We start from the raw sequence: 230,686 nt of genomic DNA, 5'->3' as shown, positions 1-230,686 counted from the left end.
TAACGGCAGCGGTAGTCAGACCACTTACAGACAATTTACCCTTAAATATTACTCCTGCTCCAATAAAACCAATACCGGTAACGATATTGGCTGCGACACGATCTGAACTATCGCCAATAAATAGACAGGATACAATCGTAAACATGGCAGAGCCAAAACAGATCAGCACCACCGTCCGGAATCCAGCTGATTTATTTCTGTATTCACGTTCAAAACCTATTAAACTGCCGCAAAAAATTGAAGTTATGGCATTTAGCAAAGGCTTACTACTCAAAAAATCAATAATGCTTTCCATCTTAAATTCTGTTTAACGATATCGGAGGAACTCCAATTGGAAAAAATGGAGTTCCTTATTCTTGTTATAAATAAGCATAGGTTATTCCGTCTCCACCACGATCTTGATGCTCGTCTTCAAATCGGCTGACATGACTATATTTACGTAAGTAATCACGAATGAATTTCCGTAAAATACCATCTCCCTTACCGTGGATAATTTTTAAGGATGGATAGCCTACCATGACCGCTCTATCCAGTACTTTCTCCAATTCATTCAGTGCATCTTCGGTACGCATTCCTCTGACGTCAATTTCAGGATTAAAATCCGCAACAGTTCCAGCTGACAATGATTTAGATAAACTTTTAGCGGATTTCTTATTTTCCCGTCCTTCGAGCTTAATAACATTTTTTCGCTTCTGAACTGTGCGCAATTCTCCCATTGCAAGAATCAAATTGTTTTTTGCTATTTCAACAACTTGTGCTTCAGCTCCATTGTCAATAATCTGTACCCAGTCACCCACGGTCAGTTCGGAGGATTCCGTTATTTTCTCTTTGATGACTTGTTTAATCACTTGTTCTTTTGGCAAAACGGCTTTCAAAGCTTGATCCAGATTGCTGCGCAGTTCACGGGTTTTCTCTTTATCAGCTTTCGCCGACTTGATCTGTGCAACCGTATTTTCAATTAATTTATTGGAGTTCTTGATGATTTCCTGAGCCTCCTCTTTCGCTTTTTTCAGTATAATCCGTTTATTTTCCTCAAGATAACTTTGTAATTCCAGGTACTCAGATTTAAGTGATTCAAGTTCTTTTTCCCGTTTATTGATGGCAACTTTCGTATCAAACACCTCTTTCTTTTCCCGTTCGAGGTCGATCAACAAGGTATCTACCTTTTTTTGTTGTACACCGATTTTCCCTTTGGCAGCCTCCAGAATATCTTTTCCCAATCCTATTTTCTGTGCAATTTCGAAGGCATAGGAACTACCGGGTTTACCGATTTGGAGAATATACATTGGGCGCATCTCGCGGTTATCGAACAACATAGAAGCGTTCTCCAGACCCGTCGTATTGCTCGCAAACACCTTTAAGTTTGAGTAGTGGGTGGTAACTACACCTCTAATCTGTTTCTTATTCAAGGATTCCAATACGGCTTCGGCGATCGGTCCACCGAATAACGGGTCTGTTCCCGTCCCAAATTCATCAATAAGCACCAGCGTGCGTCCACTGGCAAATTCAGTAAAATACTTCATTTTTGACAAGTGTGCACTGTAAGTACTGAGGTCACTCTCAATAGATTGATCGTCACCGATGTCGGCAAATATCTGCTTGAATACGCCTACTTTCGTCGTTGGCTCAGCTGGGATCAATAAACCCGATTGTACCATGATCTGTAGTAAACCTACCGTCTTCATACAGACTGACTTACCACCGGCATTTGGTCCAGAGACAACAATTACACGTTGTAACTGGTCGATCTGTATATTCAATGGAACGACAGTACCTTTGTGGTGTTCGTTAAGTATGAGTAAAGGGTGGCGCGCATTGATGAGATTGATCTCAGCTTCTTTGGACAGTTCCGGCATCTCGGCCTCAATATCCAAGGCAAACAATGCTTTGGCCCGAACAAAATCGACCTTGGTTAATAAACCATGATAAGACAGCAATAATGGGAGATGCGGGCGTACCTTATTTGTGAGCTCCACAAGGATTCGGATAACCTCTCTCCTGCGCTCAAATTCAAGATCCCTAATTTTATTATTGAGCTGAAATACTTCTTCTGGTTCAATATAAGCTGTTTGTCCTGTTGCCGATTCATCGTGAATCAGTCCCTTGAGCTTTCTTTTATTTTCAGCCAAGATGGGAATACATAGACGTCCATCGCGTACAGTCAAATTGCCATCCGCTGTCCACCCGCTGTCCTGCGCATTTTTGAAGATACTATTTATGCGCTTGAGCGCATCTTGTTCTGCCCGTTGTATTTGTTGAGTGATCTCAAGTAATAGACGAGAAGCATTATTTTTGAGTTTTCCGCGCTCGTCAATGACCATTTCAATATCACGGATAATCCCTTTTTCTATCGGTAAATGCTCAAAAAGCAATTCCAAATTCGGATATAGACCTTCTCTTTCATTAAAATAGCGAATGATGGCATAAACAGTCTTCAAGGACAACAGAACGCGGAAAAACTCTTCTTCAAGCAAAAAGGCACCTTCCACCCTCGCCTTTTCGATAATGGATTTTAAGGGGAAAAAATTCTCGACTGGAAATGCCCCATCGTTGACAAGAAGATCTTTAAATTCGCTCGTCTGCCTTAAAAAGCGATCTATCTGATCAAAGCGAGTTTGTGGCTGAATTTTCTCAACAAGTTCACGACCTGATTCGCTCAGGCATTTTTGTTTTATTTTATCTTTTATCTCGGAAAAGCCGAGTTTATCTATCGCATTTAATGGATATACCATAAAATTATATTCTTTGATGGTTAAAGTTTTGATACTGGCCTCAATGCCTGCGGTGGAGTAAGAATAGGTTTTTCAAGCCTTTGCTCCACTTGTTTTGGCGCCACTGCAGTGTCCTTTACCGCACTACCAGGTGTCGTTGCTGGGGACACAGCGTTGCCCGTTGAAGCAGGTGGCTTTATTCCAGCGGGCGCATTTGTACCAGCAGTAGAAAACTGATTCATCAGGTAGCTGTCCAAATTGATGCCAGTTTTTAGCTGGAAAGTTTTGTTAAACAACGAAGATGCTTCTTTAAAATTGAATTTGTCTTTAGTTGGTTTGTAATGAATCAATGCGTTGATACGTTCTTGAGACTGTTGTTGTTGTCGCATGACACGATTGGTACTATCCTGGATTCGTGCATTGACAATAGAATCTCTTGTACGGATTGAATCCTGTTTTTTTCGTTCGATATCCGTATAGAACTTATTCTCCTTGGTAAGATTATCCTCCACTTTCTTGTAGATAGCCGACATGACCTCCGCATCTTTACCGTAATAGTCCAGGTTCTTTTTAAAAGAAACGGAATCCAGTCCGTATTTATCAAAAGTCACCTGATACAAAGGCAGCATCACTTTGCGTGCACTATCAATAGGCAAAATATTGAGATATGAATCTGTCAATTGGATTTCTGTCAAAGCATTTACAAATTTGCTTTGTGAGATAATATCCTTCTCGTCTGGTCTGACACAGGAACCCAATAAAAAAATCACAGCAAGTAGATTCAGTATTAATCGTAGCATTTCGTAGTTTTGTACAAATTTACAAAAAGCACCGACATTTGGCACTTTTTACATCATCAAACTATATCGGAAATGAGTATTGCGAATAATTTAGAAGCTTTAAGATTGGAAACCGAGGCTAAAGGCGTTCAGCTTGTAGCAGTTTCAAAGACAAAGTCCAATTCAGAAATCATGGAAGCCTATGAGGCTGGCCAACGTATTTTTGGTGAAAATCATGTTCAAGAATTAATTGAGAAAGCCGAGCTTCTACCCAAAGATATTCAGTGGCATATGATCGGACATCTACAGACAAATAAGGTGAAATATATTGCCACATTTGTTAGCCTGATTGCTTCTGTAGATTCCTTAAAGCTGTTAAAGGAAATTAATAAACATGCGTTAAAAGCTAATCGGACCATTGATTGTTTATTGCAAATTTATATCGCTGATGAAGATACCAAATTCGGTTTGGATCATGCGGAATTGATCGAGCTACTCCGGGATGAGGAGTTTCTAGCATTAAAGAATATCCGAATTTGTGGCCTAATGGGAATTGCATCCAATACAGACAATGAAAAGGTGATCAAAGCGGAGTTTTATGAATTAAAGATGTTATTTGATGGTGTTAAAGCTAGCTTCTACCGGAAAGATGATTATTTTAACATACTTTCCATGGGAATGTCATCGGACTATAAATTGGCGATTGAAGAGGGATCAACTATGGTGCGTATCGGAAGTACAATCTTCGGTAAAAGAGTAGTAAAACATTATAAAAACAATGACTAAACCAATTATACGTGCAGCAATTAAGTCCGATTGCCCACAAATGCTTGAGCTAATCAAAGAATTGGCGATCTATGAAAAAGCACCGGACGAAGTAACGGTTTCCCTCGCAGAGTTTGAAGAAGCGGGATTTGGACATAATCCTATTTGGGGTGCATTTGTAGCGGAAGTTGGCGAAGAAATTGTTGGAATTTCATTATATTACGTCAGATACTCCACATGGAAAGGAAGAAGACTTTACCTGGAAGATTTAATCGTTACCGAGAAAATGCGCGGACTGGGAATGGGTAAGCAACTTTTTGACAGGACGCTTGCCTATGGTAAAGAATGTGGTTACCATGGCATGGTATGGCAAGTTTTGGACTGGAACGAATCTGCTATAAAATTCTACGAGCGGTATAAAGCTGATTTTGATTCGGAGTGGATTAATGTGTCAATCACTTATTAAATTAGAGGGGAAACAATCAATTCAATGCGGTTTTATCTTTTTTTAAAAATTTTATCTATAGGCTTTTTTTTGTCCTCGTGTCAAAACAAAAGTGCATCACCTTCCCTAGCTCAGACTAGGGATACACTCTCCTATCACAAAAAAATGGTTGATGAGCATAGTAATTATTTTCTAAAAGGAGAAGATCAATTGGATACTACTTATTTCCGGGCTAGCTATCCGGTGTTCGATGAAGCAAAAATCAATGATCTTGTTTCATCTACTGTTCATCTTGAAGGGGATACCAGCATGGAAGAAGCTGCCAATCGTTTTATCAATGCTTACAATGAATATGTGGATGATAACAATGGTAAATCTACTGCGACCTGGAATCGAGATCTTCAGGTTGATGTAGTTGCAAATACGCCCGTTTATCTGGCGATACGAACAAAACAGGAGGAATATACTGGTGGAGCTCATGGCGACCATGTAACCTTATATTCAAACTTTGATAGGCAGTCTAATAGTCCCATTACAATTGACGATATTATTCTTAAAGAGGATAAAGATAAATTTATCACAATCGCCGAACAGTGTTTTCGTAAGCAAGAGGGACTGCATAAGGATGATTCCTTAAATGGGAAATATTTTTTTGAAGGTGGTAAGTTTTCGCTTGCAGATAATTTTACATTCGAAAAAAACGAACTATTATTTTATTATAACATCTACGAAATTAAATCTTACGCAGAAGGCGGTACAGAGCTGCGTATTCCCTACTCAACTTTTAAAGATCTAATGTCAGAAAAAGGATTACATTATATCAATAGTATCAATTAGCAATCAACTAAACTCAATAAATTAAATGCAGGTTTTTAAATTTGGAGGTGCATCGGTAAAGGATGCAGAAAGTGTCAGAAATTCAGCAAAGATTATTTCGAAATACAAAGGTGAAGCTTTGTTGGTCGTTATCTCTGCCATGGGTAAGACAACAAACCTTCTGGAGAAATTGACCAGAGAATATTATAATAATACGGGCTTACAGTTTCAAACCCTTGAAGAAGCCAAAGCATTTCATTTTCAAATTCTTCAGGACCTATTTCCTGGAGGTGAACATCCTATATTCGATGAAATTGCCAACTGTTTCGTCGAGATCGAATGGATTTTGGAAGAGGATCCACAAGACTCCTACGACTACCTATTTGACCAGATTGTGTCCATGGGCGAATTGATCTCGACGAAAATTGTCGCGGCCTATGTTGCCTTTATTGGGGAGAAAGTAAAGTGGGTAGATGCGCGTGATTATATATTGACCGATAACACCTACCGCGAAGCTGCAGTAGACTGGAGCAAAACAGAAGAGAAAATCCGTGCTGAACTTCCATCCATATTGGACGAGTATATTGTCATCACACAGGGTTTTCTGGGGTCCACATCGGAGAATTTCACAACAACTTTAGGTCGTGAAGGTTCCGATTATTCGGCAGCTATATTTGCGTCATGTTTAAATGCTGAAAATGTAACAATCTGGAAAGACGTTCCAGGGGTTCTCAATGCTGATCCCAAATGGTTTGAAAAAACCGAATTGATTCCCGAACTGTCTTATACGGATGCGATCGAACTTACCTATTATGGTGCGACTGTCATTCATCCGAAGACAATCAAACCGTTGCAGAATAAAAAAATTGCCTTAAATGTGCGTTCTTTTGTTGATCCAACGTCTCCCGGAACGATAATTCGAAGTACAAATCAGACATTACCAGTTCCCTCATTTATATTTAAAGTAAATCAGATTTTTATTTCCATCTCGCCACGCGATTTTTCTTTTATCGTGGAGGATAACCTTAGGGATATCTTTAACCTGTTCCATGAACATCGCATAAAAATCAATATGATGCACAATACGGCGATCAATTTCACCGTCTCAGTGGATGATACTGGAAAGAACCTGGTCGATTTAATTAATGATCTTGAGCAACGATTTAAAGTGACATACGAGTCTGGTCTTGAATTAATAACTATCCGTTATTATAACCAGGAAACGATCGATCGTGTTTTGGTTGATAAGGAGGTGATCAGTGAATTAAAGGATAGATATACTTGCCAGCTTCTCGTTAAGAAAATATAAATGAATAGATTGATTCTTCAAAAGGAGGTGCAGCTGTTTTTGGAAAAACACCTGAATGAGTCTCCAGCTAAAATGGCTTTAAAGAAATCTCCTTTTGAAGGAATATCGTCTTCTGAACTCGCGACACAGCTCGATGGTAAGCAACGTACTCGGATTAAAATCCCCTTGTGGGCAGCGACTCCGGGTGTCTATTTTCCTGCTAAATTAAACCTAGAACAGTGTTCTTCAGAAAAAACGGCATTATTTAAAAGTTCACTTATTCAGGAAGGTACAAATTTAATTGATGCAACCAGTGGTTTTGGTGTTGACAGCTTTTACTTTTCAACGCGGGCAAAGCAAGTGACTTCATGTGAGCTCAATCCTGATCTTGCCCAAATTTCTTCGTATAATGCAAAAATATTGTCCGCAACAAATATCAGTGTTGTTGCGGCGAATGGTGTAGATTACATACTTAACTGTTCGGAGGAGCATTTTGATTATATCTATCTGGATCCTTCGCGCAGGGTTCAAAATAAAAAAGTATTTTTATTGGAAGAATGTGAACCCAATTTGGTTGCACTGCAAAGCGACTTTTTTGAACGATCCGATGTTATTATCAGTAAGCTCGCGCCATTATTGGATATTTCTTCGGCATTGAGTATGCTAGTTCATGTAAAGGATGTATATGTGGTGTCCTTGCAAAATGATTGTAAAGAGCTTATTTTTATTCAAGAGAAAGGCTACGAATGCGAACCAGTCATTCATGCTGTCCGACTGTTCAGAGAGCAACAGCAGGTAGTCTCTTTCACCTATGCAGAAGAACGTGCAGCCCTTGTGGATTATAGTGTCCCCCTATCCTATCTCTACGAACCCGATGTGTCCCTGACCAAAGCTGGAGCGTTTAAAACAATTGCTAGTCGTTTTGGGGTAAAAAAACTACACAAAAGCACCCATTTGTATACCTCCGATCAGAAAATCCCTGATTTTCCTGGGAAAGTATTTATGATTAAGAAGGTGGAATCTTTTACAGAATTTAAGAAAAAGAAAAGTCCGTTGATAGCTGATATTATCGCTAAAAATTTTCCGCTAAAAACAGAAGAGATCAAAAAGAAGTTTAAGATCAAAGATGCGGGTGACACCTTCATCTTCTTCACAACAGTGCTGAATGATCAGCTTATTGTCATACATACGCAGCGAATTCTAGAATAGACAATTTGATTACAATTGTCCTGTTTCTTCTCCGTAATTTTAATGCATGGATAAAATCGTATTATCAGCATTAGATTTAGCTCCTGTCAAAAAGGGAGAAAATGCAGCAAGTGCTATCGCTCGCAGTGTAAAGGTGGCCCAACATATCGAAAAACTAGAGTTTAAAAGAATCTGGGTTGCCGAACACCATAATATGGAATATATTGCCAGTTCGGCAACCTCGCTACTTATACAACATATTGCTTCGAATACTGACTGGATCAGAGTGGGTTCGGGCGGTATCATGTTGCCTAATCACGCTCCCCTAGTGATCGCGGAACAATTTGGTACATTGGAAACGCTATTTCCGGGGCGAATTGATCTTGGTTTAGGTCGGGCACCGGGTACTGATCAATTGACTGCAATGGCCTTGCGAAGAAATAACTTAAATACTGCATTTCAGTTCCCGCAGGAGGTCAAAGATCTTCAACGTTATTTCAGTATCGATAATTATGATGCAAAAGTGCGTGCATTTCCCGGTGAAGGACTGGAAATCCCTCTTTATATTCTGGGATCTAGTACGGATAGCGCTTATTTAGCAGCCAGTTTAGGACTTCCCTACGCCTTTGCGACACACTTTGCTCCGGCTCAATTTGCCTCAGCGAGTATGATCTATCATCAGAATTTTGTACCGTCGGAGGTGTTGGATAGACCTTATTTTATTTCCTGTGTCAATGTTATCGCTGCAGACAGCACCGAAGAAGCCGAATTTTTGTCTACTAGCTTCTATAATTTATTTGCTGGTATTGTAACGAATACAAGGAGACCCTTGTCTCCACCGACTGAGGAAGTAATTTATAAAGGGATTCCAGCCATTGAACAAGCTGTCCAAAGCATGGCCTCCTGTGCTTTTGTGGGGGATAAAAACAAGATCGCCCCAGAAATAGAAAAATTTGTCAAAGATCATAAAGTTGATGAAATTATGGCTACCTCTTATATTTTTGACGACGAAAAATGCCTGCAATCATTTTCCTTGCTTAAGGAAGCACTCGCCTAAGGTGTCTTAGAGACTTATATATTGTGAATTTTTATATATTTAAATAAAAATTCACAATATATGAACTGTTATTCTGCTTTTACCTTATTGGTTGGGCTATTACTCATCCAAGCTTGTCATAGTCCCACGACGAATAAAGAGGATACCCCGATAGATTCAGTTGCCACGAAAGATAGTTCAGCTTTATTGTCAAAAGACAGTACGGACTTATTAATTTCCGCATCAGCCGATAGCTCAAAAGGGCAGATTTTTTTGGTGCGTAGTTATCGCATCTGGGAAAAAGAGGATCCCACTGCTGTATTGAATAAGGATTGGTTTGATCTCTATGAGCGCGAGGGAAAGTACTACCTGGACAAAGTTGAATATGAAATAAAGGATGGGTATGATGAATGTGCTCAGGTCCCTTCAAAAAGTGTCGAGTCCAAAAGAAATTCGCTTTTGTTTCTACATATAAAAGGATTGAAGACAGGACCTGTAGAAAGCATGCGGATAAATCATTCGGAGATATGGCCCAAAGAATCCGTAGAATATAATTTCGGAAAACAGCATATTATCCTGAAAGGATTTGGTGATATTAAATCGACCGAAGTACAGACCGACGAAAAAGGGCATGAAAAAATATTTCACGAAGTATCCAAATATAAGCTTAATGCCACTTTCGGTGGAGCTCATGAAATGACATTATTTCAAAAGGATCAATATGAACATGTGTTTATGTCCACCCAGTTTGTTGGGGATATAGATCGTGATGGGCAATTGGATTTTATCTTTTCCAATCCTGGCAACTATGAGGAAGAAGCGCTGCTTTTGTTTCTTTCTAATGGCGGAAAACCGTTGATTTTCGAGGCGAATGAACAGTTTGATTGTTAATTTGAGATCATGGAAAAAATAAATTTAGTGCTGCATCAAATGAAGTCCATTCATCGGGCTTTGATTGCAATTTGCATTTTTACCCTTGTATATCTCTTCTCTCCGATTAAATCCTTGACATTGTTAAGTTTGCTTTTGTGTTGGTTTGGCTTTTGTATTTCTTATATATTGGTCTCCTGGTATACGTTTTATACCATGCCGGTATTCACAATCGCTAAGAAAGCACAACAGGAAGATGGTAGTCGGCTTTTTGTATCCTTATTTATAATATCAGTTACGATTAGTTGCTTTATTTCGGTATTGATGATCATTATATCAACTAAGGATAAACAGCTTGATAATTTATTTATTATTATTATTTGTATGCTTGCTATGCTGGCTTCATGGTGCTTGGTTCATACTATATATACATTCCATTATGCGCGTTTATATTATGAAAATGATTCTAATGGAAGTGGCATGGAATTTCCTGGCGATGATAAACCGGATTATATGGACTTTGCCTATTTTTCATTTGTCATGGGTTGTACATTTCAGGTATCTGATGTTGGCATCTCATCAAAAAAAATCAGAAGGATTGCGTTGCTCCATGGTCTGCTGTCCTTTGCGTTGAATACATTTGTGGTAGCATTGACTATCAATATCATTTCCGGTCTTATCAATTGAGATTTTAATCTAAAAACCGTATTTTAGTCAAAATTTAATCACATGAAGTTGTTTAAGCCCTTAATAGCGTTTTTTTTATGCCTTATTACAGTTGTATCATGTAAAAAGAATGAAACGACTGATGCTGATGGATCTGCCGGAATTTCTGGAAGTTTTATTGGCAGGGTTCAATTTCAGGACAACTCCTTGTCTGTTGATCGATCCAATAGATTGATCCGCATTCTACCTGACGGAGGTAGCCAATCGTTTAAAATTGAGTTCTTTACCGGAGTGCCAAATATTACAGGGGTTCGTTTCGAAAAGTTCAACGATACAACCTGGATTTCAAACGATACCATAAAACTGAAAGATGTGAAAATTAGGGGTAAGCTTTTGACTATTAATTACCAATTGGACGGCCAAACTTGGCATGTAATTGATGCTATTCGTAAATAATAATCAATCTAAATTGTCATAATAACTTCATTTTTCGTTGTAAAAGTATTTCCTTATCGCTATATTTAGTCAAGTATAAGGAAAAGAGAAATGAAACACATCAAAAAAATTGGAGCAATTGCTTCTGTATTTGCCGTAGTCATCGCCTTGAGTGGATTTAACTTCCAGCAGGAAAAACCTCAGGAAGAACCCAAACCTACAAATTTAAAAGTTTTACCGAAAAATATCTCACATGACGAACTGATCGAGACAATGAAAGAGTTTAATGTCGCGTTGGGTGTAAAGTGTGGATTTTGTCATGCGCCATCAAAAGAGGATCCTAAAAAGTTGGATTTTGCGAGTGATGAAAACAAAAAAAAGGAAATTGGCCGGGCAATGATCAAGATGACACAAAAGATTAATAAAAAATATTTTAATCGTAGTTGGGATAGCTCACCGGCCAAAGCAATTTCCTGTAAAACTTGTCATGGCGGCAAAGAAGAGCCAGAAATGGTAATAGCGAAAAACTAATCAAACTATATATTCATGTAACACCATAAGGTTTCTCTTATGGTGTTTTTTTATTGCCTATTCTTTACTTATTTGCTGTTGCTTCGCTTAGTCCACAGGTTTTGAAACTGATCCCCAAACTTTGGGTAGATCCCATGCTCTTGCCCGGGTACAAACAAAAAAGGCTTTTCAATTTGAAAAGCCTTTTTTGTTTGTACCCGGAGCCGGAGTCGAACCGGCACGGTTTCCCACTGGTGTTTGAGACCAGCGCGTCTACCAATTCCGCCATCCGGGCATATCCGTTTGAGATGATGCAAAAGTAAGGAAAGTTTTTATTTTTCCAAACGATCTTCTGCTTCTTTTCCTAAACTGCCTGAAAATGAATTAGAAATTTTTTATAAAACTATTTGTAATACACCTCTAAAGGCTTAACTGGCATTTTTTTCTTAATTTTAAGCTGGAAATATTAGGCAAATCATGGAAAAGGTAAAGTTAGGAAATAGTGAAATTGAATTTAAACCGATCGTTTTCGGTGGAAATGTATTTGGCTGGACTGTAGATGAGCAACAGTCGTTTGCTCTTTTGGATGCATTTATTGATATGGGCTTTAGTTTTATAGATACATCCAACAATTACTCCCATTGGGTTCCGGGCCACACTGGATCAGAGTCCGAATCCATTATCGGCAAATGGATCAGTAAACGGGATGTGCGGGATAAAATTCAGATTGCGACGAAGGTGGGTGGACGCCATGCTGCTAATGACAAACCTAATTTGAAAAAAGAACATATTATCAAGTCTGTTGACGAATCGCTCATGCGGTTGCAAGTGGACACAATAGATCTTTATCAGTCGCATCACGACGACCTTTCAACGGCTATAGATGAAACGTTGGAGGCTTACCAGCAACTGGTACATGCTGGTAAGGTAAAATGGATTGGAGCGTCTAATTTAAGCCCTGAGCGTCTAAAGGAATCATTGGCTGTCGCGGAGAAGCATGGTCTCCCTGCTTATATTGCCATCCAGCCCGAATATAATTTATACGACCGTTCAAAATATGAGAAAGATTATGAACGACTCGCGGTTGAAAATCACTTGGGTGTAATCACCTACTATTCCCTTGCAAGCGGATTTCTTTCGGGAAAATATAGGTCGATGGAGGATATTAAAGACGTGAAGCGATCGGATGCCTTAAAAGGTCGGTTTGATAACCGTGGACTTCGTATTCTGGATACCTTAGCCCAAGTAGCCCACAATCAACAGGTCGCTATGTCAACAATTGCACTCGCCTGGATTCTTCATCGACCATCAGTCACCGCACCTATTGTCAGTGCTACGTCCCTGCAACAACTTGAGGAACTAACTAAAGCAACCAAAATAAATTTGTCCACTGAAGAAATATCCCTGTTAAATATAGCCAGCGCATGGGAATGAAACTGATGTGTGCTTTGTTTTAATTTGTTGGTATAGAGTCTTTTAAAATAAAATTTGACGCTATTCGGAATATTATTTGGCAAGTTCGGCCGTAAACGGTTCGATATTGGGATTGGTGGTAAATTAATTCTTTACATTTTGAACTATAAGTGTCTGTATTTCAATTTGAAAAATATACTAACAAAATATTATTTTGCTAGGATATTTCTATTTTTTATCGATATAAATAACAATCAGGGGTTTGTCGGTCTCTTCTCGTTCAATAAGTTAAGGACCTCTGTTGGTACCATTGCGCTAACATCCCCCCCGTTAAACCAGACATCCCGTACTATAGTTGACGATATGTACGCCTTCCCGGATCTACTCATCAAAAAATAGCTTTCGACCGCAGGGTTTAGTAACAGGTTGTTTTGAGCAATTGCATTTTCAAACTCGAAATCTCCTGTATTCCGTAAACCGCGTAATATAAATTTCGCACCGACTTTCTGGCAGAAATCTACGGTCAAACCACTATACTTTACCACTTCTATCGCTTGGACGTTCTGAAAAAGATGCTGTATGCAATTGACACGCTCCTCATGGTCTAACATGCCTTTCTTGTTCGCATTATAACCTACAGCAATAATGATTTTATCAAATAGCGGCAGGGCTCTTTCGACCAGATCTTGATGAGCTGAAGTAAAAGGGTCAAATGAGCCAGGGAAAACAGCAATTTTCATACTATGAGGGATTTGTGTAAAATGAAAAAGATGAATAACCGTATTTTCTAGTTTCTATAAAATTCGGATGCTCCTCCATCTGCCTTGAAGATGGATGTTCGACAATAAGAAGCCCATTGTCCGTTAGTAGATTGTTTTCGAAAATCAATTTTGGTAATTGAGGCAGTTTTGGAATATCGTAGGGTGGATCTGCGAAGATTAAATCATAGGTATTTTTACAATTGTTAATAAATTTAAAAACATCTGCTTTCTTTGCTTCGATCTGCTCCAGATTCATTTTTTTTGCGGTTTCGTTAATATACTGTACGCATTTAAAATGTAAATCAATAGAATCAACTTGCTTTACTTCCCGCGAGGCAAGTTCAAAACTAATATTCCCAGTTCCCGCAAAAAGATCAAGGCAATTTAGGTTATCAAATTCCATGCGATTCTGCAAAATATTAAACAATGCTTCCTTAGCAATATCTGTGGTTGGCCTGACTGGTAAGTTGTTTGGTGGATTCAGCCTTAGACCACCGAGTCTACCTCCTATTATTCGCATAATATTGAATCAAATAATACATTGTACGGTGTTAAGTTGTTGTTTGTCATCTGATCCGCCAAGACCACTTTTGTTTTCAATTCCAATACTTCAACGTCGCTTGCATAGGAAGCAATGCGCTTATAATAATCGTTGGGAATTTCGCCGGAAAGGAGAATCTTATCAGTGGAATCACCCAGACTGAACTGTGTTAATATATGCAATACGTAATAGCTAATATCATCTAGGTTGTGAATTTCAAAACTATTATAAAGTTGAAAGACGCCATTGTTAAATAAATAAAAATCAATAATGTTATCAGCAACAAAGTGCAATCCCAACGCACTCCCTCTAATGGATATATGCTCCTGCGCACGATCCAGTACAACGGCAAATTCAGGAAGGATAACAGCATCAGGGAATAGTCTGCGCCAACGATTTAAAAGGAGTTTATCAAACTGATATAAAGCTACTAAGTTGAGATTATCTAAATAATAAATAAATGTATTATCAGCGTCCGGCATATCCAAAAATTGCAGATATTGTGATATATTGTCCTTTTGGAAAACCTCCTTGGGTATAAAGGTAAAACTCTGGTGTGGGATAACAATCCGAACGAATCGGAAAGGTAGACTCATTATTCTTGTTGCATCTAAAATTGGCTCCTCTGATGGATATTCGATCAATATCGGTGCTACTGACTTCTTATCGACTACCGCCAACACATCTTTTTGGAAGCCTGCTTTTACCAAAAGATTATACTCAGGTAGGTAATGAATGTTAAATTGTTTTGAAATATAATTCATTCGCTGAATTGTAAAAATAAAAACTTGTTAAAGCAAAAATAGCTTTTTCTAGAGGATAAGACAAACCTTTTAAATAACTTTGGGTGTGTTCATCAAAAATCTGTTAATACAACAATTTCCATGGCAACCAACCGCACAGCAGTTGGAAGCATTCGAGTTATTGGAAGAGTTTCTATTTGCTTTTGATAGGCAGTCTTGTTTTGTCCTTAAAGGTTATGCTGGTACCGGAAAAACAACATTGATTGCAGCATTGGTCAAAGTATTGCCAGCATTGAAAAAACGCGCTGTACTCTTGGCTCCGACTGGTAGGGCTGCTAAAGTGATGAGTTATTATTCTGGACGAAAAGCGCTAACTATCCACAAAAAAATCTATCGAAAGAAGTCAGCTATTTCTTTTCAATTGGATTTTACGCTTGCCGAAAATTTACATGAAGATACCCTGTTTATTGTTGATGAGGCTTCAATGATCTCCAATGAAGCTGTAAATGTGTTTTCAAAAAGTCTTTTAAATGACCTAATTCGTTATGTGCAATCCGGCAAGAATTGTAGTCTGCTTTTTGTTGGTGATACAGCCCAATTACCGCCTGTTGGTTTATTGGATAGTCCAGCATTGAGCCCCAGCTATCTTGAACGTGAGTTTCACCTGTGTGTCTATCCTTACGAACTGACTACGGTAGTCCGACAGTCTCAAGACTCTGGGATATTGTATAATGCAACTAAAATACGTAATGAGATCATATCAGCTGAAGCTGGACAGATTGATTTTCCATTTCCTAAATTCATAACAAAGGGATTTAAAGATGTTTATCGTATGACGGGTGAACGCTTAATTGAAGGGATAAATTATGCCTATGATAAATATGGCGTAGAGAACACCATGATCATATGCCGTTCAAATCGTTCGACAAATTTATATAATCAGAACATCCGAAACAGAATTCTTTTTAGGGATGAAGAGTTAACAGGTGGAGATTATATTATGGTGGTGAAGAACAATTATTTCTGGCTACAGGAAAACAATATGGGCGATGGCTTTATTGCTAATGGCGATATGGCCAAAGTCAGGAAGGTAAGTAATATTCATGAACAGCACGGTTATAGGTTTGCTGACGTTACACTCGAATTTATGGATATTGACGAGATAGAACCCATTACCTGTCGCGTTATTTTAGATAGCCTCTATACCGAAGGGCCTAACCTTTCGTATGAAAGCCAGAAAAACCTGTACGAAGAGATCGGAATGGACTACGCAGATATTCTGGATAAGAAGGATCGACTGGAAGCGATTAAGAAAGATCCCTATTATAATGCATTACAGATTAAATTTGCTTTTGCAATCACCTGTCACAAAGCTCAAGGGGGGCAATGGCCTATTGTTTTTGTAGATCAGGGATATATCAATGATGAAATGTTGGATCTTGAATTTCTTCGCTGGCTATACACTGGTGTTACCCGAGCCACGCATGAACTATTTTTGGTAAACTTTAGCGAAAACTTCTATCCATCATAGGATTATTACACGAATCATTCGTACGAGTATATAATAATGAATATTTTAGTGGCCAAAACTAAGATTACACAATTATTCTATATTTATTTGATGCATAAGTTCTATTTTATTTTTGCAGCCAGTCTATTGCCCTATTTCGGTTCCGGACAGCAGATTCAAGAACCCCCGATAAAACCGAATTATCGGTTGGCCGCCAAATTTTCCCCAGAGAAATTAAAAAAAATGATTTTCTCCACAACCATCAAACCAAACTGGATCAATTTTTCGGACCGCTTCTGGTATGATTACGCAAGTCCACAGGGAAAAAACTGGTATATAGTCAATCCAGCACTTAAAAAGAAAGAGACCCTTTTTGACAGCGAGAGTGTAGCTGCTCAAATAACCAAGATTGTTAAAAATCCTGTTGACGCGCAGCATCTGGAATTACAGGGTTTGAGATTCACCAAAGATGAAAAAAAGGTTAGATTTCAGATTCAGAGTACAAAAGATACCGTAAAATCCAAAGATGAAATTGAAAAACTAAAAAATAAATCCGATACAACAAAGAAAAAGCTCTTTTATTTGGAATATGATTTTGTTTCAAAAACGGTATCCGAAATCAGTGATTCTACCAAGGTTAAAGCTCCACTAGCTTGGGCAAGTTTTTCTCCCGACACCAATACCGTCTACTTCGCCAAAGACTTTAATCTGTATTGGATGGATAAAGCCAACTATCTCAAAGCGGTCAAGAATGAAAAAGATAGCACGATTGTTGAACACCAGATTACAAAAGATGGTGTACAATACTATGCTTGGGGCGGCGATGAATATAGTACGACAACAGGTGACGAAAAGGATAAAGACAATGAAACGAAACGCAAACGTGTATGGATAAGCTGGTCTCCAGACGGCCGCTATTTTACACTGACAAGAAAAGATAACAGATCGTTGCGACCTTTATGGGTGATCAATAACGTAGGTTCTTCTCGCCCTACCCTGGAGACTTACAAATACCAAATGCCAGGTGAGATTGATTCAACTGAAACTGAATTCTATATCTTTGAAGCTGCAACAAAGGCCCCACGTAGACTAAATATTACGGCTTTTAAAAATCAAACAATCTCCAACTGGACAAAAACTCCAGATAGAAACTCTTACAAGGAGGATTATTTTATTAACTATTGGCTAGGTAATAACGAAGAGTTCTATATCTCACGTTCCAGCCGTGATTTAAAAAAAAAGAATAGACTTGTTAAAGGTGAATGTAAATGGAACGGTCAATCCTATTATTCAGGAACGATCAAACGTATATCTTGATGTCCAAAAACCGCTCTTGACCGAAAATGGAAAGCGATTGGTTCATTGGTCTGAAAGAGATGGATGGGGACATTACTACCACTACGATACCAATGGTAAACTTATTAACCAAATTACTAAAGGAAGTTTCCACTGTGAAGAAATTACTGGGATAGATCCGACAACACAGACTTTGTTTTTTACAGCATCCGGCCGTGAGAAAGATGAAGATCCCTATTACCTTCACCATTATAGTGTGAATCTCAACGGCAATGGAATTAAACTGCTAAATCCGGGAAACTTTGATCATCAGATTGAGATGAGCGAATCCTCCAAATATTTTGTAAACAACTCTTCAAGAGTAAATACAACACCCGAATCTGTATTATTGAATAGCAATGGACAGAAGATCATGACACTTGAAAAGGCAGATCTGTCGCTACTATTTGCTGCAGGTTATAAATTCCCTGAACCGTTTAAAGTAAAGGCTGGTGACGGCACCACAGATCTCTATGGTGTCATGTACAAACCTTTTGATTTTGACAGTACAAGAACCTATCCTATCATAGAATATGTCTATCCAGGTCCACAGACAGAAGCTGTCAATAAATCTTTTGGACGGAGCATGGATCGGATAGATCGACTGGCCCAATTTGGCTTTATCGTTGTCACTGTAGGAAATCGAGGCGGCCATCCATCTCGTTCACAATGGTACCATACCTATGGCTATGGCAATCTGCGTGATTATGGATTGGAGGACAAAAAGGTGACAGCGGAGCAGCTTGCTGACCGTTATAAATTTATTGACGTTAGTCGTGTAGGTATCACAGGACATTCTGGAGGTGGATTTATGTCTACAGCAGCAATGCTTGTTTATCCCGATTTCTTTAAAGTTGCTGTATCGGGAGCTGGGAACCATGAAAATCAAATCTATAACCGCTGGTGGAGCGAACGTCACCATGGTGTAACAGAAAAAGTCTCAGCGAAAGGTGACACGACTTTCTCATATCAGATTACCAAAAATACTGAATTAGCCAAGAACCTTAAAGGCCAGCTATTAATTGCTACTGGGGATATTGACAACAATGTGCACCCAGCAAATTCGATCCGGATGGTTGATGCATTAATCAAAGCAAATAAACGGTTCGACTTCCTGCTTTTGCCAGGACAGCGGCATGGATTCGGGGATATGACAGAGTACTTTTTCTGGAAGATGGGTGATTATTTTAGTCAGTATCTCTTGGGGGATTCCAAAATAAATGAAGTTGATATAACTGAAATGAATCGCGAGAAACCGTTAAAATAACAGGTTTATGACCTATAATGAAAAAATAAAGTTTTTGTCCGTTACCTTAAGATCATTTGAGGTAACGGATTTTTCTTTGGATATACTTGGAGATATTAGCCTTCGGGACCTACTAGACATTTCACTAGAGAAAGATAAAACCATTTCTTTCCGGGCTGCCTGGGTATTTGAAACCATTGTATTAAAGGATACGGCCTTGCTTGATGGATTGCTACCACAATTTTTTGAAAATCTGAAAAAACAAAAAAACTGGAGCTGTCTTAGGAGTTATAGCAAAGTTTTGATGTATTTGACCTCAAAAAAGAATAAACGCTATGATCTTGATGAAAAGACCGAAGAAGAACTTATTGAACAGGCTTTTCAATGGATGATTGAACAGCAATGTCCTGTGGCTGTATTGGTAAACTGTTTAGACATATTAAATAATCTAAGCAAGAAATATACTTGGATAAAAGAAGAGCTTTTTGCTCAGATAGATCATTTTCAGAAAATAAAACCTAGTCCGGCTTTATTGAGCCGAACGAAGCGAATCCTTCGAAACGAGTAAAAAAAGCTCCCTCCTAATCATTAGAGATCAAAACAATGTATTTCCTTTTGAATTATGCGTCCGACCAAGGTGCCTATAGGCAGCTTCAGTGCATTCACGCCCCCTCGAGGTACGCATAATATAACCTTCCTGAATCAAAAAGGGTTCATACACCTCTTCGATTGTCCCCTCGTCTTCCCCTACGGCAGTAGCAACAGTTTTAAGTCCTACTGGCCCACCTTTGAATTTATCTATAATTGTAGTCAAGATTTTATTATCCATCTCGTCCAAGCCATTTTCATCCACGTTCAGCGCTTGCAGCGCATATTTTGCAATTTCTTGATCGATACTTCCATTTCCCTTTATCTGAGCAAAATCCCGCGTACGACGCAATAAAGCATTTGCTATCCGTGGGGTCCCTCTACTCCTACGTGCTATTTCGTAAGCACCCTCATCAGAAATAGGTGTATTCAGGATATGTGCAGAACGGAGTACGATCGTTGTCAATAGTTTTGCATCATAATATTGAAGCCGTGAATTGATCCCAAAACGTGCACGCAGCGGAGCCGTTAACAAACCTGATCGTGTCGTCGCACCAATCAGCGTAAAAGGATTTAATGAGATCTGCACAGAACGGGCGTTAGGGCCTGTTTCCAGCATAATATCGATCTTAAAATCTTCCATGGCCGAATAGAGGTACTCTTCCACCAAAGGGCTTAAACGGTGGATTTCGTCAATAAACAGCACGTCACCCTCCTCCAAGTTTGTTAATAATCCAGCAAGATCCCCTGGTTTGTCCAAGACTGGGCCTGAGGTAATTTTTATACCTACTCCCATTTCGTTGGCAATAATATGCGAAAGTGTCGTTTTACCTAGTCCTGGAGGGCCATGTAATAAGACATGATCCAAAGCTTCTCCTCTCAATCGTGCAGCTTTCACAAAAATATTTAGATTCTCCAATATTTTTGCCTGCCCTGTAAAATCTTCAAATGCTTGAGGTCGCAACGCCCGTTCGATGTCACGATCTGTATTGTTCAAACGTTCCGGGTTTGGATCTAAATTTTCGTTCATTGACCAATATTATTAATTTCTCTTATAGCTTTTTCCGATACTCCCCAGTTTCAACTGGATCACACCAAAAAATGCCTCCTTAAAGATACTCGTACTCATTTTAGATGTGCCTTCGGTTCTATCCGTAAATATGATAGGTACCTCCACAACATTAAAACCATATTGTATGGCCGTAAATTTCATCTCAATTTGGAAAGCATAGCCAACAAATTTAATCTTGTCTAAAGGAATAGTCTTCAACACCTCCCGTGTAAAACAGACAAAACCAGCCGTAGCATCCTGAATTTTAATTCCAGTTATAAAACGGACATATACAGACGCAAAATACGACATCAAGACCCGGCTCATCGGCCAGTTGACAACATTTACGCCTTTAATATACCGAGAACCAATACTCATATCAGCACCATCCACACAGGCTTGTCTCAAACGGACCAAATCCTCCGGATTGTGACTAAAATCAGCATCCATTTCAAAGATATATTGATAATGTTCTCTGGCAAGCCCCCATTTAAACCCATGAATATAAGCGGTCCCCAAGCCCAGCTTCCCTTTCCGTTCTTCTATAAATAAGCGGTCAGCGAACTCATTCAATTGTAAATTTTTTACGATATCTGCTGTGCCATCAGGCGACCCGTCATCCACAATTAGGATATCAAATGCATGTGATAAGGAAAAAACTTTACGAATAATCTTTTCAATATTTTCCTTCTCATTATATGTTGGAATAATTACTAAACTCTCCGCCACTTTTCTTTTATTTAAGACCCGTAAAGGTAATAATTTAAGCCAAATTCTATACTAGGAATTTCGATGAAATCTTGATAAATGGGATATTTTGCATAATAACTAAAAAAGAAAAGCCCGCTACTATGGGAGTAACGAGCTTTCATTAACCAATTATAAACTTAAATTATGAGACTGCAAATATGATGAATATTGCTTACATATGCAAATTTTTATGCGTTTTCATGCAACATTTTCAATACAATATCCCATTTTTTATCAAAACATCTTCACAATGTGCAGAATACTGCAATTTATCGATCTACTTCACCCAAAACAATGTCAATTGACCCAAGTATAGCAATGAGATCGGCAATCAACACCCCTTTTCCCAATTCGGAAATAACAGAAAGGTTATTGAAACTTGGCCCTCTTGATTTTACCCGCAATGGAATATCGGATTTCTCTTTCGTCACAAAATAAAAACCGAGCTCTCCTTTTGGATTTTCCGCACGCACATAGTAATCTTGCGCTTTCAAATTCACTTTTTTGGGCACGAGTGCACGTGGATCAAAATCAGCTGTACGCTTAAAATCTTTCTGCAGCCGCTCAAGGCATTGTTCAACGATACGAACAGATTCATGCACCTCATCTACCCTAACCTTATAGCGATCCCAGCAATCTCCAATGCTCCCCATAGCTCCTTTTCCTACTGGAATCTCAAAATCTATTTCAGGATAGACGGAGTATTCATCAATCCGCCTCAAATCCCATTTAATACCTGATGCGCGCAACATAGGACCCGAAACACCATAATTGATTGCAACATCCGCTGGTAGTATACCTATATTCGCTGTCCTAGATATAAATATCTGATTCTGGGTTAATATCTCATCCAATTCAATCAATTTCGGTTTAAAATAGTTGATGAATTCTGCGCAACGCACTTCAAAACCAACAGGCAAATCATAGAAAAGACCACCGACCCAGATGTAATTATATAACATACGCGAACCGGATGCCCATTCCAACATATTCATAATATGTTCACGATCTCTAAAACACCATAGAAAAGGAGTGGTAGCACCAATATCAATGCCGTAGGTACCAATAGCAATTAGATGTGATGCAATGCGATTGAGTTCGCAGACCAATACCCGAATATATTCTATTCTTTTAGGAATTTTACTATCCAGCCCCAACATACGTTCCACCCCCATCACAAATGCATGGCTATTGTTCATCGATGCCAAGTAATCTAGACGATCGGTAAATGGAATTGTCTTCCCATAGTTTAAAGATTCCGCATGTTTATCAAAACATCGGTGCAGATAACCCAAATGCGGAACGACTTCCTTAACGATTTCCCCATCCGTGATCAACTGCAAACGCAATACACCATGTGTTGAAGGGTGTTGCGGTCCCATATTCAAAACCATCTCTTGCGTGGAAATTTCCGTGAGATGCCTTTCATATCGATCTAACGCTTCTTTATATTTTGGATTCGCCATACAGATCAATTAATGTTAATGCCATGATATTTTTCAGCCTCCTGATAATCCTTTCGTAACGGATAACCCTCCCAATCATCCGGCAGGAGAATTCTTCTTAGATCGGGATGTCCTGAAAAATAAATTCCCATCAGATCAAAAGCTTCCCTTTCATGCCAATCTGCTGTACGCCAAATGGAAGTAACAGACGGGATTTCTGGCAGCTCATCCAATGAGCGATTGCCCTCCAGTTCCACTTTCAATACGACTGTATGTTGATAAGGCAAAGAACTCAGATGATAGACGATCGTAAAGTGATCTTCGTAATCTACAGCAGTTATATTGCTCAAAAAATCAAAATATAGACCCTCGGTATCCCTAAGAAAAGAGCAAACAGGAACTAGATCTTCAACATGGACAAACAAAGCGGCTTGTAAGCCAGTCGCCTCCTCTTTCAGGATTACTGAATCTCCAAATGTGGAAACTAGTTTTAATTTAATTTCTTCAAATGTCATATTATGGAGCTAGACGCGTGATTTTCCAAGAATCCGAAACCTTTTTATAGACGATCCGATCATGAAGACGGCTAGCACGTCCCTGCCAAAATTCAAAATAGATTGGTTTTAGAATATAACCACCCCAATGCGCTGGACGAGGTATAGTCACATCATCCAAATATTGTTTCTGAAGCTCTTCTACTCTACTCTCCAAAAAATTTCGGTTTGGAATCTCACGGCTTTGGGGGGATACCAAGGCACCTATGCGACTACCCTTAGGACGCGATTGAAAATATTCATCCGAATCTGATTCATTAACTAGCTCGATAATACCCTCAATACGGATTTGCCGTTGTAGCTCAGGCCAGAAAAATAAAAGCGCAGCATGCGGATTGTCTTTCATGTCTTCCCCTTTTCGGCTCTCATAATTTGTAAAGAATACCAACCCTCCTTCTGAAATATCTTTTAATAAAACAATCCTTGATGAAGGTAAATGCTGTGACGAGACAGTAGACAACACCATCGCATTGGGCTCAATCACCTCACTATGAGTAGCCTCATCAAACCATTTTTTAAACTGATGGATGGGATCATGATCCACATCCGATTCAGATAGGTTACCCAATACGTAATCTTGTCTGATCGCTGCAATATCTTTATGTTGAATGGACATAGAAACCTATTTTTATATTCCTACAAACTTACTAAAATCATTGCTTTTTCTCTATAAACTTAGTAGAAATTGCCAAAAACGTTTTTTTGGCACAAATCTCGCATGAGTTAAACAAAAAAGGATTAATTTCGACATATACTTAATTTTGCGTCCTATGTTTAATGAATTAGACCCACAAAAAGGAAGCTTGCTGATTTCAGAGCCATTCATGTTAGACCCCCGGTTTTTAAGGTCTGTTATCCTATTATGTGATCATAACCAAGAAGGTAGCTTAGGCTTTGTATTGAATAATAAAACGAATGTCCATATTGGTCAATTATTGGAATCAATAGCGCAATGTCATTTCCCGATCTATATAGGCGGACCTGTGGCACAGGAGAGTCTATTTTTTGTACATAGTCGATTTGATCTTCTACTAAGTGGTGAAGAGGTTGCTCCAAACCTCTATTTTGGTGGTGATGAAGAAAAACTTATTGACGCAATTCAACAGGACCAGATCAAATCTGATGAAATTAAGTTTTTCATCGGCTATTCAGGTTGGTCAAGTGGACAATTGGATAAGGAAATAAACGAAAACAGCTGGGCTGTTCAAAACAAATACCATCATCAGATTATTTTTGAAGGTAATGGTGAGTTGCTCTGGAAGGATGCCATAATTGGGTTAGGTCCAAAATATGCCCATGTCGCCAATTTCCCACAGAGCCCCGAATTAAATTAAGATTATTTGTAGATCTAAATCTTCTACTGGATTATTGATCGCCCGATTCCAACATTCACTTGCCCCCATAGTGGGCCTGTATAGTTTTTTCTGTCTAAGCTACCCTGACATAGGTTCAAATACGATTACTACGTTATATTGAACGCTTATGACAAAATGAATGAATTTCTGCCATCCTGTCCTACAATCGCTATTTGGAACACAGATTGTACATTAATCACCAAAATCATAAAATTAAATAGCAACATACAAATTATGAATCCAGAAAAAGGTAGTATTTCAATCCACACGGAGAACATATTTCCCGTAATCAAAAAATTCTTATACTCAGATAATGAGATTTTCTTGCGCGAACTGGTATCTAATGCAGTTGATGCTTCCCAAAAGATTAAACGTTTGGCATCTTTGGGGCAATACAATGGCGAAACAGGTGAGTTAATCGTAGATGTGAAGTTTGATGAGGCGGCCAAAACCATTACGATTTCAGACAATGGTATTGGTATGACTGCCGAAGAAATCAAAAAATATATTAATCAAATCGCATTTTCGGGAGCAACAGAATTCATGGAGAAATTCAAGGAAGCTAACGATGCAAATGAGATTATTGGTCGCTTTGGATTAGGATTCTATTCTGCATTTATGGTGGCAGACACCGTAGAAATTCAATCGTTATCCTACCAAGATGGAGCCGAACCAGCGCATTGGACATGTGACGGTAGTACTTCTTACGAAATTTCAACAGGCACTAGAAAAACACGTGGTACAGACATCATTTTGCATATCAATGACGAGTCCACAGAGTTTTTGAGTCAAGCTCGTCTGCAGGACATCTTGGACAAATATGCCAAGTTCCTTCCTATCCCAATTCGTTTTGGCACGAAGACAAGCTCTGAGCCAGATGGAGAAGATGAGGAAGGTAAACCAAAATATAAATCTGTAGAAGTTGACAATATCATCAACAATACAAATCCAGCCTGGACAAAGTCCCCTTCAGAGTTAAAAGACGAGGATTATTTAGCTTTCTATCGCGAATTATATCCTTATTCGATGGATGAGCCATTGTTTTGGATCCACCTTAACGTAGATTATCCATTTAACCTGACTGGTATTCTTTACTTCCCTAAAGTGAAAAACGAGCTGGAAATCCAACGCAACAAAATCAAGCTTTACTCTAGACAGGTATTTATTACCGATGAAGTAAAGGATATTGTACCGGAATTCCTGATGTTACTTCATGGGGTAATTGATTCTCCGGATATTCCATTGAATGTCTCACGCTCTTTCTTACAGGCAGATAGCAATGTCAAGAAGATCAACAGCTATATTACCAAAAAAGTTGCGGATAAATTAAATGAAATATTCAAAAATGACCGCAAAGGTTTTGAAGAAAAATGGACAGACATTGGCTTGTTTATCAAATATGGTATGCTAAGCGATGAAAAATTTGCAGAAAAAGCGAGTGATTTCTGCCTAGTAAAAAATACGAGCAACGCAAGTTTTACAATCAAGGAATACTATGAAAAAGTAAAAGATATTCAAGTCGATAAAGATGGTAATATTGTTTACTTATATACACATGATGCTGCTCAGCAAGACGGTTTTATCCAAACAGCGTTAAACAAAGGCTACGATGTTTTGGTACTTGATGGCCCACTTGATACACATTTCACCTCCTATCTGGAACAAAAAGGAGGCGAAAAGGTACAGCTTAAACGTGTAGACGCAGATGTGATCGACAAGCTAATTCAAAAAGATGAGAAGATCGAACTTTCATTATCCGAAGAGGAATCCAAAAAAGCTTTGGAAGTTTTCGAAAAAGCGATTTCGCGTCAGGATATGAAAGTTGAGGTAGATGCCCTTCGTGAGGGCGACTTACCCGTATCCGTTACTATAGATGAGTTTATGCGTCGTATGAAAGATATGGCCAAAACTGGCGGTGGGGGTATGAACTTTTATGGTTCATTACCGGATAATTACAAAGTAACGGTTAACGGCAATCACCCGTTGATCAAAAGAATATTATCTTCTTCTGATGAAGAAAGTGCGAAACTGGCGAAACAAGCTTTTGATTTAGCACTCTTGTCAAGAGGCCTGTTATCTGGTGCAGATCTAACATCTTTTGTAAAAAGAAGTGTTGAGATGATCTAATATCACAGTAACTGTATAAAAAAAGCGATCACCCGACTAGAGTGATCGCTTTTTTTATACTTTTTGATTCAATTACCTAACAAAAATCGACCTGAATTTAAGTGAAAATCTCAAATCACGTCCTACGGGCTATTACAATCGTTTTTTATTAAAATTTAATAAACTAATCTTCACCTAGTTGACTTTAATACCTGTTTTTTTTCATTTAAATATTTGGAGGGAATAGGGTTTAATCGTACTTTTGTATCATCAAAATCACGGTAGGTATAGCTCAGTTGGTTAGAGCACTAGATTGTGGTTCTAGGGGTCGTCGGTTCGAGCCCGATTACTTACCCGAAAAGGGCAAATCAAAACAAATTGGTTTGCCCTTTTTCCATTTTTGTACTTTCTATATCTTTACTCCACAACACGACAATTTACTTCCCTATCCATAACTTGCAACATGAACACTTTTTAGGAGAAATGGGGGCTGTTTAATAGATTTGTGCCAATAGCCACTTTTTATTTGCGAGCCTACGGAGAGATTAAGGACAACTTTAGATTCCCAAGGGCCAGATCTCGTCGATAAAAATATTATCATGAATCTGTCGCGATTAGCACAGGCCCACAGCTTTGAAATCTTTCCTGATCCAACGATAATATCGTCCTCTATGGCCATTCCCGCGCAGTTCGAGCCAACCAAGAGCATGCAGCAATTTAATTGTGGAGTACAAAGTTGCCCAACTGATATGCTGTATTGTTCGTAATTCAACATAGAGGTCGTCAATGTTGTCAATAATAACTTTGCGCCACAAATGCTTGATAATATGTAGGCGTTGAGGTGTTAATTTGTGTCCATTACTTGTTAATGAGCTGATTAAAACTTCCATATCTCTTATACTATAAATAGTAGCGTCCGATGACCTGGTTCTCTCCCATATCTTACCATCCAACTCTATATTATATATTGCATAAGTTGTAAAATACCGAAGGTAAAAAACTATCCCCCAAATGAATAATACACAATAAACTAATAATCAGCTGAATAAAATTCATCAAACTATTGCACATAGCTCATCATTTTTCAAGAATTATTTTGTCTTTGATCATATTAAGTGATACTACATGAAGTGACTCTTAAGAACGAAAACAACTGGATATCTTTACTTGAGTAAGAAGTGTACTTCTTTAGATCTCCTAAATCCGGAGTATTTCGCTGGCCTATTGTGATCACAGATTTGTAATGAACAATGATGGTATTTAGGTATGGATAGGCAAGATCCAGATAAATTGGACAGCAAATGTGATTTTCCCAAAGAAAAATCAATCCAAATATGTAAGGATCGATCTAAAATAAGGCAAGATATACTTATATTTATATCCAGACCCCACTTCGGTCCAACAGTTCGTAGATGTAATTACAAAAAGAATATTCAACAGCAAATAACCTTGCTTCAACAAGATCATATAAAAATGAAAAATACCAAGATCAATACCGGAATTTTAAGCTTTGGTATGTCGGGTCGCGTCTTTCACGCACCTTTCATCCATAGCAATCCACATTTTAACTTAGTCGCCGTTGTCGAACGGTCACAGAAAATAGCGCAAGACCTTTATCCCGAAATCAAAAGCTATGATACCGTAGATCAGTTATTGGCAGACGATACGATAGCACTGGTGATTGTAAACACGCCAAATCATACACACTTTGAGTTCGCGACAGAGGCCCTAAAAGCAGGAAAACATGTCCTGATCGAAAAACCAGCCGTGGAAAATATAACGCAGTTCAATGAACTTTCCGAGGTCAGCAAAAAAAGTGGAAAGCGGATTTTCTTTTATCAAAACAGACGTTATGACAGCCATTTTCTCGATGTAAAGAAAGTTATTGAAAGTGGCAATCTTGGTAAACTGACCGAAGTATCTTTCCGCTTCGACCGCTATAAAATGGAATTAGGTCAAAAATATTTCAAGGAAAACAACCAATATATCTCGAGTGGTCTCACCTATGATCTGGGGCCTCATATTATAGATCAGGCTATTTCGCTTTTCGGAAAACCATTGAAATTTAGCAAAACAACTTCAATTAATCGACCCGACTCCCAAGTAGCAGACTACTTCCATTATCATTTACGCTACCCCAATGAACTGAATGTATTTCTAACGGGGAGCCTTGCTGTGGCCGATCCCTTGCCCGCTTTTGTGGTAAATGGTACCAAAGGAAGCTTCATAAAAACGATGGCTGATGTGCAAGAACAGCAATTGATAGATGGCATGCTTCCCAATAATCCAGCCTACGGTGTCGAACCGAATGGCAGTGAGGGTAAACTGGTGACTATCGACAACACAAATCAAAAGCATATTTCTTATCCGCTTCCACATAGAGGAGATTATAATCTATTATTTAACGACATCTATGAGAATCTTGTTAATGAGGTCGAATATCCAATTACAATGGACCATATTAGATGGCAAATTGAAATGTTATCTGCCGATAACAACTTGTAGCATACAGCATCAATCAGACAAGCCTAAAGACTCAAGCACAAAAGCAGCAGCTTTTAACACAAAAAACCATCCCAATTAAATTGGGATGGTCCTCTCCTGTTTATATTGCCAATATGAATTTTTATGCATTAAAAACTAATAGTTTAGCAAAGTCTTTCACAAATGGATTTTGCACTGAAATCGATTTAAAACAGCTCGAATTTGAGTCCCAGTTGATATTGTTCAATATCCGCAGTCCAATTGTCTATGATATCATTTGTTCTATTAAATTTTCGATACCGAAAATAAACCTTACCCAATTCTGCACCTAAACTGTAACCTGTTCTCGGTTTACTACGAAATGCGTTCTCTCCGTTGTTGAGTTTGTAACGGTCATCATTGAGCAAAAAATTGAAATCCAGTCCCCCCATAATCGCAATTGTACGGGTAAAATTCACCTTTAGATACAACGGTACACTCATATATTTCAATTTTCTGGTTCCGGCTCCTATTCCATATTCACTTTCTGCAGTCCGATCATTATTACGGATCCGCATTAAATTATACACTGGTTCGGCTTGCAACGCTATGTTTTTGTTAAAATGATAACGAAGATCCCCTCCGATCTGAAAACCGATTCTTTTACCAGGACGAAAAGCCGAACCATTTGTACCAGATAGATTCCCGCCGGCCCTAAACCCCATTCCAAATTGCGCTAACGCTTTGTGTGTACACAACATTCCAAAAATTACAGTTACGGCAAATACTATTTTCATTCTTTTGTTGACTAGCATACAATGTTATTTACGATATCAGCTTCTCACAACAATCCATCCAACATAACTGCATGTATATTTTAACAAAGCACCTTCATAGTGAACAGGAGGAGAAAACTTACAGACAATCTATTTCCAGAGAAATAAATTGCTATTTAGAATAAAGCTAAAAGAAAAATAAATACAAATTGGCAAAATTATACGAACATCGTTATTTGATATACGAACAGGCTAATTCTTGCCAAACAGGGCCATTTAGTCTATATATGTACTCGGTTCGATGTGGATCATAACATGACCAAGGTCGGGTATATGTTCGATCAGATAGTCTTTGAGCTCATGAGCCAGTGCATGACCTTCTTTCACCGTGATCTCACTATCCACAATCGCATGTAGGTCGACGTGGTATTTTGTTCCCGACTTTCGAACATAGCATTTCTCCGTCGCTTTTATACCCGCTACCTCCAAAGCATATTTTCTGATTTCCTCGATCACTTCCTCGTAAACATTTTCATCCATGATTTCACCAAGAGCAGGTCTGAAAATATGGTAACAATTATACAAAATAAATCCGGCGGCAAATAACGCAGCATAATCATCCGCATTCTCGTATCCCTTACCTAATACTAAAGCGATAGATATACCTATAAAAGCCGCCACCGAAGTAATCGCATCACTTCGATGATGCCATGCGTCCGCTTTTAGCGAAGAACTATTGGTCTCCCGACTTTTTTTCATCACAATTCTGTAAGAACTTTCTTTCCAGATAATGATTCCTCCGAGAACGAATAATGTCCAGGACTTCGGTAGTTCATGGGGTGTCCCAATATTTTCTATACTTTCATAGGCAATGATCGTAGCTGATACGATGAGAAAGCCGACAACGATAAACGTAATAAGTGGCTCTACCCTTCCATGGCCATAGGGATGATTTTCATCAGCAGGCCGCTGGGCATATTTTAATCCAAGAAGAACTAAAAAGGAAGAAAAAATATCGGCAGTGGATTCAATGGCATCTGCTATAAGTGCGTATGAATTTCCAAAAAAACCCGCCAACCACTTCAGCAAAGCCAACATTGTATTTCCGATAATACTGAAATAGGTAATTTTTATTGCTGTTTGCTCTTTAATTTGGGACATATCATTATTGCTGTGATCTATTACGAAGGTAATATTTTTATAGTCAACTGTAAAGAAAGTATATAATTCAATGTTGTGACATACTACCAAAAGTTTTCAATAATTTTAATACAAAATTATTGTGGCTTAAAATTTTTACAGGCTATGTCTGAGATTGTAAACGAATACACTAAGTTTGGTCCTCTATTCTTGGTCGATGAAGAACACTATCCTGAATTTTGTAGTTATCTCAAATCGGCAACCTATAAAAAGTCCGATTTCTTTTTGAAAGAAGGCGAAAAATGTCAATACGTAGGTTTTTTAAAAACCGGTTTTATGCGAACGTTTTATATCAATGATAACGGAGAAGATGTAACATTCAATTTCCATTTTGACAATTACTTTTTTACGGATTATGAAAGTATTCTTTGTGATACCAAGTCTCGTATGAATATTAAAGCGGTATCCGATACTGAGGTCGCTTCACTAGCAACCCATCCAAACGAAATTACAGCATTGATCAAAGAGGCGGTTGAAGCAGTATCTTAGGTCAAAAATCATAAAAAGAGCTAAATAGGCGTTAAATCTACTTAGCTCTTTTTAGTCCTTGCGACTTTCGTTATCCTCTAGTGCTCTACTGACGTTAATTTGCCTTTGTCAATTCCTCTAAAGCCTTGGCAATCTCAGGAGCTGCATAGTCTCTACTCCCCTCCAAACGTTCTACAATTTGTCCATTTTTGTCCAAAATCACCGTTGTAGGAATGGATCCACCCAAAAATTCTGGTGGGATTTCTCCTGCTGCGGTATATTGTGGTAAATCATATTTGTTCTCCTCCATAAAGGCCGCTGATTGCTCAATATCATTGTCGACATCCACCATTAAGAATGCTATATTTTTGTTGTCTTTGAATCCCTGCCGTAAGGTGTTAATGGACGGCATTTCATGTATACATGGTGGACACCAAGTAGCCCAAAAATTGATAAAGACAACCTTCCCTCTTAAATCACTTAGTTTAACAACATTACCGGCTTTATCTTTGAAGGAAACGTCGGCCACTTTTGGCTCCTCAACTTCTTTAACAGCTTGAGCTTGCTCTTTTTCTGTTTTGGGTTTGTTACCATCTGCCGAGTTCCCACAGGCAGTCAAAACACTTGCTGCAATAATAAAAAGTCCAAAACCTGTTATAATCCTATTAAATTTTATATTCATTATTATATATGTAAATTACTATATTTTAATTTTTTATATACTAATACTAAAATCCGCCAACGGTTTATTTTTTCTTTATCTCAATAGTCCCTCACCGTGTAAAAACAGATGAATATCAAGACTATCTCTTAGCGAAGGCAGTGCTGATTAAAAAAGAATTCTAAATTCGTAATGTTCGATATTGGAGAAAAATAGGTAAAGTATGCGCAATCTTCTGACGCCCGTTTCGACTATGCGACAGTTGCAGGTGCTCCTGTATGCTAAAAGGATAAGATGACCTAAGGATTAGCACATCATCTGGTAAAAGAAGAGCTTCCTGTACAAAGCTTAGTCGGGCATTTCCACTATCTACCGACTCACTACAGCGCTCAAATCTAGTATCAAGGGGTAAGGCCCGATCTGCTATGCGCCCCTGTTCCGTATTGATCGGTAGCCCTGCGAGACTTTTGATCCCATTTTTTATTGGACAGGATGTGAGCAATAATAGAATAAACATTACCAAAATAGTAATGTATCGTCCATAGCTGCTGAGAATATTAGATTTAATGCTGCCCATTAATGGCTAAAATAAGCTTATTTGCGCAAGCACACAAGTAGCTTAGACTATTTTATTTATTTTTCAAGACCATTGCTTATCTTTAATAGATATCTTACATAATGAAAACTCTCCATGGAAAGATTGACTATACCCTTCAAAAAAAGCATCCTTTTATTCTGTCTACTGGCACTGATTGTTCAGGCAAGTTTTAGCCAGAACAAACCAACCATGTTTGATCAAGTTTATGCGCAGATTAAACTCAAAAACTTTTTCCGCGCGCGGGATCTCTTTGATTCATCTAAAAATGATATAGATGCTGAAAAACAAAACATTATCCTGATTTTATTAAACAATGCTTTTAACAAACCTCTCGAATCCAACCAGAAAATCACCACGTTTTTTCGATCCAAATCTGCTCTACCAGATTCCCTAATACTAAAAATATACCGTGTCCAGGAAGACAATTTTGTTAAACTACATGACTATGCACAGGCGAAACGGTTGGTATTGAAAATAATTAATGAATACAAACAACAGCTCTCTATCGATGAAAAGAACGATCTGGAAAATAATCTAAAGATCTGGACAGCCCTTGCTGCTGTAAATCCGCAAAAAACTATTATTAATTCCGATACCCGAATCAAAATAGAAAGAGATAAAGCTGGTCTAAAAAATCTACCTGTACGTACCAATGATACAAGTACAAATTTTATTTTTGATACAGGGGCAAATTTATCCACCGTTTCCCTGTCTACCGCCAAGCGATTAGCTATGCAGATTATTCCTACAAATATAGATGTAGATGCAATCACCGGTATCTCAATCAAAGCAAACCTCGCTGTCTGTAAAAAGCTGAGTTTGGGTAATATCAGTATTGAGAATGCTGTTTTTCTTGTTTTTGCAGATAGCGCTCTTCATTTTCCACAACTCAATTATCAAATTAACGGCATCCTGGGATACCCCGTTATTGAATCGCTCAAAGAGGTACAGCTTACACAGAACGATTATTTTATCGTCCCTAAAGTAGAAACAAAAAACGAGGGCTTATCCAATTTAGCCATAGATGGTCTGTCTCCGCTTATAGATATAGAAGGCCAACATTTTACATTTGATACCGGAGCTGAACAGACAATACTTTATGCCCCCTATTATGAGGAATATAAAGAGAAATTTGACCAGCAATATTCCACTACCAAGATTAGGATGGGTGGTGCGGGAGGAACAACTGAATATGATGGATTTAAAATTGATCCGGTTTTCCGGGTGATGGGAAAATCGATTTCACTGAAAAATGTGAGTTTACTCAAAACGCCAATTAATAAAGAGACAGTTTACGGCAATGTTGGCCAAGATTTAATCCGTCAATTTGGAAAAATGACAATCAATTTTGATCGAATGTATATACGTTTTGATTAAAAACTTTTTCTACCTCATAACAGCATTCCTACAATGTAAAAAGTCGTCCTTTATTCGGGACGACTTTTTTTAGTTCCGCATTCAATTTATGCAGAATGTGACGTTGCAATGAAGCCTTTTCTTTTGATGATTTCTATAACCTCTTCTTCAGAGATACCTTTCGATTTCACCGTTAGAATTTTATCACTATTTGATGTATCGACGCTCCATTCACAGATCCCTGCTGCATTGTCTAAATCGGCACTTACTTTGGATACACAGCCACCACAGTTAAGGTTCGTTTTGAATTGAATATTTTTGCTTTCCATGTTATTTAATTTTAAAGTTATTGTTTACTATTTACTATCTATTTTTTCCATTTTAAACGTAAGCTGTTGCTCACTACACTAACACTGCTCAAGGCCATTGCTGCTCCTGCAAGCATAGGATTCAAAAGAAAGCCATTAATCGGGAAGAGTATACCCGCAGCGACAGGAATACCGATCACATTGTATATAAAAGCCCAAAAAAGGTTTTGCTTGATGGTGGCCACCGTTTGTTTCGACAAGCGGATTGCTTGCGGTATTTTAGTCAAGTCCGAAGAGATGATGGTCATTTTCGCCACATCCATAGCAATATCACTCCCTTTACCCATCGCTATACTGACATCCGCAGTTGCCAAGGCGGTACTGTCGTTAATACCGTCACCGACCATCGCCACTACCTTTCCCCGCTGTTGGAGGTCTCTTACGAAATCAGCTTTATATTGCGGCATCACTTCTGCTTTATAATGCTTAATGCCTGTCTGTTCTGCAATAGCTTTGGCAGTCGATTCATTATCACCTGTAAGCATATAAAGCTCAATACCCATGGCCTGCATCTCTTGAATGGCCAATACCGAGGTCTCCTTAATTTTATCAGCAATAGCAATGACTGCTAGTGCTTGGGTACTGTTGGCAAACCAGATGACAGTTTTCGACTCCTCACTCCATTGTTCTGCCTGATCCTGCAATTGCTCTGCGACGGTGATACCATTTTCAACCAATAGTTTCCTGTTACCAACATAGTAAGTCTCGAGACCATGATTGGCTTTCGCCCCTTTCCCGGTAATACTGTCAAATGCCGATATTGACGTCACTACTACACCTTCAAGATGGTTGACTACAGCTTCCGCAAGCGGATGTTCAGATTGCTTCTCTATACTTAATAATATAGCATTTGTCGTATCATCGTCATTCAACCATTGGACACCTGTTACCTGTGGTCTGCCTTCAGTAATTGTTCCAGTCTTATCTAAGACAATTGCATTGAGACGCTTGGCGAGCTCTAGGCTCTCCGCATCTTTAATCAGGATACCTTGCTCCGCCCCTTTTCCAACCCCCACCATAATCGCTGTAGGTGTTGCTAAGCCAAGCGCACAAGGACAGGCTATAACTAATACTGTTACAGCAGCCAACAGACCTTGTACCACACCATTTTCACCACCCAGAATAAGCCATAATACAAAGGTAGATAGGGCAATACCAATCACCACCGGAACAAATATTCCGGCAATCTTATCGACCATCTTTTGCACTGGAGCCTTGCTACCCTGGGCGTCTTGAACCATTTTTATGATCTGCGCCAACATCGTTTCCTTACCTACTTTGACCGCTTTAAATTGAAAGCTACCTTTCTGGTTAATTGTACCAGCAAACACCTTTTCGTTTTCTTTTTTGAACACCGGAATCGGCTCTCCACTCAACATGCTTTCATCAACATAGGAATCGCCCAAAATAACCATTCCATCCACAGCAATCTTTTCACCGGGTTTTACCAAGATAATATCACCTGCTTTTACGGCTTCTATTGCAACTTGTATTTCAGATCCGTCAGGTTGTATGACCATGACTGTTTTGGGTTGTAGCCCCATTAACTTTTTTATAGCCGAAGAAGTATTGCCTTTTGCTTTCTCTTCCAATAGTTTCCCAAGCAAGATAAAAGCAATAACCACTGCCGCAGCTTCGAAATATACGTGTGCATGCAATCCACGCTGATGCCAGAATTCAACAAATAACATATTGAAAACACTAAATATATAGGCGATCCCAGTGCTTAATGCAACCAGTGTATCCATATTTGCTGAACGATGCTTTGCTTGTTTCCATGCGTTAAGGAAAAAGTCTTTACCAAACCAGAGTACAACAGGTGTTGCAAAGAACCACATGATTGGATTTGCATATGGAGTATCCATAAAAAACATACCGATCACCACCACGGGAAGTGATAGGATAATTGCCCATATTGTTTTGCTTTTGAGTGTTCGGGATTTTTCGGCATGGATAGATTCCAACGTTTCTTGTTGCGTTGATTCGTCTTCCACTAATAGATCGTAACCACCTGCTTGTACAGCTTTTTGAATTTTAGCGGCATCAGTGATATTCGGGAGATATTCAACAGTCAAGTTTCCGGTAGCAAAATTTACAGAAGCATTCACTACACCAGATTCGTATTTTACCATACTTTCTGCACTCGCTGCACAGGAAGCACAAGTCATTCCTAGCACAGGAAATGTTTTGACTACTGTCGACACGCCATAGCCAAGATCCTTAACAGCTTTTACAGCATTGGCTACAACCTCATTATTTTTGACCGTAATAGCCGCCCTACGATTGTTCAGTTCAACTTTGTGGCTCTCTATCCCCTTTACCAAGGCCAACTCTTTTTCAACAATTAATGCGCAATGTTCGCTTTCTACATCCTCCAAAGGAATATAAATTGTTTCGTTATAATTATTTGTAGCCATATCTGTATGTATTAATCTTACATTACAAATTTGGCCACAAACCTGAAGTAAATCATTACAGAATTACGCAATTGATTTGTAATATTATGGCATACTTTCTATCCTAGGATTTCTAAATATGAGATCAAACTTTTAATCTGATCTAAGAGTAGATCCTGTTTATTGTATCCTAAGTCATTTTTAAGTGCTGCCTTAAATATATAGCAGTTAGTGATATCTTATCTTCCAGCAGATTAGCCACTGTTCCTTCAAAGAGCAGCTCACCACCATATTTGCCAGCTCCTGGACCAATATCGATCACCCAGTCCGCCTGAGCAATGATCTCAAGATTATGTTCGATCACAATAACAGTATTCCTATTTTTCACAAGTTCATCTATAAAGTTCAGTAGTTTTTGTGTATCAGATGGATGTAATCCCGTACTTGGTTCATCGAGCACTATTATACCGTTACTTTGGTTGAGTTCCCGTGTAAGCTTCAGGCGCTGTCGTTCACCACCTGAAAAGCTATCCAGTCGCTGTCCTAAGCTAAGATAACCTAGGCCAAGGTTGGATAACATGTTAAAAGTATCATGAAAGGACTCATCGGGAAAGAATAGAGCTGCCTCCGTGACAGTCATATTCATGACATCGACTATATTTTTACTCTTGTAATGATAATCTAGTACCAGTGCTGTGAATCCTGAACCACCACATAGCTCACAAGGTTGTTCAATATCATCCATAAAAGCCAGATCAATTTTCTCAACGCCCAATCCGTTGCAATTTTCACATGCCCCTAAACTATTCCTACTGAATAGTTTATCAGAGACCTTATTTGCTTTTGAAAAAAGCTTCCTGATCATATCTGATAAATTAAGATAAGTGAGCAGATTTGAACGTACACTGGCCGCAAAAAGTGCCTGATCAACTACTTTGATCTCTGGATAAAACATTGGCAATACTTTGTTGATCAGCGTACTCTTACCTGAACCGGCGACACCAGTAACAACAGAAAGCACCTGTTTGGGTATTCTTACATGGATATTTTTCAAATTATGCAAGCTCGCATTCTTTATTTCCAGATAACCTTGGGCCTTTCTTGGAGTCTGATTGAAATCGAAACATTGGCCAAAGTAAGATCCTGTTTTTCCTTTTGAATATTGCAGTCCTTCAAATTTGCCTTCGTAGACAATTTCACCACCAGATTTTCCCGATCCCGGCCCCATATCGACAACCCAATCCGCAATTCTAATTAAATCTGGATCGTGTTCTACAATAATTACAGTATTGCCCTTCTCTTTGATCTGTTGAATAATTGTTCCGATATTTTGCAAATCTTTGGGATGAAGACCAATACTCGGTTCATCAAAAATATAGAGCAAGTCAGTTAAACTATTACCGAGATTACGTACCATCTTAATACGTTGGGATTCTCCGCCAGATAAGGTATCTGTGCGTCTGTCCAAAGTCAGGTATTGAAGGCCAATAGTGGCTAAATCATGTAATTTCTTGCTCAGTTCATTTAACAATACCTGATAGGTTTTGGAATTTATTGCACCTATGAATTCGAGTAGCTCGTCCACGGAGAGTGATGCACAATCCGCGATGCTTTTACCCAATATTTTACACGATAGCACCTTTCTATTTAGCCTTGTGCCATTACATACAGGGCATTTTTTTGTGATTATAATATTTTTGAGAGCCTCTTTACGAGTTATATTCTCCTTCGAATCTTTTTTTAAGAATGCCTTTTCAATACGAGGAATTAAGCCTTCGTATTTCACAGTCTTTCCCCATTGTTTGTCAGGGAATCTGGGTTTATGTTCCGTCGCATTCAAAAGCATCTCCCATTCTGATTTGCTATAATTTTTTAATTTCTTGTCATTGTCAAAATATCCAGATAAAGTATATCGAGTTAGGCGCCATCCTCCGGGCTGAAATGTCGGAAATGCGATTGCACCTTCATTCAAAGATCTTTCCATATTCAAAAGTCGTGTAATGTCAAGGGTCTGCACAAAACCAAGTCCCTCACATTCACGGCACATACCCACTGGGTTGTTAAATGAAAATACATTGGAATATCCCACAAACGGAGCACCCATTCTAGAAAAAAGCAATCGCAATGAACTATAGATATCTGTAGCTGTGCCTACCGTGGAACGGGCGTTCCCACCTAGCCTTTTTTGATTGATAATAATAGGTACATTTAAGTGTTCAATCTTATCTACTTCTGGAACCCCGATGTGCTGCAAACGATTTCTGATAAAACTCGTCTGAGTCTCGTTAAACTGCCGCTGTGCTTCTGCTCCAATCGTTTCGAATACCAGAGACGATTTTCCTGAACCGGATACACCCGTGAAAACAGTGATCTCTCTTTTGGGAATGTTGAGCGAAATATTCTTCAGATTGTTTTGCTTTGCATTTACAATGACGATATAATCCATTTTAATTATCTTTGATATTGATTAACTTAGTTAAACATAATACTTAACAAAGTTAACTAAACTATTGTTTTATGAATAAGAGCGAAACTGATTTTTATCAGGTCTTTACAGACCTACAGTGTTTTATATTAGCCAATATGAACCGAGGAAATATACATGGGGTGACCGCCACACATTACAATATAATGGAATATATTTATAGAGGTCGTCAGGTTACTGGTAAGCAAATCGCTGAAGCCTTTCAAATAAGTCAGGCCGCTATTTCCAAGCAGCTTAAATTTTTAACCGAAAATAGGCTTATCAAGCAACAGCAATCGACAATAGATCGTAGATTTTTTGATCTTACCCTGACTGATCAAGGACGATATATCATTGATAATTCGGAAAACTTTAGGGAAAGTATTGCAAAAAAAGCCTCGCGCTCCTTGACAAAGGATGAATTAAAAACACTTACTTTACTTCTTCATAAGCTTATGCAACAGATAAAGGAGTAATACCATTATTGAAATTTATTGGTGCCATAATGTCTTATTTATACTTCAAATTTTTAGCTATTGACAAACAGTTGTCATTTCTATGATATAGCTTTGTTTTTAACTAAAGGCTTAGTCCAATGAAATTTTAGTCACCTTGTGTCCACATCTTCATTTAATATATATTTGAAGTATCTACAATATTTATGAGTCTTATTAAAGATATTTATTCCCTCGATTTCTATCAACTACTTGCGGATCAGTTTAGTCGCGTAAATCCCGATTTCAATAAAGAGCAATTTATTACAAGAATCTTCAGCGCTGATTTCAACGATATGGAATGGAAGCAAAGGACCAAACATACGACACAAACCTTGCACGAATTTATGCCATCCAATTTTCCCGAAGCAATCACCTTAATCACCCAAGTTGTTGAGAATCTAATTGCGGCAGGATATCGCGGTGGACTTGAATATATTATATTCCCCGACTACATCGAAACTTATGGTATTGATCATTTCGAAACAGCCGTGCGGTCGCTAGAAATAATTACACAATTCATCACTTGTGAATTTGCTGTTCGCCCTTTTATTATCAAATATAGAGAAGAGATGATCAGCGTAATGGAACACTGGGCGCAAAGCCCGAATGCACAAGTTCGCCGTTTGGCAAGCGAAGGTATTCGTCCACGACTACCATGGGCTATGGCCATCCCCTTTCTGAAGAAAGATCCAAGCCCGATTTTGCCGATTTTGGATTTACTAAAAAATGATGTATCAGAAATTGTAAGAAGAAGTGTCGCTAACAATTTAAACGATATCTCTAAAGATAACCCTGATATTTTGCTGACCATTGCGAAAAATTGGAAAGGGATCAGTAAAGATACAGACGGAATCATTAAACACGGCTGCCGCACATTACTTAAACAAGGGCATCCAGAGATTTTACACTATTATGGTTTGGACGGAACAGATTTTGAGGTTTCCGATCTACGCATTGAGACACCGTATGTAAAAATTGGTGAATATGTCTTTTTTTCATTTCAGATCGAAAATACACATGCGCAATCAAAACCACTCCGCTTGGAGTATGGATTATATTATCAAAAATCAAATGGTTTAATGTCCCGTAAAGTCTTTAAGATTAGCGAGAAGATCTATCTATCAGCTGAAAAAAATCGGATTGAACGCAGACAATCATTTAAAGTAATAACCACCAGAAAATTCTATATTGGTAAACATAAGATTTCCATTATTGTCAATGGCAGGGAAACATCGGAAATGGAATTTGACTTGATTTGATAATTCTCAAATAACATTTGCGCTGGTTGATTCGGGCTCCAAGTCTCAAGCTAAAACAAAGTGGGCAGTATGATGTTTTTATCCGTAGGTCTCTATTTGAGATGGTATTGATATAAACGTTCCACCGCAAACAACGCTATTATGAAGAAGCTACTTTTGGTTCTATTGTTATTGCTGGTTGTGATTTTTATTGGTTTAGTGATCAACACATTGCTCTTCCCTTTTACCAAGACAAAAAAATCCGATGCACAAGCATTCCAGCCCATAAGCAATGATAGCATCTTATCCCGATTAGCAGGGGGAATTAAAATACCATCCGTTTCCAATGGTGACCCCAATTTATTTGTATACGCCCCTTTTGATACTTTTAAGCAGTATATCGCAGCAAGTTATCCGCTTATTCACCAACAATTGGAGATCTATACAGTCCATTCCTATGGTTTAGTTTTTAAACTTAAGGGTAGCAATAGCAATTTATTACCACTCCTATTTTTGTCCCATTATGATGTTGTTCCTCCGGGGTCAGCTGAAATTAAAAACAAATCCGAACATGTTTTCCGTCCTTCAGACAAACCACTCCCCCCAGTTTCCACAATAGCAGAAGATTGGGATTATGCCCCTTTTTCTGGTGCAGTAGCAGATGGTCGGATTTATGGGCGCGGAACATTGGATATGAAAGGGATGCTCTTTTCATTACTTGAGGCCATGCAGCAAATATTGCGTGATGAACAAAGGCCTCAACGTGATATCTATCTTGCGTTTGGTTTTGATGAGGAAGTTGAGGGCGAACTTGGGGCAAGCAAAATTGCTGCAGATTTCCAGCGTAAGGGACTACGATTCGAAGCTGTCTACGATGAGGGTGGACTCATTATCGAGAAAGGATCTGTTAAAGGAGTTAATTCAGATGTCGCGCTAATTGGCTGTGCCGAAAAGGGGTTCCTGTCGTTAAAGGTTAAAGTTAAAGGTTTAGGTGGACATTCTTCAATGCCACCGTCTGAAACGGCCGTTGGCAAAGCCGCGGTGATCATGCAACGGCTCGAAGAACAGCCGATGAAACCAATAATCAGTCCACTTATTCAGCATTTTTTCCAACAGGTCGGTGGTTCAATGCCTTTTGTTTCGCGCTTTGCGATAGCAAATAGATGGTTGATGGAACCTATGCTACTTGCCCAGTTAACCAAAAATCATTCGACCAACGCCTTGGTACGCACCACCACAGCGCTGACGATGATGAAAGGCAGCGATGCTCCCAATGTACTGTCACCAGAAGTCGAATTTGTTGTTAATTTTAGGCTATTGCCCGAAAATACAATTCAGGAAGTTCAAGCACACGTTAAGAAAGCGACTGCGGGTTTTGATGTCGAAATAGAACAGGTCGATAATGCCCGAGAGGCCTCCAATGTATCTCCTAGTGATACAAAAGCCTATCAGATGATGGAAGCCTCCATCCGAAAGTTATACCCAGATCTTATTGTTACACCATACCTGACCGTCGGCGGTACAGATGCCGTCAAATACCAAGAGCTCAGCAGGAATATTTACCGATTTATGCCAATCAAAATCAATCATTCCGAACAGCAAAGCATGCACAGTACCAATGAATATATCAGTATCGAAAACTATATGAAAATGATTACATATTTCTATTATATTATGCGAAATTATGACGAGCAAATACCATCATCTAAATAATGGATATCTAGTGTAGCACTATGGTTTTCGGAATTTTATGCAAGTATGTAAGCGATTGCTATTAATTTCCGCTTTTAAAAGTCAAAAAATCACGTATGTTTGTAAGAACCACCGATTAAGCAATTGGAACCAAATTTAAAATCAGTAGTCTGGTTGGTTCTTTTTCGGTTCAGAAGCCTAATGGCATCTATTTCGAATAGCTTAACAACTTAATAGGAATATAACCAATAGATGCCCGATGGCATTCAAAATCTAAAATAATCCAGAATGAAAATTAAAATTTTAGTCTTCTCCATTTTATGTGTCCTCTTACATGGTAAGAGCATGGGCCAACAAAAGAATGCTCCATTGAAAATAGGTTTAATTGCAGACCCGCAATACGCTGATCAGGACACCAAAGGGAGTCGATTTTACCGCAATTCCCTTTCGAAATTAGATTCAGCAACGACAGCAATAAATGCAACTGGTGTGGATTTTACGGTTATGGTAGGAGACTTAGTCGATGTAGGGACAAAAGATTTGACTCCGGCTTTACGGCATCTGGACAAACTCAAGGCACCAGTTTACAATTTACTTGGCAACCATGATTATGTTGATGTGAAAGACGGCGCCACACTCTACAAGGCTTATCGCATGCCAGCCCCCTACTATACCGTAGAAAGAGGGCATTGGTTATTTATTCTCCTCAACACCAATGAACTTAGCGAATACGCAACATCAGCAACGTCAGCGGAGCACTCTGCTTGGCAAGCATTAAATAATCAGCTGAAACTCGAGCAACGACAAAATACACAACCATGGAATGGTGGCATCAGCACACAACAACTTGTATGGATGGAAAAACAGCTAAAAAAAGCAGAAAAAGAAGCTAAGAATGTCATCATCTTTACCCATCATCCCTTATTTCCAGAAAACGGACTTGAAACACTCAACAACAGGGATATACTGGCCGTAATTGAAAAATACCCTCGTGTCAAAGCAGTTATCTCAGGACATCATCATCCCGGTAACTTCGGCAACTATAAAGGGATTCCCATGATTACACTTGAAGGGATGATCGAAACCAGCAATGAAAATGCCTATGGGGTCTTGGAACTATACCTCCACCGAATAGACCTGAAAGGTCAGGGGCGTATGACCTCTAGAAAATTTGATTTTTAATAGCAGAATCACGCCAATATTGGATGACTTGTTACCTAAGCGTTAGCGTACTGTTAAATTAGATTTGATTCAAATTGCAATTAGATACCCGTAAAGAGATTGAAAGCAAAGTTTTAAAATTATCTTTAAAGTGCTAAATATAATGCGCAACGGATATGGAAAAAATAAGAACTTTTCAGCAATATGAGCTAAACAAAATCAGGAAAAATGTCAAAGATAGCGGACTGCAATTCGAAAAGTTTGGGAGATCTTCAAATATAATGGATTATTCCGATAGAGAAATCAACGAGATGATTCTAGGCATCTATAAAGATAGTAAGCATCTATTGGTCGATGGAGATTATTTTATTGATGTCTCAACAGTGCAGAAAGCGACGTGCATTTTAACTGATATATCCTATTCCCGGAGAATAAAGCTGGATAAAAGCTCCCCGATCAAATTGAAAAATATAAGAAATTTTTATATTCAGGATTATTTCCTGGAAACAAGTGAAGAGTTTTCCAATTCCACTAAACACAAAATAACTGGCTACCTAAAAAAAATAGGAGGTATCAGTCTTGGCAAGGGAAGGTATAATCATGCTTACTCTATTCCAAACGATTTCAAAACCTTCTATACAGGCATTCCGATAGACCTTTTTTACCCAATCCAACATTATATCAATGGATTATTTTTTGGAGATGATTACCATGTGTCAAATTTCGAAGTAATCAGTAACTTAACTATTATAGACGAATAGGGCTCTCAATTTCTCATAAAGAGCCTGTCTGTCTCAATCTTCAGTAATGAGTTTATTAGCTCCTATTATTTTCTCTCAAAAGTCAACAGTCCATTACTTTTTCGTAAATTCAATGCATTGAAATATTATGCGCGCTATGAGAAAAGTAATTGCAGCGATTAATATGAGCCTAGACGGCTTTTGTGATCATACTTTAAAGCTTCGAGATGATGATATTCATCAACATTATACAGACTATTACGTGAGTCTGGCACAATATTATATGGTAGAATAACCTACCAGCTCATGGAATATTGGCGGGCCTTCCTGAAACCTCCAGTGGTAATAAATCCTCAGACGAGTGAAATAACTATGTTCGCCAACGAAAAAGCAAGAAAAACATCAAATTTCCGTCAACTATTCCGATGATTAATATCGTGCCGAAAATAAGAAATAACAAAATAAAAAACTACCCCCACCCCGCGTATGACTGATTCCCGAAAATGCGCCTTAGAAGCTTTAGCCTAATCTTTAGAAAACAGAATAAGCTAAAGCATGGCTTATTTTAAATTTATAAGCTAAAACTATTCAAAAAGTTTTCCAATTCTTCTATCGGAACCTGGTTTGCTGAAGCGACAACAGCATAACGATTGCCCTCTAAGTATTGTATACTCGTCAAGCCATCGCTTTCGAACATACTCCAGTCAAATGAGACTAACCATCCCTTATAATTTTTAACTGCTGACTTGTCTTCCGGTGTATAAATTTCTTTCAGTTCTAAATAATTCAATAGATTAGCTTTCACCTGCTCTGATCCGGGTCCCGCACCATCTGTTATCATGAGATAAATATTCCCCCCATCCTTTGCATAGTTGGCCGAGGCAAAGGAGCCAGTTTCCGGGTCTTCAAATGCCTTAACTTCCGTCAGTTTAAATCCATTGATCTCTTTTTTAAACTTTGCTTCAAAATCAGTCGTACGGATAGGTTTAAGTTTCTTTAATTCTTTCACCAGATTCTCCACTTTTGTCGAATCCGAAGTAATCTGCACGTTTTCAAAAGAATGAACAGCTTGTTGATGGCCAGAAACAATATTGTAACGCATCATAAGCGCTAATCCGACACCTAACGTTGCCACCCCTAAATAAAAAGATTTCATATTGATATAAATATTTTAAATGTCAGGCTACACAAAAAACGCACCAATCCCCATCTAGACCAAAATCTTTGGCAATTATTTGATCCGCATTTTACACAATCCAATTATTATAAATAACTTATGAATCTTAAATCTTGTCCGAGAGAATTCTTTTTTTAATTCGGACCATCTTATGCTATCGGATAACTGAAATTTTATGATTATCGTCACGAGCGACTTCGATAACAGCATTTTCCGCAGTGATCCTAGAGTGGATTTTACAATTACATTGATTATTAAGAAATAAAAGGGAGTAAAATGCGTGTTTTTTGAAAGCTCCCGACTACCCTAAATAGAATTTAGATATTTTGCACAATATCAATAAAACCAATCGGTTGTAGATTTCTAACTACAGTTTCAACGACCAGGATTGAGGTTATTATAATGGGCATGACTTTTGCCAAATTAAATTTATAAGTAATAAATAAAAAAATCATGAGAAGAACACCCTATACTACAACTGTCATCGTTTTATTGATACTATGTGTGGTCGTATTGATGACAACTTGCGCTAGAATTGTGTAAATGTTGGTGCAAATTCGGATCAGGCAAACAATTCAATAAAAGACCAGGTGCATCCAGCCCCTAGTCCTTTACTGCTTTATGTCTGAAAATAGCTAACAGCCTATGCTTACTCCATTCGAGATAACCGCATTTTTCTTTACAACAACGATGCCGTCACAGATTGCATGCGTCTGAAAATCCCCATCTTCCAGATGTGGTCCTCCTTTTATTCTGACGTCGTTGCCAATCCTACAGTTTTTATCTAAAATAGCATTTTCGATATAACAACGCTCTCCAACACCAACAGGTGGAGGTTTTTGGGTATTCCCCAATTCGATGACTTCCTCAAGTTGTTCATAATGATCTGAGCCCATCATATAAGTCGATTTAATTACTGTACCCTCACCAATACGGGATCGTATGCCAATCACAGAGCGTTCGAGCTTATCTGCATTGAGGATACAGCCATCAGCAATAACTGTGTTATTAAGTGTTGTTCCCGAAACCTTAGACGGAGGTAACATACGCGCTCGCGTAAATACAATTTCATCAAACAAATTAAAATCAGGAACATCTGCAGTCAATCCAATATTGGCATCGAAAAATGATTTTATCGTTCCAATATCTGTCCAGTAGCCATCGAACTGGTAGCTCAATACTTTGTACTTGTTGATCGCATCCGGTAATATTTCCTTCCCAAAGTCCATACCTGGATTGGCAAGCAGTAAATTGAGCAAAACACCTTTTGAAAAAACATAAATCCCCATCGATGCCAGATAATTCCGGCCGTATTTCGCCATCTCGCTGGAGACTTCTGAAGACCAATTCAACACCTCGTCTTTATTGGGTTTTTCGGTGAAAGCTGTAATTACATTTGCCCCATTCGCTTTGAGAATACCAAACCCTGTAGCATCACTTACGTTGACAGGAATGGTGGCAATTGTGATGTGTCCTCCATTCTGCTCATGAAAGTCGACCAAAGCGGAATAATCCATTTGATAGAGCTGGTCTCCTGACAAGACCAATACGTAATCGTAGTCAACATTTAATAGGTGTTTGTGTGTACGTCTCACGGCATCAGCGGTGCCCTGAAACCACCGATCTCCCTCGTTCGTTTGTTCAGCAGCCAGAATATCAACGAAACCTTTACTGAAAATGCTAAAATTATACGCATTTTTGATGTGTGTATTCAAAGAAGCTGAATTGAACTGTGTTAAAACGAATATCTTATTATATCCAGAATTTAAACAATTCGAAATAGGAATATCGACCAATCGATATTTCCCAGCAATAGGAACAGCTGGCTTAGAACGCTGTTGTGTCAATGGATAAAGTCGAGACCCTCTACCCCCTCCCAAAATAAGGGAAACTACTTTGTGTGCCATACCTCAAATTAAATAATTGGTTTGTAAATCTAATTAAATCGAACGCATCCATCCCTCGATCTATATGACAATCCGCTTGTTCATATTTACCCTTATCGTATGTCAAGTACCGGATATTCTTCTTTTGTTTAATTTGATGCAATTGGTTATTACTAATAGCCCTGCTACCGCCTTTTTTAGGCTAAGCTACGCTACCTAAATATAATAAAATTAATCTTCGAAACAAAAAAACATTACCCAATCTGATCCATTCATATAGTTAAAAATAGATATGCAAAATAAGCCTGACATCCAAACGGTATCATCCTGACACCACCCAAAGACTATGAAATAGATTTTTTTAGCGTGATAACCGTAATCTCTGGCCATACACCTATCCTACCCTTGAGTCCATGATAGCCAAAGCCACGGTTGACATACAAGTATTTGCCTTGTTTTTGATATAACCCAGCCCATTGTTCATAGAAATATTGTATCGGGCTCCATTTAAATCCGAACAACTCTATACCAAATTGCATCCCATGTGTATGCCCGGCCAATGTCAGATGCACATGCTTTTCGTGATCTAAAGTGACATGATCCCAATGAGAAGGATCATGTGACATCAATATGTTAAAAGAGTCCGCAGACAGACCGGATGTTGCTTTACTTAAGTCTCCATATTGATGAAAACCACCCTTTCCCCAGTTTTCAACACCGATCAATGCAATACTTGCATCCTCTTTTCGAATTGCTATAGATTCATTCATCAACAGCTTAAATCCCATCTCTCCATGAATCTCCTTCAGCCTAATAAGATTAGATGCTTTCAATTCAGCACTATCCCATTGTGCATAATCCCCATAATCATGATTCCCAAGCACGGAATATTTACCAAACGGAGCTTTTAGCGAAGTGAAATCTGAAATCCAGGATTCCATTTCAGCGGCTCTATTATTGACGAGGTCCCCTGTAAACAGGAGAAGATCACTATCCTGAGCATTCGCTAGTGCGATGCCTTTTCGGACTCCATTAACATCCGATAAGCTTCCAGAATGAATATCCGAAATCTGTGTGATTTTAAATCCATCAAATGCATCTGGCAGATCCGGAAAACTTAAGACTTCCTCCCTTACCCGATATAAATGTCGCCCTCTTGTGAGGCCAAAAATAATAATTAAAACAAAGAGTGAAGCCAGTACAACCACAAATTCGCTTAGATAAGTACTTCTTGGAGGAAATCCCTGTAATAGTCGTACCAAGTCCTCCGCCAATAGGATTGGAAAGGCTGGCAATTTTGGAATAAATACGATCAAAAAAGAAGTAACCAGATCTCCTGCCAGTCGCTGAATATCTTTGCCCTGTTGCCGAAGAAAAATCAGGGTAAACACCCCTATAAGCAACAATACATCTAGATACCAATAAATTTTGTGTAAAAATGGAGTATGAATAACGGTAGTGAATGCCTGAAAGAAATAAGCATCACCAATTACAAACAGCATTAGTATGAGCAATAACCTCTTTGCCATGTTTCAAATCGTTTAAATCTAAATAGGCGAATGATATGCCAAAAAATGCTGATGACGAATTGAACGATTCTTTAAATAGAATATTGATATCTGCATGACAATGTCTGTCATAATCAGTTGAATTTCTTTGCTATAATTGACAGAGTGGCATAGTGCAATACTGTCCTCTTATCAAGCTTCGGTCGAATTTTTTTCGTTCTCTCCATAAGCCCAAGAGAGAATTGTTTTAACTGCATTGCGAATTCGGTCTAAACCATCAGCGTTAAGCTCAATCTCACAAAAAGTACTTTCTGTATTTATAGAATGTAATACCAGATAATAGATCCCAGCAGTCAGAATACTACTAATAGCCCGCAAATCGACATTTTTACCCTCCATTTCCTTATCGGCAAAGGCGAAAAACAAAGCACTCATCTTTTCCCGTTCTCTTGTAATCTGGGACATAATCTCAGATTTTTCACTGATCTGCCAAAGAACCGCTTTTTGCATTTCGGTATTCTCTAGAAAGCTATCCATTTGGTTTATTAACAATGATTCGAGAAAGCCCTTTGAGCCCTCGGTTGGGGCAGTACCAAAATATTCAACAGCACCCAGCGTAGCAGCCACCCAATAGTCTTTACTTCTGATATATGTTTCAACCAAATTGTCAACGGAGCCAAAGTAAAGTGAAATGAGCTTCCTGTCAACACCCGCAATTTTAGAAATATTAGCAATTGTTAAGCCCGTATACCCCTTATCTCTAAGAACCTGACCAACAGACAAAATAAGTTTGTTCATGGTACGTTCTTTATCATTCTTTTCTCCTTTATAAGTTTTACGCATATGTTATTGATATGGTATTGATCTGAATCCCTAAAATTAAGCATTCCTATCAATATAATAAATAATTAAAGATTATAAGATTAATTTATCTTGATTTTTTTAGGCTTACAACCTTACTGATATCTTCCAGTGTATTTAATACCTTGTCCAAATGTTCCTTTGTATGAGTAGCCATCAGACTTGTGCGGATACGGGCATCTTTCTTTGCCACACCAGGATAGACAATACAATTTGCATAAACACCGTTTTGTAATAACATGCGCGACACCTGAGCTGTTCTAATTGGATCACCGATCTTTATTGGAATAATTGGAGATGCCGACCTACCAATATCTACACCAAGAGACAACAGTCCTTCTTTAAAATAAGCCACATTGTCACTGAGTCTTGTTCGCCAATAAGGCTCTTCGTCAATTAAATCAATGGCTTTCAATAAACCGAAACTTGCGGGGGTCGATGTAGAGGAAAATACCTGCTGCCTGGATTGATAACGAAGGTAATTAATGATTTCTGGCGTTGAAACTATAAAACCCCCTATATGACCAAACGCTTTACTCAAAGTACCAGCAATAATATCTACTTTATCCAAAAGATTATAGGCTTCAATGGTTCCCCTACCTTTATCCCCCATTACACCTATTCCATGCGCATCATCCACCATTAAATAGGCACCATACTTCCTGGTTAATGTATAAATTTCATCCATCGTGGCTAAATCACCATTTTGGGAATATACACCGTCGATGATCACCAACTTAGTTCTGAATTTATTCTCCGCGTCAGCCAACGCACGTTCAAGATGAATCATACTGTTATGAGGAAATCGCTTGACATTTGTATTCAATAAGCCCTCATAAACACTTGCATGTACTTCCATATCAACAATAGCACAGTCCTCCTGTTTCAACAAGCTCAATAAAGTAGAACTATTTGCGGTATATCCAGTTGTAAAAACGATACTCGAACCGTCCGGACGATTGAAAAATTTACAAATCTTCTCTTCCAATGCGACATGGTATTCATGATGACCTCCTATTAACGGCGATGCTCCAGCCCCTGTGCCATATTTTTCTATCCCAGCTATTGCCGCAGCTTTCACTTTCGGATGTTGGGAAAAATTAAGGTAATCGTTTGACACAAGACTTATGCACTCTGTTGGTTTCTCTAAAAACGGTGAACTTACTATAGCGGTCGGCCCGCAGCCTTGTGTTATAAATCTAAAGTTAAGATGTTGATTTTCTTTCATATAATTGATATAGGAATTGAAATACTTTGCAGTATCCATCATATCAAAACCAGCAATATTCTCAAATTCTTTGAAACTTGCTGTTGCAAAATCAATGTGTTCGTTAATTTCCATAGATATTTTTTAGGTATTCATAATAATACCATAAATATAAAGTAAAAAACAGATCACCTATCTGCTCAGAGAGCCATTTGCTGGAAATTTTTGATGATATATTTAGGACATGCCGGAACACGCCGGTCTATGAAAGTCGAATTTTAACACAAACAGCCTAGGGCGGGCTGAAGTTCTCAATAAAGAAATAAAACTTAGATCATAGCATTACTTTAAGAAAAGCTATTTAAACAACAGTGGTAGCCCCTACAGCTACCACTGTTAAATTATACACCTACCTACAGTATACATATCATATTTACATTTTTATATAGAGATACTCCCCTATAAAAGCTTACTCAGATCGCGCATTCAATCTGAATAAGTAGAAAATGTTCTAACGATATACAAATATAGAAAAATAAAATTTCCCTTGTATGTCAAAATTAAAAAAAAATATAAAAATACTTACACAGTCCTTGTGAGACAAGTTTTACATAAAATGAATATACATGTTTGAACTTTGTAACTATAGTTACTATATTTTTTCATTCCTATAAGAAAATAACATAGCCAACCTATATTCGAACAATAAATTTTCTCAAAACAAGGAATATTATATATTATTGTTATAAATTTGAATAGTGAAAAGGGCTAAAATAAACAATTGTTACTTTATGCTATATTTTCATATGAATTAGCAAATGGATTAATCATTAATGTCGTATAGTGTATTGAAAGAAAAACGGCTACTAATCTGTTGATTTGTAGCCATTTATGATAGGTATACTGTAGGGTGCTGCGTAATAATTCTGTAAATCTAAGAAAAATACTGCAAAACATTTCTTTTTCGTAAAAAAAAATGTTTAAAACACAGATGAAATTAGTAATAATACAGATAATAATTTCCTTAAAAACTTTTGACTACTCCATAGGAATACCTATTTTGCTCCCATATTATTTCTTGAATTATTATGACAGTACACCTAAAAAATAACACATGAAATTTCATTCTACCAACTACATAGACACATTTATTGAAGTAGCTGAAGATACACAAGTATCCAAAGGAACAGTCCCTCCTATAAGAAATAGAAAGACAATAGCGGAAATGCAATATGAGCTGATCACACAGTTTCCATATAGATACACTTCCGATGAACTTCTTTTTCAGATTTATGCAGATCGCAATGCACTTAATGAAGCAGACTATCAAGAGGCAAAGAATATATTCTTTTCAAAAGGGCAAGCTTGCCTACGTGCATCTCCACTTACAAAAACCTATGGGTTTGGAATCCATAGTAATCACGAAGGAAAATTAGCAGGCTATGGAATGGAAACTAAAGAGTATCTTATTTTTATAAATGATGCGACCATAAAGAAAGTGAAGGCGATGAAATCAAATAAATAGCGGTTCACCCCTACAAAGTGGACGATCAACTTAATTGTTGTCGCATCATATAGTCTTCCTATTTGGTTTAGGAAGATGTTCAATATCTTATTGGGCAATCTTTGCTTTGTCTTTCGAAGTAAATGCTTTTATAATGACTGGTGCCGTTGCTATCAAAACGATAACGATAATAACAAGCTCCAGATTCTCCTTCACCCATACATTCTCACCTAACAAATAACCAAGGGTAACCAAGCTCCCTGACCAGACAACCGCACCAATCACATTGTACAACACAAATTTTCTGAACTCCATCCCAACAATACCAGCGACAATTGGTGCAAAAGTCCGAACAATAGGAAGAAACCTTGCAAGCACAATAGCACCTCCCCCCCTTTTTTCGTAAAACTCCTGCGCTTTAAAGATATAGCTCTTTTTGAAAAACCAGCTATCCTCCATGCTCATGATTCTTTTCCCAAAGATCTTCCCACACCAATATCCAACAAAGTTACCCAGAATTGCAGCCAACGATACAAGCACGATCCAATATAGTAAGGTAGGCACCTGTTCTGAAGGCGAAATGCTCATATTGGAAACAATCATTCCTGCAATAAAAAGAATAGGATCTCCAGGAAGGAAAAAGCCAATGAGTATACCTGTCTCAGCAAAAATAATAAACAACAGAAGATACAAACCTCCATGGGAAACAATCCAGTCTGGATTTGTGAGGTTATTTAGAAATTCAAAAAAAACATCCATCAAATAAGTCGAATAATATCAAAAACAAAAATAGTCGGCCGCTCTTCCACCGATGACCTGACGCGTTCATTCTATCACTTGTATCAAAATAAGATACAAGTTGAAAAAATAAATTTTTAAAGCATCCAGCAATCAGTTAAACCTGCTTACAGCCCGAATATCTTATAGCCATGTGATCTCTAATTAAAGGCGCAAGATAGAAAATCGCTTGCAATTGTAGGCAATTTTTCATACTTATTTTTGGAACAAAATGTCATGTTTTGTAAAAGCCCAACTCACAGGGATATTTTGGAGAGGAAGATAGCGATCTTAATGAGTCGGTAGGTCTGCGAAGACCCTCTTCAGCATATTTTGTAATTCCTCAGCCCTTAGATTACGGGCGATTATTTTACCATCGGGATCAAACAGAAAACTGGCAGGAATAGCATTAATTCCATAAATTTTTGCTGCGTAACTGTCCCAGCCGCCTAGATCCGAAACCTGAGCCCATAATAGGTTATCTCCTTTTATTGCCTCAATCCAGGCATCTTTCCGTGCCGCATCGTCCAGAGAGATTCCCAGTATCTCAAATCCTTTAACATGATATTTTTGATAAGCTTTTACCAGGTTGGGATTTTCCGCACGACAAGGGCCACACCAGCTCGCCCAAAAATCTATGAGTAAATACTTTCCCGAAAAATCCGAAATTTTGATGGTTTTCCCCGCCGGGTTTTTGAGCGTTAGGTCTGGCGCCTGTTGCCCGACTTTGGTTTTGGACTGGGCTTCCAACTGCAACGGAATTACCTTACCCAACGGACTTTCTTTTAGCCTAATCGCAAGACCATCAAACGCTGACTTGGCCGATGCATAAAATTTCTCCTGCCCTGCAACAAAACTTAAACCAATTACACTGAGGTATGAATCGGGATGGTTCTTAGCAAAATCCAGATAGGCACTGTAGTTTTCATCCATAAGATTCTTTTCCCGTGCGAGAAACTGGGCAAATATGACAGAATCTTTCTGTTGTTCTGGTGGAAGTTTGGCAAATTCTTTATTTAATGCGTCGAATTTATTGTCAATAGTTTTTTTCGTCTCTAGGAGCTCCGCATTTTCCGTATTGAGTTTGGATCCATTCAATACAATATTTTTTAGTGAATCCTTCGCATTCATCTCGATCTGAGCAGCTTCCAAATAAAAGCGGAAGTAATCCAGTTTTTCACCAGGCTGTAGCTTGTTCACGTAGGGATTTTTATGGAGATAAAGCGCAGAATAAATCGGATACGCCAGCTGCCCCCTAAAGCTAAAGTGTCCCCCTTTGGTTTCTGTGGAATCTACAAACGAAACACCATCGCTATTATAAACTAGAAAAAGCTTACTGCCATCTTTCAGCTGATCTACCTTGCCTGTAATGAAGTAATGTGTCTGAGCAAAGGTCAAAATAGGAAATAGCAAAAACATCGATAAACACCGTAAAGAAGTTCTCATAAAGCTTTCCTTTAAATCTATTAATCAAACAATTACTAAAAATAATAAATTTATTTCGATCAAACGAATATTTAAATATTCTGAGATATGCGTGTATTGGAAAATAGCTTTTTCACGACAGCAATCAATTGCTCAACCTGTTTCATATCACCCCCAATTGGAACAGCTATATACGAATCTTTCAAACCATACAATGTCGGATCTTTTATCTTCAAAAACATTTCGCATTTACTCTTTCCAAGGTGGCGTTTAAAATTAATTTCCTGAATATCATTGATAAAGACAAACTGATAATCACTCATGTATATCCCGTTAGGAGCCAACTTAATGGTTGTTTTCTCTGTAAATGGAATCAGTAGAAATTTTCCACCAATAAATAAGACGAAAACACCGAAGATTGATTTCTCGTAAAACATACCAATTCCCGAAAAGCAAATAATTGATCCAAAAATCATCGTCGCTAATATACTTGAACTTACAGTATACGTCTCTTTGTAATTTATTGTGGCTTTACTCAAGGAGCGCTGATGAACAGCTTTGTACTTTTGTACAAACTCCCCTTTTTTGGCATCTTTCTTCCATTCCAGAAAATAATATAAATTGATCAGGGTTAAGCCAATTGCACAAAAGCTTAATCCTGTCGATTTCATATCGAACGGATAATACAACAAAAGATTGGTTACAATATACAACACATTGTAACCAATGACCTTATAAACCTTTTTACTATCCATTCAGTGCCTTTCAATTATCCGCAAAGATAATCATTTCAGCTTATCATTCGTCCCTTAAACAACCCACGGAATTAGCCAATGAAGCACTACCGGACAGCAAAAAAAATAACGCTTCAACCTACCTTTACATACTTAACTTACGTATATTTAATATTACAACTAAGTCATTCGAGATGTCAACTCCACTAGTACAATTATGGTTATATAACGATTGGGCGAATAACTTGCTCATCGACAAAATGAAACTGGAAGCCGAAAAAACGCCTTCCGTGTGTTTACGATTATTCAGTCATATAATGAATGCACAGCTGATATGGTTATATCGACTGAATGGCGAAAAACCTCCCGTAGGTGTTTGGGATGAACATAGTCTATTAACATGTGAACAATACCATCAACTGGCTTCTTCGGGATTTAAGGAAAAGGTCGACGCTGATGCGGCTGAGCTCCCAGCAATCATATCCTATACCAATACGAAGAATGAACAGTTCCAAAATTCATTTGGAGACATCCTCTTACATGTATTTAATCATGGTACTTATCACAGAGCGCAAATAGCCTCAGAAATGAGAAGAAATGGAATTGATCCGATCAACACGGATTATATTTCGTTTGTTCGAATATAATGTTGGTATCATAAGTAGAAATTAATAAAAGCGCTATTTCATAGAATGAGTTTCAAACATTACTTTAAGGCTGGTTTGACATGGTTTTACCAGGAACAGTCTACATCCCTACCAAAGGTATATAACAAGAGCCATCGGATTTCCATCCAGGGAAAGGCAGATTTACAGGTCTCAGCGGCAAAGGCTTTCAAGGGTGACCCAAGATTATATAACCCCGAAGATCTCTTACTGAGTAGCCTTGTTTCCTGCCATATGATGTCTTATCTATATGTATGTTCCAAAAATAACATTGAAGTGATTTCGTACACGGACAATGCGGAGGCGGTATTAGAAACCTGCCCTGATGCAAGTGGCAGATTTGTGCAGGTTGATCTGTTTCCAGAAGTCGTTATTTCAGATCCTGATAAAATAGCATTGGCGACATCACTACATCACGAAGCAAATCAACTTTGCTTTATCGCCAATTCCTGTAACTTCCCCGTACGGCATCATGCTATTTGCCGCACTATTTAAGCGCGGCGAACCGGTGGAAGACAACTTATTTTTCCAGTAGATTTGAACCTTACAACATGCATAATGACATTATCGACCAACTTTCTCAATTAGTCCAATAGTTTACCACAGATTAACCTTTTAAAATTTAGGTGAATTTTTTCAGGAATTTTCTATTTTTAGGCCATGATTGACAACTCCAAGAAAAAGGCCGCCATAGGCTTTATATTTATCACTTTACTTATTGATATCACAGGATGGGGTATTATCATTCCAGTGGTTCCAAAATTGATTGAAGAACTGATCCACAGCGACATCAGCGAAGCTGCAAAGTACGGTGGCTGGCTGGGTTTCGCTTATGCTTTCACACAGTTTATATTCTCACCTGTAGTAGGTAATCTGAGTGACAAATATGGACGAAGACCGATTATTTTGATTTCTTTGTTCGGTTTTGCAGTAGACTACATTTTTCTCGCCCTCGCCCCTTCGATAGGTTGGTTATTCTTGGGACGGGTTATTGCTGGATTGACAGGAGCAAGTTTCACAACCGCCAGTGCTTATATCGCGGATATTTCTACCGATGAGGATAGGGCCAAAAACTTCGGATTAATTGGTGCTGCCTTCGGATTGGGCTTTATTATTGGCCCCGTAATTGGGGGATTGCTTGGACATTATGGTGCACGGGTTCCTTTTTACGCTGCGGCAGGCTTATGTCTATTGAATTTTCTATATGGGTATTTTATTCTGCCCGAAAGCTTGGACAAAGATAAGCGACGGGCTTTCGACTGGAAACGCGCTAACCCCATTGGATCCTTTCGCTTTCTGGGAAAACACCCCGAAATTTCTGGCTTGATCGTAGCATTGATCCTGATCTATATTGCAGGCCATGCCGTACAGAGTAACTGGAATTTCTTTACCATGTACAAATTTGATTGGACCGAAAGAATGGTTGGTATCTCACTTGGGGTCATCGGCCTATTGATTGGCCTTGTACAAGGTGTCTTGATACGTTGGACCACACCAAAACTCGGTGAGCAAAAAAGCATTTATTATGGACTGATTTTTTATGCAATAGGACTATTATTATTTGCATTTGCCAATCAGGGTTGGATGATGTTTGTCTTTCTTATCCCCTATTGCCTGGGTGGAATATGTGGTCCTGCACTGCAATCTGTCATTACCAAAAATGTGCCATCAAATGAACAGGGAGAACTTCAGGGAGCATTGACCAGTTTAATGAGTGCAACATCGATTATAGGTCCTCCAATGATGACAAATCTGTTTTACTTTTTTACACATGATAATGCCCCATTCAAATTCTCTGGAGCGCCCTTTTTTCTCGCGTTTATTCTAATGACTATCAGCGTCATTATTGTATATTCAGCTTTTAAACGAAAGAGTAAAGAACAGCTTGAAAATTAAATTTCGATAGCGATACTATTCAACGAAGGCCAGCCATCTTTTTATGGGCTGGCCTTGCTTTTATCAAATATCAATCTGATACATTGACGAATTAAAACATAGCAGTCTACTTTCTAATTCCAAATCTTTTGTTTTTAAAATCAATAACAATCGTTTTATCCATAAAGAAGACATTGCCGACAATCCCGTCAATATTATCTTGTTTAATGGAGAAGAAATCATCCTCGGTATACCAAAATTCCTTCACACCAAATGTGTTATCTCCGATCTGGACTGCCGTATTTGTCTCAACAGATTTTACAATAAGGGGGTTATTAAAATTTCGAATATTCAGTTCATCTTTAGCTTTTGCATTTGTGATTAAACGATCAAAATTCTGTCTGTAACTTACGATCGGGAATATACTTGAACCACTGTCATATAAAAAGTTATACGTTTTACCATCGATCTTCAAAGGGATTATTGCTTTATTATTGACGATGTTCATTGGTACGAATACCGTCTTCCGTTCAATACCCTTATCCACTTCGTTAACAACAGTAATACTTTGCTTTGGGAAATCAATAATTAGGCATTTCCCCTGAAAGACGTCTGCTCCAACTGTTCCACAGGATTCCCCCTGACCATGATTCAATAGGCCATAGAGCTTATGATTCTTTATCGGATAGTCACCAATATTAAAACTTTGGTCATCAATGGTAAAAATAGTATGCCCTCCCGCATCGGAAGTAGGATCTACCTTTTTCGATTTAATAAATGCGGCCTCGGGGAAGCATTGATCATAAATTAGTGTAGCATTAGCACCCAGGTCAAACTGAAAAGCATAAGTCTTATTTTCTATAGTTACTGGCACACTCATCGCAATTTTGTCGATCAGTCTGTCACCAATAGAATCCTTTTCCCATTTAAAATTGATTTTCTGTGCTTGAGATTGTGCACAATAGGCGATCAATATCGCGGATAGTATTGTTTTAATATTCATACGTTGTTATTCAATGACGCGATAATCGAAATCTTTACCGAACCAGGTTATTATAAAACAAACTCAACTAATCTGCCAATATTATTACCCGCTGAATGACAACAACTTAGAACAATACCTTCTTTTAGATGTCCATTAATGAACGTTTGACTGTACAATAATGAACACATGCCGTATCAAGTAAAGAAAACCTGATAAAAGCATCCAAGAAAATTCCATCCTCTTTGTTAAAAATGGACGCAACACAAAAAAGCGATAGTTTTGATTTTAACCGACTCAATGTCTCCTGCGAAATATTTAAATACATTATGTTGATCCAAAAAGGGAGAAAAGAATAAGTCAGAGCATCACACTGATTATTCTTGCCTTGGTAATACCAGCTTATACTTCGCCTATAATCTGCTACAAGAGAAGAAATACACAAATAAGGTTAAACAATTTGTTCAACAACAATTTAGTGATAAAGGTTACACAGTCGTCTACGAAAAATTGCTCACTAAACCGAAACGGTTAGAATTAGCCTTTTTAGCGAAGAAATTTAGTGATCAAGAAATTGCTGCTTTAAAAAAATCCATGGAATCATTTGGTATTGCGCACACCGATCTAATCATTAGACAGGACAGCCTCGATCTAAAAACAACGATCCTTAGTGAAATCGACAAACGAAGTGCAGCTGTAAATGATAAAGATTTAACCATACGGGCACTCAACAATGAGCTTGCGAAATATCAGGTAGCAAGCCCACAATTAGATAAAGATCTAGCAGTACTTTTTCCAGAACTACAATCCTATAGCATAGGACAACAGCAGTATTACGCAAAAAAAAGGATAGTTGAGCGAATGTCGTTGCCTTTATTTATTCGTCAAAAAATCCTTTGGCTGAAGTACAACAATTAAAATTACGGCTTTGGTTAAAAAACCGTTTTCCAAAAGATAGCCTGGAAGTCATAGGCAGGAAGTTCAAATAGTGTATACACTATTCGATTTCCAAGTATGAACAGTTGATCGAAACAGCACGGGCTACATCTGGAAGGTCGTCTCAGACAATCCGTCGCCAGCTAGATATGACACAGTGCCAATTATTGAGATATAATTGACACTGATGTTTGAATGACATCTGATAACGGAATAAGGTCGCCATTTGTTTCCAGCATGGTCGTGCCCAGATTATTTTCGTCATCAAGCACTGTGGCCAGATAACCAAGATTCAATATAGATACCGCAATTCGAGCGGAAGGCAGAAAATATTTAGAAAACACAACAAATTGATATTTCCAGTGTTCTATGTTTATGGAAAGACACTATAACAAAGGAAACACAATTTCTAGTGGTCATAGTGCCCACAAAGGTAAGACTGCAAGAAAGTATATTGTCAGTGAAATTATCCTCAATGGCGAGCTTGTTGGTGTGGGCATATATTATGATGGAACCGACGAACTTCGGGCCGCCGTTGTGGTAAATGATCAGGGACAGGGCGTCGAAATTCGCAATCTCCATGATGAACACTATCCAGAAGCACAATCAGATGATGACCTCGCGGAGCTCTGGCCGCTCTATGAAAAACTTGTGGCAAAATAAACGTCAGCTCTTTTCAATTCAGCAACCCCTAAAAATAGAAGACCTACCCTTCCAATATCTCAACTTGAAGGGTAAGCACATCATAAATGAAAATTGATTTAGAATTTCATCTTCTGGATCCGGATTGCGTTCAGTATCGCGATAAGAGAAACACCTACATCCGCAAATACCGCTTCCCACATCGTAGCCAATCCTCCGGCGCCAAGGATCAAAACCACCCCTTTGACCACAAATGCCAATCCTATATTTTGGTAAACCACTTTTTTGGTCTGTTTACCAATATTAATTGCTATTGGTATCTTAGATGGTTTGTCGTCTTGTATGACTACATCTGCGGTTTCGATGGTTGCATCACTGCCCAGTCCCCCCATAGCTATACCAACATCACTCAACGCTACTACGGGGGCATCATTGACGCCATCACCAACGAAAGCCACACTTTCACCCATAGCCTTTATTTCCTTGACTTTATTAACCTTATCTTCCGGAAGTAGATCTCCATAGGCTTTATCAATACCCAATTCCTTCGCTACATAAGCGACGACCGTACTCTTATCGCCACTTAGCATAGTCGCTTTCACTCCAAGTTTGTGCAAGAGTTGTATGGTCTGTGCGGAATCTTCTTTGATACTATCTGCAATGGTAATATATCCAACGAAGCGACTATCCAATGCAATGGCTATTGTGGTGTAAACGATCGTATTGGGATCGATGGTATAGCTGATATTAAACTTGCTCAAAAGCTTAAAGTTACCAACCAAAAACACCTTCCCGTCCACACTACCTTTCAGCCCATGCCCCGGTATTTCTTCGACCTCAGTCAAATTTACAGATTCATCGACCTCACCCGCATATTCCCTGATTGCTGTCGCTACCGGATGGCTGCTATGGCTTTCGATTTTATTGACCAATTTGAGAATTGTCGCTTGATCAAAATCTGGTTCTAAACGAACTTCCTGTACTTTGAAAACCCCTTCAGTCATCGTACCGGTTTTATCCATGACAACATTCTGTATCGCTGCCATCGCATCCAGAAAGTTACTTCCCTTGAACAGGATACCGTTTCTACTCGCAGCACCGATGCCACCAAAATAGCCCAATGGAATCGAAATCACCAAGGCGCATGGACAGGAAATCACCAGAAATACAAGCGCTCGATAAAGCCAATCGCTAAATACGTATTGTCCGACAAAAAAGTAAGGCGGCAGACAGATCGCTATCGCCAAAAGCACCACAATCGGCGTATAGATTTTCGCAAATTTCCGGATGAAAAGTTCCGTAGGTGCCTTCTGCGAGGTCGCATTTTGTACGAGCTCAAGGATTTTGCTCAATTTACTATCTTGGTATGCTGTTGTCACCTTTACCAGACTCACGGTATTCATGTTGATCATTCCGGCCAGCACAACTTCACCTTTGGCCTTTGTGTCAGGTTTACTTTCTCCCGTCAACGCCGCCGTATTGAAGGAGGCCGTATCGGAGATAAGTTCCCCATCCAAGCCCAACTTCTCCCCGGGCTTCAGTTGGATCACATCACCTATTGCTGCAGCCTCAGCTTTAATCACCCGGCTACTGTTTGCTTCAACAATGGTCACCTCATCCGGACGCTGATCCAGGAGCGCCTTAATATTGCTCTTGGCACGGCTGACAGCCAATGTCTGAAACACTTCCCCTACTGCATAAAAAAGCATTACAGCAACACCCTCTGGGTATTCTTTGATTGCAAAAGCACCAATGGTGGCGATACTCATCAGTAAGAATTCAGAGAAAATCTCTCCTTTTCCAATACTCTTCAATGCATCTTTAATCACTGGGAATCCAACCGGAATGTAAGCCAGTACATACCAAATGATCCGGATCCAGCCCCTGAACCATCCCTGTGGTACCCAATTGTCCATTGCAATGGCTACAATCAGCAGGACAAATGAAATTATCGCTGGCAGAAAGAGTTTCAATGTGCTGCCTTCCGCCACCGAATGATCATGACCGTCATCATCACTGTGACTATGCGCCTGATCCTGGGCAGGCGCTCCCTGTATTAAACGCTGGGCGCCTGCCTGATTATATATTTTTTCAGTCTGTGTACAACAAAGTTGTTTACCTTGTGCATCATAAATATGTTTGTGTTCCATACCCTATCATGATTACTTCGTGAACAAATGCTACTAATTAATGTTCATGCCCACCTGTATTGCTCATTTTGGCATTGATAAAAAATGCTCCTTTCACAACGATTCTGGTTTGCGCAGGAATTTCCTGTACTGGTGTAATTGCTGTATATCCCAATGCTGAAACACCTTTTTGAATTTCAATTTTCTCAAAATTCACATTCTTACCCTGTTCAGTTGCATGTTTAGCAGCTTCTGATTCATTTTTATGTTCGTGCTTCGCCTCACCCTCATCATGCGCATGTCCATGATCATCGTGTCCTTCTTCATGCTCTTCGGCCTGCTTGCTTGTTTCTACGAAAATGTAGAACTTACCATCCGCTTCCACAATTGCGTCATTCGGAACCGCCGGAGTGGTCACATTATTGATCCCGATCATCCCTGTAATATTCATCCCGTCTATCAGACCAACCTTGCTACCGATCACAGTACTATGAACAGCAATCGTTTTACTGTCATTTTCAAAAGACGATCCTATCGTAAATACTTTGGCCGAGTAAGTTTTATCAGGGTTGTTTGTCAACTGAAAATTAATGATCTGCCCGATTTTGATCATAGGAAGGTCTTTTTCAAAAACCTGAAGATCAAGGTGCAATAGACTATTATCTATAATCTCAATAACCGGCGATGAAACATCCACATAACTACCTATCTTGGCAAAGACATTACTCACAGTACCGTTAATCGGACTTGTCACCACAAGCGAAGCCCGTAAATTTGAAAGGCTCACAGTGTTGGGATTGATGCCCATCAGTTGAATCTGCTGCTGCAGCGATGCCTTTCTGGCGCGAAGGCTATTGAAATCTGCCGTCGCAGACTGCAAATTTTTTCTTGCTCCTGCGTTGCCCTCATTGAGCTCTTGCTGTCTTGCCATCTCCTGTTCTGCAAGCGTAATTTTGCTCGCCAGAGCGACATATTCTTCCTGAATCTGAATAAATTGCGGATTCGTAATGGTTGCTATAACCTGGCCTTTGCGCACGATGTCACCTAGTTGCACATTTAAAGTCTTAATTACACCACCATACAAAGTTGTCGCATTGGCTTTGTTGTTATTGGGAACACTGAGGAGACCATTGGCTTTGATCGTCGCTGTCAGCTCCTTTTCCTCTATAGTTCCAAAAGCAATACCTACAGCCTTTATCTGTTGTTCACTCAATGCTGCTACTGTCACTGGTCCTTCCTCATGGCTTTCTTCGACAGCACCTTTCTCTTCCTCCTTCTTGGCATCGCCAGCACCTTTTGAATCTGATCCGCAGCTATATGAAACTGTTGTAATCGCTAGTGCAAAAAATATTTTTATGATAACTCTCATTGTTGACTTATTTATTATTGAAGTAATTGTATTGGATTGCCGATTGATTATATTGATTGAGCACGTCTAAATAGTTCTGTCTGATACCGATCGCCTGGCTTAAGAACTGGCTCATCTCCGCAAAACTTATTTCACCGGTTCTGTACCCAAGACTTGCGGCTTTGATGATGGCGTCAGCTTGCTTGAGGCCTGCAGATTCATAGAACTGCAATAAAGCAGCATTTTTCTCGATATCAGCCAATGCATTCACCTTATTCGTCTGAAAAACTTGTGTATCATATTCCAGTTGTCTTTGTTGCACCTCCATTTCCGCATTTGCAGCTTTTACCTTGCTTTTATAAGCACCCAGGCCAAATACAGGAAATGATGCCGACACCGAGAAGCCCGTAAAAGGATCTTTTGCCCCCCAAAGGCGCTGCGAAAAGAATCTTCCCGAAAATTCAGGCTTATTTGTATTTTTCTGTACCACAATATTGGAGGATGCAATATTGACATTCTGTTGTTGCAAAGCTAAAACAGGATGCGAGGCATCAACCGACGGATTTTGTACATCCACGTCCATTTTTATCTTTTCCAGCGATTGCTCTACAGGTAATATCCATTCATTGCGGTTGAGAAGCATCATCAATTGCTGCTGCTGAACCAACATATTTTTCTTGTTTTGAACCAATTGAGCCTGTAACTCCCGTAATTTCGCCTCCGCCGCAATTTTATCCAATGCTGCGACATCTCCGGTTTTAAAACGTAATTCAGTCGCCTTAAACATTGCCGAGTAGATACTGTCCAACTCCACATAGAGCTTCTGTCTATCTTGAAGATACCAGAGCTGATAATATGCCGTGCGCACATCTTTCTTGATATTCGCATTGAGTACTTCGGTATTCAGATTGGCGTATTTTAGCTGCTGCTTAAAATATTCCTTACGTGCCGAATAGAGTCCCGGCCACGCGATGCTCTGCGTGATACCGATTTTCATGATCCCTGTCTTATCGCTGGGTCGGTAATCTTCATTCTCCACAAAAACACCCGTCTTGGGGATTTCATTCGCGGTTTTGACATTATAACTTGCTCCGGTTATTTCGGCCTCATTGACCTGAAATTGGCGATTGCTCTTCAATGCCATACCGATTGCGTTGTCAATCCCGATCCGTTCCTGTGAAAATGCCTTAAATCCAGTGGCAGAAAATAGGAAAACCAATATCGTCGTAATGGTCTTACCTGCATTTCCTTTTTTCATATTCAGTTTTGAGTTAAAAATAATATACAGCAAAGGCAGTACAAACAACGTTAAGAACGTTGCTGTCACCAGTCCCCCAATAACAACCGTCGCTAACGGTTTTTGAACTTCCGCTCCAGCACTCGTACTGATGGCCATGGGTAGAAAACCCAGCGACGCGACAGTAGCGGTCATCAATACAGGGCGCAACCTTGTCAATGTTCCCTCCTTCACGCGCTGAAAAATATCATCCATACCTTCCTTCTTCAGTTGGTTGAAAGTCCCGATCAGTACAATACCATTTAGTACAGCAACGCCAAACAAAGCAATAAAACCGATTCCGGCACTGATACTGAAAGGCATACCGCGGAGCATCAGGGCAAAAACACCACCAATTGCACTCATTGGAATGGCCGTAAAGATCAGCGCCGCCTGCTTAATGGAATGGAATGTGAAATACAATAGCATAAAGATTAGCAAGAGGGAAACAGGCACTGCAATCATCAGACGAGCGCTCGCTTTCTGTAAGTTTTCAAACTGCCCCCCATAGGTGAAATAATAACCCGCAGGCAATTTCACTTTGGTCGACAGCTGTTGTTGGATATCTTTGACCACACTCTCCACATCTCTTCCTGATACATTGAAGCCAATGACGATCCGCCGCTTTCCAGCTTCTCTACTGATCTGCGCGGGGCCAAGTTTATAATCAATGGCCGCTACCTGCGACAATGGAATCTGAATACCTGTATCAGTTGGAATCATGAGATTGCGTACATCGTCTATACTATTGCGGTGTGTCGTATCCAAACGAACAACCAAATCAAAACGACGTTCATTTTCATAAATCTGTCCAGTACTGCGACCAGCGAAAGCCGTACTTACCACGTCATTGACATCTTGAATCGTAAGACCGTAATTGGCAATGCGTGTACGGTCATATACGATATTGATCTGCGGCAGCCCCGATACTCGCTCCACCTGCGGGGAAGTAGCACCTTTAACGGACTGAATCTGTGCTGCCACGATATTCGCATAAGATGCCAGAGAATCAATATTCTCACCGAAAATCTTCACGGCAACATCTTGACGGATTCCTGTCATTAACTCATTGAATCGCATCTGTATCGGCTGGTTCTTTTCAAAGAAGACACCGGGGATAACTTCCAGTTTTTCAAGGATCGCTGCTCCGAGTTCATTATAACTTCGGCCGGATTTCCATTCCTTCTGGGGTTTCAGTACCACCATCAAATCGGTCGCTTCCGGTGGCATAGGATCCGTCGGTACTTCCGCCGCTCCGGTTTTGCCAACAACCATTTTTACTTCGTCAAACTCTTTAATGATACGGGAAGCCTGCATCGAAGTTTCTATACTTTGTGAAAGCGAACTCCCTTGTGGCAATATACAGTGAAAGGCATAATCCCCTTCCTGTAACTGCGGGATAAACTCTCCGCCCATATTTTTAAAGAAGAAGACAGATATCGCAAAGAAAGCGATAGTCAAGCTGACAATAATATACTTGAAACGGATAGCTTTCTGCAATAAAGGCGCATAGATGCGCTGAAGTTTTTCGATAAAACGGTCGCTGAACGTTTTCTTGTCATGATGCTTTTTAGGTAAAAACAGGGCACACATCATTGGAATGTATGTCAGCGAGAGAATCAATGCGCCAAAGATCGCAAAACCTACTGTCTGTGCCATCGGGCGGAACATCTTGCCTTCCACCCCGACCAATGTCAGGATTGGAATATAAACAATCAGAATAATGATCTCACCAAATGCTGCACTGGTCCGGATTTTTGAAGCAGATTCGAATACCTCATGATCCATTTCCGATTGTGACAGTTTCTCAGTAGACTTGCGCAGGCCAAGATGGTGGAGTGTAGCTTCCACAATAATTACCGCGCCATCGACAATAAGACCAAAGTCTATCGCACCTAGACTCATTAAATTGGCACTCACACCAAAAACATTCATCAATCCCAAAGCAAAGAGCAGGGATAATGGAATGGCTGAGGCAACGATAAGCCCCGCACGGAGGTTACCCAAAAACAGCACCAATACAAATATAACGATCAGCGCTCCCTCGATTAAGTTCTTCTCAACAGTACCTATTGCACGACCAACAAGATCCGTACGGTCCAGGTAGGGTTCGATCACCACATCATTGGGTAGGGATTTTTGGATCGTAGGGAGCTTCTCTTTTACACGCTTGACCACTTCATTGCTATTCTCACCCTTCAGCATCATCACTACACCACCCACGGCATCCACTTCCCCATTATATGTCAGGGCACCGTACCTGACTGCATGTCCAAAACGTACATCGGCCACATCTTTGACATAAACAGGTACAGCACCGGTTTTTTTAATCGCGATATTCTTCACATCCTCCAGCGACGTAGCCAGTCCAATGCCACGAATGAAGTATGCGTTCGGTTTTTTGTCGATATAAGCACCACCGGTATTCTGATTATTTTTCTCCAATGCAGTAAAAATTTCCGGAATGGTGATATTCATCGCCTTAAGACGATTAGGGTCAACAGCGACCTCATATTGTTTCAATTCACCACCAAAGCTATTGACCTCAGCGATACCGGGTGTACCGTAAAGCTGGCGCGCAACGATCCAGTCTTGCATGGTCCGTAGATCCTTTGCATTATACTTGCTTTCGCTGCCTTTTTTGGGGTGAATGATATATTGATAGACCTCTCCCAAACCCGTACTAACGGGAGCTAGTTCGGGTTTACCGATACCTTGCGGAATTTGGTCTACAGCCTCTTTTAGACGTTCACTGATGAGCTGCCGTGCAAAGTAAATGTCTACATCCTCTTGAAAGACGACAGTAATTACCGAGAGCCCAAAACGGGATATACTTCTGATTTCCTCAATTTTTGGTACCGTAGCGATACTTTGTTCAATTGGGAAAGTAACTAATTGTTCGACTTCCTGCCCTGCCAAGGTTGGACAAGAAGTAAATATTTGAACTTGATTGTTGGTGATGTCAGGAACTGCATCTATCGGTAGTTTTGTTGCGCTCCAGCCGCCCCAGATAATAAGTAATAAAGTCATTAAGACAATAATGATCTTATTCTTGATGCTAAATTTAATTATACTATCTAACACAATATATTTGATTAATGCTTAAATAATAGCTATATAAAATAGCTTATTTCCTTGCAACAATAAATGCCACAGCTAAATATTACCCGCTAACATTCATTGGAGAAGCGGATTTTTCCAATGATTTTAACGTGCAGTTATTAAAAATTGAAATTAAGCATTTACCTTGGGCGGCTGCCAGATAGTTCCGAAGTAGTTAGAAAGAATAGGTGTGTCCAGAACCGGTATACGATTGTTAAAATAAATCGAAATCGGAATACCTGCAATTTTAGGCAATTGGTATTCAAATGCCGTAATGTTTCCGCTACAGCAGTTGCAATAGCAAAAAATTGAACAGGCATCTGTATTCTCATCACTATGATGATGAGGCTCGTTTAATTGTGTTTCCATAGCTATTCCACCGGTGCGAATGTTCGCATCACTGCATGGGAAAAAGGAAAGTCCCAAAATATAGGTGGTCAGTATGATAACAGTTAACCGCATTGTTATACAAATTTAGAAAAATATTTTAAAAATTTATTTTTTGACAATAATTGCACCGTTAAATTGAACGAAAAGCAGAGGATACACTGCCTTCACCTACAATTAAACACCTATTACTCTTATGGCTTAGAATTGGCGCCTGATTACAAAATCACCTTCATGAAATTAAGGACAGTTTTTCATTTTAAAGCTTTGAATTGATATATCAAGATTGTACGCATTATGGTCTGGTACATAACTATAGATGACCTCCGTGCGTTATCCGATTTTTGAAAGTCCTGAATTATTTTTCGACTGTATCCTCATATCCTTTCGACGCGCGCTATCTCCAAATAGTAAATCAGATAATTAATTTATACGAAAGTTATATTCCAATAAAATTTTAAATGAAACAATAAATAATCCTTTATTTGTGCTAAAAACTAATGTTTAAACATTGTTGTTAATCTGTAGAACTTTCTCTACAGTAAAAAATACTTATTGAAAATAATAGTGGTTAAGCTAATTGTTGTGTATATAATTGCAAAAATAAATTTCGGCACTTATTAGCACCGTATGAGATATTTCACTTGTTAATATTAATTATGTTGATAAATTAATAATAATAAAACAACAATTCATTAAAAATCATTAGAAACGAAGTAAAATCAAAATGTCTACTAACATGAAAATGAAACATTACCGCAATCTTAAAAATTTTATAATGCTGGGATGCATTATAATGGTTGCTTCGACTCTTTATTCTTGTAAAAAGAGTGATGAAAACACAATCGCGGCTGAACAAACGATGGTCAAGATCAATCTACAGGGGGTTGCGGCTTATATTGAAGGCGAAGGCAACGCTGTAGGACAAAAGCAAGGTTCCGTTAACGCTTCCGCTGCAAGGGACGCTTCCGAGGTACAGGAAATGACGGTTCCTTTCGGCAATGGCACTTCCATCGATGTTGTACTGACAAACAGCTCGGCTGCAGCAGTTAAAAAGGGATTGGTCGCTTCATCAAGTACCACAGCTACAACACCTCAGGTGACTGAAAAACCTTTGGATGCCGGTGTGAAATACAAAGTTGTTGTTTATGATGAACAAGGCAATTACGTTACTGAGAAAACGTATAGTTATGGCGGAGAAGCAGTTTCCGAAGGTATTGTTCTTGATGCCGGAAAAACGTATACTTTTATTGCCTATTCGACAAATAGCACAAGTACGGTGCCAAGTATCAATAGCCAAGGTACATTAACAACAGCGAGTCTTAACAATATCAGTGGCGATTTGATGTATTTTGCAAGCAAGTTGAAACTAAACAGTGGAGTGAACAACTTAAACGTTGTTTTAAAACACCGCTTCAGTCAAATCACAACAACGTTGACAATGGATGCGAATATGACTGGTGCCATTACCAAAATTGAAAATGCGGTATTTAAACCAAGTCATTTATCTGCTAACCTAAAACTTTCGGATGAAGCGCTTACATACAATGGATTAAATGATGCTGGTGTACTTGCGCAATTTCCTGCTTTGGGGATAGGGTTACGTACGGTAGTCAGCACTCCTTCCCTATTGATCCACCCCGCAACAAATGCAGGAACCTTAAAATTGGGGAGCTTAACCATCGACGGCGAGACCAAGTCAAACGTGACTATCCCAAATGTAAATATCAATCCCGGACAGAAATATGATCTGAAGCTTAATTTCAAAACTTGTACACAAGATGTGACTAGTGATGGATTAAACTGGAGCTATCCCGCAGTAACGGTTGGTGGCAAAACCGGAATCCGGGTTGACGGGGTATTTTATAGAAATGGTACCACAATCTCCAAAAACTTCACTGCCCCTGCTGCAGACTACGGGTTTGTGTTTGATATCACCGAGCTGGACAATGCTTTCAATATGGAAATTAATGGTGTGAAATTGGCGAAGAATGAAATCCAATTTGAAGTTGGGGCATCTTCAGCACAGAATATCCAATTCCTTGACGGAAGTAAATATGCGGGAACAAACGTGCAAACAGGCAAGAGAATTGATCAAGTCTATAATATGCAAGGAACGGCCGCTAATCCATTGATCAAGCTCGTGATCAGCAGAACAGGCAAAGTGACCATGTTTGGCAGCAAGATCAATGGCGGACCGTTATATGAACTTGTATTGGTTAATGGTAATGCCTTCAATACTTTTCCTTGGGGAAGCACACAAAATAATACAGTTAAAGTAACTCAACTTGTAGATGGCCGTACAATTATTAAAGGCATAGGTGCTGGTAAGAAGAAAATACCTTGTAGCTAAACGAAGGAATAGATTTAAAAAACACATATAATTCATTAAATAAAAGACTATGAAAAAGAAAATGGCCTATACCGCCCCTCTGGTTAAGGTACAACTGATCGAACTTGAGCAAGGCATAGCTGCCGGCTCAGCAACTGCAAGACCCGAAGACTCCAATGGTCAAGTCAATGAGCAATGGGGGCTTGGAGACAACGACAATCGTACAATAGATTGGTAAAAAGCGTCATTATCAGCACGCAAAGAGCCGAATTAAACACAGATCATATTGTGTTTAATTCGGCTTTTAATTTATTATTATTGCGTAATGCTACAATACCTTCTGTAATCGTTTTGAAAATTCGTTTATTTTTGAAATGCTAAGCTGTTTCATCACTTGAAACAGGTGAGCTTTGAACATATTGATGGTATGTTCGCCACCAGCATTTCCTAGGGCACCCACGCCATACATAAATGGTCGCCCCATAAAGTTGAATTCAGACCCTACAGCATGTGCACGGGCCAAGTCCACTCCTGATCGTATACCACCGTCCAGCATAATTTTGATTTTGTTTTTATACGCCGGGTTGCTTGTGAGATGAATTAGCGAATTGATCGATGATTCGCTGGCGTCAAGCTGTCTACCACCATGGTTTGAAACGATAACACCGTCTACACCTAGGGCAATAGCAGCCTGCATATCTTCATCAGTTGCAATTCCTTTTAAGACCAGCGGTCCTTTCCATAAGTCCCGAATAGCTTTAATCTTTTCCTTATCAACTTTACCGGTGAAAGTTCTGTTCATAAATTGTCCCAATTGTGCAAGATCCAGCCCCTTTTCCATATAAGGTTTTAAGGTTGCAAAAGATGGAATTCCATGTCGAAGTGTTTCGATGCCCCAAGTCGGGCAAGCAAATGTCTGTAAGATATTCGCGATATTCATTTTTGGGGGCATGGACAAGCCGCTTTTAATCTCTTTATAGCGAAGTCCAAAGGCAGGAACATCGACCAAAACGACAAGTACTGGGCATTCGACCGCCGTCAGTCGTCTTAAAATATCATCACGCAATTTGTTCTCTGTAGGGTGATAAAGTTGAAACCAAGCTTTTCCCCCTGATACTTCGGCAATGCGCTCGATACTGCTAGTCGATACGGTACTCAAAATATAAGGAATATCATTTTCGGCTGCTGCTTTTGCCAAAATTTCTGGCGCATTTGGCCACATCAACCCCTGTAAGCCAATTGGTGAAACGCCAAACGGTGCACTATAGCGGCGACCAAAGAGCTCTACGGACATATCAATTTCCTCACTCACCTGAAGGTATTGCGGCTTTAATAAAATATTGTCAAAATCACTTTCGTTCCGAGCAAGATTGAGCTCTTCGTTGGCACCTCCTATTAAATAGTCGAATGCAAATTTTGGAATTCTTTTCTTTGCTTGTCTTCTTAAATCTTCAACAGCAGGAAATCGCGTATTGTACGTAAACTTTTGGCTCATGATTGATGTATTAAATATTGGCAGTGATTTATCTGCGCGCCAAATATACTATATAATTTGAAAATTGTTAGTTATTTGGCCAATATTCTCACATCGATTTTGTCGTTGGCTGATTCATTCGTGCCAGAGCTAAGAAAGTCTACACCCATAATGCCGGGCCTTTTGCATAGTAAAAAGTTGGACTAAATTTCTTTATCATCGTACTTGCCAGGTGCTCTATATCGCGCTAAGATAGGAAATATAGCATCATTGAAAATATAGATAGCTATTTGAAATCTAACCCCTCCAGTCTTCTTAGGCCAGAAGTTGCTGGACCGTTCAAAACTTTACCTTCAATATCAAAACGGGAACCGTGGCAAGGACAATCCCAAGATTTTTCGGAAGGATTCCAGCTAACTGTACACCCCATGTGGGGGCAGATCGAACTCAAACAATGTATAGCCCCCCCATCATCACAATACACTGCGAATCTTTTACCTTCATAGTTGACAACCTTACCCTCACCGACAGCAATATTTTCCATTGATTTAATTTTTTCCGCCGACAATTTATCCATTATAAAGTGCTTCGAAGCGCTCCATCCTTCAGACAATACACTTTTCGCACTAGCGATCGGTTTTATACGAGAAGGCGATAGCAATTTTGATAAAGGACTCTCCTTTTGCTCTAGTAAATCAGGAATCACCAATGATGCCATTGATCCAAAGGTCATTCCATTTCCGCCATATCCAGTAGCAATGTATACGTTATCTTCATTAGGCATGCGGCCAATATAAGGTAATCCGTCTGCCGAAACATAATATTGAGAAGACCATTGTGCAATAAGTTTATCGTATTCAAAATGCTTGTCGACCAAAGCCTTCAAATCGCTAAAATGTTGCGCTGTATTTTTTTCATCACCCGTTTTATGATCAAACCCACCAGCAATCAGATAGTATTTGTCTTCGCTACGATGGTATCGAAAATAATGGTAAGGGTCATAAAGATCTGCGGTCTGCGCAAGCATTTTTGGGGCTTGGCTAAGTTGCACGGTGAGGGCATAACTGCGATAAGGTGCGACCAACAAACCAAACCTATTCTCCCCCGGAGGCACGTGTGTTGCCCAAATAATATTTTTTGCGGATAGGATATCTGAGTCAGTTGTTTTCAAGGTAACCACACCATCCTTATTCGTATAATCACAAATGGATTGATTTAACAAGGCAGCACCCCCACCTTTACAGAATGCTTCCAATAATCCTTCTATATATTTTAAAGGATGAAATTGCGCCTGTCCCTCAATTCTGATTGCTCTTTCAAAAGGTAAACTAAAAGGAATAGTATTACATTCGGTCGTTTTTATCCCCAATTGTTGGTGAGCAGCGAAAATCTTGTCAAGTTGTTCATTTTGACCTTGTTCGGCACTGAAAAGAAAGAAGTCACATGCGCTGTAGTCACAATTTATTCCATACCTCGAAATATTCGTCTTAATATAGTTTAACGTATCATCTGTGCTTTGGACCAACAACCGAGCAGCGTCCTCGCCAAAGCTATTTATGATCTCATCGTAGGATGCGTCGTAGAAGTTATTAATGTGCGCAGTTGTTCCCCCCGTTGTTCCAAAGCCTTGATTTTCTTTATCTAATAGTAAACATTTTATCCCCCTATTTTGGAGCTCCTTTACTAAGGTTATGCCGGTGATACCTGCACCTACAACAATAGTATCAAATGTCACATCTGTTAAATCAGTCGAAAAATTTTGGCTATCAGTAGTTTGCCAAAAGCTCTTATTATTACCGTCGCGTTTCATATAAGATTGATTTAAAGGCTGGGACGTATAGATACCCAGCCTTTGATGGTATAACTAATTATGATTTCTATTAAGAACCACAGCGCTCAGCAATCGTTTCTGATTTAAATACGTAAAATAAAGAAAAAATACGTCTTCGTATATAGCATCAAACCAAGCGCATATTGGCATTGTTCATTTTCAAAATCAGGATAACTAAATTGAAAATCATGACAAGCAATCTCAATGACTATATTAATTCGATTCTTCCCTTGTGGATAAAGGGCAAGAAAATATTAATTACTGGCGGTACTACAGGCATCGGACGAGCCACTGCGCTGCTATTAGCCGCTATGGGTAACAACGTTTTTATATGTGGGCATCACGAGCAACAGCTCAACGATACACTGCATGATTTTGAAGCATTAAACACGTCAGGGTCTTTGTCAGGTATTGTTGTAGATTTAGCTACTGAGGCGGGGATACTACAACTGTTTGAAGAGTTCGACAATATGTATGAGCATCTGGATATCTTAGTTAATAATGCTGCGATCGCCTTTCAATCCGTTAAACAAGGAACTTATTCTGATCAGGCCTATCTGTTACGAACCAATATCCTTGCTTATCTTTCTTGCGCCCAGGCTGCATTGTCGCGCATGGAGCCCAGGGGTTCAGGACACATTGTAAATGTGGGATCTATGAGTGCCGATATTCGGGAAGCAGAAAGCTCTGTATATGTATGTTCAAAGGGAGGTATCCAAGCCTTCACTGAGTCATTGCGTAAAGAAGTAAATCCTAAGGGCATTCAGGTGTCACTTATTGAACCTGGTTCCGTTGGGACTGATATGCAGCCTTATTCACCACAAGAGCAGCGCAATAAAATCGAATCCATGGAAATGCTTTTTGCTGAAGACATTGCTCGGGCAATTGCCTTCATTGTATCCCAACCCATGCGAACTTCAATTGTGAACATGCAGGTGAAGCCTTTGCTGCAAATCATTTAATATTATCCCGTAAAAAAACAAACAAATCACTCAAGGCAAGCGTCCAAATAAGAAACGGTAAACATGAAAACAAAAAAAAATTTATTTGAACGGTTTTCAAACTGGGCAACACATGCGACTGGAAGTTCCGCGGCATTTATCCTGGCAACATCTACGGTAATTCTGTGGGCAGTGAGTGGCCCAATCTTCGGTTATTCTGAGACGTGGCAGTTGGTGATCAATACAGGAACAACAATTATTACCTTTCTAATGGTGTTTTTGATTCAAAAATCCCAAAATAAAGACTCAAAAGCGATTCATTTAAAATTAAACGAATTAATTGCTTCCCATGAAGGGACGAGCAATCGTATGGTAAATTTGGAAAACCTCAGCGAAGAAGAATTGGATCAACTCGCAAAGTTTTATGCACACATTGCCAAATTGGCACTAAAAGAAGGCGAGCTTACTTGTACACATTCTATTGATGCAGCTGAAGAGAATCATGATTTTAAACGAAAGTTTCGTCGGCAAAGGAAAGATGTTTCAAACTCTGAAAAGGAGGAAAATTGAAAGTAGATTTTTGTCAAGCTGGAGGATAAATAAGCATACTAATCAACAAAAGGATCCCCACAATCGTAGGGGATCCTTTTGTTAGGGCTGGCCACCACCACCAGCAGCGCCGTAAATCTGACCATTTGCATAACTAGCATCGTCCGCAGCTAGTTGAACATAGATCGAAGCAAGTTCTGCTGGCTGCCCTGGTCTACCCATAGGTGTGTCTCCGCCAAAATTGATAAGCTTTTCCGGCATTGCGCCTCCACTTACCTGTAATGCAGTCCAGATCGGACCTGGTGCTACACCATTTACTCGTATTCCTTTAGGTCCTAACTGTTTCGCTAAGGATCGGATATAATTAGTTGTAGCCGCTTTTGTCTGTGCGTAGTCGTAAAGATCTTCCGACGGGTCAGTTGCTTGTACAGAGGTTGTCCCGATGATTACTGCGCCGGGAGTGAGATGCGGCAATGCTGCTTTTATAAGCCAGAATGGAGCATAGATATTCGTTTTCATTGTTGCATCAAATTCTTCTGTGCTAATATCTAATATCGACGATTTTGCCTGTTGTCGTGCTGCATTGTTTACTAAGATATTCAGACCACCCAATTGCCGAACGGCCTCTTCAATTAGACGGGTACAAAACTCCTCATTGCGAAGATCGCCGGGAATGGCAAAAGCCTTGCGTCCTGCTTCCTTAATCAATGCAATTACCTCCTTCGCATCTTCTTCCTCTTCAGGTAGGTAATTGATGGCGACATCAGCTCCTTCTCGAGCATAAGCTATAGCAGCTGCCCTGCCCATTCCAGAGTCGCCACCTGTAATTAAAGCCTTTTTATCTTTAAGCCGATCACTACCTTTGTAACTCTTTTCACCATGGTCTGGTCGCGGCTGCATTTTACTACAAAGGCCCGGCCAAGGTTGTGATTGGTTTATAAAAGGCGGCTTTGGATACTTGTCGTTGGGATTAAGTAGTGAATTTTCTGCGGTATCTAAAGCAGTTGCTGTTCGCCAATCCGCTATGAGTCCAAGTGCTAAAATGCCCGTTCCCATATTGCCTATTGCTGTTCTTCTATTCATTTCCTTAAGTTCTACATGATTATTTACATAAAGAATTGGCCCAACGCCGTTGAGCCATCCTTCCATTTTCCATTAATTTTTTCTGCTAAAAGACGCTAATCATGCCCTTCGGTTTTTACAATTTTATTGTAAATGCCTAATAATAAGAAAGGTGCGGCCCATTGTCCAACAAACAAGGCCGTCTTATCATTAGTCATACATTTAAGCGCTGCAGACACACCCATAGAAAGCAATGCTGCTCCCAAAAAAAGCGTTGACGGTAATTTAGAGGTTTGCTCTTCAATTTTTTTGGTGATTTCACCTTCATTTCCTGTTGTTAATGCCATAATCTTAAAGTTTAATGTTAAAAAAATGTTGTTTATATATCAATTACTTTTACATTTCTTAATTTAAAACAGGACTTAAACTTTTTTGGTTCACATACTATTCAGAAAATTCACGAATCACGCATATATCCTTCAGTTAAAGTAAAAACACTTTTTTGTGGTATAAAACACGAAGTATATTATCAAGTACAAATACTTTGAAGATCAACAAAACAAATATCAGCAGAGTAACCTTTTTTGAAAGCCAAATTGAATCAATTGAGCAGTATTTCTGGAATTAGTTTTCTCGAGCAGTAATTGTCGCTGACCTTCTACAGTTCGCTTGCTAAGAAAAATTTTATCGGCAATTTCAGCATTCGTATACCCCTCTGCTATTAACTCCAGAACTGATAATTCTCGTTCAGAGATTTCATATTGTACCATTATTTCCTTCTTATCGATTTGCGGATCTATATAGTGGGCTAAATAATTTATCAATTCTATTCCCAGTGCTGCGCTGACGTACTGCAGCCCATCCATAACTTGTTTAATGCCAAATAAGATCTCGTCAACATGAGAACTCTTTAACAAATAGCCGTCAGCCCCTGAATTTAAAGCTTCGTGTATCGTCTGGATTTTATCATCCATTGATAATACAACGATTTTAACAATGGGGTATAGGGCTTTTACGTGCCTAATAAATTTGAGTCCATCCATCACATCCATATGAATATCTGTTAAGATGAGATCAGGTTGTACTTGTGCAAGATATTTCAATGCTTTATCTCCGTTTTCAGCTTCAGCAATTACGTTGATATTTTCTTGAGCCTCTAAAATTAATTGAAATCCATATCTTACAAGTTTGTGGTCATCCACCAAAAGCAACCGTGTCATAGCTGTCTGTTTTATTTCAAAACTGGTATGGTAAATTGATTTTCTTGAACAGAAACAGCGACCAATTGGAAATAGTTTTAAGTATTTTCTTTTAACAACCTATAAAATATGTACGTCTTTACCCGCTCATCTGTTAGCTAACTAAGAAAAAGATGATCTAGAAAATCATTTGCTGTTGGAATACAGTGGATTAATACGCTAGCGATACGTATAGATGACATTTTTTGCTTAAAATACCTAAAATATCTGCTCTTCAAACTGTAGATTCCTGAGCTTTGTTCCTAAGTAAAAACAAGCGCTTATGTTTACATCAATAGTTCTCGGTATTGTGTTCATTCTCGTAGCGACTTATATCCTTATCAACTATAGAAGTCGGCGAAATGGCACTCGTAATAATAAGAATCGTTAACAAATTAAATAATAGTATTATGAAAACCATTTTAAGATTTCTTGGCTTATTCATAGCCATTTTGACCTTTAGTACGGTCTTGCACGCACAAGACACGACCAGTACAAACGCTCAACAAGGCGATCTAGATTTTGCGAGCAAGGCGACGGTAGCAAATAATTTTGAACTGCAAGCAGCGAACATTGCATTGGCAAAGTCTCAGAATCAGAGTATTAAGCAATATGCACAAATGATAGTGGACGATCATACCACCGTAGGTAATGAGCTGTCTTCGATGGTAAAAAATAAAAACTGGCAATTAAGTACGCCCGATAACCAAAATTATACTAAGATGATCGATGACCTGAATAATGCCGATCCAGCAAACTTCGATCGTATATATGCAGATATGATGGTGAAGAGCCATCAAGAGGCCATTACCTTATATAAAGATGCCAGCGGTGGTACGGCTACTTCCGATGCAGATCTACGCAAGTTTGCATCCGATAAAGTCAGTTCTTTCGAGAAACATCTTGATCAGATAAAAAACGTGGGGACAACAGACACTACAGTACCCGCTGGCAAATCCAATAGTAAAATCCCTGGACCAAGCAGTCCTGTTAAAGGAAAAACACCCAAACCTACATTAAAATAATACACAAATTACTCCACACTTTCCAAGTTGGAGGGCAAAGTAACATTTACTTTGTCCTCCTTAATTAAATACAAACGCTGTTTATGGAACAACCTTTCGATTATATACACGCACTTTTAAATAGGCAAATGGCCCTACGTGCCAAAATAGAGGGTAGCCCGATTGCCGGAGAAATCGAGTTCTCCTATGGAAACGATTATTACCAAGAAGAAGTACGGAGCATAGGACTTGCAATGATACGTGATGGATTAAATGACCAAGGGGAGCAATTGATACTCGATTTTGTTAAAGAACATTATCCTAAGCATGTCGATGTAGAACTCGAGTGGATTAAAAAAATGATGCGCTATCTTAATGCTATCACTGATACCTTCATAGATAATTTACATGCAGAAGGATACCGGTGGTTGCAAGGAAATGTTGATCTTCCTAATGAACATGCACTCTTCTACCCTATTTTCGAACTCAACTCAGCCAGTTTGCAGTCTTTCGAATTGGGGCTCAATATGGTAGTGGATTTGACCAATCCCAATGAAATTGAAAATCTACGCGGATGGGCGTATTACCGTTAGGGTAATCTAAAGTGGAATTAGGTTCTGCTGAAGTAAACTTTGCATGAATGTTGCGATGATTAGGCTCCTGGCTGTTCAAGACACGTCAAATGCTCAATGCGCTAGATTTGAAGGGATCACTCCCCAGCGACATAAGAGAACAGGTAGGCCCGCTACCTACGCTGTTTAGTTTTTGGAGGTCATCAGATGGTTACAAAAATATATAGGCTCATTTCAGGCCGTCGAGAAGTTTATTTAGCGTCACTGGCTCTGTCAAGATTGTCCAATGGAATTCCTGAATTCTTATTCCCTTTTTCTGTAAGACTATCGTTTAGTCGGCTGCGATGAATATTATCTAGTGGTACACCGCGATTACCTATATCAACACTATCCGTCCTGTTATTCACATCGGCCTCGGCTCTGTTCTTACCGTCTCTACAGGCGAAAAAAATAATACCAACCAAAGTAAGACTGAATATTAAATTAAGCCTAACAATTAAATCTGTTTTTTTTATCATCTTATTTAAATTACGTATATAAATTGGAGCGCTTTGAATATTTAACCTTTACCTGTCTCATTGTTCGGAGCATCAACAGGTTTGGATTCAGGTGATCCTTTCTGCCTGAGGAATATCGTAAAAAAAACTATTGACAAAACGGATAAGAATTCACTTTGCCAGTTTTGAAATGTTTCGAACCAGAATTCAGGCATTACAAAATATGTAGTTGCTTTATCTGTCGGTAAGCCCTTTAGTTGCTGTTCCGTATTATGGTGATGCCAACTCCCATAGAAATGTGTTACCCAACTTAATAAGAATAGCAAAGCAAAGCAAATAAACAAAGAAGAACTATAAAGTTTCAATATCCACCCACCCTTTCGCACAGGATAGGGTGCATTAGGATGCGGTTGAGGCTCGCGATCGACTTCTTCTGGTTCGTCCAGTTTCTTGGATTCTGCAGAACCCAATTGCCGTAAGCTGACAGTTAACATAACATACATCGCCATCTGCAAAAACTCACTTTCAAAGTTTTCGAATGTAGCCGAAATACAATGTCCGGTCCTTAGGTAAGCCAAGAGCTTAATGGCTGGCCGCTGCGCTTCCTGCAATTCCTCATTATAGACTTTCCATCCCGTTAGTAATTGCAGACCAAGAGTACCGGTAAAAAGTCCCAGGAATACCAAACTTAGACCATTACGGTAAAAAAAGGAATATGATGTTTTATTCTTCATAATATATGATTTAAATATAGACTATGTTTTTGTTTTTAAGGTAAAGCTAATACGGCCATTGGGCTCCATCATTGCAATGTCTACTTCATCAAGATGTTTGCTATGAGTCTCCAAACGTAAGCTGGTCAATAAGTCAGTCCTGCTGACACCTAAACGATCCATGTGATGCCATTGTATCTGTCCGTTTTTGTATAGTACAACCGGTTTACCTTTCATCAGATTGCCAAGATAAGGTACTCGTGTCGATATCTGGGCTAAGGCTTTATTGATAACAATCATGACAAAGCCAGCGAATACGGTCGATATAAAAGGTGAAGCACCAACAATTCCTCTTGCTAAGACGGCGCCAAGCATAATAATAATGACAAAATCAACACCCGACTTTCGCCCGAGAATCCGCATTCCCCCAAAACGGACCAAAAGTAGCGCTATAAAGAACATAATTAATGCTCTGATTCCCATTTGTATCATCGACAGGTTTTCACCTGTACCCAATAAGCTTTCCATTATATTCCTTCTCCTTAAGTTAAATTTTGTTTTTTTGAACAGAACCATCCTATTGGCACGGTATATTCTTTTGTTTACAGAACAGTAGGAATGGACAAACAAGTTACTGAGATTTTTAAATCAAGTATTTATACTTATGAGCCGCAGCAAAATACGTAATCCTTAAAGCCTACAAACTTCTGCAATTATTTAACTGTTTTCAGACTAAACATGAAACATGATCCATCTTGATAATCCACCCGAAGAATGTATTACTTTCTTTCGGGACACACTTCGGCTGCTCCAGGAGAGCGAAAGCCAGTTTATGGTGGGAGGCGCATTAGCGATGTTCCATTATACGGGAATTACACGGCCTACAAAGGATATGGATATCTTTTGCAAGAGCAGTGAGTATCCTAAAATTCTTAAATACTTCTCTTCTAACGCGTATCAGACTGAATTAACAGATGTGAGGTGGTTGGCAAAGATTTATAAAGATCCATACTTTATAGATATTATTTTCGACAGTGTTAACCATAATTGCACAGTCGATCAGGATTGGTTTGACCGTGGGGCTGAAAGTGTTCTTTTTGATACCAAGGTGCGTTATATACCAGCCGAGGAGCTTGTATGGTGTAAATTATATGTTCAAAATAGGGAAAGGCATGACAGTGCAGATATCAACCATATTTGGCTCAAGTATGGAAAAAAATTCGATTGGGAGAAATTGCTTTTGCGTATGGACCAGCATTGGCATCTGTTGCTTGCTCAGATAATTATTTTTCAATTTACCTATCCTCATGACTATAGGGAAATTATACCAAAAGATCTCTTTGATGAACTGATCAATCGTGCACGGGAGCAATACGAGCTTCCCCCCTGCCTGGAAAAGGTTTGCTTAGGCCCTTTAATCGATCAAACACAATATCAGATCGATATCAAAGACTGGGGTTATAAATCATATACAATAAAAACTGTTTAAGATGAATAAAAAAACGACTATAGCGGCAATAGGTGATATCCATATGAATGCCAGCCAACACGGCAAATGGAAAAGTATATTTGAAGAGCTTTCACAAAAAGCGAAGGTTCTTTTGCTCTGCGGCGACCTAACTGATACTGGCGACGAAGAGGAAGCCGAATTACTGGTAGCAGAATTGCAGACCGTTAAGATTCCCGTACTTGCTGTCTTGGGAAATCACGATTACGAAAAAGGGCGGCAAAAGCAAATCCGTCAGATTTTGACGGATAATAAGGTCACGGTATTGGATGGCGAGGCTATTGTAGTCGAAAATATCGGCTTTGCAGGTGTGAAGGGTTTTGGAGGCGGATTTGATCGCTATATGCTTTCTATGTTTGGTGAAGATGCTATGAAGAGTTTCGTACAGGAAGCTGTCAACGAATCGCTACTACTCGATCGTGCACTTGCGAGGCTTGAACAAGAATATTCCGATATAAAAAAAGTTGCCCTACTGCATTATGCCCCCATAGCAGAGACCGTTACAGGAGAACCAAAAGAAATTTATCCATTTCTCGGATCTACGCATCTTGTTGAGCCGTTGCAACGGCGAAAAGTTACTGCTGCTTTTCACGGTCACGCTCATGCTGGGAAATTTAAGGCACTATCGCCTGCAGGTATTCCCATCTACAATGTAGCAGTTCCGGTGCTCAAAGCACAACATGGAAATGAAACCAGTTATGCCCTGATCGATATCTGATAGAGGCATTTCTTATTATTTGATCGATTTATCGTCCATTGTTTTACGTTTTAGGATTTGTTTCAGTTGGGAATGTAAGGTAATAATATTGCCTACAAGTAAGCTTTCTTTTAATCCAGCACGGAATCGTTTTTTCATAATACGTTTAACCAATTGATGGCTCACTTCACCATTCTCCTGAACTTTGCCCAACCAACGCAATGAAATAAAAGCTAAGATCGAAGCTATCAGAAATAAGAAGTTCCATTCATGTAAGTAGATTAGTTTTCCCATAGACTGAAGGTCGGGACTCTTCCAGGATATACTGATTTGCAGTTCCCGTGTTGCAAAATAATCCACCAGTAGTCCACCAAGGATAGGCCCTATTGCAGTGAAGAATGATGCAACCATATTTTTGACGGTAATATATACTATTGCATCTGTTTTGGGGGCCAGTTTAAGTCCAATATTGGTCAACGCCAAATTGATGCCACCGGTTGAGATCCCAGTCATAATATGTAAAATAACCAGCAAAATTAGATTAGGCAAAGCACGGGAATAGATCCCCACAAATATCCAGAGCAAAATACAAGAGATATAAATCGGTGCTGTTAGATATATAATGCTCTTATTACTGTATCTGTCGGATAGATTGCCCCATAAGCGTAATCCGGCAACACTAGCTATCTGACTGATTACAGACAAAAGGATAACACTTTTCATGGATAGTCCTAATGTCTTTAACATAAAGACTGTAAAAAAAGGAATAGCAAGGTTGATCGCTAATAGCCATGCAGCATTAAAAGCTAATAAATTTTTAAAATTCTTGTTTTTAAGAGGTTCTAGCAAGAGGAGGCCTAGATTTCCTCCCGACATTTGTTGCTTTGGCTCAGTCGCCTGTATCAAGAAGATAGCCCCTACCGCTCCTATGCTACCTGCGGCAAAAAAGTAAGCTCCATAAAGATTGGTTAGGCCACTTGGGTTATCGTTGGTATAATAATCTACCAAGGATGCTACAACCAAACTGACTGCAATATTCGTGATCTGCATTATACGCGTCCGTTTGGAAAAATAGCTTCCCAATCGCTCCTCGGGCACGAGATCTTTGATCCATGAATTCCAACCTGCTCCTCCTATAGCACTCAAAAAATAATGGATAAACATAAAGCTAAGTAGGATATTGAATGAAAGATTTGCATTACTCCAGATAACTAAGCCAATAAGTAGCAGAGGTATTTTTGCGATAAAGACTGAGAGCACAGTAATTACTTTCCGATTCGGATATCGTTGCATTAATGCAATGGTAAATAGCTGCGCGAGATTACATAAAGTAGGGAATGAAGCCAATAAGCCAATTTGAAAATTGCTGGCCCCAAGCAGTAAAGCTGCTCCGACTAAAATGGCGCCACTGCTAAGACAAACAACCACCTCCGAACACAATCCGTCTATTACAACCATTCGGAGACTTTTGTCTATATCCTTTGGCTCGAGATGATGTTTCGGCTGGATATCCATAGTGTTTTCTGAAGTAACATTTACACAATCGCTTTGGTTGTCCAAAAGTAAATAATGGGTTTTAATACGTTTAGTGAAGTATTTCATTCATATAATTGAGTATTAGTCCATTCAACTATTCTAATTTCTTATTCGTTCATCATGCAAAGGTTTTTGACGACTACTGTAATGGTTGATGAAACAGATCGTCGTTGAAATGATGTTGGATAAAAAAAATAAATATGGCACACAAACCGCGCATTTTAACCTGGCATATCCACGGTTCTTATCTTTATTATTTATCAAAGGGTGACTATATCATTTATGTCCCTTTTAATCCTGAGCGAGGAGCAAGATATGTAGGTAGAGGCAATACTTTCCCATTCGGCGAGAATGTCATTGAAGTTCCGGCAAACGAAGTACGTAATCTCGAATTCGATCTTATTCTTTTTCAATGCGACGAAAATTACCTCGAAGATCAGTACGTTATCCTCTCATCCACACAGCAGCAACTGCCGAAGATATATATTGAGCATGACCCACCTTGGCAGCATCCCTGTGATGAAATACATCCTGTGACTAATCCAACAGTAACGTTGGTACATGTTACTCATTTTAATAGTTTGATGTGGAAAACAACTTTGCCTGATGTACGCATTATACCTCACGGTGTGGATACGCATGGTGTTACGTATAACGGTAAACTCGAAAAAGGTATTGTTGTTATAAACAACCTTCCGTCTCGTGGGCGTATGCTTGGAAGCGATCTGTTTGAACGTGTGCGTGAACAAATTCCTTTAGATTTAATCGGTATGGGGAATGAGCCATGGGGACTTCGTGAAGTTTTACACCCCAGATTGCCTGAATTTATTAAAGATTATCGCTTTTTCTTTAATCCAATCAGGTATACCAGCCTTGGCTTAGCAATCTGTGAAGCTATGATGGTAGGTCTGCCAGTGGTAGGCCTAGCCACGACAGAGCTCTCCACTGTTATTGAAAACGGTAAAACGGGCTACATCGGATTGGATATCGACCAACTCGTTGTGAAAATGAAAATGTTATTGGATAGCCCACAACATGCAGAGCAGTTAAGTATGCAGGCACAGCAAAAAGCGCAGGAGCTTTTTGATATCCAACGATTCGTAAAACAATGGGAATATTTGATAAATGAAAAAATTAACTAACACTACTATATCATGCAAAAGAAAATAGCTTTTATTAGTGATCATGCTTCGCCGCTTGCTACTTTGGGAGGAAAAGACAGCGGAGGACAGAATGTATACGTTGCGGAAGTTGCTGTTCAACTTTCGTTATTAGGTTATCAAGTCGATATTTATACTCGAGCGGAAGATCCTACCCAAGATGAAATAGTTTACTGGAAACCCAATATCAGAGTGATTCATATTGTTGCGGGGCCTATTGCAATATTGCCGAAAGAACAGCTTTACGATTATATGACTGAGTTTAGTTCCAATATGATCAGTTTTATTGAAGACAACCATTTACAGTACCATTTAGTACATGCGCATTTCTGGCTTTCAGGCATGGTTGCGATCGATGTGAAAAAGCAATTGGAAATTCCTTTTGTAGTCACCTTTCACGCTTTGGGGGCCGTACGACGGCTTCATCAAGGCTGCTCAGATAAATTTCCAAAAATTCGCGAAAAAATTGAAAGGGATATTATCTGGCAAGCCGAACGCATTATTGCAGAATGTCCAAACGATCTAAAAGATCTTATACAACATTATCAGGCTCCGCTTGATAAGATAGAGATTATTCCATGTGGATATAATCCCACTGATTTTTACCCAGTAGACCGCAAAGAGGCCAAGAAAAGATTAAATCTCAATCCAGCATTTACCTATATTCTACAACTTGGTCGTATGGTCAAACGCAAGGGAATTGATAATGTTATCGAAGCATTTTCACATGCCCAACATGCAATTCCCGAACTTCGGTTATTGGTTGTTGGGGGGAATTTTCAATCCGAGGATGATCAAATTGAGTTTGATCGGCTCAACCATCTTTGCGAAGAGTTAGACCTTAAAGACAAGGTCATTTTTACTGGGCAAAAGAACCGTGATATGCTCAGATATTATTATGCTGCAAGTGAATTGTTTATTACAACGCCTTGGTACGAACCCTTCGGTATTACGCCGTTGGAATCTATGGCCTGTGGCACACCAGTTATCGGAGCTGACGTGGGCGGTATTTCTTTCACCGTACGTAACGGAGAGACTGGTCTGCTCGTAGCACCACAGCAGCCCCAACAATTGTCATCTGCTATCGTTGACCTCATTAGTGATGATCGTAAGCGACTAAAATTCGCTGTCAATGCACTTCGTCATGTCAAAAGTTTTACTTGGAAAACTGTTAGCGAAAGTATCGCACAATTATATGAGCAATGCATACCGCAGGTTAGAGAAAGAGAAACTATAGCGCACATCAAACAAAACTTTTTAAATTCTTCAAAAGTACTTGAAAAAGCAGCAGATATGCTTGCTTTATGTATAGCAAAGCTTTCTTTCAAAATGGTGGAGGTACTCCAAAATGGCAATAAGATCATGATCTGCGGCAATGGTGGAAGCGCGGCTGAGAGCCAGCATTTTGCCGCTGAGTTGGTAGGGCGTTTTGAGATACCCAACCGGCCTGGTTATCCTGTAATTTCATTGAACACGGACTCATCAGTTATAACAGCCTGGGCAAATGATTTTGGTTATGATACTATATTTTCTAGACAGGTTCAAGCGCTGGGGCAATCCGGAGACATGCTAATATGCTTGAGTACAAGTGGAAAATCCCCCAACATTATCAATGCGCTGAAAGAAGCAAGTAATAAGGATATTATCTGCGCAAATTTATTGGGTAAAGATGGTGGAGAGGCCACCCAGTTCGGTGATCATAACCTTATCGTCCCCTCTGATAACACCGCACGTATTCAAGAGGTGCAGCTTCACGTTATACATCAGCTTTGCGCGCTAGTTGAACAACAGATGAGTACCAAAGCGATCTCTACGGAACATAATATTATACAGAAAAAACTAACAGCATAGATGGAAAAAGCAATATTTTTAGACAAGGATGGGACGCTCATAAAAGATGTGCCCTATAATGTCGATCCGGGGCGCATTGTGTGTTATCCGGATATCTTTGCTTCTTTGCGACTTATGCAAAAAAATGGCTATAAGCTCATTATTATTAGCAACCAGTCCGGTATTGCCAAAAGGTATTTTACAATAAGCGATCTCGATATTGCATTTTCAGAACTTTCTGATCAGCTAAAAGCCGAACACATTATTTTGGATGGGATTTATTATTGTCCGCATGGTGAAGTTACAGATGAGCCAGTATGTACATGTCGCAAGCCCCTGCCTGGTTTGCTTCACAAGGCAGCGAAGGATTTAGATGTCGACCTAAAGAAATCATGGATGATCGGAGATATCTTGAGCGACATTGGAGCAGGGCGTGCCGCTGGCTGCCGGACAATTTTGGTCGACCGTAATAAAAAGGAGCGTAGGAATTTTCGTATTTCAGATCCCAAATTTACACCGGATTACATCGTAGATGATTTCTATGGCCTAAATCAAATTATAACATCAGATACAATAAATTATGAAAGATATAGTGTTAAATAAGTTGGTTGAAAATGGGTTTAACAGTCCCAAAATACTTGTCCTCGGAGACTGTATGTTAGACATTTATTTGGACGGAGCATGCAAACGTCTTGCACCTGATGTTGCTGTACCGGTACTTGATGTCCAATCTGTGCAACAATGTCTTGGGGGGGCTGCAAACGCTATAACCAACCTGAGCAATATGGGTGCTGTAGTATCAATAATCACTATGTTAGGTAATGACTCAAGTGCACAAACTATTGTCCAGCAACTGAAGCAACAGCATGTTGATATAAGTGGTATTATATACAACGACAGCTGTCAGACATTGACCAAAACGCGTTTACTTAGAGAGAGCCAGTGCCTTTTACGGTATGATATCGGCAAAAACTATCAATTTAGTCCGATGCTACTGAAACAGTATCTTGCCAATGTGAAGGCAGTACTACCTACAGTGGATATTATCTTCATCGCTGACTATGATAAAGGAAATATACCTGATGAGTTAATTGAACTATTATACCAAGAACAGCAAAAGGATCCGAAAATTATTGCAGTAGATAGCAAGGATTATTATAAGTATCGTTGTCTCAAGCCCGATCTTATTAAACCAAATTACGAAGAAGCACGCAAAATACTCGGACAAGAAGAGGAAGACGACCGGATTGCTCAGGCCCTACAATGGTCAGAAAGCTTATGTGTCGTATCCAATGCCCGTTGGGTGACACTTACCATGGATAAAGATGGCGTTATACTGTTTAGAAAAGATAGTGAACCAAAATACTATTCTGTTCCAGTGTTAAAGAATGGCAATTTTTCGGGTGCAGGTGACACGTTTCTGACGACACTTTGCTTAGCTTATTTCAATAGACTTGACCATGACATTGCAATATCTTTGAGTATAAGGGCCGCACAGATCGGAATAAAGAAAAGTGGAACAGCATACTGTAGTTGCCAAGAACTAGCGCGGCAGCTCGACAACAATGATAATAAGGTAGTCGTAGACCTGAATGATCTCGAGGTGCTCTGCAATGACGTCCGAAAAGAACAGCGGATTGTGTTTACCAATGGTTGTTTTGATATCTTTCATGCGGGCCATGCACACTATCTTTGTGCAGCTAAATCCCATGGAGACATTCTTATTGTAGGTATTAATACCGATGAAAGTATTACTAGATTGAAGGGATCTTCGCGGCCCGTAAACACATTAGCTGATCGAATACAAGTGCTTCGTGCTTTGGAAGCAGTGGATTATATTGTACCTTTTGGGGATGAATTCTCGGATACGCCAATTTCCGTTCTGGAAAAAGTTAGACCGCACATTTTCGTCAAAGGCGAAGAATACACGAATGAAACGATGGCTGAAGAAAGTCTCTTACACCTATTGGGGACAAAACTTGTATATATCAAGCATATTCATAAACAGTCGACTTCCAAAATTATAAAGCGTGTACAGGAACAGGGTGGACAATTTCTAAAAAAAATTGGTTAGTATGAGCAATTGGAAAGAGTGTAAAAATATATTGGTCATCCGGTTGGATAATATGGGTGATCTGATTATGAACAATGCAGCACTTCAGGAACTAAAGTTTGCTATCCCTGACTGCAAAGTCACTTTGCTTGCCTCTGAGATGGCTATTCCGATAATTCCTTTCTTAGGTACTGTAGACGACTATATGCAATACGAAGCCCCTTGGATGAAGCTGGCCGGCCAAGATTCAGCTGAAGGTACCGAAGTCTTGATTAATGAAATCAGATCGCGGCAATTTGATGGTTGTTTGATCTTTAATGTTTATAGCCAAAATCCAATGGCCGCTATATTGTTGGCATTTTTAGCGGGAATTCCTCGACGAGCTGCTTATATGCGTGAGAATCCGTATTCACTTCTCACGGATTGGATACCTGATAAAGAGCCTTTATTTCAAGTAAAACATCAGATTACACGTGATCTCGACCTTTTGAGACATCTCGGTATCTCGTATGCAAGTAGCCGTTTGCCTTCCTTAAAAAATATACCCCAGATGGTATCGCTCAATCTTCCCACCGCAAAAAGCAAGCGGGTGGTCCTTAACTATGACGTTTCCGAGGAAAAACGACGCATTGCGGTCAAAATTGCACAGGAGCTAACGCAAAAATTAATCGATTTGGACTACCAAGTCGTTTTGATCGGTAAAAATGATTCTGACTATCTTAGAGCTAGTCGACAAAATCTAAGTTCATCAAATTTAATCAACTTGATAGGTATGACGAGCATTGCCGATCTTCTCGCACTCTTACAAAATTCTGATGCAGTAATCACTGTGAACACTGCTGTCGCCCACATTGGCTGTGCATTAGCGAAGCCTACTCTGGTACTCTATGCTCAGACTAATCCTCAGCACATTCCATGGTCACAAGATTCTGATTTTATCTTGTACCCCGTGCGGTCTACTATGCGATCTAAAAATACCATCAATACTTTTGTGGACAAACAGAGTAAACCCTCACAAAATATGGCGTTGCGTACCGATATTATTCTTCAGAAATTTTCCGTGTTGCTTGCAAATGCTGCGCAGCAGCAAGGTCTAGTCCAACAAGCCGATTAATTTCTTTGGTTATATCATCGATTGCAATGGGGTACCTTGCATCGAAGGTGGCGTGCAGTACTTTATCTTGCGGCCCCCAGCGATGCGGTTCGCCGTCCATGCTTAACACAATACTCTTAGTTTGTAGCGCTGCAGCAAGATGCGAGATTCCTGTGCAATTACAGATTAATAAAGATGTCTCCTTCAGAAGACATCCAAGTGTCCCTAGATCTAGCTGACCACAAAAATCGATCGCTTTGTCTTCCAAGCATTCTTGCAATCTGTCTACAAGAGCTTGCTCGGATTTTACCCCTGTCATCACAACCTTATATCCTCGTACAAGCATCTTTTTCGCCAGCAACGCAAAGTTTTCTATCGGCCATTGGCGTTTTATATCCCTGCTACCTACATGCACAATTATAAAGGGTTGAGCGATTACTTGTTTTATTTTATTATAGGCAGTCCAATCTTTTGCGAATAAAGGAAAATACATTTTGGTATTAGGAATTTGAAGCCCTAAATATCTGACTAGCGCCAGGTGTCGATCCACTTCATGTAGCTCATGTGGGTACTTTAGCCAATCTGGATCGTTTACATCTGATGTCGGTTGAAATCCCACCAGGCGCTGTGCATTGAAATTTTGTAAAAAATTATTTACTATAGTTCCCTGACCGTGCATTTGCAGTAGCAGATCAAACTTTTCAGCTTGCATGCGCGATATGAAATGTGCTAATTCGCTTAGATTACAAGGAATTTCAGGAAGGTCAGGATGCCCCGGGAAATCAATGAATTCATCAATACAGTCAAAACGATCAATCAATTCGCGCATATGCGGAAGACCTATAAAATATAGCCGAACTTGAGGATAATTGTATTTTAATGCAGAAATAGCTGGTATCGCGCATAATAAATCACCTAGTTGTAGGGCTCGGAAGACAGCAATTTTAAACATAATAATAGTTTATAAGATAGACAGCGATCAAAGGCAAAGGGTTTTTGTCATTAATTTGATTTTAATATTAATACAAACTTTGAGGCAGGTTTATCCGTTCAATTGGTAAACCAACACTAATATTTCAAGTATATGGAAAAATTAAAAAACAAAAGGATTGCGATCCTGGTCGCTGACGGATTTGAGGAGATTGAATTAAGCAGTCCAAAAGAGGCTTTAGAACTTGCTGGAGCGAAGACTGATGTTATATCGCCCTCAAAAACTAAAGTGAGATCCAAAAATGGTGATGAGTGGTCAAAAGATTATCCTGTTGATATAGATCTGCAAAATGCGGAAGAAAATAAGTATGATGCGCTTTTACTGCCGGGCGGCGTTATTAATCCCGATAAATTACGAACTAATAAGACCGCTACAGCTTTGATCAACGCATTCTGGGAGCGTGGTAAACCGATAGCAGCCATCTGTCACGGCCCGCAACTGTTAATTAATGCTGATCTGGTTCGGGATAAAAAAATGACTTCTGTAGAAGCGATAAAGATAGATTTGATCAATGCTGGCGCTAAATGGGAAGATGCGGAAGTCGTCATTGACGATGGTTTAATTACTAGTCGGACCCCAGAAGACCTTCCTGCTTTTAACAAAGCAATTGTCAGGGCGTTTTCGAAATAGAGATCAAAAACTCAATGATGTTGGGTTTACATGTTGAAACCATAGAAAACGTATAATTACGAAATATTCAGGTACTAAAACTGTCAACTATTAGTGCAATAGATATGTTCAATCAATAAATAGCATATAAATCAAGTATTATGAACACAGCAAAAACTACAAGCCACGCAACTGCTAAAGGGCAGTCCCGTGGGAAAAGTACGGACAGTGAAAAAAGTATGAACAAGAGCAATGGAAAAAATACGTCAGTTTCAAAAAATGGGCAGAATGGTACTTCTGATAAAACAAAGGATGAGCTCTTGCAAATGGCCAAAAAATTAGAAATTACCGGGCGTCATGATATGACAAAAGATGAATTGATCAAAGCGATCGACAAGCACGGGAAAAAATAACCCGCTCTTGAATAATTTTGAAGGAATTTCTGGATTATAAAAAGTGACCCATTAGCTGGGTCACTTTTTTATTGTTTTTTTTCTTTTGGCCTGTCTGTGGGATCGTTAGGCATTTGATTCAGTTGCTCTACCTGGGGATCTACACCCGCCTCAGCATCTCCGCGATCCTTATGATCTACATTTTTCAAGATCTCTCCCTCAGCGCCAAGTTTAACTTTCTTTTTTTTCTCCATTTCCCTTCCGACTAGTCGATTTTCATTTTTCGTTGCCATATTTTTTCAATTTTGTTTATCTACTGAAAAGTCGCTGATAGAACGCAAGCAGACTTTTAAATAGTGTAAATTACACTACTATGCAGTAGGAACAGCGTTCAAGTGTAAAACGTTTTTTCTAAAATTCAGTACCATTATGACATTGAATACTGTTGTAGCGGGATGGTTTATCTAAACTAAAAAACTCCAACCTTTTTTTGTTGCATAGTGTTCTTTACAAAAGCAATAGACTTAAAGCAATTTTGAACTAATATTATAAAAACATGAGTAAGTTAATTAAAGCAATAATCAGTAGTGTTGTGGTACTAACTGTTTTTGGATGTAATGGTACACAATCTAATGATCAAAAATCAAAAGAATTAATGCGGGATTCTGTACCAAATGATACAACAACGATTCAATATCGAGATACAACCTCAAGTGAGTCCCACGGAGAAATCCCACCAACGCCACAGCCTGATACTTCTTCAAAAAAATAAAACCAATTTGATTTAGTTATTGTTCAATCTCCGATAATAGCATAATTATTTGTACTCTTCCGTCGGGAGACGGCCGGAGATTGATTTATTGTAGGAAGCTAGACACGAAAGTGTCTAGCTTTTCATTATTCTGATTATTAGTCAAAGGATAAATTGATCTTCGAAAAACCTAATCCTTGTAATAAAGGTTTGAAAACAATTATTGCATTCGATTTTGTCTGTTGCAGAATATCTGATTTTTTGACATCATCTGCCACAGCTTTTTCAGCGGTTTTATACGCTTCATCTACCAATTCGGCCTCTCTAAGAAATGCCATTTTGGTATCATAAACCTTTGATGCCTCATGGTCGATCTTAATATAACATATTTCTGGCACCGGCAATTTGATGGAAACAGAATCCCCTATCACCTTAATATCCTCAGGTGTCAGTTTAGTCAAGTTCACACAACCTACAGCATCTGCCTTGACAATGAGTAATACGCTTGCTGTAGGCAAAAAAGTATTGATGTTTTTGTGTTCAACAACATCACTGTAACGATATTTAACAAGCTCCAATTTACCCATCGCTTCAATGCGATCGACCAGCAGCTGGTGCTTGCTTTCTACTTTAGGCCCGCTGTTGTATTTTTGATAGACATACCAAGCCCCTACTGCCAAAATGGCCACGATCAATAAAAATTTTAAAAATTTTCCCATAAATATTATAATACAAATAATAGACCAAGCTGCAATTATTGATATTTGGGCCGAAAATGTTGTACGAACACTGACTTATGCTATTTTATAATATCGCTTGGCAAAAATATACCATTTGATAGACAATCGGTTAATCAAAAAGTTTGAAAAACATTTGGAAGATATGGCCTATAGTACTACTTTTGTGACATCAAAATCACGGTAGGTATAGCTCAGTTGGTTAGAGCACTAGATTGTGGTTCTAGGGGTCGTCGGTTCGAGCCCGATTACTTACCCAAAAGGCAGATCAGTAAAATGGTTTGCCTTTTTTGCGTTCCAGCCTATTCGTTGTTTTTATAACCGTTTGTGGTATCCCCTAAATTTTGTCAACCATTCGCTCGATGTCGCTGTTCTTTTTGTGTAGGCTTTATCCAAAAATAACATGAAGAATGCAAAGATATATATAGGGACATCTGGTTGGCATTATAAGCATTGGAAAGACACTTTCTATCCAGCAGAGTTGAAAAACGATAATCAATTGAGGTATTTTTCCGACATTTTTCCGACGGTTGAAATCAATAATTCCTTTTACAGGCTCCCCACTGACGATATGTTTATCAATTGGTATAAACAAGTGCCAGAGGATTTTGTATTTGCTGTAAAAGCCAGCCGTTTCATCACACATGTAAAGAAATTGCATGTTGATCACGATACGATTGATCAATTTATGCTACGGGCAGCCCATTTGAAAGAAAAGCTGGGTCCTATCCTATTTCAGTTGCCGCCAAGGTGGCATGTTAATACCGAAAGGCTTCATGACTTTCTTGTGAAGTTACCTACCGACCATAGATTTGTGTTTGAGTTTCGCGATTCTAGTTGGAACATTCCGGAAATTTATAAGCTACTTGAACATTATAATTGTGCTTATTGCATTTATGATCTCGCTGGGTATCAGAGTCCAGTTATTATCACGGCAGACTTTGTTTACATACGGCTGCATGGTCCAGGAGATAAATATCAAGGCAGCTATACAAAAAATAATCTGATCAGTTGGGCAGAAAAATGTATCGATTGGCAAGATGAAGGAAAGGATATTTATTTCTATTTTGATAATGATCAAAACGGCTATGCACCGCATAACGGGCAGACGTTAATGAAGATATTGAAATAATCGCAAAACTTTTAAAAACATTCAAACCATCCCATTTCCACTGCTGTTCTTCTTATAAAAAAATCAAAATTATGGCAACATCAAAGCAAAACAATCAACAGATGCCAAATGCGCATTTACATGAGTTATTTATAGACGAGTTAAAGGATATGCTCGGGGCAGAAAAACAACTTTTGAAAGGCTTGAAAAAGCTCAGTAAGGCAGCTGAAAGCGAGGAGTTAAAACAAGCATTTGACCAACATTATAGCCAAACTGAAGGTCACATCGAGCGCCTGAAAGGAGTATTTACATCGTTAGAAATGAGCGCACGTGGTAAAAAATGCAAAGCTATGGAAGGTCTTCTTGAAGAAGCTGACGAAATCGTTGAGAGCTTTGAAGGTGATCCAGCGTTGGATGCCGCACTTATTTCGGCCGCTCAAAAGGTAGAGCATTATGAAATTGCCAGTTATGGTTGTTTGGTGACCTATGCAAAACTTATGGAGCATAGTGAGGCCGAGCAATTGCTTCAGCAAACTTTAGACGAGGAAAAACAGACTGATAGTCTTCTGACAGAAATTGCGATGTCAGGTGTAAATGAATCTGCATCTTAGTATCAGAAATGCCCGGATCCTCGGGCATTTCTATTTTTAAATCTCAACCCAACTTCTTTCGGCCCCTCCACGGTGCTTCCCTTGTTTCCGAGCAAATATCCAAGGATTATAGTCACAAACAAGCAGGCCTGAGACAAGAGGTCTATTTCTGAACTGTGTTTGTAAATATTAGACTTCACTACCTAAAGCCGCTGACCTAGGGTAATAGGCCATATTCCGGTGAGCCACGAGTAAGGCTTTGTAAGCTAATTTTTTGTGTTTGAAGTTCAAGTTAGAGCTCAAATAAAATCCTTTTATTTTGGACAAACACTTTGCCGATAGCTTTTGTTATTTAATAGGATACAAAAACGATCCGATTAAAAGCGAATACAGTTGAAGAAAAAAAAATTACTTATGATACAAACGACAGAAGTCATAAATCACGCAGCCCGGTTGGGCAACCTTGATGTGTTACACGAGCTCATCCGACAAAACGCAGATTTGAATTCACGTGACGTGAAGGGATATACACCTTTGATTATTGCCTGTTACAACAATCAGCTTGCAGCAGCAAGGCTTTTGCTCCAAGCTGGCGCTGATGTTAATGCACAGGACAATGGCGGTAATACGGCATTAATGGGTGTCGCCTTCAAAGGATACAAGGATATTGCCGAATTATTAATCCTCCATGGTGCTGACTTGAATCTGCAACATGGAAATGGTGGTACCGCCCTAATGTTTGCAGCGATGTTTGGTAGAAATGACGTTTTAAAACTTTTACTCGAAAGTGGTGCAAATAGAACATTGGTCGATAGTCGTGGACTCTCGGTTGTGGACTTGGCAGCACAACAGGGCAACGAAGCAGCAATATCTCTTCTTCAAAGCGAACAATATATGAACTAAAGGAAAGCCCGGCTATTGCCAGGCTTTCCTTTAATTTTTTGAGATTTCAGTAATTCTACGCAGGCACTTGTCTAGGTTTTTCGCGTTCCCAGAATCTATGCTGTGCAATCGCTTTGATAAATTTGTCTGCTAATTCGGAGGGTTTCTCCGCGATGACAACTCCTTCAGAAAGTACAGTTTCTTCCGAAAACTCTTCGGGTAATTTATCAAAGAAATAGGTGGCTTCCAACACTTGACTCGCCTCTGTATCAGCTCCGATAGCTTTACAGTGTTTAAAAGCCTCATTCAAAAAATGAACAGCATTTGCTTCCGCTTCCAGAGTGGCCACACTATTTTTACCACCTGGTACATATACAGCATCATAAAGTACAGAAGCCCCTGTCAAAAAACTCTCTTCCACAGGAATAGCTGTATTATCCGATGCAATTATTTCACCCAGTTTTGGCGCAATTACATGAACTATGCCGCCAGCAGCCAGTATGGCATCACGGACTACTTGTAGGGAGGCTGCATTCACGCCATCGGCAGCGAGCACAGCTACTTTTCGACTTAAAATACTCTCTTTAGTCGTATTCATCATACTCAGCGCAGCTGATTTTTTTAATTTTCCTTCAACTTGGATGGGTTCATAATCTGAAGGATCACCGTCGGCAGGGATGCTGCGGTTAATCGGCTTTTCGAGCTGTTGTGGTACTTCGAGCCCCAAAGCAAAAGCAACTTCCGCAGCGAGTCCTTTATCCACTAAGGATAAGATACCGACCATCCGTTGTCTTACTGCTACCGCCTTAACCTTACCAAGTTCAAAGCTAAAAGCATCGATAATATGGTTTTTTTCGGGTTCCGACTGGCTGTGAAAAAATAGTCTAGCCTGGCTAAAGTGATCGCGGAAGCTATCACTTCTAGCGCGGACTTTTCGCGCATCAATGCGTTCTTGGTAGCTGGTGAAACCGCCTTCAGCTTCTTTCACCTGTGCTGGGTCATTGTTTCCAAGTGAATTCGGACCGTAGCTCGTTTTACCGCGATCGATTCGTTGTCGCATAAATCCATCACGTTGGTTATTATAGGAAGAATTGATCGGACGATTAATTGGTATCTCATGGAAATTAGGACCACCCAATCGAATCAATTGAGTATCTGTGTAGGAAAACAAACGACCTTGCAATAAGGGGTCATTTGTGAAGTCAATACCAGGAACAACATTCCCAATATGGAAAGCAGCTTGTTCAGTCTCAGCAAAAAAATTATCTGGATTTCGGTTAAGTGTCATTTTGCCGATTCTTTGAACGGGGACTAGTTCCTCTGGAATAATTTTAGTTGAGTCCAATAAATCAAAATCAAACTTAAATTCGTCAGCTTCAGGGATAATCTGCACACCCAATTCATATTCCGGGAACGCGCCACATTCAATGGCATCCCAAAGATCGCGCCGATGAAAATCCGGATCTTTTCCAGAAATGTTTTGCGCTTCATCCCATGCGACGGAATGCACGCCCAATAGTGGTTTCCAATGAAACTTCACAAAATGTGCTTCCCCCTTTTTATTGATAAATCGGAAAGTATGGACTCCAAATCCTTCCATCATACGGTAACTGCGCGGAATAGCGCGGTCACTCATGAGCCACATTATCATGTGGGTAGATTCAGGCATTAGTGAAATAAAGTCCCAAAAAGTGTCGTGTGCTGATGCCGCCTGCGGAATTTCATTATCAGGCTCAGGTTTTACTGCGTGTACCAAATCTGGAAATTTCATTGCATCCTGTATAAAAAAAACGGGCATATTATTGCCGACAAGATCGAAATTACCTTCCTGCGTATAGAACTTTACAGCAAACCCACGTACGTCACGCGCTAGATCCGTAGACCCTCTAGATCCGGCGACAGTTGAGAAGCGCACGAACACCGGCGTTTCTGTTTCTGTGTCATTCAGGAAGGCCGCTTTTGTAAACTCACCTAATGGTTTGTACAATTTAAATACGCCATGTGCGCCAGATCCCCTTGCATGTACTACACGTTCGGGGATACGTTCGTGGTCGAAGTGAGTAATCTTTTCACGAAGAATAAAATCTTCTAATAATGTAGCGCCCCGGTCACCGCCACGTAGTGAGTTCTGATCATCATTGATTTTAACTCCCTGATCTGTTGTCATTAGTTCACCACTAGCATCGGATATATGTTGATTTAATGATTTAATTTTCTCATTTTCTGGCTGTTTAACCTTTTTAACTTGTGTTTCTCTCTTTTTCATCGTAATAAGATTAATATTTATTGTTCTGGAGCAGTGTATTCGATTTGGTTTTCTGCCACCTCATACAGCAATGCATCTGCGGCTTCTTCTTCTCCCAGGGTCTGTTCCAATAGCGAGGCGACTTCTTGCAAACCTAGTGTAAAGGCTAGCTGAAGCAATCCACTATAGCTTGCAATTTCGTAATGCTCTACTTTTTGCGAAGCTAAGATGATGCCCACATCGCGGGCCACAGTGCCGGCCTCTGTACCTGCTATTATCCCCTCTGCTTCTTTGGTCAATCCTTCCATCGCATCGCATTTCTTTGCCAAGGCTTCCTTACCCATTAGCTTGAAGATCTGCTCCAACCGCACAACATGCTGCTCCGTTTCCTTGAGATGATTTTCGATAGCAGTTATCAAAGCTGACGAATTTGCAGCTTTTATCATTTTTGGAAGAGATTTGACCAAATGGTTTTCTGCCCAATACAAGTCCATGATCCCATCCAAAAACAGCTCTTGCAGTGACGATTCTGCATTTAAAGGTGTCTTAGTTTTGAACTTAGGCGTAGTTCCGCTTTCATGTTTCATAATTCAATGTTTAGAAATGTAAATAACTTAAGTTTATTTTATGAACTATTCCACAGTACAAATCGTTTGTTTTTTATATAAATAAGCAGAATATTCGTAAAATAAATTTGTAGGCTAATACACTTAATGTATAAAATAAAAAGCTAGGTTGGAAAGGAACCTAGCTTTTAAAAAACTTTCTTCACGACTGGGACAAGCAGTCTTTGATAATAGTACAATCTATGAAAGGACTTAGTTTGTATAATTTCACTTTTTAACCTTTTTCAGTTTTCATTCATTGAACTACAGGTAATATGGTCATATTGTCGAAAAAACGAGTCCACTCAGGGCGGGTATTGAGCACGTTTTGGTCAACAGACCAGATCCCAGCTCATGCTTATAGTTATTCGCATTTCCCGTGTCCCACACTAACTGCCATTTTTGGTGTTCGTTGATGGAAATATGCTGTATTTCATTCGAGAAATTCATAATTGCCAGGAGCCTGGCCGCACCATTTCCGGCACGTAGGATCAAGGTGTTCTGTGTTGGTAGGCAGTCAACTGTTAAGTCTTCGCGCTGCATATTGCTCCAAACGGGATGGGTTTTACGAAGTGCGATTAAATCCCTGTAGTAAGCCAAATGCTGTTGGTTGGAAACATGATGCTGTTCGCTCCAGTCCAATATTGAACGTTCGAATGTAGCTCGATCCTGTGGATCTGGAAACTGCCCTTCTCCTTGGAAATCAGCAAATTCACGTTTCCTTCCCGCTCTTACCATTTCCACCAATTCAGGCTCACTATGGCTGACGAAATACTGAAAGGGCTTTTTCGTTCCCCATTCCTCTCCCATAAACAACAAGGGAATATACGGCGATAGGAAGACTGCCAAAACCATTAATCTTATTTTTTCATCGCTATAGAGCGCGGCGCTTCGCTCACCTAGCATGCGGTTACCTACCTGATCGTGATTCTGACTAAATACAATAAATTTATTTCCCGAGATGCCTTTGGCATCAGTACCAAAGAACTTTTGACGATGACTAGAGTAGCAACCGTCAAATACGTAAGCCTGCTCGTAGGCTTTGGCAAGATGAGTAATCCCTTCGAATTCTTTATAATAGCCTTTTCTTTCTTCACCTACTGTTACCCGCAAAGCATGATGAAACTCGTCTAGCCATTGTGCATCCATTGCAAATCCATTCTTTTCTAGAGGATCTAGAAATCTACGGTCATTAAGATCGCATTCAACAAATAAATATCTTTGTTTTCTAGTGGTATTGATAATTCCATTCACTTCCTTGCGTATATCTTGAAGAATATGTATAGGACCAAAGTCTCTTATTGCATGTACCGCATCCATGCGTAGGCCATCGATATGAAAATCTTCAAACCACATCCGTACATTTGACATTACAAAATCACGAATCCCATGATTGAATTGATCGTCATAATTAATAGCTTGGCCCCATGGGGTATGATACTTATCTGTCAAATACGGTCCGAAATAAGAGAGATAGTTTCCTTCAGGTCCAAAATGATTATACACAACATCCAAAATGACCGCGATATCTGCGTGGTGACATGCATCCACCAGTCGCTGCAATTCATGGGCACCTCCATAAGAATGCTGCACCGCAAAAGGGAAAACACCATCGTAACCCCAATTTCTTTCACCTGGAAATTGCCCTATAGGCATAATTTCGATCGCATTTACCCCCAGATCTTTTAAATAGGGTATTTTTTCAATTATACCTGCGAAATTGTGATTTGTGCTAAATGTCCCTACGTGTAATTCATAAATGATTAAATCACGTTGCAAGGGCGGCACATATCCTTGATCGGTCCAGGGATAAGCGAGATCAATCATAGCAGATGGCCCATGCACCCCTTCTGGCTGGGATAGCGATGTTGGATCGGGATATGGGATCCCGTCTATGATTATTTTATAGTAATCTCCCCGTTGTGGCATCCGACTTTCGGTATACCAATAACCATATTCTTGTTTTTCGAGCGGCAATGAATGGTACGTTTTGCTTAACTCGCAATTTACGGTCTTTGCGTTTGGCGCCCATACTCGTATATGCGCCAAGTCGCCCTCCCAGCGTACCCCGAGCTGTGTAACTCCAGTGTTCTGCATAATAATAAATTAAATCTGCTGTTTCCTAACTTGACATGAGTACCAAAATTGAACGCGAGGGAACACTAACTCTACTGTTTGCCTCGAAGGTTGCATGATCGGTTATTGTATCCAAGTTTGTATCGATAACTTTAATCCAGCTCGTACCATAGCGTTGATCAGGGAGCTGATATTCGACGTCTTCCCAATAAGCATTGAAAAGCAGATAAAAATGATGGTCTGTTATTTTTGTTCCATCTTGACTTACTGATCTTATCCCTTCGCCGTTTAAAAAAACAGCTAAGGAACGTGCAAAATCATCTTCCCAATGGAAATCATCCATTTCTGTAGCATTAGGAAGAAACCATACGATATCTTCAACACCGGTACCTCTTATGGGTAATCCTTGAAACCATTTCCGGCGGCACAAACTGGGATGCTCTCTTCGAAATGCGATAAGGGTTTTGGTAAAATTCAGCAATGAACTATCCATGTTTTTCCAGTCAAGCCAAGAAATCGAATTATCTTGGCAATAAGCATTATTGTTTCCCTGTTGTGTTCGCCCAAATTCATCGCCTGCAACCAGCATAGGTACACCTTGAGATAAGAATAATGTGGTGAGCAAGTTCCGTTTTTGTTTTGCTCTCAAGTGGCTGATCTCAACGTTGTCGGTCGGACCTTCTGCACCACAGTTCCATGAACGGTTGTGGCTTTCCCCATCGTTGTTATCTTCACCATTAGCTTCGTTATGTTTGTCGTTGTAAGAGACAAGATCCTGAAGGGTAAAACCATCATGGGCCGTGATAAAGTTAACACTAGCCGATGGTCTACGGTTGTCGCCCTGATAAAGATCGGACGATCCGGTGAGGCGGTTGGCAAATTCTCCAATCATACTGTCAGCACCAATCCAGAAATCACGCATACAGTCACGGTATTTTCCGTTCCATTCTGCCCATCCCGGGGGGAATTCCCCCACTTGATAACCTCCTTCGCCAATATCCCAGGGCTCAGCGATCAATTTTACCTGCGAAATTATTGGATCTTGATGAATTACATCAAAAAAGGAACTTAATTTGTCGACATCATGGAGTTCCCGCGCTAACGCCGATGCTAGGTCAAAACGAAATCCATCCACATGCATTTCCTGAATCCAATAACGCAAGCTATCCATGATCATTCGCAATACATTTGGTTGACGTGCATTCAAAGTGTTTCCCGTTCCCGTAAAATCCATATAATAACGTCCGTCCTCTGTCAAGCGATAATAGGATGCGTTATCAATACCTCGAAATGAGAGTGTTGGCCCCATTTCATTTCCTTCGCCAGTATGATTATATACTACATCCAGGATTACTTCGATTCCTGCTGCATGCAGAGATTTGACCATCGTTTTGAATTCGGTCACTTGATCACCCTGAGTCCCACCTGAAGCATAGCGTATATCAGGTGCAAAGAAGCCAATTGAATTATATCCCCAATAATTAGTAAGCCCCTTATCGATGAGGTGGCGATCGCTTAAAAAATGATGAACGGGCAATAATTCAACAGCAGTGACTCCTAATTCTTTGAGGTAAGTAATTGTAACTGGATGACCCATCGCAGCATAAGTTCCTCTGATGTTTTCCGGAATATCGGGATGCAAGGCAGTAAAGCCTTTTATATGGACTTCATAGATAACACTGCGATGCATAGGTATGCGCATCGGTTGGTCTTCTCCCCAATCGAATCGATTATCGACCACAACTGACTTGGGTACATATGCAGCGCTGTTTGCGTCATCAAAACTAAGATCCACTTCTGGCGCTCCAATACGATAGCCGAAGAGCGCGTCATTCCACTGCACTGTACCAGAAATTGCTTTAGCATATGGATCAATCAGTAATTTGTTCGCATTGAACCGATGTCCCTCTTGAGGAAGGTAAGGTCCATGCACACGATAGCCATAACGTTGTCCAGGTTTTATTCCATTTAGATAGATATGCCATACCTGATGCGTTTTTTCTTTTATTTTGATTTTTAGGACTTCAACTTCTTCCTCGGTATCGTCGTATAGACAGAGTTCTACACTTTCAGCATGTTCAGAAAACAAGGCAAAATTAACGCCATGTCCATCAAATGTAGCACCGAGCGGGTAAGGTGTTCCAGTATAAATTTTTGGTTCCATTGTGTATTATCTATTATATAATTGCGTGTATTGCCATAATTGTTTTTGAACGTTTTTTTGAAATGCTTGCTTTTTCATACGCCACAGCCAATTTCCTACAGTACTTGCGGGTTTATTCATCCGGCATGAACCATCTAGTTCCAAAATATCCTGCATCGGAATAATGGCTGTATCGGCGATAGAAGCATACAAGAGTCGGATAAATGACTTATTGATGTTTGAAGCATCAATAGAAGCCCCAACAAACTGATCTATTCTATTTCTTGTAGACTGATCAACATCTTGGTTATACCAGGAGAGCAACGTGTTGTTGTCATGTGTACCTGTATAAGCGACAAAGTTCTGACCGTATTGATGCGGAATATGTGGCGAGCGGGGCATGTCTTCCTCAAAGGCAAATTGTAATACTTTCATCCCTGGCATCCCAAATTGATCCCTCAAAGCACAAACCGCTGAATCCACATCCCCGAGATCTTCAGCGACAAAAGGCATATGTCCTAGTTCGTTCTTTACATGCTCAAAAAAATCTGCTCCAGGTCCAGGTGACCATGCACCACTTTTTGCGCTCTGCTCCTCTGCAGGCACCTGCCAAAAGCTAGAAAAGGCGCGGAAATGATCTAACCGACACTGATCGAATAATTTACAGTTATGTCGCAGACGGGCAACCCACCACCTATAGCCATCCCTTTTGAGTACTTCCCATTGATATATAGGCATACCCCAGAGCTGACCCTGATCATTGAAATAGTCTGGAGGTACGCCGGCGACTTTGGTCATGTTGCCAGCTTGACCAAGCGTGAAAAATTGGGGATTCGCCCACACATCTGCTGAATCATAGTTGACGTAAAAAGGAATATCGCCCAATAGCCTAATCCCGTGATCCCCACAATAATGATGCAACTCTTGCCACTGATGATAGAATACATACTGCCACCATTTTATCATTTGGATATCAGTGTTATGTTCGCTCTTAAACATATTGAGTGCATCTTTATCTCTCAATTTATATTTCTCGGGCCATTTATACCACGGAAGATTATCATATTTTTCCTTCAATAGTGTGAAGCAAGCAAAATTCTCCAACCAGTGGGATTCATCGCTGCAAAACGTTACAAAAGCCGTTTCTTCCTCGACCGATGATCGACTATACGCTATTTTCAACAGTCTATATTTAATCGAGCTTACCTCCTGAAAATTAATCTCGGTTGAATAGGGCCTTTTTATGGCGTGCAATTCCTCTTCTGTTAATAAGTCAATTTTGGCAAGCCCTTCTACGTCAATAAATAGTGGATTGCCAGCCCATGCGCTCAGTGTACTATAGGGAGAGTGACATTGGGCCTCTGCGGTTGGGCCCAGCGGAAGCATTTGCCACCAGGACTGTCCACTTGCCTGCAATTGGCGGACAAAGCGGCGGGCCTCTTTGCCCAGGTCACCGATGCCATATGGAGAGGGCAGTGAACTAATGTGCATTAATATGCCTGCGCTTCTTTTTTTAGGTTCGTTTTTATATTTTATGATTGCCAAGGGCAAATCGCTGAATAACTTGTCAATGCCGATTTCAGTTTCTTCGCCTTCAGCATTGGAAAGTAAATGCTCCCATTTTAAAGGACGGTTGGTCGGCAATAATATACGCGTATCGTCCCATGCAAAGTTGCCCGGGATAAATTGTGGGAATTTTCCGAGTTCGGCAAGGTGCAGCGGAATGACGATCACAAGCCAATCATCCCCACATTTACGCGCAAAAGCCAAGATATTTTTTTTATAAGCACCTTTTACTTTAAGCTTTATATAGCTGCTACTAAACGATAATGCAGGTTGAGTTTTACGCAGCTTTGCTAGTTTGTTGACCAGCCAAAGTTTGATTTTCCCATCGTACCTTTCGCGCCACAATGTTTTAATTAGCACGTCCTCGGGAATTTTTGCTATTTGGGCCAGGAGTTCTTTACAACGTCGATAATCTACTGCGCGGCGGTTATCTGGATCCACAAAGCTATGGTTCCATAGTTCAGTCCCCTGATAGATATCAGGCACTCCAGGACAAGTAAATTTAAGTAACTGCTGAGCTAAAGAGTTGATTATTCCAAAATCCGATATACGCTGCAAAAATTGGTAGAAGCTCGTGAAAAAAGGGCGTTCTTTATTAAGTAGAAAACCTGCAAAATTGCGCACCGCAGATTCATAAGATTCATTCGGTTCTTCCCAACTAGAACGTTCTTTTCCTTCACGGAGATATTTGATCAGGTAATCCAAAAAACGCGTTTCAAATTCACTGTCAGCGGTGTTCTCTTGAGAGCCAAGTGGATAAGATCCTAATAAGGCCTGATAAATAAAATATTCGTCATTGGGATGTGGGAGATCACCTCGATATTCATTCCAGACAATATCCTGCCATATTTGTACCTGCTTAACCCACTTATTGGGCATTGCTGTGAGTACAGCTAAACGACTGCGTGTGTCGTCTCCGCGCTTTGTATCATGTGTCGCCGTCGTATTGAGTGAGAGCGGCCATTGCGTTTGCCTTTTTTGCATCAGCATGTGAAAGTTTTTAATGCTAATACCAAAATTACCCGGGTGATTTCCCACCTCATTATGGCCTATAAAACGGTTGTAGGTATACATCAGCGTGTCCTCTACCCCTTTAGCCATGGCGGGCCCGGCAAATTGCATGCAACGTTTCAATAACTGAATTGTTTCTGGGATTCTAGTTGGATTCCTTCCTTCTTGCGCATCGCTGAAAAGACAGAAGAACTGTTCTATAGCCTTTTTATTTAAACTATGGTCTTTTTTTAATAGTTCAAAGAGATCTTCAATCATTCGATAACTTGCCGCTGATAAAGGGAAGTTATCATCGTAAATTCTGTATACCGGAAAGTTTGCCAAGAACGCTTGTAGCACAGCCCTTAAATGTTGGCGATCCACGCCGATACTATCGTCCAATAATCGAATAAGCAGATTGACGAGGTTATCAACATCACCTTGCATATACTTGGTAAGGATCTGCATTTTTTTATCTAATTGTTGCTTTTTAAGGGGACGCTTGTTTCCTGTTAGCTGATTATAATAAAAATCAAATTGTTTCTTTCCTTTCGCGCAGGTTATTAGATTGTTGCAGGCCGACAGGAATTCGTATCCTGTGGTGCCCTGTATTGGCCATATTTGGGGTAAATTTTCATTCCTTTCCAATATTTTCTCCGCCACGATATAGATATCAGGTCCAACATAGTCACGAAGATCCTTCAAGTACTGATTGGGACTATATAGTCCATCTATATGGTCAATTCGCAATCCATCAATTAGCTTTTCTTCAATGAGTTCTTTGATAAACCGATGTGTCTCCCGGAACACCTCCGGATGTTGGACATTGATACAGATTAGTCCGTTAACTGTAAAAAAACGGCGGTAATTTATACGATGATTAGTAGTCCACCAGGGGCAAAGTTCATAAAACTGTATTTCAATAAGTTCTTTGAGTCTATATTTTGTATTATTTACAGCGTATAAATAATTTTGGAGGTCAATATCAGAAATATCAGCGAGTATTTCATTACGAAGTGTTTGCCACTCTTGTTGATTTCCGTTCGCTTGTGCGGTATTTACTCGGACCAAAAATCCACTAAAATCATTTTTTACTTTCCTCAGATGGTCTTCTAGGACGGTACAATATGTCTCTGGGCTTAATGGATAGCAATTGTCAAAATACTTAAGATATAATCTTTTTTCTACCAATGCTATCGTTATTTCGCCGTCATCGATAGCGTCATGTACTTCCTTTGCCAGTATAGGAACGATTAATTTCCCAGGTTCAAACATGTTTCCGACAAAGCAGGTGTCAAAAAAACTGGCATGTGTCGAGGTGGGACCAAACTCGAGTAGCTCCATTAACCAAGCGTTGTCCGGGTGAAAGGCCATGTGATTAGGCACAATGTCCTGCAACCATTTAATACCGTACAGATTGAGCTGATTTCGAATCCGTCTTAAATCAGCGAGGGTCCCGAGTTCAGGATCAATCTGTTGCAAATCTGTGCCGTCATAACCATGCATACTTCCCGGTGTTGAGCGCAGGATCGGAGACGCATAAATCGTATCCACACCCAATTCATGCAAGTATGGTATGATAGATTCGAAGGCATTAAAATTAAAATCTTTATGAAATTGGATTCTATAGGTTGTATGTGGTAAAGTATGCGTGCATATCGTTCTAAGTCTTTTTGTGTGCATGGTGTTGATTGATTTCGTTAACATCAGAACGCTGCTCGATAAAATTAGTTCTGTCTGTCTTCAAAAAATTTAATACAGAAAATATGAAATCACAATTTGGTAAAAAAATAATTTAAAATTAAAACCATTCCATTTTAAGGGACGTTCTGCTTATAACAATGGAAATTTTAAAAACAGTTTATTCGTAATATGATGAGAAAAATAGGAATTACATTTTCCGCGTTTGACCTTTTACATGCTGGTCACGTCAAAATGTTGGAGGACGCTAAAGAGCAATGTGACTTTTTGATCTGTGGGCTTCAGACAGACCCTACTTTAGACAGGCCAGAGAAAAATAAACCAACGCAGAGTGTTTTCGAACGTTATATGCAATTAAAAGCCTGCAAACATGTAGATATGATCATACCTTATGCCACTGAGCAGGATTTGGAAGATGTGCTTCGGTCTTATAAAATACATGTGCGCATTCTGGGTGATGAATATATTGATAAGGCGTTCACTGGACGTAAATATTGTGAGGAGAAAGGTATCGAGCTCTATTTTAATAGACGCGAAAATAGATTTTCAAGTTCTTCACTGCGCAAGATCATTGCAAAAAAACAGGACAATCCACAAGGTGCCATTGTTAAATTGAATGATGAAACAAATTATAAGTTAAAAAGGATTAATGCTTAAAACAGACAGGCTATGGTTATAGGAATTATATTTGGGATTTTTGATATGTTGCATGTTGGGCATATCGTGGCATTGCAGGAAGCAAAGCAACAATGTGATTATTTAATTGTAGGACTTAAGACGGATTCAAATACCAAATTAGCAGACGAATACGTTGCTGCGCAAACGATGGTAGAGCGATTTATCAAATTGGAAGGGTGTAAATTTGTAGACGAAATTATTCCATATGAGTCTGAAGATGATCTCTCAGATATGTTGCAGTCCTTACCAATCCACAAACTATTCGTTAGCGAGGAATATAAGACCTTGGATTTTGCTGGAAGAGACTTCTGTATCGCTGAAGGTATTGAGATTGTGTACACTAAACGCAAAAATCGCTTTTCGAGCCAGTCATTACGCGAAATGGTAAGTGAAAAAGAACTCCAAAAGAAACAAAACATTTTTGCTGTCGAAAAGATACAATCAAACGCGCAGGCATTACACAAAATTCGTCAATGATCTTATAGTTTCAATCTTGTTGTGGCCTGCTAAGTCAGAAATGAATCAATTGCTTTCCTATGGAAAAGGTTAATATCGCTATAATTTCCAATGTTCGTAAGCTAAGATGTGCATACCGGATACTTTTTGATCAAGATTCTCAAAGCCCTGCTAGGATAGTTCTTGAAGGGCCTTCGATTGAAACCTTCGGGAGCAAAATTGACAGCTTGGGGAAAATCGACTTGCTATTTTTAGATTATCGCCTCGTGCTGAATAATACTGCGCTTTTTTTTTCTCTACTTAACGACTATTTTCCTCGAATACCCATTTTTCTTATACTTGACAAACAACTCAAAGAGGCCCAGCGATGCACAAATTATGTTACAGCTTTTTTATCGACAGATCTTCATCCAGCCGAACTGTTTTCATCGATCAGAGAAACAGCCAAATGCTACAGTTATTTTTAGCTTGTCGAGCCAATCTCAAAAGTCCATTCGCTTTGCTATTTAGCGTGCATGTGCCATCTTCACAGACAAGATGGGCTGGCCCCATTGAATAACGCGCCTTACACCGTGGCTTATGAAGAACTAGACGTATTTGTTGTCCAGCATCATTATTTGGAAGTAGCTAAAGAGATTGCGATTTTGCCTTCCCTAAAAGTTTTGCTACCTGAATCTGAATTTATCAAATATGCAATCTGAAGATTAGCTTTTTACTATCCACCCCTTCTACCTGATGAGATGTTCGCCGATGAAATTAAGTCCGAAATCAAGAAAGTTCTTTTGGTTCCGCTGGAAAAGGTAAGTCCATTGATTCTTACATTGTAAGGGCAACTCCGGAATATTTAAAACACGGTAATATCACTTTGTCGTATCACCAATTCTTTCTGTGCAAACTGGTATTCCAATTTCTGCTTATACTCTCGCCAATAGGACTGGTCAACAACAGGTACCATGACTTCGTAAACAATCATACGATCCTTGACTACTTCGTGCCCCTCATCCGCCCATATTCCTTCGGCGGGAGCTTGTATATAAGCGGTCATCCCACCAAAGTCTTTTATGAGTTGCTTCTTAATATTTTTATACAGATAATTTGGAAAAGGCTTTCCTTTTCTGTCTGTTAACGGTACAAAAATCTCAATCTTTTTGGCAGGTTTCATTTTTTTCTTTGCTATTTCTATTGCGTTAAGGGCATCCTTCGCACTCATTATTCTGAGGGGCCGAAAGAGTTTGTCTTCCTGTTTATTATAGCTGATAAAGAAATTTTGCAACTCTTCCAGCACCGTGTCGGGCAATTGGGCCACTCTATGAATACTTCCGAAGGTCATTGAAGTTTCAGGAACGACCAGAAACCTGTCATTCTCCACCATCTCACCGTTCTCTTGCTGTACGGCTTTTATTGCGCCTATGACTCTACATTTCATCATGCAGCCCGGAAAAGTTCCCTGCTCAGCTATTATAATAACATCCAGCGGATCTCCATCTTCACCTTCCGTTCCTGGAATAAAACCAAAATCGTAGGGAAAAACAAATCCCAAAGGTAGATACTTGGCAAGTACAAATCCTCCACAATTCGGATCGTAATTGTATTTGGCATTTGAACCTTTTGGTGTTTCGGCTGTACAAAAGATATGCTTTATAGTGATCATTGTTTTGTTGTTTTTACTGGTGTCCTGATATTAAACAGGTTCTAACTGTACCTTGAACAACGCTACCGCCATAATAGTTGCCTTCCGAAAGGTGTACGCTGCATTTTGAGTAAAAACCGAAGCCATGGGAAAACGAATACGGCTGGCGATTGTAGAATGTTGAGGTTTATCTTCACGCTACTATACCAATCAGTTGATGTATATCGTCATTTTTTTGAACGATACGCTGTTCTCTACTGTTCAGTTTAAAAACTAATTCATAAAGCAATGAAGAAAACTTTTTACATTCCTTGAACACTGTAAAGTGTAAAGGAAAGATGAAATAGATACAAAAATCACGCTTTAAACCATTAGGCAAATTGTTATAAAGACTTCAGCCGTTATTGTTTCCTGGAGGATGTTGCTATAACATTGGACCACATAAGAGAAATATTTAATGTCACTATAAAATTCATACTATGACACAATTCAAAAATCCACACACAAAATATCCGGTGCCCCCATTTCCAAAGCAGGAACAAGAAGTGCCGGGAGTAGAAGCTGAAATGAAGCCGCAAGCTGACCACGGCGAAGAGAGCTATATTGGCACGGGAAAATTAAAGGATGCTAAAGCCATCATCACTGGGGCTGATTCCGGAATAGGTCGCGCGATAGCGATCGCTTTTGCCCGTGAAGGTGCAGATGTGGTCATTAACTATGGTTATGATATCGAGGATCAGGATGCAGCCGCAACTGCACGTCTTGTTGAAAGCGAAGGTCGTAAGGCCATTATTTCCAAAGGTGATTTACGAGACGAAGCCTATGCTAACGAATTGATTGCTCTCTGTGTCAAGGAACTAGGTGGTGTTGATATTCTTGTCAACAATGCGGCCTATCAAATGGCCCATAAAACCTTGGAGGAACTTACGTCCAAAGAGTGGGATCGTACTTTCGAAACCAATATACGGAGTATGTTCTACTTGTGTAAAGCTGCAGTTCCTTATATGAAACCGGGCAGTTCCATTATTAATACGGCATCCGTAAACTCCTACCATCCCAACGCCGTGCTATTGGATTATGCAGCCACAAAAGGTGCCATTCAAAATTTTACAGCTAATCTGGCGCAGATGCTGCTTGAGCAGGATAAGGGAATTCGCGTCAATGCCGTCGCCCCTGGTCCAGTATGGACGCCTTTAATTCCATCCACAATGCCCGAACCTGAGAACTTTGGTAAGGATAGTCCAATTAAAAGGCCAGCACAGCCAGCGGAAATTGCCCCTGCGTACGTATTTCTGGCATCAGAAGAAAGCAGTTACATTGCTGGAGCCACTATTGCCGTAACAGGCGGTAAAATTGCAATATAAATTGTCAATACTGCAAGAGCTAAAAAAGACATCGCAATAGTCGCTCAATCTCTGGTAAACTGCGAAGGTTTATATAGCGCACAAAGTCTGTGCGCTTATTTATTTAAATTGATTCGGCTAATACTTTTGTCGCTGGTTCGGTCCTGCTTCATGAGCATTTCAACGCGCACTATGCAAGGTAAAAATAAAAGAGCCAAAACGAGATTCCGTTTGGCTCTGAATATAATTATAAAAAATGGTGTACTATCAATTCAATTTATAAGCTTTAAGTTGTTGCTGTAGCTTTTTACGGGCCATATGGATTCTTGTTTTTATTGTCCCTTCAGGCATGTTAAAATAACTTGCAATTTCATGGTATTTGTACCCATCTAAATATAATCGGAAGATCTCATAATTATCCTGCGTCAAACTACACATTGCCTTTTCGATGTCTTCCGCCATAAATTTGCTTACTCCCCTATTATGAACAGTATTATTGGAACTTTCTAGGTCAATATAGGTCTCTTGGATTTCCCCCACACGTTTAGCTTTACGGTATTTATTAATATATGTATGCTTCATAATTACATATAGCCAGCTCATTAATTTGGGGTGATGCACAAATTTATCAATAGATTTTAATGCCCGGATCCATGTTTCTTGGATCAAGTCTTCTTTTTCATCTGGGTCGTTTGTAAATTTAGTAGCAAAATGGTTTAGCAACCCTCTTTTCTCCTTAATTAGTACGTTTAAATTGTAGTTGTTCATAATTTATCCTCTTTGTTGTTTAAAAGTTGATCCTGATAACTTAGAACAAGAAGAATGCTAATTTTAAATGGATAATATCTGGAAAATAATTATACTGCTGGCAGGGGTAGAAATACGTATTCCCGCTGAAAGTGGGTGTATATGTCCAATTACAATCCTTTTTGAGCGAATTATTTCGTTTTGTTCAAAAATTAATTGATTAGGAAAAAAATAGATTAGGTAATAAATCGGAGCGAAATTGTAAGAAGTACGTTTTTAGGGTAAAAAAACAAAAAAATACTGTCCCTATCGTTGTATAAAATTGTAAACGCTTTTAACGTGGTTTTGTGCGCAATCAAATTAGGTCGTTTGACTTATTCGTTACAAAGCTGTATAATTGTACATTCTTTATAACTATTCTAAACTAAGTCAATCGGGTGATCAAGATATTGATAGCATATAGATAAAACTCTACATACGGGCAATCAAGCAGTATAAGATAAATTTAATCCATGGATGGAATACGTAAACGAACTTTCAAAAACCATTGACCAGTATCCCGAATCCATTTTAGTGATGCGTCAACAGATAGAGCAAAAATTGCCGGCCCATCAGCATGCCAAAGGACAGTTGCTGCTGGTATTTGGTGGTATAGCCTATCTTCAAACTTTGGATCGTGATTATTACATTCCCTCGAATCATTATATTTGGATCCCAGGAGATTATGCGCACAACCTGATGTATAATGCACAAGATCTTCATATTATCAATATCTACTTCCCCGCTGCTGATGATGGAGCTTTTTACAAAGAACTTGGCATCTATCCCGTCAGCAGATTATTGTTTGAACTGCTTGCCTTTAGTGAGACCTGGCAGGGCAATTATTTTACTGGCTGCTGGGAGTATGAATTGATGTCTACCATGAAAAAGCTGCTCGCACATGAAAATTTGCAGAAATTTTCTATTCAACTACCTACCACGGACGATAGCCGTATGCGTGCCATCACCGATGATATGCGTCATCGTATCGACGAGCCGTTAAGCTTGGAAGAGTCTGCCCAAAAATTCGGCCTCAGTGTCCGCAGTTTGACTAGACTTTTTCAACAGTGTTTACACCTCTCCTTTGTTCAATATCTCAAAATGCTCCGTGTCATACGTGCGATGGAACTACTCAAAGATACGAGTCTTTCCATAAGTGAGATTGCCTATCAGGTCGGTTATTCTAATATTTCGGCTTTCAGCAATACTTTTTTCCAACTGACAAATATCCGCCCTTCAGATTTTCGTTCTAAGTTACAGTAAGGCCAGGCTATCTTAATTCAATAAGGGATATTATCCTTTCGAAGCTTTAGGACAACATTGCGGATCCTTGGTGCCAATAACAAAGTGATAATGACACAAAGCAGTATAATAAACATTACATCATAATAATCCCGCACCGCTCGTGCAAATAACTGCTGTTTGATTAACTTATTAAAAAGAAAATCTGATGCGTTTTTAGCCACATACATATCGTTCCCGGCATTTATATAAGTATTTTGAATATCCTGCCATACCGAGGGGATAAGCGGGTTTGTTTCGATCAGCGTTTCGCGTAGTTTTTCGCGGATAGCTCCCTTTGTATAGAGTTGTAGCTGGTTATTAAGGGCAATGCTACTGCAGAATCCAACGAATCGGGCGAAGATACCTAATAGGGAGGCATATAGTGCCATCCCTTGTGGCGCTGCCGAAGCTGTAAAAAAAACAATTGGTACAAACAGCGCTCCAGTAGCAAGACCATAAATAAACATGGGTAGGATAAAATCTAAGGTCTCCCCTGCCACTGAGACAAACAGGAGCATATAGCCGTAATACATGGCCATAATCATAAATCCCACAAGCATGAGCTGCATCAGATTCGTCTTACTTAAGACAAAGCGGGCCGTCACAAACATGCTTAGTAAGGTTCCTGCAATCACCGCGAGCCAGAGCGGGATTGTGTGTATGGAATCGGTTGCCAATACATTCTCCACGTAGCTATAGGTCAGTCCTGTACTTCCCTTAAAGAGGTAGAAAATCACCAGTAATAATAGTCCCAATACAAAGTTTTTGGTTCCAAAAATGCGAAGGTCAATTAAAGGTCGTTTCAGTCGCATTTCTCGTAGGACGAATAAAATAAGCACAAGACCTAAAATAAGGCTTAGTACTTTAATGTACGGATTATCCAGCCAGTCCAACTGTTGCCCATATACAAGAATATATCCAAGAGCTAAGGTAATGTAGGTGTAATAGATATAACCGATCCAGTCGACCTGATATAGCGGTAGCTTTTTGTGAAGCCTGGCGTTCGGATGCATGGTAATCAATACGGTTAGCCCAAGTAGTATAAGTAGGATGATAATGCCATAAAATAGCCAATTGAAATCCCTGACATACAGGATAGCACTACAGAATATGGCATATAGTGGTACTGAAATCTGTATACCAGCATATAAAATAGTATAGCCAATTACCTTTGCTCTGGTTGACTCCAGCCGTGGAAAGATTAGGTTAAGTACGATACCTGACAAAAGAGCGCATGTCATCCCCTGTAAAAATTGGCCGATTAGAAAGACTGTCCAATTTCTGCTATAGAAGCAGATCAAGGTACATATCCCATTGATGGCGAGGGCCAGGAGCAAATAGCCTCGGGAAGCAAAGCGTTTTACGATGCGAACATCTAGCGCCAGGAAAGTTACGGTCGAGCCGTAAATAACCACCATTCCGTATTGCATGGCCGTAGCATCGATACCGTAGAATCCCATAATGGTTACAGGACTGCTATATAAGGCAAAACAGCAAAGTGATGTCATTAATATCGCAAAAATGACTGCCCGTGCGAGACCTTCCGAGACCCAGTGTTTAAATAAAGGTATTTTATGTGCTTGCATAGTTATTTTTTTAAAACATAAACATTGGCATTCATTCCAGGCGAGAGTTTAGATAGCATTTCCGAATTACCGGTCAATTTAATTCTGACTGGGATGCGTTGAATGATTTTTACAAAATTACCGGTGGCATTATCCGGTGGCAACAACGAGTAACGTGCTCCTGTCGTTGGCGAAAGCGATTCTATTATTCCAGAGAATACTTCGTCGGGGTAAGCGTCTGTTTCTATAGCAACCCGCTGTCCGATATGAAATGACTTGATCTGTGTTTCTTTGAAATTGGCGACCACCCATTTTTTTTCGGCCTCATTGAGCAAAAAAGCCAATGTTTGCCCCGGTTGCACAAGCTGTCCTTGTTGAATGGTTTTCTTACCAATACGACCATCAAAAGGTGCCGTTATTACGGTGTACCGAAGATCAAGTTCTTGTCGCTCCAATAGCGCCGTTTTGATATTTATTTCAGCGGCAATTGCAGCCCGCTGAGCTTGTATATCCTTGAGCCTTGATTTGGCGGCCTCAAGAGAAGCTATTGTCTGGGCATAGTCAGATTGTTGGCTCAGTAGTGTTGTATTCACGAGGTCAAACTTTTGTTGTGTGGTCGATTCATCTGCCAGCAGGCTTTTATATCGTTCAAACTCTTTGCGTTGTTGCTCTAATTTCGCCTGGACCCCCATTAATTGTGCCCTGATTACAGCAATGTTTTTGGATTGTGTAGCTTCACTTGCCGCCAAGATCGGCAGTTTCGCACGTGAACTTAACAACTCGGCTGCAGCGGCCTTTTGTTTGAGTCGATATTCATCTTTTTCAATCAATACAAGTGTATCGCCTTGATGTACCTGTTGGTTATCGTTGTAATAAATTTTACTGATATATCCACCCACTTTGGCGCTTATGGGCGATAAGTAAGCATCTATTTGTGCATCATTTGTCTGCTCATACTGTGAATTTCGCCATAGGTATAGCACGGCCCAGCCGAGCACGCCCGTAAGCAAGACAATACCAAAGTACTTCGTGGAGATGACCACGACCTTATCTATTTTATTCTTATTCATTATCTGATATCTTTTTAAAGTATCCCTGTTATCGCCAACAATTGGATGTGGCTTAGTTTTAATTCGACCAACGCAGATATGTGGTTAAACTTGGCTTCAAGCAATGCATTTTCTGCTTCTAACAGATCCGTCAACAAGGATTCCTGATTGAGATAACTGTTTTTGATGACCCGGACAGTTTCGGTGTTTTGCGCAATGTTTTTCTCCGCTGTTAGTACCTGTTGTTGAGCCTGTTCGCGCTGCAGGAATGCCTGTCTGATCTTCAGGTTAACTTCTTCCTGTTTGATCTGCATGACTGACTTTTGTTCCTCAATATGTATGTTCGCCTGTGCGATAGCATGTTTACTTTTGAATGCATTGTCGATAGACCATTGCATTTTGAGCCCCGTCTGCCCAAATCCCCATAAATTATTGCTATATGGATAGAATGAGATCTGCGGATAGGTGTAGCTGTAGTTCGAGTATAAGTAGAGCTTTGGCCGTGTGGCAGATTTCACCTGTTTTAGTTTTAATTCATTGGTTTTGATAGTGGATTCAATGATTTTAAATTCCTGAGACTGTAGTTGGGCAATGCCAACATAATCACCGTATGTATGTACATCCTGCAGATCAGGGTTCAAGTCTTCTTGAAGTGCTATTTGGAGTGATTCCATTTCGCCGCGGCCCATGAGAACATTCAGTTTCTGTTTCGTAAGGTCAATTCTTTTGAGTACTTCAGACCTGCGGAGTTCTAAATTGTCCAATTTAACAGCGATTCGCAGCACATCACTCTTTAAGACAATTCCATTCTTGTAGAGATGTTCGATTGTCGATAGCTGGCGTTGTTCAGTGGATATTTCGGCAGAAATAAATTCCTTGAATTTTATGAATTTGTATAGTTCATAATAAGCGACAGCAGTTATATACTTTAGATTGCTGTGCTGCAATTCGTATTCAAATTGCATGGCCAACTTTTCTTCCTTTTTTAGCTGAATATTTCTTTTATCGAGGCCACCATTGTAAAGATTGAGGTTTAGGTTGTAACCCAGCCCATAGCCATAACCGGATACCGGCACATCCTGTGGAGCAGAGAACAGTCCTTCTGGATACAGGAGGAATTTAGTGTTGAGTTTAAAATCCCCGTTGAGAGAAATCGTAGGTAAATACTGATCTTTCGCCTCAATAATGGCAAGAGAAGTAGCTATACCCTTGAGACGCTGTAACTTTAGCTGGTGGTTATGGGAGGCTATCGACTCCCATATTTTTACCAGGTTCACAGGCTGTACCGTATCTCTTACCTGGCCGTTGGCGGACTGTAAAAAGAAAAATATGCCCACACCAATAGAAACAAAAGAAAGATCCCGCCTCATTTCTTTACTCCTTTAAAAACAACATGCTTTTGCTTGGCGCTATGCCGTTTTTCGGCATATTTCTTCCAGGTCCGCCTCAATTCATGGAGAACGACGGAAAGGTCCCCCATCGGAAATAGGGGGAATAGATACATCCCTGCGTAGTTGAAGTATAACCTGTTCAATTGTCTATCGTCATCGGCAATTGGCTCAGCCGATTTCTCATGGACGACTTTCACAATAAATTTTTGTACTTTTTCTTTCATGATAACCTTGTTTAACGCTATTGGACAAAGTTATCGGGAAAGATGCTGGAGGATTTTATATAATTGGCCTAAATTTGGCCGAATCTGGCCAATATATTATTTCAGTTTTTGTTCCACTACCCGTAGACGTTTTCGCCAGGTCATCATCTGAGGGTCGTCATAGATCGGGTCACCAAGATTGTCCAGCAATCCCAATGCTTTGGCTAAATTTTCACTTAGATCGGCAGATTTTCGGTTTGTTTTTTTCCACTCGCGCTGGTTCTCTTTGATCTCATTTTCAAAAGCAAGGAGCGCCTTTTTTATGATCTGATGTTCTTTTTTGTAATCTTTTAGCTTACGAAAAAGGACCATCAATCGATTGTAGGCATCCACATTTAGCTTATCTTTTGTGATAATAGCTCTATAATCTTTTATTGCTTCTTCGGTACTACCTTCTGATTCCAATGATCTCGCCCTCTTCAACTGCGCATTAATTGAGATTCGTGTAGCCGTAGTTTCCACCATTTTTTATTGGGTTGATTCATTGATATAACAAAACAAGGGTATCTATAGTTTATAAATACAAAATTTTTCAGGGAAGTGACGTTTACCGCATCTCGTAAAAGCATTTAATCTATTCAAAGAAAGGCAAATAAATAAAGCACTATAATGTTCTCTTAGTAAAAACCTTATATTTGCCTATTATGTTCTTAATGAGATAAAATAAGTCCTATTAAATAACGTTATTGGGGTAAAGGAATTTATACATGCTATAGCTTGGATTTGTTCATCTACCTCAATAGGCCACATCAGTTTAAAGTATCAATATGAAACATCACTACCTAGTTACACTTGCCATCGGAATATTGGCGATGTCGGGATTAAAAGCACAGGAAAATACCAATTTAATTAAATTAAATATCTTGCCATTGGCGGTTGGCAATGTCGCGTTCGAATATGAAAAGGCGGTTCAACAACGCGTATCACTAAATGCGACATTAAGTCTTCGTCCTAAATCTGGACTCGCCTTCCGCTCGATATGGGAATCTGCTATTGATGATCCAAATGACATTCTGGGTGGAGCGAAATTTGGGGCATTTTCCTTTACACCGGAAATACGCTTTTATCTCGGTAATAATGATGCTTTCAGAGGATTCTACTTTGCTCCGTTCGTAAAATATGCGCGTTATAGCCTTAGCACCATACTGTCGGTTGAAGAGCCAGATTACCAAAAGAAAGTTCCGATTTCGGGTGCCTTGAATGCCTTGACAGCTGGACTAGCTATTGGTAGCCAATGGCGTCTCGGCGAGCATATCTATCTAGATTGGCGAATTATTGGTCCCAACTACGGATTTAATAACGGTACCTTTGAGGGGAAAACCCAATTAAACACCGATGAACAAGAGGAACTGCGTAAACAGTTGGAGGATTTTGACATTGATGTGTTAGACCTCAAAAAAGAAATTGATTCCGAAGGAGTCACGCTCAAGACGAAAGGCCCATTCGCTGGGATTCGTACTGCTTTATCCTTGGGGTATCGATTTTAGTGGCGATCGATTTCGTGCATATGCCTATCCTCCCGATCTTTCTCCGTTATTTTTCAGTCTATTCGCTACATTATAGCGTTACATTTTCTCATTGGCGATGCTCAAGGTAGCAATTAAAGTATTCGGAGCAAAAAAGGTATTTTTATATTATGAACCCCTTTTTTGTTAATTATTGAGGTGGTTTTTTGTTTTTCGAATGAAATTTCACTATTCAGAACAAAAAGATTTCCTTTTCTCTATAAAAACCCTGATAATATTTTATTTTTTTATTTTATATCTTATTCATTTCTGATTTAATGGGTGTATTTTTTGAATATATCTTTTTATTCGTGCTTTCGGTTGTTTAATATCTTTATTTTATTCTATATTTTTTATTATCCACTTATTTTTTCCAATAAAATATATTAATATTTATTTTTTATGGATATAAAATATGATATATATCATATTTTTTGATAAATTTGATTGTAATATTATATTAATAATATGATTTTGATGTAAAATATATTGTATTATCCATTATATTTTATGTTTTTGTCAATTTTATAAATAAAAATATGGTAAACATCAGTGATTAGTTTGTTGTAATTGGTTTTTTAATCCAAAAACAGATTATAAAGCGATGATTTAACATAAAAGTATTAAAAAACAAAATATTGCTATGTAATTACCATTTTCATCAACCATAAACTTACAAAACCATGAACCAACAACTTCAGCCACTTGACAAGCTCCGTGTCTTCTCCTTCCGAGGCATACAGATGCGCACCTTTCACATTACTTGGATTACATTCTTTTTCTGTTTTTTTGGATGGTTTGGCGTTGCGCCACTCATGCCATTGGTCCGCGAACAACTTGGACTGAGTAAAAGCGAAGTCGGTAATATCATTATCGCTTCTGTTTCCGCTACTATTGTTGCACGATTATTTGTTGGAAAAATGTGTGACACTTTGGGGCCAAGGATTTCCTATACCATCCTCTTGGTGGCTGGTTCTATTCCTGTCATGCTTATCGGTCTGAGTAATAGCTACGAATCATTTTTAATGTTTAGATTTTTCATCGGTATTATTGGTGCTTCGTTTGTGATTACTCAATTTCATACGTCAATGATGTTTGCGCCCAATATCATTGGGACAGCAAATGCCGTGACCGGCGGTTGGGGAAATCTTGGTGGGGGCGTTACCAATTTAGTTATGCCGCTTATAGCAGCTACATTTGCTGGAATGGGCTTTGTGAGTCATTCAGATTCCTGGCGAATCGCAATGGTAGTACCTGGAATTATTCTACTTATCATGGCTTGGATTTACTACCGTTATACGACAGATACGCCTAATGGTAACTTTAATAACCTTCCTGCAGACACACGGTCCTATTCTAAAAAAAATGGTTCATTTTTGCTTGCATTAAAAGATTATCGAGTCTGGGTACTCACCCTTGCTTATGCAGCCTGTTTCGGAATAGAAATCACTGTAGACAATGTGGCAGCAACTTTTTTCATTGATCGTTTTGATACGGGCATCATTGTGGCGGGAGCATTGGCTAGCATATTTGGCGGTATGAATCTTTTTGCCCGTGCATTGGGCGGTATGGTAAGTGATAAAGTAGGAAAAACTTATGGGATCAAGGGTAAGGGCGTACTCCTTGGGATATTGTTGCTTTTAGAAGGAATAGGTATCAGCCTTTTTTCCACATCCAACACCTTGGTGCTAGCGATTATTACCATGCTGCTTTTTGCCCTCTTCCTAAAGATGGCAAACGGATGTACTTACGGCATTGTACCTTTTATCAACAAGGATAATATCGGTAGTGTAAGCGGGATTGTCGGAGCTGGCGGCAATATCGGTGCGATGTTGGTTGGCTTTCTTTTCAAATCCGAGACGTTGAGTTATGCTGACGCTTTTCAATACATCGGTATCGGTGTGTTCTTGATCGGATTCACAGTTTTACTTGTCCGTTTCCGCCCGAAAAGCCAAACAGCTATTCAAGCTGTCTCGCTAGAAGTGCAAAACTAGTAGTCGGTATGAACAAAAAATTGAACAACGTTTACAAAAGCACTTGCTGCTACTGCGGAATAGGCTGTGGAGTAGAAATAACCGTAGAAAAAAATCAGCTGATATCTGTTGCTGGTGATACACAACATCCAGTCAACCAGGGAAAGCTATGCAGTAAAGGAATGAATTTGCAGTATACGGTAAACGACCGCTCTGATAGGTTGCTTTATCCGGAAATGCGTTACCATCGCTCTGCTCCCCTACAGCGTGTTTCCTGGGATGACGCGATGGAACGAACAGCGGCAGTATTTCGTGCCCTGATTGCAAAATACGGCCCCGACTCTGTTGCATTCTATGCCTCAGGGCAATGTCTCACCGAGGAATATTATATTCTTAATAAGCTCGTCAAAGGGTTTATCGGCACAAATAATATTGATACAAACTCTCGTCTATGCATGAGCAGCGCAGTTGCAGCGTACAAAAAGACACTGGGCGAAGACAGTGTACCGATCTGCTACGATGATATCGAAATCGCAGACTGCTTTTTGGTCACAGGTGCCAACCCTGCATGGTGTCATCCTATCCTTTGGAGGCGTGTCGAGGCTCATAAAGCAAAGAATCCAGCGACCAAAATTATTGTTATTGATCCCCGGGTTACCGATACTTGCGCTTTGGCAGATCTACATTTGCAGATCAATCCCGGAACAGACATCGTTCTCAACTACGCATTGGGAAGATTGCTCATTGAACAGGGAGATATGGATCTTGATTTTATAGAACATCATACCGAAGGTTACGCGCAATACAAAGAACGGGTCTTTGAGCGCACCTTGTTGGAATCTGCAGCGATTTGCGGTGTTGCAGCTGAAGATATCGAACTTGCGGCCAGTTATATCGGCGAATCCAAAGGCTTTTTGAGCATGTGGACAATGGGGCTCAACCAGAGCGTGGTGGGTGTCAACAAGAACCTAAGTCTGATTGCGCTTAACTTGATCACTGGAAAGATTGGTAAACCTGGGAGTGGCCCATTTTCCCTTACTGGACAGCCCAATGCCATGGGTGGCCGAGAAGTCGGCGGCTTGGCCAATCTTCTGCCGGCCCATCGGGACATGGACAACAAAACGCATCGCGACGAACTGCAGCAATTCTGGTCCGGTACGATCATAAGTGGAAAGCCCGGGCTTACGGCTACAGAGATGTTTGAAGCATTGGCAGATGGGCGCCTCAAAGCTATTTGGATACTTTGTACCAATCCATTGACCAGTATGCCCAACGTACGTTTGGTCGAAAAGGCCTTGCATAAAGCCAAATTTGTCGTTGTGCAAGAGATCTCCAATAAACCTCAGACTTTAGCCTTTGCCGATGTTATTCTTCCCGCTGCTGCATGGGCAGAGAAAGAGGGTACAATGACCAACTCGGAGCGAAGGATCAGTCATCTGCACAAGGCTATAGATCCGCCAGGTGAAGCTCGCCCAGATGCAGAAATCTTTTCCTTATTTGCAGAGAAAATGGGCTTTAAGGGCTTTGCATATCAAACACCCCAGGATATCTATAAGGAACATGTGCAATTGACAGTCGGGACAAGCATCACGGTACAGGGCTTGGATTATACGCTTATTGACAGCCTGAATACCGTACAGTGGCCTTTCAACGTTGATAAGAAAAAGGGAACTGCGCGTTTATTCGCGGACAACAAATTCCATACGGTAAGCGGCCGTGCGCAATTGCACAGCCCGCCAGTCCAGTATCTTAGCGAAATGCCTGACCTGAATTTCCCGTTTATTCTCACCACCGGTCGCATACGTGACCAATGGCATACTATGTCAAAAACTGGCAAGGTCAGTAAACTCAACCAACACATTCAAAATGCATTTTTGGAAATTCATCCAAGCGATGCAGTATCGCTTGATCTCAGGGATGGTCAATTGGCCAATATCTACTCCCTTCGTGGAGAGGTTCGTGTCAGGGCGCGTGTCAGCAACAGCATTAAACCTGGCGTTGTGTTCCTTCCGATGCATTGGGGGAAAATATTGGGATCCGACCTCAATCGGGCCAACAATCTAACAAATGATTTAGTTGATCCCATTTCCAAAGAGCCCGACTTCAAATTCTGTGCGGTGCGTGTTGAAAAACATATTAAGAGAAAAGAGCGTATCGTTATTATTGGCGCAGGCGCAGGTGCGCATGGTTTTGTTCGGTCATTTCGCGAGTTGAACGGAGACGATGAGATCGTTATCTTTAGCAATGAAAATACACCTTTTTACAATCGCGTCATGTTGCCCCATTACATCAGTGGCGAACTCAAGTGGGAACAACTCGTCAAGATGCAAGATGCTGAAGAAGCTGGATTAAAAATACAGCATATTCGTGCTGTACAGGTTACTGCCATCGATCGTGACAATAAGTGTGTCTACGATTCCAGGGGAATAAAAACCAGCTATGATGTACTGATTCTCGCTACCGGCAGTAGGCCTAGCCTGCCCAGGCACGTGCCGCAACTGCCCGGCATTTTTACGATGAGGAGCCGAACGGACGCTGACCGTCTCATTAAATATCTTCCGAAGGAGGCGCATGTTGCTATCGTCGGTGGTGGCTTATTGGGGCTGGAAATGGCAGCCTCACTTCGTGAAAACGGAACAAAGATTACCATTATACAACGGGTTTCGCGTTTTCTAAATAGGCAATTGGATCCATTGGGAAGCCAGCTCCTCCATGAGCAGATGGTAGACCTTGGTTGCGATATATTTTATAACGATGAAGTGCAACTCTACTGCGGGCGCAATAAACTGACCAAAATTGAATTAAAAAGTGGTCGACAGATCAAATGCGATGCCGTCATTTTGGCCATTGGTACTACCCCTAATATCGAATTGGCTAAAGAGGCGAATTTGCTGTGCCAACGCGGCGTAGTTGTCGATCAGCATATGAAAACTAGCGATCCGGCAATTTATGCCGTCGGTGAGATTGCCGAGTTTGAAGGTACACTTTATGGCATCACGGCAGCAGCCGAAGAACAGGCTGTTGCCGTCGCCAATTACCTTCAAGGTGATATCAGTAGCTATTATAAAGGGAGCTTATTTATGAATATTATCAAGATTCAAGGTTTTGACCTATGCAGTATTGGCTTGGCTGAAGCTCCAAATGAGGAGTATGAAGAAATTGTCTTTATCGATAAAGCCAAGAGATATTATAAAAAGTGTATTATCCACAGCGATAGACTTGTCGGTGCCATACTGATTGGTGACAAAAACGAATTTCTGGAATTCAAAAACTTGATCGCAAATAGAATTGAATTGAGCGAAATGCGTTTACAGCTTTTACGCAGCGGGACAGCCAAAGAAGCTGTTTCAGGTAGATTGGTATGTTCCTGTAGCCAAGTTGGTGAAGGTAATCTGATCAGACGAATGAGTGATGGATGTACTGATTTTCAAGAATTATGTACTTCTACAGGAGCCGGTACGGGTTGTGGTTCGTGCCGGCCGGAAGTGAAGAGCATTCTAGAGAACTATATTACCGATAATGAAAAGGAGGCACAACTTTATGCAAAGTAATAGAATTAACACGGAGCAATTTGTTAAAATTAATCTTACGGGTGGTGCAATCTCTACGGGCGAACTCGCCAATCTATTGGAGCCTTTAGCTGAAGCCGGTATAAAGGAAGTTAAGTTTGGCAGCCGGCAGCAGCTTTATTTCCGGGTCAACGATGCTCAGTTTGAAGATCTGGAATATACCCTGCTCAGTTTGGATTTTCATTATGAACTTGGACATGACATTCATCCAAATATTGTTAGCTCCTACGTGGCTGACGGTATTTTCAATCAGAGTGCATGGATACGGGAAGGGGTATATAAAGATATTTTGGACAGTTTTGATTTCAACCCCAGATTAAAGGTAAATATTGTCGACGCCAGCCAGTCACTTGTACCCTATTATACCGGTAATCTCAATTTCATCACCTCTGAGCTTAGCAATTATTGGCACCTACAACTTCGGTTTCCAAAAAGTAGCTTATTTTATACCTGGTCCACCCTGGTGAATACCGACGATATTGCGATGCTAAGCCAATTGTTGGAGCCAATGATGTTCGGGATGTCAGTCAAAAACGCGAACGACGGACAGCAACTCGGGCAAAAATTGGAAGAGTTAGCAGCTGCATCCGGAAAATTTCTGTTTCAACCTGTCGGACAACCCTTTTCGGAACCGGCCTTTAAGCTCCCTTATTATGAAGGTTTCAATGCTTATCAAGATCGATTATGGTTGGGCGTCTACAGGCGCTCCGAAACGTTTTCAATCGCTTTTTTACGTGATATATGCAACCTATGTCTACAACATAGAATCGGCCAATTGTATACCACTCCGTGGAAATCTATTATTATCAAGGATATACAGCCTGCTACCCGTTCATCCTGGGATCTTATATTGGACCAGCACCGGATCAATTTACGCCATGCGCTCAACGAGCTCAATTGGATGACCGATGATTTTGATCCCAGCGCCTTAGCGATCAAGCAGGAACTGGTACATCGGATGAATTGGTTGGATATTCGTACCTACAAACTCAGTTTTGGTATTAAAATGCAGCCCAAAACTGGTATTTGGGGATCTATAATTTTACGTTTCATCAACGCTACTGAGCATAAATCCTGGTTTGAAGTGCAGCACACACGGGACTTTAACCCCAATTCACGGGATTTTCTCACCTACCGAAAACCTGTAGAGCGTGCCCAACTTATCGATGTCATTTTGGACTTATGTGAGGATTTTTATAAATTTCAAAGCAAATTGGCCACACAGCAGTTAAGTGAAATCCCACCAGCTCAGGTTTCTGAAGAACCTGTCAGTTTAATTGCGCTTTATCAATGCCAGGCTTGTCAAACAATTTATGACCCAACATGGGGAGATAGTACACAAGACATCGTTGCTGGTACTTTATTTGACGAGTTACCTGTCACCTACTGCTGCAGCGTTTGTGAGAGTGGTAAGTTAACCTTTAGCAAGGTACTGATAAAATAAGGTGGCTTACAAACATAGTCCTCGGCGTACTTGTTGCCTATATTGCTTTCAAAACGACAAGCGTTAACAAGGATATCGACATACCACAAGTATGGTAAAGCGAGACCTGCTTTTTCTAGCAGTATTCGCTGCCAGGAATTGAATCAGTTGTCGATAAATATGGACTTTAACTGGGATGTTATTCGTGGTGATGACAGCAATTAAAGCCTTATTAAAAAATCTTTGAGTACCTTCAAGAAATCTTCTGGGCATGAAAAGTGTACGTTGTGATCAGCACAATCAAATAGCTGATGTTGTATCAAATCAGGGTGTAGAGATTGTAGTTGCCGATTACCTTCCTGTGCGTCAAAAGAATCATTTTCACCAATGGCATCTATTAGCAATATTGGGACGCGCAATGAACGGTAAGTTGCAATTGGATTTACCCGTACAATAGAAGAAGCATATCGGCTAATTTCCGAAGGCTTATTTAACAGCTGAGCATAATGTGTGCTATCCTGCATATTCATATACGCATTGAGGCCATGGTATAGAAAGCTATTGTTGTCTTTATGTTTTATAGAACCGAAGATTTGCCATTGCTGCGCTGAGCCATCAATCTGATCTATGTTTTTATAGATTTCATACTCTGATCTATAGACATCAAAGAGCAATTTTTGAACTTCTACTGGCGGTTCCAATGACTCAAAGAAGGTCTTTATTTGAGCTGCATCCATTTGTTTAAATAAAGATTTGAAAGGGACCGAACCACCGTCCTCTAGCACCAATGCATCCACCCGATCGGGAAACTTATCATAAAAAGCTGTCGCCAGGTAACCACCCCTTGAGAATCCACCCACTACTGCATTCTTAATTTGCAGTTCATCCATCACGGCTGCGAGATCATCGGCAAAATCCCAGAAATCCAGATCGCGCTCCGGTATCGTTGTTAATCCGTGTCCATAATGATCGACAGACAACACACAGTACCCTGCCTTGACAAGTGATTCTGCAAAGGGATAAAAGTCATAGGCAGACAAGAAACTTCCCGGTAACCAGACAAATACTTTGTCGGTATTGGCGCCCCACCGGAGATAAGAGATTCGGTGGTTGGCCCCCTGGACAGTGCCCCTATGCTCTTTTTCAAATCTATTGAAAGTGTTTTGAGCTGATTTATATTTTTGATAAAGGGCAGTGTCCATCACCTGTGCATGGACTGATGAAATAAACAGTAGGATCCCAACAACGAAATTGCTAATATGGAGCATGCGAAATAAATAAACCGGTTGTAAATACTTGCATAAAGTTAACAATTTTATTACTGTTCATAGAAGACTCACTTGGGTGCTTGGATAAATAATAACGATGATCGTTTAAATCCAACATAAATTGCCTTTCCTAAAAAAAATAAACCCTAAAAGAGGCTAAGCAGCAAGCTAGATTATACCATTTATTCACATCAAGTAGGTAGTCCTTCACTGCGCAATATTTTGGTACCATTAAATCCATGAAAACAGGGATTTTTCCATTTGGCTATTTGTCGTAGTTTTAGGGGTATTGATCTAAATAATAAACTACTTATCTGAGATGGAACATACGATGAAACAATATACCTTCAAATATCAAAACAGCAGCGGACTTCTTTATTTACTGCTCGTTCTCGTTGGAATACCACTGGTCATCATGCTGCTCACTGTATGGCTTATGGATTATGTAGAATGGATTTTTTGGCCTAATATGATAATAATGGTCTGCCTGATGGGGCTAGGAATCTGGCGGTTTGTGAAAAAATCCAGGGCAATAGATACCATCAGTCTGGATGAGGAAGGGTTTACATCCCTTAGTTATGGGCGTATTCTTTACCAAGATATACACAGTATACCACCCTATGGTCCGCTTCAGGCACCCCCACCATCCATGCGGATCAAACTCAATAATGGAAAAAAGCTGGTTTGGCTTTTCAATCCGGACCACCCAAAATCTGCCGCTGAGGCCATTATCTTTACCGCATTCAAGGCCGAACTTTTACATCGCCTGGAGCAGCGGGCATTAGCTCTTCAAGCCGAGCCTCCTGAAGAAAATGCCACCGCCAGCGATGTCATTGTAGATGACAAGCACAACAATACCGCAAAAGCGCTTGTCTCTCAACTTGAAGAATCTAAAAAACGTGATTATAAGTACATCGCTATTCCGATATCAGCCGTATTTGCACTGGTGATGCTTTTTCGAACTTGCGGCGCTGATTTTATTCAGCAACAGCGGGACAGGGAATCGGCAGGTTTTCGAGATGCTATCCTCAGCATGGAAACAACCTATGAAAATAATGTACAAAGAGCCAAAGTTGTTGCTGAAGCATATGCCCTGACATTCGGCCCAGTATTTTTATGGACCAACGATTCTCAGGCTTCAGTAGCTTTTAGTCCCCATATATCGAAGGATCCCTATGGTGCCGAAATCAATGTGATTGGCTTGCGCCATGCAGAAGACAATAAACTATTGGAGGAATATATCCGTCATCCCGATAGCGTGGGTTACGACTTAACGGTGATCAATCCATCTGAAAAATTTCAGGCTGTTATGAGCAAGAGCGTATTTAGCGAGGATGATAGTCTAACCATGCCAATTTACCTTACAGTATATAACCCCAAAGAATCTTTGCCTACGCCATTCCGTCAGCATGCCGTAGATTCGACATTCAGACCCATCCGGTACAGTACATCTATTGCAGTGCCGCGTGCTGGCGACCCGAAAGAAGAGATATTCGATAATATGGACTTTGCTTCAGTCCGTTCTATACTCCAAAAATACAAAGGGACCTACTTCTATATGGCCGCGAAAGAACAAGATGGCTTACCAGCTCAACAATTTGAAAAAATAAAAACGCTAGTTTTACAAGACTTTAAAAAGCACAAAGTCAATACAAATCAATTCATAAGCAAACAATGTAATGTAAGGTAGTGCTTTTATTTTTCTAGACTTGACCATAAAATATATCCGCTGGACACCTTTTCCTGGTTGTCACAATAATTGATGTAAACCCAACGGTCATCGACGATGTTTCCAATATCCACTTGGACCGGAATGTCAAAACAAAGAAAGGCACATTATGGCATGAAACGCATTCATATAATTCGCAAAGATGAAAGATCCATAGCGTCTTAATTATAGTTCAATTTCTAATCGCATTTCCAATAAATTTGGCTTGAAACCAGCTTTGCTATATGCAATTATTGCGCTATCATTTTGGTCATAAACCTGAAGTCTAACTTCGGATATATTTCTGTGCTTTGCCCAATTTATGAGCGCTTCCAGAATTAATTTATTGATACCCTGCCCACGGTAGTCAGGCCGCACATACATAAATCCCAGATGGACATATTGTGCATATTTTTGAAAGGGTTTTGCAGCCATTATTTTCGCATATCCGGACCCTACGATCTGATCGCCGATCGTCGCAACCAAGACTTCCGCGTGGGACGATTTTATTAATTCCAACAAATCATAGTAATGAATCTCGCCTTCTTTTAAAGTGCTATCATACGGTCGTTCTGCTGCTACTATTCCCTGTTCAAATTCTAGTAAAACATTGATTTCATGCTCTTGTGCTTGTCTGATTTTTACTTCCATTCTTGATATTTTTTGATTATTTGTTGATATACGACCATTTTCGAGTCATAAGCAGTTGCTGCAATATACAAAAATCGATGATCCTAAGGCCCCAAAGAAATGTCAATAGTCTGTAAATTGCTGTAACGGTCTATGCCTGTTACAAAAGAAAATTGGACAATCGATTGCATGCAATTTATTTTCGAAATATGTAAATCGTTTGATAAATTGACTGTGAACAATTAAAAATAAATTATGAAAAAAATCAAATTTGTGGCACTCCTCAGTGCTGCACTGGTCTTTTTTGTCTCCTGCGAAAAGACTGTTGAAAAAACGGCGGACGAAGAAACACTATCCCTACGGGCGGCGACACCAGGTCCCAACGGTTATGAGGTTCCACTCGGCGGCAACGCCTTTGTGACATCGGCACCTTCCGGTGCAGTTGAGATTATCAATAGCAATGGTTTAGCGAATTGGACCAATTCGAACAGCATCGTGAGCACCTATGCCAAACTGCCGCAGGCCGGTACATTGACCGTTAAAATTCGAGCCAAAGTATTGCCCAATGGTGATAGCAGTGTGGTTAAGTTGACAATCAATGGTGTTAGTAAGCAAGTAAGCCTGAAGGGTGGTACTACGAAAGACTATACAGTGGGTAGTTATACACTCGATGCCGGCGGTTATGCTAAAATGGATCTCCAGGGTGTTTCCAAAACAGGTGGTTACTTTGCAGACGTGTCACATTTAATTTTGAGTGGAACAGCGACTACGGGAACCGTCATTTATAGTGACAACAACGTCGATAATACCTATTATTGGTCACGTCGCGGTCCTTCTTGTCATCTAAGTTACACCGTACCTACCAACCAGCAGGTTTCCTATTACTATAGTGAAATCAATGTTCCTAGTGGTGAGGACAAAATAGGCTCTTACTTTATGGCTAACGGATTTGGCCAGGGCTATTTTGGTATGCAGGTCAATTCAGCGACCGAGCGCCGTATTTTGTTCTCCGTCTGGAGTCCATACAGTACCGACAATCCGGCAGAAATACCTGTTGAAGACCGGATTACGCTCAACCGCAAAGGTGCCAATACGATTACAGGAGAGTTTGGTGGTGAAGGGTCTGGCGGGCAGAGCTATATGAAGTACAGCTGGACGAGTGGTAAAAGCTATAAATTTTTACTTAAAGGTGAGCCAGACGGAAGTGGTGCAACTGATTTTACCGCCTGGTTTAATGATCCTTCGGTCAACAACTGGGTGTTAATCGCTAGCTGGAAAAGGCCCAAAATAGCGACCTACCTAACCAACTTCCATAGCTTCCTAGAGAATTTTAATGCTGATAATGGCTATTTGGGGCGTTCAGCAGATTATAAGAATCAATGGATTCGGACGGCATCAGGCACCTGGATGCCGGTGGTTCAAGCCAAATTTACTGTGGATGCCACCTACTCCAGCAATCAGCGCATCGATGCCATGGGTGGTACCAACGGTAGTAACTTCTTCCTTAAAAATGGTGGATTTTTCAATACTGTCGTTAATCCTGGTACATTATTTACGGTAAATAATGGAAATACTGCACCAGCGATTGACCTTACCACACTGCCCTAAGTATGGGAAAGCAGGTAAGCTGATAGCCCAAACAACAGACAGGGAGGCATAATTACAGGCCTCCCTGTCTCTGTTATTGGACTCGTAGGCTCCTGTCTTTGCTGTATAGCACAAGGAACCGAGATCATGTTGGATGGATACATGTTTAGTTCAATGGAAAGAAGAACAAAAAGAAATTTTTTAGGGTAAACGATTTATCCAAAAAGTTTGTTCAACTAAAAAAAGAACTATGAATACCAAACTTAAATTAGCTATAGCTGTAATTACCGGAGTGGCATTGATTTTTTTCAAACGCCGTAAAGAAAAAATAAAAAATAGCGAACAGTCAAAAGCTGCTCAAAAAAAATCCAATAACGGGCAATCAAGTAAACCCGTCGGTTATCGGCCATTTAAAGACCTAGCGGAGGAAAATGCGCCTAATATCGTAGCGCTGCAGAATACTGGTCCACAATCTTTTGCTGATGGAAAACACGTACCCACATCAAGTTCTCCCCAGCATATAGCCTATCATCCTAAAGGTAATAGGCATCACTAGGGACCTTTGCAACGGCACAGGGTACTAAAGCACGTTCCTAATCCGATTAATGGCATCCATTTCCAGATCCTTCCACCTCGAAAGAGGCTGTTGTGTCTGCTTGACCAAGGTCGATCGCTTTGATCACAACGAACTATCCTATCGGGAATTGTATCTTTGAAACGGTCAAAACCGGCCGGCAATTTCGTGGAAACAAATGTGCTCCTTATCCGGATAAAATTCGGCCATGATCTTAAACATTTTCTCAAATTTGTGGTTATCTTTAACGAAATCTTTATCGTGCCATATGATAGAAAACGTATTTAGTACAGGTGATATATCGAAAAATGAAATAAAACGGTTAGCGGCATTACGATATTACGAGATTATTGATACACCTCCTGAAGCCTGCTTCGACGGGTTGGTAAAACTTGCTGCCGAAATCTTTAATATGCCAATCGCCGTGCTATCACTTGTCGATGCGGACACCGTATTTTTTAAGGCCAACGTGGGGATAGACATCCCAGCGAGTATCGATCGCAAAGACGGCTTCTTTGATTTGGCAATTTCTGACAAAGATGTTACAGTACTAGAAGACATACAGGAAAATCTGGGTCAAAAAGCAAGCAATCTAATTGAAGACCTGGGAATTCGGTTTTATGCCGCAGCGCCTCTGATTACAGCAGAGGGTTTTTTGATAGGCGCATTGAGTATTATGGATAAGCAGCCCCGCGGACTTATTGCGTCGGAAAGAAGCATCCTCGCCGGATTAGCCCGTACGGCGATGGATCAAATCGAGTTACGAAAAGCATCAATGGCCCAAATTGCCGATGTGGAACAGGTTAATGTTACTTTGGCAAATATGCAACAACGTTTGATCGATCTAAATGGCCAATTGGAGAGTACCAACGCGCAGCTGAGCAAAGCCAATACACAGCTCAACACATCATACCATACTACTGCGTCACTGAACAGGGATCTTAAAAAGAGTGAGCAGCGTCTAAAATCATTTATCAACAAAGCCCCTATCGCTTTTGCCATATTGACCGGCCGTGAAATGACCATCGAAGTCGCCAACGACATGGTTCTTTGGGTATGGCGCAAAACTCCCGCTGTTATCGGGCAGCCTTTAGCGAGGGCCTTGCCCGAGCTCAAAGACCAACCGTATCTTGATCTATTAGACCAAGTTTTTACAACGGGTGTCACCTATGTTGGCGATACAGCTTTAGTGAGCTTAGAGACCAATGGTGTCTTCGGAGATCATTACTTCGATTTTATTTATGAGCCGCTTAAGGGTGAGGATGGGAATACAGAGTCCATCATTGTTATTGCCAATGAGGTTACCGATCGCATCCTTCAGAAAGAAAATCTGCAATCACTCAACCAACAGTTGGAAATAGCGTTGGAGGCCGGTGAGTTAGGTACATACAATTTAGACATCCAAAGCGGTAAAAATCATACATCATCCACATGCAGAGCACATTTCGGCCTTTCTAATAACGAGCTGTTTGAATTTAATGACTTTCTAAACTCAATTGTTCCGGAACATCGGGATATGGTCAATAATAAAGTCCAGGATGCGATCTTCAATAAAGTACCCTATCAGGCCGAATATCTTACGCAATGGCCTGACGGCTCCCGTCACTGGATCAGTTCATCAGGTCTGACACGTTATGATGCAGATGGTAATCCCATCAATTTGATTGGTGTAACTGTGGATGTCACGAAGCGAAAAAATTATGAGGCTCAGAAAGATGATTTCCTTAGTATAGCCAGCCACGAGTTAAAGACGCCTATCACAAGTCTCAAAGGCACGATTCAGATGCTTGAAATGCTCAAAGATAAAGCTGCAGACCAAACCATTTGCAGACTTATAGACATGGCCGCCGTTAGCATTAAAAAGATTACAACACTGGTCGATGACCTTCTTAATATGCACCGAATCAGTGAGGGACAGCTAGCATTAAAGTGGACGAATTTTTCGGTAACGAAAATCATTGATTCCTGTCGTAATGATGCGAGTCTGCTCGGCAAGTATCAGCTCAACGTGAGTGGTGATCTACATGCGACGCTCTATGCGGATGAACAACGTATCGAGCAGGTGCTAACCAATTTTATTAATAATGCAATCAAGTACGCTCCTACTTCATATGATATTGAAATCAAGATTGAGCATCTCCCTGAACATGTAAAAATAAATGTACAGGATTTTGGTGAAGGAATAGCTCCCGCTGTTCAGCAACATATCTTTGGACGTTATTACAGAGCCAATCATGAAGGCAAACAATACTCTGGTCTGGGACTAGGACTCTATATCGCCGCTGATATCATAGGTCGTCATGGTGGACAGATCGGAGTCGACAGCACTTTAGGTGTTGGTAGCAATTTTTGGTTTACGATACCACATCCTTTATAGGGAAAAATACCCGATTTTTTTCGAATTAATACGGTCTTAACAGAAAAGGCATATGGTTTGTTTTTAGTTTTCAAATTAAAAATTAAATTCTGGCCCATTAAGTCGTTGGGTTAACAGTTATGGAAAAAAATACATCTCATATCGATAAATTAAAACAACATATTCATAATAAGAGCAACGATCTTGATCTTTATCTTAAGGCATTAAATTCTGCCTATTCGGGTATAATTATAACCGACAATATGCAACATGACAATCCTATTATATATTGTAATACAGCATTTGAAACAATCAGCGGTTATTCGCACAACGAAATTATAGGACACAATTGTCGTTTCTTACAGGCACAGGACCGTTCACAGCCCGAACGCCAGATTATAAAAGATTCGATTATTCGTGGTGAGGAGTGTAAGGTTGAGATTCGTAATTATCGCAAGGACGGCACACTTTTTTGGAATGAGCTGTTTATCTCACCCGTCAAAAATGACGAAGGGAAAGTGACGCATTTTATTGGTGTACAAAATGATATAACCGCCAGAAAAAAAGCCGAACATGACCTTCGCGAAGAGAAGTCTCATGTCGAACAAAAAATCCAAGAGCGCACCAAGGAACTGCAGGACAAAGAGATTTTTCTTTCCAGTATCATTGAAACAGTTAGGGAAAGCCTGTTGGTACTTGATGCCAATTATGTTGTTTTGAGTGCGAATAAGCATTTCTTAAATTCGTTTAAGGTCTCTTCGGAAGAAACTGTCGGCAAACCACTTTTTGAACTTGGTAAGAAGCAATGGAATATCAATTCACTAAAGGAACTGCTTACACAGATCTTGCCGACCAACAACCCCGTTATCGACTACGAAGTTGACAATCTATTTCCACACATCGGTCGCAAAGTGATGTTGTTAAATGCCTATCGCATTGAATTTGAGGGGCATTACAAAGATCGTATATTGATTGCTATCGAAGATATTACCGAGAAAAAAGAGCAGGATCGGCGGAAAGATGATTTTCTATCAATCGCCAGTCATGAGTTAAAAACGCCACTGACTACGATTAAGGGGTTGGTCCAAATCTTACAACGCATGAGTGGAGATCATCCAAATCCTAAGTTTGTGAACACACTGGACAAGATGTCGTCTTATGTTGATCGTTTAAATCTGTTAATTACCAAGCTCTTGGATACCGCTAAAATACAATCTGGAAATATCGAATTGCATATGGAACCATTTGATATTGATAAAACAATCCGAGATGCAATCGACAATATAAAGCTCGCCGTTCCGGGATATGAAATATGCATATCAGGTACAACCGGTGCTATTGTTGAGGGTGACGAGCTGCAAATAATCCAAGTTGTCAATAACTTGTTATCCAATGCGATCAAATATTCCCCCGATTCTGACAAGGTTGACGTAGGTATTCATAAAGTTGCCAATTTTGTTAAAATATCGGTGCGTGATTACGGTATGGGCATCAACTATCAGGATAGGTTGAAAATTTTCGAACGATTCTATCGGGCCAGCCATATACAGAAAAAATTTCCGGGACTCGGAATCGGGCTCTATGTATCCCATGAGATTATTGCTAATCATAAAGGAACATTATGGGTAGAGAGTGAACCAGGCGAAGGATCCACATTTAATTTTACATTACCAATAATAAACAACGACGATAACGATGGAGCGTAAAACAATAATGATCTGTGACGACGACAAAGGCATACTCGAGATGCTTGAATTATTTTTAGAATTAGAAGGATTTCACGTAATATGCGAGATAAACAGCACCAATTTGATTACGCAGCTCAACACACATAAACCAGATCTGTTGTTGTTGGATCTCTGGATGCCCCTACTTTCGGGAGATCAGGTATTAAAAATCATCCGCGGGACAGCGGAAATCAAACACTTACCTGTCATTGTCCTTTCGGCTAGCGTCGATGGTAATGTCATTGCGAAACAATTGGGAGCGGATGGCTTTATCGCAAAACCTTTTGATCTGGATGACATTACATCTGGAATCACGACTATATTGAGCAATTGAAGTAAACTATTTGAATATCGGGACGAGAAATTTTGTGATGTATGTCACAGCGAATTATAAGATGAAACAAGGAAATTTGTGCTGACAAAAAAATAAAATGATAACGATATGAAAGTAAAACATCTCCTTAAACAAATGGGTATATTTTCCGTCCTATTGATGCTCACAATAACGCAGTCCCGTGCAACAAATACGGGAGCAAATTCCCCATCACAGCCAGAAGTTGCCGCAAAACCAAAAATATTGTTTGTGGTAACTAGCCACGATTCCAAAGGGAATACCGGTGAAAAAACGGGCTACTATCTCGGCGAAGTATCGCATCCCTGGGAGGTATTGACAGAGGCCGGTTATGAGATTGATTTTGTTAGTCCTCAAGGCGGCAATCCGCCTGTGGATGGATTTGACCTGACCGATCCTGTAAATAAAAAATTCTGGGGAGACAAACACTATCAGCATAAAATCAGCCATTCACTCAAGCCATCGCAGGTAAAACCTGAAGAATATAAAGCCATCTTTTATGCTGGTGGGCATGGTGCGATGTGGGATTTTCCTTCAGATTCGCAAATAGCAACTATAGCCGCCAAAATTTACGAAGCGAATGGTGTTGTCGCTGCTGTATGCCATGGTCCGGCCGGTCTGACCAATATCAAGTTGAGCGATGGTGAATATTTGGTAAAAGGCAAAAAAGTAAATGGTTTTACCAATGAAGAGGAACAACTCGTCAAGCTTACCGATGTCGTCCCTTTCTTATTGGAAGATAAGCTAAAGGCCATTGGTGGCCTTTATGAAAAATCCGGACCCTGGCAGCCACATGTCACCGTAGACGGCAGGTTGATCAGCGGCCAAAATCCCCAGTCAGCCAAAGCTGTAGGTGAAGCTATCGTGAAAGCGCTGCAGAACGCAGGTTAATAGCTGAAAATCAATTTTAACTTTGTAACACAAATAGAAGGCCGTAACAGTGTTACGGCCTTCTTTCCATCGCCCCTTTAATTTATCTATTTATTGATAACCTTCGTTTTGCGTAAACTCATCTTTATTTGTAATGGCGTCTAGCTGAGCCTGTGGTATGGGCCGTACCCGGTGATAATCCTGGATATAGGTGGCGATATCCGGGTTGTGCGCTTTGACGCGTTCGACTAATTTTCCGGTACGCTTGAGGTCAAACCAACGGATCTGTTCTCCAGCAAACTCGCGCGCGCGCTCATCAAGGATAAAATCGAGCGTAACTTGACCCGGTGTGACCTTCATCTTTTCCTCCCAACCAGGTTGTGCTGCCCGCGTGCGCACAATGTTTATCCAGTGTGCTGCAGAATCCCGGTTACCCAGGTTTAACTGCGCCTCCGCCGCATTGAGATAAAGTTCTGCAAATCGGATGGCAAAAACATCGCGGGCACTCTGCGCTTCATTGGATGAAGGACGTGTGGGATCTAAAAATTTAGTTAAGGTCGGATAACGTAATTGGTCTTTCACCTTTCCGTCACTGGCATAAATATAATTCCTGTCATAGATTTTATAAGGCTTGCCGGTGTTACTTATCGCTCTGCGTGTAGCAAAGACTGCGGTATCACCCAGTTTGACCGTAGCCGTCGGGTTATTGGAATAAAATACCTCTTTAAAAGATGCTGCGTAGCGGCTATCCCCTTCGGGATACAAGTCCAATAGAAAACGTGTGGGCATATATCTGTTAAATGGCCGGCCGTTAGCGAGGTCGCGCTGCATGCCAGTCTCTGTATCATATTTCATTAAAAACAGCAGATGGCCATTGTTGCTACCCCGGTTGTGTCCCAGCGGATTGAGGATTTTATCACTTATATCGTTCAAGGCCAGATTGGTCGAATAATTGACTGCATACACGACCTCCTTATTTTTTAAGTTGGCCATATTCCACAGGTCAGCATAGTTTTTGAGCAGTTCAAAGCCATAATTTCCCTTAATGACCGACACGGCATATTCATTGGCCTCCTTATATTTCCCATGAGAAAGGTATACGCGGGACAGGAAAGCACGAGCCGCGGGATTGGTCACGCGACCATAGTCAGAGACCGTATTAGGAAGGTCTTTAATTGCTGCCAGTAGATCCGATTCGATCAGTGCGTAAAATTCCGCTGGTGCTGTCTTGTTTGCTGTCGTGATGATGCCGGCAGTTTCTGTCGTGGTTAGATGTACGCCACCCCAGGTCTGCAGGATATGCCAATAGTAAAATGCGCGCAGAAAACGCAGTTCGGCCAGCCTAATCCCTTTAGTACTTTCATTCAGGCCTGCTGCATCGATACGGGCGATACCCGCATTACAGATATTTACGGCCGAATACAATGCCTTCCATTCTGTTGCGAGCGCAGCGTTGTTTCCCTGGAGATTAATATACTTCATTAAGTCTGGAAAGGTATCCCCCGCACCACTCATCCATAGGTCCGTGCCCATCTCCGATATGCTGTACCCTTCCTCCTTACCATACCACCAGCGCTGGTAAGAATAGGCTGCATTCACCAGGGATTCAAAACCTTCGGGTGTCGCGAACACCGTTTCCGAGGTCAGTCCGCTCGGATTATACTCATCCAAAATCTTTGAACAACTCGATGAAGCGAGTACCACCAAAGAGGCTACTACGATATTTTTGATCTTTCTTTTCATTTATTTAGCATTTAAAATCCAACATTCACACCGAATACAAACAATTTTGTCATCGGAAAATTCTCCGATCCACCCCTTTCAGGATCATAGGAGTTCAACAGATCTGATTTTGTCCACGTAAATGGATTTTTGGCCGTACCATATACCCGCAGTTTCTTGACAAAGCCATCTTTTAAAATGGATTGCGGGAAATTGTATCCCAGCGATATATTTCTGATCCGGAGGTATGAGCCATCTACGTAGCCCAATGAGCTGGAGTATAATGTACTTGCCAGCGACAGTCCGGAGTTTGGCCTTGGATTGGCATTGGTCGGATTCTCCGGAGTCCAATAGTCAATTATTGCCGAACTCTGCCCCAAACCCTGCGGGTCATAACGGCGCAAGAAATTCGGTTGTAATGTTTGACCCCATCTCGCAAAAAGCAATACATTCAGGTCAAATCCTTTATAGCTAAACGTATTGTCCCAGGAGCCAAACCATTTTGGTCTAGGCGTTCCGACGATAACACGGTCATTGCTGGCATCAATTTTTCCATCCCCATTGATATCCCGCACATGAATATCACCAGGCTTTTGATTGTACTTAGCAGCTTCCTCCTCCTGGCCGAGTTGCCAGATGCCCAACTTATCATAGTCGTAGAAGACAGTGGTTGGATGTCCGATAAACCAGCCGTTCCCGATGTCATCCGAGCTGGTCACCAATTCAACGATTTCTTCCTTATTTCGGGTGTAGGAAATTGCGGTATTCCAGGTGAAAGGGGCATCTTTTACCACATCAGCGTTCACCGTAAGCTCGATGCCACGGTTACGGGTTTTGCCGATATTCTGAATCACATTGCTTATCCCTGTCGATGGTGGAAGCCCACGTTCAAGTAATAGTTTTGACGTTTTGGAATCGTAATAGTCGATGGTTCCGGAGATACGGCCATTCATGATGCCAAAATCCAGCCCTGCATTTGTCGTGGCAGTGATCTCCCAGCCCAGATTGGGGTTGCCGATCTGTGAAGCAAAAGTATATCCTGTGGCAGAAGCATCGTCATATGCAAAAGCCACCCGGCTCAGGTTGCTCTGTGTTGAATAAGGTGATACCGCATAATTACCCGCTCTACCCCAGCTCAGTCTAGCTTTTAACTCGCTAAATAAAGTCTGATTTTTCATAAAAGATTCATCGACAATGCGCCACCCTGCGGCTACAGATGGAAAGAAAGCCCATTTGCTTCCCTTAGCCAAGATCGAAGATCCGTCTGAGCGTCCAGTTGCTGTTAGCAGGTATTTTCCTTTGTAACTATAGTTGACCCGTCCGGCAAAAGAAAGGAGATTGTTCATACTATAGGCGGTCGTAGTCGCCAGGTTTTTGGAAGCATTGCCGAGCGCATAGAAAAGCTGGCTATCTAGGATCAGCCCCTCACCCGAAGCATCTATACGATCGGACCTGTTCCAGAGAATACTGTTGACGGCTGTAATATTCAAGTTATGGTCGCCAAAAGAGTTTTGGTAAGACAAGACATTTTCCCAGTTCACCAGATGACTATTTTCAGTGCTATAGGTTGCCTTTGATGCCGAGCCATTCCGGTCAATGGTATACATTCCCGCGAAAGACCCCTCCCTATTGTTATTAAGCGTCACGCCTATCGTCGATTTGCCCGAAAACCCTCTCCAGGGCTTCAGTTCGAGATAGCCATTGATGAGGGTACGGGTCACGAGGTTTTGCGCATCATACGCATTCGGTTCGAGATCGACCAGCGGGTTTATAGCCGAGCCATTCAATGGATAGCGTATTAAACTGCCATCTTCGTTGTATATCCGTCCCAGTGGACTAATTTTATTGGCCTGATTTAAAGGGTCGCGTGCCGCCTGGATTTTGTAATGCGTGACCTGCGATTGCATTCCCGCCCGAAAATATGTTCCCAGTTCCTGATCAATATTGAGCCGGCCGCCAAAACGGTTTGATTTATCCTGTTCGAAAATTCCCCTTTCATTCAAAAAATCGCCAGAGAAATAAACCTTCGTTTTTTCAGTACCAGCATTGATGCCGACCTGATAATTTTGCTGAAAACCCTCCTTGACCAAAAGGTCAAAATAATTGGTATACTCATTGTTTTTGATGGCGTCCAGTTCGGCCGTATTGAAGATCGCGGCATCATCAGCTTCACTGTTCCATTTACCCGTGGCACGATACGCTTCGCGCCGCAATTTAACCCATTGGTCCAGATTCATGACCTCCGGGTAGCGCGCTACTTTGGAGATACCGGCATAGGCGTTGAAGGAAATTTGTGCTGCTCCAGTTTTCCCTTTTTTAGTGGTTATGATAATGACACCATTAGCTCCTCTTGAGCCATAGATTGCGGTCGACGAAGCATCTTTCAAAACCTCCATGGATTCTACATCATTCGGATTAATATCCTGAATGTTGCTGTACTGAATCCCATCGACAATATACAAGGGGCCATTTTGGGCGGTTATGGATCGATTACCACGGATCGTAACATTCACGCCCGAGGACGCCGCACCGCTACTCCTGGTCACATCCATTCCTGATACTTTGCCCTGTACCGACTCGAGCATATTTGCTGAAGGAACCTTGGCAATTTCATCGCCTTTGACCGAAACCACAGAACCCGTAAGGTCACGTTTTTTAACCGTACCATAGCCGACCACGACGACCTCATCGAGCTTCGAGTCATTCGATGTCAGCACGATGTTGAGCGGTTTTCCGGCTACGATAGTTACGTTTTGCGAATCGGCACCTAGGTAAGTTACCGACAATTGTTTGACATCTTTAGGCAGTTTGAGTGAAAAGTTTCCGTTAGCATCGGAGGATGTGGATATTGCGCTATTTCCCAGGGCCCGAATTGTTGCTCCGGATAGTGGTTTTCCCTGCGAATCTTTCACTATCCCATTTACACTTTGTTCCTGTCCGCGAACATGAGAAGCAGACAAAACAAGCATTACGCTTAGAGCAGTAGTTTTTAGGATACTACTTTCCCATTCAATCTTTGGTATCATAAGGTATTACAGTTTATAATTTTTTTCCCTTCGCGGTAGTGCAACCGCTTGCAGTAATTGAATTTAAAAATTATAAAATCAATCTGATCAGATTTTTTACGCAATCGTTGCCGTTATAAACTGCCTTCAAACTCGCTCCCCCACCGTGAGGCCACTGCACGGCTGAATCGTTAATTCATATTTTTGTACCGTAACTGCTTCACCGGAACGGTATTCGCTTAATCCCATTTTTATCCCATTTGTGTCTGTGAATGCCCATGGGAATGGCAAAATACCATGTTTAAGCAGTTCAGAATAACAATGAAGTAAAACAAGAAATGGATCTATTTGTTATTACCAAAAATTAACCAATGAATCCACTCGAAAAACGAATCAAAATTTTGCTTCCGGGTTATTTTGCCATGGTAATGGCGACAGGGATCATATCCATTGCTTGTCTTCTCGAGAATTTCACAACACTGGGCAAGGTTCTCTTTTATCTCAATATTCTATTTTTGATAGTGCTATTGGCAGCCTTGATCTACCGCGTGATCCGGTTTTGGCCCGATGTAGTTGCAGATTTCAAAAGTTATCAACGCGGCCCCGGATTTTTTACGCTTGTCGCGGCCTTATGTATCATGGGCAATCAAGTTATTCTCTTCGAAGGTATGTACAAACTTGCTACTGGATTATTGATTGTGGCTACCATCATTTGGGCTTTTATTATCTATGGCTTCTTTTATAACCTAACGGTGACTGACGACAAAAAGCCATTAAAAGAAGGTATCAACGGAACCTGGCTTGTTATTATTGTCTCTACTCAAGCGATATCAGTGTTGATCTCTTTTGTGTCAGATGGATTGGGCCCAGTCGCCGAAATTTACCTCTTTATCGCCGCCTGCCTATTCTTGGTAGGCTGTATTTTTTACCTGTATCTAATGTCATTGATTATTTATAGGATATCTTTCTTTCCATTAAATGCGATGGAATTGGGAGCGCCCTATTGGATCAATATGGGCGCCACGGCGATATCCACGCTTGCGGGATCGATGTTGATCCTTCATGAAAAACAATTCGGCTTTCTTATTGAGATTCGTCCATTTTTGAAAGGATTTGTGCTTTTATTTTGGGCTGCGGGCACCTGGTGGATACCACTGTTGGTGCTTTTGGGAGCCTGGCGTCATATTGTCAAAAAGATCAAGGTGCCTACTGTGGCTGTCGGATATGACCCGACTTATTGGGCCATGGTCTTCCCGCTCGGTATGTATGTAGTCAGTACGTACCGCCTTAGTGAAGCTTTAGATATTGCATTCCTAAAACTTATTCCCAATGGGTTTATCTATATCGCTCTATTTGCCTGGATAGCAGTAATAATTGGGTTTATCAGACAGTTACTCAAAGCGTTTTGGAACGTAAAAATTTAGGATGAGATCCTTGCAAACAATTTACGGACAATGATGTTATAGAAATTATAAACTATACCATTTATATGTCAAAGCTTGTTGACTTAAAAGCGTTTCTGATTGCCAGTACAGCAACATTGCTGACCTTATTGATGATCTTGATTGGGTCGCGTAGGCTCCAGAATTTTGATGCAGCATTGATTGCTTATCTTTTCGGTACCTTATTCGCAGTTTTTGGTATTGTTTATCGTTATACCGTTTGGATTCAGCGTCCCCCTACCCGCGTGTACTTTGTCAGCAGTTTAAAAACACTATTTTCAAAAGACGGACTTAATTTTGTCGGATATACACTGAAAGATTTTCTATTAAATATCATTTTCCAGCGATTTATCATCCGAAGAGGTAAATATCGTGGTTTTGCACATCTTTTCATGGCCATAGGCTGTTTCTTGGCTTTTTGTATTACCATACCGCTTACTTTCGGCTGGATACACTTTACATTAGTCCCTGGTTCGGGAATGGATCCGGCCGCTCCCAAAATTTATACTGCGCATTTCTTCGGTTTCGACGTTATGAACTTTCCGGTAAAGTCTATTATTGGATTTTTGACTTTTGGGGCACTTAACTGGTGTTCAATTTTGGTCATTATCGGCGCTACATATTTTCTTCAAAGACGGCTAAAAGATCCCGGGCTTATTGCCACACAAACTTTCGAAGGAGATATTCTTCCTTTGCTACTGTTGATCTTGGTTTCATTAACCGGTCTGGGCTTGACCCTTGATTACGAATTTATGCATGGAAAAGCGTATGAATTTATGGCGGTAACCCACGCCTTTTTTGTAATCGTATTTTTAGTCTGGATGCCATTCGGAAAATTCTTTCATATTATCCAACGTCCTGCCCAGATTGGTGCACATATTTATAAGGAAGTTGGCCGTAAACAAGGTATGCAGCAGTGCAAGTTTACCCATAAAGAATATACCACAAAGTTACATGTCGCAGATCTAAAGAAAATCACCAAAGAAACAGGTTTCAACCTTGAAAATAAAGACGGCGAATCCATTTTGGATTACAGTCCCGAAGGTAAACGTGATCTCCTTGCCATTGCACATTTTAAGGCACGCAGGCAATCGGGAGATTTTTTCGGATAATATGCAGATCATTTAATATAAAAGACAGCGTTAGCATGGCAAAACTACCCCTTCCAGCAGAACAGATTATCGATGAGTTTGGTCCACATCTTCATTTTCCGGACCCAGAGGGAACCCCTGGCCGGGATGAACCCGATAAAATCGTGGAGACGCACTGTTGCTTTTGCGGTATGCAATGTGGGATAAAATTATTGGCCAAGAATAATAAAGTCGTCGGTTTTGAGCCCTGGATGGAATTCCCCTTCAATGAAGGCCGGCTCTGTCCCAAAGGAGTACAGCGCTATCTACAGGATAATCATCCCGATCGGTTAACGAGCCCATTGATCAATACACCGGGAAAGGGTTATGTACCCACTTCTTGGGATGCTGCCATGGAAAAGACGGTAGCTGAAATTCGCCGTATCCAGGAAACGTATGGTCACGATGCTTTTGCTGTGCTTTCGGGTGTATCCCTCAGCAATGAAAAATCCTATATGATGGGCAAATTTGCAAGGGTAGCTTTAAAAACAAAGAATCTCGATTACAATGGCCGTTTATGCATGGTGTCTGCGGGTGCGGGCAACAAAAAAGCCTTCGGTCTTGACCGTACTTCCAATAACTATAGCGACCTGGCATATGCTGAGGTCATTATTGTCACAGGAGCAAATGTCTCAGAGACCTTCCCCACGCTGACCTATTGGCTCTGGCAGGCACGTGACAATGGAGCCAAAATTATTGTGGTTGATCCACGGGAAATTCCCCTGGCAAGGACAGCAGATATTCACCTTGATATTAGGCCAGGTACCGATTCAGCGCTTTTTGGCGCCATACTTAATTATATGGTGCAGCACGATCTGCTGGACCATGAATTTATCGACAATTATACTTCTGGCTTCGACGAAACCATAGCCGCGGTCAAAGACTATACTTTAGCTTGGGCTGAGGAGGTCACCGGCGCAAAGAAAGAGAAGATCGAGGCAGCAGCCAAACTCTGGGGCAAAGCCTCAACCTCCTTCCTGTTACATGCTCGCGGTATCGAGCATCATACCAAAGGTGTAGAAAACGTATTGAGTTGTATCAATATTGTCCTCGCATCGGGCAGAATTGGGCGACCCTATTGTGGTTATGGCACCATCACCGGACAAGGTAATGGACAGGGAGGCCGAGAACATGGTCATAAATGTGACCAGTTGCCTGGTAATCGCGACATAGAAAATCCGGTGCACCGCAAGTATATCTCTGATGTATGGGGCATAGACGAAAAAGATCTGCCCGGAAAAGGACTTACGGCTTATGAAATCATTGATGCTATTCATCGGGATGAAATTAAGGGGTTGATATCCATTTGTTTCAATCCACTTGTGTCTCTCCCAAATAATAATTATGTCAGAGCCGCACTTGAAAAGTTAGAATTCTATGTGGGCATTGATTTCTTTATGAGTGAGACAATGCGCCACTGTGATGTTATTTTACCAGGCTCTCTGCACGAAGAAGAGGAAGGTACGGTCACCACTGCCGAGGGAAGAGTTGTCCGGATCCGTAAGGTCGTAGATCCACCTGCCGGGGCACGCGCCGACTCCGAAATTATTATGGAGATCGCCCGGCGTCTCGGTGTCGGCGATAAATTTTCCTACCCTGATAGTGAGGCGATATTCAATGAATTGCGCATTGCTTCCAAAGGCGGTACTGCAGATTACTATGGGATCACTTACGAAAAAATTGAAAAGAATATGGGCATATTCTGGCCTTGCCCCGAACTTGATCATCCTGGCACGCCCCGACTTTGGGAAGACCGTAAATTTAAGACTGCGGATGGCAAAGCACATTTCAATCCCGTTAAATATCATCCCAGCATGGACCCTACCGACGCTGAATATCCCGTGATACTAACAACTGGACGGGTTGTTTCACAATACCTTAGTGGTACACAGACCCGTCGTATCGGAAAGCTGGTCAAGCAATTTGCACAGCCCTTTTTAGAGATCCACCCTGTATTGGCCAAGACACTTGGAATAAGCCAATACGAAGATGTTCGGGTCGTTACCAAACGGGGTGATGCCGTTTTTCCGGCCAATATTGTAGAAACAATTCGCGAAGATACCGTGTTTTTACCCTATCACTGGCCTGGAAAAAAATCCGCCAATCAATTGACGAGCGCATTTCTAGACCCTATTTCAAAAATCCCGGAATTTAAGGTAAGTGCCTGTAAGCTTATTCCAACGGGTAACCACTCCTATATTGGCAATGATGCCTTGGATTATCAAAGTATATAACAGCATAAAAAGGAAAGATTATGGCAGAGTATTATAAATTGCAAGAAGAATTTTTTGTTGACATGCAGCGTTGCATCGGATGCAAAGCTTGCGAAGCGGCCTGTGCCGAATGCGAGACCAATGGACAGGAATCCATGATCCATGTAAACTATGTGGATCGAAGTACCACTATTCAGACAACCGTACAGGTCTGTATGCACTGTGAAGATCCCGTTTGTGCCAACGTATGTCCGGCAGACGCCATCACCAAGGATGAATTTGGGGTAGTCCATACCGCCAACACCTCGCGATGCATAGGCTGCTCCAATTGTGTCATGGCTTGCCCATTTGGCGTCCCTAAGAAAATGGAGGAATATGACCTCATGATGAAATGCAATATGTGTTACGACCGTACTAGTGTAGGCAAAAAACCGATGTGTGCTACGGTGTGTCCCAGCGGCGCTTTATTTTACGGAACCCGGGAGGAGATACAGGCTAAGCGCCCAAATTCCACGCCGATCAACACATTCCTTTTTGGTGAGGAAACCGTCAAAACAAAGGTCAACCTAATGATGCCAAAGGGCAGCACTGAATTGCGCGTCTTATAGCGTGAAAGATATATGCTATTTAAAACAGTATTTCTATGAGCAATGATAAAAAACACTGGAAAGAAGATTTCCCGATCAACCGGCCAGAGTCCAATGAAGTGAGCCGGAGAGATTTTGCGCGGATATTGACCTTCGTGTCCGGGGGAATGGTATTTGGCAATGCTGCGATCGCTGCAAAAGCATACTTTTCAAAAAAAGAGGCTGATTCTAAAAAGCAAAAAATCTGTACGACAAGTGATATACCCGTTGGTGGTACAAAGTCCTTTGTACTGGAGAATAGTTCCATTCCCTATATACTGGTTCGTACCGAAGAAGATGAGTATTATTCGTATGAACAAAAATGCACCCATCTTTCCTGCGCCGTCTATTATCGTCCCGGAACCATGAAGATCGAATGCCCTTGCCACAATGGCTGGTTTGACGTAAAAACCGGCGAAGTGCTTCAGGGGCCGCCACCCCGACCTTTGAACAAATTAGCAGTCACCATCGAAGGAAAAGATATCTTCGTTCAAAAAATTAGCCACAAATCGGTATGAGCAATTTTAGAAGAGGACAAGAGCAGTCCCACCCCCAGAAAAAAAATATGATCCTGTCAACGCTGATCGCAGTATTGTTGATCAACTTGTTGATACAGATCTGGTTATTATATACGGCACTTAACAATGCCCTCGAAGGTCACCCCGAAGTGGCCTATAGTACCTTTGTTGCTTCATTTGTGCTCTTTATTGCCTGTGTCATTTGGCTCTATTTCCTTCCCAGAAAATAATATAGGGCAGAACTGTCTGAAAACTCAGATAGGTTTTTATTTATTTAAGGTATAATTGCCTTTCATACGTTATTGGAAATGATAAAGGAAAATAACATCACCTATATAAGCAGGCTTGTCTTGTCCTTTAATGGCCAGTTTTGCCTGGATAACAGCCTTCACTGTTCCGTAATTCCAATCTCGCTGGTGCATATTCTATCAGGTTTCTTCTTTATGAAGCTCGTAACAGTCCTCCAGATGCAGTTTGATGGCTTCCTGCGCTTCCTTTCTGCTGTCAATGCTGATATCATATGGTCCAAACTGTTTTCAAAAATAACCTCATTATAGGTTCTATTGCCTATTGATTTACAATTTGCTGCATTACTTTACAATCCGTCCGATTTTTCTTGATCAAACCATTCCCCTGTTGCAACTGTTCTCCACAAAAAGGAGGAAATATGCCCTGGTATAACGGAAATTACCCCGCATCTTATAAAAATCAACCAATTAAAATTCGCGATAAAGCGACTGAAATAGCAAATGCTATGCTCGAAGAAGGTATTGAGGAGGGTGTCGCGATTGCTACCGGGCTCAAAAAAGCACGGGAATATTTTGATGAAACCGAAGGAGGCGATGACACCGAAAAGCCAGGATAGAAACCGTATTGAACACGATCAAAGATAGCAGCCCATCGGGTCGGAAAGCGATGTAAAACGGCCGGATTTATAGGAGCAGTCAGTGCTAACCAAAGCAACGTGCTCGAATGTGTCATAATCCGCAATAAGCAGAAGATTAAAACCGATCTGGACAGCATTCGAACATTTCATTGCCTAATTCGCTGCAATTTGAATTTTGTCAGCCATAAGTCCTTGACTTTTTGCTGTTATGACTAATTTACCTTTATTTTTACTTGCGACAATTGCCAGTGCTTTGCCATGAAAAGCTTTCCTTGAGCTGGACTGAAAACGCTGCAGGTCAGTTGTGTTTCCATTGTCCGTGGCAACTATTGCAGCCCCTTCTCCTTCAACGGTAAACTCGATTTCATGGGCGGCATCTGGAACGAGCGTATCCGAATCATCTACGATATAAGCATGTACAAAAGCCAGCTCCTTGTTTGCCGTATTTATGGTAGGATTTTCAGTGACAAGTTTCACGCGATAAGGTTTTGCTGCCGTGCGGATCATTTTGCTCAGCACCTTCTCTCCACCCCGATACGAGATCACCTCAAGCGTCCCTGGTTCAAAATCAACAGCTTTAAAAACGAGGTCATAGCGCTGTGGATCCTTGGTTTGTTCGCCGATCTTTCTTCCATTGCAGTATAGTTCTACACGGTCAGCCTGACTAAAATAGACCACCACGTTGACCTTATCACCTTGCTTCCAGTTCCAGTGCGGTAGCAGATGCAAGACCGGTTTTTCGGTCCAGACGCTCTGATACAGATAGTATACGTCCTTCGGGAATCCAGCTAAATCCACAATGCCAAAATACGAGCTTCGTGCCGGCCAGGTATAAGGCGTGGGTTCGCCCAAGTAATCAAAGCCAGTCCATACATACATACCTGCGATATGGTCATATTGCTCCATGAGCCACAAACTGGTGTGATGGTCCGAACCCCACGGGGTGTATACATTATCGTAAGCCGAAATGCCCTTATCGCTATTGCCACCGTTGAATGGGATATCCCATCTTTCGGGCCACATGCGGACCGAATCGTAAGGAACTAAATCATATTGTCCGCGGCTTTCCAGTGCCGAGGTACTTTCGGTCACGATAAATTTCTTTCCCGGATGATCCTGTGGAAAACTTGCCCATTTCTTATGGTTGTAATTGTAGCCGACCAAATCCACCGCTGTACTCATGAGTACGGGGTTGTTTTTGGATAGCTCATTATTGGCAATAGTGGTCGGCCGTGTACCATCCAAACTATCCACGATAGCAGCCAATGCCAGCGGGATTGCTGTTCCATCCGATTTTGAATGCCATTGCTCCTGCGCTTCATTGCCCAGACACCAAATAAACAATGCTGGATGATTCCGGTCCCGTTTGACATGATCGGCAAAATCCCTCTTATACCATTGATCCCAATATAAGTGATAATCAAAAGGATTCTTCTGTCCTTTCCAGACGTCAAAGGTTTCACTCATTACAATAAAACCCAGGCTGTCACAGAGGTCCAAGAATGCAGGAGCTGCCGGATTATGGGAAGTGCGTATTCCATTGACACCCATGGCTTTCATTGTGCGCAGTTGCCGTAACGCTGCAGATCGGTTAAAGGCCATACCTAAAGCGCCAAGATCACTATGAAGGCATACGCCGCGGATTTTGAGCCGTTTACCATTCAGTATAAATCCCTGTTGTTGATCGAAGCTAAAATTGCGCAGACCAAATTTGGTTTCCAATTCGTCCACTATCCGGCCTTCTGCTACGATTTGCACCTTTGCCTTATATTGAGCCGGATTGTCAATATCCCATAAAACTGGATTGTCAATCGTGATTTGTTGGTTGATCGGATGAATCCCCTTTTTAAGCGCTGTCAAAACGGTCTGTTGACTTGCGACAACTTGGCCTTTGGGCGATAATAATTGCGTTCGCACGCTTATTGTTTTGCTCTCTTTCCGTAGATGTTCTATATCCAGGGAAAGATTGACGATCGCATTTTTAGCGTTCAACTGAATCGGTTTTATATACGTACTGTTGGTCGCTATACTGATCGGGTTACGGATCAGCAGTTGTACGTCCCGATATATTCCCGAACCCGAATAGAAACGCGAGTTAGGCTGTTTATTGTTATCGACTTTAACCGAGAGCCTATTTTGCCGTCCATCCCAAAACAGATAGGACGAAAGTTCATATTCAAATCCGATATAACCATTTGGCCTTTTCCCCAGGAAGTGGCCATTGATCCATACTTCGCTATTTTCATAGACCCCTTCAAACGCGATAAATATTCGTTGAGTTCGATCAGTATCAGCGAGCACAAAAGATTTTTCGTACCAGCCGACGCCCCCGTCCAAATAAGCAGCCCCGCTACCGGCGGGGCTATGCTCCTTGAAAGGCATTTCTATGCTCCAGTCATGTGGCAGGTCAAGGAAGCGCCAGCCCTCGCCGTTTCTGCCGTTGGCGTGGTGCTGGCTGCTATCCAATTTAAACCACCATCCAGCATTAAAATTAATCACTTGCCGGGGTTGTCCCACTAAGGGTCCTGTCATTAGGAGTAAAATAGACAGGATGCCCAGTATTTTGTTATAGCATGTCAAATTCATTGGAAGCGCGTTATTTAGCCTTATTGGAATCCAATGCATTTTCCTCCAAGCTCTCCTTGTACGCCTTGCTAATAAAATTAAAGGTCAACATGGCAGCCCCATCATTGGAAAGTACAGGATCCCTTAATACGGCTAACTGCATGGTGTTCTCTGTCAGTGACATAATGCGGACATCGCCCCAGTCTACCACAATACCATCTTGTGGCTTACCGTGTAAGGGTGAGGCACCGGTGAGGCGCATGGTTTTCTTTTCAGTATCTATATTGAAAACACCTTTTTGCGTTTTGCCTAGCATCGCATGGTTGACATTGACGTTCGCGCCACCTTTCAGGTCAAAAGTCATGCTTCCATAATCTCCCGCAGGCATGAGCCAGCTGTTGCCTTTCCAGTCTGGTTCCCAGCTCCAGCTATCGCTGTTTAATGGCTCGCCTGTTTTATTGATGGTGCCCCACCAATCGCCGGTGCCATAAAAATACAAAGGACCTTTAAAATAACGCGATACCCCGTCGGCATCGAGGTCCAGATACCAGGTTTTCTCTTCACCTGCGCCGCCAGTCAGCAATGTCCAGGTCTCGTCGCTGATAAAATCGGCATACATCTGGTCGATTTTAAAGGTCACCGGCTCACCGTAAACAATGCCACCACGGGTTTCGACACCAAATCTCACCGAATATTCGCCAGGAAATGGCATCTTTAAAGTTACCTTTCGATCCTGGCTCCGTCCCTGCGGGTGATCCCACAAAGGCGTATATTTGGGATCCATCAGACTTGTTAAGTAGACAATATTCGGATTATTGGCATCATGCTCGATGGTAAACGATTTTCCTTTCTCCAGTTGTGCCGGGCTGACATCAATCTCCCCCAGCTCATATTTCTCAGGAGAGCAAGCGCCAAATAGTGCCATCAGCGAAAATAGGTAGATGGCATATGTTATGATCTTTTTCATTTGTGTAAATTTATAGTTAACCAACATTGCGTTTTACGACCCTCTTTGTTAATTCCAACCGGCATTTTGTTTCAGGACGCCATTGGACAGGGTGATCTGCTTGTTCGGTATCTGCATAAACCCGCGTGTGGTCATAAATCTATCTTTCGTGATAACGACCTTTTCTGGTACCGAACCACTCAATACATCTTCGGATGTTTCCAATGTTGCTGCAGCATTATTTAAGCCTTGGCGTAGCACATCCCAATAGCGGATACCCTCAAATGCAAATTCAAATTTCCGCTCCTTTAGGATGGCATTTTTTGAAACAGGTACTGTGACAAAATTGGTTTTGTAAGCCCGCTTCCGGACCTCATCAAAGTACTTTTGCGCATTAGGTGATCCTAATTCGGCAGCCATCAACAAAACATCAGCATAGCGAATGACGAAATAGTCCTGATCTTGAGATAGTTGCATGTCTTTGTCGCCACCTGTGTTTGTGGTCCCATCCGGTAATGCCGTTGGCGCATATTTTTTCACGGTATACCCCGTATATTCGCGTTGATCTTTCAGGTCAAAGCCTGTTATCTTTTCACCATCAATATCAATGATCGAAGCAGACTTGCGGGTGTCATTATTCGCAAACTCGTTGAAGAAATTTTTGCTCACTGTACATACCCCCCATCCCTGACCATACGGAGACCAGTTCTTGCCGCGTAGGCCCAAAAATACCACCCAGCGATTCCCATCGACATAGCCACTGTAATTGGATGTATTATTGAATTTCTGCGCAAATACCACTTCCGAATTTCCCTTCCCGGCATATTTGGAGATATCCAATGTATTGTCAGCTGCATTGGGAATATAACTCGCTGCTGGCCATAGATTTTTAAAATCAGCAACCAGTGCAAATTGTCCACTACTAACGATCTCTTCCAATCCAGCTAAGGCTTCAGCTTTGGAGACACCGATATCTTCTGCGCCATAGTAACCCGAATAAAATAAATAGACTCGAGCCAATAAAGCTTTTGCTGCAGAAGGAGTCGCCCGTCCGTCATTAGCCGCTGCATTCGATTTCGGATAAGCATCTGCCGGAATGCTGCCCGCTGCAAATTTGAGATCCGAAACAATCAGCTTATAGATCTCTTTTGGATCCGATTGCGGAATATTCTCGCTTGTAGGGCTGGTCAATAAGGGGATATTTTCAAAAAGGCGTACCAGATCAAAATACATGAGCGCCCGTAGGAATCTCGTTTCACCCTCTATTCGGGCGCGAGCCGCTGTATTGCTAGAAAAATCAGTACCATCTAATTTGCTCAATAGGGTATTACATCTAAAAATACCCGCATAGTAGTCCGACCAGGTTCCATCAAAGATATTATTGTCCGATTGTGACTGAGCAATATCAAAGCGGTCAATTGCTTGGAATCCACGGCCATCTGTGGTACCGCCACCACCAAAACAATTATCTGCGGCAACCTCCGACGTGATATAGAAGGCCTGGTTTCCGTTGGACGTAGTCCGCTGATAACCGTCGTAACAACCGACCAAAGCCATGTCAGCATCAGCCACTGTTTTATAAAAATTGTTTTCCAAGACGCTTGTCATCGGTTCGACATCCAGAAAACTGGACGAACATGATCCCAATACCAAGGATCCAAGGAGCATTGAATGATAGATATAACTCGTTTTTTTCATGATTTCCTGATTTTAGAATTTAACATTTAAACCAAATAACACCGTCCGTGGTCGAGGGTAATAGCCCAGGTCGATGCCCGACACCCAACCATCTGTTCCGTAGCCGATCTCGGGATCCATGCCATCATATTTGGTAAAGGTGAATAGGTTTTGCCCCTGCACGTAAAAACGGATCTGATTCGCGTATTTCCACTTGATCAGCTTAGAAAGGTCATAGCCCAGTGTGACATTGCTAATCCGAAGAAAATCGCCATCCTGAATATATAGATCTGAAAACTGCCAATTGACGTTTGTCTCGGTCACGCGCGGAATTGTATTTGACGTGCCCTCGCCAGTCCATCTATCCAATATGCGTGTTGTATAATTTGCCTGCTTATTGGTATGATTACGATAAGACTGCACAATTTTGTTTCCTAACGATCCATAGGCATTGACCGACAAATCAAATCCTTTATAGTCGAAGCCGATGTTAAATCCATAAGTAAAATCAGGCATGCCCACGCCCAGGTTTGTCTTGTCAGAAGCATTGATGATTCCATCGCCATTTTGGTCCACGTACTTTACATCTCCCGGCTTTACATCCGCTTGCAGCACACCTTTGCCCGCAGTTTTCCATGCATCGATTTCTGCTTGGTTCTGGAATAATCCATCAGTCTTATAGCCCCAGAAATAGCCAATTGGCAATCCATTGGCTGCGCGGTAAAATTCCTCCGAATTATCGTATAACATCGCAGTCTGGCCGTGGATAATACCATCTTCGGTAGGGATCTTACCGACCTTATTTTTGTTGTAAGCCCCATTTACACCCAGGCGGTATTTGAAGTCATTTACCTTATCGGCCCAATTGAATGCTAGCTCTACCCCTGTATTTTTCACATCACCACCATTTATAAACGGAGGCAGCGTTCCGGTGGTTGCCAACACTGGCGCGGTTACTAGCCAGTCCTTTGTCTTTTTGACATAAAAGTCAGCGACAACATCCAGACGGTTGTTTGCAAACTTGGCATCAAATCCAATGTTTGTCTGTTCTGAAGTCTCCCACGTTAAATTTGGATTTGACAGGCGGCTTGGATACGCACCTGCAATATTGTTATTGCTGGTTCCAAATACATAATGTGCACCTGGATTGGATGAGGTGATACCTGTTGAGGTGCTGATCGGTGCAGCATACTGAAAATCGGCGATATCCTGGTTGCCCACCTGGCCCCATGATGCCCGCAATTTAAAGAAATTGATTCCCGCTAAGTTCTCTTTAAAGAATTCTTCTGACGATAATACCCAACCTGCCGAGACCGATGGAAAATATCCCCAGCGATTGTTGCGTGAGAATTTAGAAGATGCATCTGCCCGTAAGGTCGCATTCAGCAGATATTTTTCTTTATAGTTGTAACCCAATCTTCCGAAATAAGAGACCCTCCGTGTGACGTTTTCCGGTCTTCCGGAGACAGTCCGCGTCTCTACCACATTTCCTTTCTCATCCAAGTGCGCCTGCCCCGTGGTATTGTCCAAATAAGCATGTGCAAAATCATTGAATTGAGAAAGCAGGTTCCAGTTAGATCCAGATAGATAAGTGCCTTGATACCGTAATGATTCCATCCCCACCATCGCCGAGAAACGGTGATCTGTATTGAGATCAAAATCATAAGAAGCCGTATTCGTCCAAGTCAGGGTATGGCCTTTACTCATGTTCTGTGAAGTCGTGGTATGGTCCTGATTGTAGGTATAGATCGAGAAACGATACAGCGGTGTAAAACTCCTGTATTCGGATGCATAATAATTGAATCCCAATAGTGACCGTACTTTCAAGCCTTTGATTGGCTCTACCTCTGCGAAGACATCTGCAAGTAACTTTTGGCCATCATTGTTGTTGTTCGAGTTGGTCATCATGACCCCATAAGGATTGCTATCGCCATTGTACCAAGGCGAGTTTGAGGTATCGTTAAACGGGCTACCATATAAGCCATTGTCGGAGTAGACCGGCGATAAGGGCGAAGTAGCAAAAGACCCCCGCAGTGTATTGTTGTATTGATTGCCGACACCGATACCACGGTTTTTAATGTAGTTAAAATTGAGGTGCTGACCGATTTTTACAAAATTGTCGAAGAGCTTATGTTCCGAATTTGTCCGGAAACCATAACGCTGGTAATTGGACACATCTTTGCCACCCACAATCCCTTCCTGACCGATATAATTCATTGACAAGGCATAGGTAGACTTTTCTGATCCGCCGGTCAGTGCAACATTGTAGTTATCCATTTTTGCATTGTCCTTGAGCATATAATCCATCCAATTGGTATTTGCCAGGCCTTCCATCTTATCAAAATCAATCATCGAAGCTCCAGAGTTCAGCGATTGCTCGTTCATGATAGCCTTATATTGGTTGGCATCCAGCAACTTCGCTTTGCGCGATACATTCTGTATACCCGTATATCCATCAAAAGAGAGCACACTTTTGCCCGCAGCCCCCATCTTTGTCGTCACCAGGACAACACCATTAGCGGCTTGAGAGCCATAGATCGCAGCAGAAGCCGCATCCTTTAATACATCTATGGATTGGATATCGGCCGCATTCAAGACCGAAATATCACCACCTGGTACCCCGTCAATGACATAAAGGGGCCCCGAATTGCCTATCGTCCCCAACCCGCGGACAACCACCTTCATGTCCGCCCCCGGCTGGCCCGATGTCGAGGTGATGGATACCCCCGGAGCTTGTCCCTGCAAGGACTGTAAAGGATTCAATTGATTCCGTTTTTGAAGTTCTTCGCCCTCAACCTTCAGGTTTGCACCCGTATTTAACTTTTTCTTTTGTACACCATAACCGATTACCACTACTTCTTCAAGATCCGAAGCACTGGGCTGCAGGCGAATCGTCATGTTGGGACCAGTCACCGTAATTTCCTCCGTTCGATAACCCACATAGGATACCGTCAGTATCGTGCCTTTGGCAGCAGTCAATGAAAACTTCCCCGATTCGTCACTGCTTGTTGCAGTCTGCTGATTCTTTACTTTAATACTCGCCCCCCCGATCGGCAAGCCGGAATCAGCCGAAACAACCGATCCTGTAAAGGACTGTGCCCAGACCAATGAGGTCACGCTGGTCATGACCACGACAGCCACGCCCCTGCTCAACAATTGTTTGCTTATCATATGATTTGATTTAAAAAATTGGTTGTTACTTATTTTAATTTAACTTGTAAGGCTTTTCCACTATAGGAGATCACCGTTGTTTTTTTCTTTTCACTATCTACCCCAACGGTATTTTTGTCATTGACAAAAACGACGTTGAATTTTCTTTGGGACAGCATACCCTCAAACTCACCTTTACGATTGGCCAAAGACAATGTTTTTGTGGTATGGTCATAGTTGAAGTCGATCTGGCTATACTTACCTTTCTCATAATTATAATTGTTACCCTCATCTTCATACAATGAAAACTGACCATCAGCACCATCATAGACATACAGATCCAGCACATCCTGCTTTTTCTCGGTTGTATATTGCATGACAGGGCCGATAGGCAATATTGCTCCAGCTTTGACATATACTGGAATACGTTCATAAGATGTTGAAATAGGCAAGTTCTGCCCGCCCGCCACCTTATGGCCGCTGTATAGATCATACCAGTCTGCTCCCTTCGGAAAGTGGATTTTCCGGGAAGTCGCTCCTTTTTCCGTGACCGGATTTACCAATAAGGAAGGCCCCCAGAGATATTGGTCATTGATGTCAAATCCATCTTTATCCTGTGGAAAATCCATTGCCAGTGCCCGGATCATCGAATAATCTTCAAAAAATGTCTTTGCAGCCAGGCTGTAATTGTAAGCAAGTAATTTATAGCGCAGATTGATTGCGTAAATCATGCTGTTATATGCAGGGTGTCCCGCAGGGGCAATCTGATATGGTTCCCGGTATGGGAATTGCCCATGTGCCCTGAACAAGGGCAAGAATGAACCATATTGGTACCAGCGGCTGTTCATTTCACGCCATTCCTCTAGGTCAGTGGCATTGGGCTTATGGAATCTGTTTTCAACCAGAAAACCACCCGCGTCCATTGTCCAATATGGTGTACCCGACATCGAAAAATTTATACCACCGGCAATCTGGTCTTTCATGTCATGCCACCTGGAGGCGATGTCGCCGCTCCAGGCCGCCGCCGCATACCGCTGTTGTCCCGCAAAAAATGAACGTGTCAGGATAAAAACCCTTTTGTTGGGATCTGTTGCACGCTGCCCTTCATAGATCCCCTTTGCATTTTGCAATGGAAAAGCATTATAATAGCGGACCGAAGAACCGATACTAGGCTGAAAAACAGACTTGCGTTCATCCAGGTCGATGTTCGAATGGATATCCGGTTCGCTTGCATCCATCCACCAGGCATCGATACCTATCTTAAACAGGTTGTTGTCCAATAATTTCCAGAATCCATCCCTTGCCCCTTGATTAAAAGGATCATAGAATGTCGATGTATAGCCCTTCCCGATCCAATCTTTGCGACCATCATAAATATTGCGCGGATAGATCCATTTGTTGGCCTTAAATTCGCTGTATACCGACGATTCTTCGTTGATTTTTGGCCAGGCCGAAATCATGATTTTCAAGTGTTGATCATGTAATTTCTTTACCATGGCTTTGGGATCAGGAAAACGATCCAGGTCAAATTTTTGGCTTCCCCAGTCATTTTCTTTCCAGTAAGACCAGTCTTGAACGATATTGTCAATCGGAATTTTCCGCTTCCGGAATTCGGCGGCGACCTGTTCTATTTCTTCCTGTGTTTTATAACGTTCTCTGCTTTGCCAGAAGCCAAAGCTCCAAATCGGCATGATCGGTGCCTTGCCTGATAAGTGCCGATAGCCAGCGATGACCTCATCCATGGAAGACCCCTTGACAAAGTAATAATCAATTGCATCCCCAGCTTCCGAATTAAATGAAAATAAGTTTTTACGGGCTTCAGGAATTGGACTTTGCCAATTTAACGTAAAATAAGATTCACCCCCATCAGGTATCCATTCCATGCGGATTTTGTGGGGCTGATCTTTTCCCATTTCCTTTTCAATCTCAAAAGTACCTGCATTCCAGGACTGCCGCCAGCGGTCGGCCAGCAGTTCGCCGTCTATCCAGACCTTCATATAACCCGAATATTTAAAGTGCAGCACATGCTTGCCCGCATAAGGAGATGCAATATTTCCCTCGTAGATCACTTTGGTATCTGCCAATTTCACATCCTTTGGAAACTTATGCTGATCCGTCAGGTAGCCATAATCGATAATGGATTCAGGCCGCGATAGATAGACTTCGGCTGGATTGTTACGATTCACATACGAGGCGGTGAGCCAACCTTGCTGACCTTCCTTTGATGAAAGTTTAAACGCATTTAACGGCAATAAGGGACGTACGTCGCCGGCTTGGGTAATGGAGTAGTTGTGCCATAGCAAACCATAATTATTGGTGGAAACCAAAAACGGGATACCGATTTCGGTATTGTATTGCAACAAGGTGACCTGTTTGCCACGGTTATAGTTCATGACCGCATTCTGATGTTGTCCAAGTCCGTAGATTCCTTCTTCAGGATTGACGACAAAGTCCTGGTTGATGCGATAAAATGAATCGCCATTGTAACTATCCGCTGTAAAGGAGCTTGAATTCCGTTTCGCTTCACGGACAATGGGGAGGCCATTTAAATCAAAGAATTCCACTTTACCATTTTTGAGGGAGACGATTGCCTGCACATTGGCCGTTTTTACATTTACCGTCGAGTCGGTGGATCCTACGGTCAATGACTTCACTTGCCGACGCAGCGAATCTACGATTACGAGGCTAGATTGCTTTGGAAAGGCGGCACCTGCAGGAACGGCCGTCACCCGAACGATTTTGTCCGTTACGACGTCCAGATAGACATCCTGATCGATTGAAGTTTCCGAATTTTTGAAGCTGACTTTAATGCCGGTTGATGTTTTTTCATAATGAGCTTTGTTGACTTGCCCGAATCCCTGATGCATCATCGCGACGAGCATCAAACCGCTTAAAGCATACGTTAAGTTGCGCATGTAAATAAGATTTATTGGTTACTGTATTCCCTTGGTTATTCATTGTCCTTTTTTATCAAAAGAACATTTCAAATATAGAATGCAACCGGTTGTCTTATGGTTATGATTTGTTAACATTTAGGGGCTAATTTGTTAACCTGAAAAGTCCTTAAATAAATAAAATAATCCTTATTACACTGTTTTAAAGTTGCTTACGGTAAAAAGAAGGTAAATTGCCAAATGCGGATTTAAAATATTTGCTGAATTGTTTCGGATTTCCGAATCCCACTTCATAAGCGATTTCCGCCATGGATAATTTGGAATTTTGTACCAGGTGCATGGCCCGTTTGAGCCGGATATGCCGGATATATTCCATGGGAGAATACCCTGTGATCGCAAGTACTTTTTTGTAGAGTCCAACCCGTGTGATATTCATTCGTTTTGCAAGCAATTCGACCGATAGCGAGGAGTCGCTTAAGTCCTGTTCAATTTCCTTCACAAGCGTGCGGATAAACTGTTCATCCGCGGATGCTATTTCAGGTTGCGCAAGGTTGACATTAATCTGTTTTTTATAGCGTTTTACCATTTTTTGCTGCTGACTGAGGATCTGTGCCAGCTTAGATCGCAATAAATTGATATTAAAAGGTTTATTGATGTAGTCGGTGGCACCAGCCTGCAGTGCCTCTAATTCAGTTTTCTGATTGACGACTGCAGTCACAATAAGCACCGGGATATGGGCATACTTGACCTGATCCTTTAGATAGCGACAGAGATCCAATCCACTTTCACCAGGTAGGCTCAGATCGGTCAAGACCAGATCAATCTGCTGCCTGGCCAGGAGTGATTTTGCTTCACTGACCGTATGTGCCGCAACAATTGTATAGTCCAGACCTAGTGTCCGTTCCAGATACTGCATGAAATCAGCATCGTCCTCGAGTACTAGAATACATGGCCGGCCCTGATTTGCATTGTCATGTGCCTCGGTAGCTACATTGACGGTCTGTATGGGCAACTGTACAGAAAATGTAGTCCATTGCGGATTACTCGCTAAGGTAATATTCCCGCCTAAAAATTCCACATAGTCTTTGACGATCGAAAGCCCAATACCGGTACCCTGGTTTAGTTTACCATTGGGTACTTCCAGCTGAAAGTAGCGTTCAAATACCCGGGATTGAAGCGGTTCGGGAATGGGCGTACCCGTATTCCTGATTTCAATAGTGAGCAGTTTTGCCGTCACTGTCGCCTCAATTTTAGCTTTAAATGCCACAATCCCGTCCAGTGGGCTGAATTTGATTGCATTTGAGACCAGATTGAAAATAATACTCTCCAGTTTATTCTTATCAAACCAAGCGGTACAGGGATCCGGGGCAATATGCATCTGGAGCAGCACCCGATTACGCTGTGCCAACCCGACAAATGCATCAAGCTGCTCACGGATAAATCCCATCAGATCACCATATTCCTCACTCCGTTCCAGCTCACTTTTTTCCAACTTTCTAAAATCCAGTAACTGATTCACCAATTTCAGTAGGCGATCGGCATTTTTCTTGATGAGGTTGAGATCTGCTTTTTTACCTTCATGCTGTTCCTCCTCGAGTAAGTGCTGTGTGGGGGTCAGGATCAAACTGATCGGTGTCCTAAATTCATGGCTTATATTGGTAAAGAAGCGTGTTTTTAAGGCGTCCAGTTCTTTAGCCTGCAGCGCCTGCTCATTGGCGAGATAGAGTTGGTTGCGTGTCTTTGCGCGCAGTTTTGTCAAATAAGAAAATGCCCATAAAGCAGCCAATGCAAGTCCGGCATAAAAGACGAAAGCCCAGTTTGAACGCCAAAACGGAGGTTGTATATCAATCGTTAGCAGGAGAACACCTTCAGACCAGCTATTCGAGTCGATGGCCCGCCGAATATATAAGTGATAAGTACGCGAGCCTAGATTGGTAAAGTTGGCCCGCATTGTCCCAGGTTCAAAATCAAACCATTCATCACTCAGTCCTGCCAATTGATATTGGTAGAGTCCACTATGTTGTTGCAGATAATCAAAGGTCGACAACTCCAGCGATAAGGCGTTGAGGTTGTGCGGCAGGCTGAGCTCTTTCAGATTATTGAGTGATTGACTGTAGATAACACGCCCCGAGAATTCTTCGCCTACTGCTATTCGCTTGTTGAATAAATAGAGATTGGACAATACGGGTAGAATCAGTTCACCCTCTCCCCTGACTCTTGCCGGGTCGATAAAATTGAATCCCTTGGGACCACCAAAAATAAGTCTGCCATCCCCCATCTTTAAAGCTGCGTTTTCATTAAACACATTACTTTGCAGGCCCAATTCCTGTGTAAAATTGCGGATTATAAACTTGTGAGCCTGTCGAGTGGCGACAATTTCGGACAAGCCCTTTACACTTGAGCCCCAGATATTTCCCTGATTATCGACCAATAAAGCCAGGATAGCATCGTCGCTAAGTCCATCCTTTGTTGTCAGGTATGTTATTTTCCCACCTTCGATGATATGTAGTCCATCTTGCGTAGCTACCCAGATACGACCTTGTTTATCCTCCTTTATGTCATAGATGAGATCATTCCTAAGTTTCCTCGGCGAGCTAGTTGTGCTGATGTAGGTAATCTTGTCGTCTGGTTCCAGTACGGCTAAGCCTGTGGCGGTTCCGATCCACAGCCGCTTTTTAGAATCCTCGAACAAGACCGAGATGTAATTGTGATTTCCCGTAAGCCCCTGCTGGTTATATGCTTTGGAAAAGTGTTCCGTTTCTTTATCGAATAGATACAGACCACTGCTCAGTGTCCCTACCCAAAACCGATGCGAACTATCTTCAAAGATTTCCCATACGCTATCATCGTTCAATTTTCCAGGTCGCGGATCGCGATGAAAAACTTTGAAATTTTTGCCATCGAATCGACACATCCCCCCGCGATAGGTTCCTATCCACAGTATATCATCGGTATCTAGGAATAGTGAAACAATGACGTTGCTGCTCAAGCTATTTGGATTATGCGCATCATGCAGGTACTGTTTGAAAGTCTTTTTCACACTGTCATAATAAAGCAGCCCACCTCCGTTTGTCCCGATCCAAAGGTTACCCTTACGATCTTGGACAAATTTATTGACATCATCAAAAGGAAGTGATTTGGGCAATCCAGGATAATTTTTAATCAATGAAAACAGCAACAGATTGGGATGATAATAGCTGATGCCGCCTTTGTAGGTGCCGGCCCAGATAATACCCGATTTATCCTTGTACAAGGAAGTTATACTATTATACGGAAGGCTTCTTAAGTCATACCGGTCATTGCCGATGATCTCAACAGAATGATTACTCTTATTAAATACGTTTATTCCACCATGATCAGTACCAAGCCAGATAGACCCCTTATCGTCCCGCACGATATTGCCCACAAAAGGGTTTGACAATTCTTTTTGGAGATGATTGACAGACCAGTTATTTGCATTAAGCCAATACACACCAATAGGAATATCTTTTGAGAAGACCCATAGATCACCATCTTTATCCGCAAATAGGTTAAAATTTACCGGTTTATTTGTTGAGGGCAGCCTGGTAGTCCGGATGCTTTGTAATGATTTGGTATCAATAAGGCCGAGCAAGCCATTGTCATAGATCACCCACATGGCTTGTCCCTGACCGGGGATGACATCGGTAACCCTACTGCTGGCGGTCAGTCTGGGAACCGGCCGATAGGTCTTTTTTAGTTTATCATATAGGCCCAACGAGCGATCGCTATACAGTATTGCAAAGGTCCGAGCATCTATCTGTCGAATGGTATATACATCTTTAATGGGCAATTTTAAGTTGGCCAGTATCGAGTCAAGCTGTTGAACGATGGTGCCCGAGCGCTGGTCATATATATTCATCTGATTGGCGGTACGGATCCAGACATTGCCTTCAGGGCCCTCAAAAATAGCAGAAATGACGTTGCTGCTCAGACCTGTACCCTTACTGGCAGAATAACGGAAATTCGTAAATTGTACACCATCAAATCGGCTCAGGCCAGATTCCGTACCAAACCAAAGATAATTATACTTATCCCGGAGTGCACAATTAACGTGATTATGAACCAATCCCTGGTCAGATGTCAAGGTTTTGAATGCATAGGTATTGACTTGTGCAAAAGCAGCAGACTGACCTAATATGAGTAGAAGGAATAAGTAGCGACAGGCGGATAAAAAAAACTTTAGATGCTGCATTGGTTATGATATCCCCAATGATACAAAAATTGATCAAATACAGCAAGTCATAGGAACCTTTTATCAATCGAAATATCAGTTATATGTTTCAACTGTCCATCCTCATCAAAACTGGATTCTGGCCCCCAGTCCGATACGAAAACTTGAAGAATTCACATCATTCAGCTGCGTCGTAAGGCTCGTACCATCGGTTTTAAACAGCTGGTCTGTTCCTGTCCTGGTTGTGAGCCCTGTATAACCCACCTGTAAAAAAGGGTAAATTGCCTTTGCCACCTGACGTTGCAATTGCAGGTATGCTTCCCAGCCCATCCCTTTAGCTTTATGAGTAAAGCTGATCGGATGATTAAATTCCTCCTGCAGATTCCAATTGGCATTGGCCGAATAACGGGGAAAATAGAGGCCACTTATCCCCATCCAAACATGCCATTGATCGACATGATAAGCTGTATTCAATCCCAGAATAATACCATGCCATCTGGGTTTATAAGTACTCTTCAATTCTTTGCCAACGACAAGGGGCTGCTCGCCATCAAGCATATACAAAGTCTGATAACGGCCAAAATATCCCGTATGCGCTGCAAGGCAGAACTTTTCAGTCTTTCGGATGCTGTAATAGATTTCAGCCCGGGCGCTGGTTGCATGACCCCGATCAGCTTTGAAGTCGAAGTCAGCTGTTTTTCCCGTTCTATTGTCGCTTGCATAGTCGGAGTCATTTACGATACCTTGGGTAATGTAAAAATGACTAATTGAAACCATTGCTTCAACCTCTGGAGATAATGTGACGACGGATGATATTCCGAGTTCTGGCCCCCTGAGTTTCCGCCATTTGAGTTCAGAAAGTACATTTGGATTTTTGCCATTTTCGTCGCCTGCAATATTCCAGTCCAATTTTTCCTGGTTCCAGGCTATACTAGGCATTATCGTCAATTTAGTGGTATTTTCCTGCGCAATGGTCACGCCTGAAAGTAAGCCTAAAGACAAAAGGGTAATGTAGTTTTTCATGCCTAATAAATACCATACACCCCGGATACGCTGGGATGTATGGAAGAAGTTAAAATTTAATCGTTAATTTTTGGGATACACCTGCGCGATAAAAGACTTATCAGTTGCAGATAGCACCGTATTGTTTCCAACACTGAAACCATTTGTCGTCAACTGGCTACTGATCGAATAATGCATGATTGAACTACTATCATAACTGCTATATTGCGTCTGAGTCGTTGCATATTTTGCAAATAAATTATTATCGACATCACTTTGTGTCCAATAGTTTGGATAGCCCGCGTAATAGGCATAGACCTTGTCTTTATCCCATGGGATAGCCGCCAGTGGATGTTGGTGTTCATGGATCATTCCCAATGCGTGACCAAATTCATGGATTACTGTTCGGCTAAATTCGGTATCAGGGGTATTATCATCAAACCAGCCAAAATTCATTGTCTCCTGATTGGAAGCAATTCGTAGCGCGTCGGTCCCGATATAAGAGTACGATCCGGCTCCTTCAGTAAAAGTAACTCTTAACTGAGCCTTACCACTGGTCACAAACCGAAAGGTGATATTGGCATATTTGGACCATTCATTGGCATATTGCATTACTTTTTGGCGCACTTTGGTTGATCCACCATACAGGCGCACGGTAATGACGCTTCTATTGGTCCATTTTTTTGCCGTGATGACCGCACCTCTAGGATCAGTACCACCAGGTAAATAGACATCTTTACACACATGCGCATCCTTAAAACCAGCTGGTATATCAGCCGATGCGACTGCTTTTAGTTCAGAAGAATCTTGTGGTGTGGTGATTTCAGTGTTTTTGTTGCAAGCTACCAGGGTAGCCGAAGCGGAAAGGATCAACCCAAATAGGATTTTTTTTCTAAATTCCATACGTTATTATTTTTTAATCTATCATAATTTAAGTCAGCTTACAACGTGGCCACATGAAAAACTAACGAGTGAATAATGTAACACCTCTGTTACATTAAACCAAAGCTAAAAAATATATTTTATTGAAACAATAGTCAAATTAGACAAATTTCAGTTCAGGTTAATTGCTGCATTTTTAAAGAAAATGTATATTCACTTAAACTAAAAATCTGGATGATGTTTTTAAGTTTCTTAAAGAGAGGCTTTAAAGCCTTTTATCGCCATCAGGTGATTTATTTCTTGGACATACCAAGGTTTCTCCATGTTATGCCTAAAACAGAAAACTATACTTCAATACCGATTGGCAGCCGCGCAGCGGAATGAGCTGCCGATTTATTTGCTACCGTATTTCGCATACAACTTTCGGTATTTTGCTTACGTTGCAACAATGATTTGTAGTGAAATTTGTAGCAACAAAAAACGAAAAATATGAGCGTAGAACACATTCAATTAGGAAGTCAAGGACTGGAAATCCCTAAAATAGGTTTGGGATGCATGGGTATGACTGGATTTGAAGATGCCGACATGTATGGAAAGGTCGATCTAAACGAGGCTATCGCGACCATCCATCGATCCTGTGAACTGGGCGGAAATTTTCTCGATACGGCCGATCTATATGGCCCATTTGAAAATGAAAAACTTATTGCAAAGGCTGTTGAAAACAATCGGGCACATTATGTCCTTGCGACAAAATTTGGCTGGGAGATCAATGATAGTAACAGAGTGACTTGGGCTATCAACGGGAAAAAGGAATATGTAAAAAAGGCAGTCGAACGCTCTTTGAAAAATCTGAACACAGATTATATTGACCTTTATTACATGCATCGTCTGGACAAGAATACGCCGATTGAAGAAACCGTTCAAGCGATGGCAGATCTTGTGCAGGAAGGGAAAGTAAAATATATCGGTTTGTCAGAAGTATCATCAGAAACAATACGCAGGGCCCATGCTGTGCATCCCATTACTGCGGTTCAGAGCGAATACTCATTGTTTGAAAGAACGGTGGAAGAAAAGGGTGTCTTGCAGACCCTCGACAATCTGGGTATCGGATTTGTCGCTTATTCCCCACTTGGACGAGGATTTCTATCCGGACAGATCCGTTCGATTGATGATTTGCCAGAAAATGATTTCAGGAGGGCGATTCCCCGTTTTCAGCAGCAGTATTTTCATAAAAATATCGAACTGGTTGAGGCTATAGAAAGCATGGCTGCGATCAAAAATGTTAGCAGCGCACAACTTGCCCTCGCTTGGATCATGCAAAAGGGAATTGTACCGATTCCAGGTACAAAGCGCAGAAAATATGTCGAACAGAATATCGAAGCAACTAAGATCAAGCTGGATCAAGCCGATATGGATAAGCTGGAGGCGATTATTCCGCTGGGAACCGATACCGGTGCCCCTTATGATGAATTCAGTATGGGACTTTTGGATTATTAATACTTAAATTTAGCGTTATGAACAGCATTGCTTCCGTTTCCGATTTTCACCGTTTATTGTCACTGCCTCAGCCAAAGCATCCGATGGTTAGTGTAATCAACCTATCAGAAAGTATCTTTTTAGAAGATGAGATATGGAAAGGCTTTGTGAATAAATTTTACTGCATCGCCTTAAAGCGAGATGCTACAGGGAAAATCAGGTACGGACAGCAATATTATGATTACGATAAAGGGGTTCTCAGCTTTACTGCACCAAATCAGGTGCAGTACCTGGATCTCCAGAATGTCCATTGTGGGGCAGGCTACTTACTGATCTTTCATGAAGATTTTTTGCTCAATCATCCACTGGCAACCCGTATCGGAGAGTTTGGATTTTTTTCGTACGCCGTCAATGAGGCCCTTCATCTCTCTGAGCATGAGGAGGACGATCTGATCGATATCCTCCTTAAGATCGACCGGGAGTGTGCGCATATTGATAGACATACGCAGGAGATTGTATTGGCACAAATAGAGCTGCTGCTCAACTATTCAAAACGATTTTATGAAAGACAATTTATCACGCGCAAGAATAGCAACCATCAGTTGTTGGCAAAATTTGAAGAAGTTTTAAATGATTACTTCGAAAACAATAAATATGCGCAAGACGGTCTGCTTACTGTGCAGTCCGTAGCCAACCTTATGAATCTTTCTCCGCATTACCTAAGCGATATGTTGCGCTTTTTAACCGGACAGAATACCCAACAGCATATCCATGAAAAATTGATCGCAAAAGCAAAGGAAAAGCTTTCGACGACACAGCTATCTGTAAGCCAAATTGCCTATGAGCTCGGTTTTGAGCACCCGCAGTCATTCAGTACACTCTTTAAAAAGAAAACACAAACGACGCCTGTCGAGTTCAGGGAAAAATTCAAATAAAATCAACAGATACTCAGCCTTGGTTACCTCAGGAGCTATAAGCTAAATTCAGAAATCGCTTTTTTATTTCAACGGCCATTTTCTCTCCAAATGGACTACCCAACACAGGCAGTAAAAAGAAATCGAAAACTATTGTGCTTGCTGTATTGTCCTATTGCAAAGCAGAACACAGATATTTGTAAAAATGCACACTTTATTCAAGCAGATCCACTCCTATTCAAGCAGATCCACTCCTATTCAAGCAGATCTTTCGTAACTGTATAATTGATAAATAAAAAACCTGATGAATGTAAAACGTATTTTCGGAACGATCCTGACTATTTTGGGTATCACCGGTCTTGGCTATGTTGCCTATGAAATAATAAATAAGAGTTCAGATTACACGACGTTAATAGTGATCGGCGTGCTCGGTTTGCTTTTCTTTTCTTCGGGAATCAGTCTGGTGAGGAATACCAAGGACGAAGCTTAATCAGGCATCTACCCCGCTCTATTTTTAGACGATCATTTTTGTTAAAATGCATGTGCCAAGCTGATGTTCATGCGGGCACCATTCCCTTTTACATAATTCATGTTATTGGATTGCCATTGTGAGATTACGGTAAAGTAGCCTTTATTGAAAAGGTTTTCCACGCCTAGTCGTAGCACAGTGCTGCGACGGATTTCATAGCTGGATGATAAATTAAAGATGGTAAAAGATTTTACTGGACCGGTGCCATAACTGTAAAGACCATTGACCGGGTCAAAGCGATCGCGGCCGGTGGTATTGACCAGCTGCGTCGTCAATGTACATTTGGCCGTGGGATGAATCGTGGCATAGGCTGTGATTTTTGGAGGGTTGATACGATCCCCACCAAGATATGTCTTTGAGGCATCTGCTAGCTCCCGCTTACCTTCAGTATAAGAATAGCTTGCTCCTAGATCCATAATCGGGTGTATGCGATAATCGGCCGACAGTTCAAACCCATAAATTTTCTCTGGCGAGCGCGCGATCTGCGGATTGCCATCTACAAATACATACGATGCCCCCAATGTCGACGTACTATAATAGGTTGCAGCCTCATACGATAAGCGGCCAACATCCCCCGAAAATCCTACTTCGTAATTATTCGCTTTTACGGCTTTGATGGAAGTATTACTTACGGTATTTTCTTTAGCCGCACGTAAGACTAACCCTAGATCAGCTACACTAAAGCTTTGTGAAAAGCTGATAAACGGCTTGAAAGCCTGTATTTTAGTATAGCGCAATCCGGCATTGAACATCAAGGCTGTAAAATTCAATTGACCGCCATTAACGTTGGTTCCGCCGCCCACATAACTTCCACTGACCGAGTTTAAGATCCCGATGGTGGTATAGTCAGGCACGTCGATATGTACATTTTCCAGGCGGCTGCCCGCTTTGAAAATAAGGTATTGACCAAATGAGGTTTTGACCTGAAAATAAGGTGCCAAATTACGCATGCGCATATCAGGGATTACAGTGCGCCCATCCGTAAGCATGGTATTTGTTTTATCCGACAGCAGGTCCGCTCCATACGTAAGCTGGCTCTCTACCCGATCCGACCATTGATAAGGCGTATTAAAATTCAGGCGCAAGCCCAATTTCTTGCTACGGGTACTTGGCTGGCCATTATTTTCGAAAAAGTTACTGTAATTGATCAGCGTATTATAGTCCTGAAAATAAAGATTCGCCTCCAGATCCGTTTTTCCGATCAATTCCTGTGCGCTATATTTTAAACTCGCGTTATGATTATAAGGCGTTCCTTCATGATCCCCTGGCCTCTTTCCCAGTACCCCAGTCGTTGGCGCATTGGTATCGCCATATTTACCAGCCTTCGCGATATAATCGGTATACTGTGTGCTCTTGTAGTAATTGTACATCATCTCCAAGTGGTTATTGGCATTGATGGTATAACCGATCTTGGCAAATGCATTCCAATTCTTCAGATCGTTCATACCATATTCGGGCGATAACACCGTGCCATCCGCATCTTGGTACAGGCCTGTTTGTTCATAGCGTCCACTGACGACATAATCCCAACGTCCCTGATGTCCACTAAAAAGTTGTCCCAGATAATAGCCGCCCGTTTGTCCGGGTTTGACAAGTGAGAAGTTACTTCCTATTTCCGTGCTTCCACGCAATGCTTTGTCCTGCGTGGCTTTCTTTGTGATGTAATTGATCAAGCCTCCGTCCGCTCCATTGCCATAGATCGCCGTAGCCCCTTTTATGACCTCCACGCGTTCGATCACACTTGGATCCAAGGCACGGATATCGCGGGCGCCATCACGCAGCGGCGTTGATTGCGGGATACCATCTATCATGACCAATACACGCCTTCCGCGCAATGTTTGCCCCAGATTTTGAGTACGATTGGTCGAAAAGCCAAGTCCAGGCACGGTGGACGCCAAGATGTCACTGAGGTTGTTGCTGATACTACGTTGTGCATCCAACTGCTTTTGTGAGAGAATCGTCACGGATGAAGGCACCTCATCCAAGGATTCCACGCGACGAGATGCCGACACCACGACCTCATTGATCCTGTTATTGGATTGCAATGTCAGCAATACGTTGACACTATCTTGAGGTAGTACAGTAATAACGGTGTCTAGCGTCTGGTAGCCTATCGAACTCAATTGAAGACGGCGTTGTCCAGCAGGCAATTCAGCATAAAACTTGCCAGACAAGTTTGTTTGGAGTTGACGCTGTCCATCTATGCGGACAGTAACATGCGCTAATGCATCCCCATTTTCTGTGTGCACAGCACCCAATAGGTGACCTTCCTGAGCATGCGTTAGCGCAGTAGACGATAATAAGATAAACAAGGCCGAGTAAAGCCGTTTCTGAGACATGGTCATTTGGTTAAGTAGATGATTTAAGACTTACAGATCAAACTGTATTCCGAGATTTGCCATTGTACCTGTTCCCTTGATGTAGTAGCGACCCTCATTGGTGGCACCACGTACCTCCGCATGAACGGGGTAATAATCAGCATTGAATAAATTGTTGATGGAGAATAGGAAGGTGAATTTCTGGTACTTATAACGTGTTTGTAAATCCACCAGATTATAACCCGAAATCGGATATTTACCATAATTATACGTTTCGGCAGGAAACACATCCCTTCCACCCAAATGCAGGTACTGCACATACACATTCCATTGCTCCGTTAATTTAAAATCAGCGTTCAAATTAATTTTGAAGGGTGAAATAATGGAATTGTCCAATTTATCCTTGTAAGTACCTTCATTTTTAAGATCCTGGCGTCCATCCATATAGCCAAGCACTGTACCCAGAGACAGCCATTGAAGCGGCTTGACATTCCCGACAAACTCAAGTCCATAAATACGCTGTGGTACCTGGCTCAATTCGTAATTACCAGGCGTAGAAGTCTCGGCAAAGGTCGTTCCTTTTTTAGAGTTGCTATAATAGCCCGTCAGTTGATAGTCCCATATATCCATCTGACCATTTACGCCCAATTCAACATTATTGACCACCACGGGTTTGGGATCAATCTGGCTCAATGGTACACCATTGCGCAGAATGAGGCCGACATCACCAATGGAATAGCCCTGCGAAAAAGAAGCAAAAGGCTGTGCATACCGGTATTTATTAAAACGCGTGGCGATATTAAATACCAAGGCATCCGAATTATTGTTTTCACCCGGAGTCAGTTTGCCATTTTTGGTTAGGTCACCGACCTTAAACCGGATATTTTCATAGCGTAACCCTCCTTTTAGGATCCAGTCGGTACCAAGGTTTAATTTACTCTGCAGGTAAAGAGCCAGGTTGTTCATATTCATATCTGGTGTTACCAGATCATCTTTCATTGTCTTCTGAACCGTGTGATCCTTTAGTAAATCCACACCATAGATGAGAGCCATCTTTGTAGATGCCCCCAATTGAAAGGGCGTATTGAAGTTTAGCCTCGCTCCTTTGTGATCCGAGTAATTTTGATTGTAGGTCTCAAAGACCGTATTCATATCTTCATAGTAGAGGCTCAAATTTGCTGCTGTCTTTCCATATTGGCCGTCATACTTCAGATGCAAGGCTTTATTGTAGGGTGTACCACCATTGATGACCGTATCGGATGGAATACCAATTGCCGGCGATTCGCCAAATTTGCCCGTTGTACCCACATACTTGCTGTCCTGGAGACTACGATAATAGTTGCCCATCAATTCGATGCGATGATCCGGAGCAATCTGATAGCCAATTTTGGCCAGCGCATTATACGATTTTGTCTCGCCCAGTCCATAGAAAGGACTTGCCACTGCTGCATCAGCGCTTCTCACAACGCCTGTACGGCCCATCTTGCCCTGGACAACATAGTCCCATTTGGCTATCTGTCCCGAAAATACCTGTGCAATATTGTAGCCGTAGGTTTCGCTTGGTTTTACCATGCTCAGCGAATTATTGAGGTAAGTGGATGAACTCAGTTTCTTGCCTATTTGAGGCTTTTTGGTAATATAGTTGATCACACCGCCGGCGGCACCATTCCCATACATTGCCGTCGCGCCATTGATCACTTCGATATGATCTATTGCACTGGCGTCTATCGTCCTTAGGTCACGCCCGCCATTACGTAATGGTGTAGACTGTGGGATACCATCGATCAGTACCAGGAAATTACGGCCACGGATCTTGGCGATAAAGTTGTTTTGACTTTCTTCGCTAGGTGAGATACTGGGTACTTTTTGCATCAGGATAGACGGCAGGTTGTCGTTGATCTGGCGCTGCTGATCGAGCGCCTTGCCACCGATATAGGTTACCGATGAAGGTACCTCATCGATATGTTCGGCCAGCCTACTCGCTGTTACCACCACTTCATCCAAATTGTGCTGAGCCACCTGCATCACCAGCGGGGCATCAATCTGATGGCTTTCTTGGTTCAGCGCTATCGATTGAACTGTACGTTCAAATCCCACTGAGCTCAGCGTCAAACTGTAGTTTCCATAAGGGATCCCCTCCAGCTTGAAATAGCCCTCGTGGTCAGATTTCGCCCCCTTCAGTCCATTAAGCTGAACATGCACATTTGCTAAAGGCATACCCTGTGCATTGACAACACGGCCGCTGATAGCGCCCTTCTGTTGCATGGGGAATAAAGAGGTTGGCCAAGGGTTTTCAGGGATAAAGGCCACCTCCGCCGAAACTGTGGAGGATAACGAACAAGAACAACATATTAAGGCGGCTGTGATTTTAGCCATGCTATATGGATTGACTTTCATTGCTTATAAAGGGCTGGTAGATGATTTTTAATACCTGTTTAAAATTTAAAATAATAATAACGGGGCAAAGATATATTATTTTGATTAATTCTAAATAAAATCTGATAATAATCTGGTTTTACCAGAGGAAACATATGGGATAATAAGATTTTTGTCCAGACCTGATCACCAATGAATCCAACTTGATCGTACAAAAAAATAACCCCTAATCTATATTAAGGGTTATTTTGATCATTGAAAAATACACTATGAGCCAAAGCTATGAATCCCATTTCAGGCACCACGGACAAGTTCCGAATACAGCGACCTTAAACATGATTATTTTTTATAAACTTTACTATCCGTTCGCTCGCTGTGTCGCAGAAATCAAGACCCGAATAATCCGGATTCAACCCACCGATAAAAGGCACGGCCATGATAAATAGATTTTCTGTTGCGTTTCCAAAGGAATCGAGTGCCTGAAAATAATCGTTGATACTTAGTCCTTTCACCTGCATATAATAGCCGCCATTACTGTCGGCCCTTACATTTAGATCATTTCCATCCAAATAGCTGAGTCCCTGCGCTTTATTTTTGAAATTTAAGTAAGCCGTACTGATCAGCCCATTATGCTTTAAGCCCTCAAAGGGTAAGTCATTAAATTCGAGAGCCTTTTGTCCGGTGCCATCTACATAGAGTTGATAATGGACGCTTTGCTCATTTCCTTCTGTATCCTTATAGTTGTAAATTGCGCCGCCGTCAGCATGAGGAACGACTTGGCTGTCCTTATCAACTTGAATATGATCTATGACACCCGCTTCATATAAAGCAATAATCTCGCTATAAGATTCCTGCGGCAGGGAGGCAATGATCACGCTGATGAGCGGCATTAAGACTTTGCGCAATCTCAGCATGTCTTCGGCAGAAAAATGTTTGGCCGGATAATTCATGGCGTAGCTAAAAGCAGCCAATAATTCCTTCCATGAGATAGACTGTCGTCTATTAATGGATTTTTCAGCTTCCTGATATTCGGCCTTAAAAAGTGTGAAACTGTCCAGTTCTTTACGTAGCGTCAGCATTTCATCTACAAACTGCTCGATACTGAGGTCTTTGACCTTCTCATAAAAAGCAGGATCCCTTTGCATAAGCGGATTTTTAAAATTTCGTTCGAAAACATAATCCAAGTCCACAAAACCATTATTTTTAGTTTTATAATCATAAATTTCCTGCAATGTCATCGACCAGGTCAACGAATAGGGTTCTTGTTCAGAATGAAATCTCAATGCGGGCAGAAAGCCACTCGTTGAAAATAAATGAATGTTAAAGTTGCTGGAAGCTTCATCCAGCACATAGCTGACTTTGTCTCCCAGGTAAGTATATCGACCATTCCGGCGTGAAAGGGTTTTGATGGCATCTACAGCAGTCAGCGACGCTCCTTTGATCGCGATGGGGTAATCTGTGGCATGGTCAAACTTAGCAGGCGGATAGGGCGAGTCATACCATCCATCGGTTTCTCCCTCAAAAGTTATACCCCAATGATGTCCGGTGCATAATACCACGATTTGGGCTTCATATTCTTCATCCGCAGTGATAATTATCCGATAATTTTCATTTTTATCATCGCGGACAATGTCGTTTACCGAGGTCTCGGTGCTAACGTTAACCTTTATCTTGCTCTTTATAGCAAGTTTGATATATTGGTGAAATTGGTTTTCGAGATAATCCCCCAAAAGCAGGCGCGGTACTACCTGGTATGGATTGAGCTTGCCATTCGCGTAGTAGTCTAGATAATCATCCGTTGGATATTTTGATAGATAAGAAGAGACATCATTAACTAATGCCGGAATTTCATTTGCCGAGACGTTGGCGAGATGTTCAGGGCACGATCCATATTTACCGTAGGGCATTCCGACACCCAGCCGTTCATTTTTTTCAAAGATGTAGATATTTTCAACGGATAGATGCTGGTTGACAATCTGCTTTAACATAAATAATGCAGCAGGCCCCCCTCCGATTAGTGCAATCGATCTTAGTTTTTGATATTGCATAAAAGTTGTTCGATGATGTGTTAGCCTAATTAATGTAAACCATACCTGCCTTAAGATCACTTAGATAAGGCAGGTATGATAAACCTAAAATGTTTTTAGACTATGAAGGCACTTTTCTAGATTTTTCTCTCTCCCAGACGCGGTGCCCTTTCATTACATTGATAAAATCCTGAGTCAGATTATCTTTGCTTTCGAAGATCACCCCCTTATCCTTTTCAATAAACGACCTTGCTGCCAATTGCTCTGCGTCGTTAGCAAAAGCCAAGGCTTTACAGTGACGGTAGCCCTCATTGATAAATTGCAGGTAGTCCGGATTAGTGGCGAGCGTCATTACTGAATCACCGCCTGGGGTATAAAAAGCATCATAGCAGACAGAAGCTTCTGTGAGGTACGAATGCTGGATTTCTTGCTCCGACCCCTCTTTAAAGCGGATCTTGCCCACCTGAGCTGCGATCAATACCGCCTGAGATCCTTCAGATTCAAGAGCAGCCTTCATTTTATCTATTGAGGCTTTACTTGCCCCATTATCGATCAAAAAGGCAACTTTCCGGGTTTTGATGGTACCCTCATCGGCTTTCACCTTCATGCTCAGTGCTGGCGACTGGTCAACTTCCGGTTTTTTGGGTTTGATCGGATACTTAGGGTGGTTTTGACGGGCAAATTTAAGCGTTAAGGGATCGAGCTCCTTTTCGGGCTCCAGACCCAGATTTGCGCCCACTTTCTTCGCAAGATCTTTATCGATCTGATTTAAAATTGCAAGTTGTCTTTTACGTATGTTTACATCATTTACTTTAGAAAGCTCAAAACTCAGGGCATTGACAATATGATCCTGTTCCTCAGGACTCTGTGAGGTGAAAAATAACCTTGCCTGACTAAAGTGATCGGCAAAGGACTCCGATCGGGCCCTTACTTTAGTGCCGTTGAGCGGTTGTTTGTGCGATTCAAATCCAACCTCCCCGTTGAGCATAGCGTGATACGGGCAGCCTTCAGCTTTGCTATTGGGAAAATAACTAACCGCACCTGTGGGTATATCCATTCGCGCAAAACCGTCCTTTTGATTGTTATGTTTTCCGTTTACCGGGCGATTGATGGGCAGCTCATGAAAATTAGGGCCCCCAAGACGGTAATTTTGCGTATCCATATAGGAGAAGATTCTCCCCTGCAGTAGCGGGTCATCCGTAACATCGATGCCCGGTACCAGTCTGCCCGGATCGAAGGCAATCTGTTCGGTTTCGGCAAAGAAATTCTCCGGATTACGGTTTAGCGTCATTGTTCCGACAATCTGTACCGGGATCAATTCCTCCGGAATAATTTTGGTAGCATCAAGGATATCGAAGGAATATTTCAGTTCGTCTTCCTCCGGAATAAGTTGTACACCCAAATCCCATTGTGGGAAATCACCTTTTTCAATGGCCTCCCACAGGTCACGTCTATGAAAATCGGCATCAAATCCAGAGATTTTCTGCGCTTCATTCCAGGCGACCGAATGAACACCCAATCGTGGTTTCCAGTGAAATTTAACGAATGTCCCCTTTCCCTGCGCATTGACAAATTTAAAGGTATGCACACCAAAGCCCTCCATCATCCGCAAACTTCTGGGTATTGCCCGGTCAGACATCGTCCACATGATCATATGAGCCGATTCGGGCATCAGCGAAATAAAATCCCAGAAAGTATCGTGCGCAGATGCCGCCTGTGGCATTTCATTGTTAGGCTCCGGTTTGACGGCATGCACCAGATCGGGAAAATTCATTGCATCCTGAATAAAAAAAACAGGAATATTATTTCCGACAAGATCATAATTTCCCGCTTCGGTGTAGAATTTTACCGAAAAACCTCTTACATCCCTTGCCAGATCGGTAGATCCCTTAAATCCTGCTACCGTCGAAAACCGTGTAAACAACGGTGTCACTGTGCCTTTCTTTAAGAATGCAGCAGTCGTATATTGGGAGAGGTCTGCCGTAGCTTCAAAAATCCCATGCGCACCAGAGCCCCGGGCATGCACCACCCGCTCAGGAATACGCTCACGGTCAAAATGCATCAGCTTGTCAAAATAAATATGATCTTGCTGTAATGATGGTCCTCGCTCTCCCGCTTTCAGGGTATTGTTATTATCATACATGGGCACACCATCATTGGTCGTCATCACTTTTTGGTGATTGTCAACTGATCGCTGATCAATTTCGATCGTTTTTACATTTTTTTCCTTTTTCATATTCAAATATTCTATGTTGTACAATTTCATACATGCTCCTACCGCTTGTTTTATCAAACAAGTATTGATAAATAACCAGTGATAACATCGTAGCACATGCGTATTTCTGAGCATTACATAAGCCCTATATTGACGTTCGATAGCCACCTAACACCGAATAAAATATCTACAAAAAATAAAATGACGACTGGGAATTGTGTTTTTTCGAGACCACCCAAACGATAGTTAGCTAAATCGCAATTCAACATAAATAACAAGTACAGTACTGAAATGTTTTATCTGTACAAAAAAAAATTAATACAGGTTACAGAATATTTCCCTTGACGGTATCAAGGATTTTGTTAGCCTACTTTGTAAAGCTATGTCTGAATCTTCGCTGAATCCAGTGTTGGTGCAGTTTTCCATTGTTGAAGTGGAGCCCGTACCGGGGCGATGGTCGGGACATATGGCGATTGTCATAACAATTGGAAAGATGGTAAATCATACCTTTAACAATCATTTAACATTATTAAGTATAGATAATCAATTATATTTTGTAAATTCACATCAACCAATCACTAGAGGTTGGAAAATAAATACAAGAACTATCTCTTCCGCAAAAATTCACATGTCCCAGTCTATTAAATTCGACAATGTAAATACATTGTTCTCCAAAACATTGAAGCAAAAAATCAATCATTATTTCAATAATTCATCAAAGCAGAAAACCGGCAATCGACGAATTTTTTTGAAAGCTTCCATTCTATTGACCACTTTTATCATTCTATACGTTCTATTGGTATTTGTCCCCATCCATTGGAGTATCGCCATTGTATTGTGCCTTATTTTCGGGGCCAACCTAGCCGCTATCGGCTTCAATATCATGCACGATGCCGGGCACAATTCATTTTCGGGCAATAAACGGCTGAATACCGTTTTGTCCTATTCGCTCAATCTATTGGGCGGTAATATCTATTTTTGGAAACTCAAACATAATATTGCCCATCATACCTACACCAATATTGATGGCGAGGACCACGATATCGAGGTCAAATTTATGCGTATACACCATGATCAAAAATTAAAGAAACACCACCGCTATCAACGCTTTTACTTCCCCTTGTTGTATGGTATCTCCTATCTGGCCTGGATTTTTTATCAGGATTACGAGAAATACTTCCGCGGCCGTATGGGTAATGATACTGATCGTTTTCATTTTCCCCTCAAGGAGCGCGTTATATTTTGGGTGAGCAAGCTGCTGCATTTTACATTATTTGTTGTTGTTCCCATTATATTTGTCGGTTGGTTGCCTACGCTGCTAGGTTTATTAATTGCTGGGGTCGTCTGTGGACTGAGCCTGGCCACGGTATTCCAGCTGGCGCATGTGGTTTCGGGAACAGAGTTCAAGACCATCGAAGCCTCCCGGGTGGAAGAAGAATGGATGATCCATCAGATCCAGTCGACGGCCAATTTCGCCACCAAGAGTAAGGTATTGACCTGGTTGCTTGGCGGGCTTAACTTTCAGGTCGAACATCACCTGTTTCCTAAGATCAGCCATGTCCATTACCCGGCACTTAACCGCATTGTGAAACAGACCTGTGAGGAATATAAATTGCAGTATAATGAATTTAGAACATTCTGGGCTGCTTTTAGGTCCCATATTGGCGTCATTCATTCGATGTCCAAGTAAATGAATTTAGCGGCTGATCGTACGTAGTCAGCCTAAGGAATATAAAGCTCCTTTTTCTGCTGCAATTAATCTGCGCAGAAAAAGGAGCTTTAATGCGATATAGGGGGCGTTTATAAACTTATGTGAAAAATAAAATACAAATTATGCTAAATGTCAATATATTATACCTATACTTGTATTATAATCAGGCTTCGCCTTTGCTTTTCTGAAATCGTCAAGTATTACTTTTCCACTCAGTTTTCGCATTTTCAGTAGCTAATTTTGTTGTCAAAATAATAGGTGAAGTACCTTTTTGAACTTGCATAAACCCAAGCCCATTAAATACCAAACATCATTTCTTGCGAACAAAACGATTGACCAGAGTAAGGATAATAGTATCATTGCAATGGGGTTAAAAATGAATAATTTAATACTAATATATAATACAATGCAAGAAGGAACAGTAAAATTCTTTAACCAGACAAAAGGTTTCGGTTTTATTACACCAGCTGATGGTGGTGAAGACATTTTCGTACACGTTACTGGTCTAATCAATGAAGTACGCGAAAACGATAGCGTAACATTTGATTTGGAGAACGGTAAGAAAGGCATTAATGCCACGAACGTACGTATCGCTTAATTAAGTAGAATAGTCAATCTGGAATTTGCATGGCGCATTTTCTAAGAAAGTGTAACAGAGATCTGTTACACTTTTTTTATTAGAGGCCCTTCACTCCTGGTCAAATTCATAGGCTCATACAAAGGCCTATGCAGCTTTGCCAAAGGAATGCCTAAACGAGTCTATTTATATTTTCTTTCGCATGGCTTTTATGGCCAGCCCGGCTGCCATTCCGCCGATGACATACCAAGCTACCGTCATTATTTTTGTACGTGGCGTCTTTTTTATCGGCTTGGCATCAAGCCCGGCCTGTTCAGGTATTGTCAATGTTGCCAGGCCTACGGCTGTCCCGAGCAGTGCTCCTCTGAGGAGGAGGTGTTTACCACCGCCATAGCCGATCATGGTATATAACATTGCATTTGAAGCCACATCAGCTCCAAATGTAGCTGCAACGAGTGCGTTTCCTTTAAGCGGTTCAAATCCGGCAGCACGTACCGACTTCTGCATCGCCTCCTCACCTACCTGGTCAATTTCTGGAGCTTTTGGATCAAATCTTTTTGCAGCACTGTGGATCACATTGAGCACAACTGCACCGATCAGTCCGCCCAACATATTTTTATTAAATACATTCATTATTTCATGTGTTAAGTTGTCAATCGTTCCTGTAAAGTTTGCAACAGGCTACTTTGAGAACATCCAGCGGTACGAAATAGTTCGATTGAATCCTTCAAAGCTGCCAGTTTACAGCTTCAATTCCAAAGTTCAGGAAGGCAGATATTTTAGTGGTAGCTCATCAGGCAAATAATGCGTTCTAAAGTTTATTATCCTGCTAAACAACACAAGCAAGAGGAAACTACCAGCGAAGAATAGGCCCCACCAATAATAACCCATTTTCCAGACAATTGGCGTCCAGATAACCAATGCCAGCATGAATATCCAAATCAGCACCTTTTTCCATGGGTTGCCATGCGTGAACGCTACAGGAAAACGCGCTTCAAGCTTACTGATACGCTCGTGTAAGGCGACAACAAAATCGCGATAGGCCTACCGATTGGATTTGCGTGTTCAATATCCACTCCATCTGTCTTTGGCCGTCGTAATTTTTGTTGCGCATCGGCTATAAAGAAGGTCAAACTTTTGAGGTGGATATGCTTTTGTCTTTAAAATAGATATCAATGGTATGCCAGCCAGTGTCCGGCAGGCCCAAATGGATTCGGTGAATAGATGTTGCTCTCTCAAGAAGCGGACCTATTTTGTTCGCCATAGCAAATATAATAAAAGACCCCGATTCCGTGTACAACAACGATATAAATCAAGCTTCAAACGATTTGTTAAAAAGTAGCGGTTCGATAACTGATTATTTCCTATTTTTGTATGACTTCCAATAACAATCTAATTTAGTCGGGAACAACTGCTATGCAATTTAACTTTTCATTCGAATCCAGCCCCTTTAAGACGCTTATCGCCTTTCATAAGATTATAAAACCGTTTGAGGAAACGGCTTTATCCGAAGTTGGTTTTCAGGCTAGCTATGCAAAATCTTTGCTGGAAGAATTTAAAAAATACCCGGCGCTTATCGATGGGATCGAAAAGACCGAAGAGCTGAAACAGTACGAGCCTATCATCAAAGTCCTTTTAGCTGATTTATTCCCAAGTTCGCTGACACAAAATGAGATAAAAGCGGTTACAATCCCTTTCCATTCCTATACATTTAATCATACAGCGCGATTAGATCGTATTTTAAGCGATGCTGGGGACCATTATCAGTTTAGCTTGCGGGATATCACTGCTGATTATTTTTATATTCTGAATTGCTGTGTAATTCTGAGCCAATATTATGGATTCAAGGTAGATGCCATGGATGCTCCCCTGTTTTTGGATATCCCCGATAAGAATAACATCACGCATCACTACCGGGTACTGTTCAACGCCGATTTTATGGATGTCATCCCTACAGATCGTGCCATTGCCCTTTCGGCTGAGGACATTACTGAGCTGGTTGATCATTTTTCAGATATCGCGTTGTGGAAGTCCAAATTTCCAGAGCAAAGCTGGATTCTGAAAGGTTTTTCCATTATGACCCTTTTTGACGCGACTATTGAAAATGCAGTTTCAAGCTTTAAGAGCAACTTACTTCGGGAAGACAGCGCTATACAGCTGGCAGAAATTGAAACTATTTTCAGGTCAATCTATAAAATAGACGATTTGCGCATAGGACTTACCTCCTTTGAAAAAGTCAGGGAAGAGTTCAATCTCAGAATCGTCGAAAAACAGCTATACAGCCATCTGTTATACGATTCCACGATTGCAGAGTGTGAAGAGATGCTATGTAATGATACCTTGGAGAGCCTGCTTACCGAAGAAGAGCTACTCGTCGTTCCCGATATCGACAAAATGCCAGTTTCAGATCCAAAGCAAGCGTGTTTTGTAAACAAACTGAAACAGCAAAATGTGAAGAGCTTTATCTTTGCCCCCTTGATACAGGATGACAAAGTGCTGGGGATATTAGAAATGTCCTCGTCCCGGGTACGTGAACTGAATTCTGTCAATGCCAATAAACTCAACTTTATCTTGCCGTTTATAAGAGACAAGGTATTTAAGGCATTTTCTGAAACAGAAAACCAGATTGAAGCCATCATCCAGAAAGAATACACATCCATTCATCCGAGTGTCAAATGGCGTTTTCAGGAAGAGGCCATCCATTACCTCAACGATAAAGCCTTTGGAAAAGATTACACCCTTCAGGAAATCGTTTTTGAAAACGTTTACCCGCTCTACGGTCAGATTGACGTCCAAGGCTCTTCAGAATCCAGAAATCAAGCCATTAAACAAGATTTGGTCAACCAGACCACAGATCTGATCGCGCTTTTCACAGCGATAAACCAAAAACATCGATTGCCCCTATTTGAGCAGAAAGTGTTTGACCTGGAGCGAAACCTGGAGATCCTCGACCATTCCCTGTCCACGGATACAGAACAGGTGATTCTAGATCATTTCAATCTGGATGTGCACCCTATCTTGGATAATTTTCGGAAAAACAATACAAATAGTCCGATCGCCAAGACTATTGACGCCTACTTCGATCGGATAAATCCTGCCATAGGTGGTTTTTACGAGGCTAGGCAAGATTACGACAACTCAATCGATCTGATCAATAAGAAATTAGTGACTATTCTTGACGGAAAACAGGTAGAAGCGCAAGAATACTTCCCGCATTATTACGAGCGTTATAAAACCGATGGTATTGAGCACAATATGTATATCGGAGCTTCCATCGCACCGGACAAGAATTTTGATCTATACTATCTCAAAAATCTACGGCTATGGCAGATGCAGGTCATGTGTGAAATGGAAAATAAGTTTAAAAAGATTCAGCCCAAATTACCTCACCAACTGGACGTCACATCGCTGATCCTCGTTTTTGGAAACCCGATTTCCATCCGTTTTAAAATGGACGAAAAGCAGTTTGATATCGACGGCTCCTACAATGTACGATATGAAATTGTGAAAAAGCGCATCGACAAAGCGAAGATCAAAGGATCGGCCGAGCGTATTACCCAAAAAGGGAAATTAGCCATTGTCTATTCACATTCTCATGAAGAAACAGAATATCTGGGGTATATCAAGCTGCTGCAGTACAAAGGCTTATTAAATGAAGAAATTGAAAAGTTTGAGGTAGAAGATCTGCAGGGGCTAATCGGTCTTAAAGCTCTTCGGGTTGGATTTACGTTTCGGGATCATGGTTAAAAGAAATCATCAGCCCCGTCCACTTGCCGATTTCTAAAACATTGAAGCAGAGCCTCTAATGGCGATGTATGTGACGCTGCCGTAAAAAAATTACGGCAACCTAGATATTATTTGTAATTTTGTTCAAAATCAAAACAGCGATGCTAGCAAAATTTACAGTCTCCAATTTTAAGAGTTTTAATAAAGAAGTTACTTTTGACCTTACAGACACCAACGGCTATACATTTAATAAAGACTCGATTAAACATGGTATTGTTAACAATGCCCTTGTTTATGGGCATAATGGAGTGGGCAAATCTAATTTAGGTCTGGCAATATTTGATGTCATCGGACATCTAACCGATGGGAAAAAACATGACGCAGGATATGAAGTATACCTAAATGCATATAATGTTAAAAAATATGCAGAATTTAGTTATGAATTCTTGATCGATGGTACAATGGTAAACTATACATATCGCAAATTAGATTACAATACCATTTTATCCGAAACTTTCTCAATTGGTGGACAGCTGTTGGCAACAATAGACAGGACAATTAGTAACACAGCGAAATTTCATTTTAAAGGTGCTGAGACGCTTAAATCAGAAATCACAAATACCGAACTTTCAATCATAAAATATGTAAAAAATAACACAGAGCTTGACAAGAACAAAACAAACGACGTATTCAACAAATTTTTTAATTTTATCGAAGGTATGCTATTTTTTAGGTCATTGCCTAAAAATGAATATATGGGTACAACAGCCGTTTCAACTAATGTGGTGGACGATATTATAGAGCGAGGAAATTTAGTTGATTTTGAAAATTTTCTAAATCAAGCTGGTATTGAATGCAAGCTCAAATTGATCGATGAAATAGATCGAAAAACAATAGGTTTTGACTTCGATGGAAAAGAGATACCATTCGTTAAAATTGCTTCGCAAGGTACTCGCTCTCTTATGCTATTTTATTATTGGTTTCAAAGAATAAAAGAGCAAGGCGCTGTTTCTCTTGTATTTATTGATGAGTTTGATGCGTTTTATCATCATGACCTTTCTGAATTAATTGTTCGTGAGTTAAAGAGAAGTGGTGTTCAATTTATTCTGACAACGCATAATACCTCAATTTTAACTAACGACCTATTACGACCTGACTGTTATTTTTTGATTGATAAGCAAAGTATAAGGTCTCTTTCTAAAAGTACTTCAAAAGAATTAAGAGAAGCTCACAACATCGAAAAAATGTATAAAGCAGGCACGTTCAATGGATAATAATATATTGTTTGTTTTCGAGGGAGAAAAAACAGAAAAACTAGTTTCCAAAAGTATTAAGAGAATATATTTTGATGATAGAACTATTATAACCTGTGCATATTGCAACAATCTTTACAATCTACATCGAGAAATCTCTGCAGACGAGGATTTAGATACTTTTTCACTTTTAAAAAGTATGGGAATCAATAGAGATATATTGGCACCTTATGACAGAACTGACTTTGCTGAAATATTTTTATTTTTCGATTATGACGGACATGACACAGTAGCCGATGATGACAAAGTCTTAGCGATGCTCAATTTTTTTAATGAAGAAACCGAGCAAGGTAAACTTTATATCAGCTATCCAATGGTTGAAGCACTAAAGCATTTTACTGGCAATGAGAGTTTTAGAGATCTAAAGGTAAAATGTAAGGAGAATATAAATTATAAAAAGTTAGTTAGCGACGAAGCTCATAAAGAATTTTTGCAACTTAACAATTATGAACGGGAGATTTGGAATACTCTTATAATTTGCCATTTATCAAAAATGAATCATATTGTTGAGGATGTGTACAAATTCCCAATTAGATTGATGTTTCAAGATGAGATCTTTGAACATCAACTAACAAAATATATATCTGTTGACCAAACTACAGCAGTACTTAGCGCTTTCCCTTTATTTCTACATGATTATTTTGGAAATAAATCTCTAATAGAGAAAATTAAAAAGTAATAAAACCGAAACATTTAGCGAGGAAGGTAAATCGACCTTGTTTATACGCTCCGTTAGAGAATAGCACTGCTAAGCCTTAAGGTATCTAAAGGCCGAATACAGGCGAATTTGAAAATTCTCAAATTATAATCAGAAAAAACAGTTATATTTATCTACCTAGTAGTAGATAGATTTATGAATACCAAGGAAAAAATAATCAATACTGCCGCCGAAATGTTGTCTGACAATGGATTTAATGCCTTTAGCTTTCATGACATTTCAAGGGAGATCGGCATCAAAACCTCTTCCATACATTATTACTTTCCGACCAAAAGCGATCTTATCATTGCAGTCATACATTATTCTCAGCACATACAGACTGCTTTATTTGCGTCCATTGCAGACAAGACACCCCCTGAAAAACTAGCTGTGCTGATAGATTTTTACGTGGACTTAGCCCGTAAAGGACAGATGTGCCCTATTGTCTCGATTTCATCCGACATGAAAGACATAGATCCCAATATCAAAGGTGAAGTCAGTAAATTTTACGATTTTCTAGCCGATTGGCTCACTTCCTTGTTAGCAGATGGAATCCATAAAAAGCACTTTGTATGCGCACAGCGTCCAGCAAATAAAGCAATCGAACTATTAAATATCCTGGCGATGCTGCCTATTTTATCCCGGCTTGGCAAAGGCGCCGAAAGCATTGCCGGAATAAAGCAGTCCCTCATTGACAATCTTTTAAATCCAGACGATCCCGGACAGATCCCGGCGTCGCCAGCGGCGGAGATCACACAGAAAAATGAGACTATTGCCCACCTCAATGCTGTTATTGCCACTCAAAAGAAAGTAATCGCCCTCTATGAGGCAAATGATATTTTACAAAAATGGGAAACGCAGCAGTAAACCGTTATTTCACTTTTATCACCACCTTCCCCCTGGCCCTACCGCTCTCCACATATGCGATAGCTTCGTTGGTCTGTTCAAAGGGAAAAACTTTATCGATTATCGGACGTATCTCATTTTGCTCTATTAACGTAGCAATTTGAGCAAGTTGTTCGCCATTGGCTTTCATAAATAGGAATTCATAGTCCACATTCAATTTTTTGGCCTTCGCTCGGATCTTTCTACTTAATAGCTTTGTCGCCAACTTGACATACCAGGGCAGATCAAATTCCTTCGCAAACACCGGTGTTGGTGGCCCGGAAATGGAAATGACTTTTCCTCCCCTTTTCAGTACATTCAATGATTTTTCAAGTGTTTTTTGATCCTGACTATTTAGTACCAGATCATAGTCTTTCAGGACGTTTTCGAAGTCCTGTGTTTTATAATCGATCACCAGGTCGGCACCCAGACTTTTTACCAGATCGGCATTCTTTGCACTGGTCGTAGTAGCCACTGTTGCACCTAAGTGCTTTGCTAACTGGATTGCAATTGTTCCGACACCTCCCGAACCCGCTTGAAAAAAGACTTTTTGACCTTTTTTAAGGTGTGCGCGGGCTACAAATGCCTGGCATGCAGTCAGTGCGACCAATGGAATGGATGCAGCCTCTTCGAAACTGATATTTTTAGGCTTTAATGCCACATCTTTCTCCGCTATTGCGATATACTCGGCAAACGTACCGATATGGAAATCAGCTGTTCTTGAGTAAACTTCATCACCTACTTTGAATTTGGTCACTTTTGAACCAACCCGTGTCACAATTCCCGACAGGTCGTGTCCCAGCACGAGCGGAAGCTTATAGGGTAAAATCAGTTTGAATTCTCCACTTTTCAATTTAGAATCCAGCTGATTGACACTGGAAGCATATATCTGGACCAATATTTCATTGTCTCTCAGATTCGGTTCAGCCATTTCGATAAGCTGGAGCTTATCTTCTTTGCTATACCTGGATATACTGTATGCTTTCATCTTGTATGTCTATTTTGATGTTGATTATTTCGTATGATTATCTCTTATTTATGCTATGCAACTCCCCCTTTTAAGTATTCAGCGTATTTTTTTTGGTTTACCATGCCATATGCCGCTTTGGGTGCCAAACGGTTGATAAGATACAGCGCTTTAGTGTCGCCCACACGAATGGTGAATTCATCTTTTTCCAGACCGCTGATCAGACTCTTTACCAATTGCTCCGGACTGATTTTTTTGTCATCCCGGTCGGCCACCATGTCCGTATCGACCAATGGAGGTAAAAGCTCAAAAACTTTTACCTTGCTGTCTATAATTTCCAGATGTGCACGGAGCATCTTGGTATAAAAAGCCAAAGCTGTTTTGGATGCAGAATACGTCGCTTCCATTATCGAAGGTACAATACTGAGGATGGATGTGGTATGGATGATAGCAGCTTCATTTTTTGCTTTAAGCATATTTAAGAAAAGCTCATTCAATCGGATAACCCCCAAATAATTGACTTCCATTTCATAAATAGCCCCTTCCAGATGCTTTTTATTGGGGATGCCGAGATTTGTTGGCGGTACACCCACACCAGCATTGTGATACAAAATATCAATGCCGCCCAATGTTTCTACCTGTTGGTATAGCGCATTTGCATCGGCCTCACCGGAAGCATCACTTCGCATTGTAATCAAAGCTGGATGCATCTTTTTTGCTGCATCCAGTTTCTGCTGATTTCTTCCGGTAATGATTACCTGAGCGCCGATATTTAGAAACTGCCTTGCAGCTTCCAAGCCGATACCCGAACCTCCGCCGGTGATTAATATTCTTTTTCCTTTTAAATCCACTGTGAATATTTTTAAATGATTGAATTTACGCTTTTCCGCGCACAATATTTGCGAATGCTTCCTGGGTTGCCGCAGCATAGATCTTGGTTTCTCCCACTGGCACTTCAAACTGATTTTTTCCCAAAGCAGCAAACAGCTCATCGGCTACCTCAGATGGCGGAATACCATTGGCGCCCCCTATTTCTGCCGAAAAATCCGTATTGACCAAAGGTGGATATACTTCGTAGACATTCAATTTTTCGTTTTCTGCAAAGGTATCCCTTAGTCCTTCAGTATAACTGTGAAGTGCCGCTTTGCTGGCAGAGTAAGTCGGCAGGTATTTATTTGACCTGAATACAGCGATGGAAGAAATGTTGATAATCGCCGCTTCCTCCTGTTGCAAAAGCAGTGGAGTAAGCAATGAAGTGAAATGGATCACGCTAATATAGTTGGTGTTGATCTCGGTGTACGCTTTTTCGGCAGCGTTATTATTAGGATCACTTAAATCATTCACAAAAGCTGCTCCAGCATTGTTTACGATGATATTCACGTCGGCGTGATTCGTTTTCAGGTCATCCGCAATACGGATCCTGTCAGCTTCTACCGATAGATCACCCTGTATAGCCACTGCGCCGTTTAATTCAGCCAATGCTTCTTGAAGACGCTCTTCGTTGCGGCCGTTGATGATGATTTTATTTCCTGCTGCGCTTAATTTTTTAGCAATAGCCAGACCGATGCCGGCACTACCACCGCTGATAAATACGGTATTTCCTGTTGTTTTCATGTGATATGTTTTTGAGAGGTAATTACTTTAATAATTTATTTATTTCTTATACAAAATCTTTGTGATATTGGTGCAGTTATATCCCTGCAGTTTAGCTGGTTAACGTCGTGTAATCGGTGTAACCCTTTTGGCCCGGGGTATAAAACGTGTTTTGATCAGGTGCATTTAACGGTGCGTCTGTTTTGTAACGCTCGACCAGGTCGGGGTTGGCAATGAACGGAACCCCAAAGGACACCAGGTCAGCATCGCCATCGTTGATTACCTGCGTTGCCTTGTCCTTGTTGAATGCGCGGTTGATGATGATGGTACCCGTATAGATTTTACGGAAATGTTTTGCAACTTCCTGTATCGCATCGCTATTGCCAGTTACATCAGTAAAAGGTTCGATCAAATGCACATAAGCCAAGCCGTAATCGTTCAAGCGGCTTACGATATAATCATAAGTGGCGATGGTTTCATCATCTACTAAAATACCCATAATGCCATTTAAGGAAGGGTTAAGACGGATACCGACACGACTGATATCCACGGCCTGCTTCAAGCCATCCAGTATGTCAAAAAGAATGCGCGCACGGTTTTCGGGGTTTCCACCGTATTCATCGGTTCGAAAATTGCTGTTTTTGCTGAAAAACTGCTGTAAAAGGTAGCCGTTTGCTCCGTGCAGTTCGACCCCGTCAAAGCCCGCTTTAAAAGCGTTGATGGCGCCTTGTATAAAATCGGCAACTGTTTGTCTGATGTCTTCCAAGGTCATCGCCCTCGCTGTTTCACTTTGTTTAAACCCAGTAGCGGTAAAGACCTCTACCTTCGGGTTGTAAGCAGAAGGTGCCAAAGGAGCCTTCCCATTGTGGTGGTCAGGATGTGAATACGCACCCGTGTGCCACAGCTGCGCAAAGATTCGTCCGCCTTTTTCATGAACGGCATCTGTCGATAATTTCCAGCCGGCAAGCTGGTCTTTTGAATAGATACCCGGTACATTGGGTACGCCCACAGCATCCTTGCTGATGAAGGTACCTTCTGTGATGATCAGACCGGCGGTAGCACGTTGTGCATAATATTCCGCTTGCAGTGCAGTAGCGGTATTGCCTTCGTTGACTGCCCGTGACCGCGTCATCGGCGCCATTACGATGCGGTTTTGGAGTTGTAATCCGTTTAGCTCGTACGTTTCAAATAATACTGTGTTGCTCATATTTATTGATCTTAACTTTTATACTTTTTAGTCTATTTTATTTTAATAATATACTTTTTAGTCTATTTTGTTTTAAAAAAAATTATTTGCTGTATTGTTCCAGTTCAGCCTTCAGGTTTTTGATAAGCGATTGCATGGGCTTTACGGTATTCATTGTTCTGCACATGATTATACCACCTTCAACAGCGGCCACCATTTTAAATGCAAAAACAGCCGGATCAAGGTCGTGCGAAAACTCCCCGTTCTCTATTCCTGATTTGAGGATATTTGTAAGGCCTTCCTGACCAGCCCTGAATGTCGCTGCGATCTTTTCCTTGATCACCGGATAGTTGTCATCCGCTTCTACCGCAGTATTAAAGATTGGGCATCCCCCTGAAATATAGGTTTCTATCGGATCTTTGTAAAAATCCATGAATGCGAAAATCTTGGCTTTTGCAGTTTTCCCTTTTGCAACGGTCATATGCATCTTTTCGCTGACTTTTTTCAGCATCTGATCAACGACCTGGACGGAAAGATCGTCCTTGTTTTCAAAATGGCCATAAAGACATCCTTTGGTCAGTTTCGTCGCAGCCAGCACATCATCAATATTGACACCGGCTATCCCCTTTTCATTGTAGAGCGGGGCTGCTGTATCCAGTATAAATTGCTTTGTTCTTTCTGACTTTGTTAGCATTGTATTAAATATTACGCGACAAATATACTAAAAAGTATATTTTGTCCAAGGGTGCTAATTATAATTCATATATTATTGGGTATTCTTTTACGTTACTATGTCATTTCTTTTGAGCCACACAGTGATGGGCTATGGAGCTGTTGGATCTACGCTACCTTTTCCTCTAAAACTTATGATTTAAACCGAATTGTATGAGCTGATTGATCACAGGAAGCAATTCTTTGCCAATATCTGTTAGCGTATATTCAACTTTAGGTGGTATTTCAGCAAAGGACTTTTTATGAACGAATCCCTTATCGCATAGAAACTTCAGCTGGCTGATCAGCATCTTTTCACTGATGCCTACAATGCAGCGTTTAAGTTCACCGTAGCGGATCGTGCGTTCATTGATCTGAAAAATAATTAGCATGGTCCATTTGCCACCGATGATTTCAAGTGTTCTCCGTAGGGGACAGTGTTCGTCGGAAATATTTATATTCATTTTATCTAATTGATAATCAACTATTCTTAAGTATGGGTAAGTACCCTACCTTTTGGTAGGTACTTGTTTTACAGCAAGCTAATTTAGACATTTGTAGCATATTTATTTACTATAAAAATAAAAGAGTATGTCAAAAAATGTAACAATTGTTCAATCTTATTTTGATGCCATCAGCAAAGGAGACTTTGCCACAGTCGGAAACTTGTTTGCCGATGATGTGATATGGCATCAGCCTGGCGATGGTATTCAATCCGGAACTTATAATGGAAAAGAAGCTGTATTTACCCATTTGGGAAATTTTATGAAATGGAGCAATGGTACCTTTGCGATCGATGAGGTTGAGTACCTAAGTAGCAATGGAGATCTTGTTACTGCCGCAATCCACTTTAAAGCAGCTAAAGGAGATCAACAACTTGCCATGAAAGGTGTGGATCTATTGCGGATTGATCAAGGCAAAATCAAAGAAGTATGGCTCTTTTCAGAACAAATAATCGATGAAGACACATTCTGGAACAGCGCTGCAAAGGATTAGGACATTTAATCCATTTTTTCTTGCGCAGTTTGTCCACCAAAAGATATAGATTGTCCAGATCAAAGGGCTTTGCCAAGAATTCATCAGCGCCACAATCTCTGAGCTATGCACCCCTCGCACGATCGTGTCGATTTTTGGAACCACCGCAATGAATCGAGAGAATATGGTCTGGAAGAGTAGAATCTATTGCAGGAATGCAATGGAATGCCCATGCTTAACATGAAAGGAGGCCGAGCATCCAATACCCGACCGTCCAAATCAATCAGCAGAAACGAGACTCTGTCGACAATAGAACAGCCGAAATTTTGAGATCGTTTAAAAATAACTTAAACTAAACTTTCCAACTTTTGTGCAGTGAAAATGAGCGACTAAATCATAGCAACATCGCAGTGCATACCAGTTTTAGGTCTATTATTATTTGTTCAAATAATCCGAATGCTGGTCCTTTGAAACAGCGGCATCATTTTAAAGACAAGGTGCTAACTATAAAATAGTTATATTAGCACATTAAGAACAGATTCGTAGTAAAGCATAGTGAAAATTTATTAGATGAAGAAGAGTAACACAACGGATCCTATCGCCCGACGTAGGCAGCGCATAGCCCGACAAAGGGGCGGCAATGCTGCATTATGGGGTATTTTGGTTGCTCATGCGATGATCTTAGGGGGTGGCATGTTGGTCGTTCGTTCGCTCTTTGGTTTTTTGGAGGGGAATGTGACAAATGCCGGTGAACCACCCTTAGCGATCTTTGGGATGGCTGCCGGGCTGCCATTTATTATTTTTGGTTTCTTTGTACATATTGGGGCTTGCCGTAGATTTACCGGAAAACTACTTTCATCCCCAGGTATTGGCGCGGGGCCCATCCTTTTCCTGGGTTTTGCCCTAGGTGCCTGGTGGGGCGCACTTTCACACCCTGTATTTGGATTATTAGGACTTATACCAACGGTCCTGACCGCTATCGCCGTGTTGTTCCTATCAATTAGTCTGTTCCTAAGAATGCGTCGATCTTCAAAGAATGAGCTACTTAGGCGCATGATAAATGAAGGGAAAATAGCTGCTGCACTTATTACCGATATTCCGGCAATTGATCCCAGTTCTGCGGGACTCATCGGAACAATCACCGTGAGATTCACTGACATGAATGGGGTACATCGCTGGGTACAGAAGATTGGTCAGTGGAAACGTCGAGATCTGCCCCAGATGGGCGGTATAGCGACAGTACTTTATGATCCAAGACAACCCGAGAATGATGCTGGCATCTGGGTGGGGCCGCCAGGATCTACTACAGTAACAGATTTTACATTTTGGCATTCCTAAGATATAAAAATAGTACTCGATAGCCGGCAGCCGTTATTGTTTAGTGAAGGAATTCCACGTTAATTTTGTGATATCAGCAATTATTTTCTCTGTATTTTCTCTTGTTTCTGTGATATCTTTCAGATAGACCGAAATAATTATATGTTTTCCATTGGGAAGTTTTGCAATTCCAACATCATTCATCGCGACACGTAGATTGCTTTCATTTGTATTGGAAATGCCTGTCCGATGTGCTAATTCAGTTCCTTCGGGAAGACCTGCTTTCATCCATGTATGTCCCCTAGAGCACTCAACCATCAGTTGATATAAATACTTCGTTGATTTCTTTTTGAGGATTTGACCTTTATAGAATTTTTCAAGCAATTCCGTTGTTGACAATGGCGTTGAGGTATTGATGTAAAGATTGTTCCAAGTTCGCATTTCTTGTTCATTTACTTTGATGACAAAATCTTCTATTCCTTGTTTATTGATAAATTTTTGAACGGTTTCTGTACCACCAATTAAGTCTAAAAGTATATCGCAGCCATTATTATCACTATGTGAAATAGTATAACGCAGTAATTGGTCTACTGTCAAATACATATTTCCCTTTGGATACTCATCTTTTATCGGACTCCAGGTATTGTGTAAATCCTCCTGTTTCACAAACACTTTCTGCGTCAGGGAAAGTGTCCCATTATCAACCAAGTTTAAAGTCGCCAGGGCAATATGAAACTTAAAAACACTCATTAAGGGAGCGTTTAAATTTCCGTTGATACTTAACGTATCTTTGTCTTCAATATGTTTAATGGATACCCCGATTGTTGCATTTTTGGTTGTGATAATTTGATTGATTTGTTTGCGAAGCACATTCATGTCTTGTGCAAATAACTGAATCGAACAAATTGAAATACAGGTTAGTATTATTATTTTCTTCATATCAAAAATCTATTGTCTTCCCGATTGTGCTTAAATATACATTTTAATCTTTATAGCTAGTGCGCAATTTGACGTGCACCTTATTTTACCGACGGACTATCCTGTACATATTTTGCTTTATGGGATTTTAACTGTTCCAATATAGGCAAGCCTAATTCGAGATGTTGTTTGAGCATTTCAATATGTTTGCATCAAACTCCTCTTGGCCGGGTTGCCCCGTGTCGAATATTCACTTACACCACTGGGCGAGAAATTCGTCGTGGTACTTTGGAAATTGAACGATTGGGGAAAGCTTTTATTAGAGGATTCTGAAAAGGGCGAACTGCTATAGTCCGCCCTTTCTGCTATTTCCACCAATAGTAGTAATTGTGGTTGCCGTCATATTCAAAACCGCAACGCGGATATAGCGTATTGCCTATATCATTTGTTTTTTCGGTTTCAAGCATCAAACCGCAAGCCCCTGTTTCGTCGCACCATTGTTTTGCCTGGTCTATCAATGCTATCGAAAGCCCTTGGCCTCGGTAATCGGGATGAACGAACAAATCGCTCAATAGCCATTGCTTTTGGAGTTTAATGTAATGATAGAGTTTGTACAACTGAACGAAACCCGCTGCCTTGTCATCCACATAGATCATGAAGATGGTCGATTGCTCATTGTCTAACCGCTGGTGTATAAACTTTTTGCATCTTTCGAGGTCATCCTCCTGACGGTAAAAAACGCGGTAACTGTTGAATAATGCTGCTGCTGTGTCTAAGTCTTCCAGACCAGCTTTCTTGATTTTGTACCCCATTGCTTTTAATTGTTTTGATTAATAGCGCAAAAGTATCAGATTACAAGATTAGCTTGGTGGTACAGTTTAAGGATAAGGGGCTAGTCCAAACGATTATAGTAAAGACGGATCGTTATCCTGCTCCACATGCAATTCCTTCAACAAAATATCCCTGATCAGATTTCGCATTCTCCGGTCATCTATAGCAGTATTAACAATCTTGCTGTCGTAATATGGGTCAAGCGCAAATTCGCGGTGGATCTTTTCCGAAGAAGCCTTCGTTTCGCCCTTAAATTCGAGAAATAGGTTAGTTTCCTTTTTAGCTACTTTTTTTATGGTCACCGCCCAGACAGCTTCATAGGCTGTAATGGTAAGAGGTTTTTTTGGAGGTATTACAGATGCCGTTTTATCCTTTGGCTCATACTTGTAAAATTTATAGATGCTGGGTTTGTATGGATCATTCTGAGCATCAGCTTGCAGTTTTAGGTATTCTTTTTCGTTATCAACAAGGAGATTAGGATTTGTGCTTCTTTCGATGATGTGAAATGAACCGCCGCTATCGTTCTGATAGACGGTTGTAAGGTTTTTTAGGTCACCTGTATTCAAACGCGCTGCCAGATCTGGTATTGCTTCCCTTACGCGGTCATAACTCGCCATGAACTTGAGGCTGTAAAATTCAGTGCGATCGCTTTGACCGAAAAGTCTACTTGCAGATACAACAAAAAAAATTATTATAAGAGTATACTTATTCATACCATGATTTCTTTTAAGTCTTAATTGGTCTATACATTAAAGATAAAAATAAAATTGCATTTTATCTAACAATTCATTCCGGCGTTGACATATGGCTTTCTCCTACGAAGAAAACAAATAACTTGGCCGCCACCAATCTATCCTCTCCTCGTGAGCTTGTAAATTTCAAACCAGAGCACAGATACACTTGCCACCGCCAGAGCTATAGCCAATTCGGATCCGCTAAGGGCTGTTACCTCAAAGAAAGCAGCAACTGGCCTACAATACAATATGACAAATAGCAAGATCAGCACAACAAAGGAGATCCCTAACAATAAGAAATTACGATTTTTAAAGCTTTCGATGATGCTATAATAGAAAGAGCGGTTGGCATAGCTCAACAATATATTTGCAAAGATCAAGGTACAGAACACCATTGCTCTTGTTTTTTCTTCGCTCCCGTCATGCTGGACAGTAAACTGGTAGCTAAATAATACCCCAAGCGTGATCACTACCCCTTGGATGATGCTTATGCCCAGTTCACTGATGCTCAAAAAAGTTTTTCCCATCGCCCTTGGTGGTTGATTCATCGTATTTCTTTCGATAGGTTCATTCTCATAAACAATAGAACAGGTAGGCCCCATGACCAGTTCCAGAAAGATCACATGTACAGGGGTAAATATCTGTGGATAGATCCAACCCAAAAACAAGGGTAAGGATACTGTCAGAATAATGGGAATATGAATGGAAATAATATATTGCACAGCCTTTTTGATATTGGTATAAATCCGGCGGCCAGCAGCGATGCCGACAATAAGTTTCTGCAAATCATCGTTGGTAATGACCAATGCTGCCGCTGATTTGGCGATCTCGGTTCCCTTATTTCCCATGGCCACACCAATATGTGCTGCTTTTAATGCTGGGCCGTCATTTACGCCGTCTCCGAGCATAGCCACAACCTCACCACTCTTTTTGAGCGCATTGACAACCGCAAGTTTGGCGTCAGGAAACATCCGGGTAAATAGCGTGGTCCGCTCAGCTAGCTTTATGATATCATCTTCGGTATTCCCAATGATTTCGCTACCGTTTACAGCCGGCGTATCATTGACAATTCCTGCTTGCAATGCAATTGCCTTTGTTGTTTCAGCGTTATCGCCGGTAATCACCTTTACCTTGATTCCGGCAGCATAGATTTGCTGAAAGACCTCCTTTATCCCCTCTTTGGGCGGATCATAGAACACCGTAAGCCCTAAAAACTCAAACGTAAAATCCTGCTGTTTTGCGGGAAAGTCATTTCCTTCAAAATGTGATTTGGCAACAGCCAGAATCCGATATCCTTGCTGAGCAAAAGTTTTAATCACCGCCCTTATCTTATCTCTATCGGCATCGGAGAGCTGTGAAACGCTAAGTATTGCCTCTGGTGCGCCTTTGGCTGCAATGATCCGCTGCTTTTCATTATTTTCAAAAAGGTGTGTCATCATTGGCGGCCTACCTTCCAGTGGATATTCATGAAACAGTTGATAACTCCTTCTTAAATCTTTTTTTTGTGTTTTTTCATATATTTTATGCAACGTAATCTCCATGGGATCAAAAGGGACAGGCTCGCTGCTCCACATTGCATAGTCAATAAGTTCATGAAGTGCTTCATTTTCAAATTCAGCCTCAGCGAAAACCGTGTCGGAACGATAATCATACAGATTTTTTAATTGCATGATGTTGGCTGTGATCGTACCTGTTTTGTCAGTACAGATTACTGTGGTACTTCCCAAGGTCTCTACAATACTGCTCTTTTTTATGATGATGCCCTCGCGCATGAGTTTCCATGCCCCCAGGGCCATAAATGTTGTAAATGCGACCGGAATTTCTTCGGGTAGTACGGACATCGCTAAGGTCAGCCCATTCAGCAAGCTCTCTACGAAATTATGTGTATTCAAATAACTAAACAAGCATACCAGCAGGAAAATAACAATTCCAACGATTGCCATCGCTTTAACAAATTTCTGGATCTGGATCTGCAAGGGCGAGATCTCTTCTTTAATCGTTCGTATGGATTCGCCGATCTTGCCAACACGTGTATCTTTGCCAATCTTTTGTACCTGAAAGACAGCAAGTCCTGACACAGTTATTGTGCCGCTATAAACTGTATTATCGGTTGTCGTACTATCCTTGAACACAGAGAAGCTCTCTCCTGTTAGCGATGATTCATTGACAGAAAAGTCGTTGCTGTGTACGATAACACCATCCGCATTAATCATGCGCCCCTCTTCTGTGATACAAAGATCGCCTACAACAATTTCCCGCGTAGGAATCTTGACCACCTGCGCATCTCGGATGACCACACTCAGGGGCTCATTGAGTTTTTCAAGCTCTTCCAACGCTTTCTTGCTACGGTTGTCCTGATAAAACGAGATCGCAGTGACCGCCACGATCGCCACCAACATAAAAGCTGCTTCAGCATAGTCGCCCACAATCACATAGATCAGTGAAATAACGATCAGCAAGACCAGCATAGGTTCTTTTAAAATACCCAGCAGCAATTCCAGCCAGGTACTTTTATGTGTTGGCGCCAACTGGTTATAGCCGTATTTTTCCCTCGCCTGGTTTACTTCGTCCTGGCTGAGACCTTTAAGATGATTGGGGATATTATATGCCATAACGGACTTGCTTAATATAAAGACGGTTATCTACTGACTATATAAGAAACACTATTCTTCAGAATATGTTCGGTAAAATTTTACTTTTATAAAGTGCGTTTTAGTTTGTCTTAAGTTTATTCTTCATTAGTTATGTAGTTTTCATGATGAACGGTTTAATACGCTAAAGTTCGATTTATAATAATTTTTAGGTCATGATCATCGCTATCCTTTACCATGATACTTATCACTTTGCACTGAGGAGTAACAATTTATGCCCTGATGATTGCCTTACACTATAGTTGTAAGGATTGTCTTTAGCGCAGTCCCGATCTTGATTCGGTCGAGTCGGGAATTTAGGCATCCCCTTTTCGTGGTCCCATTTGGCTGAAAGCGCACGCAATGGCGTGGCTATGCCAGGGACTGGAATTCCATTAATAGACGTAGGCTGTATGAGTATTAAAATGATGTATTCCGATTCTGCTGAGCCCATTTCTTCGGTTTAGATCCAAAATGCCTTTCAAATAATCGTCCAAAATAACTTAAATTGCTAAAACCTAACTGGTAGCCAGTCTCAGAAACCGATAAATATTCGTCCCTTAAAAGTCTTGCAGCCTCTTGCATAAGCATATGCTGGTAATAAGGATACATACCTTTACCAAAGACTTGCGTAAAAAGTTTCCGAAGTTTAATGACATTCATCCCACTTATTTTTACTAATTCTTCCTGATGAAATGGCTTGTCTATCGAAGTCGCAATTTTATCCCGGACGCGATATACCGATTCCAGTTCATATTTTGATACATGCTGATGCGTAACATGCGTTCTTAAGGATAAATTTTTAAACAGATAAAATAGTAGTTCCAGCGATTTTAGCCTATAGTAAGCATCTGATAGCGTATCTGGTAATAGTGCCATTGAAATCTCATTGGTCACTTCGGCGATTTCCGGTGACATGAATTCCTCGATCCAGAGCGTTTTTTCATTATCAAATAGATAGTCGAATGAAGTGTGGTCTTTCCCGATAAAACTTTTTAAATAATCAAGGCTTACGATAATGGTTACCTGCTGGATATTGATATCTTTTGGAAAGCTCACGTCACTTTCTACATGCAATGGTATAATGCGAACGTGTGGTCCTGTCTGTGGTATCGTTTTCTTCGTTGCGCTATTGATTGCTGAAGGCGAATTGATAATATTTTGAAAAGAAATGGATATGCCGTTTTCAATAATTTTTATCGGTTTCCTTCGAAAACAAAACGTTTCCTTCGCCACCACAGAGCGGATCATGACCAGCATTTCGGGTAGCAGATCTATAATTTTAAGCTCATTCAGATCAAGTTTTTCTAATGCGGCGTCAGCTGGTGCAAGCGAAACACCCAAGCGCTCCGCCCAATAGTTCATTTCCTCTTTTCTATGTATTTTACTCATTTTTTCAGACTATTTTTGCTTTTTATCGAACTATTTTAGCATTAAAAGTATAGATAAATTTGCACTATCAATAAAAAAAATAAAAGAAATGAAAAAACATATTTTAATAACTGGCGCAGGAATTGCCGGGTTAACGGCTGCAAATTTTTTAGCAAAACAAGGTCACACCGTTACAGTAATCGATCGGTCGACCTCGTTCGATAAAGCAGGGTTCCTGATTTCCCTAAAAAGCTTCGGTGTGAAAATCATGGAAGAATTGGGATTAACCAAAAACTTACAGGCGGCATCATCACCTTCTGAAACCGTTCATTTTGTAGAAACGAATGAGGACATCATTCGAAGCATTGATTACGATAAAATGAATGAAAACATCGAGCGTTCTGTTCTTATATCGCGGGGCGGTTTACATCAGGTGTTGTACGAGGCCATCAAAAACGAGGTCCATATACTATTTGATACAACGATTTCACAAATCGAAGAACGGGAAGATTATACTCATGTTACGCTTTCACATGGCAGTACGCTAACGGTTGATTTACTCATTGTTTCGGAAGGATTACGATCTACCACACGAGAACGATATTTTAGTAATGCGCAATTGGAAGACTTCAACACCCTTTACGTAGGCGGCAAATTAAAGCAAAGTCATAACAAGCAAGTAGGCGTTTTTAAGGTCTATATCGATGTCAACAAAATGCTTTCTATCTACCCCATCGCACAGGACGAAATAGCAATTCAGTGTTATATACGAAGTTTTGAAGATATTAAAACCTTAAAAAATAATGCGCCTTCAATTCTAAAAAATGCTTTTCGTGATTATAGCGCTGAAATACAAAAGTTACTGCACAGTCTTTTGGATAACGGTCTATTTTTCATTGATAAGATGGGCTTGATAAATGCGCCAAACCTCGTTAATAGCCGCATGGTATTGTTGGGAGATGCCGGATATTGTCCCACTGCCCTATCAGGAATGGGCGCTTCACTGTCTATTTATGGTTCAAAGGCATTGGCACATTTTATTGGAAAATATCCAAACGAGATATTAACCGCCTGCAAAAGTTATAATACCTTGATGCAGCCGATTATCGAAAAATTTCAGACCAATGCAAAGAATAATGCAGCATCCTTCCTGCCCAAAAATGAAGCTGATCTTGAGAAATTTGTTGCAGGCTTCCGGAATGCTAGTGCTAATGATGTTCAAAAAATAATGACAGATCCTATCGTGCTAACAAAGAAGCAGGAAAATTTTTTATAACACTGATATCAGTAGTGGCTCCATCAAAAATCATAAGCTATACGAGAAGGTGTTGTATTTTGATTCAACTTGTCTTGCAGTAATTTGTCGGATTGATAAATATCAGTGTACAAGGTAGGCTTTCCGTTTTTTATAAGACAGGTCAGGTAAGTTATTATAATAGGCAGCGGCTTGCTTAGGACAAAATCCTTCTTTTCGTAAGATTGTATTGCATAGTCCAGCTCCGAAATTCTGTATTCAGAATCATCATATGATAATAGCATAGCCGCGAGGCGATCCGCATTCTCCACACGTATACAGCCATGACTGAGCGCTCTTTTCCCGCGGTTAAAAAATTGTTTCTGAGGTGTATCATGAACATATACCGCATGCGGATTCTGAAATCTAAACACGACAGCACCCAACGCATTGTCCTCCCCCGATGATTGCCTTACACTATACTTAGTAGGGTTGTTCCTGATCTGTCTTCGTGTAGATGCATTCACGATGACTTCATTGCCCGCTCCGTCATAGACAGTGTAATGATGATCAGCCAGATAGCTCATATCTTTCAAAATTTCGGGCAGTATTTCATTTCGGAAAATACTTTGGGGGACCCGCCAGTCTGGTGCTGTTGAAAAATACTCGATCTCACTTTCCAAAATAGGCGTTTCTGTCGTTGGCTTTCCCACCACCACCTTAAAGTCGGTTACCTCATCCCCCTGATGGAATTCCAGCGTATAGGAAGGGATATTTACCATGATATAATTTTCACTTTGCGTGCTGATCCATCTCAGGCGCTCCATATTTATGGTGATCTTATCCATTACAGCTTTAGTAGCCGTAGCCTTATTCTCTGAGCGGTATCTATCCAGGTAGGCCTGTAAGTCACGGTAAGCCTTGATCTTGGGCTGGGCATTGTGTATTTCACCCTGAAAATCTGCCCGTAACCGTGCTGCAGACAGTATCTCATCCGCACAAAAACCATTTGTCCTACTGCTGTCAATGCGAGACGAATTGTATAGCGGATTATATTTGCCAAAGTGAAGGTGATTAATAAAGGTAATCAGGCCATCTGTCAGCAGTATATCAAACACAGCTCTTTCCTTCTGATTCTTTTCGGATGGATAATCCCGCCATTGCTTTAATTTCTTAAATGAGAGGCTTTCTAAATGGTAACCGGACAGTGACAGTCCATAATGGTCAGCCCGTGCCAGCAACGCTAACGCTATTTCCGATTGATCCAGCCCTTGCTGACTATCAGTCCAACTATCCCCTGAATAATTGTCTGTGTAGAATCTAATGACTGATTTTGGGAAATTCAGCTTGGAAAGATAGGTATTGTCCATAAGCGCTGTGGTAATTTCCCTACCTACTTTTACATCCTGAGGGTAGATCACTAAGGGGAGAATAGCAAAAAAAATAACGACGAAATATTGAAACGCTTTCATGATATCAAATTTTTGTTTAAAATTTCAATACCGATTTAATCCTATCGCTGTATTTGTCTTCGGATGGCCAAACCTTCAAATGACAACGTCAACTTATTACAAAGTTCTGAATTATAATGCAATATAAGTTATATAATATTAATTAATTTTTATGTAATTGGTAGAAATCCTACTATGGCGTATTTGCATGTCACACGACGGTGAGAAATCCGACGTAGTTACCACCGAAGGACTGAAACAAAAAAGCATTCCAAAACAATGAGCGTGATATGTTGTTATCATTTTCAAACAGTGAATACACGTAGAAACAGATAATTATGGCAAAAAAACAACAGAACACAAAACAGGAGGTTGCAAACTTCCTAGGGGAAATGATTTCATTTAGAAATGCGTTAAAGTTAACCCATTGGTCTATAACGGGTAAGGGAAGTTATGAGGTGCATATTTCCTTGGATCAGGCTATTGAGTCCCTGATCGACATTACAGATAGATTGGTAGAGACGACCTTTTCTTTAGAAGGTACACTGGATATCATTATTCCTGAAACTTCCAAGCCTAGTAATTATATTAAATATATTGAGGACTTCTATAAAAAAGTGGAAAGCAAACGGGAAGGATTGTTTAAAGAAACTTTTTCCCAATCCATTATCGACGATGCACAAGAAGCAATCCAACAATTATTGTTCCGTTTAAAGCGGTTGGAATAACGGTGTAAATGGCTTTTTGGCCATGATCATGTAGTAATACAATTGGGCAAAGATCTAAAGAAGATTCGCCCAATTGTATTAATAGCTTGACCCTAGATATGAATTATCATAGCCTTTCAATTTAAGCATCTTTCACGCCTAAGTTCATTCAATTCCCCATTAATCATACGCAATTCATTCAAGTCGTTTCATTGATCAGTTTGTCCTCTGGTTAGCGCAATTCATCCGCTGCGTAGGGGGCCATATGCTATTAATAATCATTTTTTTTGAACGATATTGGTTTGACGACTGTTTACCTTGAAATCAAACTCATAAGCATATGAAAAGAATATTTCTGACCCTAGCAATTGCATTTTCGATTGTTGCCGTCCAAAGTTGCGGCGGCGGTGCAAAGAATGACAGTAAGGAAACCGCAGACAGTATCAATGAAGAAAAAGCACCTGAAAATATAGACGATGATCAGGTAGCAGCACCCCCCCTTTCGGTCAGCGAAGAAGATGCTAAATTTGTCACCGAAGCGGCAAATGGCGGTATGGCCGAAGTCGAGCTCGGACAGTTAGCACAGCAAAAAGCACAGCATGCCGATGTCAAAGCCTTCGGAGAAATGATGATCAAAGACCACTCCAAGGCCAATGACGAACTGACTGCACTTGCCCAGGCAAAAAACATTACTGTCCCAGCTACAGTAGGCGCTGAGCAGCAAAAAGTAAAAGATGATCTGGCCAAAAAGACGGGAAGAGAATTTGATAAAGCCTATATCGATGAGATGGTGGAGGATCACGAAAAAGACGTCAAGCTTTTTGAAGACGCCAGTAAAAACCTGAAAGATGCCGAATTAAAGGCCTTTGTCGATAAAACGCTACCGACTTTAAGAACTCATCTCGAGCACAGTAAAGGCGTAAAAGACAAATTGAAATAATATATTTGGTATTATCCATCAAAAGCAAGGGCTTATCATCAGGGAAAGCCCTTGCTTTTGATACCCAAAACGAAAAGCTATGCCCGAATTGCCAGACCTAGCGGTTTTTAGTAAAAACCTGAACAAAATGATTCAAGGAAAAGAGCTGAAAAGTGCCGTTATCCATCAAAAACAAAAGATTAAAGTCAGTGAAAAGGATCTGCGTGCACTGGAAGGGAAAAAGCTGGCCAAGGTTTATCGCGAAGGCAAAAGACTGTTTTTTGACTTTGGTAAAGATGCACTTCTCGCCCTACACTTGATGCTCCATGGCAAACTCGTTTATTCCGACGATCCGAATCCCAAGTACGCTCTGCTCTCGCTGACCTTTCAAGATGGCCAGACACTTTCCCTCACCGACTTTCAGCAGCTAGCGAATATTGAGCTTAACCCAGCAGAGGCGGATGCCATAGATGCCCTTTCTGCCAAGCTAACCCCGCAGTTTTTGAAAGATCTGCTGCAGTCCAGTAGATCCAAGATAAAAACGCTTTTGATGGACCAGAAACATATTGCAGGCATTGGCAATGCCTATGCCGACGAAATCCTGTATGCAGCGAATATATCACCCCCTATCCGTTGCGAATAAGATCCCTGAAAAGGAGATAAAGAAACTAGCAAGGGCTATTGAAGAAGTGCTCGAACAGGCCGAAAAGCACATTTTAAAGACACATCCCGATATCATCAGTGGTGAGGTACGCGATTTTATGAAAGTACATAGCAGCAAAGCCGAAACAGATGCTAACGGGCACAAGATTTTACAGACCAAAATCGGAGGCCGCAGCACCTATTACACCGAGCAACAACAAGTATTTAGTTAATCCCCCTACGCTACACAGTTTTCAACAATCAATCCTAAAGGGATTGTCGGTAATGGCTATTGCCCTATACAAAGCCCATATATGCTCCCGTACTGACAGCGCGTTAATACGTATTGCCCCGTAAAAGTTCCCTATACACAAAAAAAGCAAACCAACATAGCGATGCAGGCCTTCATAAGTAGCGGTATGATAATCTACCGTTCGCATTTATTGGTAATATTAAATTTAAATTATATGCTTGCAATGAATTACCGGGGCCCCTATCGCGTACGAGCGGATAAAAATGCCCCACTTCCTGAAATCCTTCATCCGCAGGATGCCATTGTTCAGGTACTTCGCTCCTGCATCTGCGGTTCGGATCTGCATCTTTATCATGGGCTTGTACCCGACACACGAGTCGGCACCACCTTTGGACACGAGTTTATAGGCAAAGTAGTCGAAGTTGGCTCGGCAATTTCAAACCTGAAGGTTGGTGACCGCGTGATGGTGCCCTTTAACATCGCCTGCGGCAAATGTGCTTTTTGTCGTCAGGAATTGTATGGCAACTGCCATGAATCGAATCCCGAAGCCACTGCCGTCGGCGGTATTTTTGGCTATTCCCATACTGCCGGCGGTTACGCCGGTGGGCAGGCCGAATATGTACGGGTACCTTACGCTGATGTAGGCCCCGTTGTTATCCCCGAATGGATGGATCCAGACGATGCTGTATTGCTGACAGATGTGGTGCCAACAGGCTACCAGGCGGCCGAGATGGCAGGAATTCAGCCCGGAGATACAGTCGTCGTCTTTGGCGCCGGACCGATAGGAATTATGGCAGCCAAGTGCTCCTGGCTATTTGGTGCCGGCCGCGTCATTATTATAGACCAAGTCGACTACCGGCTTGAGTTTGCAGAGCGCTATGCGCAATGTGAAGCGGTGAATTTTCGATCCATTGGCGACCCGGTGGTATTTATTAAAACCATTACTGATTCACTCGGAGCCGACGTCTGTATCGATGCTGTGGGCTGTGAAGCTGCCGGAAATGCAATGAACACGATTTTGGGAAGATATCTGATGCTGCAGGGTGGCTCTACCACGGCACTACACTGGGCCATTAATAGCGTCAAAAAAGGGGGAATCGTCTCCATTGTAGGCGTATATGGACCTATCAATAGTTTGGTACCCATTGGTAATGTTCTGAACAAAGGAATTACGATACGCGCCAATCAAGCTTCAGTCAAAAGGCTTCTGCCCAAGTTGATCGACCATGTTCAGGCTGGCATCATCAATCCGAAGGAGCTTATTACCCATCGCATCCCCTTGGAAGAAGTAGGCGATGCCTATCATCTTTTTTCCTCCAAGCTCGACAACTGTATCAAAACAGTCTTAATTCCACCCGCTGTGTAATATTAAAAATAGATCACTATGAATAAAGATCAAACTACACCCGAAGACTTTATCCACGATAAACTGGGTAATTATAACCATATCAAAGGTTGGGGAATTGATTTCGACAATAAAAATGACCCCACCTATCCGATCAAGAAACGGAATAATGCGGAGCATCAGGGCTATGCCTGGCCACGTCCGCAGCTGCAGCAAGAGACGGTAGAAATACTTAAATCTGTAGAAAGGCCTAATCTGACAGCCGTATATGGGACGACCAATCCGCCCGCAGGTCTGAGCGGAGCCATACGACGCTATGCCTTTAACTACAGTGAATCGAGCTATGGCCGTTGGCTGCCTCTTATGCTTGCCGACCGTATCAATATGGTCGAAGGCATGATTGCTGATATCGCCAAGGGACATATCCCCAATATTGGCAAAGAGCTCGGGCTGCGTGCAGAATGGAAGCACAATAAGCGATCCTTTCTAACAAAATCCATTGTTGCAGGCCTGGCTGTGAGTTTCATCGTCTATCACATATGCTGCAATAAGAAAAATAAATAAAGGCTAACAAGCTTAGCATAAATATAATCCGTTTTTAGCTATTTGTTTTTAGGATTATAAGGGGAAGCACCGCATACGGTGCTTCCCCTCGTATAAAACTCATGCTTTTTTGCACTACACGATGACAATATTCGCCTATGTCGCTTTTAGATCTTGGATTTAACGATTTGACAAGCCCACCCAAACTTTTCGTGATTGATCAGCCGCCCAACAGGGAATTACCACTTAAAAATGATTGAACAAGAATAGTGTCCGTCATTTTGGCTACAACCAAGCTCAATTTGGCAACAACTCCCCTATGCCTTCTTTAGACATTTGTATTATTGGATCAAACAATAACACCATGCAAAAAACAATTTTCATTACAGGAGCTTCTTCCGGGTTGGGAAAAGCAACTGCCAAACTATTTCAACAAGCCGGCTGGAATGTTATCGCAACAATGCGACATCCCGAAAATGAAACCGAGCTTACCGAACTCGAGAATGTTACGCTATTAAAATTAGACGTGACCGATCCCCCTCAAATCAAAGAAACAGTCGAAAAAGCAATCTCTTTGGCTAAAATTGATGTCGTTTTCAATAACGCAGGTTATGGATTAATGGGCGCGTTTGAAACCTTGAGTGACGATAGAATGCTGCGTCAAATCAACACCAATTTGTTGGGTGTATTGCGCGTTACACAAGCATTTATTCCACATTTTAGAGCACAGCAAAGTGGATTATTTATTTCGACCACATCCATTGGTGGATTTATGGGATTTCCGCTGCATTCGATGTATCATGCCACAAAATTCGCTTTGGAAGGCTGGAGCGAAAGTATGTCCTTTGAATTGAAAAAATTTGGAATAGCGATCAAGACAGTTGCCCCGGGAGGAATAGCGACTGATTTTGTAAGTCGTTCATTGGATATGAATCGATCTTCCGACTATGAAGATATCGAAAACAAACTTTTCGAACAAATGGATATAATGATGCAAAGCGCTTCCACGGCAGAGCAAATTGCCCAGGTGGTCTATGAAGCCGCAACGGACAATAAAGACCAGATACGTTATTTGGCAGGCGAAGATGCAAATGCATTATATAAAAGACGTCTGAAAATCGGAAAAGAAGCGTTCAGGCAAGAAATTGCAAAACAATTTGAGGCCTAATTTTTTAAATCAGCAACTGTCTTTGTAGGCAGTTGTTTTTTGTAAATTCGTAAAACAAAAACAGGATGCATAGTATCAATTCCATATCCGAATTTCATAAGCAATTGTCATTGCCGGCCCCATTACATCCCCTCATCAGTGTCATCGATGTAGCTGGAATAAAACCCGATGAAAGTAACATTTGGGAGCAGTTCTGCGTCAATTTCTATAGCATTTCGTTGAAAAAAGATGTAACTGCAAAATTAAAGTACGGCCAACAATATTACGATTTCGACAAAGGAACAATGAATTTTATTGCGCCCAAGCAGATCCAATCGTTAACGATTGCTGAAATCAGAAAGATGAATGTCGAATGTGGAAAAGGTTACATGCTGCTATTTCACCCTGATTTTCTGTATACACACACACTCGCAAGCACAATAAAAAATTATAACTTCTTTTCCTATGCGCTTAACGAAGCATTACATCTCTCTGAACGGGAAGAACAAGACATTGTAGAAATTTTTCTTAAAATCGAAAGAGAATATCAACATATCGACAAACATACCCAAGGTATTATTTTGGCACAGATTGATATGCTCTTGCAATACAGCAACCGCTTCTATGAGCGTCAATTCATCACGCGGAAAGCTGTTAATAATGCGCTGCTAGCACAATTGGAAAAATTGCTGGATGCTTATTTCGACAGCGAAGAAACATTAAACCAAGGCCTACCCACGGTAGAGCATTTGGCAGAAAGTCTCCATGTCTCACCGCGTTATTTAAGCGATTTACTACGCTCAGTTACCGGCAAAAACACACAGCAGCACATCCACGACAAGCTAATTGAAGAAGCCAAGGAAAAACTCACGGCCACAAGTCTTTCAGTAGCGGAAATTGCTTACAAGCTCGGTTTTGAACATCCACAATCATTCAACAAACTTTTTAAGAAAAAAACCAACGTTTCACCTTTAGCGTTCAGACAATCGTTTAATTGACCTCTCCGCAGCGGTTTTTTTGATTTCTGATCTTGGATTGAATGGGAATTTACCATACATAACCCGTCTCAAAATAATCATCTCCACATCCATATTTGTGGAGATGATTAGACAACCTATGCGGTATAAAGACCACCCATTAAAGGATCTGTCTTAGAAATTTTTCCGGTCTCCACATGGCCGGCAAAACGCTCAGACCAAGTCGGAAATCCTTCCGTTTCAAGCTGCAGATCATACCAGCCAAAACTTGATTGCAGATCGATCACAATCGACTTTTCTTCGCTCGGAGCTAAGGTCACTGTCCGTAACTGTTGCCTATACGCCAGGTCTTTGAGCAGTATTTTTTTAGCGGCAGCACTGCCGTTATTCAAATTAACAACTAGATTTCCTGTCAATTGACCCTTATTTTTCGCTTGTTCATATATACACTTGACTGCGACCGCTGGATGCTCGTCACTACCACGAAATTCTCGATAGAACCCGTTGGGAGCATATGCTTTTAAATGATAATGGCCATCTTTAAAAGCGCCTAGATGCCAGTTATCACTTAAGGAGTCTCCGGCAGAGACCGCATATTCCCAAGTGCGTAATATCTCTTGATCATAAGGCGTGGCCGCATAGACCAAAAATGGTGAACCATTGGATTTGGCATTGTGTACCTTATTTCCTGCTGTAAAGGTAAGTTGGTATTCTTTTCGCCTTACATCGTAATGGCCATCCAAATATAATTCATAAGGTATCGGACAAGCGGGTTTTATTCCTTTTTCCTGCTCAGGGAAAAGGGAAAATTGTTGTGGTGCGGTATTCACCTGAAGGATTTCGGGTGCACGGAGCGGACGATAATTTTTAGGGATATCTTTAAATTGGGATTTATGGACATCCACCATAAAGGCATCTTTTTCCAGCGCCTGCACCGTCTCTGTCTGATCCGCCTCAAAAGGCCTAAAGATGGATGTAAGGTCGCCACAGATACTGCGACGCCATTGGGTAATATTTTCTTCGCGAACGCTTTTTCCAAATTTCTTCGCTAGAAAGTTCTCCAAAAAGCGAAGTGATGAGGTGTGGTCAAACAATTCTGAGTTAACAAATCCACCTCTAGTCCACGGCGATGCCACGACCAGTGGGACGCGATAACCCAGTCCAATGGAACTCTCCCGGATACGGTCTTCCATCGCAGATGGGTTGGTCTGTTGATCTTTAGTTACCCATTCCATCTTTCCGTCGATATTGGAAGAGACTTTACCAGACCCTTTTCTATACGGGTTGGGCGTCGCATAGGGCGGTACATGGTCAAAAAATCCATCGTTCTCATCATAGGTAAGAATGAAGATCGTCTTTTTCCATACCTCCGGATTTTTGAGCAAGATCTCCATAACTTCATTGACATACCAAGAGCCAAACCAAGGTCTTCCGGGATGATCCGAAAAATTTGCCGGCGTCATCAACCAGGAGACCGTCGGGAGCTTGTTATTTTCCACATCCTGGCGGAACTGATGGAGCACATCCCCTTTTGGCACTTGCAACTGCCGGTCTATGTCTCCATCCTGATAAGAGAGCGTCGTTAAAGCGTGATAATCTGCATCGTTATGATTAGTCGTAAACGCTCTATCGTTGAGTGCCTTTTCATGATGCGGCAATTTATCATAGTTTTCTTTTGTGTAGATACCGATACTTTCGTCAATCATGCGCATCACCTTTTGTGCTGCCACCAATCTTTGCTTTTCGGATTGACTGGCAGGATCCGGTCCAATACGATCAATCTCCTGCTGTACTGCTTTTTTTCGCTGTTGGAGATTAGCCACATTTCCGGGATGCAACCGCACATTGTATGCTTTGAAGTATTCCATCACGTTGGTACCAAAATTCCCAAGCCAATTGCTTTCCTCGCCACTGATACCCGATCCTATAGTGAGTTCATTTTGGTAAATGCGCCAGCCGATTCCGTGTTCCTCCAATCGTTCCGGGAATGTTTTCCAGTCAAGCGTAGGCTTATTATAATCGCTGATATTCCAGAGATGCGCTTTCGCCGTGGGGTTATTTTGCTCACGCACAGTGCCTGTCATCCAATACCATCTATTGGGATGTGTACCCGTAATACTGGAACAAAAATGCTGATCACAGACCGTAAATGCATCGGCCAAAGAATAGTAAAATGGAAAATCTGAGCGGTCACAATAGCCCAGCGTCAGGGGCACATCGGCATATGCTTTATTGTAGGGCTTTTTGACATTCAGCCAGCGGTCATATTTCCCGCCATTTCGTGCATCAGTCTGATCAGCCCAGCCATGCGGGGTAGACCCCATCCACGGTGCCTTCGAATCCTTTGCATTGAGCCGAAAAGGTATAAAGGTGTTCCCTTGGGCGTTAGACTGAGCCCATACGCTATTTCCGTTGGGCTGTATGATCGTACGGGGATCGTTAAAACCACGTACACCTTTCAGACAACCGTATAGATGATCAAATGAACGATTTTCCTGCATCAGGAAAACGATATGTTCGGCATCATAAAATGTACTGCCCGATTCGGGGTTGATTGCCAATGCTTTTTGGATTGTCGATGGTAGCAAACCTACCAAAGCGGCACCCCCCGAGAGGAGTGCTGACTTTTTGATAAAATCTCTTCTTGAACTATTCATATTCTGGTATTGCTTAAAAACTATATCCTACCCCTCATTGAATTTGATATGGGTTGCCAGAGTAGGCCATATTACTTAAATCAAGGGAATTGTCAGCGACTTACCGTAACCTGTCCGTCTTTCATGTTTGACTGGTTTGTTTGTGATTTCCAATCGTGCACAAGTATAAAACAAGTGTTTAAACGGATTATTAATTTAGAGAAACCATTGCGTTAAAAAAACAAAGTAAAACAAATCAGTGTGTTAAAATTTAACAAGGTTATAAAGTGTTTATTATATAAAAATGCCACGAATAACAATTATTCGTGGCATTTATCATAAACTATGAATGAATAGCATAAAAATCATTAATGCATAATGAACTGAATAGCCAATCCTTAGCGAAGAATAATTCTATTCAATTCCTTTATGTTTTTTTCGTTGCGCACCCACAGGTTTATCATATAAAGCTCATCGATATCACCGATAGATTTCACTGGGGAGACATCAATCTGCATGATATTACTTATATCTACAAATACCTCAGCAGGACTTTGCTGAACTATTTGATCATCTACCATAAGTATGACACGATTAGATTTAACGTTTGTATATTTTTTTTGCAGATCGGATAGCGTAATCAAGACCGGCTTATAGTTCTGATTTAGTTCGATTATAACAAGCTGTTTCCCCTTGTCAACGTCTACGGATTTAACACCTTCGGGCTTCAAAGTCCCCATCAAGTCTCCTTTGTACAGCTTACCCAAAACCTCTACGTTCACTTGGCTTATATCATTGCGCTTTTTATAAACTGTCGAAGGTACTGTATCTGTCATATTATATCGGCTGTGTGGATTCTGGCCGTGTGCTATACTCAAGCCAAACCATGACAAAAGAGCGCACAAAAGTATTTTCTTCATATTTTTAATAGCTGTTAATATTCACCAAGAAACCGTATTTGAAATTTTGTACTTAACCATTAACGAAGACTCGTCTCCGATCATACCTCAAAATATACAAATTATCTTAATTCGAGATATTTTTTTTCAATTTTTATTGAACCAGTCTAAATATTGCTATCTTTGAGTATTGTTTGGGGAAATAAATATATATCAAAACAATAAATTACAGCAACAACATTAGGTAATGAAAAAATAATTTTATGAAAACAACACTTAGGATTGCTTTATTTCTATTTTCTGCCGCCATTTTTATCTATGGATGCAACAAGGATAACAGTATACCAGAGATACCAGAAAAAGTTATAGAAAAGCCCGAAGAGCCAGTCAAAGCCATTAGAGATACCTTTCTGTTTTTACGGAAAGATGTCATCGTTTTTAAAGCATATAGAGGGTCGCTCAAGGGCGGTGTTGATATCTCTGCACAGGAAGGACCGGAAACTTTTTGGAATTCTACCAAGCTGAGCAGTTATCAGTACGATACGCTAACCGTTACCAAAGACAGTACCTTCGAAAGACCCTACAAGTATGAAATCAATGATTTTAGATTTGAGCAACGGAAAGACAGTGTTTTCCGGTGGAACCGCTATGCAAGATTTTGGGAATTTTATGGTATGCGAAAGAAAGATACAGTGGAGCAATATGTGCGTTTTTATAGTTTTCAAAAGTTTACGCCGCCCTATTTTTATGCTGAAAACGGTCACAATTCGGGTGAAATATCGTATACATATTATTTCAATGACAATAAATACCTTTTTAAGAGCCCTGAAGATATGAAAAATGAGAACGATGAAGTCGCTTGGTACGGCATCAAATATATATACGTTAAAAAGAAATAGCCTGTGCTACTGGCTTTGCGACCTGATGGTTATAGGAAAACAAAGGGACCGACGTATGCCAACGCGGTCCCTAAAACAATACAATTATAAACTATTAAAACTATCTCTGCCGTTTGGATTAGTATCCAAAGATTTCGTTTAAGCTAAGCTTACTGATTTTACCAAGCGCTGTGATGTTATCCTGATTCAGGTCCTTCTCCTCTCCTACAATGCAATAGATATACGGCTTACGGCTTATATTATCGCTGTGAAATTGTTTAAGATCACTGTATGTCAAGTGAGGAATCTTTTCAAAGATCATTTTTCTTGAATCTTCTGTCAGTCCACGGCGTTGTGCTGCCATATAGCTTGAGAGGATACCAGTGCCCGTGATACGTTCACTAGCCAGTGATTTTAACAAATTCGTACGCACCGACTCCAAGCCTACAGCTGATTCTGGCAATTCATTCAAAAGCTCATTCATACCGCCTACAGCATCTTTAAACTTATCAGATTGCGTTCCTATATAAGCACCGACTATGCCATGGTTTTCTTTCTTTTGTGGTTGTCCATAGTAGGCATAAGTCGTATAGGCCAATGCTTTGGATTCCCGAAGCGTCTGGAATACAATACTGCCCATACCGCCTCCAAAGTATCCATTGAAAAATGTAACCGTCGGAAGTTGGTTTTTATCAAATAACCCTGAATTTCTGATCCAGAATACTTCAACCTGCTTCATACCATACTGTGCAAAAAAGACTTTGCTCTCATCAGTCGGCTTTTCTACAAATTTTACACCCTTTTCTATTGTTGCATAGGCCGTGTTATTGTTTTTTAGCGGTGTCAGATTTTTCACCAACTCATTTACAGGCTCCGGTCCATAATAGAGAATACGGTGTTTCGCATTCGCTAACTTATGCAATACCGCTACGAGGTCCGAAGCTTTCAATCCATCCAACTCCTGATCCGTATAGGTATAATTAAATGGGTTTTTGGCCCCATAACGTGCATATGCTTTCAGCCCCTCCATGATAGAAGCTTTATTCTCCTTGGCATTGGTCCTGGATTTTTTAACACGGTCAATGAATGCGGTAAATGCCCGCTCATCCGCTACACAGTTATGCATCAGATCTTGCAACAGACCGACCGACTCTTTAAAATTACTTCCCAAACCGGAAATAGAAACACTACTTTCTTCATTTCCAGAAGAAACTGAAAAGTCTGACGCCAGCTTATAGAATGCTTTGCTAAACTCTTCACTGCTCCTATTCTTTGTACCCAAAAATTCCAGGTATCCGACGGCCAAGCCCAGTAACTTATTGTCCCAGCTACCAAAATCATAATGATAAGTCAGGGAGAATAGTTCGTTATCTTTGTTTTGAACAGCTAATACATCCAAATCCTTCAGCTTTGATTTGGAAATCTCCTGATCAAAATCTATCCATTTGGGGTTGATATTCTGCTCCGGCATTGCGTTGATCTGTTTCAAAAATGCAGACTCTACGTTCCGATTGACCGTAATAGGCGTAATGGCTGGCTTGACTACTTTATCTACATTGGCATCCTGACCTTTTTCCTTGAAGACCGTCACATAATTGACGTCAGAAATGTATTTATTTGCAAAGCGAACAATATCTTCTTTTGTAATCTTAGCTAAGCGGTCTGTATAAGCCAACTCTTTTGCCCAATCCAACTCCGCGTTAAAGCCCGACATAAGCTGTTCTGCGGTACTGGAGTAGTTTTCAAAGAGTTTAATCTGTGATTTTCTTTCATTATTGATGATAGATGTCAACAGGTCTGCAGAGAAATCTCCTTTTTTCAATTTCTCCAATTCCGCTAACAACAGTTTTTTGACATCTTCAAGGCTCTGGCCGGTGCCCGGGTTACCCTGAAGAATAAGCATCGAATAATCTTTTAGAATATAAGGAAATGCACCTGCTCCCAATAATTTCTGAGACTTAACAAGGTCTAGATCGATCAGACCAGCAGATCCGTTGGTAAGTACATTAGCCATTAAATTGAGGATCTGCGCATCTGGATGTGCTGCCCCCGGGAAACGAAAACCCATTAATACATATTCAGAAGCAGGGCCTTTGATCGTCTTTGAAATCGGATTTGTGATGGGCTGCTCTTGCTCAAAGGTATATGCTGGCACGGGTTTGGACTTCATGCCTGAAAACGCCTTGTCAATGCGCTTAATCACATCGGTAGGATTAAAATCACCCGACATGATAACGCCCATATTATTCGGAACATAATAGGTGTTGTAATATTCACGGATGGCTTTGAGCGATGGATTTTTAAGGTGCTCCACAGAGCCCAAAACGGTTTGCTTACCGTAGTTATTATTGGGAAACATGGCCGCAAAAATAGCTTCGATCGATTTTCTATTATCGTTATCTAAACTTATATTTTTTTCTTCGTAAACCGATTCAAGCTCTGTGTGGAATAACCGGAGGATGGGATTTCGGAATCGCTCCGCTTGTACGGTCAGATACTTATCGATCACATTGCTGGGGATATCTTCGACGTAGACAGTTTGCTCAAATGAGGTAAATGCATTTGTACCCTTGGAGCCCATGCTGCTCATCAGTTTATCATATTCATTCGGAATAGCATATTTTGATGCCTCCCCTGATACACGGTCGATTTCTTTATAGATAGCAGTACGTTCATTCACGTCGGTACTATGGTTGTATTTTTCATAGAGATTGTCAATCTCGTCCAGCAGCGGTTTTTCCTTGGACCAGTCCAAACTACCAAACTTGTCGGTTCCCTTAAAAAGCATGTGTTCCAGGTAATGTGCGAGCCCAGTATGATCTTTTGGATCTGTTTTGCTACCAGCCTTGGTTGCAATATATGCCTGTATGCGAGGTTGCTTGTTATTTGGGCTTAAAATGACGGTCAATCCATTTTTCAATTTGTAAAACCGCGTTTGAACCGGGTCATTGGTCACGTATTTATAGGTATAGCCCCCCTCTGAGGTCTCTTTCCACTGGTATTTTCCGACCTGAGCCTGAATTCCGGTCGTAATAAACAATAGCGATAGGAAAGCTACTGTTTTCATTTTTCTATTCATAAATAAACAATTTAGAGAACATAATCTTGACAATAGTTGGCAATAATATTTCCAACAATATTAAAGTTTAACCAAACAATTATCAATATAGCAGGTAAAAAACGATAAAATTTATAGAAATATTGATACTAGGCAATACATTATTCAGAAAACGCATCATCATGTTATAGAAAAAAGGATTTTTTTCAGCTTTCTTCTCTCCTGTTTTGACATATACTGCTGTAAGGTTGGATATTGAGGCAACAATGCTTCCCCGTCAATTCCATCGCCCCAGTAAGCGACTTGTTGCGAAGCTTACCCGTGTGCCATAGGCCGCTGTGAGGTACTTATCGATTCCTACCGAAAATATTTGGCCTGATATAGCTCTTCAGCACTTGCCACAACATGAACTTATTCAACACGTTAATTTAAAAACTTAACTAAATACTGTTCCAAAGCCGGACCACGAAGATTTCTGGCGACAATCTTTCCCGTCGGATCAATTAAGAAATTACGCGGGATAGACATAACTTTGTAAAGTCGTGCAGCTTCATTTTTCCAGCCTTTCAGGTCTGCCACCTGGGTCCAAGGCAAACCATCACTATGGATCGCATTTATCCAGGCCTCCCGCTGACTGGCACCATCTAGGGAGACACCCAATACGGTGAAATTTTTATCCTTAAACTTATGATAGGCTTTTACGACCGTAGGATTTTCATTGCGGCAAGGGCCGCACCAAGAAGCCCAAAAATCCAATAGCACATATTGTCCCCGAAAGTCTGCGAGACTAACCAGTTTCCCCAGTGTGTCCGGCTGGCTAAAGTCTGGTGCGAGATTGCCAACAGCTAAGGTGTTCTGCTCCTGAATATAATTAGCCACTTGGGCTGCTGAAGGATAAGCTTTTACTTCGCTACTTAATTTTTTGAAGCTATCCACGTTTTGTGTAGCATCGAAATCTTTTTGCGCTATGCGTTGTAACATTGACCAACTCACATAAGAGGCTGGATTTTCAATAATAAATATCCGTGTCAATGAATCCTGGTAAGCATTCGTTCTATCAAACCAATTCACCAGTTTCTGTTGAAATTCAGTGCTTGAACGCTCCGCATTGTCAGCTTTATTAAACATCTTGTGCATCGGTTCTTGAAACGCTTCTACCCGTTTCGATACCGTTTGATTGTAGTGCTGAAAGTCTTTATTCACCTTTCCACCTTTAATATTGGCTGTTTTCAGGCTATCGGTCCCCAATACAGTTATCGTTCCTTTCTCCAGGAATATTTCCTTTGTATCGGCATTTTTGAAATGAGGAAGCTTGTGCATACCCTGGTGATCCATTACAATCGCTAGGCGTTCTGGCTCATCCCGCACACCGATAAACACGAAATGACCATTAGCGGATATCACACTGTCCACTATTTTGGCATTTGTCCAACCATAATTTTGGACAAGGTATGCCATCGCCTTTGGATTGGCATTTTTTAACCTGATATCAACCTTGAACTTGAACTCCTGCCCGAAGGTGAGAACCGGAAGCAAGAATAATGCGATAATTTTTATAATTTTCATGATGTAAAGATCTTTTTAATGTGTGTTGTATGTTTATATAGATGTTTATTGACCATAGCCGGGATTAGGCGTCAAATTTGGATTTTGAAATAGATCCACATTTGGAATAGGCCATAATGCCATATAAGATTTCCAATTACTTTGCTTCAACGGACTGACATTTTGCATGACCTGATCAATCTGCTTGGTGCGTTTGAGATCAAAAAAGCGGTGTCCACTTTCCGTGAATAATTCGACACGCCGTTCCTGGGCGATTGCAACCATGATATCCCCTGTTTGGATTGCTGCTAGTCCCGCTCGCTTGCGCACTATATTCAGGTCATCCCAAGCGGTATTTTTGTTGCTATGCGCACGCGCTTCAGCTCGGATGAGGTATTGTTCAGCCAAGCGCAAAGGCACAGTCAATTCAGCATCATTCACATTAGAACTGTACTTATTGGGCAGATGGTAAATTGTTTCAGGCCGTGTTGCGGAAGCTTCTGCCTTGACCGTACGTACCCAGCTGTTCAAGCGCTCATCAGCAGGCTCAAAACTAGCATACAATTGGTCTGTTATTACGCCAAAAATATTAAATGTACCTGGCGTCTGGTTACCGGTTAGCACCGCTGGCATGCCATTATTAAAGGCCTTAAAATAGGCATTCGTTTTGGGTTCACCATTTGCCAAAGACCATATCGTCTCTTTGCTTCCCGCCAAAAACACTTTATTTAAGGACTCTAAGGCATAATTGGCATCCTGAATAACTTCCGTTGCTTCGTTTTCAGCCTCCTGCCACTGCCCTGCATAAAGGTATGCCCGGGCCAAAAGCGCTGTCGCAGCCGCCTTATTGGGCCGTACACGCTTGGTACTCGAATTTCCCGAACCATCCCTATACCCATCGCTAAGGAGGTTTTTGGCCAATTTTAGATCCGCTATAATCTGCTTAAAGACCAATTCTTCGGACGAACGCGACAGGCGATTGTTGACCCTGTAGTCACTTGTCACTGCCAGGGGCACTCCTCCATAAAAGTTAACTAAATGATAATATAAGAATGCCCGCATGAAGTAACACTCACCAAGCCATTGTTCCTTAAACTGAAGATTCGCGGACGTCGACTGTATACCTTCCAATGCAGCATTGGCGATGTATATATTTCCGTAGAAATCGTTCCAGAATGGGCTATTTTCAGGCTGAATATTATTTTTATAAAAAACATCAAAATTATTACCGGGGACCAAATTTCGAAGTTCATCAGTAAACATCCCGCTCACCATGACCATATCCGAAAAAGTAGGCCCAGAGAAGGCACCGGCGGTTGTGGTTGAAACAAAGATACCATTGACGACACTAGCGACCAACTTATCTGATTGGTAGAGACTTTCAGAAGGGATCACACTCAGGGGCAATGGGGTATTGTCAAGGTATTTATCACAACTATTCAAAGCAAGCATGAAGGCTAGCATAAGTATATTAAATCGTTTTTTCATAATGATGGACTAAAGGGTTAAATTAATACCTGCTGTAAATATGCGCATGGGCGGAAGTACATTCGCATTCAGATTTTCAGGATCCAATCCGCCAAACTTGGATATCGTCAACAGATTTTGTCCCTGTAAATAAGCCGTAAGTTGTTTCAATCTAAGTTTCTTAAGAAGATCAGCAGGTACGCTATAGCGTAAACTGACATTTTGCAGACGTGCGTAGGTAGCATCTTCATACGCACCACTGCTGTCATTAAACTTCAGTATGGAGAGATAATTCATGATCGTTGTGCTTACCTTTGGCACATTGGTTATATCGCCAGGCTGTTGCCAGCGATCAAGCCAAATCGTAGCGCCATTTGTACCATAATAACCCATCGGTATCCCAGATTGCCCCATAAGGCTCTTGCCTATACGTTTGGTAAAGGTAAAGCTAAAGTCTAGCGTGAAATTTTTGAAGGTGAACGTATTGGTCAGACCACCATAATAGGTAGGATCAAGATCGACAAACTCCGTTTTGTCAGACTGGGATAGGCCTGTTACGAATTCACCTGTTTCACCTTTGGCATTTGTAAACGTATACGTACCCGTTTGCGGATCCACTCCTGCATATTTATAAGTCAAGATACCGTTGACCGATTTACCCAATACATAGTTTGAATAAATACTACTTTGCGTTGGCATCCTAAGTATTTTGCTATCCGGAAGCGATATATTAAAGCGCGTATTCCACTTAAAGTCCTTATGGTCAATATTGACACTGCTCAAGCTGATCTCTACCCCCGTATTACGTAGTAAAGCATCCGAATTGAGCGTATATTTGCTAAATCCGGTCACCATGGAAAGCGGCTGGGAAATCAACTGATTACTTGACCTGTTGTGGTAATAGCTGGCATCCAAAGATATGCGGTTTTTAAAGAAACCCAGCTCAATAGCGGCCTCCGAGTTGAAGTTTTTCTCCCATTCCAAGAGTGGATTAGAGAGCGATGTTGGGTAAAAGCCAATTTCTCCACCATAGGTTTTGCTGAGCACTGAATAGGTACTCAAGTATTGATAATCACCGATCTTGTCCCCACCTACGATTCCACTACTTGCTCTTAACTTACCAAAGCTCAACCAAGGCATCAGCTCTTTGACAGCCCTTTCTTCGGAAAATATCCATCCCAAAGCTGCCGATCCAAAATTACCAAACCTGCGACTTGGCCCGAATTTGATGGAGCCATCGCGGCGACCATTGATGTCAAGCATATATTTTTTGTCCCAGATAAACTTGACAATCCCATACATGCCGATGGATCGGTATTGGTTATCCGAAATAGTATATGTTTTTGAAGCCCCCAGAGCAGGATTACTCAACAGCGCATCCGCAGGAAATCCCGTTCCCGTGATTGCATTAGATCGTCTTGTATTCTGATTGATTTCGCCACCCATTTTGACACTTAGTTCCCCCTTCTTCCAGATCACATTTTTGTATTCGGCGTAAGGACTAATCGTCAGCGATTGCGTATCAAAATTGTTCAAAAGCCCCACGTTCGTATTGTAAATAGATGTTGAGGCGGGATTGAAGGTTGTAGAGGGCACAGTAGACAATTCCCTGCCTTTGAGGCTATTAAAACCAATGATTGTATTTAAGACGATATGCTCGTTAGGACGATAATTTAAGGTCAGATTCGATAATAAATTATTGGTTGTATTCAGATAAGTACGGTAGATGTTTCCGATCCCTTTTTCCCAATCCCCCACTTCGCTCCAGTTGACTTCACCCTTGTCAGTCAGCGGGTAAGGAGCATTTGGCGCAACAGAGCTAGCATAAGAAGAGAAATCGTAGGGTACCATATCATTTTTGGATCCCATATACGATCCACTGAAAGAGAGGTCAAACTTATTGTTGTTGCTCTTGGTATTGAGGTTAAAGCGCACCGAACCGTCCCTATTTGCCCCCCTATGCATCTGGATGTTGCCCGTATTGCGCAAGCTACCATTAATCAAAAAAGAGGTATTATTGCTACCGCCGCTATAGCTCAAGTTGGCATTGCTGGTTACAGCGGCTTTACCCAAGAAAGCTGTTCGCCAATCATGGAAACGATCTTCGGGCCAAGTTCCATTGACATCATAGTCGGCAGCAGTAGGTTCAAGGCCATCGTTTTTAAAGGCCTCGCGACGGAGCATCAAATATTCCGCTGTGTTTAGTATCGGTGCCGTTTGCCCTTTTACAGATACCCCACTATACACATTGGCACTGACCATGCTACTGGTTGTCTTTGCCTTTTTTGTGGTGATCAAGATGACCCCATAGGCCCCGGAGGATCCATAAATTGCGGTGGCATCAATATCCTTGAGCACATCGATGCGTTCGATATCATTGGGATTGATGTAATTCAGTCCACTTCCCCCCTGTAAGAAGTTGCCCGTATCGTATTGTGAGTTGGTATTCATGGGCAGGGTACCACTGGGGTAACGCACCCCATCCACGATGACCAATGGTTCGGCAGACCCTGTATTAAAATTACTGGCACTCCGTAGTCTCATAGAGAATGCACCGCCCGGTTGACCCGTGGCCTGTTGGATAAATAGTCCAGGGACTTTTCCCTGTAAGGCCTCCAGCACATTGTTAACGGGATTTTTCTCAATATCTTTAGCCATTATCGTCGTAATATTACCTGTATTAAAGCGCTTGGTTGTATTACCATAAGCAGTCACCTGGATTTCATCCAGGTCATTCAGTTGCGGCACCAATTTAAGTTCAAAGGGGTACTTAATCGCTGTCGCTTGTACATCGACTGCTTTATACCCCACATAAGAGAAGCGTATTGTCGATTGTTTACTTTTAACCTTCAGTACAAAGGCCCCTTTCAGGTTAGTTGTGGTCGCATTCCCATCGGGGTTTAATTCTTTGACAATGACACCCGCCAAGGTAACGCCATTTTCATCCATTACGGTTCCGCTTACATAAGTTTCCTGATAACTCGCATGGGCCGCAAGCGGGGCGGCATCGGCCCTTTTGCTGACGACGATACTCTTATCCGTGATATTATAACGTAGATTTTCGGCTGAGAGCAGTTCCAATAAAAGCTTCTGTAAACTTTTATTTTTTACTTGGATCGTTTTCCGCTGAATGGAATTTATATGGCTATCGTTGTATACAAAGTCATACCCGGTCTGTTTTCGGATCTCTTTAAAGATCTGCGACAGGGTCGCATCTTTGACGTTGAGTGTGACTTGCTGACTAAAAGACGTCGCGCTGGCGTGTACCATACCAAAGGTGAGCAGCGTAATAATAAGCTTCATAATACATGAAATTTTGAGCAGAATTCGCCTGATCCGCCGTTTTTTATAGGTAGAAAATTTGTACATTTGATTTGAGTTAATAATGGGCATACTTCCTGCCAGTCGTATGCCCTATAAAATACTTAAGCTTTTTAGGGTGGCCACTTTGGCCCCCTTTTTTATTAGGCGTTATTGTTTTTTATACAGGTCCGAATTCTTTCATTATGATAGTGGTAATTTGTTAATTGATTAGGTTTAGTGTTTTTCCCCTGAGCGTAAATTTAAGGGAGTTTGTTTTTTCAAGAAGTTGTAGGATGCTCGATAGGTTCTTTTTTCTAGAGATGATGCCTGTAAAAGTATCTCCTTTATCTGTATAGGCCTCGTAATCGATGTCTATGTTGTACCAGCGTGCGATGTCCGCCATCATTTGTTTGATTGGTACTGCATTGAACACAAAGTCGCCATCCTTCCATCCAGCTTCCGCTTCCGCATCGACTCGCTGAATTTTGCCCCCATCGACAGATACAAGACATTGTTGCCCCGGTTTCAATAGGTATACGCCATGTTTTGAATTGATTTTAACAGCACCTTCGATCAGTGTGGTTTTTGTAGCCCTAGTTTCCGGATAAGCCGTCACATTAAAATGTGTTCCCAATACTTGGATTTCCTGTTGATCCGTCCGCACTTTAAATGGAGTATGATGTTTCATCACCTCAAAATAGACCTCACCAGAGACAGTTACCAGACGTTCATGTGGCGAGAATTTCGCCGGAAACTCAATGGAAGATGCCGCATTAACCCAGGCCTTTGTCCCATCAGGAAGCGTAAGCCTATATTGCCCACCCCGCGGTGTAGTTAGGGTATTCAAAAGGGGTTTTTGGTCAATTTCCGGTTTCGTTTGCCCCGCCGATTCATAGCTGATATTTCCTTCTCCATCTTGGTGAACAGTTACCTGCTCATTGACCTTGATATCCTGTACATTGCCTTCCCCCAGGGTATACACCTGCCCATTGGAAAGCTTCAGTATCGCTTTATCCGTTCCTGGCTCTATTTTGATGGAGGCCGCTTCGGTAGGCACTAAAGCCCTGTTTTGCTGATAAAGATGCCAAGCCACAAAAGATAGGCAAATACAAATTATAGCTGCCGCAACCATGCGGAAAGGATAGTGAATAATTCGCTTCGGAGCGCCCACTTCAGGCTTCAATCTGCCCAATTCCTCATATTGCTGATCGGTCAGCTGCTGTCCGGAGATATTGAGCTGGGCATACCAGGCTTCGAGCAGTCTGGCCTCTTCTTCCGAGCAATCGCCCAGATTATATTTTAACAACAATTCTTTTAGGTCTTCTGCGTTTTTCATGCGCTTTATTTAATGTAAGACCTTTGAGGAAGCGTTAAGGGCTAGTGCGTTTTTATTTTTTTTAAAAAAAACCTACAAAAAGTACCATACCCAGTTTAGTACGCAATGTTTTTAGCGCAGCTTTAATATGGTTTTTGACCGTATTTTCAGAAATTCCGAGGCTTTCGGCTATTTCACTGTGTGATAATCCATGCATCCGGCTCATCAACAGCACATTTTTCATTTTTGGCGGCAATTTTTCAATTTCACCATCTATTAGCTGTTGCATTTCCCTTTCCCGGATTTGATACTCTGTGTAATGGCTTACATTATCTGTAAATTGGCGAAAAGATTCGGCGTATCGGTCCAACACATTTTGATGTGCAATATATTTTAACACTTTATTACGTACCAGCACATAGAGCCAGGCCGAAAGATTTTTTATCGCAGGTAAATCTGCATGTTTGATCCATATCTGCGAAAAGACATCCTGTACGATTTCTTTTGCGCCATCATAACTACCCAATTTTTGGTAAGCATGACTGACAAGCAATACCTTATAACGATGATATACTATTTCAAAAGCTTGATGATCCCCATTGCGGATCTGATCGATCAATTCTTCATCCACATGACTTTCGTTAGTTTGCATATAAAGTATTTACTGAATGAACCTTTACCATGTACACTTAGGTGAATTTTAAATCGGATAGACTATCTCGTTTGGCACAAAAATGGGCCTTCAGCGCCAAAAATATCAATATTAAATTGAATAGAAAAAGAAAATTGGTGATGTTATAAAAATTCATTCAAAATTTTCACCGCGATATACCACCCTCGTTCACCTCCCGGAAGCGGATCGGTGCCATCTGCATCATTTTTTTAAAGAAATTATTAAAATGAGTAGTCTCTTTAAAACCTAAAGAATACGCGATTTCTGAGACGTTCCACTCAGTATGTCTCAGTAATATTTTTGCCTCCTGCAACAAACGCTCCGCAATAATCATAGAGGTTGTTTTTTCTGTGGTCACCTTGACCGCCCGATTTAGATGATTGACATGAACGGAGAGCTGGTCAGCGAATTCACAGGGCGAACGAAAGCTGATCCGCTGCCTCACATCTTCAATCGGAAACTGACGCTCTAAGAGTTCCAGGAACATATGGGTGATTCGTTGAGCAGCATTCGTTTGTTGTTTTTCAACTTTTGAAGCCGTTTTCATCCGATGGGTATAGTGCAGCAGATCAAACACGAGATTTCTGAGCAGATCATATTTATGTTCATAATCCGAATCCAATCCATCCTGCATCTTGAGGTAGACCTGCTCTATTTCTTCCAATTGCTTATCCGTGAGCTCAAAGACAGGTATGGCGTTAGGTTTAAAAACTTCGTAGTCGTTGAGATTGCCAAAATGGTGAAAAAATGATGCTGTAAATACACAAAAAAATCCAGCTTTATAATCGTCAATCCATTCAAATTTGTAAGGGATCTGCGGATTTGTAAAAAATAAGGCCTGCTTTTTAATTTCAATGACCTTATCAGCATAATGTATTCTATTTTTACCGATTATCAGGGTAATTTTAAAATAATCCTTCCTGCTGTAGACCACAGGCTTCGTATGCTTACCTATATATTCATCTATTTTAAAAACATTGAAATGCCCTACCCCATTTCGGATATTTTCGGGGACCCGGTCAAATTTAGATTGGTAAAATCCCTCCAGCGACTGCATTTTTTCCATAGGATAAATATACGAAAATCAAACAAAAAGTGTTGTCACTCGGGAGTGGCAACACTTTTTGTTTTTGGATTAAGATTTTAATTAAAATCAGTAGAATAAGAAATATTCTTGTTGCTTTCCAGTTCTTCTGAAAGCAACCTAATTTTTTCCGTAGCCCTTTTATAGGCATCGCTTCCGAGATATAGCCGTACAGGGGGATTCGGATTTTCTGTTAGGTCAATAAACACCTGCGCCAGCTTTTCGGGGTTACCGATTTGTGTTCCGTTCATTGCTGCATATTTTTCGTGAGAGGCAGTGATTGCCGTGTAGCTGTCGATTTTCTTTTCGGCTAAAACCAGCGAGCTATCTTCCAGAAACTCCGTCCGGAATGCCCCTGGTGCCACCACTGTCACTTTCACGCCAAACTCTTTCACATCCTCTGCCATCACCTCTGAAAGCCCTGTCACGGCATATTTTGTTGCCGCATACATTGCCCAGCCCGTTCCCGGGGCAAAACCCGCAATAGATGAAATGTTGATAATATGGCCCGATCTCTGTCGCCTGAAGTAGGGCATCGCAGACTGCATCGTTTTGATAACGGCCATTACGTTGATGTCAAAACTATCTTTGATTTCTTTCTGACTTAATTCTTCCACAGCTCCACCTATCCCATAGCCGGCATTATTCACCAACACATCAATTTTTCCGAACTGTGCAACCGTACGTTCAAACGCTTCACGGATAGATTTCTCACTTGTCAAATCCACTTCCAATGGTAAGAACTGTTGCTCGTCAAAATGCCCGACGGCGTCAATTAAATGTACTGATTTTCTACTTGTTGCTGCCACGCTATACCCTTTTTCGATGAGCTTTTTCACCAACGATAGCCCCATTCCTTTGGAGGCCCCGGTTATAAACCATACTTTATTTGTCTTCATATTAAATTTATATATAGCACAAAATTAGAACATCAGCCGGCCACCGTAATAACGAAATGGAAACAATAGATTACAAAAATCAAACAAGTTGCTACCATAATGAACCGATGCAACGACGAACTTGCTACTACCCGCTGTACGTCGCCTCCGTCCTATTTCCCTGCTATCCTTAATCGAATATTTCAGAATTAAACCGAGCGACGGAGATAATTTAAGGGCACGGCACGGAAGGAAGAAGTGCAGAACGCCACTTGGCCGCTCTACCTATATTTTGGTTAAACTTTTCGGACTGTAGCCAAAATGCTTTTTAAAAGCATAGGAAAAATGGGAAAGATCTTCAAACCCCAAATCAACAAAGATGTCAGAAGCAGTTTTCTTCAGCGAAGCCACAAAATTTTCAAGAACCGAATTGACCTCAATTTTAACCAGCGTATTTGTTTTCGTTGACTGTTCGGATTTCAGCTGATACTCATTCGAAAAATTCTTTAAATTTTCATCACTCAAATAATGATTCAAACATATGCTGATATTGAGGAGTCTTGAGATGATATTTAGCGGACTCTTCGACTACGTAAGCTGTTAAGGATGCCAACTCTGTCTGCGGCTTTTTATTAAGATAATCTGCATGCATGGATGATGTTGCATCAAAAGGCATCTGTTCCATTTTATAAATCGTCATGTTGCTAATATCGTCAGCAACACTAATTCCTTTTGCTATTGCTAGCGTTGCAACTTCCTGAATAAGTTCTATAACAGACCTTCTTTTTTGCTGGTCTTCCATAATAGCACCTATAGAACTATTGTAATACGAGGTCGCTGTCGCCATTGCAGAAATAAATATAAATTTATCCCATATTATTTGCTCGATTTCGTCCGAATAGTTTACGTGAATACTAGCTTGCTGAACAAGATCATGCAATCTATCTAAGCGTTCATCGTGTCCACTGTTCATTCCAAAACTCATTGTGCCCCATTTACCGGTTACCTGAATTACTCCGGGCTCGGTTAATCGCGATACGATATAAGCGCAACCATCGATCACTAAATTATCGGGATAATACCGTTGGATACGCTCTTTACTGTCCACTCCATTCTGTAACGGTATAAAAACTGTAGCCGGATTTACACAGTTGCGCAAAGAATCAACCGTTTCCTCCAGGTCATACGATTTTGTGCAAAGAAAAATATAGTCCATTTGGTCAAACTCGCCAGCCAAATCTGACGCCTTATAAGGTTTGGCAACAAAGGTCTCTTTTTCTAATACCACTTTCAGACCGTCTTGCTGTATCTTATCGAGATGACTACCCCGCGCCAAGAAATTTATGTGAATATTACTGTTTTCATACTTTCTTGCCAACATCCCCCCAAAATATCCACCAACTCCACCTAAACCGACTATTAATATATTTTGTTTCATTCAGCTTGTTTTTAATATTGTCATTTATATTCCATGTTAAAGATATAACACAAATTATAATATTCCTACCTCCCTTTCACTTTCATAGCACTAGCGTGACTCTTTATAGTTTATCGCTAGGCCTTAAAAAACTGTTCCAATTCATTTCTGTGATTCTCACCCCATTGAGCTGTTACCTCGATGACTGATATAAGGCTTTCACCCAGCCCAGTCAGTTCATATTCTACTTTCAGCGGAAGCTGATCAAAGACGACTTTATTAATCAATCCATGTTCAATCAATTGGCCAAGCTGCGCATCAAGTACACGACGGGTTGCATTGGGGATTTTCCGCTGCAGCTCACCCGGACGCTTGATACCTGAATGTATTGCCCAGAGCAGGTTTATTTTCCATTTGCCCTGAACGACCTGCAAAAACAGATGTAAACCACAATCTAAATTGACAGGAAGCTTTTTTTCGTACATAGCTGATATATTTTACGAAGGTATAAAGTGAGTATAGATAAATTTATCCGTAATTGACACGGTTACTTTATGCCCTTAACTTTGCAACAAAGTAAATATAAAAATATGAAAT

Annotated in this window: 193 protein-coding genes and 3 tRNA genes (1 of these 196 cut by a window edge); 97 read left to right on the top strand and 99 right to left on the bottom strand. The window is 40.9% G+C overall.

What is annotated here, in order from left to right; translation table 11 throughout:
• The 3 genes from HPC41_RS11190 to HPC41_RS11180 all read right to left on the bottom strand — a co-directional run.
• On the bottom strand, positions 1-295 hold the 5' end (the start) of the coding sequence (locus tag HPC41_RS11190) for an MgtC/SapB family protein (protein WP_172394104.1). 362 nt of this gene lie to the left of the window's left edge; 295 of the gene's 657 nt are visible here — the first part of the coding sequence; its start codon is at positions 293-295; the stop codon falls past the left edge of the window.
• 64 nt (positions 296-359) lie between these two features.
• Positions 360-2,732, bottom strand: a complete 2,373-nt coding sequence (locus tag HPC41_RS11185) for an endonuclease MutS2 (RefSeq protein WP_172394103.1) — start codon at positions 2,730-2,732, stop codon at positions 360-362.
• Between the two features lie 20 nt (positions 2,733-2,752).
• The gene (locus HPC41_RS11180) at positions 2,753-3,511 is read right to left on the bottom strand and encodes a DUF4296 domain-containing protein (RefSeq protein WP_172394102.1); all 759 of its coding nucleotides are present in this window, start codon (positions 3,509-3,511) and stop codon (positions 2,753-2,755) included.
• 72 nt (positions 3,512-3,583) lie between these two features.
• Between HPC41_RS11180 and HPC41_RS11175 the strand changes: the two genes are divergently transcribed.
• The 10 genes from HPC41_RS11175 to HPC41_RS11130 all read left to right on the top strand — a co-directional run bounded on the left by HPC41_RS11175 (position 3,584) and on the right by HPC41_RS11130 (position 11,530).
• Complete coding sequence (locus HPC41_RS11175) at positions 3,584-4,276, top strand: YggS family pyridoxal phosphate-dependent enzyme (RefSeq protein WP_172394101.1); 693 nt, start codon at positions 3,584-3,586, stop codon at positions 4,274-4,276.
• Positions 4,269-4,721 carry a GNAT family N-acetyltransferase gene (locus HPC41_RS11170; RefSeq protein WP_172394100.1) on the top strand — a complete coding sequence of 151 codons (453 nt, stop codon included), beginning with the start codon at positions 4,269-4,271 and terminating at the stop codon, positions 4,719-4,721. Before HPC41_RS11175 ends, HPC41_RS11170 begins: the two co-directional genes overlap by 8 nt.
• A 144-nt stretch (positions 4,722-4,865) precedes the next feature.
• Positions 4,866-5,537 carry a DUF3298 and DUF4163 domain-containing protein gene (locus HPC41_RS11165; protein ID WP_172394099.1) on the top strand — a complete coding sequence of 224 codons (672 nt, stop codon included), beginning with the start codon at positions 4,866-4,868 and terminating at the stop codon, positions 5,535-5,537.
• A gap of 25 nt (positions 5,538-5,562) precedes the next feature.
• Positions 5,563-6,825, top strand: coding sequence for an aspartate kinase (locus HPC41_RS11160; protein ID WP_172394098.1), 1,263 nt, complete (start codon positions 5,563-5,565; stop codon positions 6,823-6,825).
• Positions 6,826-8,013 carry a class I SAM-dependent methyltransferase gene (locus tag HPC41_RS11155; RefSeq protein WP_172394097.1) on the top strand — a complete coding sequence of 396 codons (1,188 nt, stop codon included), beginning with the start codon at positions 6,826-6,828 and terminating at the stop codon, positions 8,011-8,013.
• Between the two features lie 46 nt (positions 8,014-8,059).
• Complete coding sequence (locus HPC41_RS11150) at positions 8,060-9,049, top strand: LLM class flavin-dependent oxidoreductase (RefSeq protein WP_172394096.1); 990 nt, start codon at positions 8,060-8,062, stop codon at positions 9,047-9,049.
• Positions 9,050-9,109: 60 nt separating this feature from the next.
• A complete protein-coding gene (locus HPC41_RS11145) occupies positions 9,110-9,919 on the top strand; it encodes a hypothetical protein (protein ID WP_172394095.1) in 810 nt (269 codons plus the stop codon).
• A gap of 9 nt (positions 9,920-9,928) precedes the next feature.
• Positions 9,929-10,585 (top strand): DUF1345 domain-containing protein, encoded by a 657-nt coding sequence (locus HPC41_RS11140; RefSeq protein ID WP_172394094.1) that lies wholly within the window; start codon positions 9,929-9,931, stop codon positions 10,583-10,585.
• Between the two features lie 42 nt (positions 10,586-10,627).
• Positions 10,628-11,020 carry a hypothetical protein gene (locus HPC41_RS11135; protein WP_172394093.1) on the top strand — a complete coding sequence of 131 codons (393 nt, stop codon included), beginning with the start codon at positions 10,628-10,630 and terminating at the stop codon, positions 11,018-11,020.
• Between the two features lie 90 nt (positions 11,021-11,110).
• Positions 11,111-11,530, top strand: coding sequence for a c-type cytochrome (locus tag HPC41_RS11130; RefSeq protein WP_172394092.1), 420 nt, complete (start codon positions 11,111-11,113; stop codon positions 11,528-11,530).
• A gap of 194 nt (positions 11,531-11,724) precedes the next feature.
• Here HPC41_RS11130 and HPC41_RS11125 read toward each other — a convergent pair.
• Positions 11,725-11,804 (bottom strand) — tRNA-Leu (locus tag HPC41_RS11125).
• A 182-nt stretch (positions 11,805-11,986) separates the two neighbouring features.
• Between HPC41_RS11125 and HPC41_RS11120 the strand changes: the two genes are divergently transcribed.
• Complete coding sequence (locus tag HPC41_RS11120; RefSeq protein WP_172394091.1) at positions 11,987-12,943, top strand: aldo/keto reductase; 957 nt, start codon at positions 11,987-11,989, stop codon at positions 12,941-12,943.
• A gap of 233 nt (positions 12,944-13,176) precedes the next feature.
• On the opposite strand, the gene coaD is transcribed toward HPC41_RS11120, so the two are convergent.
• The 3 genes from coaD to HPC41_RS11105 are packed head-to-tail and all read right to left on the bottom strand — an operon-like array spanning position 13,177 to position 14,988.
• Positions 13,177-13,662: a pantetheine-phosphate adenylyltransferase gene (gene coaD / locus HPC41_RS11115; RefSeq protein ID WP_172394090.1), complete on the bottom strand. Its 486-nt coding sequence runs from the start codon at positions 13,660-13,662 to the stop codon at positions 13,177-13,179.
• Between the two features lies 1 nt (position 13,663).
• Positions 13,664-14,203 carry a 16S rRNA (guanine(966)-N(2))-methyltransferase RsmD gene (gene rsmD, locus HPC41_RS11110; protein WP_172394089.1) on the bottom strand — a complete coding sequence of 180 codons (540 nt, stop codon included), beginning with the start codon at positions 14,201-14,203 and terminating at the stop codon, positions 13,664-13,666.
• On the bottom strand, positions 14,194-14,988 hold the full coding sequence (locus HPC41_RS11105; protein WP_172394088.1) for a DUF3822 family protein: 795 nt from the start codon (positions 14,986-14,988) through the stop codon (positions 14,194-14,196). The genes rsmD and HPC41_RS11105 overlap by 10 nt, the downstream gene beginning before the upstream one ends.
• An 85-nt stretch (positions 14,989-15,073) precedes the next feature.
• On the opposite strand from HPC41_RS11105, the gene HPC41_RS11100 reads away from it, so the two are divergent.
• From HPC41_RS11100 to HPC41_RS11090, 4 genes are read left to right on the top strand one after another with little or no spacing between them, the layout of a single operon-like run.
• A complete protein-coding gene (locus HPC41_RS11100; RefSeq protein WP_172394087.1) occupies positions 15,074-16,498 on the top strand; it encodes an ATP-dependent DNA helicase in 1,425 nt (474 codons plus the stop codon).
• A 36-nt stretch (positions 16,499-16,534) separates the two neighbouring features.
• Entirely contained in the window at positions 16,535-17,794 is a 1,260-nt protein-coding gene (locus tag HPC41_RS25115; protein WP_216660735.1) for a DPP IV N-terminal domain-containing protein, read from the top strand.
• A complete protein-coding gene (locus HPC41_RS25110) occupies positions 17,736-19,079 on the top strand; it encodes a S9 family peptidase (protein WP_343043837.1) in 1,344 nt (447 codons plus the stop codon). Before HPC41_RS25115 ends, HPC41_RS25110 begins: the two co-directional genes overlap by 59 nt.
• 7 nt (positions 19,080-19,086) lie before the next feature.
• Positions 19,087-19,626: a hypothetical protein gene (locus HPC41_RS11090; RefSeq protein ID WP_172394086.1), complete on the top strand. Its 540-nt coding sequence runs from the start codon at positions 19,087-19,089 to the stop codon at positions 19,624-19,626.
• Positions 19,627-19,653: 27 nt separating this feature from the next.
• Here HPC41_RS11090 and ruvB read toward each other — a convergent pair whose 3' ends face one another.
• From ruvB to pdxH, 5 genes are all read right to left on the bottom strand, one after another.
• The gene (gene ruvB, locus HPC41_RS11085; RefSeq protein WP_172394085.1) at positions 19,654-20,676 is read right to left on the bottom strand and encodes a Holliday junction branch migration DNA helicase RuvB; all 1,023 of its coding nucleotides are present in this window, start codon (positions 20,674-20,676) and stop codon (positions 19,654-19,656) included.
• Between the two features lie 12 nt (positions 20,677-20,688).
• Positions 20,689-21,426 (bottom strand): polyprenol monophosphomannose synthase, encoded by a 738-nt coding sequence (locus tag HPC41_RS11080; protein WP_172394084.1) that lies wholly within the window; start codon positions 21,424-21,426, stop codon positions 20,689-20,691.
• A gap of 290 nt (positions 21,427-21,716) precedes the next feature.
• On the bottom strand, positions 21,717-22,913 hold the full coding sequence (locus tag HPC41_RS11075; RefSeq protein WP_172394083.1) for an NADH-quinone oxidoreductase subunit D: 1,197 nt from the start codon (positions 22,911-22,913) through the stop codon (positions 21,717-21,719).
• A gap of 5 nt (positions 22,914-22,918) precedes the next feature.
• A complete protein-coding gene (locus tag HPC41_RS11070) occupies positions 22,919-23,407 on the bottom strand; it encodes an NADH-quinone oxidoreductase subunit C (protein ID WP_172394082.1) in 489 nt (162 codons plus the stop codon).
• Between the two features lies 1 nt (position 23,408).
• On the bottom strand, positions 23,409-24,062 hold the full coding sequence (gene pdxH / locus HPC41_RS11065) for a pyridoxamine 5'-phosphate oxidase (protein WP_172394081.1): 654 nt from the start codon (positions 24,060-24,062) through the stop codon (positions 23,409-23,411).
• A 154-nt stretch (positions 24,063-24,216) separates the two neighbouring features.
• Between pdxH and HPC41_RS11060 the strand changes: the two genes are divergently transcribed.
• The 3 genes from HPC41_RS11060 to HPC41_RS11050 all read left to right on the top strand — a co-directional run bounded on the left by HPC41_RS11060 (position 24,217) and on the right by HPC41_RS11050 (position 27,262).
• On the top strand, positions 24,217-24,780 hold the full coding sequence (locus tag HPC41_RS11060; RefSeq protein ID WP_120257473.1) for a YqgE/AlgH family protein: 564 nt from the start codon (positions 24,217-24,219) through the stop codon (positions 24,778-24,780).
• A gap of 255 nt (positions 24,781-25,035) precedes the next feature.
• A complete protein-coding gene (gene htpG, locus HPC41_RS11055; RefSeq protein ID WP_172394080.1) occupies positions 25,036-26,928 on the top strand; it encodes a molecular chaperone HtpG in 1,893 nt (630 codons plus the stop codon).
• Positions 26,929-27,188: 260 nt separating this feature from the next.
• Positions 27,189-27,262 (top strand) — tRNA-His (locus HPC41_RS11050).
• 259 nt (positions 27,263-27,521) lie between these two features.
• Here the strand turns inward: HPC41_RS11050 and HPC41_RS25800 are convergent.
• A complete protein-coding gene (locus HPC41_RS25800) occupies positions 27,522-27,797 on the bottom strand; it encodes a transcriptional repressor (RefSeq protein WP_172394079.1) in 276 nt (91 codons plus the stop codon).
• A 583-nt stretch (positions 27,798-28,380) separates the two neighbouring features.
• On the opposite strand from HPC41_RS25800, the gene HPC41_RS11040 reads away from it, so the two are divergent.
• Positions 28,381-29,412 (top strand): Gfo/Idh/MocA family oxidoreductase, encoded by a 1,032-nt coding sequence (locus tag HPC41_RS11040; protein WP_172394078.1) that lies wholly within the window; start codon positions 28,381-28,383, stop codon positions 29,410-29,412.
• Positions 29,413-29,597: 185 nt separating this feature from the next.
• Here the strand turns inward: HPC41_RS11040 and HPC41_RS11035 are convergent, their stop codons facing one another.
• Together HPC41_RS11035 and HPC41_RS11030 are read right to left on the bottom strand one after the other, a co-directional pair.
• Positions 29,598-30,167, bottom strand: a complete 570-nt coding sequence (locus HPC41_RS11035) for an outer membrane beta-barrel protein (RefSeq protein ID WP_172394077.1) — start codon at positions 30,165-30,167, stop codon at positions 29,598-29,600.
• Positions 30,168-30,422: 255 nt separating this feature from the next.
• Complete coding sequence (locus tag HPC41_RS11030; protein ID WP_172394076.1) at positions 30,423-31,307, bottom strand: cation diffusion facilitator family transporter; 885 nt, start codon at positions 31,305-31,307, stop codon at positions 30,423-30,425.
• A 144-nt stretch (positions 31,308-31,451) separates the two neighbouring features.
• On the opposite strand from HPC41_RS11030, the gene HPC41_RS11025 reads away from it, so the two are divergent.
• Complete coding sequence (locus HPC41_RS11025) at positions 31,452-31,835, top strand: Crp/Fnr family transcriptional regulator (RefSeq protein WP_172394075.1); 384 nt, start codon at positions 31,452-31,454, stop codon at positions 31,833-31,835.
• Positions 31,836-31,929: 94 nt separating this feature from the next.
• Here HPC41_RS11025 and HPC41_RS11020 read toward each other — a convergent pair whose 3' ends face one another.
• Positions 31,930-32,496, bottom strand: a complete 567-nt coding sequence (locus HPC41_RS11020) for a TlpA family protein disulfide reductase (RefSeq protein WP_172394074.1) — start codon at positions 32,494-32,496, stop codon at positions 31,930-31,932.
• Positions 32,497-32,656: 160 nt separating this feature from the next.
• The gene (locus tag HPC41_RS11015) at positions 32,657-32,992 is read right to left on the bottom strand and encodes a hypothetical protein (protein ID WP_172394073.1); all 336 of its coding nucleotides are present in this window, start codon (positions 32,990-32,992) and stop codon (positions 32,657-32,659) included.
• 174 nt (positions 32,993-33,166) lie between these two features.
• Here HPC41_RS11015 and HPC41_RS11010 point away from each other — a divergent pair, with 174 nt between their 5' ends.
• Positions 33,167-34,450, top strand: a complete 1,284-nt coding sequence (locus HPC41_RS11010) for a retropepsin-like aspartic protease (RefSeq protein ID WP_172394072.1) — start codon at positions 33,167-33,169, stop codon at positions 34,448-34,450.
• 86 nt (positions 34,451-34,536) lie between these two features.
• Here HPC41_RS11010 and HPC41_RS11005 read toward each other — a convergent pair whose 3' ends face one another.
• The 3 genes from HPC41_RS11005 to HPC41_RS10995 form a co-directional block, all read right to left on the bottom strand.
• Positions 34,537-34,758, bottom strand: coding sequence for a hypothetical protein (locus HPC41_RS11005; protein WP_172394071.1), 222 nt, complete (start codon positions 34,756-34,758; stop codon positions 34,537-34,539).
• Positions 34,759-34,796: 38 nt separating this feature from the next.
• On the bottom strand, positions 34,797-37,214 hold the full coding sequence (locus HPC41_RS11000; protein ID WP_172394070.1) for a heavy metal translocating P-type ATPase: 2,418 nt from the start codon (positions 37,212-37,214) through the stop codon (positions 34,797-34,799).
• A gap of 169 nt (positions 37,215-37,383) precedes the next feature.
• On the bottom strand, positions 37,384-39,639 hold the full coding sequence (locus HPC41_RS10995) for an ATP-binding cassette domain-containing protein (RefSeq protein WP_172394069.1): 2,256 nt from the start codon (positions 39,637-39,639) through the stop codon (positions 37,384-37,386).
• 71 nt (positions 39,640-39,710) lie between these two features.
• On the opposite strand from HPC41_RS10995, the gene HPC41_RS10990 reads away from it, so the two are divergent.
• The 5 genes from HPC41_RS10990 to HPC41_RS10970 all read left to right on the top strand — a co-directional run bounded on the left by HPC41_RS10990 (position 39,711) and on the right by HPC41_RS10970 (position 45,006).
• Positions 39,711-40,133 carry a MarR family winged helix-turn-helix transcriptional regulator gene (locus tag HPC41_RS10990; protein ID WP_172394068.1) on the top strand — a complete coding sequence of 141 codons (423 nt, stop codon included), beginning with the start codon at positions 39,711-39,713 and terminating at the stop codon, positions 40,131-40,133.
• Positions 40,134-40,318: 185 nt separating this feature from the next.
• Complete coding sequence (locus HPC41_RS10985; protein ID WP_172394067.1) at positions 40,319-41,413, top strand: DNA alkylation repair protein; 1,095 nt, start codon at positions 40,319-40,321, stop codon at positions 41,411-41,413.
• Positions 41,414-41,554: 141 nt separating this feature from the next.
• Positions 41,555-43,105: a M20/M25/M40 family metallo-hydrolase gene (locus HPC41_RS10980; RefSeq protein WP_172394066.1), complete on the top strand. Its 1,551-nt coding sequence runs from the start codon at positions 41,555-41,557 to the stop codon at positions 43,103-43,105.
• 267 nt (positions 43,106-43,372) lie between these two features.
• Positions 43,373-44,266, top strand: coding sequence for a metallophosphoesterase (locus HPC41_RS10975; RefSeq protein WP_172394065.1), 894 nt, complete (start codon positions 43,373-43,375; stop codon positions 44,264-44,266).
• Positions 44,267-44,421: 155 nt separating this feature from the next.
• Positions 44,422-45,006, top strand: coding sequence for a hypothetical protein (locus tag HPC41_RS10970; protein WP_172394064.1), 585 nt, complete (start codon positions 44,422-44,424; stop codon positions 45,004-45,006).
• 550 nt (positions 45,007-45,556) lie between these two features.
• On the opposite strand, the gene HPC41_RS10965 is transcribed toward HPC41_RS10970, so the two are convergent.
• From HPC41_RS10965 to HPC41_RS10945, 5 genes are all read right to left on the bottom strand, one after another.
• Positions 45,557-46,141, bottom strand: coding sequence for a hypothetical protein (locus HPC41_RS10965; RefSeq protein ID WP_172394063.1), 585 nt, complete (start codon positions 46,139-46,141; stop codon positions 45,557-45,559).
• A gap of 656 nt (positions 46,142-46,797) precedes the next feature.
• On the bottom strand, positions 46,798-48,069 hold the full coding sequence (locus HPC41_RS10960; protein WP_172394062.1) for a glucose-1-phosphate adenylyltransferase: 1,272 nt from the start codon (positions 48,067-48,069) through the stop codon (positions 46,798-46,800).
• Between the two features lie 323 nt (positions 48,070-48,392).
• Positions 48,393-49,577: a metallophosphoesterase gene (locus HPC41_RS10955; RefSeq protein ID WP_172394061.1), complete on the bottom strand. Its 1,185-nt coding sequence runs from the start codon at positions 49,575-49,577 to the stop codon at positions 48,393-48,395.
• A gap of 171 nt (positions 49,578-49,748) precedes the next feature.
• Positions 49,749-50,399, bottom strand: a complete 651-nt coding sequence (locus HPC41_RS10950; protein ID WP_172394060.1) for a TetR/AcrR family transcriptional regulator — start codon at positions 50,397-50,399, stop codon at positions 49,749-49,751.
• An 85-nt stretch (positions 50,400-50,484) separates the two neighbouring features.
• Positions 50,485-51,759, bottom strand: coding sequence for an aminotransferase class I/II-fold pyridoxal phosphate-dependent enzyme (locus HPC41_RS10945; protein WP_172394059.1), 1,275 nt, complete (start codon positions 51,757-51,759; stop codon positions 50,485-50,487).
• Positions 51,760-52,738: 979 nt separating this feature from the next.
• On the opposite strand from HPC41_RS10945, the gene HPC41_RS10940 reads away from it, so the two are divergent.
• Positions 52,739-53,149, top strand: a complete 411-nt coding sequence (locus HPC41_RS10940; protein ID WP_172394058.1) for a DUF6157 family protein — start codon at positions 52,739-52,741, stop codon at positions 53,147-53,149.
• A gap of 87 nt (positions 53,150-53,236) precedes the next feature.
• Here HPC41_RS10940 and HPC41_RS10935 read toward each other — a convergent pair whose 3' ends face one another.
• From HPC41_RS10935 to HPC41_RS10925, 3 genes are all read right to left on the bottom strand, one after another.
• Positions 53,237-53,887: a DedA family protein gene (locus HPC41_RS10935; RefSeq protein ID WP_172394057.1), complete on the bottom strand. Its 651-nt coding sequence runs from the start codon at positions 53,885-53,887 to the stop codon at positions 53,237-53,239.
• A 309-nt stretch (positions 53,888-54,196) separates the two neighbouring features.
• Positions 54,197-55,351, bottom strand: coding sequence for an AhpC/TSA family protein (locus tag HPC41_RS10930; protein ID WP_172394056.1), 1,155 nt, complete (start codon positions 55,349-55,351; stop codon positions 54,197-54,199).
• A gap of 71 nt (positions 55,352-55,422) precedes the next feature.
• On the bottom strand, positions 55,423-56,085 hold the full coding sequence (locus tag HPC41_RS10925; protein ID WP_172394055.1) for a hypothetical protein: 663 nt from the start codon (positions 56,083-56,085) through the stop codon (positions 55,423-55,425).
• 173 nt (positions 56,086-56,258) lie between these two features.
• Here HPC41_RS10925 and HPC41_RS10920 point away from each other — a divergent pair, with 173 nt between their 5' ends.
• The 3 genes from HPC41_RS10920 (at position 56,259) to HPC41_RS10910 (ending at position 58,625) form a co-directional block, all read left to right on the top strand.
• Positions 56,259-56,711, top strand: coding sequence for a DinB family protein (locus tag HPC41_RS10920; protein ID WP_172394054.1), 453 nt, complete (start codon positions 56,259-56,261; stop codon positions 56,709-56,711).
• A 45-nt stretch (positions 56,712-56,756) separates the two neighbouring features.
• Positions 56,757-57,224, top strand: coding sequence for an OsmC family protein (locus tag HPC41_RS10915; RefSeq protein WP_172394053.1), 468 nt, complete (start codon positions 56,757-56,759; stop codon positions 57,222-57,224).
• Positions 57,225-57,389: 165 nt separating this feature from the next.
• Entirely contained in the window at positions 57,390-58,625 is a 1,236-nt protein-coding gene (locus tag HPC41_RS10910; protein WP_216660733.1) for a TCR/Tet family MFS transporter, read from the top strand.
• A gap of 106 nt (positions 58,626-58,731) precedes the next feature.
• Here HPC41_RS10910 and HPC41_RS10905 read toward each other — a convergent pair whose 3' ends face one another.
• Entirely contained in the window at positions 58,732-59,607 is an 876-nt protein-coding gene (locus tag HPC41_RS10905) for a hypothetical protein (protein WP_172394052.1), read from the bottom strand.
• Between the two features lie 573 nt (positions 59,608-60,180).
• On the opposite strand from HPC41_RS10905, the gene HPC41_RS10900 reads away from it, so the two are divergent.
• Positions 60,181-60,504, top strand: a complete 324-nt coding sequence (locus HPC41_RS10900) for a hypothetical protein (RefSeq protein ID WP_172394051.1) — start codon at positions 60,181-60,183, stop codon at positions 60,502-60,504.
• Positions 60,505-60,897: 393 nt separating this feature from the next.
• Complete coding sequence (locus HPC41_RS10895; RefSeq protein ID WP_172394050.1) at positions 60,898-61,185, top strand: hypothetical protein; 288 nt, start codon at positions 60,898-60,900, stop codon at positions 61,183-61,185.
• Between the two features lie 98 nt (positions 61,186-61,283).
• On the opposite strand, the gene HPC41_RS10890 is transcribed toward HPC41_RS10895, so the two are convergent.
• From HPC41_RS10890 to HPC41_RS10875, 4 genes are all read right to left on the bottom strand, one after another.
• A complete protein-coding gene (locus HPC41_RS10890; RefSeq protein WP_172394049.1) occupies positions 61,284-63,314 on the bottom strand; it encodes a heavy metal translocating P-type ATPase in 2,031 nt (676 codons plus the stop codon).
• 37 nt (positions 63,315-63,351) lie between these two features.
• Positions 63,352-64,662, bottom strand: coding sequence for an efflux RND transporter periplasmic adaptor subunit (locus tag HPC41_RS10885; protein WP_172394048.1), 1,311 nt, complete (start codon positions 64,660-64,662; stop codon positions 63,352-63,354).
• Between the two features lie 7 nt (positions 64,663-64,669).
• Entirely contained in the window at positions 64,670-68,947 is a 4,278-nt protein-coding gene (locus HPC41_RS10880; RefSeq protein ID WP_246250586.1) for a CusA/CzcA family heavy metal efflux RND transporter, read from the bottom strand.
• Between the two features lie 204 nt (positions 68,948-69,151).
• Positions 69,152-69,481 carry a DUF6660 family protein gene (locus HPC41_RS10875; RefSeq protein ID WP_172394046.1) on the bottom strand — a complete coding sequence of 110 codons (330 nt, stop codon included), beginning with the start codon at positions 69,479-69,481 and terminating at the stop codon, positions 69,152-69,154.
• Between the two features lie 664 nt (positions 69,482-70,145).
• Between HPC41_RS10875 and HPC41_RS10870 the strand changes: the two genes are divergently transcribed.
• Positions 70,146-71,759, top strand: a complete 1,614-nt coding sequence (locus HPC41_RS10870) for a fimbrillin family protein (RefSeq protein ID WP_172394045.1) — start codon at positions 70,146-70,148, stop codon at positions 71,757-71,759.
• Between the two features lie 49 nt (positions 71,760-71,808).
• Positions 71,809-71,976 (top strand): hypothetical protein, encoded by a 168-nt coding sequence (locus tag HPC41_RS10865; protein WP_172394044.1) that lies wholly within the window; start codon positions 71,809-71,811, stop codon positions 71,974-71,976.
• Between the two features lie 90 nt (positions 71,977-72,066).
• On the opposite strand, the gene HPC41_RS10860 is transcribed toward HPC41_RS10865, so the two are convergent.
• Positions 72,067-73,233 carry an alpha-hydroxy acid oxidase gene (locus HPC41_RS10860; RefSeq protein WP_172394043.1) on the bottom strand — a complete coding sequence of 389 codons (1,167 nt, stop codon included), beginning with the start codon at positions 73,231-73,233 and terminating at the stop codon, positions 72,067-72,069.
• Positions 73,234-73,498: 265 nt separating this feature from the next.
• Positions 73,499-75,022 (bottom strand): FAD-dependent oxidoreductase, encoded by a 1,524-nt coding sequence (locus tag HPC41_RS10855; protein ID WP_172394042.1) that lies wholly within the window; start codon positions 75,020-75,022, stop codon positions 73,499-73,501.
• 209 nt (positions 75,023-75,231) lie between these two features.
• On the opposite strand from HPC41_RS10855, the gene HPC41_RS10850 reads away from it, so the two are divergent.
• Together HPC41_RS10850 and HPC41_RS10845 are read left to right on the top strand one after the other, a co-directional pair.
• Positions 75,232-76,005: an SDR family oxidoreductase gene (locus HPC41_RS10850; protein ID WP_172394041.1), complete on the top strand. Its 774-nt coding sequence runs from the start codon at positions 75,232-75,234 to the stop codon at positions 76,003-76,005.
• A gap of 63 nt (positions 76,006-76,068) precedes the next feature.
• On the top strand, positions 76,069-76,554 hold the full coding sequence (locus HPC41_RS10845) for a low affinity iron permease family protein (RefSeq protein ID WP_172394040.1): 486 nt from the start codon (positions 76,069-76,071) through the stop codon (positions 76,552-76,554).
• Positions 76,555-76,635: 81 nt separating this feature from the next.
• Here HPC41_RS10845 and HPC41_RS10840 read toward each other — a convergent pair whose 3' ends face one another.
• From HPC41_RS10840 to HPC41_RS10830, 3 genes are all read right to left on the bottom strand, one after another.
• A complete protein-coding gene (locus HPC41_RS10840; RefSeq protein WP_246250584.1) occupies positions 76,636-77,616 on the bottom strand; it encodes an SDR family oxidoreductase in 981 nt (326 codons plus the stop codon).
• Positions 77,617-77,711: 95 nt separating this feature from the next.
• The gene (locus HPC41_RS10835; RefSeq protein ID WP_172394039.1) at positions 77,712-77,942 is read right to left on the bottom strand and encodes a hypothetical protein; all 231 of its coding nucleotides are present in this window, start codon (positions 77,940-77,942) and stop codon (positions 77,712-77,714) included.
• A gap of 219 nt (positions 77,943-78,161) precedes the next feature.
• Entirely contained in the window at positions 78,162-78,815 is a 654-nt protein-coding gene (locus HPC41_RS10830) for a response regulator transcription factor (protein WP_172394038.1), read from the bottom strand.
• A 428-nt stretch (positions 78,816-79,243) separates the two neighbouring features.
• Between HPC41_RS10830 and HPC41_RS10825 the strand changes: the two genes are divergently transcribed.
• The gene (locus HPC41_RS10825) at positions 79,244-79,858 is read left to right on the top strand and encodes a DUF4142 domain-containing protein (RefSeq protein WP_172394037.1); all 615 of its coding nucleotides are present in this window, start codon (positions 79,244-79,246) and stop codon (positions 79,856-79,858) included.
• Positions 79,859-79,941: 83 nt separating this feature from the next.
• Positions 79,942-80,430: a hypothetical protein gene (locus HPC41_RS10820; RefSeq protein ID WP_172394036.1), complete on the top strand. Its 489-nt coding sequence runs from the start codon at positions 79,942-79,944 to the stop codon at positions 80,428-80,430.
• Positions 80,431-80,660: 230 nt separating this feature from the next.
• Here HPC41_RS10820 and HPC41_RS10815 read toward each other — a convergent pair whose 3' ends face one another.
• Genes HPC41_RS10815 through HPC41_RS10805 form a run of 3 tightly spaced genes read right to left on the bottom strand, consistent with a single transcriptional unit; the run spans position 80,661 to position 82,147 of the window.
• The gene (locus HPC41_RS10815) at positions 80,661-80,927 is read right to left on the bottom strand and encodes a hypothetical protein (RefSeq protein WP_172394035.1); all 267 of its coding nucleotides are present in this window, start codon (positions 80,925-80,927) and stop codon (positions 80,661-80,663) included.
• A gap of 41 nt (positions 80,928-80,968) precedes the next feature.
• On the bottom strand, positions 80,969-81,640 hold the full coding sequence (locus tag HPC41_RS10810) for a DUF6766 family protein (RefSeq protein ID WP_172394034.1): 672 nt from the start codon (positions 81,638-81,640) through the stop codon (positions 80,969-80,971).
• Positions 81,641-81,661: 21 nt separating this feature from the next.
• On the bottom strand, positions 81,662-82,147 hold the full coding sequence (locus HPC41_RS10805) for a DUF421 domain-containing protein (protein ID WP_172394033.1): 486 nt from the start codon (positions 82,145-82,147) through the stop codon (positions 81,662-81,664).
• A 217-nt stretch (positions 82,148-82,364) separates the two neighbouring features.
• On the opposite strand from HPC41_RS10805, the gene HPC41_RS10800 reads away from it, so the two are divergent.
• Both HPC41_RS10800 and HPC41_RS10795 read left to right on the top strand, forming a co-directional pair.
• Positions 82,365-83,108 (top strand): nucleotidyltransferase, encoded by a 744-nt coding sequence (locus tag HPC41_RS10800; protein ID WP_172394032.1) that lies wholly within the window; start codon positions 82,365-82,367, stop codon positions 83,106-83,108.
• Between the two features lies 1 nt (position 83,109).
• Entirely contained in the window at positions 83,110-83,844 is a 735-nt protein-coding gene (locus HPC41_RS10795) for a metallophosphoesterase family protein (protein ID WP_172394031.1), read from the top strand.
• A gap of 15 nt (positions 83,845-83,859) precedes the next feature.
• On the opposite strand, the gene HPC41_RS10790 is transcribed toward HPC41_RS10795, so the two are convergent.
• Positions 83,860-85,425 carry an MFS transporter gene (locus tag HPC41_RS10790; protein ID WP_246250581.1) on the bottom strand — a complete coding sequence of 522 codons (1,566 nt, stop codon included), beginning with the start codon at positions 85,423-85,425 and terminating at the stop codon, positions 83,860-83,862.
• 134 nt (positions 85,426-85,559) lie between these two features.
• On the opposite strand from HPC41_RS10790, the gene HPC41_RS10785 reads away from it, so the two are divergent.
• The 5 genes from HPC41_RS10785 to HPC41_RS10765 are packed head-to-tail and all read left to right on the top strand — an operon-like array spanning position 85,560 to position 91,516.
• Positions 85,560-86,501 carry a glycosyltransferase family 4 protein gene (locus tag HPC41_RS10785; protein WP_172394030.1) on the top strand — a complete coding sequence of 314 codons (942 nt, stop codon included), beginning with the start codon at positions 85,560-85,562 and terminating at the stop codon, positions 86,499-86,501.
• Between the two features lie 12 nt (positions 86,502-86,513).
• Positions 86,514-88,370 (top strand): glycosyltransferase, encoded by a 1,857-nt coding sequence (locus HPC41_RS10780; RefSeq protein ID WP_172394029.1) that lies wholly within the window; start codon positions 86,514-86,516, stop codon positions 88,368-88,370.
• The gene (locus HPC41_RS10775; protein WP_172394028.1) at positions 88,371-88,952 is read left to right on the top strand and encodes a D-glycero-alpha-D-manno-heptose-1,7-bisphosphate 7-phosphatase; all 582 of its coding nucleotides are present in this window, start codon (positions 88,371-88,373) and stop codon (positions 88,950-88,952) included.
• Positions 88,930-90,423: a PfkB family carbohydrate kinase gene (locus HPC41_RS10770; RefSeq protein WP_172394027.1), complete on the top strand. Its 1,494-nt coding sequence runs from the start codon at positions 88,930-88,932 to the stop codon at positions 90,421-90,423. The genes HPC41_RS10775 and HPC41_RS10770 overlap by 23 nt, the downstream gene beginning before the upstream one ends.
• Before the next feature lies 1 nt (position 90,424).
• The gene (locus tag HPC41_RS10765; RefSeq protein WP_172394026.1) at positions 90,425-91,516 is read left to right on the top strand and encodes a glycosyltransferase family 9 protein; all 1,092 of its coding nucleotides are present in this window, start codon (positions 90,425-90,427) and stop codon (positions 91,514-91,516) included.
• Here the strand turns inward: HPC41_RS10765 and HPC41_RS10760 are convergent.
• Positions 91,443-92,447 carry a glycosyltransferase family 9 protein gene (locus HPC41_RS10760; protein ID WP_172394025.1) on the bottom strand — a complete coding sequence of 335 codons (1,005 nt, stop codon included), beginning with the start codon at positions 92,445-92,447 and terminating at the stop codon, positions 91,443-91,445. The genes HPC41_RS10765 and HPC41_RS10760 overlap by 74 nt on opposite strands.
• A gap of 132 nt (positions 92,448-92,579) precedes the next feature.
• Between HPC41_RS10760 and HPC41_RS10755 the strand changes: the two genes are divergently transcribed.
• Together HPC41_RS10755 and HPC41_RS10750 are read left to right on the top strand one after the other, a co-directional pair.
• Positions 92,580-93,116 (top strand): type 1 glutamine amidotransferase domain-containing protein, encoded by a 537-nt coding sequence (locus HPC41_RS10755; protein ID WP_172394024.1) that lies wholly within the window; start codon positions 92,580-92,582, stop codon positions 93,114-93,116.
• 140 nt (positions 93,117-93,256) lie between these two features.
• Positions 93,257-93,508 carry a Rho termination factor N-terminal domain-containing protein gene (locus tag HPC41_RS10750; protein WP_172394023.1) on the top strand — a complete coding sequence of 84 codons (252 nt, stop codon included), beginning with the start codon at positions 93,257-93,259 and terminating at the stop codon, positions 93,506-93,508.
• Between the two features lie 68 nt (positions 93,509-93,576).
• On the opposite strand, the gene HPC41_RS10745 is transcribed toward HPC41_RS10750, so the two are convergent.
• Complete coding sequence (locus HPC41_RS10745; protein WP_172394022.1) at positions 93,577-93,780, bottom strand: hypothetical protein; 204 nt, start codon at positions 93,778-93,780, stop codon at positions 93,577-93,579.
• A 263-nt stretch (positions 93,781-94,043) separates the two neighbouring features.
• Here HPC41_RS10745 and HPC41_RS10740 point away from each other — a divergent pair, with 263 nt between their 5' ends.
• Entirely contained in the window at positions 94,044-94,259 is a 216-nt protein-coding gene (locus HPC41_RS10740; protein WP_172394021.1) for a hypothetical protein, read from the top strand.
• 137 nt (positions 94,260-94,396) lie between these two features.
• Here HPC41_RS10740 and HPC41_RS10735 read toward each other — a convergent pair whose 3' ends face one another.
• The gene (locus HPC41_RS10735) at positions 94,397-94,957 is read right to left on the bottom strand and encodes a DUF4230 domain-containing protein (RefSeq protein ID WP_172394020.1); all 561 of its coding nucleotides are present in this window, start codon (positions 94,955-94,957) and stop codon (positions 94,397-94,399) included.
• A gap of 201 nt (positions 94,958-95,158) precedes the next feature.
• On the opposite strand from HPC41_RS10735, the gene HPC41_RS10730 reads away from it, so the two are divergent.
• The 4 genes from HPC41_RS10730 to HPC41_RS10715 all read left to right on the top strand — a co-directional run bounded on the left by HPC41_RS10730 (position 95,159) and on the right by HPC41_RS10715 (position 97,579).
• A tRNA-His gene (locus HPC41_RS10730) sits at positions 95,159-95,232 on the top strand.
• A 146-nt stretch (positions 95,233-95,378) separates the two neighbouring features.
• Entirely contained in the window at positions 95,379-96,107 is a 729-nt protein-coding gene (locus HPC41_RS10725; protein ID WP_172394019.1) for a DUF72 domain-containing protein, read from the top strand.
• A 71-nt stretch (positions 96,108-96,178) separates the two neighbouring features.
• Positions 96,179-96,697 (top strand): YciE/YciF ferroxidase family protein, encoded by a 519-nt coding sequence (locus HPC41_RS10720; RefSeq protein WP_172394018.1) that lies wholly within the window; start codon positions 96,179-96,181, stop codon positions 96,695-96,697.
• A 393-nt stretch (positions 96,698-97,090) separates the two neighbouring features.
• On the top strand, positions 97,091-97,579 hold the full coding sequence (locus tag HPC41_RS10715; protein ID WP_172394017.1) for an ankyrin repeat domain-containing protein: 489 nt from the start codon (positions 97,091-97,093) through the stop codon (positions 97,577-97,579).
• Positions 97,580-97,634: 55 nt separating this feature from the next.
• Here HPC41_RS10715 and HPC41_RS10710 read toward each other — a convergent pair whose 3' ends face one another.
• The 5 genes from HPC41_RS10710 to treY form a co-directional block, all read right to left on the bottom strand.
• Complete coding sequence (locus tag HPC41_RS10710; protein ID WP_172394016.1) at positions 97,635-99,824, bottom strand: catalase; 2,190 nt, start codon at positions 99,822-99,824, stop codon at positions 97,635-97,637.
• Positions 99,825-99,841: 17 nt separating this feature from the next.
• Complete coding sequence (locus tag HPC41_RS10705) at positions 99,842-100,390, bottom strand: YciE/YciF ferroxidase family protein (RefSeq protein ID WP_172394015.1); 549 nt, start codon at positions 100,388-100,390, stop codon at positions 99,842-99,844.
• 297 nt (positions 100,391-100,687) lie between these two features.
• Positions 100,688-102,505: a malto-oligosyltrehalose trehalohydrolase gene (treZ, locus tag HPC41_RS10700; protein ID WP_172394014.1), complete on the bottom strand. Its 1,818-nt coding sequence runs from the start codon at positions 102,503-102,505 to the stop codon at positions 100,688-100,690.
• Between the two features lie 25 nt (positions 102,506-102,530).
• Positions 102,531-104,648, bottom strand: coding sequence for a glycogen debranching protein GlgX (gene glgX / locus HPC41_RS10695; RefSeq protein WP_172394013.1), 2,118 nt, complete (start codon positions 104,646-104,648; stop codon positions 102,531-102,533).
• Between the two features lie 6 nt (positions 104,649-104,654).
• Positions 104,655-108,866: a malto-oligosyltrehalose synthase gene (gene treY / locus HPC41_RS10690; protein ID WP_216660732.1), complete on the bottom strand. Its 4,212-nt coding sequence runs from the start codon at positions 108,864-108,866 to the stop codon at positions 104,655-104,657.
• A 189-nt stretch (positions 108,867-109,055) separates the two neighbouring features.
• Between treY and HPC41_RS10685 the strand changes: the two genes are divergently transcribed.
• The 3 genes from HPC41_RS10685 (at position 109,056) to HPC41_RS25105 (ending at position 110,719) form a co-directional block, all read left to right on the top strand.
• Positions 109,056-109,541 carry an adenylyltransferase/cytidyltransferase family protein gene (locus HPC41_RS10685; protein WP_216660731.1) on the top strand — a complete coding sequence of 162 codons (486 nt, stop codon included), beginning with the start codon at positions 109,056-109,058 and terminating at the stop codon, positions 109,539-109,541.
• A 12-nt stretch (positions 109,542-109,553) separates the two neighbouring features.
• Positions 109,554-110,039, top strand: coding sequence for an adenylyltransferase/cytidyltransferase family protein (locus HPC41_RS10680; protein WP_172394011.1), 486 nt, complete (start codon positions 109,554-109,556; stop codon positions 110,037-110,039).
• A gap of 494 nt (positions 110,040-110,533) precedes the next feature.
• Positions 110,534-110,719 carry a hypothetical protein gene (locus HPC41_RS25105; RefSeq protein ID WP_216660730.1) on the top strand — a complete coding sequence of 62 codons (186 nt, stop codon included), beginning with the start codon at positions 110,534-110,536 and terminating at the stop codon, positions 110,717-110,719.
• A 143-nt stretch (positions 110,720-110,862) separates the two neighbouring features.
• Here HPC41_RS25105 and HPC41_RS10675 read toward each other — a convergent pair whose 3' ends face one another.
• On the bottom strand, positions 110,863-111,669 hold the full coding sequence (locus tag HPC41_RS10675; RefSeq protein ID WP_172394010.1) for an inorganic diphosphatase: 807 nt from the start codon (positions 111,667-111,669) through the stop codon (positions 110,863-110,865).
• A gap of 458 nt (positions 111,670-112,127) precedes the next feature.
• Here HPC41_RS10675 and HPC41_RS10670 point away from each other — a divergent pair, with 458 nt between their 5' ends.
• A complete protein-coding gene (locus HPC41_RS10670) occupies positions 112,128-113,012 on the top strand; it encodes an SDR family oxidoreductase (protein ID WP_172394009.1) in 885 nt (294 codons plus the stop codon).
• Positions 113,013-113,258: 246 nt separating this feature from the next.
• On the opposite strand, the gene HPC41_RS10665 is transcribed toward HPC41_RS10670, so the two are convergent.
• Positions 113,259-113,759 (bottom strand): RNA polymerase sigma factor, encoded by a 501-nt coding sequence (locus tag HPC41_RS10665; protein WP_172394008.1) that lies wholly within the window; start codon positions 113,757-113,759, stop codon positions 113,259-113,261.
• Positions 113,760-114,254: 495 nt separating this feature from the next.
• Between HPC41_RS10665 and HPC41_RS10660 the strand changes: the two genes are divergently transcribed.
• The gene (locus tag HPC41_RS10660; protein WP_172394007.1) at positions 114,255-115,040 is read left to right on the top strand and encodes a helix-turn-helix domain-containing protein; all 786 of its coding nucleotides are present in this window, start codon (positions 114,255-114,257) and stop codon (positions 115,038-115,040) included.
• Positions 115,041-115,057: 17 nt separating this feature from the next.
• Here HPC41_RS10660 and HPC41_RS10655 read toward each other — a convergent pair whose 3' ends face one another.
• From HPC41_RS10655 to HPC41_RS10635, 5 genes are all read right to left on the bottom strand, one after another.
• A complete protein-coding gene (locus HPC41_RS10655; RefSeq protein WP_172394006.1) occupies positions 115,058-116,647 on the bottom strand; it encodes an MFS transporter in 1,590 nt (529 codons plus the stop codon).
• Between the two features lie 2 nt (positions 116,648-116,649).
• Positions 116,650-117,696, bottom strand: a complete 1,047-nt coding sequence (locus HPC41_RS10650) for an HlyD family secretion protein (RefSeq protein WP_172394005.1) — start codon at positions 117,694-117,696, stop codon at positions 116,650-116,652.
• A gap of 14 nt (positions 117,697-117,710) precedes the next feature.
• Positions 117,711-119,045 carry a TolC family protein gene (locus HPC41_RS10645; RefSeq protein WP_172394004.1) on the bottom strand — a complete coding sequence of 445 codons (1,335 nt, stop codon included), beginning with the start codon at positions 119,043-119,045 and terminating at the stop codon, positions 117,711-117,713.
• Positions 119,042-119,290, bottom strand: a complete 249-nt coding sequence (locus tag HPC41_RS10640; protein WP_172394003.1) for a hypothetical protein — start codon at positions 119,288-119,290, stop codon at positions 119,042-119,044. Before HPC41_RS10640 ends, HPC41_RS10645 begins: the two co-directional genes overlap by 4 nt.
• 96 nt (positions 119,291-119,386) lie before the next feature.
• The gene (locus HPC41_RS10635; protein WP_172394002.1) at positions 119,387-119,794 is read right to left on the bottom strand and encodes a tetratricopeptide repeat protein; all 408 of its coding nucleotides are present in this window, start codon (positions 119,792-119,794) and stop codon (positions 119,387-119,389) included.
• A gap of 302 nt (positions 119,795-120,096) precedes the next feature.
• On the opposite strand from HPC41_RS10635, the gene HPC41_RS10630 reads away from it, so the two are divergent.
• From HPC41_RS10630 to HPC41_RS10615, 4 genes are all read left to right on the top strand, one after another.
• On the top strand, positions 120,097-120,816 hold the full coding sequence (locus HPC41_RS10630; RefSeq protein ID WP_172394001.1) for a DUF3575 domain-containing protein: 720 nt from the start codon (positions 120,097-120,099) through the stop codon (positions 120,814-120,816).
• 701 nt (positions 120,817-121,517) lie between these two features.
• Positions 121,518-122,828 (top strand): MFS transporter, encoded by a 1,311-nt coding sequence (locus tag HPC41_RS10625; protein WP_172394000.1) that lies wholly within the window; start codon positions 121,518-121,520, stop codon positions 122,826-122,828.
• An 8-nt stretch (positions 122,829-122,836) separates the two neighbouring features.
• Positions 122,837-126,358, top strand: a complete 3,522-nt coding sequence (locus tag HPC41_RS10620) for a nitrate reductase (protein WP_172393999.1) — start codon at positions 122,837-122,839, stop codon at positions 126,356-126,358.
• Complete coding sequence (locus HPC41_RS10615) at positions 126,348-127,820, top strand: rubredoxin (protein ID WP_172393998.1); 1,473 nt, start codon at positions 126,348-126,350, stop codon at positions 127,818-127,820. The genes HPC41_RS10620 and HPC41_RS10615 overlap by 11 nt, the downstream gene beginning before the upstream one ends.
• Before the next feature lie 200 nt (positions 127,821-128,020).
• Here HPC41_RS10615 and HPC41_RS10610 read toward each other — a convergent pair whose 3' ends face one another.
• Positions 128,021-129,067: an alpha/beta fold hydrolase gene (locus HPC41_RS10610; RefSeq protein WP_172393997.1), complete on the bottom strand. Its 1,047-nt coding sequence runs from the start codon at positions 129,065-129,067 to the stop codon at positions 128,021-128,023.
• Positions 129,068-129,386: 319 nt separating this feature from the next.
• Here HPC41_RS10610 and HPC41_RS10605 point away from each other — a divergent pair, with 319 nt between their 5' ends.
• Positions 129,387-130,757, top strand: a complete 1,371-nt coding sequence (locus HPC41_RS10605) for a hypothetical protein (protein ID WP_172393996.1) — start codon at positions 129,387-129,389, stop codon at positions 130,755-130,757.
• 204 nt (positions 130,758-130,961) lie between these two features.
• On the opposite strand, the gene HPC41_RS10600 is transcribed toward HPC41_RS10605, so the two are convergent.
• Positions 130,962-131,426, bottom strand: coding sequence for a GNAT family N-acetyltransferase (locus HPC41_RS10600; protein WP_172393995.1), 465 nt, complete (start codon positions 131,424-131,426; stop codon positions 130,962-130,964).
• Between the two features lie 234 nt (positions 131,427-131,660).
• Here HPC41_RS10600 and HPC41_RS10595 point away from each other — a divergent pair, with 234 nt between their 5' ends.
• The 6 genes from HPC41_RS10595 to HPC41_RS10570 all read left to right on the top strand — a co-directional run bounded on the left by HPC41_RS10595 (position 131,661) and on the right by HPC41_RS10570 (position 138,892).
• Complete coding sequence (locus HPC41_RS10595; RefSeq protein WP_172393994.1) at positions 131,661-133,013, top strand: DUF3472 domain-containing protein; 1,353 nt, start codon at positions 131,661-131,663, stop codon at positions 133,011-133,013.
• 229 nt (positions 133,014-133,242) lie between these two features.
• A complete protein-coding gene (locus tag HPC41_RS10590; RefSeq protein ID WP_172393993.1) occupies positions 133,243-133,548 on the top strand; it encodes a hypothetical protein in 306 nt (101 codons plus the stop codon).
• A gap of 286 nt (positions 133,549-133,834) precedes the next feature.
• Positions 133,835-135,943, top strand: a complete 2,109-nt coding sequence (locus HPC41_RS10585; protein WP_172393992.1) for an ATP-binding protein — start codon at positions 133,835-133,837, stop codon at positions 135,941-135,943.
• Between the two features lie 119 nt (positions 135,944-136,062).
• Positions 136,063-137,628, top strand: coding sequence for a PAS domain-containing sensor histidine kinase (locus HPC41_RS10580; protein ID WP_172393991.1), 1,566 nt, complete (start codon positions 136,063-136,065; stop codon positions 137,626-137,628).
• Positions 137,618-137,983, top strand: coding sequence for a response regulator (locus HPC41_RS10575; protein ID WP_172393990.1), 366 nt, complete (start codon positions 137,618-137,620; stop codon positions 137,981-137,983). Before HPC41_RS10580 ends, HPC41_RS10575 begins: the two co-directional genes overlap by 11 nt.
• A 108-nt stretch (positions 137,984-138,091) precedes the next feature.
• Positions 138,092-138,892: a type 1 glutamine amidotransferase domain-containing protein gene (locus HPC41_RS10570; RefSeq protein ID WP_246250579.1), complete on the top strand. Its 801-nt coding sequence runs from the start codon at positions 138,092-138,094 to the stop codon at positions 138,890-138,892.
• A gap of 90 nt (positions 138,893-138,982) precedes the next feature.
• Here HPC41_RS10570 and HPC41_RS10565 read toward each other — a convergent pair whose 3' ends face one another.
• Positions 138,983-140,614, bottom strand: coding sequence for a RagB/SusD family nutrient uptake outer membrane protein (locus HPC41_RS10565; RefSeq protein ID WP_172393989.1), 1,632 nt, complete (start codon positions 140,612-140,614; stop codon positions 138,983-138,985).
• 11 nt (positions 140,615-140,625) lie between these two features.
• Positions 140,626-143,619, bottom strand: coding sequence for a SusC/RagA family TonB-linked outer membrane protein (locus HPC41_RS10560; RefSeq protein ID WP_246250577.1), 2,994 nt, complete (start codon positions 143,617-143,619; stop codon positions 140,626-140,628).
• A 350-nt stretch (positions 143,620-143,969) separates the two neighbouring features.
• Between HPC41_RS10560 and HPC41_RS10555 the strand changes: the two genes are divergently transcribed.
• From HPC41_RS10555 to HPC41_RS10525, 7 genes are all read left to right on the top strand, one after another.
• Entirely contained in the window at positions 143,970-145,022 is a 1,053-nt protein-coding gene (locus tag HPC41_RS10555; protein WP_172393988.1) for a tellurite resistance/C4-dicarboxylate transporter family protein, read from the top strand.
• A 65-nt stretch (positions 145,023-145,087) separates the two neighbouring features.
• Positions 145,088-146,152: an MFS transporter gene (locus tag HPC41_RS10550; RefSeq protein ID WP_172393987.1), complete on the top strand. Its 1,065-nt coding sequence runs from the start codon at positions 145,088-145,090 to the stop codon at positions 146,150-146,152.
• Positions 146,153-146,187: 35 nt separating this feature from the next.
• The gene (locus HPC41_RS10545) at positions 146,188-148,404 is read left to right on the top strand and encodes a molybdopterin oxidoreductase family protein (protein ID WP_172393986.1); all 2,217 of its coding nucleotides are present in this window, start codon (positions 146,188-146,190) and stop codon (positions 148,402-148,404) included.
• Positions 148,405-148,424: 20 nt separating this feature from the next.
• Positions 148,425-148,991 (top strand): 4Fe-4S dicluster domain-containing protein, encoded by a 567-nt coding sequence (locus HPC41_RS10540; RefSeq protein WP_172393985.1) that lies wholly within the window; start codon positions 148,425-148,427, stop codon positions 148,989-148,991.
• 35 nt (positions 148,992-149,026) lie between these two features.
• Complete coding sequence (locus HPC41_RS10535; protein ID WP_172393984.1) at positions 149,027-149,527, top strand: Rieske (2Fe-2S) protein; 501 nt, start codon at positions 149,027-149,029, stop codon at positions 149,525-149,527.
• A complete protein-coding gene (locus tag HPC41_RS10530) occupies positions 149,524-149,757 on the top strand; it encodes a DUF6755 family protein (protein WP_172393983.1) in 234 nt (77 codons plus the stop codon). The genes HPC41_RS10535 and HPC41_RS10530 overlap by 4 nt, the downstream gene beginning before the upstream one ends.
• Positions 149,758-150,194: 437 nt before the next feature.
• Positions 150,195-150,392, top strand: a complete 198-nt coding sequence (locus HPC41_RS10525; protein ID WP_172393982.1) for a DUF2188 domain-containing protein — start codon at positions 150,195-150,197, stop codon at positions 150,390-150,392.
• Between the two features lie 174 nt (positions 150,393-150,566).
• Here the strand turns inward: HPC41_RS10525 and HPC41_RS10520 are convergent, their stop codons facing one another.
• The 8 genes from HPC41_RS10520 to HPC41_RS10485 form a co-directional block, all read right to left on the bottom strand.
• Complete coding sequence (locus tag HPC41_RS10520; protein WP_172393981.1) at positions 150,567-152,999, bottom strand: glycoside hydrolase family 2 TIM barrel-domain containing protein; 2,433 nt, start codon at positions 152,997-152,999, stop codon at positions 150,567-150,569.
• Positions 153,000-153,009: 10 nt separating this feature from the next.
• Entirely contained in the window at positions 153,010-153,945 is a 936-nt protein-coding gene (locus HPC41_RS10515; RefSeq protein ID WP_172393980.1) for a hypothetical protein, read from the bottom strand.
• Positions 153,946-153,993: 48 nt separating this feature from the next.
• Positions 153,994-155,622 carry a RagB/SusD family nutrient uptake outer membrane protein gene (locus HPC41_RS10510; RefSeq protein WP_172393979.1) on the bottom strand — a complete coding sequence of 543 codons (1,629 nt, stop codon included), beginning with the start codon at positions 155,620-155,622 and terminating at the stop codon, positions 153,994-153,996.
• A 12-nt stretch (positions 155,623-155,634) separates the two neighbouring features.
• Entirely contained in the window at positions 155,635-158,772 is a 3,138-nt protein-coding gene (locus tag HPC41_RS10505; RefSeq protein WP_172393978.1) for a SusC/RagA family TonB-linked outer membrane protein, read from the bottom strand.
• Between the two features lie 29 nt (positions 158,773-158,801).
• A complete protein-coding gene (locus HPC41_RS10500) occupies positions 158,802-161,666 on the bottom strand; it encodes a TIM-barrel domain-containing protein (protein ID WP_216660729.1) in 2,865 nt (954 codons plus the stop codon).
• A gap of 181 nt (positions 161,667-161,847) precedes the next feature.
• A complete protein-coding gene (locus tag HPC41_RS10495; RefSeq protein WP_172393977.1) occupies positions 161,848-165,858 on the bottom strand; it encodes a two-component regulator propeller domain-containing protein in 4,011 nt (1,336 codons plus the stop codon).
• Positions 165,859-165,963: 105 nt separating this feature from the next.
• On the bottom strand, positions 165,964-166,860 hold the full coding sequence (locus HPC41_RS10490) for a hypothetical protein (RefSeq protein ID WP_172393976.1): 897 nt from the start codon (positions 166,858-166,860) through the stop codon (positions 165,964-165,966).
• Between the two features lie 63 nt (positions 166,861-166,923).
• Positions 166,924-167,742, bottom strand: a complete 819-nt coding sequence (locus tag HPC41_RS10485) for a M12 family metallopeptidase (RefSeq protein ID WP_172393975.1) — start codon at positions 167,740-167,742, stop codon at positions 166,924-166,926.
• Positions 167,743-168,210: 468 nt separating this feature from the next.
• Here HPC41_RS10485 and HPC41_RS10480 point away from each other — a divergent pair, with 468 nt between their 5' ends.
• The 3 genes from HPC41_RS10480 (at position 168,211) to HPC41_RS10470 (ending at position 170,601) form a co-directional block, all read left to right on the top strand.
• Positions 168,211-169,218 (top strand): aldo/keto reductase, encoded by a 1,008-nt coding sequence (locus HPC41_RS10480; protein WP_172393974.1) that lies wholly within the window; start codon positions 168,211-168,213, stop codon positions 169,216-169,218.
• 17 nt (positions 169,219-169,235) lie between these two features.
• Positions 169,236-170,132, top strand: a complete 897-nt coding sequence (locus HPC41_RS10475; RefSeq protein WP_172393973.1) for a helix-turn-helix domain-containing protein — start codon at positions 169,236-169,238, stop codon at positions 170,130-170,132.
• Positions 170,133-170,415: 283 nt separating this feature from the next.
• A complete protein-coding gene (locus HPC41_RS10470; RefSeq protein ID WP_172393972.1) occupies positions 170,416-170,601 on the top strand; it encodes a hypothetical protein in 186 nt (61 codons plus the stop codon).
• Between the two features lie 41 nt (positions 170,602-170,642).
• Here the strand turns inward: HPC41_RS10470 and HPC41_RS10465 are convergent, their stop codons facing one another.
• From HPC41_RS10465 to HPC41_RS10450, 4 genes are all read right to left on the bottom strand, one after another.
• Entirely contained in the window at positions 170,643-172,979 is a 2,337-nt protein-coding gene (locus tag HPC41_RS10465) for a TonB-dependent receptor (RefSeq protein ID WP_172393971.1), read from the bottom strand.
• Between the two features lie 30 nt (positions 172,980-173,009).
• Positions 173,010-175,334: a TonB-dependent receptor gene (locus HPC41_RS10460; RefSeq protein WP_172393970.1), complete on the bottom strand. Its 2,325-nt coding sequence runs from the start codon at positions 175,332-175,334 to the stop codon at positions 173,010-173,012.
• A 329-nt stretch (positions 175,335-175,663) separates the two neighbouring features.
• Positions 175,664-177,382 carry an FAD/NAD(P)-binding protein gene (locus tag HPC41_RS10455; RefSeq protein ID WP_172393969.1) on the bottom strand — a complete coding sequence of 573 codons (1,719 nt, stop codon included), beginning with the start codon at positions 177,380-177,382 and terminating at the stop codon, positions 175,664-175,666.
• A 100-nt stretch (positions 177,383-177,482) separates the two neighbouring features.
• Positions 177,483-179,597: a catalase gene (locus HPC41_RS10450; protein ID WP_172393968.1), complete on the bottom strand. Its 2,115-nt coding sequence runs from the start codon at positions 179,595-179,597 to the stop codon at positions 177,483-177,485.
• Between the two features lie 361 nt (positions 179,598-179,958).
• On the opposite strand from HPC41_RS10450, the gene HPC41_RS10445 reads away from it, so the two are divergent.
• On the top strand, positions 179,959-181,266 hold the full coding sequence (locus tag HPC41_RS10445) for a fatty acid desaturase family protein (protein ID WP_246250574.1): 1,308 nt from the start codon (positions 179,959-179,961) through the stop codon (positions 181,264-181,266).
• 427 nt (positions 181,267-181,693) lie between these two features.
• Complete coding sequence (locus tag HPC41_RS10440; protein ID WP_104381945.1) at positions 181,694-181,885, top strand: cold-shock protein; 192 nt, start codon at positions 181,694-181,696, stop codon at positions 181,883-181,885.
• A gap of 165 nt (positions 181,886-182,050) precedes the next feature.
• Here the strand turns inward: HPC41_RS10440 and HPC41_RS10435 are convergent, their stop codons facing one another.
• Positions 182,051-182,497 (bottom strand): hypothetical protein, encoded by a 447-nt coding sequence (locus HPC41_RS10435; protein WP_172393967.1) that lies wholly within the window; start codon positions 182,495-182,497, stop codon positions 182,051-182,053.
• A gap of 783 nt (positions 182,498-183,280) precedes the next feature.
• On the opposite strand from HPC41_RS10435, the gene HPC41_RS10430 reads away from it, so the two are divergent.
• The 4 genes from HPC41_RS10430 (at position 183,281) to HPC41_RS10415 (ending at position 188,467) form a co-directional block, all read left to right on the top strand.
• Entirely contained in the window at positions 183,281-185,611 is a 2,331-nt protein-coding gene (locus HPC41_RS10430) for a GAF domain-containing protein (protein ID WP_172393966.1), read from the top strand.
• Between the two features lie 140 nt (positions 185,612-185,751).
• Positions 185,752-186,864, top strand: a complete 1,113-nt coding sequence (locus tag HPC41_RS10425; RefSeq protein ID WP_172393965.1) for an AAA family ATPase — start codon at positions 185,752-185,754, stop codon at positions 186,862-186,864.
• On the top strand, positions 186,857-187,582 hold the full coding sequence (locus HPC41_RS10420) for a hypothetical protein (RefSeq protein ID WP_172393964.1): 726 nt from the start codon (positions 186,857-186,859) through the stop codon (positions 187,580-187,582). The genes HPC41_RS10425 and HPC41_RS10420 overlap by 8 nt, the downstream gene beginning before the upstream one ends.
• A gap of 174 nt (positions 187,583-187,756) precedes the next feature.
• Entirely contained in the window at positions 187,757-188,467 is a 711-nt protein-coding gene (locus HPC41_RS10415; protein WP_172393963.1) for a TetR/AcrR family transcriptional regulator, read from the top strand.
• A 4-nt stretch (positions 188,468-188,471) separates the two neighbouring features.
• On the opposite strand, the gene HPC41_RS10410 is transcribed toward HPC41_RS10415, so the two are convergent.
• The 6 genes from HPC41_RS10410 to HPC41_RS10385 all read right to left on the bottom strand — a co-directional run bounded on the left by HPC41_RS10410 (position 188,472) and on the right by HPC41_RS10385 (position 193,406).
• The gene (locus tag HPC41_RS10410; protein ID WP_172393962.1) at positions 188,472-189,473 is read right to left on the bottom strand and encodes an NADP-dependent oxidoreductase; all 1,002 of its coding nucleotides are present in this window, start codon (positions 189,471-189,473) and stop codon (positions 188,472-188,474) included.
• Between the two features lie 53 nt (positions 189,474-189,526).
• The gene (locus HPC41_RS10405) at positions 189,527-190,303 is read right to left on the bottom strand and encodes an SDR family NAD(P)-dependent oxidoreductase (protein WP_172393961.1); all 777 of its coding nucleotides are present in this window, start codon (positions 190,301-190,303) and stop codon (positions 189,527-189,529) included.
• Between the two features lie 25 nt (positions 190,304-190,328).
• On the bottom strand, positions 190,329-191,066 hold the full coding sequence (locus HPC41_RS10400) for an SDR family oxidoreductase (protein ID WP_172393960.1): 738 nt from the start codon (positions 191,064-191,066) through the stop codon (positions 190,329-190,331).
• 91 nt (positions 191,067-191,157) lie between these two features.
• On the bottom strand, positions 191,158-192,252 hold the full coding sequence (locus HPC41_RS10395; RefSeq protein WP_172393959.1) for an alkene reductase: 1,095 nt from the start codon (positions 192,250-192,252) through the stop codon (positions 191,158-191,160).
• 82 nt (positions 192,253-192,334) lie between these two features.
• A complete protein-coding gene (locus HPC41_RS10390) occupies positions 192,335-192,925 on the bottom strand; it encodes a TetR/AcrR family transcriptional regulator (RefSeq protein WP_172393958.1) in 591 nt (196 codons plus the stop codon).
• 163 nt (positions 192,926-193,088) lie between these two features.
• The gene (locus tag HPC41_RS10385; RefSeq protein WP_172393957.1) at positions 193,089-193,406 is read right to left on the bottom strand and encodes a winged helix-turn-helix transcriptional regulator; all 318 of its coding nucleotides are present in this window, start codon (positions 193,404-193,406) and stop codon (positions 193,089-193,091) included.
• Between the two features lie 127 nt (positions 193,407-193,533).
• On the opposite strand from HPC41_RS10385, the gene HPC41_RS10380 reads away from it, so the two are divergent.
• Both HPC41_RS10380 and HPC41_RS10375 read left to right on the top strand, forming a co-directional pair.
• Positions 193,534-193,938, top strand: a complete 405-nt coding sequence (locus HPC41_RS10380) for a nuclear transport factor 2 family protein (protein WP_172393956.1) — start codon at positions 193,534-193,536, stop codon at positions 193,936-193,938.
• Positions 193,939-194,487: 549 nt separating this feature from the next.
• A complete protein-coding gene (locus HPC41_RS10375; RefSeq protein ID WP_172393955.1) occupies positions 194,488-195,255 on the top strand; it encodes a hypothetical protein in 768 nt (255 codons plus the stop codon).
• A gap of 33 nt (positions 195,256-195,288) precedes the next feature.
• Here HPC41_RS10375 and bla read toward each other — a convergent pair whose 3' ends face one another.
• The gene (gene bla, locus HPC41_RS10370; RefSeq protein ID WP_172393954.1) at positions 195,289-196,173 is read right to left on the bottom strand and encodes a class A beta-lactamase, subclass A2; all 885 of its coding nucleotides are present in this window, start codon (positions 196,171-196,173) and stop codon (positions 195,289-195,291) included.
• A 202-nt stretch (positions 196,174-196,375) separates the two neighbouring features.
• On the opposite strand from bla, the gene HPC41_RS25795 reads away from it, so the two are divergent.
• The gene (locus tag HPC41_RS25795) at positions 196,376-196,504 is read left to right on the top strand and encodes a winged helix-turn-helix transcriptional regulator (protein WP_216660727.1); all 129 of its coding nucleotides are present in this window, start codon (positions 196,376-196,378) and stop codon (positions 196,502-196,504) included.
• 13 nt (positions 196,505-196,517) lie between these two features.
• Here HPC41_RS25795 and HPC41_RS10360 read toward each other — a convergent pair whose 3' ends face one another.
• The 4 genes from HPC41_RS10360 to HPC41_RS10345 all read right to left on the bottom strand — a co-directional run bounded on the left by HPC41_RS10360 (position 196,518) and on the right by HPC41_RS10345 (position 201,739).
• On the bottom strand, positions 196,518-196,964 hold the full coding sequence (locus HPC41_RS10360; protein ID WP_172393953.1) for a GNAT family N-acetyltransferase: 447 nt from the start codon (positions 196,962-196,964) through the stop codon (positions 196,518-196,520).
• Between the two features lie 93 nt (positions 196,965-197,057).
• A complete protein-coding gene (locus tag HPC41_RS10355; RefSeq protein WP_172393952.1) occupies positions 197,058-197,696 on the bottom strand; it encodes a hypothetical protein in 639 nt (212 codons plus the stop codon).
• Positions 197,697-197,833: 137 nt separating this feature from the next.
• Complete coding sequence (locus HPC41_RS10350; protein ID WP_172393951.1) at positions 197,834-200,329, bottom strand: cation-translocating P-type ATPase; 2,496 nt, start codon at positions 200,327-200,329, stop codon at positions 197,834-197,836.
• Between the two features lie 438 nt (positions 200,330-200,767).
• Positions 200,768-201,739: a helix-turn-helix domain-containing protein gene (locus tag HPC41_RS10345; RefSeq protein ID WP_172393950.1), complete on the bottom strand. Its 972-nt coding sequence runs from the start codon at positions 201,737-201,739 to the stop codon at positions 200,768-200,770.
• An 88-nt stretch (positions 201,740-201,827) separates the two neighbouring features.
• Here HPC41_RS10345 and HPC41_RS10340 point away from each other — a divergent pair, with 88 nt between their 5' ends.
• A complete protein-coding gene (locus HPC41_RS10340) occupies positions 201,828-202,994 on the top strand; it encodes an FAD-dependent monooxygenase (RefSeq protein WP_172393949.1) in 1,167 nt (388 codons plus the stop codon).
• A gap of 23 nt (positions 202,995-203,017) precedes the next feature.
• Here HPC41_RS10340 and HPC41_RS10335 read toward each other — a convergent pair whose 3' ends face one another.
• On the bottom strand, positions 203,018-204,424 hold the full coding sequence (locus HPC41_RS10335) for a L,D-transpeptidase family protein (RefSeq protein ID WP_172393948.1): 1,407 nt from the start codon (positions 204,422-204,424) through the stop codon (positions 203,018-203,020).
• Positions 204,425-204,741: 317 nt separating this feature from the next.
• On the opposite strand from HPC41_RS10335, the gene HPC41_RS10330 reads away from it, so the two are divergent.
• The 8 genes from HPC41_RS10330 to HPC41_RS10300 all read left to right on the top strand — a co-directional run bounded on the left by HPC41_RS10330 (position 204,742) and on the right by HPC41_RS10300 (position 210,957).
• Positions 204,742-205,131, top strand: coding sequence for a DUF5856 family protein (locus HPC41_RS10330; protein WP_172393947.1), 390 nt, complete (start codon positions 204,742-204,744; stop codon positions 205,129-205,131).
• A gap of 319 nt (positions 205,132-205,450) precedes the next feature.
• Positions 205,451-206,050, top strand: coding sequence for a DUF4142 domain-containing protein (locus HPC41_RS10325; protein ID WP_172393946.1), 600 nt, complete (start codon positions 205,451-205,453; stop codon positions 206,048-206,050).
• A gap of 79 nt (positions 206,051-206,129) precedes the next feature.
• Positions 206,130-206,672: a DNA-formamidopyrimidine glycosylase family protein gene (locus HPC41_RS10320; RefSeq protein ID WP_216660726.1), complete on the top strand. Its 543-nt coding sequence runs from the start codon at positions 206,130-206,132 to the stop codon at positions 206,670-206,672.
• Positions 206,635-206,904 carry an Fpg/Nei family DNA glycosylase gene (locus tag HPC41_RS25100; RefSeq protein WP_216660725.1) on the top strand — a complete coding sequence of 90 codons (270 nt, stop codon included), beginning with the start codon at positions 206,635-206,637 and terminating at the stop codon, positions 206,902-206,904. The genes HPC41_RS10320 and HPC41_RS25100 overlap by 38 nt, the downstream gene beginning before the upstream one ends.
• A gap of 243 nt (positions 206,905-207,147) precedes the next feature.
• Positions 207,148-208,290 (top strand): zinc-dependent alcohol dehydrogenase, encoded by a 1,143-nt coding sequence (locus HPC41_RS10315; RefSeq protein ID WP_246250571.1) that lies wholly within the window; start codon positions 207,148-207,150, stop codon positions 208,288-208,290.
• Positions 208,291-208,308: 18 nt separating this feature from the next.
• Positions 208,309-208,833, top strand: a complete 525-nt coding sequence (locus HPC41_RS10310) for a hypothetical protein (protein WP_172393945.1) — start codon at positions 208,309-208,311, stop codon at positions 208,831-208,833.
• A 343-nt stretch (positions 208,834-209,176) separates the two neighbouring features.
• Positions 209,177-209,980 carry an SDR family oxidoreductase gene (locus HPC41_RS10305; protein ID WP_172393944.1) on the top strand — a complete coding sequence of 268 codons (804 nt, stop codon included), beginning with the start codon at positions 209,177-209,179 and terminating at the stop codon, positions 209,978-209,980.
• A 65-nt stretch (positions 209,981-210,045) separates the two neighbouring features.
• Entirely contained in the window at positions 210,046-210,957 is a 912-nt protein-coding gene (locus HPC41_RS10300) for a helix-turn-helix domain-containing protein (protein ID WP_172393943.1), read from the top strand.
• 116 nt (positions 210,958-211,073) lie between these two features.
• Here HPC41_RS10300 and HPC41_RS10295 read toward each other — a convergent pair whose 3' ends face one another.
• Together HPC41_RS10295 and HPC41_RS10290 are read right to left on the bottom strand one after the other, a co-directional pair.
• Positions 211,074-213,593, bottom strand: a complete 2,520-nt coding sequence (locus HPC41_RS10295) for a phosphocholine-specific phospholipase C (RefSeq protein ID WP_172393942.1) — start codon at positions 213,591-213,593, stop codon at positions 211,074-211,076.
• 377 nt (positions 213,594-213,970) lie between these two features.
• Entirely contained in the window at positions 213,971-214,408 is a 438-nt protein-coding gene (locus HPC41_RS10290) for a hypothetical protein (protein WP_172393941.1), read from the bottom strand.
• Between the two features lie 326 nt (positions 214,409-214,734).
• Between HPC41_RS10290 and HPC41_RS10285 the strand changes: the two genes are divergently transcribed.
• Positions 214,735-215,370, top strand: a complete 636-nt coding sequence (locus HPC41_RS10285) for a hypothetical protein (RefSeq protein ID WP_172393940.1) — start codon at positions 214,735-214,737, stop codon at positions 215,368-215,370.
• A 118-nt stretch (positions 215,371-215,488) separates the two neighbouring features.
• On the opposite strand, the gene HPC41_RS10280 is transcribed toward HPC41_RS10285, so the two are convergent.
• The 11 genes from HPC41_RS10280 to HPC41_RS10230 all read right to left on the bottom strand — a co-directional run bounded on the left by HPC41_RS10280 (position 215,489) and on the right by HPC41_RS10230 (position 230,574).
• On the bottom strand, positions 215,489-218,428 hold the full coding sequence (locus HPC41_RS10280; protein WP_172393939.1) for a M16 family metallopeptidase: 2,940 nt from the start codon (positions 218,426-218,428) through the stop codon (positions 215,489-215,491).
• Between the two features lie 402 nt (positions 218,429-218,830).
• Positions 218,831-219,973 (bottom strand): TlpA disulfide reductase family protein, encoded by a 1,143-nt coding sequence (locus HPC41_RS10275; protein ID WP_172393938.1) that lies wholly within the window; start codon positions 219,971-219,973, stop codon positions 218,831-218,833.
• A 45-nt stretch (positions 219,974-220,018) separates the two neighbouring features.
• Entirely contained in the window at positions 220,019-221,440 is a 1,422-nt protein-coding gene (locus HPC41_RS10270) for a RagB/SusD family nutrient uptake outer membrane protein (RefSeq protein WP_172393937.1), read from the bottom strand.
• Positions 221,441-221,449: 9 nt separating this feature from the next.
• Positions 221,450-224,722 (bottom strand): SusC/RagA family TonB-linked outer membrane protein, encoded by a 3,273-nt coding sequence (locus HPC41_RS10265; protein ID WP_172393936.1) that lies wholly within the window; start codon positions 224,720-224,722, stop codon positions 221,450-221,452.
• Between the two features lie 220 nt (positions 224,723-224,942).
• Positions 224,943-226,058 (bottom strand): FecR family protein, encoded by a 1,116-nt coding sequence (locus tag HPC41_RS10260; RefSeq protein ID WP_172393935.1) that lies wholly within the window; start codon positions 226,056-226,058, stop codon positions 224,943-224,945.
• Positions 226,059-226,119: 61 nt separating this feature from the next.
• Positions 226,120-226,689 carry an RNA polymerase sigma factor gene (locus HPC41_RS10255; protein WP_172393934.1) on the bottom strand — a complete coding sequence of 190 codons (570 nt, stop codon included), beginning with the start codon at positions 226,687-226,689 and terminating at the stop codon, positions 226,120-226,122.
• Positions 226,690-226,855: 166 nt separating this feature from the next.
• A complete protein-coding gene (locus HPC41_RS10250; protein ID WP_172393933.1) occupies positions 226,856-227,776 on the bottom strand; it encodes a helix-turn-helix domain-containing protein in 921 nt (306 codons plus the stop codon).
• Between the two features lie 77 nt (positions 227,777-227,853).
• Entirely contained in the window at positions 227,854-228,693 is an 840-nt protein-coding gene (locus HPC41_RS10245) for an SDR family oxidoreductase (RefSeq protein ID WP_172393932.1), read from the bottom strand.
• Between the two features lie 264 nt (positions 228,694-228,957).
• Positions 228,958-229,083, bottom strand: a complete 126-nt coding sequence (locus HPC41_RS25790; protein ID WP_420240156.1) for a helix-turn-helix domain-containing protein — start codon at positions 229,081-229,083, stop codon at positions 228,958-228,960.
• A gap of 106 nt (positions 229,084-229,189) precedes the next feature.
• The gene (locus HPC41_RS10235) at positions 229,190-230,110 is read right to left on the bottom strand and encodes a ketopantoate reductase family protein (RefSeq protein WP_172393931.1); all 921 of its coding nucleotides are present in this window, start codon (positions 230,108-230,110) and stop codon (positions 229,190-229,192) included.
• Between the two features lie 116 nt (positions 230,111-230,226).
• Complete coding sequence (locus HPC41_RS10230; RefSeq protein WP_172393930.1) at positions 230,227-230,574, bottom strand: winged helix-turn-helix transcriptional regulator; 348 nt, start codon at positions 230,572-230,574, stop codon at positions 230,227-230,229.
• Between the last annotated feature and the right edge of the window lie 112 nt (positions 230,575-230,686).

This window comes from Sphingobacterium prati (genome assembly GCF_013167215.1).
Lineage (GTDB): Bacteria > Bacteroidota > Bacteroidia > Sphingobacteriales > Sphingobacteriaceae > Sphingobacterium > Sphingobacterium prati.
This window is presented reverse-complemented; position numbering and strand designations above follow the sequence as displayed.

Bases quoted from the DNA above. Each gene is read 5' to 3' on its own strand.
- HPC41_RS11185 (WP_172394103.1), bottom strand. From the start codon at position 2,732: ATGGTATATCCATTAAATGCGATAGATAAACTCGGCTTTTCCGAGATA.
- HPC41_RS11180 (WP_172394102.1), bottom strand. From the start codon at position 3,511: ATGCTACGATTAATACTGAATCTACTTGCTGTGATTTTTTTATTGGGT.
- HPC41_RS11175 (WP_172394101.1), top strand. From the start codon at position 3,584: ATGAGTATTGCGAATAATTTAGAAGCTTTAAGATTGGAAACCGAGGCT.
- HPC41_RS11170 (WP_172394100.1), top strand. From the start codon at position 4,269: ATGACTAAACCAATTATACGTGCAGCAATTAAGTCCGATTGCCCACAA.
- HPC41_RS11165 (WP_172394099.1), top strand. From the start codon at position 4,866: ATGGTTGATGAGCATAGTAATTATTTTCTAAAAGGAGAAGATCAATTG.
- HPC41_RS11160 (WP_172394098.1), top strand. From the start codon at position 5,563: ATGCAGGTTTTTAAATTTGGAGGTGCATCGGTAAAGGATGCAGAAAGT.
- HPC41_RS11155 (WP_172394097.1), top strand. From the start codon at position 6,826: ATGAATAGATTGATTCTTCAAAAGGAGGTGCAGCTGTTTTTGGAAAAA.
- HPC41_RS11150 (WP_172394096.1), top strand. From the start codon at position 8,060: ATGGATAAAATCGTATTATCAGCATTAGATTTAGCTCCTGTCAAAAAG.
- HPC41_RS11145 (WP_172394095.1), top strand. From the start codon at position 9,110: ATGAACTGTTATTCTGCTTTTACCTTATTGGTTGGGCTATTACTCATC.
- HPC41_RS11140 (WP_172394094.1), top strand. From the start codon at position 9,929: ATGGAAAAAATAAATTTAGTGCTGCATCAAATGAAGTCCATTCATCGG.
- HPC41_RS11135 (WP_172394093.1), top strand. From the start codon at position 10,628: ATGAAGTTGTTTAAGCCCTTAATAGCGTTTTTTTTATGCCTTATTACA.
- HPC41_RS11130 (WP_172394092.1), top strand. From the start codon at position 11,111: ATGAAACACATCAAAAAAATTGGAGCAATTGCTTCTGTATTTGCCGTA.
- HPC41_RS11120 (WP_172394091.1), top strand. From the start codon at position 11,987: ATGGAAAAGGTAAAGTTAGGAAATAGTGAAATTGAATTTAAACCGATC.
- coaD (WP_172394090.1), bottom strand. From the start codon at position 13,662: ATGAAAATTGCTGTTTTCCCTGGCTCATTTGACCCTTTTACTTCAGCT.
- rsmD (WP_172394089.1), bottom strand. From the start codon at position 14,203: ATGCGAATAATAGGAGGTAGACTCGGTGGTCTAAGGCTGAATCCACCA.
- HPC41_RS11105 (WP_172394088.1), bottom strand. From the start codon at position 14,988: ATGAATTATATTTCAAAACAATTTAACATTCATTACCTACCTGAGTAT.
- HPC41_RS25115 (WP_216660735.1), top strand. From the start codon at position 16,535: ATGAATATTTTAGTGGCCAAAACTAAGATTACACAATTATTCTATATT.
- HPC41_RS11090 (WP_172394086.1), top strand. From the start codon at position 19,087: ATGACCTATAATGAAAAAATAAAGTTTTTGTCCGTTACCTTAAGATCA.
- ruvB (WP_172394085.1), bottom strand. From the start codon at position 20,676: ATGAACGAAAATTTAGATCCAAACCCGGAACGTTTGAACAATACAGAT.
- HPC41_RS11075 (WP_172394083.1), bottom strand. From the start codon at position 22,913: ATGGCGAATCCAAAATATAAAGAAGCGTTAGATCGATATGAAAGGCAT.
- HPC41_RS11070 (WP_172394082.1), bottom strand. From the start codon at position 23,407: ATGACATTTGAAGAAATTAAATTAAAACTAGTTTCCACATTTGGAGAT.
- pdxH (WP_172394081.1), bottom strand. From the start codon at position 24,062: ATGTCCATTCAACATAAAGATATTGCAGCGATCAGACAAGATTACGTA.
- HPC41_RS11060 (WP_120257473.1), top strand. From the start codon at position 24,217: ATGTTTAATGAATTAGACCCACAAAAAGGAAGCTTGCTGATTTCAGAG.
- htpG (WP_172394080.1), top strand. From the start codon at position 25,036: ATGAATCCAGAAAAAGGTAGTATTTCAATCCACACGGAGAACATATTT.
- HPC41_RS25800 (WP_172394079.1), bottom strand. From the start codon at position 27,797: ATGGAAGTTTTAATCAGCTCATTAACAAGTAATGGACACAAATTAACA.
- HPC41_RS11040 (WP_172394078.1), top strand. From the start codon at position 28,381: ATGAAAAATACCAAGATCAATACCGGAATTTTAAGCTTTGGTATGTCG.
- HPC41_RS11035 (WP_172394077.1), bottom strand. From the start codon at position 30,167: ATGAAAATAGTATTTGCCGTAACTGTAATTTTTGGAATGTTGTGTACA.
- HPC41_RS11030 (WP_172394076.1), bottom strand. From the start codon at position 31,307: ATGTCCCAAATTAAAGAGCAAACAGCAATAAAAATTACCTATTTCAGT.
- HPC41_RS11025 (WP_172394075.1), top strand. From the start codon at position 31,452: ATGTCTGAGATTGTAAACGAATACACTAAGTTTGGTCCTCTATTCTTG.
- HPC41_RS11020 (WP_172394074.1), bottom strand. From the start codon at position 32,496: ATGAATATAAAATTTAATAGGATTATAACAGGTTTTGGACTTTTTATT.
- HPC41_RS11015 (WP_172394073.1), bottom strand. From the start codon at position 32,992: ATGTTTATTCTATTATTGCTCACATCCTGTCCAATAAAAAATGGGATC.
- HPC41_RS11010 (WP_172394072.1), top strand. From the start codon at position 33,167: ATGGAAAGATTGACTATACCCTTCAAAAAAAGCATCCTTTTATTCTGT.
- HPC41_RS11005 (WP_172394071.1), bottom strand. From the start codon at position 34,758: ATGGAAAGCAAAAATATTCAATTCAAAACGAACCTTAACTGTGGTGGC.
- HPC41_RS11000 (WP_172394070.1), bottom strand. From the start codon at position 37,214: ATGGCTACAAATAATTATAACGAAACAATTTATATTCCTTTGGAGGAT.
- HPC41_RS10995 (WP_172394069.1), bottom strand. From the start codon at position 39,639: ATGGATTATATCGTCATTGTAAATGCAAAGCAAAACAATCTGAAGAAT.
- HPC41_RS10990 (WP_172394068.1), top strand. From the start codon at position 39,711: ATGAATAAGAGCGAAACTGATTTTTATCAGGTCTTTACAGACCTACAG.
- HPC41_RS10985 (WP_172394067.1), top strand. From the start codon at position 40,319: ATGAGTCTTATTAAAGATATTTATTCCCTCGATTTCTATCAACTACTT.
- HPC41_RS10980 (WP_172394066.1), top strand. From the start codon at position 41,555: ATGAAGAAGCTACTTTTGGTTCTATTGTTATTGCTGGTTGTGATTTTT.
- HPC41_RS10975 (WP_172394065.1), top strand. From the start codon at position 43,373: ATGAAAATTAAAATTTTAGTCTTCTCCATTTTATGTGTCCTCTTACAT.
- HPC41_RS10970 (WP_172394064.1), top strand. From the start codon at position 44,422: ATGGAAAAAATAAGAACTTTTCAGCAATATGAGCTAAACAAAATCAGG.
- HPC41_RS10965 (WP_172394063.1), bottom strand. From the start codon at position 46,141: ATGAAATCTTTTTATTTAGGGGTGGCAACGTTAGGTGTCGGATTAGCG.
- HPC41_RS10960 (WP_172394062.1), bottom strand. From the start codon at position 48,069: ATGGCACACAAAGTAGTTTCCCTTATTTTGGGAGGGGGTAGAGGGTCT.
- HPC41_RS10955 (WP_172394061.1), bottom strand. From the start codon at position 49,577: ATGGCAAAGAGGTTATTGCTCATACTAATGCTGTTTGTAATTGGTGAT.
- HPC41_RS10950 (WP_172394060.1), bottom strand. From the start codon at position 50,399: ATGCGTAAAACTTATAAAGGAGAAAAGAATGATAAAGAACGTACCATG.
- HPC41_RS10945 (WP_172394059.1), bottom strand. From the start codon at position 51,759: ATGGAAATTAACGAACACATTGATTTTGCAACAGCAAGTTTCAAAGAA.
- HPC41_RS10940 (WP_172394058.1), top strand. From the start codon at position 52,739: ATGAAATTTCATTCTACCAACTACATAGACACATTTATTGAAGTAGCT.
- HPC41_RS10935 (WP_172394057.1), bottom strand. From the start codon at position 53,887: ATGGATGTTTTTTTTGAATTTCTAAATAACCTCACAAATCCAGACTGG.
- HPC41_RS10930 (WP_172394056.1), bottom strand. From the start codon at position 55,351: ATGAGAACTTCTTTACGGTGTTTATCGATGTTTTTGCTATTTCCTATT.
- HPC41_RS10925 (WP_172394055.1), bottom strand. From the start codon at position 56,085: ATGGATAGTAAAAAGGTTTATAAGGTCATTGGTTACAATGTGTTGTAT.
- HPC41_RS10920 (WP_172394054.1), top strand. From the start codon at position 56,259: ATGTCAACTCCACTAGTACAATTATGGTTATATAACGATTGGGCGAAT.
- HPC41_RS10915 (WP_172394053.1), top strand. From the start codon at position 56,757: ATGAGTTTCAAACATTACTTTAAGGCTGGTTTGACATGGTTTTACCAG.
- HPC41_RS10910 (WP_216660733.1), top strand. From the start codon at position 57,390: ATGATTGACAACTCCAAGAAAAAGGCCGCCATAGGCTTTATATTTATC.
- HPC41_RS10905 (WP_172394052.1), bottom strand. From the start codon at position 59,607: ATGAATATTAAAACAATACTATCCGCGATATTGATCGCCTATTGTGCA.
- HPC41_RS10900 (WP_172394051.1), top strand. From the start codon at position 60,181: ATGGAATCATTTGGTATTGCGCACACCGATCTAATCATTAGACAGGAC.
- HPC41_RS10895 (WP_172394050.1), top strand. From the start codon at position 60,898: ATGGAAAGACACTATAACAAAGGAAACACAATTTCTAGTGGTCATAGT.
- HPC41_RS10890 (WP_172394049.1), bottom strand. From the start codon at position 63,314: ATGGAACACAAACATATTTATGATGCACAAGGTAAACAACTTTGTTGT.
- HPC41_RS10885 (WP_172394048.1), bottom strand. From the start codon at position 64,662: ATGAGAGTTATCATAAAAATATTTTTTGCACTAGCGATTACAACAGTT.
- HPC41_RS10880 (WP_246250586.1), bottom strand. From the start codon at position 68,947: ATGACTTTATTACTTATTATCTGGGGCGGCTGGAGCGCAACAAAACTA.
- HPC41_RS10875 (WP_172394046.1), bottom strand. From the start codon at position 69,481: ATGCGGTTAACTGTTATCATACTGACCACCTATATTTTGGGACTTTCC.
- HPC41_RS10870 (WP_172394045.1), top strand. From the start codon at position 70,146: ATGAAAATGAAACATTACCGCAATCTTAAAAATTTTATAATGCTGGGA.
- HPC41_RS10865 (WP_172394044.1), top strand. From the start codon at position 71,809: ATGAAAAAGAAAATGGCCTATACCGCCCCTCTGGTTAAGGTACAACTG.
- HPC41_RS10860 (WP_172394043.1), bottom strand. From the start codon at position 73,233: ATGAGCCAAAAGTTTACGTACAATACGCGATTTCCTGCTGTTGAAGAT.
- HPC41_RS10855 (WP_172394042.1), bottom strand. From the start codon at position 75,022: ATGAAACGCGACGGTAATAATAAGAGCTTTTGGCAAACTACTGATAGC.
- HPC41_RS10850 (WP_172394041.1), top strand. From the start codon at position 75,232: ATGACAAGCAATCTCAATGACTATATTAATTCGATTCTTCCCTTGTGG.
- HPC41_RS10845 (WP_172394040.1), top strand. From the start codon at position 76,069: ATGAAAACAAAAAAAAATTTATTTGAACGGTTTTCAAACTGGGCAACA.
- HPC41_RS10840 (WP_246250584.1), bottom strand. From the start codon at position 77,616: ATGAATAGAAGAACAGCAATAGGCAATATGGGAACGGGCATTTTAGCA.
- HPC41_RS10835 (WP_172394039.1), bottom strand. From the start codon at position 77,942: ATGGCATTAACAACAGGAAATGAAGGTGAAATCACCAAAAAAATTGAA.
- HPC41_RS10830 (WP_172394038.1), bottom strand. From the start codon at position 78,815: ATGACACGGTTGCTTTTGGTGGATGACCACAAACTTGTAAGATATGGA.
- HPC41_RS10825 (WP_172394037.1), top strand. From the start codon at position 79,244: ATGAAAACCATTTTAAGATTTCTTGGCTTATTCATAGCCATTTTGACC.
- HPC41_RS10820 (WP_172394036.1), top strand. From the start codon at position 79,942: ATGGAACAACCTTTCGATTATATACACGCACTTTTAAATAGGCAAATG.
- HPC41_RS10815 (WP_172394035.1), bottom strand. From the start codon at position 80,927: ATGATAAAAAAAACAGATTTAATTGTTAGGCTTAATTTAATATTCAGT.
- HPC41_RS10810 (WP_172394034.1), bottom strand. From the start codon at position 81,640: ATGAAGAATAAAACATCATATTCCTTTTTTTACCGTAATGGTCTAAGT.
- HPC41_RS10805 (WP_172394033.1), bottom strand. From the start codon at position 82,147: ATGGAAAGCTTATTGGGTACAGGTGAAAACCTGTCGATGATACAAATG.
- HPC41_RS10800 (WP_172394032.1), top strand. From the start codon at position 82,365: ATGATCCATCTTGATAATCCACCCGAAGAATGTATTACTTTCTTTCGG.
- HPC41_RS10795 (WP_172394031.1), top strand. From the start codon at position 83,110: ATGAATAAAAAAACGACTATAGCGGCAATAGGTGATATCCATATGAAT.
- HPC41_RS10790 (WP_246250581.1), bottom strand. From the start codon at position 85,425: ATGAAATACTTCACTAAACGTATTAAAACCCATTATTTACTTTTGGAC.
- HPC41_RS10785 (WP_172394030.1), top strand. From the start codon at position 85,560: ATGGCACACAAACCGCGCATTTTAACCTGGCATATCCACGGTTCTTAT.
- HPC41_RS10780 (WP_172394029.1), top strand. From the start codon at position 86,514: ATGCAAAAGAAAATAGCTTTTATTAGTGATCATGCTTCGCCGCTTGCT.
- HPC41_RS10775 (WP_172394028.1), top strand. From the start codon at position 88,371: ATGGAAAAAGCAATATTTTTAGACAAGGATGGGACGCTCATAAAAGAT.
- HPC41_RS10770 (WP_172394027.1), top strand. From the start codon at position 88,930: ATGAAAGATATAGTGTTAAATAAGTTGGTTGAAAATGGGTTTAACAGT.
- HPC41_RS10765 (WP_172394026.1), top strand. From the start codon at position 90,425: ATGAGCAATTGGAAAGAGTGTAAAAATATATTGGTCATCCGGTTGGAT.
- HPC41_RS10760 (WP_172394025.1), bottom strand. From the start codon at position 92,447: ATGTTTAAAATTGCTGTCTTCCGAGCCCTACAACTAGGTGATTTATTA.
- HPC41_RS10755 (WP_172394024.1), top strand. From the start codon at position 92,580: ATGGAAAAATTAAAAAACAAAAGGATTGCGATCCTGGTCGCTGACGGA.
- HPC41_RS10750 (WP_172394023.1), top strand. From the start codon at position 93,257: ATGAACACAGCAAAAACTACAAGCCACGCAACTGCTAAAGGGCAGTCC.
- HPC41_RS10745 (WP_172394022.1), bottom strand. From the start codon at position 93,780: ATGGCAACGAAAAATGAAAATCGACTAGTCGGAAGGGAAATGGAGAAA.
- HPC41_RS10740 (WP_172394021.1), top strand. From the start codon at position 94,044: ATGAGTAAGTTAATTAAAGCAATAATCAGTAGTGTTGTGGTACTAACT.
- HPC41_RS10735 (WP_172394020.1), bottom strand. From the start codon at position 94,957: ATGGGAAAATTTTTAAAATTTTTATTGATCGTGGCCATTTTGGCAGTA.
- HPC41_RS10725 (WP_172394019.1), top strand. From the start codon at position 95,379: ATGAAGAATGCAAAGATATATATAGGGACATCTGGTTGGCATTATAAG.
- HPC41_RS10720 (WP_172394018.1), top strand. From the start codon at position 96,179: ATGGCAACATCAAAGCAAAACAATCAACAGATGCCAAATGCGCATTTA.
- HPC41_RS10715 (WP_172394017.1), top strand. From the start codon at position 97,091: ATGATACAAACGACAGAAGTCATAAATCACGCAGCCCGGTTGGGCAAC.
- HPC41_RS10710 (WP_172394016.1), bottom strand. From the start codon at position 99,824: ATGAAAAAGAGAGAAACACAAGTTAAAAAGGTTAAACAGCCAGAAAAT.
- HPC41_RS10705 (WP_172394015.1), bottom strand. From the start codon at position 100,390: ATGAAACATGAAAGCGGAACTACGCCTAAGTTCAAAACTAAGACACCT.
- treZ (WP_172394014.1), bottom strand. From the start codon at position 102,505: ATGCAGAACACTGGAGTTACACAGCTCGGGGTACGCTGGGAGGGCGAC.
- glgX (WP_172394013.1), bottom strand. From the start codon at position 104,648: ATGGAACCAAAAATTTATACTGGAACACCTTACCCGCTCGGTGCTACA.
- treY (WP_216660732.1), bottom strand. From the start codon at position 108,866: ATGCACACAAAAAGACTTAGAACGATATGCACGCATACTTTACCACAT.
- HPC41_RS10685 (WP_216660731.1), top strand. From the start codon at position 109,056: ATGATGAGAAAAATAGGAATTACATTTTCCGCGTTTGACCTTTTACAT.
- HPC41_RS10680 (WP_172394011.1), top strand. From the start codon at position 109,554: ATGGTTATAGGAATTATATTTGGGATTTTTGATATGTTGCATGTTGGG.
- HPC41_RS25105 (WP_216660730.1), top strand. From the start codon at position 110,534: ATGTGCCATCTTCACAGACAAGATGGGCTGGCCCCATTGAATAACGCG.
- HPC41_RS10675 (WP_172394010.1), bottom strand. From the start codon at position 111,669: ATGATCACTATAAAGCATATCTTTTGTACAGCCGAAACACCAAAAGGT.
- HPC41_RS10670 (WP_172394009.1), top strand. From the start codon at position 112,128: ATGACACAATTCAAAAATCCACACACAAAATATCCGGTGCCCCCATTT.
- HPC41_RS10665 (WP_172394008.1), bottom strand. From the start codon at position 113,759: ATGAACAACTACAATTTAAACGTACTAATTAAGGAGAAAAGAGGGTTG.
- HPC41_RS10660 (WP_172394007.1), top strand. From the start codon at position 114,255: ATGGAATACGTAAACGAACTTTCAAAAACCATTGACCAGTATCCCGAA.
- HPC41_RS10655 (WP_172394006.1), bottom strand. From the start codon at position 116,647: ATGCAAGCACATAAAATACCTTTATTTAAACACTGGGTCTCGGAAGGT.
- HPC41_RS10650 (WP_172394005.1), bottom strand. From the start codon at position 117,696: ATGAATAAGAATAAAATAGATAAGGTCGTGGTCATCTCCACGAAGTAC.
- HPC41_RS10645 (WP_172394004.1), bottom strand. From the start codon at position 119,045: ATGAGGCGGGATCTTTCTTTTGTTTCTATTGGTGTGGGCATATTTTTC.
- HPC41_RS10640 (WP_172394003.1), bottom strand. From the start codon at position 119,290: ATGAAAGAAAAAGTACAAAAATTTATTGTGAAAGTCGTCCATGAGAAA.
- HPC41_RS10635 (WP_172394002.1), bottom strand. From the start codon at position 119,794: ATGGTGGAAACTACGGCTACACGAATCTCAATTAATGCGCAGTTGAAG.
- HPC41_RS10630 (WP_172394001.1), top strand. From the start codon at position 120,097: ATGAAACATCACTACCTAGTTACACTTGCCATCGGAATATTGGCGATG.
- HPC41_RS10625 (WP_172394000.1), top strand. From the start codon at position 121,518: ATGAACCAACAACTTCAGCCACTTGACAAGCTCCGTGTCTTCTCCTTC.
- HPC41_RS10620 (WP_172393999.1), top strand. From the start codon at position 122,837: ATGAACAAAAAATTGAACAACGTTTACAAAAGCACTTGCTGCTACTGC.
- HPC41_RS10615 (WP_172393998.1), top strand. From the start codon at position 126,348: ATGCAAAGTAATAGAATTAACACGGAGCAATTTGTTAAAATTAATCTT.
- HPC41_RS10610 (WP_172393997.1), bottom strand. From the start codon at position 129,067: ATGCTCCATATTAGCAATTTCGTTGTTGGGATCCTACTGTTTATTTCA.
- HPC41_RS10605 (WP_172393996.1), top strand. From the start codon at position 129,387: ATGGAACATACGATGAAACAATATACCTTCAAATATCAAAACAGCAGC.
- HPC41_RS10600 (WP_172393995.1), bottom strand. From the start codon at position 131,426: ATGGAAGTAAAAATCAGACAAGCACAAGAGCATGAAATCAATGTTTTA.
- HPC41_RS10595 (WP_172393994.1), top strand. From the start codon at position 131,661: ATGAAAAAAATCAAATTTGTGGCACTCCTCAGTGCTGCACTGGTCTTT.
- HPC41_RS10590 (WP_172393993.1), top strand. From the start codon at position 133,243: ATGAATACCAAACTTAAATTAGCTATAGCTGTAATTACCGGAGTGGCA.
- HPC41_RS10585 (WP_172393992.1), top strand. From the start codon at position 133,835: ATGATAGAAAACGTATTTAGTACAGGTGATATATCGAAAAATGAAATA.
- HPC41_RS10580 (WP_172393991.1), top strand. From the start codon at position 136,063: ATGGAAAAAAATACATCTCATATCGATAAATTAAAACAACATATTCAT.
- HPC41_RS10575 (WP_172393990.1), top strand. From the start codon at position 137,618: ATGGAGCGTAAAACAATAATGATCTGTGACGACGACAAAGGCATACTC.
- HPC41_RS10570 (WP_246250579.1), top strand. From the start codon at position 138,092: ATGAAAGTAAAACATCTCCTTAAACAAATGGGTATATTTTCCGTCCTA.
- HPC41_RS10565 (WP_172393989.1), bottom strand. From the start codon at position 140,614: ATGAAAAGAAAGATCAAAAATATCGTAGTAGCCTCTTTGGTGGTACTC.
- HPC41_RS10560 (WP_246250577.1), bottom strand. From the start codon at position 143,619: ATGATACCAAAGATTGAATGGGAAAGTAGTATCCTAAAAACTACTGCT.
- HPC41_RS10555 (WP_172393988.1), top strand. From the start codon at position 143,970: ATGAATCCACTCGAAAAACGAATCAAAATTTTGCTTCCGGGTTATTTT.
- HPC41_RS10550 (WP_172393987.1), top strand. From the start codon at position 145,088: ATGTCAAAGCTTGTTGACTTAAAAGCGTTTCTGATTGCCAGTACAGCA.
- HPC41_RS10545 (WP_172393986.1), top strand. From the start codon at position 146,188: ATGGCAAAACTACCCCTTCCAGCAGAACAGATTATCGATGAGTTTGGT.
- HPC41_RS10540 (WP_172393985.1), top strand. From the start codon at position 148,425: ATGGCAGAGTATTATAAATTGCAAGAAGAATTTTTTGTTGACATGCAG.
- HPC41_RS10535 (WP_172393984.1), top strand. From the start codon at position 149,027: ATGAGCAATGATAAAAAACACTGGAAAGAAGATTTCCCGATCAACCGG.
- HPC41_RS10530 (WP_172393983.1), top strand. From the start codon at position 149,524: ATGAGCAATTTTAGAAGAGGACAAGAGCAGTCCCACCCCCAGAAAAAA.
- HPC41_RS10525 (WP_172393982.1), top strand. From the start codon at position 150,195: ATGCCCTGGTATAACGGAAATTACCCCGCATCTTATAAAAATCAACCA.
- HPC41_RS10520 (WP_172393981.1), bottom strand. From the start codon at position 152,999: ATGAATTTGACATGCTATAACAAAATACTGGGCATCCTGTCTATTTTA.
- HPC41_RS10515 (WP_172393980.1), bottom strand. From the start codon at position 153,945: ATGAAAAAGATCATAACATATGCCATCTACCTATTTTCGCTGATGGCA.
- HPC41_RS10510 (WP_172393979.1), bottom strand. From the start codon at position 155,622: ATGAAAAAAACGAGTTATATCTATCATTCAATGCTCCTTGGATCCTTG.
- HPC41_RS10505 (WP_172393978.1), bottom strand. From the start codon at position 158,772: ATGATAAGCAAACAATTGTTGAGCAGGGGCGTGGCTGTCGTGGTCATG.
- HPC41_RS10500 (WP_216660729.1), bottom strand. From the start codon at position 161,666: ATGCGCAACTTAACGTATGCTTTAAGCGGTTTGATGCTCGTCGCGATG.
- HPC41_RS10495 (WP_172393977.1), bottom strand. From the start codon at position 165,858: ATGCAGCATCTAAAGTTTTTTTTATCCGCCTGTCGCTACTTATTCCTT.
- HPC41_RS10490 (WP_172393976.1), bottom strand. From the start codon at position 166,860: ATGAAAAACTACATTACCCTTTTGTCTTTAGGCTTACTTTCAGGCGTG.
- HPC41_RS10485 (WP_172393975.1), bottom strand. From the start codon at position 167,742: ATGGAATTTAGAAAAAAAATCCTATTTGGGTTGATCCTTTCCGCTTCG.
- HPC41_RS10480 (WP_172393974.1), top strand. From the start codon at position 168,211: ATGAGCGTAGAACACATTCAATTAGGAAGTCAAGGACTGGAAATCCCT.
- HPC41_RS10475 (WP_172393973.1), top strand. From the start codon at position 169,236: ATGAACAGCATTGCTTCCGTTTCCGATTTTCACCGTTTATTGTCACTG.
- HPC41_RS10470 (WP_172393972.1), top strand. From the start codon at position 170,416: ATGAATGTAAAACGTATTTTCGGAACGATCCTGACTATTTTGGGTATC.
- HPC41_RS10465 (WP_172393971.1), bottom strand. From the start codon at position 172,979: ATGTCTCAGAAACGGCTTTACTCGGCCTTGTTTATCTTATTATCGTCT.
- HPC41_RS10460 (WP_172393970.1), bottom strand. From the start codon at position 175,334: ATGGCTAAAATCACAGCCGCCTTAATATGTTGTTCTTGTTCGTTATCC.
- HPC41_RS10455 (WP_172393969.1), bottom strand. From the start codon at position 177,382: ATGCAATATCAAAAACTAAGATCGATTGCACTAATCGGAGGGGGGCCT.
- HPC41_RS10450 (WP_172393968.1), bottom strand. From the start codon at position 179,597: ATGAAAAAGGAAAAAAATGTAAAAACGATCGAAATTGATCAGCGATCA.
- HPC41_RS10445 (WP_246250574.1), top strand. From the start codon at position 179,959: ATGTCTGAATCTTCGCTGAATCCAGTGTTGGTGCAGTTTTCCATTGTT.
- HPC41_RS10440 (WP_104381945.1), top strand. From the start codon at position 181,694: ATGCAAGAAGGAACAGTAAAATTCTTTAACCAGACAAAAGGTTTCGGT.
- HPC41_RS10435 (WP_172393967.1), bottom strand. From the start codon at position 182,497: ATGAATGTATTTAATAAAAATATGTTGGGCGGACTGATCGGTGCAGTT.
- HPC41_RS10430 (WP_172393966.1), top strand. From the start codon at position 183,281: ATGCAATTTAACTTTTCATTCGAATCCAGCCCCTTTAAGACGCTTATC.
- HPC41_RS10425 (WP_172393965.1), top strand. From the start codon at position 185,752: ATGCTAGCAAAATTTACAGTCTCCAATTTTAAGAGTTTTAATAAAGAA.
- HPC41_RS10420 (WP_172393964.1), top strand. From the start codon at position 186,857: ATGGATAATAATATATTGTTTGTTTTCGAGGGAGAAAAAACAGAAAAA.
- HPC41_RS10415 (WP_172393963.1), top strand. From the start codon at position 187,757: ATGAATACCAAGGAAAAAATAATCAATACTGCCGCCGAAATGTTGTCT.
- HPC41_RS10410 (WP_172393962.1), bottom strand. From the start codon at position 189,473: ATGAAAGCATACAGTATATCCAGGTATAGCAAAGAAGATAAGCTCCAG.
- HPC41_RS10400 (WP_172393960.1), bottom strand. From the start codon at position 191,066: ATGAAAACAACAGGAAATACCGTATTTATCAGCGGTGGTAGTGCCGGC.
- HPC41_RS10395 (WP_172393959.1), bottom strand. From the start codon at position 192,252: ATGAGCAACACAGTATTATTTGAAACGTACGAGCTAAACGGATTACAA.
- HPC41_RS10390 (WP_172393958.1), bottom strand. From the start codon at position 192,925: ATGCTAACAAAGTCAGAAAGAACAAAGCAATTTATACTGGATACAGCA.
- HPC41_RS10385 (WP_172393957.1), bottom strand. From the start codon at position 193,406: ATGAATATAAATATTTCCGACGAACACTGTCCCCTACGGAGAACACTT.
- HPC41_RS10380 (WP_172393956.1), top strand. From the start codon at position 193,534: ATGTCAAAAAATGTAACAATTGTTCAATCTTATTTTGATGCCATCAGC.
- HPC41_RS10375 (WP_172393955.1), top strand. From the start codon at position 194,488: ATGAAGAAGAGTAACACAACGGATCCTATCGCCCGACGTAGGCAGCGC.
- bla (WP_172393954.1), bottom strand. From the start codon at position 196,173: ATGAAGAAAATAATAATACTAACCTGTATTTCAATTTGTTCGATTCAG.
- HPC41_RS10360 (WP_172393953.1), bottom strand. From the start codon at position 196,964: ATGGGGTACAAAATCAAGAAAGCTGGTCTGGAAGACTTAGACACAGCA.
- HPC41_RS10355 (WP_172393952.1), bottom strand. From the start codon at position 197,696: ATGAATAAGTATACTCTTATAATAATTTTTTTTGTTGTATCTGCAAGT.
- HPC41_RS10350 (WP_172393951.1), bottom strand. From the start codon at position 200,329: ATGGCATATAATATCCCCAATCATCTTAAAGGTCTCAGCCAGGACGAA.
- HPC41_RS10345 (WP_172393950.1), bottom strand. From the start codon at position 201,739: ATGAGTAAAATACATAGAAAAGAGGAAATGAACTATTGGGCGGAGCGC.
- HPC41_RS10340 (WP_172393949.1), top strand. From the start codon at position 201,828: ATGAAAAAACATATTTTAATAACTGGCGCAGGAATTGCCGGGTTAACG.
- HPC41_RS10335 (WP_172393948.1), bottom strand. From the start codon at position 204,424: ATGAAAGCGTTTCAATATTTCGTCGTTATTTTTTTTGCTATTCTCCCC.
- HPC41_RS10330 (WP_172393947.1), top strand. From the start codon at position 204,742: ATGGCAAAAAAACAACAGAACACAAAACAGGAGGTTGCAAACTTCCTA.
- HPC41_RS10325 (WP_172393946.1), top strand. From the start codon at position 205,451: ATGAAAAGAATATTTCTGACCCTAGCAATTGCATTTTCGATTGTTGCC.
- HPC41_RS10320 (WP_216660726.1), top strand. From the start codon at position 206,130: ATGCCCGAATTGCCAGACCTAGCGGTTTTTAGTAAAAACCTGAACAAA.
- HPC41_RS25100 (WP_216660725.1), top strand. From the start codon at position 206,635: ATGCAGCGAATATATCACCCCCTATCCGTTGCGAATAAGATCCCTGAA.
- HPC41_RS10315 (WP_246250571.1), top strand. From the start codon at position 207,148: ATGAATTACCGGGGCCCCTATCGCGTACGAGCGGATAAAAATGCCCCA.
- HPC41_RS10310 (WP_172393945.1), top strand. From the start codon at position 208,309: ATGAATAAAGATCAAACTACACCCGAAGACTTTATCCACGATAAACTG.
- HPC41_RS10305 (WP_172393944.1), top strand. From the start codon at position 209,177: ATGCAAAAAACAATTTTCATTACAGGAGCTTCTTCCGGGTTGGGAAAA.
- HPC41_RS10300 (WP_172393943.1), top strand. From the start codon at position 210,046: ATGCATAGTATCAATTCCATATCCGAATTTCATAAGCAATTGTCATTG.
- HPC41_RS10295 (WP_172393942.1), bottom strand. From the start codon at position 213,593: ATGAATAGTTCAAGAAGAGATTTTATCAAAAAGTCAGCACTCCTCTCG.
- HPC41_RS10290 (WP_172393941.1), bottom strand. From the start codon at position 214,408: ATGACAGATACAGTACCTTCGACAGTTTATAAAAAGCGCAATGATATA.
- HPC41_RS10285 (WP_172393940.1), top strand. From the start codon at position 214,735: ATGAAAACAACACTTAGGATTGCTTTATTTCTATTTTCTGCCGCCATT.
- HPC41_RS10280 (WP_172393939.1), bottom strand. From the start codon at position 218,428: ATGAATAGAAAAATGAAAACAGTAGCTTTCCTATCGCTATTGTTTATT.
- HPC41_RS10275 (WP_172393938.1), bottom strand. From the start codon at position 219,973: ATGAAAATTATAAAAATTATCGCATTATTCTTGCTTCCGGTTCTCACC.
- HPC41_RS10270 (WP_172393937.1), bottom strand. From the start codon at position 221,440: ATGAAAAAACGATTTAATATACTTATGCTAGCCTTCATGCTTGCTTTG.
- HPC41_RS10265 (WP_172393936.1), bottom strand. From the start codon at position 224,722: ATGAAGCTTATTATTACGCTGCTCACCTTTGGTATGGTACACGCCAGC.
- HPC41_RS10260 (WP_172393935.1), bottom strand. From the start codon at position 226,058: ATGAAAAACGCAGAAGACCTAAAAGAATTGTTGTTAAAATATAATCTG.
- HPC41_RS10255 (WP_172393934.1), bottom strand. From the start codon at position 226,689: ATGCAAACTAACGAAAGTCATGTGGATGAAGAATTGATCGATCAGATC.
- HPC41_RS10250 (WP_172393933.1), bottom strand. From the start codon at position 227,776: ATGGAAAAAATGCAGTCGCTGGAGGGATTTTACCAATCTAAATTTGAC.
- HPC41_RS10245 (WP_172393932.1), bottom strand. From the start codon at position 228,693: ATGAAGACAAATAAAGTATGGTTTATAACCGGGGCCTCCAAAGGAATG.
- HPC41_RS10235 (WP_172393931.1), bottom strand. From the start codon at position 230,110: ATGAAACAAAATATATTAATAGTCGGTTTAGGTGGAGTTGGTGGATAT.
- HPC41_RS10230 (WP_172393930.1), bottom strand. From the start codon at position 230,574: ATGTACGAAAAAAAGCTTCCTGTCAATTTAGATTGTGGTTTACATCTG.